The organism is Epilithonimonas zeae, from assembly GCF_023278365.1.
In the GTDB taxonomy this organism is placed as follows: domain Bacteria; phylum Bacteroidota; class Bacteroidia; order Flavobacteriales; family Weeksellaceae; genus Epilithonimonas; species Epilithonimonas zeae_A.
Genome location: NZ_CP075338.1, coordinates 1,959,924 through 2,190,609 on the forward strand (window position 1 = coordinate 1,959,924; position 230,686 = coordinate 2,190,609).

Consider the following 230,686-nt stretch of genomic DNA (forward strand, 5'->3'; position numbering starts at 1 on the left):
TTAATGGGACAAAAAGAGATGAAACATTACGATCAGATTCGCAAGATTTTGTTCCTATCAATATGGAAGGAGCATTGTACAATCAAACAGGAAATAGTATAAAGTTCACTTATACCACTAATGTAAGTGCTAATCCTAATGCTAGTTTTTATTTTGATTTTGCTGAAGTTCAATATAAAGAAGATTTAAATTTCAATAATTCTCAAATGAATTTCCGAGATTATGATATTGTAACAGGATCAGGCCAATTATATGGATTTTCTGTAAAAAACACATCTGACTTAGACCAAATTTGGGATGTGTCAGATATTACCAATGTAAAAAAAGTAACTAACAAAAACTCTCAAGCTTCAACATTTAATTTTGGATATATTGCCAACAGTGAAAACTTCAATAATGAGTTTGCTGCTTTCAAAAATTCTGCAGCTTTTGAACCTAACTTTGTAGGCAGAATTGAAAATCAAGATTATTCTTCTCTCAAAAATGTAGACTATTTGATAATAACTCAGCCTGCTTATATAAGTCAAGCACAAAGATTAAGAGATTTTCATAAATCAAAAAATAACTGGATCGTCGAAGTTGTAGACGTCAACAAAATTTACAATGAATTTAGTAGTGGTAGTAAAGATATTACAGCAATCAGAGATTTCATAACAAGGCTGAATACTACTAATGGTAAACTTAAATATGTCTTATTAATTGGTGATACTTCTTATGATTTTAAAAATCGTACTGCTAATAATACAGATGTCATCCCTAGCTATCAAAGTGAGAACAGCGCAGATGTAAAAGCTTCTTATGTTACAGACGATTATTTTGTAATGACTGCTCCTCAAGTGGTTACTGATTTAAGTCAAGTTCCAGATATTCCTATTGGAAGACTTCCTGCCGACAGTCCACAAGAAGCGAAATCTATGATTGATAAAATTTTGGCATATAACAATGCATTACCCAATCAATCGAATCCATTTGGAGAATGGAGAATGAAATTAGATTTTGTTGCTGATGATGATTATGAGGGCGCTGGTATTCCTGCTGGGATAAAAGGTCCTTTCCATTATTTAGTAGATTATGCCATAACACAAAATTTTTCAAACACTAATAAACCTGAGTACAATATTCGTAAACTTTATTTAGATGCATTTCCTGCAACTACCGGAGCTGGAGGACAAAGATATCCGCAGGTAAATCAAGCTATTACTAATGATGTTGGAAACACTTTGTATTTGTTTTATTTTGGACATGGCGGTATTAATGGATGGGCACAAGAAAGAGTTCTAACCTCAACGGAGGTACAAGGTTTTAATAATTTTACATCTGTTTATAGTAGATTCCCATTTGTATCAACAATTACTTGCGAATTCACATTGTGGGATGATCCTGGCACCTATTCTGTAGGAGAGCAAGTTATAAAACATAATACAGGAGGGGCTGCCACAATGATTACTTCTAGTCGAGCGATTACAGTAGATTATGGAAGAAAGTTCACTCCTATTTTCACTAAAAATATGTTTACTTTAAAATCTGATGATTTTAATTCCATAGGAGATGCTCATCTTAAAGCTCGACAAGAATATTATACATACTCTGAATCAGGTTATGGCCCATCATCCGATCCATTAAGGGTCAACTTCTTAGGTGATCCAGCAATGAAAATGAGTAGACCCAAGCGTCTTTTGAAAATTGAAAATATAGAAACACCCATCCCCGGAAAAATAAGGGCATTAGATTTTGTTAAGGTTACTGGTCGTGTTCTAAAAGCTGATGGCGTAACAACTGATGATACTTTTGTTGGTCGTGTAATTATAAATATTTTTGATAAAAAAATAAAAAAGAAAACATTAAACAATGATGCTCTTTCCGAACTTGAAGATAAACTGGAATTTGAGGAAGAGCCTGGAGCTATAGTAAAAGCTTCGGGGAAAATAAAAAAAGAAAACTCTGGTACTTTTACGGTTGAGTTTTATGTTCCAAAAGATATTAATTATGAAGTTGGAAGTGGCAGAATATTAGCCTACGCAGAAAATTTTGAAGATGCTAAAACAACAGGTAAAGATGCATTTGATGTTTTCAACAATCAACCACAAGTTGTCGGGGAAATTAATCCAGAAGGAATTAATGACTCCGAACCACCAGCTATTAATCTTTATATGAATAATACAAACTTTGCCAATGGTGGTATTACAGACCAAAACCCCATGCTTTTAGCTTGTTTAAAGGATAATATGGGCATCAATTCTACTGGTGCTGGAATTGGGCATGATATTACCTTTGTTTTGGATGGCGATATTATTAACACAACTTCAGTAAACGATTATTTTTCTCCTGGTGATGGCAACGGATGTAGTTTTGGGGATCTTCAGGATTATCAAAAGGGGTCTGTAACATTCCCTTTCAAAAGTTTAACTCCTGGCGAACACCAATTAGTATTTAAAGTTTGGGATATCAATAATAATTCTACTTCTTCTACGTTAAACTTTGTAGTAAAAGATGAGTCTGAAAAAAAATTGACTGTTAACAGACTTCTTAATTGGCCAAATCCATTTACTAATAAAACCTATGTTCAGTTTGAACATAATTGTGATGACATCTTGGACGTGAATGTTCAAATCTATACAATCACAGGAAAAATAGTGAGAACATTATCGACCAGTATATCTGCAGAACCATTCCTGCAAGGCTTCAGAACACCAAGACAAGCTATAGAATGGGACGGAAAAGATGATTTTGGTGATACAGTTGCAAAAGGTACATATATTTTTAAGATATTTGCACGCAGCCAGAATCAGGAAAAATGTTCAGGAAGCGCAACAGCTGTAGAAAAAATGGTTCTATTAAAATAAAAAAATTAATACATTGGTAAAACTTTTACCTTAAAAGAAAAAAAATGAATTTAACAAAAAGATTATTTTTAGGATTAGGATTTGGCGTTAGTGCCTTTGCCTTTTCCCAAAGCAATGTTCAGCCAGTATTGACGGGTGCTCCTTTCTTGAGAATATCTCCAGATGCAAGAGCTGGTGGTATGGGAGATCAGGGGGTTGTGACATCTACAGATGTTTTTTCACAGTTTTGGAATGCTGCAAAATATCCTTTTGCAAAAGTTTCTTCCGGATTTGGGGTTAACTATACACCATATATGAGTAAGCTTACAAGTGATGTATTCTTGCTTTATGGTTCTTATTATACATTTTTAGGTGATGATGAGCGTTCTACTTTGAGTGCGAGTATCTATTACTTCAATATGGGTGATGTAGATTTAACAGATTTCGTGGGTAATGAAGTGATTCAAGGAGGAACAGCAAAACCAAATGAATTCTCAATCGACGTAGCTTACGGTTTAAAATTAAGTGATAACTACTCAATGGCGGTTACTGGTAGATTCATCAGATCTGATATTGGTGGGGGGTTCAACTCCAACAGTACTCTGAAACCAGCTAATACTTTTGCAGTAGACGTTTCCGGTTACTATATGTCTCCTAAGCACGAAAGTATTAGTGGATATGAAGGTCGTGTAAAAGCAGGTTGGGCAGTTCAGAATCTTGGTCCTAGATTAGATTATACAGGAGATGAAGAATCCAGATCTTACCTTCCTACAATGGCAAGATTAGGTTTAGGTTATGATTTATTAATTGATGATCAAAACCGTTTCAGTTTAAGTGGTGAAGCTTCCAAAATTTTGGTTCCTGGTCCGGATGACACAGGTAACGTTCCAAACGTTGGAGTAATGGAAGGAATTGGAAAATCTTTCAGCAATAAGAAAAGTATTATGTTCAGTGGAGCTGCAGAATATTCTTATGACGAGACTTTCGCATTGAGAGCTGGTTATTTTACAGAAGCACCGGAGCAAGGAGCTAGACAATACGCCACTGTGGGTGTTGGTTTCAAATATGCTTCTTTCGGATTAGATCTTTCTTATTTGATCAACACGTCTAAAATCAATTCAGCTTTGGATAATACTTTAAGATTTGGATTGACTTGGAACATCGGTAGCGAAACTTACAACGCTCAAGATTATTAATTTTCCGAATTAATAATTAATTATAAAATTTTGCCAAGGCTTTCCGCTTTGGCATTTTTTTTTGATTAAATTTAAAATTAACTTTACGTTTAATCTCATCCTGAATATCCCATTAAACCATTACTTTCTCTAAATTTGCAAAATGAACTACAGTTCCGAACTCAAAAAATTCTTAACCAGCCAATACATCTATTCCGGAGCAAGAATCGCTTTAGCAATAGTAATTCCGAGTATCATCTTGGCACAATTTGGTTTGCTTAAAGAATATTTTTTGTTTCCCTTAGGAACGAGTTTCGTAGGATTGACGGATCAACAAGGTCCTTTCATAAGAAGAAGAAATACTTTAATATTATCTATTTTTTCCTTCTTTCTGATTGCACTTTTAGCAAGCTTACTCAAAGGATTTCCTATTGCAGTTTACCTACAAATCATCGTTTTCGGATTTTTCTTTTCAATGATTGGTGTGTATGGGATGAGATTGGCAACTTTTGGATCTATCGCACTCGTAGTCCTTAGTATCTTTATTGACGGGCATCTTACGGGAGATGATATTTTCAAAAGTACATTCATATTTTTCTTGGGCTGTTTGTGGTTTTTTATCATTTTTTTGATTGTTTCAAAATTGCAGCCATACAAATTAGCCAGTCAGGTTGTTGGTGAGAATTACTTGGAATTGGCAGATTATCTTAGAATCAAAGCCGGGCATTATACCAAAAATCCAGATTTCGATTCGTTACTGAATCAATTGATTACCCAACAAGTCAAAATCAAAAATCATCAGGAAGATACCAGAGAAATTGTTTTCAAAACCAGACAAATCGTCAACGAGTCTACTACACAAAGCAGAATTCTAATGTTGATGTTCCTCAATTCCATTGATCTTTATGATAAGCTTCTAACTTCAGAAAACGATTATAAAAGAATGAATCAGGTTTTTGGGGAAACCAAACTTCTTCAAAACATTCACGATTATCTTTTGGTAATGGCAGACGAGATAACCAATCTTGGGATTTCTCTACAAAGCGGTTTGCCTTATAAAGAAATCACTAATTTCGATAATGAACTAAAGAAAATTTACGACGAATTTTTCGATCACCGCGCCAAGAAATTTTCATCCGAAACATTAGAAGATTTTATGATGATGCGTCAGGTTCTGATGAGGATTACGGAGATTACGGATGAAGTCACAACTATTTTAAAAGTCAATTCTCAGGATAAAAAACTGGCCAAAAGTTTGTCCTCAGGATTAGATTATTCTCAATTTTTACCGCAAGAAGAAAAACTGAACCTCAAAGTTTTATTCTCCAATTTTTCTCTTAATTCAGGACATTTTCGTCACGCTGTAAGAGTAACAATTGCATTGCTGATAGGTTATATTGTTTCCAGGTTTGAGATTCTCGGGATTGGACATTCTTATTGGATCCTCATTACCATTATTGCTATTCTGAAACCTGCTTATGCAACTACAAAACACAGGAATCTTCTGCGTTTCTTCGGAACTTTGGCGGGTGCGATCATTGCATATATCATTTTATATTTTGTTGATGAACCTACAACATTGTTAATTATACTTCTTGTGAGTATGATTATCTGTTTCAGTTTGTTGAAATCCAATTATTTCTGGGCAGTTTTGTTTATGACGATTTATATTTTCCTGTCTTTCAACTTCTTAAGACCTGGAAATATCAACCTCATCTTCAAGGACAGATTATTGGATACAGCGATTGGTGGAATTGTAACTTTTCTGGTCGCATATTTTATTTTGCCGGTTTGGGAACACACTCAAAATCTCGCTTTGATGAAAAAATCTTCAAAAAGCAATCTGGATTATTTCCGATTGGTAATGGATCATTTCTTGAAAAACGAACCGGAAGATCAGGATTTCAGACTGAAAAGAAAAAATGCCATTATCGATTTAGCGAATCTTTCCGATAACTTCCAGAGAATGATTTCTGACCCAAAAAATCAACAAAGAAAGCTGGAAGCAGTTCATCAATTTGTTACTACAACGCATTTGATTACAGCTTATACAGCTTCTTTATCACAATACGCCAAATCCGGTCACGAGTTTCCGGAAATCGATTTTCAGAATTGGAAAATCAAAATCTCTGCAGAATTACTGCGAACATCGTCCCTACTCTATCAACAAGATCTGGATGAACAAATACGTTCCGAAAGCCACATAAAGCCGGAAGATCAGGTGTTTGATTTATTAGAAAAAAGAAAAGCAGAATTGGAAAATCAAGTTTTTTCCGATGAGAGGAAAACCTTTACGGTAAGTCATTTGACTGAAATCAAAAACATCAAAGAATTACTGGAATTAATCAATGATGTTGCAAAAGACCAGCGGAAAATTATAGAGGAATATTTGATTCATCAATCCAAAGCAAATGCTTAAAAAAAAGCAACTTGTTATTTCAAGTTGCTTTGTGATATTATTTAAGATACTTTTATTTTTTTATCATCTTGAAGGTCTGTAGAACTCCATTCTCTAATTTTACATTGACCAAATAGATTCCTGACGCTAGTGATGATACATCCATCTGATGATTTTTTGGCTGAATCGAACTTAATAATGTTTGTCCGGTTAAACTTAGTATTGATATTTCCTTGATTTGTTTTTTAGAAGAAACATTCAAAGTATGGTGTACGGGATTAGGATAAAGACTGATAGATTCTGTTTCTATATCATTAACGCCTAATTTGCTGCAATCTGAAATAAAGGACCAATTGCCCTCCAATCCTGGATCTTCTTCCCAAGTTGTTGTAATCCAAGATTCTTTATTATCCAAACTTTGGAAAGTAGGATTTGTTGCCCATCCTTGGATGCGCTGAAAATTGGTTATAAAAATGTTTTGTCCTGTTTTGGACCAGACTTGTAATGTGAGCCAATATCTTGTATTTTCATCTTTATTCACGGGGATTTCCAAACCGCCATTAGGAATTGTCAAGCTAGCCCAAAAGGTTGGATAAATTACAAAATCCTCACTATGTCTAGTAACTTCTGTAGGAACAAGATTTTCATAAGACGCAATCACATCTCCTGGAGAGTTGTTGTTATCTTTTCGAACTTCAATAGAGAATTTTTCAAAATCATCGTTTTCTGCCAATGGTAACAACAAAAATTTCAAAGATTTCAGCTTAAAGGCTTCCGAATCTTTAGGTACAAAAAAATCATCTGCTGCCAAGTATCCGGTATCTCCACTTACAGAACAAGCTGCCCAAAATGGACCTTGGTAATCCTGGTTACAGCCATAAGCTGGCTCCGCAGGAATATCGCCGCATCTAATGTATTTTTTAACCAAATCATTATTGGTACCACATTGGTCATCTGCATGTACATAGTATCTTACAACTTCATCTTTGGTAGCCGTCCATTTGATTGTATCATACCCCGATGCATATACCGTTGTTCCTTCTTCATCTGAAATAGTAATGTAGGACGTTTTAGCAGTTGTATTTTCTGAATAAATAATAAATGTATATTCAACCCCGGCAGTAACATTTACATTAGAGTAAGATCCATACATAACCGCTGTATGGATCTGCTCATTTCTCCCTTGGCAACTTGGAGTGAAGAGTTCCTCAGGAAAATAATATCCGGCAGTTAAGCAACCAGCTCCATCAGTTTTAGATTTAGCAATTTGGTTATACGAGATTCGGCTTTCGAAGTTTTTTGATTGTTGCGAGTAGCTCAATTGATAAATAAATACCAATAATAAAAAAGCAATTTTTTTCATATCATAATAAATTTTATTGATTGGTAACAAATGTTGAAAAAAAACAATAATGTCTCCAAATATTGGGATACACTATAAATGCTCAACGATTATTTTGAGATACTCATCCAACACTCACCCAAACGTAAAAACCTATTTATCAGAATTTTATAAATCAGATAAATATTTATTCAATTCGGTTTTGCTATTGGTTAATCCTAATTTCTTTCTAAGACGTGTGCGGATATTTTCTACGGATCTAAGTGAGGATTTGGTAATATTCATAATCTCTTTTGTGGAGAGATTGAGTCTTATCAACGCACAAATCCGCTTATCCATTACGCTCAGATCTGGATGTTTAGCATTGAGTTTTTCGTAAAAAGATTCGTAAACATTAGAAAACCGAAGTTCAAACTCTTCCCAGTTATTGTGAACCGAATTATGATTCATCATATTAATTACAAGATTAACAGATTGTTTCACGTTGCTTTCTCCTGCGGTCGACTGGATTTTTTTAAGATTGTCTACCAAAACATGAAACAACTCTTTCTGTTCCGCTTCCTTGATTGTTTTGATTGTGAGTTCCTTATTCCGTTTTTCCAATTCTTGTTTTAATTGGATTTCCTTGTATTCCTTCAGCTCATGTTCTAGTTTGATTTTCAATAACCGACTTTTGTAACGAATCATAAAAATCGATAAAATCAAGAGCAGAATAACCAGGATGCAAATGGTAAGAATCAGCGTGAATCTTTTTTGATTATAATCCAATTTTTGTTGTTGCGACTTGATTTTGCTGGCATATTCCAGCTTTGTTTTTTCTACATTAACCGCTTTTTCTTCGATTTTGAGACTATCACGTACACTGTCATAAGATAAAAAATATTTAGCTGAGTTTTTGTAATCTTTCTTTAGTAGGTAAGCTTTATACAATGCTTCTAACACGTTTTTTTGTGCAAAGGTGTTTGTTGTAGACTCATATTTTTCGGCTTCGTGCGCATAGAAAACAGCTTGATTAGCATCATCAATTTTACGATAGAAATCGGATGAAACAAGATATATCCAACTTTTTGTTGAATCATCTGTGGTTTTGTTGATAGATGATCTTGCCTTGTCTAGAAAAATTTTGGCTTTTTCATAATCTTGCAGATGGATATAAGTTTCTCCGATATTGGTATTGAGTATTATCAGCAGTTTTTCATCTGGCTTTTTTTTGAGATACACAGCGGCTTCCTGGTAATATTTCAAAGCCAATTTCGGAGCGCCATATTGGAAATTCAATCGACCAATATTGATTTTGGTTTGCGCCATGTAATAATAATCTTTCACAGTATTATAGTGTTTCCAAAGTTTATTAAAATATAGTAATGCTAAATTTTTGTCATTGAGTCTGGCGTACAAAATCGCCAATTTGGTTTCCAATTTATACCTCCTCGGATCTGTCGTATTTTTGTAAAAATCGTACTCTTTGAGAAGCGCATTGGCAAAAAGATCTACCGCATCAAAAGCTGAATAAATCTCTGCCGTTTGTCTGTAATATTTAACCCAAGCCGTATCTGTATTGATTTTTTTCGTAGATTCCTCGGCAACACCAATATAATAATTCATCCGTTCCACATCTTCGAACTTTATTTTCGAAGCTATTTTCAAACTCAAATCAACTGTTTGTTGTTTACTTTTACTCAAAACCAAACTATCTAATAATCTGGAAATATTCTTTTGAGCAACGAAAAAAAATGGAAACAAAAAAAATAATATAAACAGGCTCTTTCTCTGAACTATCATTCTCATTAATATAATTAGAACATAAAAATACACCAATTACTGCAGTAATTTCACAATCTAAATTCTAATTTTATAATCAATCCACAACTGCGAAACAATAGTTATCAAAGAAAGAAATTTTGGCTTTGTAAAAATCTTCATTCTCCAAATCATAAACCCTGCTTTTAACTGTAAATTCTTCCTGCAACTCAAAAGGTAAAACATCGTAATGTTTTTTCAATGACCAATGTTTGCTGTGATGAATTTTGTAAAGCGCTTCTTTCACACACCAGATTGCCGTTAAAAAATCAACTTCCTCAGAATTATCAATATAAACATCTTCGTGAAGAATAAATTTGTGTCGAATATTCTTGATTTTTTCTTTACGTTTTTCAAGGTCTATTCCAACTTTCTTTTTAGAAATGGCTAAAGCCGCCAACGGATAAGAATGACTGATTGAAATATGGAAATCCTGCGGAAACAGATAAGGTTCGCCATTTTCTCTGTAAAGAATTTTGTGATTAGGAAGTAATACTTTCAGCATTTTTCTTACCATCAAAAACTCTGAGATTTTATTCGGATGATAACCTAGAATTTTAGCCTGATTTTCCGGTTCCAGCAAAAGATCAGAATCCAATTCTTCATTTTCATCAAATTCCCAAATCAGAATTTGAGCAATATCATCGGAAAGATCTTTATAAAGTGGCATCAATTACTTTTTTGAATGGTTAAAATTAATAAAAAAAGACGACTTCAAAAATTACAATCCTGATTGTCAGAACTTAAAAATGCCTTAAAAATGAGGTTTTATGATTATTTTAACAATTATCCGATGTAAATTTGCAGTATCAAAATGAAAAACGCAATTGTATATATTCTAATGTTTATTTTCCTGCTCTTCACAGCAGAGAACAAACAGACGCTTGATTTCCAGCAAGATTTTGGAACTCAGAATGTATCATTGCGCCTTCTTTCTTTTGCAAAAAAACACCATTTGAATCATACTTTGGAGAAAACTTCTCTACAACAGATCAATGATTCTTTGGATTCTCCTGAAGAGATTAATCTGAACTTTTCCGATGCTCTTAATGTTGTTGCAATTGCAGCAACATTCGGCTTTGGTTATCTTTTACATTTATATTTCAGAGGTAGAACGCAAACCTTTCACGAACCGAAACTCATTCCATCTTCGGTCAAAAGATTTATTCTGCTGCGTTCAATCCGAATTTAAAAATTTTTTTTTCGAAAACACAATTACCCTTATTCCAAAGTGGTAACATCACCCGTTGTTTTTGAAATTTCCTACTCAAATTTTGAATGATCATTAGTAATGATTAAAGCATTGATTTAATTCTAAAAATTAATGTCCAAAGTCAGATCTCTGTTAAATCATTCTTTCAATATCCCATTAAAAAATAAAAATTATTTAAAATGAAACCGCAAGGTTTGTTAATTCCTTTAAAAAAATATAAGATTATGAACAAGAGAGTCACACTTACTCTTATTTTCAGCACATTATTGATGATTTTAAGCTGCAACGACAAGAAAGAAGAAAAAGAAGAATCTGTCGTTTACCCAACAACGTCTCCTTTAAAAATGGACACCGTGATTAACAAAGAATTTGTTTCCCAGATCAGATCCGAGAGAAATATCGAAATCCGAGCACAGGAAAAAGGATTCTTAGAAAAAATATATGTTGATGAGGGTCAACACGTACAAGCCGGACAGGTTTTGTTCAGAATTATGCCTCAACTTTATCAGGCTGATGTTTTGAAAGCTAAAGCTGAAGTGGCACAAGCAGAAATTGAACTACAAAACTCTAGCACATTAGCCAATAACAATGTGGTTTCTATTAATGAAAAAAGAATGGCTAAAGCTAAATTAGATGCGGCTAAAGCTGAATTGAACTTAGCTCAAACCCATTTATCTTTCACAACAATCAAAGCGCCATTTTCAGGGATCATTGACCGTCTTCCGCTGAAATTAGGAAGCTTAGTTGATGAGGGTGATCTTCTGACCAGCCTTTCCGATAACGGCGGGATCTTCGCCTATTTCAATGTTTCTGAACCAGAATATCTTAATTATCAGACGCATTCTGCAGAACGCGGAAACAACCAGGTTTCTTTGATAATGGCAAATGGCGAAACTTTTCCAAATAAAGGAATTATCCAAACCATTGAAGGTGAGTTCGATAATGAAACAGGCAATATCGCTTTCCGAGCAAAGTTCCCGAATTCTAATCAATTATTGAGAAATGGAGAAACCGGAAAAATCCAAATGACACTTCCTCTTAAAAACGCCTTGATTATTCCTCAAAAAGCGACTTACGAAATCCAGGATCAGAAATATGTTTTTGTAGTTGGAAAAGATGGGGTTGCTAGATCAAAAAATATCAAGGTTGCTTACGAACTTCCTGATATCTATGTTGTTTCTGAAGGACTTAATCCTGATGACAAAATCTTGTTAGAAGGGGTCCAAAAAGTAAAAGATGACCAGAAAGTGGAGACCAAATTCCAAGACCCGAAAAAAGTCCTGAGCTCATTAAAATTACAAGCAAACTAAGATAATGGTTAATGATTAATTGTTAATGGTAACAGTGCTTTCCCTTAATAATTAACAATTGACAATTAATAATTATAAAATTATGTTTAAGAAATTCATTCGCAGACCTGTTCTGTCGATCGTGATCTCCTTGATCATCGTATTTATGGGAGTCTTGTCTTTGGTAAAACTTCCTATCACGCAATTCCCTTCTATTTCTCCACCAAAAGTGAACATCACTGCGGAATATCCAGGAGCTAATAACGAGTTGCTAATTAAATCTGTTGTAATTCCGTTGGAACGTGGACTAAATGGTGTTCCGGGGATGAAATATATGACTTCCGATGCTGGAAACGACGGTGAATGTTCTATCCAAATCGTCTTTGATTTGGGAACTGATCCGAACGTTGCTGCTGTGAACGTTCAAAACCGTGTGTCATCGGTTGTTAATAAATTGCCTCCTTTGGTAGTTCGTGAAGGTGTGAAAATCACGCGTGAAGAGCCGAATATGTTAATGTATATCAACCTTTACAGCGATGACCCGAAAGCAGACCAAAAATTCCTTTTCAACTATGCGGATATCAATGTAATGTCAGAATTGCGAAGAGTTAGCGGAGTTGGTTTTGCAGATATCTTAGGAACCCGTGAATATGCGATGCGTATTTGGTTAAAGCCTGATAGAATGACAGCTTACGGAATTTCTGCTGACGAAGTAATGGAATCTTTGAATGCCCAAAGTTTAGAAGCTTCTCCAGGAAAAACCGGGGAAAGTTCCGGAAAACGTTCTCAGTCATTTGAATATATTTTGAAATACCCTGGTCGTTTCAATAATGAAAAAGATTATGGAAATATCATTCTGAAAGCTAAAACAGATGGCGAATTTGTAAGGTTGAAAGATGTTGCTGATATAGAATTCGGTTCATCAATGTATGACATCTACTCTACTTTGAATGGAAAACCATCAGCCGCAATCACATTGAAACAATCTTACGGTTCTAATGCAAGTGACGTTATCAAGAATGTAAAAGTGTTGATGTCTGATTTACAAAAAACCTTTCCAAAAGGAATGCATTACGAAATCAGTTATGACGTTTCCAGATTCCTGGATGCATCTATTGAGAAAGTAGTTCATACATTATTCGAAGCGTTTATATTAGTAGCAATCGTAGTTTTCTTATTCTTAGGAGACTGGCGTTCTACCTTGATTCCAACAATTGCAGTTCCAGTTTCTCTGGTAGGAACATTTGCAGTAATGTCCGCCTTCGGAATTACTTTGAACTTGATTTCACTTTTTGCTCTAGTAATGGCAATCGGGATTGTCGTCGATGACGCGATTGTTGTGATAGAAGCCGTCCACGCCAAGATGGAAGAGAAACATCTGTCGCCACTCAAGGCAACGGAAGAAGCAATGCACGAAATCAGCGGTGCAATTATCGCAATCACTTTGGTAATGGCTTCGGTTTTCATTCCGGTTGCGTTTATGTCCGGTCCCGTTGGGGTTTTCTACCGTCAGTTTTCTATTACAATGGTTTCATCCATTATTTTATCCGGAGTTGTCGCTTTGACATTAACACCTGCTTTATGTGCATTAATCCTGAAAAATAATCACGGAAAAGAGAAAAAGAAAACACCGGTTACAAGATTTTTGGATGGTTTCAACAACTTATTTACAGTTGGAGCAGGAAAATACCACAACTTATTAACTAAAGTTGTTACGAGAAAAATGGTAACACTTCCTTTATTAGTTCTTTTCTGTATCGGAACTTTTTTCTTAAGCAACAAATTGCCTTCAGGATTTATTCCAAGTGAAGACCAAGGGATGATTTATGCAATTATCCAAACACCTCCGGGTTCGACTTTAGAAAGAACGAATCAGATTGCATTACAACTTCAAAAAGCGTCTGAAGATATTGATGGGGTTTCGTCTGTTTCATCTTTGGCAGGTTATGAAATTTTGACTGAGGGAACAGGTTCTAACTCCGGAACTTGTTTAATTAACTTGAAAAATTGGGACGAAAGAAAAGAATCTGCGACAGAAATCATCGAACAATTGGAACAAAAAGCCAAGGAAATACCTGGAGCAAACATCGAATTCTTCCAACCGCCGTCAATTCCCGGTTATGGTGCCGCAGGAGGTTTTGAATTAAGACTTTTGGATAAAGCCGGAAGTGGTGATTATCACAAAATGGAACAAGTCAGCAATGATTTTGTAAAAGAACTGAAAAAACGTCCGGAATTGGGTTCTGCTTTCACATTCTATTCTGCAAGTTTCCCTCAATATATGTTGAAAGTTGATAATGATTTAGCAGAACAAAAAGGTGTAACAATCGAAAAAGCAATGGATAATCTTTCAACATTGATTGGTTCCAATTACGAAACAAGTTTCATCCGATTCGACAGACCTTATAAAGTGATTGTTCAGGCTGGTCCGCAATATCGTGCGTTGCCAAGTGATTTATTAAAATTGTATGTGAAAAATGATAAAGACCAAATGGTTCCTTATTCAGATTTTATGCATCTTGAAAAAGTATATGGATTGTCAGAAATCACAAGACATAATATGTACAACTCTTCCGAAGTGAGTGGAACACCGGCTCCCGGATATAGTTCCGGAGATGCAATTAAAGCGATTCAGGAAGTTGCTGATAAAACTTTGCCTAGAGGTTTCGGAATTGACTGGGCAGGAATTTCAAAAGACGAAGTTTCCAGAGGTAACGAAGCGATTTATATTTTCTTGGTTTGTCTTGGATTCGTATATTTGATTCTTTCTGCTCAGTATGAAAGTTTCATACTTCCATTACCAATTATTTTGTCTTTACCGACAGGGATTTTCGGAGCATTTTTATGTTTAACACTTTTCGGATTAGAAAATAATATCTATGCACAGGTGGCAATGGTAATGCTCATAGGGTTACTGGGAAAAAATGCCGTTTTGATTGTTGAATTCGCTGTTCAGAAAAAAGCTGAGGAAGGGCTTTCTACAAAAGAAGCAGCTTTACAAGGTGCATCGTTGAGATTCCGTCCGATTTTGATGACATCATTCGCATTTATCGCTGGATTGATTCCATTAGCTTTAGCAACCGGACCTGGAGCCGTTGGTAACAGAACGATTGGAACAGCTGCTGCAGGAGGAATGCTTATCGGAACTATTTTCGGATTGATGATCATTCCTGGATTGTACTACATTTTTGCCAACATTGCAGCTAAGTCCAAACTTACTTACTATGAAGAAGAAAATCCTTTAACTGAACAAACTGAACCTTACCAACACGATGGAAAATTTGAAGATAAATAGAAGAAATTTTAGAATTTCCAAAACCAAATGAAAATAGTTTTTCTCGCTGATTTTAAGGATTAGGCTGATTTTTCAGCATTGTTAATCGGCAAAATTTGAGTAATCGGCGAGAATTATAAATCAAAAAAAAACAGTATGAATAAATTATTTCATAATCATAAAAGTATAATAACCACAATTGCTTTTTCGCTCCTTTTAGCAAGTTGTAAAGCACCAATGGCGACCAAAATTCAGGATAGAGTGAAAGAAACCATTCCTCAGAATTTTGAGAATCAGACTGCTTCGGAAAACAACTCGGGAATTACACCCTGGAAACAATTTTTTACAGATCCGAATCTTGTGAATCTGATTGATGAAGCTTTGAAAAATAATCAGGAATTAATGATTACGCTTCAGCAAATTGAAATTGCGAAAAGTGATGTGATGTACAAGAACGGAAAGCTAAGTCCGACGGTTGCAGCAAGATTAGGAGCCGGAATAGAAAAAGTGGGTCGCTACACAAGCACAGGAGCTGGTGATGCTTCAACTGATATAACCGATGGAAAAGAAGTTCCTGAGAATTTAGGAAATTTTGAAGGCGGATTGATTGCCAACTGGGAAGTTGATATCTGGCATAAATTGAGAACCGAAAAACAAGCTGCTGTTGCTCATTATTTGTCTACAGTTGAAGGAAAGAATTTTGTTCTTTCAAGTTTGATTGCAGAAGTGGCTGATAATTATTATGAATTATTGTCGCTGGACAATCAACTGGATATCATCCATCAGTATATGGATTTGCAAAAAAAAGCGCTCGAAGTTGCCAAAATCCAAAAACAGGCAATGGCTGCAACGGAATTGGCCGTTAAAAAATTCGAGGCTGAATTGGCAAAATCCAATGCGACAGAATACGACTTGAAACAGCAAATCACGGAAAAGGAAAATCAAATCAATGCTTTGCTTGGTCGTTATCCGCAACCGATTGTGAGAACCAAAGAAAGCTTTATGTCTATTGTTCCGCAAACGGTTTATACAGGAATTCCGTCTCAGTTATTGGCAAATCGTCCTGACATTAAGCAGGCTGAATTGGAATTGAAATCTGCAAAACTGGATGTAGAAGCGGCGAGAAAAGAATTTTATCCTAGCCTTGAGATTAACGCTGCTCTTGGTTTGGAAGCTTTTAAGCCCAATTATCTTGTGAAAATGCCGGAATCCATTGCTTACAGTCTGGTTGGAGAATTGGCTGGCCCATTGATTAATAAAAGTGCAATTCAAGCAAATTTCAAATCAGCTGATGCAAGACAAATCCAGGCTTTGTATGAATATGACAAAACCATTCTGAGTGCTTATCTAGATATCACGAATCAAATGTCGGCGATTAAAAACCTCGATAAATATTATGAAATGAAGTCTCAGGAAGTGCAGGCACTTGACCAGGGAATCGATATTGCCAATCAATTATTCAGAAATATGAGAGCGGATTATCTGGAAGTTCTGATGAATCAGCGTGATGCCTTGGACGCAAAAATGGAACTCATCGAAGCTAAGGAAAGACAGCTGAGCACAGTTGTCAACATCTACAAAAGCTTAGGTGGCGGTTGGAAATAAACATTCATTATTCTCTCTATACGCGATGCTCTCAGAAATTTTTCTGGGAGTATTTTTTTGTGACATATTCAATATTCAGAATATAAAAGGTATTTTTTTGAAAAAATATTTACATAAATTTACTGGTTTATAAGCAATCAGGCCTATTTCATTTTGAAATTAATTTTAGCATTTTTACTCGCATTCGGTACAATCATCAAAGCACAAAATAGTCGAGATGCAGAAACTTTGTTCCTAGAATCTAAAAATTTACTTTATAAAAAACCTTCGGAATCTGCTGTTATTTCAGAATTTCTTTCCAAAAACAGTTCGGATAATAATGATAAAATAAAAGCGCTTTTACTTCTTGCCGAAAGTTATCTATTAAGAGGCGATTACAATTCTGCGAGTGAAAAATTATTTCAGTGTCTGGAACTTTCAAAAAAATCCAGTCGTCCGGAAAATGAATTTCAAATCAACTTTCTACTGGCAAGACTTTGTGATGAATTGGGAATTGAATTTTCTCAATTATATCTTATCAAAGATGAAAAGGAAATCACTCAGAATTATTACGAAAAAGCCATAAAATCTCATTCAAATTCTAATTGGAATCAAACTATTAAGAATTTAAAGTTATTCGAAAAGCAAAAAAATAAATCTTTTCCGGAACTTAACAATTTCTATTACGCACTTTCCTACTCTAATCTTGGAAAGGTGGACTCAGCACAATATTTCTCGCATAAAATTCAGAATGACACACCTTATTATTTTTATGTCAAGGCTAAAATTAAATCTTCAGGAAAAGAATTTGATAAGAATATTGATTATCTCGAACTTTTAAAACCAATTGAAAAGAAAGTTAAGGATGTTTGGTTGCGAGAGGAGATTTATCAATTGGCCATCAACAGTTACGAATCCAAAGACCAGGAAAAATATCGGGAATTCTATCAACTTCAAACCGCTTTGCAGGATTCTTTGAAGTATGTAAAAGAAAATGCCAGAATTTTTTTTCTTACCAAAATCAGTCAGAAACAGGATGAAATTTTAGAATCCAAATCTGAACAGCAGAAAAGAATTATTTATTTTATTTCGATTGCGATTTTACTTGTATTGATTATTGGTTATTTCATCAATCGAAAATTAAATCAAAAACAAAACGAGTACGAAAAAGCAATAAAAGAAGCGGAAGAAAGAGAAAAATTCATTGCGGAAAACAAAGCGCAGGAAAGTGCCGGAAAAATTGTAATTCCTGATAAAACAGTTAGCTTTCTGCTGGAAAAACTGGAAAAATTCGAATCCAGCAATGAATATCTTGACCCAGCGATTTCGCTAAACCTACTTGCCGAAAACCTGAACACAAATACCAAATATCTATCAGAAATCATCAATACTTATAAGAATAAAAATTTCCACACATATATCAACGAACTGAGAATCAATTACATCATCAATCAACTAAGAAATAATCCAGTTTACTTGAAATACAAGGTCAGTCATTTGGCAGAAGAAGCCGGGTTTTCTTCACATAGCTTGTTTTCGACCGTGTTCAAGCAGGTTACAGGACACTCGCCTGCGTCATTTATAAAAACCATTAAAAATGAATAAGATGATAGCATTGAGAATTTTTTTGGTGATGATTTTATCCATTTCAACAAGTTTGGTTTTTGCTCAGGAAGGCAATAAAGAAATTGATAGTCTGATTGGCGCAGCCAATTCGTTTATCTTCAAAAATCCACAGAAGACTATTGAGATTGGTAAGGACATTTTGAAGAAAAAAAACATTGAATCTTCTTACAAAATCTCGTCTTATATCTTGATTTCCAACGGCTATTCTGGCTTGAATGATTATCAAAAATCCATTGAATTCGCTTTGAAAGCCAACGAATTATCTGAACAAACTAAAGATATTGCCAACCAAATCAGGACTTTGGGACTCATTGGAAATCAATACATTCGGATAGAAATGCGCGATGAAGCCTGGCATTATCTCGACAAAGCGGATAAATTGTCGCAAACGGTTTCTTTACCTGAATCCAAAAAATATTTGATTGGAAATATCAATCTCCTGAAAGGGTTTCTGTACAAAAGAAGTCTGGATTGTGGTTATGCGATTAAACATTTTAACAAAGCGATTAACGAGTTCAAAAAAGATAAAGACAACGGATTTGCGAAAGCGAATCTCGGGCAGGCTTATAACCAGAAAGCTTATTGCTACCTCAACATCAACAAAGATTCTGCGCAGGTCAGTTTTGAAAATGGATTGGCTGACGCCAGAAAAAACGGCGCAAAATCTCTGGAATGTAATGCAATGATTGGATTGTCCGAAATCAAAAGCTCCAGAAAAGATTTTGACAGTTCTAATAAAACGTTGTTATCAGCACTTCCACTTTCTAAAGAAGCCCAGCAAATCGAAATGGAAAGCAGGATTTACAAACTCCTGGCAGAAAATTTCATTGAACTTAATGATTTTGAAAATCATAAGAAATATCAAAAACTGTTTGATTCTACTCAATCCAAATTTGCTCTGGAAGATGTAAAATCTGTCAACGAATTAATTAAGAAACGAAACGAATTCAAGCAGAAAAATTTTGAATCCGAACAAAAAAAATATGTGATTATCATTTATGTTCTTCTTGGTATTTTAGTTTTATCAGGTGCAATTTTATCTTATTTTTTGGTCAATAAGTCGAAAAAAATCAATCAAAACATCAAAAATAAAATTTCTTAATCTAAAATTAATTCAGTAAAAATTATCTGATTTTCAATTAATTAAAATTAAAAAACTTTTGTTTTCTTGAAATTTTCGGATATCTAATAGCATATCTCTACGCATTCTGAAATTAAGGGTCTAATTTTACTTAAAAGAAATTATTTATATGAAGAGTAAATTTATCCTTGCGGCATTATTGGTATCATTTTTAGAAATCAATGCTCAGCAGACGCCAGTCTTTAAAATGGTCAAAGACATCAATCCGACGGGCGATTCTTTTCCGGAAAATCTCATCAAAGTAGATTCGAAAATATATTTTTCTGCAGATGACGGCGAACACGGAAAAGAACTTTGGGTCACAGACGGTACGGAAACCAAACTGGTCAAAGACATCAATCCAGGAAGCAATGGTTCTGATATTTATAACTTTAAAGTTCTGAATGGAAAACTTTTTTTTACCGCGACTGATGAAGCTAACGGAAACGAGCTTTGGACGTCAGACGGGACAGAAGCCGGAACAGTCCTTGTAAAAGATATGTATCCGGGTAGCGGTGGTTCTTATGCTTTTGAATTCGTGGAGTTCAACAATGCTTTATACTTTAGGTCAGAAGATGGTGTTCACGGAACCGAGCTTTGGAAAACCGACGGAACAACGGAAGGAACCGTAATGGTGACAGATTTGCGCGAAGGTGAATTTGGTTCTAATCCTTCTTATTTTACAGTTCTCAATGATAAACTTTACTTCAACGCGCTAGATGGATTTGATTTTGATAACGGTCAGCACGGCTTTGAACTTTGGGTAACAGACGGCACTGCGGCCGGAACGCAAATGGTAAAAGATATCCATGCAGAAAGTTCCAATCCTTCTAACCTGAAAGCGTTTGGCAATAAAATCTATTTCAATGCCGATGATGGCACAAACGGCATCGAACTTTGGGCTACAGACGGAACCAGCGCCGGAACTTATATGGTTAAAAATATCAATACTGGTGGTAATGGAAACGCTATTCCTGCAGATTTTATTGACTTTAATGGAAAGTTATTTTTCACAGCATATAGTAGCGACACAGGAAGAGAAATATGGACGACAGACGGTACCGAAGCTGGTACTAAAATCCTGAAAGATGTTTACGAAGGAACTGAAAATGGCGTAATTCCACAGTTTAAATATATCATTTATAACAACAAGTTATTTATGACATTAAGAGATGCTGAGCACGGCGGAGAGATCTGGTCAACCGACGGAACACCGGAAGGTACTCAATTATTTATAGATGTTTTGCCAGGTCCTGGCGATTCTATGGGCATTACTATTTCGCCAATGTTTTTCCAGGTGATGGGTGGTAAGCTATACTTCCGAGCTGTCAATAGTGAAGAATATTATCAGTTATGGAAATCCGACGGAACATTGGCGGGAACTCAAAAGATAATGGCTGACCCACAGAATCCGTCACAGGATGCCCTAAGTTACACTCCTTATTTTACGGCGATGGGAGACAAATTATATTTCACGGCAAAATATAATGACAGCGGTTATGAACTATGGAGTGTAGCTGCTGATGAAGCAATGGCCGTAACGGATATTAGTAAAAATCAATTTTCAGTTTATCCAAATCCAGTGGATGATATCATCAATATTTCTGGAGACTCTCAGATTTCTTCGGTTCAGATTTATGATTATGCCGGGAAATTGTTGTTGAGCAATTCTGCCAATTCGAAAAAACTGCAACTTAATGTTTCTTCTTTACCAAAAGGGAATTACATTGTCAGAGTTTTATCTGGACAAAACAGCAGTTCACATAAAATCATCAAAAAGTAATTTCTTCAATTTCAAATTTAACCCGGGAGTTTTAGCTTCCGGGTTTTTATTTTTAAATAATTTAGTAAAATATACCAATTGGTATATAATTTGTTTATCTTTGCAAAGTCAATTCAGAAAACAAAATGTCAAAAGCAGAAAAAACAAGACAGTTCATCATCGAACAAACCGCAGAACTTTTCAATAAGAAAGGTTACGCCGGGACGTCTTTGTCTGACATTACTTCTGCAACCGGATTAACAAAAGGAAGCATCTACGGAAATTTTGAAAACAAAGATGAAGTTGCCAAAGAAGTTTATCTCTACAATTCCAAAAGGTTGCAAACCAGCTTTATCAATCAGCTGAACAATGAAATGACAGCGCGTGAAAAACTATTCACAATTATTGATTTTTACAGAAAAACCTGGGAAATCAATTTCTCTCGTGGCGGATGCCCTCACTTGAATACAGCTGTAGAAGCCGACGACACAATGCCTGTTCTTAAAGCAGAAGTAGCTAAGAATTTTGAAAATTGGGCCAACCAATGGAGTCAAATTTTAGAAAAAGGAAAAACTCAAAACGAAATTGTAGAATCTGTTGATTCATCACAATATGCATTTCAATTCATTGCTTTGATAGAGGGCGGGATTCTGCTTTCAAAAACGATGAATAACAAAACTCATCTTTTCAACGCTTTAAAAAGAATCGAAATAATCATCGATAACGAATTAATCAAATAAATTTTTTTCAATAAAAATATACCAATCGGTATCAAATATCATTATGAAAACAACCAACAACACAGTATTTATTTCCGGTGGTTCAGCCGGAATCGGATTAGAAATTGCTAAATCATTTTCAGAAAAAGGAAATAAGGTGATTATCAATGGAAGAAACCGAGAACGTCTTGATAATGCTTTGGAACAATTGGAAAATGCGGTTGCCATCCAAGGCGACTTATCTATCGAAAGCGAAAGAATACGAATTGCCAACGAATTGATTCAGAATCATCCAGATGTCAATATCGTCATCAACAACGCTGGAGAAGCTTACTATTACAACCTGGCAGACAACAGCAATACTTACGAATTGGCAAAGAAAGAAATCAACACCAATTATTTGACAATCATCCATTTCACAGATTTGTTACTTCCGCATCTATTACAAAAAGAAGATGCTGCATTGGTTAACGTGACATCCATTGCCTCATTAGTTTCTTATGCGCCCATTCCAACTTATGCAGCCAGCAAAGCGGCTCTTAGAAGTTATACCCAATCTCTCAGAAATGCTTTGAAAGCAACTTCGGTTAAAATTTTCGAGGTGTTGCCACCCTTGGTCAATACTAGTTTTTCAACAGAAATCGGTGGCGAAAACGGAATTCCGCCAAAAGAAGTGGCAGACGAGTTATTGATAGCTTTGGAACAAAATCAATTCGATGTTCCTGTGGGACAAACCAAAGTGGTGCTTGGTGCTTTTCAGGAAGCACTGTCAAAATTGAGTCAGAATTAAAATATTAACATTTGTTTGGGCAGCTTAATCCGCCTTCCGCTCCCAATCTTTTTTGCAGACGATTTCGGTTTAAATAGAACTTAAGTACAAGCAAAAAAGGATTTCCGCTCAAGTCGGGCTGCGAGTAATTCAACGCTAAACAAATTAAACTTATTTTTAAGACACAATAATTGCCTTGGCGACTTACAGGAATTTAATAAATATAAAATTTTGCGCCTTTGCAATTAAATATAAAATCTAAAATTATGGACAGATTAGCACATTTGAAATCATTAATCGGAAAAGAATTCACAGATTCACCGTCGCCTTTTATGCGCTGGCTGAAACCGATTGTTGTTTCTGCAGAAAAAGGTCATCTGGAATTTCAATATACCATTCGTCCGGAATGGCTCAATCCGATTGGGAATCTTCACGGTGGTGTAACGGCGGCAATTATTGATGATGTTTTGGGCGCAACAATGTTTTCTCTTAATGAACCAACTTTTTACACAACCATTAATAATGTTATTGATTATTTCTCCATTGGGAAAGAAGGCGAAAATATCATTGCTGAAACGCATATCACCAAATTGGGAAAACAATTCATCAACGCCACCTGCGAAATCTGGAATGCTGACAAAACCAGACTGATTGCAAAAGGCACATCCAACTTATTCAAAACACAAATCTCAAGATAATGAAACGAGTCGTAATTACAGGAATGGGAGCCGTAACGCCTTTGGGAAATGACGTAGAAACCTTTTGGAACAATATTCTGAAAGGCGAAAGCGGTGCTGATACAATCACACATTTTAATGCTGAGAAATTCAAAGTTCAGTTTGCAGCCGAAGTCAAAAACTTTGCTCCGGAAAAATACCTGGATAAAAATGAAATCAAAAGAAGCGACCTTTTCACACAATATGCGATTTACGCCGCTGCTCAAGCAATGGAAGATTCCGGATTGAATTTTAAAGACTTCGATCCTTTTGATATTGGTGTGATTTGGGGAACCGGGCAAGGTGGAATGGAAACTTTTGAAAATGAAGTGACAGAATATGTTTCCGGAGACGGAACACCAAGATTCAGTCCGTTTTTTGTTCCGAAACTGATTGCTAATATGGCTTCCGGAATGATTTCTATGAAATACGGATTGCGAGGAATCAATTATACAACGGTTTCTGCCTGCGCCACAGCGAACACTGCTTTTATGGATGCCTTCAATTATATCCGCTGGGGAAAAGCAAAAGTGATTGTAAGTGGAGGCTCGGAAGCACCTATTACTCCAGCATCATTAGGTGGATTTTCATCAATGAAAGCTATGTCCACCCGAAATGATAATCCGAAAGCTGCCAGCCGACCTTATGATGTGGAACGCGATGGTTTTATAATGGGAGAAGGTGCTGGGGCTTTGATTTTGGAAGAATATGAGCACGCCAAAGCCAGAGGTGCAAAAATTTATGCAGAGTTAATTGGCGCAGCAATGACAGCCGACGCTTATCATATGACTGCACCTCATCCGGAAGGAATTGGCGCGGCAAAATCTATGGAACTGGCATTGGAAGACGCCAACATTCAGTCAGACCAAGTCGATTATCTGAATCCGCACGCTACTTCTACTCCACTTGGAGATTTAGCAGAGTTGAACGCTATTAATAAAGTTTTCAAAGGCAGTCCAAATCTTGATATCAGCGCTACCAAATCTATGACGGGGCATTTGCTAGGTGCCGCTGGTGCTGCAGAAGCTATTATTTGCATCAAAGCAATTCAGGAGAATATAATCCCTGCAACAATCAATGTTTCAAAGCTGGATGAGAATATTCCGGAGGGCATTAATATCGTTACCGAAAATAAAGAAAAACCAATCAACATTGCGATGAGTAATGCATTTGGTTTTGGTGGTCATAACTCGACGGTTATTTTTAGAAAAATTTAAAATTATTTAAAACACATAGGCATAATAGAATAAGTATTCATAATAACATTTAATTAAATAGAAAAGCTATTTTGTCTTTAATCAATATGTTCGAAGAAATAAGAGCTATGTGGCTACGTAGTAAAAGGATAAATCAAGAAAGGCTTAGTAAAAACTAAGCCTTTCTTGTATCTTTATTATTTCTGTGTGTGATTGATATCGTTTCTGTGTTCCATAATTTCCAGATTGGCATCTACGAAATAAGCACTTCCGAATCCATTCACATAAGCGCCTTTTACAGGATGAAGAGCAATTAGGATAAAGTCGGTCATTTCGTTCAGAACATCTACAATTTTTCCGTGTCTTTCTTTTAATTTTCCAACAATATTATTCCAATCATCAGAATCTCTTTCGATTTGAGAAGTTGAAACTTCAACAGTCAGTCTTTCTCTTGCATAGACTTGTTTCGTAGCAGACTCATCCTCAATGAACATTGCAGAAACTTTTCTTCCTTCAGCAAGATTTTTGGTATGCTTAGCCATAAAAGAAACCAAAACATAGAATTTATTATCGATTTCTACAAATGGTGCATAACTAGCGTTCGGTGTTCCTTCTGCATCTACAGTTGCCAAAGTTACACTTAGCGTTTTAGCAATTAATTCTTTTACTTTTGGAGCAACTGGTTTTGCCTGTCTCTTTGCTTCTTCTGTATGTTCACTCATAATATATTTTTTTGATGTCACAAAAATAGTTATTTAGATTTAAACTAAATAAACTTTTATTATGTGAATTGTCATATTATCTTTACATTATAATTACTAAATAATTTTATAATTTAATTCCAAATGAACAAAAACATCCCAACATATAGTCTTAATGACATCACAAAAGACGGAATGTTCATAGAAATCGTTCGGGAAAATTCTGGTGAAACCAATAAAGATATTGAGGAAAAAGGCATTCATAGAGACAGCCATTATCTCTTTCTTTTTCTACAAAGCGGTAAAGCAGAGGTTATGGTAGATTTTAAGGATTTTAAAATGGAAGGACCTGCCATTTTTTGCATTAGGCCTGGGCAGGTTCATTATTCAAAGAATTTTGATATATACGGTTGGTTTTTAGCCGTAAATTCTGACCTAGTTCCGAATGAAGTTCGTACTGTTTTTGAAGAATCGTTTTCTCCAATTCTTCCTGTAAAAATAGAATCTGAATTTTCGAAGAATCTTGATAATTGTGCTCAACTTCTTTATTTGTACAATAAAAAACCAAAAAACGAATTGAAAATAGTTCAATCTCTGTTGGATGCTTATACGGGAATGCTGGCTTCGGTATTTGCAGAAAAATCAAATCTGGAAGACCTAAAGGAAAGCCGAGCTTTGAAACTCACAAGACAATTTAGAAACCTTGTAAAGCAAAGATTCAAATCTTTGAAAAGTCCTTATTCTTATGCTGAATTGATGAATATTTCCCCATCCTATTTATCGGAAGTTGTGAAAGACATTACTGGGAATCCAGCAGGATATTGGATTCAGCAGGAAATTATCATCGAGGCAAAACGTCTGCTTTTTTATACAGATTTGACTGTAAAAGAAATTGCCCACCAACTTGGATACGATGATTATGCTTACTTTTCCCGCTTGTTTTCGAAATTGACAAAACAATCTGCTTTGGATTTCAGAAAGAAAAATAAAATTGATTTTCCAAAATAATTTACCTCAAAAAGTCCAATTAAGTCCTTGAAATAGCCATCGTTTTCTTTCATTTATCTGATTTTCTTTGTAGAAAATTATTGATTATGCCAAGTATGCCAAAATGGGTAAACGATACGATAGAAAATATATTCGCTTCCAAATACATCCGTGAAACAACCGTAATAGAAACAGAAAACATATCAGAAAATCTAAAGAAAATCAAATTCTCCGGCAATCTGCTAGGCCTGGAATATAAACCCGGGTATGCTATCGAATTTCGGGTAAACGATACGGATTATAGGAAATACACGCCATATAATTATGACAAAACCGATGGTACTTTTGAGATTCTTTGTCATCTTCACGGTAGCGCTTCCGGCTGTGATTTTATAGAAAATCTAAAAGTTGGAGAAACGATAAAATATATCATTCCAAGAGGAAAAGATATGTTCAAATGTGATTTTAAACATCATATTGTAATTGGTGATGAGACCTCTCTGGGAGTAGCTTTATCTATAAAATATGAAACCGATGGTTACGGATATTATTCTTTTGACAGTATTTTTGAATTGGATGACCATCAAGTCCTGAAAAACCTTGAACTATATGGATATCACACATCAAAAAATGAATCTGAGAAAATTATCGAATCCATTGATACCCTTATTAAAGAGGAAATAATTGACCCTTACAATACCGCTTTTTACATTACCGGCAATGGTAAAACATTACAGTCGGTCCGCAAATCATTGAAACAAAATGATATCTCAGCTCATCAGATTTTTGCCCAAGCTTACTGGATAGAAGGCAAAAAAGGGCTGTAAATAAAAACATTGGTACTCGAATTTTTTATGTAAAACTTAAATCGTAATTTTGCGCTTTAGTTTTAAAACTTATTTTGATTTTTAAATATGAGTACAACAACACAATACGTTCCTTATAAAGTTAAGGACATTTCCCTGGCAGAATGGGGAAGAAAAGAAATTACTTTGGCTGAAGCTGAAATGCCCGGTTTGATGGCTATCCGTGAAGAATACGGACCATCTCAACCGCTTAAAGGTGCAAGAATCGCAGGATGTCTGCATATGACAATCCAGACTGCAGTTTTGATTGAAACTTTGGTAGCTCTAGGTGCTGAAGTTACTTGGTCTTCTTGTAACATTTTCTCTACTCAGGATCACGCTGCAGCTGCTATTGCTGCTGCCGGAATTCCGGTTTATGCTTGGAAAGGTCTTAACGAAGAGGAATTCGATTGGTGTATCGAGCAGACTCTTTTCTTTGGTGAAGACAGAAAACCATTGAATATGATTCTTGATGACGGTGGAGATTTAACCAATATGGTTTTCGATAGATACCCAGAATTCACAAAAGATATCAAAGGACTTTCTGAAGAAACTACAACAGGAGTTCACAGACTGTATGAAAGAATGAAGAACGGAACTTTGGTAATGCCTGCCATCAACGTAAACGATTCTGTTACTAAGTCTAAATTCGACAACAAATACGGATGTAAAGAATCTGCAGTAGATGCTGTAAGAAGAGCGACTGACGTAATGCTGGCTGGAAAAAGAGTGGTAGTTTGCGGATACGGAGACGTAGGTAAAGGTACTGCTGCATCTTTCAGAGGAGCTGGTTCTATCGTTACGGTTACTGAGATCGATCCAATTTGTGCGCTTCAAGCCGCAATGGACGGTTATGAAGTGAAAAGATTGGATACTGTGGTTGATAACGCAGATATCGTAATCACGACAACGGGTAACTTCAACATCGTAAGAAAAGAGCATTTCTTAAAATTGAAAGATAAGGCGATCGTTTGTAACATCGGACACTTCGATAACGAAATCGATATGGCTTGGTTGAATGAAAACTACGGTCACACAAAATCTGAAGTGAAGCCTCAGGTTGATATCTATACTATCGAAGGTAAAGAGGTTATTATCCTTGCTGAAGGTCGTTTGGTAAACCTTGGTTGTGCAACTGGTCACCCATCTTTCGTAATGTCAAACTCTTTCTCTAATCAGACTTTGGCTCAAATCGAACTTTGGACCAACTCTGCAGCTTACGGAAACGAAGTTTATATGCTTCCTAAGCATTTAGATGAAAAAGTAGCTGCTCTTCACCTTAAGAAATTAAGCGTAGAATTAGAGACTCTATCTCCTGAACAGGCAGATTATATCGGTGTTCCGGTTGAAGGGCCTTTCAAGCCTGAGTATTACAGATACTAAAAAGCGAAGAAGACTGAGAAAGCTAATAAGCTGATAGTCTCTTTAAATAATTTAAACTCTCCATTTTTGGAGAGTTTTTTGTTTCTCTGCTGAAAAAATCAATATATTTGATCCAAATTAATAAAAAAACATAACTAATGAGAAAACAAAAAGTATCAAATGCATTTATCGCAGCATCGTGGATCGCTCTGGCTGTAGGAACTATCGGTTTTATTATCGGATTATCAAGAGCAGAAATGGAACTGAATGAGAAAGGCTATTATTTTACGATTCTACTTTACGGTTTATTCGCTGTTGTTTCCCTGCAGAAGGCTGTTCGAGACAGATTGGAAAACATCAAGGTTACCGATATTTACTACGGAATCTGCTGGTTCGCCACCATTTCATCCATTGCCTTGCTCATCATCGGGCTTTGGAATGCAACTATTCTACCGAGTGAAAAAGGATTTTACGCCTTCGCCTATCTTCTTGCCATTTTCGGAGCCATCGCGGTTCAGAAAAACACCAGAGATAATATGATGGAAGACTAAGAAACTCCATAATTTATAAAGAAAAACTCTCCAGATTTTGGGGAGTTTTTTTATTAGGAGCTTAATCCCGCTATCCGCTCATACTCCTCGTGCCAGAACTTTGCCAACACCAAATTCTTCCACTTTCCCATTCCACTGCGGGGTAACCGCTACTATCGGGGCTAGGGATTTTGTATCTTTTATCAATGGTTCAGAAAAGTTTGACCAAAAGTCTTGAATTTCGAAAAAACAAAAGTGATAATCAGTGCCACAAAACATCCGATGCAGACACATATCACACGCTCAATCGGAATTAGCCAATCGTGAGCCTGATTTTCCTCAATCAAAACAATAACCATCGCTGCGAGAGCCGAACGAAGCGTATTATCCAACCTTAACGCAATCCCTACAAGAATCGTCAAAGCCACACCAATACAAATCAATAAAATATTAGGAATTGGAATCAGAAATAAAATCATTCCGATAGAAGCGCCAAGAAGATTGGATTTGATTCTGTCATAAGCCAGCTTATTACTATTGTCCGGTGAGAAAACGATTACAACAGAAATCAAAGCCCAATAAACAGGATATTGCGGAAGGAAAATATAGAACAGATAACAAATGGATGAACCAATTACACATTTCACTAGATAAATCCATTCGGAAATAGAAACCCTTAATCTTAAAAATTTGGAAAACTGTTGTATGAAATTCGACATCAATATCTTGCTAGAAATGAGAATTCAAAATTATAAAACATAAAACGAAACAAAGATTATGGAAACATTATTTATGTCATAAAGATTTCATTTTCCTTTCATAATTAGTAAATTGCCAGTTCAAAAAATTTCAAAACAAATGGAATATTCACAACTGGAACCAAAAGTGATTTGGAAAAATTTCGAAGCATTGAATTCGGTTCCTAGACCATCAAAAAAAGAAGAAAAAGTTATACAATTCATAAAAGAATTTGGCGAGAATCTGGGATTACCAACAACGGTTGACGAGGTTGGAAATGTCATCATCACAAAACCCGCAACTTCTGGAATGGAAAACCGAACACCAATCGTGATGCAATCGCACCTTGATATGGTTTGCCAAAAAAACAACGATGTCGATTTTGATTTCGAAACTCAGGGAATTCAAATGTATGTGGATGGCGATTGGGTAAGAGCAAAAGGGACAACTTTGGGTGCTGACAACGGTTTGGGTGTTGCTACAATCATGTCAATATTAGAAAGTAATGAAATTGCACATCCAGAATTGGAAGCTCTTTTCACAATTGACGAAGAAACAGGAATGACGGGCGCATTAGCTTTGAAACCAGGACAATTGAAAGGAGAAATCCTTCTTAATCTTGATACAGAAGAAGATGACGAAATCGATATAGGTTGTGCCGGTGGTGTTGACGTGACAGCTTCTGCTAAATTTGATTTGGAAGATTCAAAAGGCGAAACGTTCAAAATTGAAATCAAAGGTTTACAAGGTGGACATTCCGGAATGGATATTCACAAAGGTCTTGGAAATTCTAATAAATTATTGGGAAGATTCTTGTTCTCAGGATTGGAAAATCAAATTCAGTTAGTTTCTATTGATGGCGGAAGTTTGAGAAATGCTATTCCAAGAGAAGCTAAAGCTACATTTTCTGTCAACAATTCAGAAAACTTTTCTTCAAAGATTGAACAATTGAAATCTGAAATCTTGGAAGAATTTGCTTCCTTAGAAAAAGATTTAGTAATTAATATTGAAAAAATCGATTCATCAGAAAAAGCTATTTCAGTCGATGATTCTAAGAAAATAGTTTTTGCAATCAATGCCGCTCATAACGGAGTTTTCCGAATGAGTCCGGATGTGGAAGGCTTGGTAGAAGCTTCTAATAATGTAGCAAGAGTTGAACTAAAAGAAGGAGAAATCAAGATTTTAAATTTAACGCGTTCATCAGTAGAATCTACAAAATGGGAAGTGGCAAATCAATTGAAATCCGCATTCGAAAGTAATTCTTTGAAAACGGAATTCGGAGGTTCTTATCCTGGCTGGAAACCAAAACCAGAAGCAGAAATCATCAAGGTAATGACAGAACTTTATGAAAACAATTTCGGAGAAAAACCTTTAGTTGTTGCTTGCCACGCCGGTTTGGAATGTGGAATTATCGGTGCCAATTATCCAAAAATGGAAATGGTTTCTTTTGGTCCAACAATCAAAGGCGCACATTCTCCAGATGAAAGAGCCAATATACCATCTGTTCAAAAATTTTGGAAATACACACAAGACATCCTAAAGAACATCCCTATCAATAATCAATAACACAATTATAAAATCCAACAAAAATTTGTTGGATTTTTTATTAAAAAACAACTTTTAATTAAAACTACAAACTTAATTGCTTAATATTTTAAATTTCCGTTAAAAATTTACTAAATTCGCTCGAAATTTAATACCTAGTATATGAAGAAAGAACTTTTACGAATTGGTATTTTGTGCAGTGTATTTGGGTTTACCCTATCCGCCAACGCACAGGAATACATTGATAAGAAAATTACCGATAAAAACGGGAATATCAATCTGGTTACGTTCAAGAAAAATTATAATCTCAGTTCCGGATCATCATCCAATCTGTTCAGTACCATTCTGAATCTTACACCGGGAACAGAAATGAGACTCCAGCAGACACAAACAAGCGACGCCTTTGTGGATGAAAATTACCAAATGTATTTTAATAATCTGAAAGTAGAATTCGGAAGATATAATCTGCATTACAAAAACGGAAACCTGATCAGTATGAATGGTGATGTTTTCTCCACAAAAGATGCTATTACAACACCAAGAATGTCTGCTTCCGAAGCCTTCAGCAAAGCTCTTGCCTATGTTAATGCAAAAAAATACATGTGGGAAGATGCAGATTACACTGCCAATAATGCCTACAAAAAGCCAGCCGGCGAGTTGGTTTTGCTGCCTGTAAAACTTAGCGAAAACCAGTATAGTCTTCAGTTGGTTTATAAATTTGATGTTTATGCTGCGGAACCTATAAGCCGTGCAATTATTTATGTAGATGCTCTGGAAGGAAGAGTTGTTTTTTCAAATGCAGTATTAAAGCATAACAGCAACGAAGATCTCATCCACAATTCTATCAAAAAAACACAGCCAATCAGAATAAAATCTCCTGCAAAATCTGAGCCTGTGCTATTAGCCTTGGGTAATGCAGAAACAAGATACAGCGGAACCAAAGAAATTGAAACAACACTTGTTTCCGGCTCTTATGTGTTACAGGATGCTACCAGAGGAAACGGCGTAAAAACCTACAATCTTAAAAAATCATCCACTATCAGCAGTGGCGTTGATTTTAAAGATACAGACAATAACTGGACTTCTGCGGAATATAACAATGCTACGTTTGATAATGCCGCTCTTGATGCACATTGGGGTGTAGAAAAAACCTATGATTACTTCAAAGAAACATTCAACAGAAATAGCTATGATAACAACGGAGCCGTTCTAAAAAGTTACGTTCATTACGGTAGTAGCTACGAGAACGCAGGCTGGAGCGGTACAGAAATGATTTATGGAGACGGCGCAACAACCTTCAAACCATTGACGGCTTTTGACGTAACCGCACACGAACTTGGACACGCCGTTTGCGAATATACCGCAAACCTGGCTTACGAAAGAGAATCCGGTGCAATGAATGAGGGTTTTTCGGACATTTGGGGAGCAATCGTTGAGCATAAATATGCGCCTGAAAAACAGAACTTTCTGATTGGAGAAGACATTACTAAGGCTTCACCAGGTTATCTGAGATCAATGAGCAACCCAAAAGTCGCATTGTCTGCGCAACCAGATACCTATAGAGGTACAAACTGGAAAGCAGCAACCGTTGAGGAAGGTTGCGCAACACCGATTGGAGGATCTTTCGGAAACGATTATTGCGGCGTACACACCAACAGCGGTGTTCTTAATCATTGGTTTTACATCCTTGTGATGGGCAAAACCGGAACCAATGATCTTGGAAAATCGTATAATGTGACGGGAATAGGATGGGAAAAAGCAGAAAAGATTGTTTATCGCCTGGAAAGCACTTACCTGACAGCGAATTCTAACTATAAGAATGCACGTGATTTTGGAATCCAGACTGCAAAAGATCTTTATGGTGACAACTCGGCGGAGATGATTGCTGTCCAGGATGCATTTTATGCGGTAGGCGTTGGTGTAAAATATCTGAGCACGCCGGACATTTTTCCTCCGACCGTTCCTACAAATCTTGTTGCCAATAACGTTAAAGGTACAAGTGCCAACCTGACCTGGAATGCATCTACAGACAATGAAGGTGTGGACGGCTATATTATTTACAAAGACGGAACTGAAATTGCCAGAACATCATCTTTAAATTATAAGGCGACAGGCTTAACAAAAATGACAACTTACAATTTTTATGTTAAAGCTATAGACGTATATGGGAATATCTCCTCTCAAAGTAATACGGTAGACATTACGACAACCAACCAGGCAGAATATTGCACATCGCAAAGTAGCAATACTGCCGATGAGAAAATAAAAAGAGTTGTTTTTGCCGGTATTGACAATACAAGTACAGGAAGTGCCGGTTACGAAGACTTTACAAACATCTCTACAGAAGTTACAGAAGGCAATACTTATGCGATCAGCATCACGCCTACATGGGGCAACACAGTCTATAATGAAGGGTATTCCGTTTTCATTGACTGGAACGGGGACGGAGATTTCAACGATGCTAATGAGAAAGCATTATCTGTTCCTGCAACCAAGACTACGCCGGTAACCGGAAATATTACAGTGCCAGCAAACATAAGTTTTGATTCACCACTAGTGATGAGAGTTTCTATGAAGTTTAATTCCGTTCCTACAAGTTGCGAATCTTTCTCCTACGGTCAAGTTGAGGATTATACGATTATCGCTAAGAAAAAAGTCTTGGCAGTTTCTGATCTTGCAGGTAAAAGTCAAACAATCATCTATCCAAACCCAGTGAAAGATATTCTAAACATCAGATCTGAGGAAACTGGAGATTCTACATACAGAATTTTCAATACAGCAGGACAATCTGTTGCCAACGGAAAATCTATTGAAAACAAAATAGATGTTAATAAATTACCTACAGGAAATTATGTCATCGAATTAGTGAATAAAAAAGGAGAAAAATCTACTCAGAAATTCATTAAAAAATAGAAAGCTCATTTCTTAATGCAACAAAAGCTTCCAGATTTGGAAGCTTTTGTTTTTTATATTAACTAAAATTTTAGCTATAAAATATTAATGTCCAGAATGTCCATCAGCACCGTGTGCATGACCGTGCGCCAATTCTTCCTCCGTTGCAGGACGTGTATTCACAATCTCAACATCAAAATGCAGAGGTCTTCCCGCCATCGGATGATTAAGGTCCACAACTACAGCATCTGGTGTAACTTCTACAACCACAGCTTGGAAATTATTCCCCTGATTGTCAGACAGTGGAAGAACTGCACCTACAGGAGGCAGTTCTTGCCCTTGGAACATATCAACAGGCAATTGTGTCACAGCCTGAGGATCTCTCTCTCCATAACCTTCGCTTGGCTCGATAGTGAAAGATGCCGTTTCGCCTATATTTAAATTTTGTATTTCCTGTTCAAACTTCGGAATCATCATTCCTACGCCGTAAAGAAACGTCATTGGATTCTCTGCAGAAGTTTCTTCTACAAATACTTTTTCTCCTGCTTCATCATTAGTATGTAGAACGTATTTCAATGTTACTACGTGATTTTTGTCTAATGCCATTTTTATTTAATTTAAAATTTTCTGATATCATCTGTGTGATGTATCGTGAACAAATTTAAGGTTTTCAAAATAAAACATTAAACCAGCATTTAAACTGATCCTGATTTTTTATTTTCCAAAATTTTCTGGAACTTAGCAGAATGGCAAAACTCAAAACTCAATATTTCTGTCAAAATTGTGGTGCGCAATATTCTCAATGGCACGGGCAATGTAAAACCTGTGGTGAATGGAATACCCTTGTAGAAGAAATTGTAGAAAAATCAACCAAATCTGTTGTTGCAAAATCCAAATCTGCTATCATCAACATCATTGAAGTTGAAACTAATGAAGAGCCAAGAATCAAAACACCTTCCGAAGAACTTGACCGGGTTTTGGGTGGCGGAATTGTTTTGGGTTCTGTAACCTTAATTGGTGGCGAACCCGGAATTGGAAAATCAACCCTGCTTCTTCAGTTGGCTTTGAAGATGAAGAAAAAAATCCTCTATGTTTCCGGAGAAGAAAGTGCGTCGCAAATCAAAATGAGAGCGGACCGTTTGGCCGAAGTCAAAAATCCAAATTGCTTCCTGTTTACTGAAACTAATGTTGAGAAAATCTTACACGAAGCTAAAAAACTAATGCCGGATTTTATGATTATCGATTCCATCCAGACGCTTCAATCCCAATTGATAGAAAGTTCGCCCGGAACGGTTTCCCAAATCCGGGAATGTTCCAATGAAATTATCAAATTTGCCAAAGAAAACAATATTCCGGTTTTCTTGGTTGGTCATATTACCAAAGACGGACAAATCGCAGGACCAAAAGTTCTGGAACATATGGTAGATGTGGTTCTGAATTTCGATGGCGACAGAAATCATCTTTTCCGATTATTGAGAGCCAATAAAAACCGTTTTGGATCTACGTCCGAAATTGGAATTTACGAAATGATTTCGCAAGGTCTTAAAGAAATCAAAAATCCATCTGAAATTCTCATCACCAAAAAATCGGAAGAATTATCAGGAAATTCTGTCGCAGTAACTTTGGAAGGCAATCGACCTATGTTATTGGAAATTCAGGCTTTAGTTTCAACGGCAGTTTATGGAACACCACAAAGAAGTTCAACAGGTTTTGATTCCAAAAGATTGAATATGCTTTTGGCAGTTTTGGAAAAAAGAGCGGGTTTCCAACTCGGAGCGAAAGATGTTTTCCTTAATATTACAGGCGGAATTAAAACTGATGATCCCGCTTTGGACTTAGCTGTTGTTGCTTCTATCCTATCAAGTAATGAAGATATTGCCATCTCGGAACATTATTGTTTTGCCGGAGAAATTGGTTTAAGTGGAGAAATCCGTCCGGTAGCACAAGCAGAGCAGAGAATTACCGAAGCTGAAAAATTGGGTTACGAAAAGATTTTCATCTCAAATCTTAATAAATTGCCTAAAAGAAAATTTGGAATTAAAATAGAAGAAATTAGTAAGATTGAGGATTTTGTAGAGTTATTATTTTAATTTAATTCTGTAAATTTATAAGCCTTAATCATTCAAACTTGAACTATCTCGCACATTCTATACTATCTTTTACTGACGGGCAACTCGTTGGAAATATGATTGCAGACTTTATCAAAAATAATGAGCGGGAAAATTTTCCACCGGAAATCCAAGAGGGAATAAAATTACATAGGTTTATTGATACTTTTACAGATTCTCACCCTTCGGTTCACGAAGCTAAGAAGATTTTCAGTCCTTTGGTCAGATTATATTCAGGAGCTTTTGTAGATGTGGCTTTCGACTATTTTGTAGCCCATTATTTTCCTGAAAATGAGTTGAGAAATCATTCCTTAAAAGCGTATAAAATACTTTGGGAAAATGAAAAGTGGCTTCCTGAAAGTTATAAAAAAATGCTCGTAAGAATGGAACAGGATGATTGGTTGACGAATTACAGAACAGATCAAGGTATAAAATTCAGTATGCTGAATGTTTTGAACAAAGCAAAATACCTAAACAAAGACATTCCCGTTTTTGATGTATTTTTCAAAAACAAACAAGAACTACAATTTCATTTTGATCGATTTTTTCCAGATATTCTAGCAGAATGTGACACTAATTTTAACCCAACTAATTAACCGAAGTTAATAATTCTATTGACAACATAGAGAATCTTTCAATACTTTTGTTATTTTGGCGGTAATGTTTGTTTTTTTAATATTTTTGCATTCGCATTGGACGCTGTGGATTTTCAAAAAAAATTATTAATACTTTCTTTTCTATTTTCCTTTCTTTCGGAATCGGATGCGCAGCAATATACACCTCAGCAAGTAGACCAGTTAATTGCAAAAACTTTTAAGATTGCCGATCGGAACGAAGCCTTAAAGATTAGTAATAAGACATACCAAATTTCTGCGGATATTGATTACTATCAAGGAAAAGCAAAATCTCTAAAAGCAGATATCAGTTCTTATCTTGGGCTTGGAGAACAAGAAAAAGCTCTAAAATCTGCTGACAAATTATATGAAATCGCAAAGAAAGAAGGCGACGATTACCATTGTACCCAAGCTTATATTGCAAAAGCAATAGCTTATGCTTATCTAGGTTTTTTTGAAAAAGCCATTAAAACAAATGAAAAAGCAGAAGAACTTTGTAAAAAAATAAAGATCAATGATGATCTTTACAGTTCACTTGGACAGATCTACAATGGAAAAGCCGAAATCCTAAATCTCCAGTATACAGATCCACAAAAAACACTGAAGTATGATCTACAAAGCATCGAGTACTTTAAGAAAATAAAAAACAGAACAAAACGTAATAACTGGCTCTCTGCACAATATTCCAGTTTAGGGGTAACATATATAGATCTAGAAGATTACAAACCTGCGCTCTACTACAGTAGAAAAGCCTACGAGTTGGGCAAACTGGAGAACGATTCTATCAATCAAGCATTTGGCTTATTTGGTTTAGGGAACGCTTATTTGGAAATGAAACAGAAAGACAGTTCTATCCATTATTATAAACAAGCCTTACCTATTTTTGAGAAAGCAAATGACATCTATCGTTTACAATATATTTACGATGATCTCGGCCTAATCTATGAGCAGATGGGTGATGACAAAATTTACTCTTATTACACAAAAAAATCTCGCGAACTAAATGAAATCATCCGTAAAAAAGAAAAATTGGAAACTGATAAAGTTTCCCAAAATATTTTAGACGAGGAAAAGAAAAACTGGTATCAGAATCTTTATATTTTTATTGGCAGTATTATATTTCTTGCTGTTGTATTTTTCTTTTTTACAGTTAAGTATTTTAAAAGCTATAGAGAAGAAAAAGAGCAAAAGGAAAATATTGAGGATGACCTCATAGAAAAAGAAGAGGAACTTAATCATTTGGAACTTAAAGTCAATGATGCTTTTGCTGAACTTTTGGAATTAGCCAAAAATAATGACTCATCATTCTTAAGTAGATTCAAGGAAGTGTATCCTTATTTTTACAATAAATTGATTACTAATTATCCAGAGCTCACAACCGGGCAGTTGCAATTTTGCGCATTACTGAAACTTAATTTCACCACAAAAGAAATTGCTCACTACAACAATATTTCTGTAAGAAGTGTAGAAACCCGAAAAAACAGATTGAGAAAACAACTGGATATCTCTTCAGAAATCGATTTGAACAAATGGATGATGGATTTCTAAAAACCCCTTTATTTAAATTCAAAATCCTCATTATCAAATCATTAAACTATTGGCGTAGTTATGTAGTAGTTCGTTTCTTGTCAATATTATGTTAAATGATAATCTTTGTGGCATAAAACTAAACACTTTATTCGTTCCTTAGATTCTGAAGGCACACAAGATGAACATAGATCTGTTTAAAATTAAAATATACAGATTATATCAGCAAATTTTTCAATAAATATCACGTCGATGCTGAGAAAAGATAACGCTCTGGATTATTTCTGGGGCTTTTCTATTTTATAAATCTTTATTATTTCATCACATCATTCCAACGTGGAATAACTGCTATCAAACCAACTCCCACAAAAAGAAACAGGGCGGTAATATCAGAATACAGGTAAGTGCTCAAAAAATAGTTATGCAGTCCAAAATGCAGCATTACCAAAACAGGAAAAAGTATTACGCCTATCTTTCTAAAAAATAGAATAAGTAGCCAGCTTAGGATTATCAAAATATCAACTCCAAATGTATAGTAGAAAAATCCGGTCGGAATATTAAGCGATTGATGTTGCGAAAACTCTGCTAAATCTGTATTCACACTTAACAAGAAAACCAATAATATAAGACCGAAACTAAGATAGTAATCCTTATTATTTTTAAAACTTTTATCCACTGAATTCATTCCTTAAAAGTACAAAAAAAGAGCTTAAAAAATAAGCTCCTCTTTATAGAAATTTCTATTAACTAACTATATACTAACCGCGTTGATTAAACGGTTTTTATCACTGATGTACTCCTCCATAGAGATCATACTCTCTGTTCTCATTACATCTTGGATATCATCTATTTGATAAATGATTTTCTTAGCATCTTCAGTATTTTTTGCTTTCATTTTACAGAAGATGTTATATTTTCCAGATGTTACGCTAGCTTCTACAACGTTCGGAATCAAAGCTAATTGTTTCAAAACTTCTTGTGTATGGTTTGACTTTGTCAACAAAATACCGATAAAAGCTGTGAAGTTATAATCTAATTTACTGTAGTCAATATTAAGAGAAGAACCCAGGATAATCCCAGCATCTTCCATTTTCTTAACTCTTACGTGGATTGTTCCCGCAGAAACATCCATTTGTTTTGCAATCTCTGTAAAAGGCATTCTAGTGTTTTCTACTAAGAAATCCAGAATCTTTTTATCGATATCGTCTAATTGATAGTTCATTGTATGATTTTATTATTTATTTAAAATATATCTAATTTTTTTGCAAATTTATAAAAAATATTTTAAATAAAAAGAAATATCAAAACATTAACAGCTTTTAACAAAACTTCATATTCACTATGATAATTATCATTTATTTAGCTTGTTTTTTACAGAATCTATTTTATTTTGTTCAACGTCGGCGGAGTCCTTTTTTATCCTTTTTCGGCTTTTGAAGATATATTTGAAAGAATTGAAACTTTTACTATACACAACTCCAACACCATAACTTTGATTAGCTCCTGGTGCAGTGGTGATACCAATATTAGATGGTTTGGAATAAGCTCTCAGCAAACGGCTTCCATTATTATTTCGGCTCCAGTCATATTCTACAATTCCTTCTGCAGATAAATAATTAGCATTAGCATTATCTGTCCTTGCTATCGGTACACCTAAACCTGTTTTCAGTTTAAATCTTGGAGAAAGTGCCAAACTTACACTGGTGTTTGCTCTGTCTGATGTGTTAGACCCTACATCACCACTTATATAATCGAGATTAATTTGAAATGCACTACTAATTGTATTAAGAACAGAACCCAATTGCTTAAAAGCCATACTATAACCTGTACTCACAGCGGTTTGTGACACATCCACTTTCAAACCACCAGAGTTGACGACGTTAAAGTTATTAAGTACCAAAATAGATCCGAACTGAATAATCCTTTCATCGTCCGTACTCATTTTAGTTGCCAAAGTTTCCCTTACTTGTGAAGATCCATCCGGAGCAGCAACGCCAAATTCGATATCAGGTTTGGTTAATGTTTCTGTAATTTTCGTTGTCAAAACGACATTGATTGGCTGCGTAAGAGACATTCCCAGATATTCTCCTGCATTGGTTACAGTTCTGGTATAATTGGCGGTAATATCAAGAGCTGGTGTCATTGGATTTCCACTCCATTGGATACTGCTGTTTTTGGCAATTTGGAAAGTTCTATTTAAGATCGCTTTTGATACAAATGTTCCATTATCAACGGTATAAGTTCCATCCATCAAAATATTTCCACTTCTCTCCATCTTGAATTTAAGATGACGTGCTTCTCCTCTCACAGAGATATTTCCTACATCATCACCTACCAATACATTTACTAGAGATCCTTTGTCAATGGTAACATCAAAATCAATCAACATATTAGCACCAGATCTTTTCTTTTTTTCTATTGAGATTTGACCCGAATCGTCACGTTTCAAAAATCTTAGTATTTTAAATTCCTCAACATTCGCAGTAGAAGCACTATTGAATGTAAACGTACTGTTATTCAAAACTCTAAGTCCATCATTTGGCGTAGAAATCTCCAGAGCAGAAACCGGTCCACTCACATAGACATCACCTTGTCCTGTAACTCTTCCCCAAAATAGATCATTATCATCTTGTGTCGAGTTCAAAACCAAGAGATTATCGGCACGCATAATTAAGTTAATTCCTAATGAAGACAACGTTTCAAATTGTATTGAACCAGAAATATTTCCTTTAGAATTTTCTCTTCCGTCTCGTATTCCAATATTGTTCAGTAGCGCCAAACCTTTTGAAAGATTAATAACTGTATCATCCATGGAATAATCTACTCCCGTGAATAATAACTTCAAGCCAAATCCTTTCAGAGCGATATCACCACTATAATCGATATCATTTATTGGACCTGATATTTTAAGATCTCCAGTAGCTTTTCCTCGGAAGTTTCCAAAAATTTCTTTTACAAATTGCTGTGCAAAACCAAGGTCAAACTCATTCATTTTTGCGTTTAGATCGAGTGCCATAGATGATCCTGTATTATCCACAGTTCCTGTGACATCCAAAGTATTATGCCCTAGTAAATCCGATGATAAAGCTTGAATACTTACATCAAATACATTCGGTTTTTCGCTTTTCGTGATTTTGGTTTCGATGTTACCCATCGCTTTACCATTCATAAAAATATCATTAACATCCAGATCTACCAAAGGCTCCAGATTGTTTCCAGACTTCTTGATTTGGATGGTTCCGTTCGCAGTTCCTTTGATATCCAGCGCATTTTTATCTTTGCTAAAAGCGAGAAGTTTCGAAATATCAAGATTCTTCACCTCCGCATCTGCCGTGAACTCTTTTCCGGATTTGAAATCCGCAGTTTTGACCAAAAGCTCACTTTCATCAGAATAAATTCTGAGATTTTCTACAATGAAATCTTTTTCTTTCTTCCTATATGTAATAGAATGATTAAGTTCCGGACTCGTATCTACGCTCCAAGCAACGTCATTAAGCTTAACGGTAGTCGGCTCAAAACGCAAAACATAATCACCAATAGCATTAGTTGTTTGGTTAATGTTCACCGCATATTCTTTCATTTGTTTTGCTGTTTCATCTTCCAAGCTTCCTAATTTGAAAACCGTTCCGATATGCAAAATCTGCGAATTCTCATTGTTAGCTGCCAACTTCACATCCTGAAGAACATTATTACCATATTGTCCTCTTTTAATAGTTGCAAGCAACTGTTGGTCAAGATTTGCTGTGTTTACTCTCAACTTCAGACTGTCGACCATCGCGCTATCTTTCACTTTGTTAAGATCTGGCTGATAAGTTGCATCGGTTTCCGCCAAGAATTTTTCGGCTTCACTCAATTCCTTTTTGCTAGTCATCACATATTTGATCTTAGCTGCGTCCGCATTCAGAATCAAATCATTGGTTGCTCCTACATAATTCCCAGCGACTTTTGCGCCGTCTGGTAATTCCAAATCCGGAACAAAGAACGAAACCAAACCTTGCTTCACATCAAAATCGAAATCGAAATTCTGTCCGTTATAAGTTTTTTTCGGAGGATTACCAACCAGAATTTTGTTGACACTATTCATCACCATATTTCCGATATCTTCCAAATCAAATCTGCCGGAAACTCTTCCTGTAACAGCTCCGGGCGCATCGACAGAAACAATTCTGTTTCCGTTTTCAAAAAAAGCTTTGAGTTTGGAATCCGGAATATGCAATTTTTGAGAACTTGAATTGAGAGTCAATCCTTTAATATTGGTATCGAGATTAAGGTCATTCAGATTGGTCATAGAAACTTTCCCAACAAGATGACCGCTGACAGAATTGGTATCACCAGCCGAAATACCGAAATATTTCAGATTAACATATTGAATATTAGCATCGAAATCCGCAAATAATCTTTTGGTGCTGAAGTCCACAATTCCTTTGAAATTCCCTTTTACATTCGCATCATTGGCATTAACATTTCCTGTGAATCTTCTTTTGTTCAGAACACCATCGATTTCAATATTATTAAGGCTTTTACCCATTAAATCTATATGATTGACATCTGAAGTGGTTTTCACATACATCGTATTCACATCAAAACCTTCGCCCTGAACATTGAACTTGCCGGAAATCAATCCAACTTGCTTGTTTTTGGTCAAAGCGGTTACATTCAAATCTTTAACATCTACATACCCTCTGTATTTTGGACGTTTTGTACTGTAATCAACAAGATTGAAGTCTTTCATCTTCGCCTGTCCAATTCCTGTAATGACATTTCCTGTAGCAAAAATCTGTTTTGGATTCACTTTTACAGAACCATTATATTTCAATCTTCCAAAATCATCTGCAATATTCCCCAACTTCGAAGAAATAAATTTCGGAAGCGAGGCTTTCAGACCTTTGTATGTAAAATCAGCAGAAACATCTTTACTTTCAATGAAAAACTTCTTATCCAGAACACTGGAGATAGTCATCTTTTTGGTATTCAGATTGATTTCCTGCGAGCGGATTAAGAAATTATTCAAAGTAAAATCATTCAACGGTCCCGTCATTGTTCCTGAGATATTGATAGGTGTGTAATTGTCCCAATCCGGCACGAAATAACTCAAATCATAGCCACTGATCTGGCTTCCCGGAACCATTCTCAAATCCCAATTCACCTTATTTCCAAAATCTGCAAATTTTGTTTTTGGGTCAAGATTCAGAATGGCTTCACCTTGCAAAAGAGAATAATTGGTATTGAAAGTCAAATTCCCAAGTTTCAAATGTTTTTTAGTCAGTTCAAAATTGGTGGAAAAAGTATCTACAGTATGTTCTTTACCGTGACGCTTTGTGATGAAATTAAAGTTTCTGATATCCGCAAAAACATCTGCGCCTTCTACTTTTAGAGAAGTGACATTCAGGTTGACGTTTCTTGCATCCAGCCATCTTCCTGCTTCGCCCGGACTATTTTCATTAACAATACTTGCAATCCCATTGATGATATCGAATTTCATTCCCATTTTAAAGGGTTTTCTTTTCGGATCACGTGGTTTTCCATCATCAAAATTATCCACATACCGAATAAAATTACTGATGCTATCACCTTTATAAGTAATCACCCGGATGGTAGGCTCAATGATTGTAGCCTGGTTGAATTTGATATCTCTTGTATTGAAAGCTAAAGCAAACCAGTCAGAAGCTACGCGCATCTCTTTTGCTTTGACAAATTCGTAGCCCTTATAATCCTTCAAGTGCAGACCTTTGATGGTCACATCGCCGAAAAAATTGACATCGATGTCATCAATAGACATTCCCATTTTCAAGTCTTTGTTCAGAAAATCGATGGCTTGATTGGCAATGTATCTTTTGGTAATAGGAAGGTTGATGATAATCAATACCAAAGCCACCAAAGCAATAATCCCGTAAGAAACAGTGCTGAGAATTCTTAGAAAAAGAGGTCGCTTTTTCTGGCTGACAGGTTTGTCAATATGTGGTTCTTCGTTATTTGTATTTTTATTTTCTAACTTTGCCATCTATTATGAGTGCATCAATTATTTTAGGTATAGAATCTTCTTGTGACGACACTTCTGCAGCCGTTATCAGCGGTAGCAAAATCCTTTCCAATGTGGCTGCCAATCAAGAAATCCACAACGAATATGGTGGCGTTGTCCCCGAGTTGGCTTCCAGAGCGCATCAGCAAAACATCATCCCTGTCGTAGAAAAAGCATTCTCAAAAGCAAATATACAACAAAATGAGATTTGCGCGATTGGTTTCACCAGAGGTCCGGGACTTTTGGGTTCACTCTTAGTAGGAACCTCTTTTGCGAAATCTCTGGCAATGAGTTTGGACGTTCCGCTGATAGAAGTCAATCATTTACAGGCTCATATTTTGGCACATTTTATTGATGATGCCAATCCTAAACCACCCACTTTTCCGTTTTTATGTTTGACGGTTTCCGGTGGTCATACAATGATAGTTTTGGTTAAGGATTATTTCGATATGGAAATCATCGGAAAAACCATTGACGATGCTGCAGGTGAAGCGTTTGACAAAATAGGAAAAATCTTCGACCTCGATTATCCTGCCGGGCCAATTGTGGATAGATTAGCAAAAGAAGGAAATCCCGACGCTTTCAAATTCAACAAACCGAAAATGGAAGGTTATGATTATTCTTTCAGTGGGATTAAAACTTCGGTTTTATATTTTATTCAGAAAGAGGTAAGAAAGAATCCAGATTTCATCAAGGATAATATCAATGATCTTTGTGCTTCTGTTCAAAAATCGATCATCAAAATCCTAATGGATAAACTGGAAAAAGCGGCGAAAGAACTCAATATAAACGATATTGCGATTGCCGGCGGTGTTTCTGCCAATTCCGGACTTAGAAAAGCAATGGAAGAAAACCGTGAAAAATTGGGTTGGAATATCTTCATTCCAAAATTCGAATACACGACAGACAATGCCGCAATGATTGCAATGGTTGCCAAACTGAAATATGAACGTGGCGAGTTTACGGATATTAGGACAACGGCTACGGCGAAGTATGATTTGTAGAGAGATAGGTTTTAATATAAATGAGATTTTGCAATGAGAATATTCAAAATTATATTTTTCGTTTTCTTAGCAGTTCTAATTATAACATCAATAAAAACTTTCTTTTTTGCTGAATGGATTTTTACAGATAGATTGAGTTATAATCTCTTTTGGGCAATTCATTATTCATCATTTGTATTATCCTTTTTCAGCTTTTTATTAATTTTCCTAAAACAAATTACACCGAAAATTTTTTGTTCAATAGTCGCGGTTATCATTTCTTATTTCATTTTTAATTTTCAGTTTAATCCCATAGATACAAGTAAATATCCTATTGACAAAAAAATTCTGAGTGAAAGCGGAAATGAAAAAATTGTTGTTAGAGAAATGAATAAAGGAAAATCAAATGCAATATTAACGACACTATTAAAGCAAATGATATTATGATTTTCCGAAAAATCATAAAAGATTGATTGAAATTTCATTATTAACGTGTAAATATCTTTCCACTAGGCATTTTAGTAAGCTAGCCCAACTCAAATTAAACCCTATGAAATTACTACTAGAAGAAAAAATCCTCGAAAAACAAGCCAAAAAAAAATCTAAATATTATTGGATTTTGGAAACCATCACCGGTAAAACTGAAGCTTCGGTAGAATCTGAGGATTTTGATTTAATCAGTTCCGAGACAGGTTATCTTCAGGATATCAAAGAGGAAATTTTGGAAACCATCAATTCTGAAAATGTTTTCAGCTTTGCTTACGAGCCAAAAGAAGGCGACTATCTTTCTATCAAAAACAACCTGCGAAAACAGGAATATCTCAATCTGATTTTCATCAACAACACTTGGGTAGAAGAAATCTACATGTGTTCTTTACGCGAATGTGACACAGACATTTATACAACAATGAAAACAGGCGTTGCTTTAATCAGCGAGAATGAAATCGCGTTTCAAAACATCAAATAAAAATAATCCACCAGTTAACTTTAAGCATTGAATTTTAAAGTTTAAAACTTATTTTTGTATCAAAATAAAAAAGTTATGGCTTCAGGATTCTTTGCAATCTTAGACGATATCGGTGCGTTGATGGACGACATCGCAGTAACCAGCAAATTAGCAACTAAAAAAACTGCCGGAATCCTCGGAGATGACCTTGCAGTAAATGCAGAAAAAGCAACCGGATTTTTATCATCTCGCGAGATTCCTGTTCTTTGGGCAATTACCAAAGGTTCTTTCATCAATAAGCTGATTATCATCCCAATTATATTTTTACTCAAATGGCTTTATGAGCCAGCAATCACTTATATTTTGATTATTGGCGGAATTTATTTGGCTTACGAAGGTGTTGAAAAAATCATCGAATTTCTTTTTCACAGAAATAAAAAAGGACAAGAGGTTGTAGAAGAAAGCACTTTACCAGAAGAAGATGAGAAATCAGAAAAATCAAAAATCAGTTCGGCTATCAAAACCGATTTTATTTTGTCTTTGGAAATTGTGATTATCGCATTAGGAACCGTAATTGAGAAACAACATCCTCTTTTGACTCAGATTCTGAGTGTTTCTTTCGTTGCAATCATAGCAACAGTAGGCGTTTACGGAATTGTTGCTTTGATTGTCAGAATGGATGATGCCGGTTTTTTCCTAATGAAAAAGTCAGGGAACAAAGGATTTTACTCTGGTCTTGGACAAGTTTTGATTAAGGCTTTACCAATTGTCATCAAAATTCTTGGCGTTGTTGGAACTATCGCTTTGTTGTTGGTTTCCGGGGAAATTTTTCTTCATAATATCGATTATATACACCATTTGCTTCCTGAAAATATCTTTTCAAAATTCGGATTGGGGATGGTTTTTGGTCTGGCTGCGGTTTTATTGGCAACAGTTGGCAAGAAAATAATTTCAATTGTAAAACCTGCTAAAAAATAAACAATGTGAAATTTCAAAACCACATAGACACAATAGCTGTAAGAATTTTGAAATAGAAAAGTAAAAATAGCTATTTAGACTTTTTTATCCCGAAAAAACTTATGTGCCTATGTGGTTCAATATAAAATCAATATAAAATGAAACTTTTCTTTGGACAGATTTTCCCTGATTTAATGATTGATTCTGATGAACAACAGCACATCACAAAAGTTCTCAGAATGCGAGAAGGCGAAGAGATTTTCGTAACCGACGGCAATGGAAATCTGGCAAAAGGAAATCTTGTTTTCGAAGGTAAAAAAGTATCATTAGACGTTTCCGAAATCAAAGAAAATCTTCCTGATTTTTCTCCAAAACTTCATATCGCGATTGCGCCAACGAAGAACATTGACCGAATCGAATTTTTTGTTGAAAAAGCTGTGGAAATGGGCATCTCAGAAATTAGTTTTATCCTTACAGAAAAAACCGAACGTAAGAATATCAGCATCGATAAGTTGAGAAAGCAAGCTATTGGAGCTTCAAAACAAAGTCACAGATTCCACTTTCCAAAAGTCAATGATTTGACCAAATTTTCTGACTTTATGAAAAACCTAAATCCAGAAAATACTTTTGTGGCACATTGTAATGAAAGTCTGGAAAGAATTAATCTGAATGCGCTTCGAACCTTTGACTCCTTTCAGGATGACACGCGTGACAATGCCATCAACCAACAACCAACAACCAGCAACCAAATTACTTTCCTGATTGGGCCAGAAGGCGATTTTTCTGATAGAGAAATTCAGTTTTTAGCGGAGAAAGGCATCAAAGCTGTTTCATTAGGAAATCAAAGATTACGAACTGAAACTGCCGGAATTTTTGTTGCTGCTTGGAATTATGATAAGATGTTTTAAAGTTTTCAAATAAGTCTTCACTGTTTTATAAATCTATTTGCTTTCAATTTCTGAAAGGATTTTTTTATTACATTTAGTTTCAAATTCATTACAAAATGAAAGACTTATTCATTAAGCGATTTCTCTATTATAAAGAATTGGGTGACAAATCGTTCGCTCAGCTTTCTGAAGAACAATTGTTTTGGCAATACAACGAGGAAAGTAATTCTATCGCAATTATCATCAATCACGTTGCTGGAAATATGTTGTCTCGCTGGACTAATTTCTTTACCGAAGATGGCGAAAAAGATTGGCGAAACCGAGATTCGGAATTTATCAATTCTTTCAAAACAAAAGCTGAAATTCTGCAATATTGGGAAAAAGGTTGGGATTGTCTTTTTACAGCTTTGGCTCAAATTACGGATGAGAATATCAACTCTACAATCTACATTAGAGGCGAAGCGCATTCGGTCTTGGATGCAGTTTTCCGTCAGTTAGCGCATTATCCTTATCACATTGGGCAAATTGTATACATTGCTAAAATGATGAAAAATAATGATTGGAAAACGCTTTCGATTGCACGAAATAAGTCGGCAGATTTTAATCAGGAGATGCATTCAAAATTTGATTCAAATCAGGAAAATTCTTCACCGGTATGTTTTCGAAATGAGAGATGATTATAAATCCTAATGACCTATGAAGCCAGCCAATCCAAGCATTTGGGAAACCGAAACTTTTTACAGAAAGCGTGACATCATTATCATCGGTTCGGGATTTACAGGACTTTGGACTGCGATTTCTATCAAAGAAAAACATCCTGAAAAATCGGTTTTAATTATCGAACGAAATTCTGTCCCGACTGGCGCTTCGACTCGAAATGCTGGTTTTGCCTGCTTTGGAAGTTTGACAGAGATTATTTCCGATTCTGAAAAAATGGGTTGGGAGAAAACTTTGGATTTGGTAAAAATGAGATTTGACGGTTTGCAGAAAATTCAGAATTATTTTACTCAAGATGAAATTGATTTTGAATTGTGTGGCGGTTACGAAATTCTGAATGATGAATCTGCTTTAGAAAAGTTGAATGAAGTCAATGAAAAATTAGCTCCAATCATAAAAACCGAAAATACTTTCAGAATCACGAATGAAAAAATCGAAGAATTTGGATTAGGAAAATCAGACTATTTGGTTGAGAATCTTTGTGAAGGAAGTTTACATTCTGGAAAATTATTGAACAAACTTTTAGAAAAATGCTACGAACTGAAAGTCGAATTTCTTTTCGGAACAGAAGTAGAATCAGTTTCAGAAACTGAGAATGAAATCGAAATAACAATTGATGATAATCTTATTTTAAAATCTGAGAAAGTGATCTATTGTACCAATGCTTTTAGTTCTAAGTTTTTGGAATCAGAAGAAATCATCCCTGCAAGAGGACAAATTATTCTGACTGAACCTATCGAGAATCTTAAACTAAAAGGTACTTTTCATTACGATGAAGGTTTTTATTACTTCCGAAATTTAGGAAATCAAATTCTTTTAGGCGGTGCTAGAAATCAGGATTTTGCGACTGAAAAAACAACCGATTTCGAAACGACGGATTTTCTTCAAAATCATTTGGAACAATTCCTTAAAGAAGTGATTTTACCAAATCAGGATTTTAAAATAGCAATGCGATGGTCCGGGATTATGGCAATGGGAACAGAAAAAACACCGATTGTAAAACAACTCTCCGAAAGACAATTCTGCGCAGTAAGGCTTTCCGGAATGGGTGTTGCGCTGGCTCCGAAGATTGGAGAATTGGTTTGTGAGTTGGTTTGCTAGCGACACTTCGACTTCGCTCAGTGTGACATTTCTAATACTAAACGTAATATTTGAATATTGTCAGCCTGAGCGGAGTCGAAGACTATTTTCTCATATAGATTCAGAATTCTCTCTCAAATACTTTTCCAAAATCATATCACCGCTTGGGATAGAGTTTTTCGCCCAGCGGATTTTCATTTGAATTAATTTTTCTTCGGATAATTTATAATCGATATCAGATTTTAGCAATTTTTGTTTGAGTTCGTACATACAAATGGCGGCCGCAACAGAAACATTGAAACTTCTTGTAAATCCAAACATTGGAATTGCTAAAGTTTCATCAGCAAAGTCCAATAATTCATCCGTTGTTCCCTCCCACTCTGTTCCGAAAACTAAAGCCAAAGGTTCTTCGATTTTATAATCTGGGAGCATTTTCGCATTGTTTTCGGCTGAAACAGCGACTATTTTATAACCTCGGTTTTTGATGTTTTGAAGAGATTCTATTGTTCTTGGCATTTTCTCCACCTCAACCCAAGTATCAGCACCTTTTGTGACTTTTAGATTCGGTTCAAAGAAATTCTCTTTTTCCATCGCCACCACTTTATGAAATCCACAAGCTTCCACTGAACGAACAATTGCAGCAGCATTTCTGAACTGGTAAATATCTTCCATTACCGGCAGAACAAAATCAGAACTTTCTTTGGAATAATGTTCGATTTTTTGGAAACGTTCTGGCGTTAAGAATTGCTGGAGATATTCGTAAGTGGATTCTAAATTCAAGGTTTGGAGTTTAAAATTGATGATTGCAAATTTCGGGATTTTTGAAAGAAATCAACAAAAATATTTCTCGCTGATTTTACAAATTAAGCAGATTATTCTTCTACAATTTCATCTGCCAAATCTGTAAGATCTGCCAGAGATTATAAATTCATAAAAAAAGCGGTAAAAATTACCGCCTTTAATATTTATTTCTTTTTGTTTCTAGCTTGCTCCTGCAATTTTTGTTGCTCTTGCGCTTTCTCCATCATCTCTCTCATTCTTTTCTGGAAAGTTCCTTCTTTCTTCGGTTCTTTCTTTTTGTTTTCCTGAATCTGGGCGTGGATTTTCTTCTCATCTAAGATGAAGTATTTAATCACCAGGATAATCACGATGTTAATCGCATTGGATACGAAATAATACCAAGATAAACCTGACGCAGAGCTGTTCAAGAAGAACAAGAACGTGATTGGGAAAATGTACATCAAAACCTTCATATTCGGCATCCCTTCTTGTTGTGGCTGCTGAATGTTACCTGAAGTCATAATCGTGTAAATCAAAATCACAATAGTACAAGCTAAAGCAAATACACTCAGGTGATTTCCTAACAATGGAATGTTGGTTCCCCAACTGATAATATCGTCATAAGCGGTCAAATCCGGAACGAACCAGAAGCTTTTCCCTCTAAGGTCGAGCATATTCGGGAAGAAACGGAATAGTGCGTAGAACAACGGAATCTGAACCAGCGCCGGTAAACAACCCGCCATCTGATTCACGCCGGCCTTTCGATAGACTGCCATTGTTTCCTGCTGTTTTTTCATCGGATCCGCATCCTTGAATTTGGCATTAACCTCATCAATCTCAGGACGAATCACCTTCATCATTGCACTTAGTTTGTGCTGTTTGAACATTACCGGCGACAAAATCAATTTCACAATAATTGTCATCCAGAAGATTGCCCAACCTGCTGCAATTCCCCATCCTGAAATCAAATTGTACAACGGAATGAACACATATCTGTTTAATGAACCAATGAATGACCAACCTAACGGAAGAATCTCATCAAAGTTCTTGTCATAAGATTTCAATAATTCTATATCCAAAGGCATAAAATACCAAGTGAAATCCTGATTCAATTCGTTTCCTGCTAAGTTTACCTGACCATCGTAGTTGAATTTTTTCAAATATTCGCCTTCCGGAATAGCTTCCTGAAAACCTTTAGATTTTGTGAATCCGTTTTTAGCCTCAATAACTGCGGAGAAAAACTGTTGCTTGATGCCAATCCAGTTGAGTGTTTCGTCTGGCTCATCCATATCAGAACGAGCGTCGTAATCGTAATCTTTATAGTTGTTGAACGCATAAGAAAACTCAGTATGAGTCTCTTCTTGTGAACGTCCTTTTTCTGCACCTCTTACATTGTAATTCCAGATGAAATTAGCTTTACCATCATTCACAACGCTAGCCAAACCTTGTGTTTTCACCTGGAAATCAACGGTGTATTTTGCTTTAAGTGTATAAATGAATTGGATAACTGCGTTTCCAACTTTAGAATTAAGTGTTACTACATTTCCTGCAACTTGCGGCGTAAAAACCAAATCTTTTGTATTGAAAACTTTACCTGCTTTATCCGTGAATTGGAATCCGTAACTTGCATTATTATTACTGAAAAGGTATAATGGTTTTCCACCGAACGCCTCGAATTTATTCAACTTCACAGAACTCAATTGCCCACCAACACTAGAGAACTCAAGAGATAACTCATCATTCTGAAGATTAACTTTCTGAACAGAATTAGGTGTTACTGTAGCTGCATTTAGGTTGGTTGCAGCAGGTTTAGATTTTGTAGTCTGCTCTGTTTTTTTAGCTTCTAAAGCTAATTTCTCCTGTTCGGCTTGTGCATTTCGGTTTTGGAAATAAAACATAAAACCGATAAGAATCATAGAAAAAATACCGAAGCTAATCAGTTGTTTTTTATCTAATCCGTTGTTTTGTTGCATTATAGAAAAAAATTTAAAGTTTAAAGTCTGAAGTTTGAAGTTGATAGTGAATGTCAAATTTCAAATTTCAAATCTTCTATTTCGGTCTGCAAAAATAGGTTTTATTTTTCAGATTCTGTAATAAAGACGATTAACGATAGGAATTACTTTTTTATTAATACTAGAATACTAACAACGATTATTTGCCGATAATTACTTTCCTGTGTTCTGCTCCCCATTCGGATAGATTATTGATGATGGTTTTTAATTTCAAACCATACTCTGTAAGTTGATATTGTACTGAAATAGGTTTTGTATCCAAAACGGTTCTTTCCAAAAGTTTATTCATTTCCAAATCTTTCAATTCCTTGCTCAGCATTCTGTTGGATATACCTTCTACATCATTCAGAATATCAGAAAACCGTCTTTTATTGTAAAAACAAATAGACGATATGATAGAAATCTTCCATTTACCGCTCAAAACGTCCATTGCATCGTGGACTGCCATAATCTCTTTTTTGTGTTCGTTCTTAAAATCTTTACAAGTCATAGTTACTTTGTTACTCGAATGTTACTGTTACTTTTAGTTACAAAGTTACTAAAATATATTTTGATAACATACCTTTGTATCTCAATATTAAAATTTATCAAAATGAATTTCACAAACAAAAACGTGATTATCACCGGTGGAAGTACCGGAATAGGTTTCGCAACCGCACAAGCTTTTATCAACGCCGGAGCTAATGTCTGGATTACCGGAAGAAGCCTGGAAAATCTGGAAAAAGCGGCAGCAATAATTAACAGCTCCAACCTAAAAACATTAGTTTCTGACACTTCCAATTTAGAAGGTATTACTGTTTTGGAAAAAGCAGTTTCGGAAAGTGGAAACAAAATAGATGTTCTTTTTCTGAACGCAGGAATCGCAGTTTTCTCACCAATTGGAGAATCTACGGAAGCTGATTTTGACGCACAGTTCAATACCAATGTGAAAGGACCTTATTTCACACTGCAGAAACTATTGCCTTATCTACAAGACGGCGCATCTGTAGTATTTACCTCATCAACTGTAGCAACAGCAGCGAATCTTGGATCCAGTATCTATTCTGCAACGAAAGGTGCATTAAACAAAATCGCCCAAATCGCGGCCAACGAATTAGCCGAGAGAAAAATAAGAGTCAATATTGTAAGCCCTGGAGCAACTAAAACTGAAGGTCTGGAAAAAGTAACAACAAGTGAAATCCGAGACCATTTTTCTGAAATAATTGCTTTGAAAAGATTAGGTGACCCAAGCGAAATTGCAAAAACTGTATTGTTTTTAGCGTCAGATGACGCTAGTTATATTAGCGGAACTGAGTTATTGGTAGACGGCGGCTACACCACATTTTCAAGAAAGTAGATTTTTTGAAACCAATAGTTGAAAATAAAACAGCTGCGAACCAAGATCCGCAGCTGTTTTTTATTTTATAGACATAATATTCTATTTTCCCTTTATTGTAGCATTAATAAAAGCTTTAAATAATGGATGCGGTGTTGCAACAGTACTCTTATATTCCGGGTGATATTGGACACCTATGTAAAAAGGATGATCTTTCAGTTCCAAAGTTTCTACCAAATCTGTTTCCGGGTTCAGTCCACTTGGTGTTAATCCTTTATCTTCGAAGTCTTTTTTGTAATCGCTATTGAATTCGTATCTGTGACGATGACGTTCTGAAATGGTTTTTGCGCCATAAACTTCTGCTAATTTTGAACCTTGTTTCAGAACACATTTCCAGGCACCAAGACGCATTGTTCCACCTTTGTCTACTACATTTTTTTGCTCTTCCATCAAAGAAATTACCGGGTCTGGCGTAGAAGTATCGAACTCCATACTGTTAGCTTTTGCCAATCCAAGAACATTTCTAGCAAATTCTATCGTCATAATCTGCATCCCAAGACAGATTCCCAACAATGGAACTTTGTTCTCTCTTGCATACTTCGCAGCCTGAATTTTACCTTCGATTCCTCTGTCTCCGAAACCTGGCGCGATCAAGATTCCATCAACACCATTCAATAGTTTTTCTGCACCTTCCAGTTCGATATCGCCACTGTAAACCCATCTTACTTTCACTTCGGTTTCCATATCAGAACCTGCGTGGATAAAAGCTTCGGCAATAGATTTATAAGAATCCTGGAGCGAAACATACTTTCCAACCAAAGCAATCTCTACACTGCGTTTTGGATTTTTATATTTTTTAAGAAATGTTTTCCAGTCTTTTAGGTTAACATCTTTTCCTATAGGAAGATTCAGTTCTTTTAGAACTACCTCGTCAAAATTCTGTTTCTGAAGATATAGTGGCACTTCGTAAATCGTATCCATATCTATACATTCGATAACGTTTTCTAATCCAACGTTACAGAATTGAGCCAACTTGGAACGTAGTTCTTTCGGAATGGTGTGTTCTGTTCTGCAAACCAAAACATCCGCCTGAATGCCACTTTCCATCAATTGACGAACAGAATGCTGAGAAGGTTTTGTTTTCAATTCTCCACTCGACGATAAATACGGTAACAATGTCAGATGGATAACCATTGAATTATTTTTACCCAATTCCCATTGCAATTGGCGAACGCTTTCTATATAAGGAAGCGATTCGATATCACCTACAGTTCCACCAATTTCTGTGATAATGATGTCATAATCCTTTTTGGAAAGCATCTTTATTCTGCGTTTGATTTCGTTGGTGATGTGTGGAATCACTTGGACTGTTTTCCCAAGAAAATCGCCTTTACGTTCCTTTTCAATAACAGTTTGATAGATTTTTCCGGTTGTAACGTTGTTGTTTTGGGAAGTTGGAGAATCCAGGAATCTTTCGTAGTGTCCCAAATCCAGGTCTGTTTCTGCGCCGTCTTCGGTCACATAACATTCGCCGTGTTCATAGGGATTAAGCGTTCCGGGGTCGATGTTGATATAAGGGTCAAGCTTTTGGATGGTAACTTTGAAACCGCGGGATTTAAGAAGAAGTCCCAAAGAAGCGGAAACAATACCTTTACCAAGTGACGATGTTACACCTCCTGTCACAAAGATGTATTTCGTTTCTTTTTTACTCATTAGATTAGGTTTGTGCAAAGTTAAAGTATCTGAACCTAAAAAACAATTTTAAGAAAAGAATTAGGTTTTTGTTAACGAATAAATAAATATCGCAAAGTCGCAAAAATTTAAAGTAAATCATTGTTGAAAAGTCGCAAAGTCTGCATCATACAGAAAAGTTGAATCACTCGCAGCCCGGCTTGAGCGGAAATCCTTTTTACGCAACGAAGTGGAGTGAAAAGATTGACTTCGTCGAACTTCGTTAGGTTTTGGAGCCCTTCGACTTCGCTCAGGATAAACTTCAGACGGATTAAGCTGCCCAAATAAAAAGAAAACCCACACCAATACTGATGCGGGTTTTACTCCTAATTATGATGAAGATTTATTTTTTGATCACCTTAAACGTTTTTATTTTTCCGTCCTGAGTAGTTGCTTTCACAACGTAAGTTCCTGTGATTAATGTTGATAAATCCAACTGAACTTTTGACTCATCCAGACTTGCAAAGTTTCTTACCAACTTACCTTCGATATTGTAAACTGAAACGCTGGTCACATTTTTATCGCTTACAAGATTCAGTATGTCTTTCACCGGGTTTGGATAATAGCTGATTGATTTTGAATTGATGTCATTCACTCCAAGAGATTCTTTCACATCCAATGTGTAATCTTCTGCCTGACCATAACCGTAGATTGAGTTATCGCAAGGCGTCGTGATAGATGCATCCCAGTTCAACATTACTCTCATTCTTGCTTTTCCTATTGTTGCAGTAGCCGGAACCGCAATGTTGCCTGTAATTTGAGCGCCATCCATTCCGTCAGAAGTCATTGCACCTATTTCATAGATTTCTCCAGCGTCTGTGAATATTCCGTTTTGATTCCAGTCTACGAAAACTGTTGCATAGTCATAACCAGTATTGGTATTAGCTTCTATAGCAATTGGATATTCATTACCTTGGTAAACTTCACCTACTTTGTCCAGATAATATTCATTAGCTTGGTTAGAATATAGGTCTGATGTATTATCGATTCCTGCAATCTGCACTTTCGTAATAGAATCTACTCCGTATTGTGGCGTCGTAGAACAATAAACATCATTCACTGTAACCTGGAACGAACATACGTAAACTATTTTTCCGTCTGCATCTACCAAGTTGTGAACAACATTGGTCACGCCAATCGGGAACTGAGAACCGGATTCGTAGCCAGAAACCAGAACTGTCTGTAATCCTGTAGAAGATGATGAACCACAAGTAACCGGCAATGTATAATTCACAACTGCTGTTGTTTCTGAAGCGCTTGCAAGCGTTGTTTCGATATTCTCAGGACAAGTGATGGAACAGTCGTTGCCGTTTAATAAAAGATTATTTAAGTTGATTGCCCAACCTGCTGCAAAAAACGGCGGAATAGAATTATCAAATCCAGCGATGAAGTTTCCGTTTGCAGAAATCCCCATTGCAGTTCCTAATTTTCCATCGAAAGTAGTAACTTCAACATTTTGGCTCGTCAAAATATCTTTCAGGAAAACAGGATTCGAACTTAATGACGGATGATAGATTATCACTTCTCTGTTGCCTGCATAACCTGCATATCCAACAGCAATACCATTTTCTGAAATAGATGTAAATGTTGCAGTATCATAACCTGCAGGTACATTGAAAGCTTTGTAAACACCAGAATTGATATCATAGATGAAAGGCTTATAATCCTTGCTTCCCACTATTTGTCCCGCATCATTGATATCAGATGCTTCTCCATATCCCAAATCTCCGATGTAATGCACCACGCCATCCGGCGTATAATAAACCGGAATCCAATACGTACCTCCGTTGATAGAATATTTGTTAACGAAACCAGCCACAATACCTGAGCTGTTGATTCCTTCTCCTCTTCCGTATTCATAAGAACCATCGCCGTCCAGTTTTTTAATCGTTCCCGCTTCTGTATCATAGATGAAAGCATAACTGTTTTCAACACTTGTGGAGATTTGCCCTGTTACATATTTGCTGTTTCCAGAGATAGCATTAGCGCCACTGAACCAGCTGTTACTTGGAACATCGCCAGGGAAATAGCCAATTGCCGTCCATGTTCCGTTTTTCTTATATGCTGCTTGTCCCAGTTCTTCGCCTTCGGAACTTGTATAAGCCATCAATCCGGCAACATCGCCGGCGTTGTTGATTCTGTTTGTAGCTTCTCCGCCTTCTGTGGGTGTCGTACTTCCGGTAGCAAAATCAAAATAGGCTCCGGAATGGATTCCTTTTCCATTGTCATTGATGTCATACAGACGTGACCCCATTCCGTCCAGAACTTTCAGTTCTATTTGCTGGGCATTAATTCCAGACATTGTCATTGCGCCTAGTAAAAGCAAGTAAACTTTTTTCATAATAATAAAAATATTAATAGTAATTTTTCTTCAGCAGTTATTGACTTCTTGTTTCAAAAACTTGTTTACAATGTTATGTATTAATACCATCAATTCCTAAAGTTTACCTTTTTGAATTCGTGAATTTTTAAAGTATTAATTCTAAAAACAACTGATTTTCAAATATTTAACAAAACAACAATAACAATGTATTTTTCACTAAAGAATTATTAAAAATCATACAATTCACAAATAAAAAAACTATTTTTGTAGTATGTTCAGGGTATTTTTTTTGTGGTTGATGGTTGTTTCCGGTGTCATTTTGACTTCGGCGCAAAGCAATCCAGAAACATTGAAACTTCTGGACAAAGCTTATCAAAGCCTTTACGAAAATCCTGATAATGCTTTCCAGATTCTTCAGAATATTGATGTCAATAAAGAACCTGAACTCATCAAACAGCGTGTTCAAATCATCCTGTCGAGAGCTTACAACTTCAAAGGTGATTATGCAAAATCCATTGACCAATCCATCGACAATCTGAATAAAAATAGAAATGAGAACAACTCTTTCTATTCAGATTTTGCTTTGGCCCAACAATACCAATCCCTTAGACTTTACCAACAATCCATCAGAATCTCGCAGAACCTTGTTGACAAAGCTTCTAAAATCAAATCTCAGCATTATCCGGAAAATCTTTCCGCTTACATTTACCAACTGAATGCATCTAACCTAATGGTTCAGAAAAAGTGGAAAGAAGCGGAAGAAAACCTGAATCAAAGTAATTCTCAGTTAAAAAACACGGATGAAGATTTTATCATTTCGATAGAAAACCAGATTTACCAAACCTTCATCTATATTTCTCAAAATCAAATCGATAAAGCTGAAAAACTGGTTAATGAGATTCAGAAAAAGCTGGAGAAAACACCTCAATATGTTTTTCTGAGAGCATTTAACCTGGATAATTTTGGCAGAATTAATTTCCTGAAAAAAGATTACATCCAATCTACTGAGAATCTGAATCAGGCCTTGGAACTAATTCAAAACAAAGCTTACGATGCTTTGAGGTACAGAATCTATGATGATCTATCCAAAAATTATCTGGCGCTGAAAAATGATAATTTGTATCAAAAATATTACTCTATATATAAGGAGCAAACCGATAAATTAGACAAAAGTAAAAAAGACGCCATCCGAAATCTGGTAAAGCTGAATGAGCAGTACGAAGCCAAACGAATAGAAAACGCTGACAGCAATTTTGTAAACAATATTCTGATGATTTCGATGGTTTGTTTCATTGGAATTTTAGTGATTTTTCTTATGAATTTTTTCGAAAAAAGAAAAGCAAAATCAATCCAGAAGCAAATCGATTTTTATTCAAAACAACAGGATTTCATTAAGAAAATTGATGAAAGCAAAACTGTTATCGAACCAAAATCCGAAAAAGTAGAATCTGATATCTCTAAAAAAACACCGCTCATTTCTAAAGAAAAAGAAATGGATATTCTGGCGCGTTTGGAAGAATTTGAAAAATCGGAAAAGTTCCTGAACCGCGATATGTCTTTGGCAATGCTCGCCGGACAATTGGACACGAACACGAAATATCTGTCCGACGTCATCAACCGATACAAAGAAAAGAATTATAACAATTACATCAACGAACTAAGAATCAATTACATTGCTTATCTATTGAAAACCGACCCTGCTTATCTTAATTACAAAGTGAGTTATCTGGCGGAGAAAGCGGGCTTCTCATCGCACAGTGCATTCACGACAGTATTCAAATCTGTAACCGGTATTTCGCCAAACACTTACATCCAGCAATTGACTCAGAATAAAAAATGAAACGCTACATTTTCATATTAATTATTTTATCGTTTACAGGAATTTTCAAATCCCAGTACAATGAGCAATTGTACAAAAAAGCACTTTCAGACATTTATCAAAATCCTGATAACTCTCAGAAAATAGCTCAGGAAATGCTGAAAAAAGAGAAAAATCCGGACAATCTTATCAAGCTTTACAAACTGATATCACATTCTTACATCTCAAAAAGGGATTTTGACAAATCTCTGGATTGGGTTCTGAAGATGAAAGAACTGAGTAAAAATGTGACCAATCCCGAACAAAAAGTAAAAATCCTAAATGCAACATCCATACAATATCAGCAGATGGGACTTAACAGCAAGACGTTGGAAATTCTGGACGAATCTTATCAAATTTGCAGTCAGCTCCCGGATGGCAAATTCAAAACTTATTATCTCGGACTCAATTCTGCTTTGCGAGGTTTGGTTTATAAATCTCAGGACAACAACGAGCTGGCTCTGGAAAAGCTGCTCATCGGCTTGGAGTATGTAAAAAAAGTTGGAAATTATGATAATGCCATCGCCAACTCCAGTGTTTTCCTGTACAACATTGGCTATTGTTATTTTTATTTGAAGCGATACAATGAGGCAGAAAAATATTTCAAACAATCTGCTGAAGTTGCAAAATCTGTTCACGCAGAGAGTTTGGAGGCTTTTGCCTACAAAGGTTTGTCCGAGAATTTCACGGCTTTGGGAAAACATCAGGAAGCCATAGAGCTTTTGAAAAAATCGGTCAATCTGTCCAAAAAAGTCGGCGATTTGGTCTTAAGCGAAGGGATTTACAAAGGTTTTTCTGACAATTATCTCGCACTTCAAGATTGGAACAATTATGAAGTGTACAACAAACTGTACATCGAGACCAAATTTGCCAGAGAACAAAGTGAACTCGCTTCTCTCAACAAAAGCATCGATGTCCTGAATCAGGAAAACAACAAAAAAATCGAGGAACAAAAGAACAGGTTGAGAATCATAAGTACCCTAATTATCGTAATTTCTTCAATCTTATTTATTTGGTTTCTTCTTAAATTTATCAAGCACAAAAAGCGCAACCAATTATTATTAGAAAAGCTCAATCAAATTAATAAAATCACGACCTAAACTATGAAGAATATATTCGACCAGGCGGACACAAGCCATTTCATCAAGAGAATCAACGCACTCACGGAAGACTCTTTCCCGAAATGGGGGGTGATGTCCGTAGACAAAATGCTGGCACACTGCAATGTAACCTACGAATTGATTTACGAACAGGAAAAACATAAGAAACCCAATCGTTTGATGAAATGGGTTCTGACAAAATTTGTAAAGCCAAAAGTTGTGAACGAGACACCGTATAAACACAACTCTCCCACCGCTGCAATGTTTGTCATTACAGATAATAAAAGCTTCGAGGAAGAGAAAAAAAGAATTATAGGTTTCATCCAGAAAACCCAGCAATTAGGCGCAGATGCTTTCGAGGGGAAAGAAAGTTTCAACTTCGGAAAACTCACCGCCGTCGAATGGAACAATATGATGTCCAAACATCTTGACCATCATTTGACACAATTTGGAGTTTAACTTAATTTCTCTCGCTGATTGAGCAAATTTGCTGATTCATTTCTATCTGCTTAATCAAAACAATTTGTGAGACACTAAATATTTTTTATTTGGGCAACTTAATCCGTCTGAAGTTTATCCTGAGCGAAGTCGAAGGGCTCCCAAACCTAACGGAGTGGTTCGACGTAGTCAATCTTTTTTGCAGACGATTTCATATTAAGATAGAATTTGGAGGTTGGCAAAAAAGGATTTCCGCTCAAGTCGGTTGCGAGTGATTTAATGTTTTAAAATTTATGGTTATGAAAAAAGTAATTTTTCTTTTAGTCTTTATTTTCGGATTTACAATTTTCAACGCACAAGAAGTTGAGAAATTAATCAAAAACAACAACGAATTTTTCACCGGTAAAATTGATAATTCAGCCAATTTGAATGTTCTTTTCGAAACTATTTCTAAAGAAAACCAGGAAAAAGACACTTACAAAGTTTTTGGCTTCTCGGATGTAGAAGGAACAAAAGCCTACTTCGAAGGAACTATAACTTTTGACACAGAAAAAACTCAAAACTCAAAAGACCAATCCAAAATCTACGATTTGAAACTGTCGGAAAAAGGAAACGGAAAACACAACGGAATTTTCTCCGGAGAATTAACTATCAAAGAATCATCAGACAAAAACCAATTGAAATTCGAAGGAACATGGACGAATTACGGAAACACACTGAAATTCCCGTTCTATTTCAATAATTAAAATTATAAATAAAAAAACTTCGACAAACTCAATGTGACATCTAATTAATAAAAGTTGTCAGGCTGAGGCTCTCGAAGCCATTCAAAATAATAAAATTCTAAAAATGAAACTTTTCACTCCTATAACATTCAGAAATGTAGAACTGAAAAACCGAATCGTAATGTCGCCAATGTGTATGTATTCCGCAGAAGAAGGTGTGGCGAATGATTTCCACTTCGTTCATTACGGAAGCCGAGCTCAAGGCGGCGCTGGCCTTATTGTAGTAGAAGCAACTGGCGTTGAACCTCGCGGTAGAATCTCGGATAAATGCCTTGGAATCTGGAATGACGAACAAGCTTTAGCTTTGAAAAAAATCGTTGACTTTGTTCATCAGAATTCGGAAAGTAAAATCGGAATTCAGTTGGCTCATGCTGGTCGAAAAAGTTCTGTTTCCGCTGAAACCAATCGACAAATGAGCTTGGAAGAAGGCTGGGAAACCATTGCACCAAGTCCAATTGCTTTTCATCATTCCGAAAGAATTCCCCACGAATTATCTGTTGACGAAATTAAAACTTTGGTAGAAGATTTCCGAAAAGCAGCGAAAAGAGCGGTGGAAGCTGGATTTGATGTTTTGGAAATTCACGGTGCACACGGTTATTTGATTCATCAATTTCTATCGCCACTTTCCAATACAAGAACCGATGAATATGGTGGAAGTTTTGAAAACAGAGCAAGATTCTTAATGGAAATTGTAGATGTAGTTAATTCTGAAATTACAGAAAATCAAGCGCTTTTCGTAAGAATCTCCGGAACCGAATATACAGAGAATGGTTGGGAAATCTCCGACAGTGTAGAATTATCAAAAGCTTTGAAAGCTAAGAATGTAGATTTGGTAGATGTTTCCAGCGGTGGTAATATCAATGGTGTAACCATTCCTTTGAAACCAGGTTATCAGGTTCCGTTAGCAGAAGATGTGAAAAAGAATTCGGATGTCAAAACCGGAGCTGTTGGTCTTATCACGTCAGCAGAACAAGCGGAAGAAATTTTACAAAACGGACAAGGAGATTTGATTTTCCTGGCTAGGGAAATTTTGAGAAATCCGTATTTCGCAGTTCAATCTTCCTGGCAAAGCGGTGATGATAGTTTTTTCCCGCATCAATATCTGAGAGCGAAACCATCAAAATAATATTAGAAGAACAAAGACGAATCAAAATTTTGATTCGTCTTTGTTTTTGGTATTAATTCTTGATAAACTTCGAACTCAAACCTCCAATTTTATAAATATAGTTTCCTTTTGATAGGCTTTCAATATTTAGAACAATCCTATCTTCGGAAGAATTAAATACTTTATTTAAAACAATTTTTCCAGAAACATCAAAAACCTCGACTTTATTAACTCCATTTTTGGGATTAATAACATTTAGTATTCTGTCTGAAGGATTGGGAAAGGCAGATAATCTATTATTTGTTGATTGAATTTCTTTAGTTGTTAACGAGCTAGACGGAAGTGAATAAATTTCTGTTGAATTTGTAGCTGATTTAAATAGTCTTAATTTATTATTTCCTGATGTACTATCATGATAAACTGTAAAATCATATTCATCATCTAACAAATAACCACTTCCAAAATCTTTGACTAATAAACCGTCTTCATTATAAATCTGGATTGTGACATTAGGAAAGCTTCCGCTAAATACAACAATCTCTAAGAGATCATCAGTATTAAAAATTTTTTTTGAAAGAATAAAATTATAATATTCACTTACTCTGCTCGGAACCGGCAATGAAAATTGTTTCTTTAAAGAATAATCAGAATTATAAATCTTAATTGTAGATAGATCTGACCCAGCAGAATAATAATATGTTTCCGAAGCATTAGTATAAACTTGTAATGTTTCTGAGGGAAAAGTCTTATCAAGATTTATTTGTCCAAAAACAATACTTGTAGCTAAAATTGCAAAAGAAAATAATATTTTTTTCATAGTTATTTAGTTAAAATTATAATCAGCAAAAGTATGACGAAATTTTCAAAAAGAATCAAATAAAAAATAAAAAACCGCCCTCACAGAAAAGAACGGTCTTTAAATGAATTTGGGTTTATCATTTTGGAGTTACTAAGGTAGAGAATAAGAAAACCTGTTCCAATTTTCTTGAACTGACTTTTAACAGAATATTAAATAAAAAAACTTTCCCTTTCGGAAAGTTTTTTTCGTTTTCACAGAAATAGACAATTGTTGTCACACAATGTCACGCCTTAAATTAAAGCTTTCGGGTTTATACTATATAACTTCACTCAACAAAAAAATTATATATGGAAAAGTATCTATTCTCGGGAGTTTTAAACAGAGGAATTTTATCAATGACTGTTTTCAGTTTGACATTGGTTTTTGGACAATATCAATCCAAAAAAATCACAGCCTCTACAAGGGAGAGCCGGGCAGAATTCGGAACTTCGGTAGCGATTAACAATCAATTTTTGGCGGTTGGCGCTTCCAGAGAAGCCATTGCAAAAGGTGCTGTTTATATTCATCAAAAAAGCGGAAATAACTGGAATTTCAATCAAAAAATCACGGCTCCGGATGGTTTCGAAATGGCGGAATTTGGAGGAAGTATAAAGTTTGGAAATGATTTTCTTGTGATTTCTGCAGGAAGAGCGGATATCGAAAATATAATCCGAGCAGGCGCTTTGTATGTTTACAATTTAGATGCTAACAATCAATGGAATTTCACAAACAAACTGACAGCATCTGATTATGATAATGATGCGTTGTTGGGCGTTAATCCTACTTCTATTGCTGTTGACGGGAATACGATTGTTGCTGGCGCTCCAGGATTCAGCAGTTGGAATGGTGCTGTTTATATTTACGAAAAAAGTGGTAATGACTGGATAGAAGCACAGAAAATCACTTCGCCGGAAAGTGTAGATTTTGGAAATTTTGGGATTGGCGTCAGTCTTTACGGCGATTATCTTGTGATTGGCGCAAGTGGCGTTAATAACAATGCAGGGAAAATTTACATCTATAAAAAGAATAATTCAGGTGAATGGATTTTTCATCAGAGTTTAATGTCATCAGACAATTTCGACAATTCTTATTTTGGAAATTCGGTCAGTATTTCTGGCAATGAATTGGTAGTTGGTGCGTATACAGAATCTAACACAGGCAATCCGTCGATGGCTTATATTTTCAAATTGAATGATAATGGAAACTGGGAAGAATCTCAAAAAATTCCAAGTTATGAATCTTCCGAACACACCTATTTCGCCTGGATGTGTGAGTTGAAAAGTGACAAGCTTCTCATCAGCGCTCCGCATCTATACGGAACAGAACCTGGGAGATCGCTACTTTACAAAAAGAACAGCCAGAACCAGTGGGAATTTGACCAGGAACTAAAGCCCGAAAACGATGTTGCAGAAGATTTCTACGGTTGGAGTTTAGCAATGAGTGATAATGAAATTATAGTTGGTGCAGCAAGAGACAATTGGGATAATAATGAAGAAAATGAACTGAATGATGCGGGTTCTGCGCATATTTTTACTTCGCAAGATCTTGCAACGAATGAAAATAATCTTTCTAAAAAAGATGTAAAAATCTATCCAAATCCCGCTAAAGATTTCATCAACATTACAAGTAAACAACAAGTTAATTCGGTTGAAATTCTGGACCAGTCCGGAAAACGGATTTCGGAGTCCAAAGAATTAAAAATTAATGTTTCAAATCTTTCAACAAAAGGAATTTATATTCTGAAAATAAAATTCTCGAACGGGAATTCATCAATTCAGAAATTGATGAAGCAATAATATTTTAAACTCTCGCAGATTTGCTGGATTTTGTCGATTTGATCTAAAATTTGCTGAACCAGTAAAATCTGCGAGAAATAGAACAAAACTAAAATTATCGAATAAATCTGTTCTCACAATCTCATCTTTTTGCTTTTACGATTAATTATATCTATATTTCGTTATCGATTTGACGAGAAGATGAAACTATTTCTGAAAATAATCCCAATAATTATGCTTTTTGTTCTGCCCTCAACAATGTTCGGGCAGTCTGAAAAAGAATGTGAAGTCATCATCGATTCTGCCATTCAGAAGATGTTTCGAAAGGAACATACCAAATCTCTGGAAATGTTGATTCGGGTAAAATCTGTCTCGGAACAAAAGAAATGGGACAAATCCAACTTTCGCGCAACCAACAACATTGGTCTCAATTATTATCTGATGACCGACTTTGGCGAAGCTTTGAAATATTATCTCGAAGCTTATGATATCGCAACCAATACGCCGGACAAAAAGCACGTGATGACGGTTGTCAACAATATTGCGATTCTTTATTTTCAGGAAAAGAATAATAAAAAAGCTTACGAATATTTCCTAAAAGCCTATCAAACTGCTAAAGAAAACAACCGAAGTGAAAAAGCCGGCGCTTATGCAGTGAACCTTGGGTTGGTTCTGAATAAATTAAATAAAATCAATGAAGCTTATAAGTACATTCAGGAAGCGGAAATCCTGACAAAAGATGACCCAAAAGTCAATATAATGAACAAAATGGCTTTGGCAGAAAACCTTTATCTTAAGAAAAAATTTGAAGAATCTGAAGCTATCATCGATAATCTGATTCCTAAACTGGAAGCTGATAACCAAACCGAAAATCTGGTTTTCATTCTGCTGATAAAAGCGCAAATCAATGAGAAAAAAGGAGACTTTACTCAGGCAAAATCTTTGGCTTTACAGGCAAGAAAGCTCTCTCCGAACATCAATAACAGAGAGGAAGTTTACAATTATCTTTCAAAAATCAATGCGGAAACCAAAAATTATGATGAGTCTCTCAAATACAAAGATTCTGTGATTATTGCGAATGATTCAATTTCGAGAATTAATAATTCTGCATTGTTCAATAATGGAAAAATCAAGTTCGAAATGCAGAATTATCAGTTTGAGCTCAAAGAAAGCCATCAGCGTTTGAAAGATGAAAGAAAAATCTTCTACATTATTATCGCTTCTGCCGTTATCATTATTTTGTTGGTTCTGCTTTTCCTTTACAATAACTCGATAAAATACAGACAGCAGAAAAAAATCACACAACTGGAATTTGAAAAAAAGCAAAGCGACAATCTGATTCTGACTCAACAACTGAAAGAACAGGAAACTTTATCTTTATTAGAAAAAGAACGTCTTAAAAACGAAATCGAACAACAAAACCGCCAGCTCACTTCACAAGCTTTAACCATCTCCAGCAGAAATGACGTGGTGGAAGAAATTATTGAAGCGATTGTCAATCAACCTGAGATTTCTAATAATACGAAACTGGTCAATTCTATCAAGGATTTAAAAATTCAGCTTAAGAATAATAATCAGTGGGACAGTTTTTTCAAACATTTTGAGGGCGTCAATCAGAATTTCATCACCACACTCAAAGAAAGACATCCGGATTTGAGCTCCTCGGAAATCAGATTCATCTGTTATGTTTACATGAATCTCAGTCATAAAGAAATTGCATCCATTCTCAACATCAGTCCGGAATCCTGCAGAAAAAGAAAGGAAAGAATCAGTAAAAAACTCAATCTTCCTGACAAAATCAACCTATACGACTATATTTCAGCGATATAGACAAACCTACGTCACGCAGAAATTAGATTGATGTCACGCAATGTCACGCCATTATTGATCCATTTTTTTTGATTTATCATCAATTTTACATCAATAAATTTTTGAAATATGAAGAAAATATTGACTTTATTTTTATTGGCAATTTGCTCCGGTCTTTCTACAATGTTGACGGCTCAATTGTCATTTTTAACTTCGCCAAATTATGGGCAGGTCTTTGATGTGACTTATGACCCAATCAAGCCTGATGTTTTGTATGCCAATACGGTAACCAATCACATTGTGAAAAGTTCTGATAATGGAAAAAATTGGGAAGTGCTTTACTCTTTTCCAATTAATCTGAGTTTTGGGACAATAAAGGAATTAAGATGGACTGCTGACCAGAAATACCTGAGTTTTATTTTAACTTCGGAAGGGACAGCTTATAATCAGGTGATTATCATCGACCCGGACAATGGCAACGTCATCAAAAAAGTCGATTCTCCAAATGGAAATCAATCAGGAAATCTGATAATGTCCTACTCGATTACGGGTAATAACTACGAAAATATTCTTTTGCACACGACGTATATGTACAATTTTGGTCTTGTAACGGATGTTTTCTACAGCAAAAATGGCGGAGACGACTGGCAAAAAGTTTATACAAGTTCTAACAACGATGGCGTCCACGTGAATAATGTCGCAATCCATCCAAGAAATCCTGACAAATTATTTATTGCCAGAGGTTTTTCTCCAGGAGAAAAAAACGGTGGATTATTTGTGTCAGAAAATTCCGGAAACAGCTGGACCGAAAAAAATGCCGGGCAAAATTATTCTGCTATAACATTTGACCCGATTAATCCTCAAAAAATGTTTTTGGGAACGTTTTATCTTACAGAAACTCAAACCGAGAATCTTTACCGATCCACAGACGGCGGTGATAATTGGAGCATTGTTCCTATCAACTGGACGGCGCTTTCTACTAACAGCATCCAAAAAATTGTCATCAATCCAAAAAACACAAATGACATTATGATTTTGGAAGAAAACGAAATCGTGATATCAAAAGATGGCGGAAACACCTGGACGAACTATGTTTACCCAAATAATGACCTAGAAAATAAATATTATTACGGACTGAATGCGACTTACAATCCTTCTAATAGCAACGAAGTAATCATCAGTTCCAATTTCTATCCTTTCCATTCTTTGGATGGCGGAATTACCTTATCAAGATTCAAAAATCCGTTTGCTAATAACACAGAGAAAGTCAGCTTTCATAAAAATACAGAAAAACATTTGTATTACGGTCTGAGAAGAGGATTTATTCATCAGGATTTCCAAACGGGAGAAGAAACAGGAATTAATCTTCAGGCTATCAACTTCTTTCCTAATTTCAATAATAATGGTCTTTTTGCTGACCCATTGGTTGCGGGAAGAGTATATATCAGCAGCAGTGGTTTTATGGGTTCAACGTTTGCTGTAAGTAATAATCACGGTGCAGATTATTCTACAGGTTACAGCGATTATGGACTGAATATTATGAAAATTGCGACATCAAAATTGAATACCAATCATTCCTGGGTGGCTTTCAATGAGACGGTTAGGAAATTCGATTTTACCGATATGAGCGGAATTACCAGCGAGGAAGTGATGCTTCCTGCTTTCGGGACTGTTTTCGCAATCAGCATTGATGAATTTAACGAAAATAATGTAATTCTATCTCAGAATAATAATGTCTACAGAACCACAGACGGCGGACAAAACTGGACACCTTCGGAAAGCGGACTGAACGTTTTGGAAAAAGATGTAGACTTCATTTATGACATTAACAAAAATCCTTTTAATAAAGACCAATTGCTTTTGTCCACAACCCAGGGAATTTTTATCTCCAATGATGCCGGTGCAAAATGGACTCAAATCTATGACGGTAATGTCATCAACAAAGCAGAATTTTCGCCTTACAAAGATGGTGTCATCGTAGCATCTTCCAATTTTATGAACGGAAGTGGCGAGGGTTATGCATATCCGCCGTCACAGGTTAGAATTGTTTATTCTAAAGATTTTGGACAAAACTGGAGCGAAATATCGCCTGAAAGCCTGGGTTATCTTTTCTCAGAATCTTCAGCCATAGATTTTCTGGAAGATGATAAAGCGGACATCTATTTCAGTACGTCAGATTTGGGATTGGTAAAATATCAAATCAGTCTGGAAACTTTAGGAACCAATAATAATTCTTTATCAAAAGTAGATTTGATCATCTATCCAAATCCAACCTCTGATTACATTACGATTTCTAATGACAAAGTGAAAGAAGCTGTGATTGTAGATTTTGCCGGAAAAACTGTGTTGAAATCGACATTAAAAACACTTGATTTAACCAATCTTCCGAAAGGTGTTTATATACTGAATGTAACATTGGAAAACGGAAAATCTATTTCGAAAAAAATCATCAAGAAGTAAAAATTTATTCATATCAAAAAAAAGAGACTTAGCAAAAATTTGTTAAGTCTCTTTTGATTTAATTAAAGATTGGTCTCATATTTCCTTATTAAATCCAAAATCAAGGGTATTTTTTTATATTTGTTAACAGAAGCACATCTATGGAAGTATTTTTATTACTGGTCGTTATTCTTTTTGTGATCATTATTCACAACAAAGTCAATTCTAACCATCAAGCCACTCAGGATTCAATCAGAAAACTTCAGGAGAAGATCGATTCTTTGAAATCAGGAATTCAAATTCCACCTGTAAAACAGGAAGCACCAGAGACTCCAATTATCAAGGAACAAATCCAACCGGAAGAAATAACACCAATTCCTGTTGAAGTTCCTCCGATAATCGAAGAAGAAATCATCGAAGAAAAACAGCCGGAAAATATTGAAAATACAATTCCACAAGTTGAAGATGAACTTTCAAAAGTGGAACAAAAAGTGGCTTTCTCATCAGAAGATACTATAAAGGAAGTTGTACCACCTAAAAAATCCTGGCTGGAAACCTTCAGAGAAAACAATCCTGATATTGAAAAATTCATCGGTGAAAACCTCATCAACAAAATCGGAATTCTGATTTTGGTTCTAGGCATCAGTTTCTTTGTGAAATATGCGATTGATAAAGATTGGATTAATGAACCAGCACGTGTCGGAATCGGTATTTTGGCTGGTGCGCTTGTGATGGGCGTGGCTCATCGATTGAGGAAAAATTACGCCGCTTTCAGTTCTGTTTTTGTAGCTGGAGCAATTAGTATTTTTTATCTCACGATTGGAATTGCGTTCCACGATTATCATCTGTTCAGCCAGACTGTGGCGTTCATTATTATGGTTGTGATTACCATTTTCAGTGTGTTCGTTTCAGTTTCTTATAACCGGAAAGAGTTGGCAGTTTTGTCTTTGATTGGCGGTTTTGCCGTTCCTTTTATGGTAAGCACGGGCGAAGGCAACTACAAAGTTCTGTTCACATATATTGCGATTCTGAATGTCGGAATGCTCTTAATCGCTTATTTTAAAAAATGGAATCTCGTTACTTTGCTGGCTTTCATTTTCAGTTGTCTGCTGTATTCTGCTTGGTTTGGAAAAGGCTTCTACGACGACAAATTACCGTATCTTGGCGCATTGTTTTTTGCTACCATATTTTACATTATTTTCAGTGTGGCAACGGTTATCAACAACCTTAGAAACAAAGGTTCTTTTACGAAACTGGAATATTTCATAATGCTCGCTAATACGTTCTTCTATTTCGGAATGGGAATCAGTATTATCGAAAATTGGAAACCGGAATTCAAAGGTTTGTTTACCGTTGTTTTGGCTTTGTACAATTTGGTTTATGCGATATTTTTATATAGAAAGTTCGGGTTGGACAAAAATGCGATTTATCTGTTGTTAGGACTGACTTTAACCTTTGTTACGTTGGCTATTCCAATCCAGTTTAGCGGTAATTATATCACTTTATTCTGGGCTGGAGAAGCCGTTTTATTGTTCTGGTTGTCTCAAAAATCGAAAATTGCAACCTTCAAATTAGGCGCAATCATCGTTCAGATTTTGATGTTCGGAAGTTTGATTATGGATTGGGAAAAATATTATTCCGGTAATTTGATGGAACTGAAACCTTTCCTCAACCGAATGTTCATCACAGGAGTTGTATCACTCGCTTCATTGATTTTCACTTATATTTTATTGAGGAAAGAGAAAGAAAAAACTGATATTTTCGGTTTTGAATTCCATCCTTCTTCTTACAGGAATATCATTTTAGGCGTCGGTATTTTGGTCGGCTATTTTACCGGAATGCTGGAAATCAGTTATCAATCTAACGAATACATCAGCAATTATTATTCGGCGTTGTCGTATTCGGTTTTGTATCATTTCCTGTTCAGTGTTGGATTGATTTATTTTGTTTTGAAACTAAAAGACAAAGGCTGGAACAGTTTCACGATTGTTTTGGCTTCCGTTAACATCATCATTTACATTGCCTATTTTTACAAGCTGACTTACAATGAAATGACGGAAAATTTTGTTCTCAATCTATCTTCCAAATCAGCCTATTTCATTCATTATATTTTATTGATTTGCCTGGCTTATTTCGGATTTGTTTTGATTAAATTCAGAAATGAAAGTTTTTTCTCCAAACTTTTGAATCATAAATCGGCATTATGGATTTTCGCATTTTGCATCGTCTATGTTTTGAGTAATGAAGTGATGATTCACGGATTGATGTTTACCAAAGACATTATTTCACCTACAGAATTAGCGAAATATCCTTTCAATAAAACGGGTTACAGCTATGAAAAAGAAATGTTCATCGATGACAAATTCGAAGCGATAAAACTTCAAATCATCAAAATCGGTTATCCGATTCTTTGGGGCGTTTTATCTTTTGTTTTTCTGATTATCGGTATCAAAAAACAAAACCAGCCATTGCGTATTATCGCTTTAGCTTTACTCGGAATCACGATTATAAAACTGTTTATTTACGATATCAAAAACGTTTCGGAAACAGGGAAAATCATCGCCTTTATTTTACTCGGCGTCTTGATTTTGATAATTTCATTTGTTTATCAAAAGATTAAAAGATTGGTCGTAGATGAAACCAAAATCCCTTCGGATAAAATTGAAAACTTGAAAGACCAAACAGAAACTAAAAACCCAAACGATGAAGAAATTAATTAGTCTAATATCAATTCTGATAGCGAGTTTTTCCTTAGCTCAAAGCTATCAGGGAAAAATAAATAAAGTCTCAGAAAACGGACTGCATCAGATTTTGCTAACTCCGGAAGTTCGATCTGCGTCTCAGAATAATATTGATTTTTTAAGAATTTTTGATTCTAAAAATAATGAAGTTCCTTATGTCTTTTATGAAGGGAAATCCAGCAATTCCAGTTCAAAGGATTTTACCATCATTTCAAAAACTGCTATTCCGAATGTAGCGACTTCCATCATCATCTCCAATGAAAATGCATTGAATATCGATCATCTGACCTTGAAAATCGCCAATACGGATGTCGAAAAAAAGTACAATATCAGCGGCAGCAACGACCAGAAAGAATGGTTTGGTTTGGTCGGTAATCAAAAAGTAATCGGACTGAATGACGCTGGGGAAAACTTTGTGGAACGTGATTTTGCTTTTCCTTTGAACAATTACAAGTTTCTGAAAATTGATTTCATCGATAAAAACTCTTTGCCTATCAATATTCTGGATGCGAGTTTGGAAGAAAATCATTCTGTCCATCAATCGAAAATTGAATTACAAAACTTCACTCAAAAATTTGAAACAAATAAGAAATTAAAACAAACCAAAATCACGATTACGTTTGCAAATCCACAAGTCATTGACGGCATCGGTTTCGAGATTTCTTCACCGAGTTATTTTCTGCGTGATGCGATGATTTTGATTAATAAATCTAGAGTTTATAAAAAATCAACTGAAAATTATATCGAAAATATTTCTGCTTTTCAACTCAATTCAAAAAGTGAAAATAGATTTGATGTACAAAGTTTTTTTGCCAAAGAATTCACGATAGAAATTGACAATAAGGATAATCCAGCTTTGGAAATCAACAAAATCAATCTTTTTCAATCGCCTGTCAGCATTCTAACCGATTTGAAATCGAATGAAAATTATACTTTAAAAATTGACTCCACTTGGTCTGCGCCACAATACGATTTAATCAACTCCGGAATTGATGTTAATCAGAATTATCCCGTTGCAACCATTTCGAACTTAGAAAAAATAGAACAATCAAAATCTAAAGAAGAAGAAAAAACATTTTGGCAAACGCCTTTGTTTATGTGGATTTGTATTGTTTTAGCTGTAACGATTATTGGTTATTTTGCGGTTGGATTGATTAAGGATATGAATAAGGAGAATCAGTAAATTTACATCAAGAAAAATAATAAAACCATTCTGATTTTGGAAAGGTTTTATTTTATCTAACATTGGCTTACAGAGTTTTATCAATCTTGACATATTTTCAACTGTCCGGATTGGCTTTTATATGAATTAAAGTTTGTTGTATGTTTTTATTTAATTATTTTTAAGGATAATTAGATTGGATTCACGCAATGCGTGGAGATAGATGTTAGTGGAAAGCATAACAAGATATATTCTATGCAAAATCAGAATATTAACAGAGTAAAGAAAACTTTACTAACCAGCACCGACAGAACAAAAAGGACATATGCATTGTGGATTTTGTTAACATATCATACAAAATCCTTGACATCGTCTGAACTTTTTTCATTGATTTCAATAATGTTTGAGGTTGGTTTTTCAAATCCTAAATATCCTGGAATAAGATACAAACTTGAAAATGAAATTAAAGCAAGACAAGATCAAGATACAATTTTTAGACTCCTCGAATTGTTAAACAGTGATAATTCGCTTATTCGTGAATTCTCTGCAATGCTGTTAAATGATTTTTGTAGTACTATGATTATTGAACCTGTATTAATATATTTACAAAATACAAATGATCATATTTTAGTGAAAAGATCTGCTATTTGTGCTTTGCAGAAATATAATGATGTGAGAATAAAAGAATATTTAATAAATGAATATGAATCAAATCAAGAAAACCAAGATAACTTCTATCGAAGTAACTACTTAGAGACAATTGAAAGGATTTTAAAAAGTATGAATTAAAAAAACCTTTCCGATTTGGAAAGGTTTTCATTTATCTAATACTGAAACTTCCTGAAAGCTTCCAGGGTTTTATCAATCTCTGCATCGCCAATTGCGGATGAAATAAACCAGGTCTCATAACCACTTGGCGGCAGATAAATCCCCTGTTCTAGAACTTGATGAAACAGATTATTAAATAGCCCGATGTTGGAATTATTCACTTCATTGAAATTGCTCACAGAAGAAACGCCAAAGAAAATCGACATCATACTTCCTTTTCTGTTGATTCTGTGTCGGATTCCTTTTTCATTCAATATTTTTCCGATTTCGAAGTCTAAAGTTTCGGTAGTTTTATCTAATTTTTTATAGAAATCTGCATCTTCTTTTATCAATTGTAAAGTTTTGAGTCCGGCTCTCATTGCCAAAGGATTTCCACTCAAGGTTCCCGCTTGATAAACGCGTCCTCTTGGCGAAAGCCAGTTCATAATTTCGTTTCTTCCGGCAAAAGCACCAACCGGCAAACCGCCACCAATCACTTTTCCGTAAGTTACCAAATCTGCCTTCACGCCCAAAGCTTCCTGCGCTCCACCAAAAGCCAAACGGAATCCCGTCATTACCTCATCAAAAATCAATAATGCACCATTCTCATCACAGATTCTTCTAAGATTTTGAAGGAACTGATTTTCCGGTAGAATACAACCCATATTTCCGGCAATCGGTTCTACGATAATCGCCGCAATCTGTTCAGGATTATTTCTGAAAAGATCTTCAACCTGTTCGATATTATTGTATTCGGCAAGTAATGTATCTTTTGCAGTGCCTTGAGTAACGCCCGGAGAATTCGGACTTCCAAAAGTCGCCATTCCACTTCCAGCCTGAATCAGAAATGAATCCGAATGACCGTGATAACAACCTTCGAACTTAATAATCTTTTCTCTTTCAGTATAACCTCTCGCCAAACGAATGGCACTCATACAAGCTTCGGTTCCGGAAGAAACCATTCTGATTTGGTCAACATTCGGCACATTTTCTACAATGAATTTTGCAATCTCAGTTTCCAATTCCGTCGGTGCACCAAAAGAAAATCCTTTTTCAGCCTGTAGTTTCAGAGCTTCCAAAACTTCAGGATGTGTGTGACCAAGAATTGCTGGTCCCCAAGAATTGATATAATCGATGTAAGTTCTGTCATCTTCATCTGTAAGGTAAGCGCCTTTTGCAGATTTCATAAAAATAGGAACACCTCCCACAGATTTGAAGGCACGAACCGGTGAATTAACACCGCCCGGAATATATTTGTACGCTTCTTCAAAAAGCGCTGAACTTCTTTGGTATAACATTTTAGTTGATTGTTATTGGTTGATAATAGTTAACCTAAATTCTAACTTTTAGTTGATGTAAAAGGTATAAGACTGAATCAAATTTAAAAATATCTCGCAGATTTTCTAGATTTAGCAAATTCAAAATCGCCTAATTAGTATTAGCTGTGAGAAATTTATTTTGATTAATGATTTCTAAGCTCTCGGTTTTTTACTTTGCAGATAAATCGTTTGTCCTGCCCTCGGTTCTTCGCCTGCTTCCATTCTGTTTTTAGAATACAATTTCTTCAATTTGATTCCGAATTTCTGAGAAATATCGTGCATTGTTTCACCAATTCCAGCTTTGTAAGTTTCTTTGTTTCCTGATGAATTTTTACCTTCTAAGAAAATGATATCATTCTTTGCCAGTCTGGAGTCTTCCAGTTCATTGTATTTCATCAGACGTTTTTCACTGATGCCGAATTTCTTGGCAATATCAGATATATTTGCATCCACAGGCATTACAAAGAATTTCAAATCGCCATTAGGATGATTTTTCACCAAGATATTCTTGAGAAGACTGGCTCTTGTTTTTGCATCTACGATATCCGAAACTTCCGCTTGCTTTTTAGCATAAGAACCTTGTGTGTAATCTACTTTTATGGTTGGTGGAGCAACTTTATCATTTTGCTTTTCTTGACTTAGTTGCGCCATAAAAACCGCATCACTATTCAAACTTGGATACAATTTCAGAATCGCATAATAAACTTCGTCTTTAGAAGTATTATCAAATTCATACAATTTGTATCGCTCGATTTTATCAATCAGGATGTATGCATATCTCGGATTGGTCGCATAGCCTGCTTTTTTAAGACCGTGAGCCCAAGCTTTATAATCTTTTGGATTAAGGTCAAACAATTTAGTGTAATATTTTCTCGTCGCCAGAAAAATCGAATGATCTTCATAAGACTGTTTTGGATCTTCATAAACACGGAAACACTCATTTGGAGCATCGTCTGTATGTTTCATTGTTTTTCCCGTCCATTCTTCTTTACACTTGATCCCGAAATGGTTCTTCCCTTCCAGCGCCAGTCGGCTTTGTCCGCCACCTGTTTCCAAAAGTCCCTGAGCCAGTGTGATGCTCGCAGGGATTTTATATTTTTCCATTTCTTCCACCGCGTATGGTGCGAATTTCTGGATATATTGGTCTTCCGTTTTCCAGGTTTGTGCTTTTGCAAATCCTAAAACACAAACAAAACCAATCGCCAATAACTTTTTCATTTTCAATATTTTAAAATATTTATTCTTTATTTTTCAGGAGCTAATCCCGCTATCCGCTATATCTTTTTTGCCATTGCAAACGAAGTGAAGCAATCCTTAGAATTTTTCACCGCAATGACAAAAAAGGATGCCGCTACTATCGGGGCTATGGGTTTCTAATTCTTTTCAACTTTTGTCATCAAAACAAAATTTGAAAACTTAATCAACCCTTTCAAAGTTTCAAACTTTGAAGGGGTTTTATTCCGCAATCAGTTCCCTTCCTTTACTTTTCAAAAACTGATTTGCTCCTTTGATTCCCTGTAATCCACCAGTATGAAACGCCAGAATCTTTGAACCTTTCGGAAAGAAACTTTTCCCTGCCAAATCAAAAATCTTCTGCATCATCTTTCCTGTATAGATTGGGTCAAGCGGAATCTGGTATTCGTTATAAAACCAATTTATAAAACGAATATTCTCATCAGTTATTTTTCCGTAACGGTTTTCATCCGCATCAATCAATTCAAAATTGTCTCTACCACTCCATTGCTTCACTAAGTTTTCCAGCGAATCATCCTTTACAACTTTGATTCCAACCACTTTCTGATTCTCATCTGCAAACTTCGAAATCCCAGCAATTGTTCCTCCAGTTCCAACTGCCGTGCAAAGATAATCAAAATCTTTGGTGTCATTTCCCAACATATATTGGACACCTTCAACAGCGATTTTATTACTTCCACCTTCCGGAATAATTAATGAATTAGGGTAATTCTCTGAAAATTTTTGAGTTAGTTTTTCTTTGTTTTGATAATCTTCTCTTGATACAAAGAAGAATTTCATTGCATTTTTAGAAGCTTGGGAAAGTGTTGGATTGTCTTGCCAATTATTTTCTAATTCATTTCCTCTAATGATTCCAATTGTGGGAATATCAAATTGTTTTCCAAATGCAGAAACTGATGCAATATGATTGGAAAAAGCACCGCCAAAAGTAATAAGTAAAGGATTCTTAGGTTTTGATTCCAGATATTGATTGACATTGAAGAAGAGTTTCCAGAATTTGTTTCCGGAAATTTTCGGATGAATCAAGTCTTCTCTTTTGATAAAAATCCGGACATCAAAATCAGTTTTGATTTCGACAATTGAGATTTTATGTTCCGGAATTTGAAGCATTGTCAAAAATAGATATTTCTAATGAAAGCTTATATGACAAAACTTATTTTGTGCAATTTATAATGTTAACTGTCATTTTTTGACTTAAGTCAAACTTTTGTAATAAAAATCATCGCAGTTTTGCACTGTTAATTTTAAACTTTAAAACAATGAAGCAAAAACACTTTAAGTATATCAACACATTATTTGTGGTGATTCCAATGACATTGATTATGGCTTTTGTAGGGCTGATGCGTAATTATGGATTTGGGCAAGATTGGTTTTTAAAATTTCTAAAAGCGTGGAGCGTTATGTTACCGGTTGCATATTTTGCGGCATTTATCATCATTCCAAATGCTCGGAAATTAGCAGAGAAAATCACTACAAAATAGTAAATTTATACTCTTAAAAACTCTGAATGTACGAACAACTTACAGGTTACATCAATAACAAAATTAAAGTCAGTGAAGATGAATTAAAGATAATTCTTTCTTTTTTCAAGCCATTGAAACTGAAGAAAAATGAATTTTTAGTATCTCAGAGACAAACCAGCCAACGGACATTTTTCGTTGGCAAAGGTTGTTTGAGAATATTCTTTATCAATGAGGAAGGACAGGAAGCCACACGTTATTTTGCATTTGAAAATCTATTTGCTACAGCATTAGTGAGTTTCATCACCGGCGAAACATCAGACGAATTCATCCAAGCAGTTGAAGCTTCTGAAATTTTGTACATCACTCACGATGACTTTTATCTTCTTTTGGAAAAAGTCCCACAATGGGAAAAATTTTATCGCTATTACTTGGAAAATGCCTATGTGAACAATACTAAACGACTGATGTCATTCCTAACAAAGGACGCAGCAGAAAAGTACCGCGAACTCCTATCGGAAAGTCCATTCATAGTGAAGCGCCTGCCCAATAAAATGGTCGCTTCTTATCTCAATATTTCACAAGAAACACTAAGCCGCGTAAAATCTAGAATATGATTTTATATTAAATAAAAAATCCACCAAAATGGTGGATTAACTATTTATATATCGTGAAAATTATTTTGTTCTCTCAATGATTCTTTTCACCGCTTTTACAACAGCTTCTGCATCGATTTGATATTTTTTCATCAATTCTGCAGGTGTTCCGGATTCCCCGAAAGTATCGTGTACCGCTACAAATTCCTGAGGCGTTGGTCTTCTTCTTGCAAGCATTCCCGCAACAGATTCGCCTAATCCACCAAGATAATTATGTTCTTCAGCAGAAACTATTTTACCTGTTTTCTCTACAGACTTCAAGATGATTTCTTCATCCAAAGGTTTGATGGTGTGGATATTGATGATCTCTACGGAAATACCTTCTTTTTCCAACTCATCTGCAGCTAACAAAGATTCCCAAACCAAATGTCCGGTTGCAACAATCGTTACATCTGTTCCTTCCTGTAAAAGAATTCCTTTTCCAATCTCGAAAGGCATATCCTCCGGAATAAAAACAGGAACTACAGGACGTCCGAATCTCAAATAAACAGGACCTTCGTGTGCAGCAGCAGCCAAAGTTGCCGCTTTTGTCTGGTTATAATCACAAGGATTGATTACCGTCATTCCCGGTAACATTTTCATCATCCCGATGTCTTCCAAAACCTGATGTGTTGCGCCATCTTCACCCAAAGTAACTCCAGCATGAGAAGCTGCAATTTTTACATTCTTGTTAGAATAAGCAATCGATTGACGAATCTGGTCGTAAACTCGAGAAGTTGCAAAGTTGGCGAAAGTCCCGGCAAAAGGAATTTTCCCATTGATTGTAAGACCGGCAGCCAAGCCCATCATATTAGCCTCAGCAATACCTGTCTGGAAAAATCTTTCCGGTGCTTTCTCTATGAATTTCTCCATTTTAAGCGATCCAATTAGGTCAGCGCAAAGTGCCACAACATTTGGATTAGTATCAGCTAACTCTGCCAATCCTGCTCCAAAACCGGAACGTGTATCTTTTTTTTCTGTATATGTATATTTCATTTTATTATAATTGATGGATGAATATTATAATTGATAAATAATAGCTGATAAATGATTTTTACTATATTTTATTTTACTTGAAAAAGAATCATTCATCATTAATAATTTATCATTGATAATTAATAATCTGCTGGTGCTTCTAAGTATAATTGTTTGAAAGCTGTTGCCAACTGCTCATCATTAGGCGCTTTTCCGTGCCAAGCGTGACTTCCCACCATAAAATCTACTCCACTTCCCATCTCTGTATGAAGAAGAATCGCAACAGGTTTTCCGTTTCCAGTTTCTGCTTTTGCTCTGTTTAAGATTCCGATAACTGCTTCCAAATCGTTCCCGTTTTTCTCTTCAAGAACCAACCACCCGAAAGCTTCTAATTTTCCTCTCAAATCTCCCAAAGACAATACATCATCTGTATCTCCATCAATCTGTCTTCCGTTATAATCTATGGTTGCGATGATGTTATCCACTTTCTTGGCAGATGCATACATCAATGCTTCCCAGTTTTGACCTTCCTGTAACTCACCATCACCGTGAAGTGTGTAAACCAAAGAATTATCTCCGTCTAATTTTTTACCCTGAGCAGCTCCTAGAGCAACTGACAAACCTTGACCTAACGAACCTGAAGCCACTCTGATTCCCGGTAAACCTTCGTGTGTCGTTGGGTGACCTTGCAATCTTGAGTTTAATTTTCTAAACGTTGCCAATTCTGCAACTGGAAAAAAACCAAATCTCGCCAGTGTACTATAAAACACCGGAGAAATATGTCCGTTGGAAAGGAAAAATAAATCTTCATTCTTACCCTCCATAGTAAAAGGTAATTTGTAGTTCATAACTTCCCCGTAAAGTGCTACGAAATATTCTGTACAACCAAGAGATCCTCCCGGGTGACCACTGTTTACAGCGTGAACCATTCTCAGAATATCTCTTCTGATCTGCGTTGAAAGGCTTTTCAGCTCTTCTATTGATTTGCTCATTATATTGGATTTGCTTTCTTGCGAAATTACGTTTTTTTGATGACCTCAAAAAATCTGCGGTTATAAAAATTCCATAAAAAAACCACTCAGATTTGAGTGGTTTTGAATTATTTATTTTAAATAAAATTATTTTCCAAACTTGTAAGTTAAACCAAATTGGAAAACTCCGTTTCTAATTGCATCAGAATTTTCTATATCAAGTTTAGTTAAATCAGTAACACCAGCAACATATCGAATATTTGCTCCGAAGTTTGATGTGAAGTTATACCCTGCCCCTAAACCAATTCCCAGATCGAAACTTTTTACAAAATCTTTTATATCGTCAGACTCTCCATCCCATTTATCTTTTGCACTGATCAAAAAGCTAAATTCTGGGCCAGCTTCTAAATAAAACTGAGGTGTTGCGTTATATTGGAACATAACTGGAACAGAAATATAATCCAAATTCATTTTTGCATCTCCCGCGTCTTCATATTTTGCTCCTTTAGCATTATAAAGAACTTCTGGCTGAAGACTGAAAATCTCTGCAATTGGAACATTGACAAAAGCTCCAGCATAAAATCCAAACTTAGCTTTACTTTCATCTGCAGAAACGCTAGAAACATTGGCACCAGCCTTTAAACCAAAAGTTTGTGCATTGGACAATCCAAAGATTGCAATTGCGGCTGTAAAAATTAATTTTTTCATAGTTGTAATTTTAAAAATGTTATTAATTGTTAATTTAACTTAAAACATTGCTAAATTAATATTTTTTTCCAAACTTCAAAATAAATTATAAAAAATCTACAATTAATGCAACTCAGCACTTTTTTAAGATTCAAACAAATAAAAAACTCCAGTCTTTTTAGACTGGAGTTTTAAATGTTTTTTGAAATTCTTATTTCAGATTAAAATTAAATCCTACTATAACTGCACCAACAGTTTCTTTTCCTGCGATTGGACGGTTATCATAATACCCTCTGTCATATTTACTTGAAACACTTTGATAACCAACATACAATTCTCCAACTGGCAAATTATACATAAACTTTGGGACCGCATATAAACCGCCATTTACATTATCTGCGGTTGAAATTGCATAACCAAGATCCAATCCTACCGCTATTGGAGCACCAGAGAATGAATACTTACCTGTAACTGCTACCGGAATAAACCCGAAATCATCGCCCTTGTAAGTTCCACCACCGTATTTATAACTTTTAGCGATGTAGTGTGAATATCCTGTCGCAACACCTAGATCAAAGCCTTTTGTAATGTTCCATCTGTATGCAGCATCTAAACCTAAAGTAAAATCAGAGTTACCTGTAGTTGGCGCTCCAATATGAGCACCTAATTTAAATCCTTCTTGAGCTTGCGATAAACCAAATACAGCAATCGCCGCAGCTAAAAATAACTTTTTCATAGTTTTAAAAATTTAATTTCCAAGGAACTATAACCAAGTTTTATACCAAAGATCAATTTTTACTTTCTTTCTACATTATTATAGGCCATAATAATCTTCTTCACAACAGGATGTCTTACCACATCTTCCTCTGTAAGATGCACGAAACCAATCTCTTCTACATCTTTTAAAATAGTCATAGATTCTTTAAGTCCAGACTGCTGATTTTTTGGTAAATCAATTTGGCTTGGATCACCTGTGATAATGAATTTGGCATTCATTCCCATTCTGGTTAAGAACATTTTCATTTGAGAATGCGTGGTGTTCTGAGCTTCATCCAAAATCACAAAAGCCTCATCCAGAGTTCTACCTCTCATAAAAGCCAAAGGTGCTACTTCTATAATTCTTTTCTCCATAAAACCTTCCAGCTTCTCATGCGGAATCATATCACGAAGCGCATCATACAACGGCTGCATATATGGATCTAATTTTTCTTTTAGATCACCAGGCAGGAAACCAAGACTTTCGCCAGCTTCCACAGCAGGTCTTGTGAGGATGATTCTTTTAACTTCTTTATCACGAAGTGCTTTTACAGCCAAAGCAACACTTGTATAGGTTTTTCCGGTTCCGGCAGGACCAATGGCAAAAACCATATCTTTTTTCTCAGATGCTTTTACCAACTTTTTCAGATTGGTAGTCTTCGCTTTGATAGCTTTTCCATTGACACCTTTTACGATAATATCCTGATCAAAAACCAATTGTTTTTCAGAATCGTCCTTTAATTTCAAAAGAGATTCCAATTGTTTGATTTCGATAGAATTGTGCTTGGTAATATAAGCAGAAATATCATCGAGTTTTTGCTTCAAAACATCCAGAGTTTCTCTGTTTCCCATTGCAAAGATAAAATTATCACGACCCGTGATTTTAAGCGTTGGAAAACTGGATTTTATAAGATTGAAATTTTGATTCTGAACACCATAAAAGGTTTTGGTGTTGATATCTTGTAGTTCATAATTGATTTCGAACATAAATAATATTAGTGGTTAGTCTAACAAATATATGAATAGATTTGACATCTTATGCGCCTTTAAAAATTGAATTATATTAAATTTGCAACAAATCTTATCAAATGTCAGTCATTACGCTTACTTCAGATTACGGACTTGTAGACCATCGGGTTGCAAGTATCAAGGGAAAAATACTCAGCTGGAGCGAGGATGTAAAAGTGGTTGATATCACACATAACATAACGGCTTACAATCTTTTACAAACCGCTTACATTGTAAGAAACGCCTATAAATTTTTCCCGGAAGGAAGTATTCATATCATTTCTGTAGACAGCTTTCATCATAAATCGAGGAAGAATATTATTACTAAAATCGATGGTCATTATTTCATTTGCGCTGATAATGGAATCATTAACCTCATGTTCTTTGATATCAAACCAGAAGCTATTTATGAAATCACTCTGAATAACCGATTTGATGACAAAGTTTCTTTTCCATCGACAGATATTTTTGTTCCTGCCGCCATGCACCTTTACAAAGGTGGTTTACCAGAAGTGATTGGAAGAAAAATCAAAACTATAAAAGACATTTCTTTTCCAAAAGCCATTTATAACGAAACTGAAAAAATGATTGTTGGTGAAGTGATGTATATTGATAATTTCGGAAATGTAGTTTCCAATATCAGCCGAAAATTTTTCGAAAAGCACGCCTCTATCAATAACGATTTCACGGTTAAATTCCGAAATATTGTTTTGTCAAAAATCATGGAACAATACACAGATGTTGTAACCGATTGGAGCAGAGAACAGGAATTTCACGGAAAATCTTCTGTCATTTTTAACGATGCAGACTTGTTAGAAATTACCATTTACAAAGGCAGCGTTCTGAATGGTGCTTCTACTCTTTTCGGGATGAATGCAGGCGAGAAAATCTACATAGAATTCACATAAAAAAACCGACAAATATTTGCCGGTTTTTTATTTTGATTTAAGAATATTATTCTTTGATTAATTTCTTACTAACAGTTTCTTTAGAAGACTTTATCGTTACAATATATGTTCCTGTCTTTAATTTTGAAACATCGAAGCTGTTTTTTGATACAGAATCTGAATTAAACTCTCTAACCAATTTACCCGATTGATCAAAAACTTTCACGTTCTCGATTTTTTGTTGTCCATCAATTTTGAATTGATTTTTAACCGGATTTGGAGATATCGAAATTGATTTTTGAGAATTGAATTCATTAGTTCCTAAAACTGAACAATTCAATAATGCTTTAAAACCAGCCTCATTAACCATAGTATCAGATCTGAAAACTAATGTAATTGCCCCAGTTGCGTGGGTAGACTCGAAAGGTCCTCTTATCGTTGTACCAGTCATATTACTAGCCCCTGTGAAAACAGGAGAAGTTGTAGAAGGACCATTTCTAACCGTCAAGAAGTCATAACCTTGTTCTAAATTAAACTCCTGGAAAGTGATTTTTAACTTTTCATTGTCATTTTCAGGATAGAATGTTTTACTCCATGTTTCACTATCAGAATAATTACCATCCGGACCACCAGTATCAGTTATTATTTTTCCACACCAGTCATCGTCTGTCAAAATAATCTGAGATCTTTGATATGCAGGGGAGCAATCTGTTCCGATTTCTATTTTATAAAAAGTACCTTGTGCAAGACCACTTAATGTAAAACTTTTTTCTGTAGTAGTACCAGATTGAGCCACTGTCCCATCCATTAAACTCACTCGGTATTTCCATTCAGCAGAAGTGGCATCAGTAATAACAACTGAAGCTGTAGTCTTGGCAACAGTAGGAATAGATAATCCAGTAACTGTGGTTGCACAAGCCGTCACACAATTTCCACTCAAACAAGCCTTGGAATCAACTGTTTGTCTGATTAAAGCGCCTGGCTGTTCGCCAAAACCTTTTGTAAAATTGATACCAGTTGAAACCAAATGGCAATAACTCATAATGGTACCTCCATCTGTAGGAATAGGTCCAATAGGACAATCACCTTCTGCAAGATCAGGTCTGTAAGTTGGCGCACATCCATCGATAGCTGTTCCGTCTCCATTCCAAGAACAAGCGTGTGTGTGGGGAGAACCTAAAGCATGGCCCATCTCGTGTGTCATTGCCATAACGGTCCAAGAATAAGTTGGGATATTGCTATAAGTCATATTAATACCTGAGTATGCATAACGATTGGTTGTACACAAAGAGTTAAGATAAGCTACACTGGTTGTAGAAGGATAATTTACAAGATGCGCCAGATCTCCTTCAAATGTAGTTCTATTGGATCTAAATGCAGCTAAGTTTGCACTATAAGAACCCGTATAAGGATCTGCTGTCTCCCAAACATAAACAGTTTTTAGAGACATTTTAACACCATCATTAACATATAACGTATTGATATTATTATGAACAGCGGATATCCAATTGATTGTGTTAGTTACATCACTTCCGTTTTGTTGAAAAGGCTTATAACAAATCTCGTAATAAACTCTTACACAAGCATCTGTCATTTGTGGAGCTTTAGAAGTTTTGGGATCAAATCTTACTTTTTGAGATTCATTCTCCATTAATTCATCGGTAGAACAGATGAATGGATTTGTTCCAGTTAATTTCTGATCATTATAAACAACAAAATCTTCGGAGTTCAGAGCTTTTCCTAAAGTCACATTTCCAATATTATTTGCAGAAGCGATACCTACTACGTCATTATCAAAAAAGCTAAATGCAACAACGGATGTATTATCTCCCTTGATAATTCCTCTATAAAAAACTCCTTTCTTATAATTGGTAATTTGTCTTTTGTTGGTTTCTGCTTTGAACTCTGGAGAATAAAGATCAACTCTTACCATTTCCACTGTAAGTTGTCTATTCTCAAAAGGAAAATCCATTTCCAATGCTACTGGCTTTTCGCTTACTAAATTTGATAATTGCTTCTTATCCAATTTCAGAACCTGAGCATCTCTCGCAGCTTGTTGGTAAACCATTTGTTTACCACTTGTATTATCCAAAGTAAATGGATTAACTTTCTTAAATACTACTTTCTTGTTTTGAAAATCCTTTACTTCTTTCGCAATAGGCCTTAAACTTGCCTGCGCAGAAAAAAGAACAAGAACAAAAACCGTTAAAAACAGCTGTAAAATTCTTTTCATATAAACTTCTTTTTAAATTTTCACAAAAAAAGCAATAAAAATCCAAATACGCTAAGAATTCAGCATTTTTAACATTCTAAATTAGAATTGATAAATACCTTTTAATTTTAGACATTAGATTATCTTTGCAAAAAATCCGTAGATGCTTTACACGATTATCAAGGCAATTCATATTATTTTTATGGTAAGTTACTTTGCCGGGATTTTCTATCTCGTGAGATTGTTTGTTTATTATAAGGACACTGATGAATTCGATGAAGTGAAACAGCAGATTCTCAGAAATCAATATACCTTTATGGCAGTCAGACTTTGGAATATCATTACTGTTCCGGCAGGGATTCTGATGTTATTAAGCGGATTGACGATGATTTATCTGAATTTTGGATTAATGAAAACACCTTGGTTTCATCTGAAACTGACATTTCTCGTAGGGCTTGGGATTTATCATTTCTGGTGCTGGAAACGCGTTAAAGAGCTGAAAAATCTCAACGGAAACACACTTTCTATTCCGAATATCAAGCTTCGACAATTCAATGAGATTGCAACCTTTATTTTATTCGCAGTTGTTTTTACAGTAATTCTCAAATATTCCGTTATACAATATTGGTGGCAGTTATTACTTGGATTTTTCGGAATCATTGTTCTGATAACGTCAATTGTAAAAATTGTCAACAGAAACAAGAAAAAATAAAACTATCAACTACAAACCATCAACTGACAACTAAATTATGATAGCAATATTCAAAAAAGAACTTTGGAATTTTTTCGGAAACTGGAGCGCGTGGATTATTATCGCAGCTTTCAGTATTATTTCCGCCTTATTCCTGTTCTTCTTCGAGAACAATTTCAATATTTTCGAGATTGGAAGCGCTACTTTACAAAGTTTCTTTGTGCTTTCGCCCTGGCTTTTTATGTTTATCATTCCGGCCATCAGTATGAGAACTTTAGCCGAGGAAGAACAATCCGGAACCTTGTTTTGGCTGTTTTCTCAACCGGTGAAAATTACCGAAATCGTTGGCGGGAAATTCCTTTCCGTTTGGCTCGTTGGTGTTTTATGCCTGTTGCCATCATTGGTTTATTATTATACTATTTACGTTTTGGGTGTTCCGGAAGGTAATATCGACGGAAGTATGACTTTTGGAAGTTACATCGGTTTGATTATTCTGATTGCTGCTTTTTCCGCAGTCGGGATTTTGGCTTCATCGTTGTCTTCCAATCAAATTATGGCTTACCTGCTGGGCGTTTTCCTTTGTTTCATTCTTTATTTCGGGATTGAGCAATTGGCTAGTTACAAATTAATGGGCGGTGCAGATTATATTTTGCAGAATATTGGATTTTATCAACATTTTCTTGCCTTCACAAGAGGTCAGGTAGATACAAGAGATGTTTGTTATTTTCTTTTCGTGATATTTTTGGGATTGGGATTAGCAAGCTGGTTTGTTTGGAAAAAGAAGTAGGATTTTAAACCTCAAGGTTTTAGGTTTAAAAAACTTATTTAAAGTGTATCGCAAAGTCGCAAAAAATAAATTAAAGCTTAAATCGTATTGAAATCGCAAAATTTTCCATTATTGAAAAAATTAGCGCCTTAAAGACACAATAATTTATAAAATTCATTATCATAAAGATGAATAAAAAAAATAAAATTACTTTGATTATCATAACTGTTCTCCTGATTATCGGGATGAGCGGACTTGTCTATAAACGTTTTGATTTGACGGCGGAAAAACGTTACACACTTTCTGATTCCACAATCAAGGTTTTGGAAAATGTGAAGAAACCGATGACGATTGAGGTTTATCTTGAAGGCGATTTTCCTGCTTCTTTCAAACAACTTTCGAATGAAACCAAATTTATGCTGGATGAATTCCGAAAAATCAATCCAAAAATCGATTACAAATTCCGTGACCCGATTGCTGAGAAAATCCCGCAGGATACATTGAAAGGAATGGGAATGCAGCCTTCGATACTTCCGGATATGAAAGACGGAAAAATATCGGAAATCGTGATGTTTCCTTACGCCGCCATCAAATATAATGGTTACGGAACTTCTGTTCCATTGATTGTCCAACAATCCGGAATTGATGCTGCAACACAACTCAGCAAATCGATTGAAAATCTTGAATATAACTTCGCTTCCACTATCAAAGGAATGACGGAAGAAACAGCGAAGAATATTGGTTTCTTGGTGAACCAGCAGGAATTGAGTCCGGATGAATTCCGTGGATTTTTGGATTTGGCAATGGAGAATTATAATATTGGTCCCATCATTCCGGAAAACAAAACCGAATTGTCTTTAGCAGATGTCCCGAAACTAAAACAAATGGACGCTCTGGTTATTGCAAAACCAAGAAAAGCTTTTACTGATAATGAAAAAGTGATTCTCGACCAATACATTATGAATGGCGGAAAAACATTGTGGATGCTAGACGCTGTGAATGCCGAAATGGACACACTTTTCCAAGCCAAGAAAATAATGGCTTACCCGATTGATCTTAATCTGACAGATTTTATGTTCAATTATGGACTGAGAATCAATCCGGCTTTGACCAAGGATATGAAAAAATCAGCGTTGGTAAGAATTGTTTCGGGTGAAGTTGCCGGTAATCCACAGTATAGCAGTTTCCTTTGGCCTTATTTCCCTTTAGGAATCGCTGAAACTAAAAATCCGATTACGAAGAACATCAATCCTGTAAAATTCGAATTCCCGACTTCGATTGATACGCTGGGAAGGTCCAACATCAAAACCAAAGTTCTTTTCGAATCTAGTGAAAGAACTACCAGCAAAACTGTTCCGAATTATGTTGCCCTTTCGGAAATCGTAAGAACAGATAGCATCGGCGAAATGGAACGTCCTACGCCACCTAAAATCTTTGCAGTGGCCTTGGAAGGGAAATTCAAATCTGCTTATGCGACAAGAAGCGAGAAAAATAATTATCCGGGATTCAAAGCCCAAAGTCCTGAGAATAAAATGCTCGTAATTGCCGATGGTGATATTGCCAGAAATCAAATCTGGAAAGGACAACCACTTCCTTTGGGAGAAGATTTGCTGACCAAAGAACATTACGGCAACGCACAATTTTTGAGAAATGCTTTGGATTACCTGTTAGACGACAGCAATATAATGGAACTAAGAGACAGAACAATTGAAGTGAGATTGCTCGACAGACAAAGAATTGATGCTGAAAAATCCGACTGGCAATGGTTCAATCTTCTTTTGCCTTTGGGAATTTTGGGAGCTTTGGGAACAGGATTCTATTTTCTGAGAAAGAAGATGTTCTCGTAATTAAATCTTTTTGAACACAAAGTCCACTAAGATTTTTAATAAAAATAAATATAGGTTCACAAAGACGCTTCGCTCATAAAAGATTCTTTGCTAAGTGCTAACGGCTTTGCGAACTTAAAATAATCACAATAATTGTTATAAAACTTTGCGCGCTTTGCGTTCAATCGACTTAATATGAAAAACCTTTTACTCGCTTTAATTTCAGGCGTTTTGCTCGCCATTTGCTGGCCGACTTACGGGATTCCGTTTTTTATATTTTTTGCCTGGGTTCCGCTACTAATGATGGAACATAACATTACGAAGTTCAGTAATATCAAGAAGAAAAGCTTGGCGGTTTTTGGTTTTTCCTATCTTACTTTTTTGATTTGGAATTGGGTTACAACGGGTTGGCTTTACAACTCGCAATTACCTGACGGAAGCAAATCTCTGTTGGCAGTTCTATTTCCGGTTTTGACCAATTCATTTTTTATGGCATTGGTTTTCTTGGCCTACCATTTTTACAAGAAAAGTCAGGGAACTTATTTTGGGTTGGTATTTTTTGTAGCAATTTGGATGTGTTTTGAAAAACTTCATCTCATTTGGGAATTTACCTGGCCTTGGTTGAATCTCGGAAATGTTTTCGCAGAATATCATCAGTTTATCCAATGGTATGATACTTTGGGAGCAACTGGTGGAAGTTTCTGGATTTTGATTTGTAATGTTTTAGTTTTTTATACGATAAGAATCTGGGAGGCTGGAAGAATCAGAAAATCATTAATCAAAAACATTTTGCTGACAGCAGGTTTTATCATTCTTCCAATGGTCATTTCTTTGGTTAAATATTATAATTATTCAGTAAAACCAATCGGAACAATTAATGTTACAATGCTTCAGCCAGCGTTGGATCCTTATACCGAAAAATATCAAAAAGACAGTTTGACAATTGAAGGTGATTTGCTGAAATTGGCTACAGAAAATTCGGTTTTACAAAGCGATAAAAAATCAAAAATCGATTTATATCTTGCACCGGAAACTTCACTTCCTGGAATTGGAGGTTTCAGCGAAAGAGGTTTTAATAATAGTTTGTTGATTAATAATATCAAAGGATTCCTTTCCCAACATCCGAAATCTGTTTTCTCTGGCGGAATTTCCAGCTATTATGTTTATAGTGAAGACGAAGAAAAACCATCAACAGCGAGTTTTCTTGACAGACAAGGCATTTGGTTGGACGAGTATAATTCTGCAATCCAAATTATACCGAATCAACAACCCGAAGTTTACCATAAAGCAATGCTCGTTCCCGGCGTTGAGATTTTTCCTTACATCAAAGTTTTTAAGCCAATTTTAGGCGATGCAATGTTGGATTTAGGCGGAACAACGCGCTCTCTTGGAATTTCCAACGAACGAAAAGTTTTTGCCAATCCTTACAACAAATCTGTAATTGCGCCAATCATTTGCTACGAAAGTATTTATGGAGAATTCGTGACCGGTTATGTCAAAAAGGGAGCAAATCTTCTAACAATTGTAACAAACGATTCTTGGTGGGGCTATTCGCAAGGTCATAAGCAGTTGCTGGTTTATGCAAAGCTTCGTGCGATAGAAACCAGACGCGAAATTGCAAGAGCAGCGAATAGTGGAACAAGTGCGCACATCAATTCCCGAGGCGATATTGTGGATGAATTACCTTACGGTGCAAAAGGCGCATTAACCGCAAAAGTTAATTTGATAGACAAGGAAACGTTCTACACTAAAAGCGGCGATTTTCTTTCCAGAATTTGTCTTTTTGTGATAGGTGCTTTGTTACTTTTTATTCCCGGGAGAAAGTATTTGAGTAGGAAAAAATAGGAAATCATTTTCTTGCGTAATAACAACTTTGACTGTATAAATGGCTCAAGTTATTTTCTGATATCCAACTGTATTTTAACAAAATATCTTTTTTGAATTGATTAAAATTTACAAATTCGATTTCTCCATTGATAACCGAACCGCCTCTGTAAAAATAATTATTGGCAAATTGATTAACCTTTTTGCAAATAGAATTTAATTTATCCAAATCCTCAGAAGAAATATTAGGATACTTTTTATTAATTCTTTCGTGAATCGGCTTCAACCAATTTTCACCGAATTCCATTGACATCTCCATTGCAGTATTTAATATTTCTTCTGAGAAATTCATTATAAATTTGGCAAATACCTTTCCTTAATAATATTCAAATGATGAATGTTGTGACCAACTGTTAATTTCCCGATGGTTTCCACTTTGATGTCATTTCCATTTACAATTCCAATCAATTGCAGGGCTTCTTCGGGAAGATTTTTAAAGAATTTAATTGATAATTTTCTGGTTAATTTGAATTCTTTTATCAAACTTTTTAAATCCCTTTTATCTGCATAAGAATTATCTGCCCAGGCTTCTTCATCAAATCCCGAAACCAAAGACTGGTCTTTTCTGGAAAATCTGAGCGCACGATAAGCAAAGACTTTTTCCGTATCAATAAGATGTTGCAAAAGTGTTTTCAAACTCCATTTTCCTTCTGCGTAAGCATAATTCCCTTGTTCTTCGGAAAGTGATTCATAAATTTCCAAAGTGGCGTCAGAAGCTATTTTCATCTCTTCAATCCAGTTTTCTGAGGGAACCAAATCCAGGTAACGCTGTATATATTTTTCGAATTCTGTCATCGTTTAGTTGATTGTTCTTGGTTGATTGTTGATAGGTTTATCATATTGGGAAACGTTGTCAGGCTGAGGTTCTCGAAGCCTTTCAATATTAATAAAATAATCATTTATAATTTATCATTCATAATTAAATATCCACTTCCCATTCATAAAAATTCACGTCATCATATTTTTTGAAACCTGCACTTGGATACAGTTGATTTCCAATCCTATTTTCTTTTCCGGTTTCCAGATACATTCCGCAAGAATCGGATGTTCTGCAAAGTTCTTTTGCACTTTCTATCAAAGCTTTGGAAAAACCTTTCCCGCGGGAATTGGAATTCACATAGAGGTCATTCAATAACCAATAACGTTTCATTCTTGTTGATGAAAACAATGGGTATAATTGAACAAACCCCACCAATTTTCCTTCATCTTCTGCTACAAAAATCTCAGAATCTTTTTTTTCCAATCTTTCGGATAAAAATTGCTCTGCACCTGATAAATCAGATGTTTTGTGATAGAACATTCTGTACTCATCAAATAGTTGTGAAAGCTGAACCAAATCGTCCTGAGTTGCTTTTCTAATATTATTCTTCATCTTCGTATTGTTCAAGATAATAACTGAATGTAAAGCCTTCCACCTCATCTTCAGAATCTTCCAAAGTTGTCAGAAGATCTTCAAATAATTCCAATTGGTCAACGCTCATATTCACAAATTCCAGATGAAGTGGCATTTCTAATCCTCCGGAAATCACATCAGAAAGCGCATCAAGATTATCTCCAAAATGTTCCGGCAATTCTAATTTTGATTTCAGTTGTTCGTAAAAATCTTCGTAATCGCCAATGTCGACGAAATCTATATATATTTCTTTCATTTTTGTATAATTTTGTCGGAAGTCGGAAGACCGATGTCCGAAGTTTTTTAATATTGAATTTTAATTTCATTCTGAGCAAACTGAAAGAACCGAATCAGAAATCTTCTGACTTCTGACCTCAAGCTTCTGACTATTGTTTCTCAAACGATTTATAATGATTCTTCGTGAGCCAAACATCGCCATTTTTTGTAAAGACAATTCGGTCGGCGCCTCGGTTTCCGCAATTATAATTCACATCAGCTTCGTAATATTGTTCGCCTTTTGGCAATTTTTTTTCACGATTACTGAATTTATCTCCGCCAATGGCTTTTCCCGGTAAAACATCGCAAAGATTACCTTTGGAAGGATTCCAGCCCTTGCTTTTAGCTTCAGATTTTGTGATGTAATAATTGGGTAGTTTATGGTTGGATTTCACATAAGAAATCACGGAATTATCTTCTGTTAACTGTCCAATAGTTGCATATTCAACAATTTTAAAATCAAGCCCATTATCTGATAAAATATTAGGGTTATCATCCTGTTTTACCGTTATTCCAGATTGCGCAACCTCGGTCTTCCGAATTTCAGCATCCGACTTCTTCTCGATTTTATAATTCGAAATCAGATACATTGTCAATATTCCGGCAAATGCTCCGACGAGAAAGAAAAACAGGGTTTTCAGTTTTGGATTCATTGATGAAAATTTCTATGCTAAAATAATGAAAACCTTGATTCTTACAGAAGAAAAAACAAATTTTAAAAAAAAATTGTCCTTAGCCTAATTTTTCTATATTTGGCAGCAAAGATAAAAATATGAATTCCGACACAATGGATAACTTAAAAATGATAGCCGAAACGGCCAAAGATTTCGCTGAAAAAAACATTCGCCCAAACATTATGGATTGGGACGAGAGCCAGACTTTTCCTGTAGAACTGTTTCATCAGTTGGGAGAATTGGGTTTTATGGGAATTGTGATTCCTGAAGAATATGGCGGTTCCGGGCTTGGTTATCAGGAATATGTGACCATTTTAGACGAGATTTCTCAGGTTGACCCATCGATTGGATTATCTATTGCTGCCCATAATTCACTTTGTACGAATCACATTTATGAATTCGGGAATGAAGATCAGAGAAGAAAATGGTTGCCTCAATTAGCTTCTGGAAAAGTTATCGGTGCTTGGGGATTAACAGAACACAACACAGGTTCTGACTCCGGCGGGATGTCTACAACAGCTGTAAAAGATGGCGATGACTGGGTTATTAACGGTGCAAAAAACTTTATCACACATGCTATTTCCGGAGACATTGCAGTTGTAATGACGAGAACTGGAGAAAAAGGCACAAAAAATAACTCCACAGCTTTTGTTTTGGAAAAAGGAATGGCAGGTTTTACTTCCGGTAAAAAAGAAAACAAATTAGGAATGCGTGCTTCTGAAACCGCTGAATTGATTTTCGATAATGTTCGTGTTCCGGATTCTCACAGATTGGGAGAAGTGGGGAGCGGTTTCAAACAAGCGATGAAAATCCTGGATGGCGGTCGTATTTCTATCGCTGCTTTGAGTTTGGGAATTGCGAGAGGTGCTTACAAAGCGGCTCTTAAATATGCTCAGGAAAGACATCAATTTGGAAAATCGATTTCAAGTTTCCAAGCTGTAAACTTTATGTTGGCGGATATGGCAACAGAAATTGATGCCTCAGAATTATTAATCAGAAGAGCATCTGACCTGAAAAATGCCAAACAAAAAATGACACGTGAAGGTGCAATGGCCAAATTGTATGCTTCCGAAGCCTGTGTAAGAATTTCCAATAATGCGGTTCAAATCTTCGGAGGTTATGGCTATACGAAAGATTTCCCGGTTGAGAAATTCTACAGAGATTCTAAATTATGTACCATTGGCGAAGGAACTTCTGAAATCCAGAGATTGGTTATTGGAAGAGATATTTGCGATTAGAATTTTAAATAATTAGCAATTATAAGAATTAAACCCTTTCAGAATTTATAACTTTGAAAGGGTTTTTAAATTAAACATAATGAATCAGGACATCATTTCATACAATCAAAATCTTGAATTAGAAGACCAAAAGATTGTCGATATTCTTTTCCAAGAAATCAGCAAAAACCTTCCCGAAGCTGAAACCAAAATTTGGCACGCTCATCCTGTTTGGTTTCTTGACGGAAATCCTATTGTTGGTTATAGCAAACAGAAAAAAGGAATTCGGTTGATGTTCTGGAGCGGAAAATCTTTTGGTGAAGCGCAACTGAATGTAGAAGGTGAAAAATTTCAGGATGCTTCGATTTTTTATAATAATTGGAATAAAATTAATAAAGATGATTTAAAGCGATGGTTGGAAAAATCGAGAGAAATACAATGGGATTATAAAAATATCGTAAAACGGAAAGGTTTTTTGGAACGATTGAAATAATTTCAAAAACCAAAAAAGTTACAAAAGAATTCAAACATAAAACTTTTGTAACTTTTGTGGTTAATAAAAAATAAATGCTGTCTCCTTGGACGGCATTTTTTATATTTGTTAAAATTTTAGAAAAATAATGGAAAAATTAGATAGCCTGAATCAGGTAGCCGAATTTCATAAAACCTTCAACGCACCGATTTTGGACACACCTCAGATTCCTTCAAAAGAACGTGCGGCTTTGAGAGTTAGTCTTTTACAAGAGGAATTAGATGAGTTGAAAAAAGCCATTGAAGACAATGATTTGGTAGAAGTGGCGGATGCACTTTGCGATTTGCAGTATGTTTTGAGCGGTGCAGTTTTGGAATTTGGTTTGGGAGAGAAATTCGTGGAATTATTCAATGAAGTTCAGCGTTCTAATATGTCCAAAGCTTGCGATAATGAAGTTCAGGCGCAGGAAACCGTAGAATTCTACAAAGCCAAAGGAACAGATGCTTACTACGAAAAATCTGGGGACAAATACAATGTTCACAGAGTTGCAGATAACAAAGTTCTGAAGAACAAATATTATTCTGCTGCGGATTTAGCAGACATCATTAATAATTAGCCACAATAGACACAAAGATTTTCACAAGCTTCACAAATAAAATTATTAAGTTTTAAATTGTGCTCTTTGTGAAAAAACTTTGCGAACCTTGTGTTTAAAAACAAAAAAACAAAATGAGAAAAATCTCAATATTATTAGGAATCATCACATTGACTACCGTTAATTCTTGTGCAGAAAGAGTGATTGTCAACCGAGAAGTAGAATCCAAAAACGACGGTAAAATGTTGTTGGGGACCCAGACGCTTGACCAATTCAGAAAAGAACCTTACAAAACCTGGTTTGACGAAGAGTACAATCGTTATCAGGTTGACCAAACAGGCTTAGCAGAACTAAGAAAAGAAAAGCTCAACTCTTATAGTCTGGTTGTTTTTGTAGGAAGCTGGTGCGAAGATAGTCACAGAGAATTCCCAAGACTGATTAAGATTTTGGACGCTTTGAAATACAACACAGAGAAAATGCAAATCATCGCTGTGAACCGTAAAAAAGAATCGCCAGCAGGCGAAGAAGGCCTTTATAATGTAACCCGAGTTCCGACCATTATCGTTAAAAAGTACGGTAAAGAAATCGGAAGGATTACAGAAATGCCAGAAACAGGCTATTTGGAAAGAGATTTGCTTAACATTTTGAAAAAAGATAATTCAAGTTTATTTAAATAGTTTAAAATCTTTGAGAGTCTCAGACTGACAATGCGTTTAGTATTAGAGTTGTCACACTGAGCTTGTCGAAGTGTCTTTTAGCACTTTAAATATTGCTGATAAATTCCAAATCAATGAATAAATATACAGGCCTGCTTTCTTTTATTTTCGGAATTATTCTGACGGTTTTTGTTTTCTTGTCATGGAGAAGTTGCAACAAAAAAGACGACGCGGCACTGGTTAATCAAGATTATTATCTGATTACGAACCAAATTCAGAAAATGAACAAAATGGTCGTTTTGGAGCAGGATTTTTCCAGTTTTCAAACGCATAAAAGTTCAGTGGCGACAGTAGCAGGATTTGATATTCTTCCAAGAGAAATGGTTCTTTACACGACTGCAAAAGCCCAGGTTTCTTACGATTTGAAGAGAATGAAAATCGATGTAGATACGGTTAACAAAAAAGTAATCATTAATGAATTACCTCAGCCAGAAATCAAGATTTTTCCGGATGTAAAAATTCATTTTATGGATGATTATGCGGTGAATAGATTCAAGCAAAGTGATATCAACAGCATTATGGAATCTGCCAAGAAAAATATGGCAAAAAGCGTGAATCAGGAACAACTGAAACAGGAAAGCAAAAAACAACTGAAAGAAAATCTTAACGAAATTTTTGTTTTGGCAAAAGCCTTGCATTATTCGATAGAAGACAAAACGAATACGTTTCCTTCCACCGAATTATAAAAATTAACGTTATGAATCCTGATAAAAAAACCGAAAACAACAATTCTGCTGAGAATAAAAAGCAGAATGAAGATTTTAAAAATATCCCTGCTGCATCTGATAAAAAGAATCCGCCTGATATCGATAAACAAGATATTGACAAAGGTTCGAAAATCAATAAGGACGGAAAAACAGACAATACAGAAAAGTAATTTTTTAAGAAAAACACAACAAGCCTTTCAATTTATTTCGAAAGGCTTATTTATTTAATAAAATTAATGTATATTTAATATAGAAATCAGAAGATAAAATTTGATTTTTCCGTGTTCTTTAAATTCGTTTCACCAAAAAAAATTTACAGCTATGTCATATATTGTTGTAGGGCTTTTCCCCACTCAGATGGAAGCTGACAAAGTCCTTTTAAAATTGGAAAACGCAGGTTACAATGACTACAATCTTTCTCATTCTGACGAAGAAATTTCACAAAATGTAGACATTGAGAAGAAAAATGGGTTTTGGAATTGGTTATTTGATGACAATCATCTTGACAGAGCCCGTTTCGAATACGCAAGTATCGACCACAACACGATAACCGTTCATCTGAAAACAGAACAGGACGCCCATATCGTGAGAGATATCCTAGACAACAATGGCGCCGTAAATGTTGAAGAAAAAACTCAGGATTATATGACAGAAAATTACTCCGTTTCTCCTCGGGAATATGTGATTTCTGAAAGCAAAAATGCGAAAATCATCGCCAAAGCAAAAAACAATCTTTTTTTCACCAACAACAGAAGACATCATCTTCACGAAAATTGGATTGCGGATGAGCCTGATGGTTTGGGTTTTAAAATTAGTTAAATTGAAACCGAATCATTTTTCCCATAATGATTTCTAGGATTTAATATGAGCCTTCTAATTTCTTTGGAAGGCTTTTTTATGCTTTCAATTATTGAATCATATATATTTATAATTATTAAAAATTTGTTAAAATTTTACCATTCTTTAGTTCTGCCACAATTTTTGTTTAAGTGAAGACAAATAGATTTAACACCAAAAAAATATTATTATGTCTTACACGATCATCGGGATTTTCCCCAACGAAACAGAAAGCAGAAATGTCATTACCAAATTGGAAGAAGCCGGATTATACGATTATTCGCTGACCAACTCAGAAATAGAAGCTATAGAAAAAATAGACACTCCGAAAGAACAAAGTTTCTTCGATTGGCTTTTTGACCGTAATGAAATAGAAACGGACCGTTACGAATACGCAAGTATCGATAGCAACACCATCACAGTTTATACGGAAACAGAAGAAGATGCCAATGCTGCAAAAGCAATTTTAGATGACAATGGCGCAATAGATGTGGAAGAGAAAACAAGAGGATATCTTGCAGAAAAATATCCCGACACCCATAAAGAATATCCCATCTCAGAATCTACAAGAGCAAGAATCATCGCAAAAGCTAAAAACGATTTGTATTTCACAGATAACAGAAGCGAAGCCTACAGACCGGAAAAAGGAATGTCTGACGAGATGGATTCGCAAGGTAGAAAAGATTAAAACCAATCACATCCTGATATAACTTTACATTTTCAAAAGAGCCGAATTTTATTCGGCTCTTTTTTACAGACTTCATATCATCAAACAATCGTTGATTTGCCCAACTGAATATTTTCGAAATTATAGTACGACCTTTCTGAAAACTTAATATAATCTGCAATAAAATCGCCAACTTCGGAAGTTGAATAATGCTGTTCCGCATTAAGATCTATCGTTACATATTTGCTTTCTATAGCGTGCTCTACACTTTTTCTCAATTTGTCTGCAGCCTGATTCAGTTCCAAATAATCCAACAACATTGCCGCACTCAAGATGGAAGCAATCGGATTTGCAATCCCTTTTCCTTTAGCCTGAGGATAGGATCCGTGAATGGGTTCAAAAAGTCCATTATCTTCACCAATAGAAGCTGAAGGCAACAAACCGATAGAACCGCCAATCACACTGGCTTCGTCCGAAATAATATCACCAAACATATTCTCTGTCAAAATCACATCAAACTGTTTCGGATTAAGAATCATTTGCATTGCTGCATTATCCACAAACATAAAATCTAATGCAACATCCGGATATTGAGGCGCAATTTCTTTGACGATTTTTCTCCAAAGTCTGGAAGTATCTAGAACATTAGCTTTGTCAATCAAGGTGAGCTTCTTTCTTCTCTTCTGTGCATCCTGAAAAGCCAGATGTGAAATTCCTACAATCTCTTCTCTGGAATATTTGCAAAGGTCATAAGCATATTCACCATTTTCATCGGTAAATTTTTCTCCGAAATAAATCCCGCTAATCAATTCGCGATAGATTTGAATATCCGTTCCATCTACAATTTCTTTTTTCAACGGACTTTTTTTAATCAAAGAAGCATAAGTTTTAATTGGTCTGATGTTCGCAAATAATCCCAATTCTTTCCTCAATTTCAGCAAACCTTGTTCAGGACGAACTTTTGCATCAGGGTTATTATCAAAGGTAGGGTCGCCGATTGCGCCAAACAAAACCGCATCAGAATTTTTACATAATTCCAAAGTTTCATCGGGCAAAGGGTTTCCTGTTTCATAAATTGCTTCTGCTCCCATAATCCCATAATCGAACTGGAAATTATACTGAAAAGCTTCGCCAATGACTTTCAAGATTTTTACACTTTCATTGGTTACTTCCGGACCGATTCCGTCGCCTGCTAAAACGGCTATTTTATAAGTTTTGCGCATATACTTTTTGTGCTTTCTGTTCAAATTTTTGGATGGCTTCTTTTTTACTGGTTAAGAAATCGATGTCGTCATAGCCATTTAGTAAACATATTTTTTTATAAGAATCGAGTTCAAAATTTTCTGTTCTCTCATTGAAAGAAATGATTTGATTTTCTACATCAACAATAATTTTTGTTTCCGGCTGGTTCGTGATGGTATTCATCAAATCTTTTAAATAATTTTCCGAAACTTTTACAGGAAGAAGTCCGTTGTTAAGCGCATTTCCTTTGAAAATATCTGCAAAATAACTTGACACAACGACTTTGAAACCGTAATCTGTGAGCGCCCAAGCTGCGTGTTCTCTACTGCTTCCACATCCAAAATTATTTCCTGCAACCAGGATTTCGCCAGAATATTTGATATTATTCAGAACGAAATCAGCATTGGGTTCATTAGTATGAACGTTATATCGCCAGTCTCTGAAAAGATTTTCCCCGAAACCTTCTTTGCTAATCCTTTTGAGGAAACGCGCCGGAATAATCTGGTCTGTATCTATATTTTCACTCGGCAATGGAACAGCCTGAGAATTGATTAAAACTAATTTTTGCATACTTATAATTCAGTGTTCAAAATTTAAAATTTAATGTTTTAAATTCCAGTGTATAATTAATTCAAATTTTCAAAAGCCGGGATTCTACCTTCCACAGCAACTTTCGCAGCAGTTAAAGGACTTGCCAAAAGCGTTCTAGCACCTTGACCTTGACGACCTTCGAAGTTTCTGTTGGAAGTAGAAACACAATATTCGCCTTCCGGGATTTTATCTTCATTCATTGCCAGACAAGCTGAACATCCAGGCTGACGGATTTGGAATCCAGCATCATTGAAGACTTTATCCAATCCTTCATCATAAATTTGTTTTGCTACTTTTTGCGAACCCGGAACCAGCCAAGCAATAATATTTTCCGCTTTATGTTTTCCTTTGACATAATCTGCAGCTGAACGGAAATCTTCAATTCTCGCATTGGTGCAACTTCCTATAAAAACGTAATTTACTTTGATATCCGAAGTTGATTGCCCGGCATTCAATCCCATGTATTTCAGGGCTTTTTCTTCGGATTCGTTTTGAGCAGTCGGAATTTTAGAATCGATGGAAATTCCCATTCCCGGATTAGTTCCGTAAGTTATCATTGGTCTGATATCTTCCGCAGCAAACTCAAACTCTTTATCAAAAACTGCATCAGAATCTGATTTCAAAGTTTTCCAATACGCTACTTTCTCGGTCCATTCTTCTCCTTTTGGTGCGAATTCTCTATCTTTAACATAATTGAAAGTCGTTTCATCCGGCGCAATCATTCCACCTCTCGCTCCCATTTCGATACTCATATTACAAACAGTCATTCGCCCTTCCATAGACATTTCCTCAAAAACATTTCCGGCATATTCACAGAAATACCCTGTTCCTGCATCAGTTCCGATTTTTGAAATAATATAAAGAATCACATCTTTTGCCTGAACATCCTTATTCAGTTTTCCATTCACAGAAACTCTCATTGATTTTGGTTTATTCATCAGCAGACATTGGCTGGCAAAAACCTGCGCCACCTGACTAGTTCCGATTCCAAAAGCAATCGCACCGAAAGCACCGTGTGTAGAAGTATGACTATCGCCACAAACAATACTCATTCCGGGTTGCGTAATTCCCAACTCTGGTGCAATGATGTGAACAATGCCTTGATATTGATGTCCAAGTCCGTATAACTCGATATTATTTTTCTTGCAATTTTCTGTTAATTGCTGAACCTGAGTTCTTGATAACTCGTCTTTAATAGGTAATTCTTGTCCTAAAGTCGGAACATTGTGGTCAGCAGTTGCTACAATCTGATTTGGACGAAAAACCTCCAAACCTCGTGCTTCCAATTCCGCAAAAGCCTGTGGACTTGTCACTTCGTGAATCAAATGTTTATCGATATAAATCACCTGAGGTCCATCCGGAACGGTTTCTACAACGTGTGCATCCCAGACTTTATCAAATAATGTTTTGTTTTGGCTCATTTTATTTTTATCCAATTTTTTGATTAAATGATTTCATCATAAAGCTTAAATCATCATTATTAACTTCTTTTTTGGTATCCGCAATTTTCAAAAACTCCTGATACAGAAAGTCCAACTCTACTTTTGTCACATCAAAACCAATATTTTTGAATCGGTAAGCCAAAGCCGAACGTCCGCTTCTCGCCGTCAAAACAATGGAAGATTCATTGATTCCGACTTCTCTAGGATCGATAATTTCGTAAGTTTCTCTGTTCTTGATTACGCCATCCTGATGGATTCCTGAACTGTGCGCAAATGCGTTCGCTCCAACAATGGCTTTGTTTGGCTGAACTGGCATTCCCATCAGTTCGGAAACCAAATAACTTATTTCGTTCAGCATTTTGGAATTGATATCAGTAAAAAAATTAAGGTCAGGATGTTGTTTTATAATCATCACAACCTCTTCCAAAGCCGTATTTCCCGCACGTTCGCCAAGTCCGTTGATGGTACATTCGATTTGTCTGGCGCCGTTAACAATTCCGGAAATCGAATTGGCGGTTGCCATTCCCAAATCATTATGACAATGACAGGATAAAATTGCTTTGTCAATATCTTTTACATTTTCTTTCAGATATTTGATTTTTCTACCGTATTCTTCGGGAAGACAATAACCCGTTGTGTCCGGAATATTAAGAACAGTTGCGCCAGCTTTAATGACTTCTTCGCAAACCTTCGCTAAAAAATCGTTATCCGTTCTTCCTGCATCTTCCGCATAAAACTCGACATCATCTACAAAATTTTTAGCATATTTTACAGCTTCAACCGCTCTTTCCAAAACCTGCTCTCTTGTAGAGTTGAATTTGAATCTTATATGAGAATCCGAAGTTCCAATTCCTGTATGGATTCTCGGTCTCTTAGCAAACCTCAAAGCTTCGGCTGCAACTTCAATATCTTTTTTGTTAGCTCTGGTTAATCCACAGACTTTAGCATTTTTTACAATTTTCGAAATCTCTTGAACCGATAGAAAATCACCCGGACTCGAAATCGGAAAACCAGCTTCGATAATATCCACACCGAGACTATCGAGTTGTTCCGCAATGATTAATTTTTGTTTCGTATCCAATTTACATCCCGGGACTTGTTCCCCATCTCGCAAGGTCGTATCAAAAATTTCAATTTTTTCCGAATCCATAATAAAGTTTTTATCTAATTTTGATATTCAAAAGTAGAAATTGACTTGTGCTATTAATCTTCGTTAATTAAATAAATACAATATTCGATTTTATCAAAACAAACAATAACCGCTTAATTATCAAAAGATTAAATCCCATCATTTTACAATGTCAGAATTACAAAAAGATTTTTTATTCGTGCTTATAAAGTCACTTTCGACTTCGGAAAAACGACAATTTAAGTTGTATGTCAATCGTCTTGGAATTAATGTCGATGCAAAATTTCTTCTGCTTTTTTCTGAATTGGACAAAATGAAAGAGTACAATGAAGAAATTATCCTCGATAAAAAAATATCTTCAAAGCTTCAACTTTCTAATCTGAAGGCACATCTTTATAAACAGATATTAATAAGTCTTAGGTTAAATCCGAGTCATCAGAATAATAGAATTCAGTTGCGTGAACAATTGGATTTTGCGACGATTTTATACCAAAAAGGATTATATAAACAAGCTCTGAAGATTCTTGACAAAGCCAAACAATCTGCATTGGAATTAGACGAAAAAGGTATTGCTTCAGAAATCATTGAACTCGAAAAAGTAATTGAATCTCAATTCATTACAAGAAGTATTGATGGACGAGCGGATGAACTGATTCTGCAATCCAGCGAAATCAACAAGCAAAATAGTTATGCAACACAGCTTTCCAATCTATCATTGAAATTATACAGCGAAATGCTGACGCACGGCTACATCAAAAATGATAATGACCGCGACAATATTCTTAATTTCTTTGATAGCAATATCAAAAATATTGATTTAAAAAAATTAAATTTCACAGAAAAACTTTGGTATTACAAAGCACACGTTTGGAAAAATCAGTTGCTTCAGGATTATAAATACACGATAAAATACGCTTATCAGTGGGTAGAACTTTTTCATCAGAATCGGGAAATGATAAAAAATCACCCTGTTTGGTACATCAAAGGGAATACTTATCTGTTCAAAACATTATTTATTTACGGAAGTATCAAAGGCATTGAGAAAAGGTTTGAAAAATTTGAAAGTATTGTAAAATCAGATGCTTTCATTCATAACGAAAACTCTCAATCTTTGATTTTCCTGAATTATTACAATACCAAAATGAATCTCTATTTCATCAAAGGTGATTTTTTCAACGGTACAAAAATGATTCCTGAATTGGAGTTAAAAATGGAGAAACATCGTGATAAGATAGACGAACATCATTTTCTGGTTCTTTATTTGAAAATCGCAGCAATGTTTTTCGGTAGCAAAAATTATCAGAAGACGGTGAAATATGGACAAAAAATCATTAATTCCAAAGGCAATGTTCAGGAAGATTTATTGTTTCATACACGAATTTTAATGCTAATGGCAAAATTTGAATCTGGCTTTGATGATGATTATGATGACTTTGTAAAAGCAACGATGAAGTTTGCAAAAAAGATGAAAAATCCGGGTGATTTGCATTTTTGCATTGTTGATTTCTTCAAGAAAATCAATGATAGAAATCCAAAAGAACAAGCCATTGCTTTTAATGAATTTGAGAAAGAATTGGAAATTTCTTCTCAAAACAGATACGACAAACGAACGCTAATGTACATCGATATCCACGGATGGGTAACTTCCAAAGTGAGGAATGTAGATGTGATAGAGATAATCAAGGAAAAAGTTAAACTAAAATAACATTATTCTTTCTTTAAAAATCACTATTTTTGCAAACATTAATTTTTTAAACCATTATGCTAAAAATTACACTTCCTGATGGCAGCATCAGAGAATATGAAGGAGCAGTTACTCCACTACAAGTTGCGCAAAGTATAAGTGACGGTTTGGCAAGAAACACGATTTCTGCTATCGTAAACGGACAACAGACAGAAGTAGAAACCACGATAACGGAGGATTCTACAGTGCAGCTTTTGACGTGGAATGACGATATGGGAAAAAAAGCATTCTGGCATTCATCCGCTCACTTGTTGGCTCAGGCAATTATGGAGTTTTATCCTAACGCCAAGTTGACAATCGGGCCTGCAATCGCTAACGGATTCTACTATGATGTGGATTTCGGAGGAGAGCCTTTGTCTGAAAAAGACTTCGAGAAATTAGAAAAGAAAATCTTAGAAAACGCTAAGAAAAATTCTACTTTCAACCTGCGTGAAGTTTCTAAAGCAGAAGCTTTGAAGGAATATGCAGACAATCCTTTCAAAACAGAATTGATTGAAAATCTTCCTGATGGCGAAATCACTTTCGTAACGCACGACAACTTCACAGACCTTTGTAGAGGTGGTCACATCCCATCAACAGGAATTGTGAAAGCTGTAAAAATCCTTAATGCCGGTGGTGCTTATTGGAGAGGTGATGAGAAAAACCCGCAATTAACAAGAGTTTATGGTATTTCTTTTCCAAAACAAAAAGAATTAACTGAATATCTTGAAAGACTTGAGGAAGCTAAAAGACGTGACCACAGAAAATTAGGAAAAGAATTAGGTATTTTTGCTTTCTCAGAAAAAGTCGGCGCTGGTCTTCCACTTTGGTTGCCAAAAGGAGCTGCATTGAGAAAGAAATTAGAAAACTTCTTATCAGAAGCTCAGAAAAAACAAGGTTATGAATTTGTAATTTCTCCACACATTGGAGCAAAAGAATTATATGTAACTTCCGGACACTGGGACAAATATGGTGCAGACAGCTTCCAACCGATCAAAACTCCAAATGAGGGGGAAGAGTTTTTGTTGAAGCCAATGAACTGCCCACACCACTGTGAGATTTACAAAGCACAACAATGGTCTTATAAAGACTTGCCAAAACGTTACGCTGAGTTTGGAACCGTTTACAGATATGAGCAATCCGGAGAATTACACGGCTTGACAAGAGTTCGTGGATTTACTCAGGATGATGCACACCTTTTCTGTACACCAGACCAATTGTTGCAGGAATTTGAAAAAGTTATTGACTTAGTTTTATATGTTTTTGGTTCGCTTGGATTTGCTGATTTTACGGCTCAGATTTCTTTGAGAGACCCAGAAAATAGAGAAAAATATATCGGTTCCGATGAGAATTGGGAGAAAGCAGAAAATGCTATTGTAACTGCTGCAAAATCTAAAGGTCTTAAAACTGTAACCGAATATGGCGAAGCGGCTTTCTATGGTCCTAAGCTAGATTTTATGGTAAAAGATGCCTTGGGAAGAAGCTGGCAGTTAGGAACAATCCAAGTTGATTACAATTTGCCAGAGAGATTTGACCTTTGGTATAACGGTAATGATAACGAAAAGCACAGACCTGTGATGATTCACAGAGCACCATTTGGTTCTATGGAAAGATTCATTGCGATTCTAATTGAGAACACAGCAGGGGATTTCCCACTTTGGTTGAGCCCTGAGCAATTCACGATTTTGCCAATCAGTGAAAAGTATGCAGATTATGCAAAAAAAGTTTCACAATTATTGGAAAATCACGATATTTGCGGTTTAATAGACGACAGAAACGAGAAAACGGGTAAAAAAATCCGTGATGCCGAATTGAAAAAACTACCATTTATGCTTATTGTAGGTGAAAATGAGGAAAATAACGGTACGATTTCTGTAAGAAGAAGAGGCGAAGGCGACCTTGGAGAAATGACAGTTGACGCTTTTATCTCTTATTTTAAAGAGCAGGCAAAACCAACATTTGAACTAGGCGGAAACAACTAAGCCTTATTTAATTATTATTAATTTTAAAATTTTAAAACCATAGCACTAAAAAGAAACAACAGCAGAGGTCCGATGAGACGCCCAGTCCAAGAAGACCTTCATCAAATCAACGATAAAATCCGCGCAAGGGAAGTTCGTCTGGTTGGAGAAAATGTAGAACCTGGAGTTTATCCATTGGCAAAGGCTTTGGAAATAGCAAGAGAACAAGAGTTAGACCTTGTGGTTATTTCTGATAAGGCAGAACCTTACATCTCTCGTATTTTGGATTACAAAAAATTCTTATATGAGCAAAAAAAGAAAACCAAAGAACTAAAAGCGAAGCAAGTAAAAGTAGTTGTAAAGGAAATCAGATTCGGTCCTCAGACTGATGACCACGACTACGAATTCAAGAAAAAGCACGCTGAAAAATTCTTGGAAGAGGGTTCTAAATTGAAGACTTATGTTTTCTTCAAAGGGCGATCTATCATCTTCAAAGATCAAGGAGAAATTCTTCTTTTGAAGCTTGCTCAAGATTTGGAACACGTTGGAAAAGTTGACCAACTTCCTAAGCTTGAAGGAAAAAGAATGATTATGATGATGAGCCCTAAGAAGCCTGCAAAATAATATTGATAAAATTCAATTTATATATTAAACCTCAAATTAATTTTTGAGGTTTTTTAATATCTCAACTTTCAGAATTTTTTTGTAATTTTGCAAACTATTATTCTTAAATACATTTGGGAATATTAATAAAATATTGATAACAAAACATAAAAAGCAGAACAATGCCAAAATTAAAAACGAAATCAGGTGCTAAAAAGCGTTTTGCTCTTACCGGAACTGGTAAGATCAAAAGAAAGAATGCTTTCAAAAGCCACATCTTGACAAAGAAAGAAACTAAGCAAAAGAGAAATCTAACGCAAACTTCTTACGTTGCTGCTGTGGACACGAAAAGTGTTTTAAGACAATTAGCAATTAAGTAGTTTTTATAAATCTATATTCGGTTTATAAGAATTCAAAACAAATTCAACAATTTAACCCTGAGATGGAGCCACTAAGAGTAATGAAATAATTACCGCACATTTCAAAAAAACAATTTAAATTATGCCAAGATCAGTAAACGCTGTAGCGTCTAGAGCGCGCAGAAAAAAAGTACTTAAGCAAGCTAAAGGTTTTTTCGGTAGAAGAAAGAACGTTTGGACTGTAGCTAAAAACGCGGTAGAAAAAGCAATGCAATATGCTTACCGTGGTAGAAAAGAGAAGAAAAGAAACTTCAGAAGCCTTTGGGTAACTCGTATCAACGCGGGTGCTAGAGAGCACGGATTATCTTACTCTCAGTTTATGGGAGCTCTTAAGAAAAACAACATCGAGCTAAACAGAAAAGTTCTTGCAGACCTTGCAATGAATCATCCTGAAGCTTTCAAAGCTGTTGTAGATCAAGTAAAATAATTACAAATCTTTGTTATCAATATAAAATCCTGAGAAATATCTCAGGTTTTTTTTATTTTTGCCAAAATTTTCACCTTATGATCAAAAGATCTATAATTATTCTTAGTTTTTTAGCTTTCGTTTCTTTATTGAAAGCTCAGACTTTTATCCAGGCTTATCAGGACAGAGTCAATCAAATTTCTCAGGCTAATATCAATTCTTACTTACAGGAATTTGAAGCTTTAGGAGTTAAGAGAACCGGAACAACGCAGAATACAAATGCTTTTAACTGGATTAAGAATAAATATACTTCTTTCGGATATTCAACTTCTGATTTTTTTGAGCATTCCTGGACTGCCAACGGTTTATCATCCAAAAATTTTATCGTTACAAAAACAGGAACACTTTATCCTAATAAATTTGTAATTGTTTGCGGGCATTTTGATTCCATCAACGGTCCGGGAACTAATGATAACGGAAGTGGAACATCGATAATTCTTGAGATGGCTAGAATCCTAAAAGATGTTCCAACTGAATATTCAATTAAGTTTATCCACTTCTCTGGTGAAGAACAAGGACTTTTGGGAAGTTCGAGATATGTTTCACAAATTGTAAATGGAACCAGTCCTAAAATGGACATCAAAGTCGTTGTAAACTTAGACCAGGTTGGTGGATTAGCGACAAAAGCAAACACGAAACTTTATCACGACAGAGACCAAAGCAGCCCCTCAAGTAATAATGCTGCAGCTGCAGTTGCCGTTCAGGAATTAGCCAATTGTACCTTATTATATTCGCCTTTAGCTGTAGATTTTGATCCTGCAGAAAGTACAGATTATGTTCCCTTCCAACAGAATGGCGAAATCATCACAGGATATTGGGAATATGAAGGTGGCTATAACAATCCTTACGTTCACACAGCAAATGATCTTTTAGTGAATATGGATCCGGTTTATGTTTTAAATGTTGGAAAATCTGCAATTGGATCAATTCAACATTTCGCAACAGCTTCCACTACAACTTTAGCAACAGAAGATATTCTTTCAAAAAATTTGGAATCCACACAGTTTTATCCAAACCCAGCTAAGAACACATTGAATATTAAAATTGATGATCCAATAAAAGATTTTAAAGTAGAAATTACGGACATGAATGGAAGTCAGGTTCTAATTAATGAAGCGAATAAAATTCATATTGATATTTCGCATTTGAAGCCTGGAGTTTATGTTGGAACGATAACTATTGACAATAAGAAAGTCACCAAAAAAATCATTATTGAATAATTAAGTAATCCGTTAAATATTAATCCTGAGCTATTTCTCAGGATTTTTTTTATGATAAATATTGGGATAAGAAATTAATCTAAAAACATTAGATTTGTTCTTAATAAAAATTAGACGAAATGTTTTTATCAATAACCAAATTAAAACAAGTATCAACACTTTCCTTATTAGGAATTTCCGCATTATACTATTCTCAGCAAAAAACAAATCCTGAGCAGGTTAATGAAGATAATCTTAAAAAACATATTTACTTTTTAGCTTCAGATGAGCTGCAAGGAAGACTTACAGGTTCTGAAGGCGAAACAAAGGCAGCGAATTATCTTTCCTCTGAATTCAAAAAATTAGGATTGAAGCCTTACGAAGGAAAAGAATTCATCCAAAATTTTGATTATAGTGTTAAGCTAAATCCACACGATGACAAAACCTCTACTGCAGTAAAAGGCAAAAACGTAATCGCAGCTCTTGACAACAAAGCTGACAAAACAATTGTGATTGGGGCACATTACGATCATCTTGGGCTTAATGAACACCACAACTCTACTCTGGCCAATTCTGACGGACAAATCCATAACGGCGCAGACGATAACGCATCCGGAACCGCTGCAGTTCTGGAATTAGCAAGAATGTTCTCACAGAATAAAACAAAAGAAAATGTGAATTATGTTTTCGCATTATTCTCCGGTGAAGAAGATGGATTGATAGGTTCTAAAAAATTAGCAGAAACTATCAAAACCAATTATCCGAATACAATTTTTATGATTAATATGGATATGGTTGGTCGATTGAATAAAGATAATAACCTGACTGTTGGCGGCGTTGGAACCTCTCCTATTCTATCAGATTTGGTTAAAAAACATAAGCCCGAAAGTATCAATTTATCTTTGGATGAATCTGGTGTTGGCCCAAGCGATCATACTTCTTTTTATTTGAAAGATATTCCGGTTTTGTTCTTGTTTACAGGAACTCATAATGATTATCACAAACCGACTGATGATGCGGATAAAATCAATTATCAAGGACAAAAAATCATTACCAATTATGTTTTCAATTTGGCTAATGCTTTAGGAAATGAAAAGGAAATTCCGTTCACAAAAACGGCGATTGCTGCAACCAAGGCAGTTCCAAAATATAAAGTGAGTCTGGGAATTATGCCAAATTACGCTGACACAAAAGACGGAATGGGCATCGATGGCGTCATCGACAACAGACCTGCAGCGAATGCGGGAATCTTACAAGGCGATGTTCTTACGAAAATTGGGAAATGTGAAGTGAAGGAAGTTTATTCTTATATGGATTGTCTTGCAAAAATCAACGCTGGAGAAGAACATCCAGTAACCGTAAAACGTAACGGTGAAGAAAAAGTCTTCAATGTGAAATTCTAAATAAAAAAACCGATTGAATGACAATCGGTTTTTTTTATATTAAAATTATCTCATTAATTCTTGATGAATTTCTGAACAATATCAGTCCCTTTTATCTTCAATAGATAGACACCTTTATTCAGGTTAGAAACATTAATGACATTATTATTAGAATTAATAGTAGTTTCAGAAATTTTTCTTCCTTCCAAGCTATAAATCTCAGCTATTTCTGTTTTTTTGAAATCCATTGAGACATTTAATTTCTCAGTCACAGGATTTGGATAAACAGATACTGAATTTTTAGAAAAATCAGAAACAGCTAAACTTGTACATTGATATGCAGGAAGTGTATATCCGGAAGTTGTCAATTCTTCTGTAATAATATTGACATCGTCACAAGTAAAACCATAAGTTCCCAGCATATCAATAGACGCCTGTCTCACTGCAACAGCTGCAGTTTGCTGATTGGAAGAGGAATTGGTCATCGCTAATCCTTCTAGGAAAATACGATCTGTTTTTTCTTTCCCGATTCTATTATAAATTCTCATTAATGAAGTTGCCCAGATCTGCCCATCTCTATGAATATTAGCAGTATTACTAATGCTTGAGCTATATTTTGTTGCATAATTTGTTACACGTCCGGCCCAACATTCATTATGACCATCCCAGCTGAACATCCAATTATATTGAGGTTCTGATGACGCCCATTGATTTAAACTTCTGCTGTAGGACATTGCCCAATAATCTCCGGAACCTTCTCCTAAACCTTGAGCAGAAGAGGATTTCAGCCCAGTAACCCAATGATGAATAGCGTGTCCCAATTCGTGTAAAACTACATCAGCATCCTCCGCATCATCCACACAACCTTCACCGAAAGCCAACCTTTGAGAACTTGGAATGAAATGCGAATTATCATCACCATTCAACCCGTGTGGGTCAACCATCATCACGCCACCATTAAGCGTAGATTTACAAGTGATTCCTAAAGTTTCATTGATATAAGCAAGACTTCTATCGATATGATAAAAAGCGTTTACAGCTTCGAAACCTTGTTCATTTCTGTTGAAAAGAAAATCGGGAGAAGTTTGGGTAAACAAGCCAGTAGCAGGCGATTCAAAATCCGCTATCTGAACATACTTGCTTTTTAAGCTATACACACCGTTTGATAAAGTGATGTCCGGCAAAGCCACCAAACTTCTTGCTGCATCCAGACTTGCATTAGTCGCATCATTATTATCAACGTAATTTCCACCATAAGCTACATGCGCTCTGGAAAGTGGATCTGGATCGAAAATGTAAGCTGTTCCCGCAGCTTTCATTTCTGTTGGTTTTTGCTTTGATTTTTTCTTTCGGTTGTCGTGATGATAGTTAGCAATATCCAGGATTCTAAGTACATCTCCGGAATGTGCATCTACCATTATTTCCCAATCACCTGGTGTTTCATAAGAATTGATAATTACTCTATGAACTAATTTAGTCTGCCCATCTTCTGTCACAAAAACATACAAATCATTTTCCTGATGTGTAATTTCACCGGCAATATTAGCAGCTAGCTTAGCTTTTTCAAAAGCATTATCTTTACTATAAGTTGGCGTTGTATTAATTTGTTTTAATTGTTTAGAAACTGCTACTTCTGTTCCGTAGGTTACTTCTCCTTGTTTATTAAAATGTATAGCAATATCACCTTCGTAAACTGGAACGCCATTAATAGTCTGCTGAAATCTCAAAGTTTCTCCTGACAAACTTTTTCTCGAAGACTGAAATTCAAAATTATCTTTAGAAGTTGTTCCTATTTTGTTGGAGTTTTTAGAAATCCAATCTCTTGCTTTGGATTCGAGTGTGGTAGTCTGTCCGTACATCGTAGAAAACGTCAATGCAAAACTGACTACCAGAAAATTGATTTTTAAATTCATAAGTATTATTTTTAATTGATGTGCAAAATAATAATTTTTATTCAAATTAATATTATTAAAATCAATGAATATAACTTTTTATTATAAAAACAAAAATCAGCTAACACATTATAAATTATAATGCAATATTATTTATAATTCACGGATTTGGCGAAAAGTAAGATTAATTCGAGGCCTCATGGGGCGGTTGGATTTAGCAATCCGATGTTCCCAATGGGTTTGCAAATCGCCTTTCATAATAAGCAGAGAACCGTGTTGCAAGGGCAAACTGTATTTATTCTGATGATTATCCTTTTTTCTAAAATCAAAATTTCTCACTTGTCCAAAGCTAACCGACGCAATCACAGGACGATTACCCAATTCGCTTTCCTTATCCCGATGCCAGGCCACAGAATCATTTCCATCCCTGTAAAAATTAAGCAAGACAGAATTAAACTGATGGCCTGTCAGCTTTTGAATTTTATATTTTAAGCCTAAAAGTTCAGGTGTCCACGCATTCACACTGAATTCATTACCTCCCAAATGATATGATTTTTCATCGTCGCCATACCAAGCAGTCAAACGTGGCGTAAGAACTTCTTTATCAAAAATCTTTCGCGTACTCTGTTTCCAGGGAACATTTTTTATAAGATTTTTTTCGATTTCGGTGGCTCTTTCCTCAGACAAAAAATGTTCGGTATAATCTAATAACTCGGTGGGAAACTGGTAATATTCGCCTGCGTCAAACAAACTGAGTTGCATATCTGTACTATATGTCCTAAAATTACTTTGCATTTGAAACTTTATTATCCAATTCTTTAATATCTTTTCTGATTTCCAAAAACATCTCTTTCAAATTATAATTATCAAAATTGTCTGGTTCAAAATCCTCAGGAAAAATGCCCGATGCGTATTGCCAAATTTCCACAATCTCCCCCAACGGAATCTCATAAGGTTTGTAGAAAGAGTTGTCCGCTGCCACTTCAATTGACATTCTATTTTTAGTTTTAAATCGCTTATAGGAAATCCCATCATTCAAAGTCACAAAAACGTAGCTTCTGTTCTTTTTCAAATCTTCAATATCTTCCACATATTTCCCAATGATGTAAGAGCCATCTTTGAAAGGTGGCATAGAATCGCCCTGCGCAGGGAAAGCACGATATTTTCCATTAGTCAAAAAAGGCAATGAAATTCTCTGCAGACTTTCGATATATTCCGGATCACTGTAACCCGACAGATATCCCATCGAAGCTTTTTGGGGAATGATTTCTATACTGTTATTTCCTGATTCATCTATAATTATGGGTAATAAAATTCTATTATCAGGAAGATTCATCATTTCTTCCAGAGGATATTTCCTGATATCTACTGTCAAAAGCAAATCGATGCTGATATGAAAGAATTTAGAGATTGTAATGAGAACATCATACGGCGGTTCAGAACGTCCATCTTCGTACGAAACATACCGCGACCTTGTAATAATTAATGTATCTGCCAACTCTTGTTGAGTTGTCATTTTTTTAGCTCTCAAAAACCTGATGTTATCTGAAAAAATAGACATTGTTATAATTTATAACAACAAATATAATAATAATGTTTTAAATTGTAACTAAATTTGAAATTTAAAAACGTCATCTTCAATCTTAATATGTACGCACTCCTCGACTGTAACAATTTTTTTGTTTCCTGTGAAAGAACTTTAGACAATGCACTAGAGAATCATCCTGTTGTAGTATTATCTAATAATGATGGATGTGTGGTTTCCAGAAGTAACGAAGCAAAAGAACTTGGAGTTCCAATGGGCGCACCGGCTTTCAAATACAAAGAATTGTTCGCTGCAAACAATGTTAAAGTCTTTTCAGCGAAGTTTGAGCTTTATAATTATTGTAGTCAACAAGTTATGAAAATAGCGCAGGGTTACGTGATGAAGTACGAAGTTTATAGTATTGATGAGCTATTCTTGGATTTTCACGGTTTCAAATATTTTAACCTTAATGAATATTGCTGTAATATTAGAAAAGAGATAAAAGACCAGCTTAAATTACCCGTAAGCATCGGAATAGCTCCAACCAAAACATTGTGTAAAATAGCAAATCACATTGTGAAAAAGTACCCGGAAAAATATCCCGATGGTGTTTATATTATAGACAATCAAGAAAAAATTGATGATGCATTAAATAATCTAAAAATCGGAGACGTTTGGGGAATTGGCAGAAAACTGAGTGCAAAAATGATGGATAATGGCGTTTATAAAGCATCAGATTTATTAGAAAAACCCGAAATGTGGATTCGGAAAGTGATGGGAATCCACGGTGTGAGAATGATTAACGAACTGAAAGGAATTCCACAATTAGAATTGGACAAAGCTTCTCCCAAAAAATCAATTATGGTAAGTCGAAGTTTTATGCAGATGATTACCCAAAAAGAAGAATTGGCAGAGCGCATTGAAACTTTTGCCATCTATTGCGCAGAAAAACTAAGGAAACAAAATTCCTGTTGCAAAGTCATCAGTGTATTTATCCAAACTAATAGATTTCGAAAAGAACTGGGCGAATATAAGGACGGATTTTCAATTGTTTTACCAAATCCCAGCAGTTCGTCCATCATCTTGGCAAAGTATGCGCATTCTATACTTGAAGCGATTTACAAAGAAGGTTTTCATTATAAAAAGGCGGGTGTTATGGTTTCGGATTTTGTTCCGGATAATGAAAGACTGATTAATCTTTTCGAAAATGATATCGATTCCAAACATATCCCGATAATGAAAGCTATTGATAAACTGAACTCAAAATATGGAAAAGATAAAATCAGACTCGGCGGAATGTCTGGAGAAAGCACTTATGGAAGAGCTATTCTTTCTCCAGAATATGAAGAATTTTTAAAAAACAATACTTTACCGGAAGCTAATTATAGATTCCAATAGAAACGAAAAAAACGATTACAAATTCTGTAATCGTTTTAATTTATACTATTTCAGAGCTCAAACCTCGGTCAAGCAATGCCTGATGCATTGGTTTAAGTTTTTCAAGAGCGCCTGTTTTTACGGTGCATTTTCCTTTGTAATGAACAAGGATTGTGCATTGTTCTGCCTGCTCCAAAGTGTGTTCACAGATTTCCATCAAACACATTATTACAAAATCAAAGGTGTTGACATCATCATTATGAAGCACTATCTTATACACTTCATCCTCTTCTTCCAAAACCAAGACATCTTCCTCGTACTGGCGTTTTGGTTGGTCGTAAGATTTATTATTATAGATTTTCATTATCCAATTTATTCTATGATTTCGTCGGTCAAATCTTCTACAAAAGGTTTGTTGTAAAGAAGTTCTACCAATTCTACACTTTTGTTCTGCATTTTAAGAATCTTGAAATGATAGTTTTCATAATCGAATTCCTGATTCTCTTCCGGGATATCCTGTAATTCGTTCAAAATAAAACCTGCTAACGTATTATATTCTCCTTCCTCAGAAAGCGGAATTTTTCTTGGTAATTTCTCATTAATCTCATCCAAAGGCTGAGTCGCTTTTATCCAATAGACATTTTCACCAACCTTATCTACTATTTTTTCTTCTTCATCTTCCTCATCCTGGATTTCTCCAACCAATTCTTCCAGGATATCTTCTAGTGTGATAATTCCTTCCGTACCTCCAAACTCATCAATAACAATTGCCAAATGCTGTTTCTTGAATTGGAAAACCTTAAGCAAATCAGAAATCTTCTTACTTCCAACCACAAAGAATGCCTCTCTCATAAAACCTCTCAGACTCTCTTCAGAAACCTGACCTTTACTTTTGATATATTCTCTGATGATTTCTTTGGTGTAGAAAATCCCGATGATGTTATCAATCGAACCTTCGTAAACCGGAATACGCGAATAACCGCTTTCCATAATCTGGTTGATAATATCTTCTGGGTCATCCTGAATATCGATAGAAGAAATATTCTGCCTCGTAATCATAATCTGTTTTGCATTATGATCTGTAAAATCGAATGCATTTTTTATGATTTCGTAATTTTCTTCTTCGATTTCGCCACTGTCAGCAGATTGTTTTACCAATAACTGCAATTCTTCTGTCGAGTGAATATCGTGCTCCGAAGCCGGAAATATTTTGATTAATTTCAAGAATGCGTTGGATAAAGAGTTCATCAACCAAATGAATGGTCTGAAGATATTATAGAACCAATGCAATGGATAAGCAATGAAAAGTGTCGTCGATTCTGATTTTCTAATCGCAATCGATTTCGGAACCAATTCTCCGAATACAATATGCATCACTGTAATCAATAAGAAACTACAAACAACTGAAATGGTTGTAACCGTAGCTTGAGCCAGCTCGATATTCAATGAGTGGAAAATAGATTCTATGATGTGATGCAAAGCGCTCTCTCCTACCCAACCCAAAGCAAGGGAAGCTAGCGTAATCCCCAGCTGAGTGGCTGAAAGATAAGCATCTAAGTTTTTGATAATGTTTTCGGCTTGTTTTGCTACAGCGTTTCCTTCAGCAGCTTTTAGCTGGATTTGGGAATAACGTACTTTAACAATTGAGAATTCGGCGGCTACGAAAAAGCCATTTAGAAGAACTAAAAATAATGCAATGAGAAGTTTGACTAAACTATCGGGGTCCATTTAATGTTGTTATATATACAATCTCTACAAAGATATATATTTTTTTTAACTTCGATTTAGATATTAGAAGTTGGGGGTTTAGAAGTTGGAAAAAATATGATTCTGGTGATAACATAATGAATTAAAACCAACATTCCGGTGCTTCGCTCCTCACTAATCACTGAATGAATTATCTTCTACCAACATACCGAGACTTCGTCTCTATTTTCTGTAAAGTTGATAAAGGGTTGACTGTTTCTATTTGGTGAAGCTGCAGCCCGACTTGAGCGGAAATCCTTTTTTGCTGGTTCTCAATTTCTACTTATGTAGAAACTTTCTGCAAAAAAGATTGGGAGCGGAAGGCGGATAAAGCTGCCCAAAATAATAAAAAGCACTGAAGTTTGACCTCCAATGCTTTTTATAACTAACTACTAACTTTAACTTATCTTTAATTAACCGTTCTTAAGCGCTTCTGCTCCTGAAACAATTTCTAATATTTCGTTGGTGATGGCTGCCTGTCTTGCTTTGTTATAGAAAATCTTAAGTTCATTTCTAAGTGCTTCTGCATTATCGGTCGCCTTGTGCATCGCTGTCATCCTTGCACCGTGTTCTGATGCTACAGAATCTAAAACAGCTTTGAATATCTGAGTTTTAATTGATTTCGGAATCAATGTTTCCAAAATTTCTTGTCTTCCTGGTTCGAAGATATAATCTACATTAACGTCTGAGCTTGTTTTTTCTGCAGAAACTGCAATTGGTAAAACCTGCTCAGTTACTACTTCCTGAGTAGCAGCGTTGATGAATTTGTTATAAACAACGTAAACTTTGTCAAACTTTCCAGCTTTGAAATCTGACATCACTTTACTTGTCATATTTGAAACGTGGTCGAAAGAAAGGTTGTCAAACAAAGAACTGTGGTTTTCGTAAACAGTTTTGTTTTTTCTAAGTGCATCAAAAGCTTTCTTACCGATGGTTAAAACTTCTACTTCTACATTTTCGTTAGCAGAGAACTGAGTGTTCAATTCTTTGATAACAGAAGAGTTGAAAGCTCCAGCCAAACCTCTGTTGGAAGTCACCGTAATGAAAAGTACTTTTTTCACTTCTCTTTCTATAGCGAATTCTGAGATATTCTCAGCATCAGAAGCAGCACTTACGTTCTCTATAATCTCCTGAAGTTTTTCTGAGTAAGGTCTCAGCATTACGATTGCGTCTTGTGCTTTCTTCAGTTTCGCCGCAGAAACCATTTTCATAGCACTTGTAATCTGCATCGTAGAAGATATAGATGAAATCCTGCCTCGTATTTCTTTTAAGTTTGCCATTCTTTAGTTCAAAGATTATTGTTTAAAAAGTTCAAGGTTTCAAAACCAGCCGTTCTGAATCCTTGAACATTGAACTTTTTTAGTTGTATTTCGCAGAAAGTTCTGTTGCAACTTGCTTCAAAACTCCAGTTAATTGATCATCAATTTTACCGGCTTTAAGAGCTGCCATCACTTCCGGATGTTTGTTTTTCAAGAAATCCACATATTCTATCTGGAATTCTTTTACCTTTCTGATTGGGATATTTCTCAATAGATTCTCAGTTCCTGCATAAATCATAGCTACCTGATTTTCTACCGGAAGCGGAGAGTTAACTGGCTGCTTCAAAAGCTCCACGTTTCTTTCTCCTTTAGAGATTACCGCCAATGTAGCAGCATCTAAGTCAGAACCGAATTTAGCAAACGCTTCCAATTCTTTATATTGAGCCTGGTCTAATTTCAAAGTACCAGAAACTTTTTTCATTGATTTGATCTGAGCATTACCTCCAACTCTGGATACAGAGATACCAACGTTGATTGCCGGACGAACCCCTGAGTTAAACAAATCTGTTTCCAAGAAAATCTGTCCGTCTGTAATAGAGATTACGTTTGTCGGGATATATGCAGAAACGTCACCAGCCTGAGTTTCGATGATTGGAAGAGCTGTTAATGAACCACCACCTTTTACGATTGGCTTCAAAGATTCTGGCAAATCGTTCATTTGTTTTGCGATAGAATCATCAGCAATAACTTTTGCTGCTCTTTCCAACAATCTTGAGTGTAGATAGAAAACGTCTCCTGGGTAAGCCTCACGTCCCGGTGGTCTTCTCAATAGAAGAGAAAGCTCACGGTACGCCACCGCTTGTTTAGATAAGTCATCATAAACAATCAAAGCAGCACGACCAGTGTCTCTGAAGTATTCTCCAATAGAAGCACCTGCCATTGCAGAGTAAACCTGCATTGGAACTGGGTCAGAAGCGTTAGCTGCAACGATAACTGTATAAGCTAAAGCACCTTTATCTTCTAAAGTTTTAACGATTTGAGCTACAGTTGAAGCTTTTTGTCCAATTGCAACATATATACAATATACTGGCTGACCAGCATCATAAAATTCTTTTTGATTGATAATGGTATCGATAGCAACCACTGTTTTACCAGTTTGTCTGTCACCAATAATCAACTCTCTTTGTCCTCTTCCTACCGGAATCATAGAGTCGATAGCAACGATACCAGTCTGAAGTGGCTCGGTTACCGGCTGACGGAAGATAACTCCCGGCGCTTTTCTTTCCAAAGGCATCTCGTAAAGTTCACCTTCAATAGGTCCTTTACCATCGATTGGATTTCCTAGAGTATCAACAACTCTACCAAGCATTCCTTCTCCAACTTTGATAGAAGAGATTCTGTTAGTTCTTTTTACAGTATCTCCTTCTTTTACCATTTTGGATTCACCAAGAAGCGCCACACCTACGTTGTCTTCTTCAAGGTTAAGAACGATACCTTCTACTCCAGCTTCGAATCTTACCAATTCTCCGTACTGCACATTTTCTAAACCGTAAACACGAGCGATACCATCACCGATTGTAAGTACAGTTCCAACTTCTTCTACGTTAGATTGAGTATCGAAATTTGCTAATTGCTGCTTCAGTATCGCTGATACTTCTGCCGGATTTATTTCTGCCATTATATGGTTGTTTTTTCTTAATTAAGTTGAAATTCTTTTTTGATATTGTTCAGTTTGGTTTTAACTGAAGCATCGATTTGCTGGTCACCTACTCTCAGGATATAACCTCCTAAGATATCTGGTTTGATAATGGTTTCCAAATCATAGTTAGAAACATTTACCATATTAGAATCAGCAATTATTTTCTGAATATTTTGCTCTGACAATTTGCTAGCCGTAACCAAAGAGATACGTTGCGTTCCTTTGATATCTTCTACTTTATTGATGAATTCCTGAGCAATATTTTTAAGCTGAGATTCTCTACCTTGTTTGATAACCAATCGGATGATGTTCTTCGAAACAGGAGAAAAATCTTTAAAAATTTCTAAAGCAATCGCTTCTTTCTTTCTTGCATCAATGATAGGCGTGCTGAAGAATGTGTTCAATTCTTTGGACTGAGACATTATTTTCACAATATCCTTCATCTCTCCGAAAACAGATTCTGTATTACCAAATTCCTGTGTGAAATCCAGTAAACCTTGTGCGTATCTTTTAGCTACTTTAGATGTAAGCATCCTGATTAGTTAAGGTTAGATTTGTTAAGAATATTTTCTACCAAAGCGTTGTGTGCGCCATCGTTGTTCAATTTCTCTCTAAGAATATTCTCAGCGATGTTCACAGACAAAGTACCGATTTGGTTTTTGATATCAGCCATAGCCGCATTCTTTTCCGTTTGGATAGATTGTCTAGCTGCTTCAATCATTTTTTCGCCTTCCACTTTAGCACTATCTTTAGCCTGATTTACGATTTTATCTTTCATATCTCTAGCTTCTTTCAAGATACCATCTCTTTCAGCTCTAGCTTCACGAAGAATTCTTTCGTTATCTTCTTTCAACTGAGCCATTTCTTGTTTAGCCAATTTAGCCTGGTTAAGCGCATCGATGATAGAAGTTTCTCTCTCGTCGATAGATTTTAGAATTGGTTTCCACGCAAATTTTCCTAATACAAAAAGTAATACTAAGAAAATGATGGACTGAATGATAAATAATCCTGATGAAAACTGATGAAGTAATTCCATTATATAGTGAGATTAATTTTTATAAATTTTTAAATTAAACATTGCTGCAGCCAACCGCTGCAACAATGTTTATGATTTTGTTTGGCTTATGATGCGAATAACGCAGCGAAAGCAACACCTTCTACCAATGCAGCAGCAATAAGCATAGCAGTTTGGATTTTTCCAGATTGCTCTGGTTGTCTAGCGATTGCTTCAAGAGCAGCAGCACCAATTTTTCCAAGACCGATACCTACACCAATAACGATAAGTCCGCTACCAATAATTTTAGGAATTTCCATAATATATAATTTAAAAAATTGTTTTTATACTTTTAATTAATGAGCATGTTCATGCTCGTGTTCTTCAACTGCCATACCGATAAACAAAGCTGAAAGCATTGTGAATACGTAAGCTTGAAGGAACGCTACTAATACTTCTAATAAATAAATTACGAATGTCAAGAACGGGAAAGCAACTCCTGCAATCCAATTTTCGAAAATGTAAATTGAACCAATCAAAGTCATTACAACGATGTGACCTGCTGTCATATTTGCAAAAAGACGAATCATCAAAGCAAATGGTTTTGTCAATGTCCCCAAAATTTCTATTGGCATCATAATAAACTTCATAGGAACTGGAACACCCGGCATCCAAAAAATATGTTTCCAATAATCTTTTGAACCAGAGAAAGTTGTAATCAAATAAGTTACAATTGCTAAACAAAATGTAATCGCAATATTACCCGTAACATTGATCCCAAAAGGCATCAAACCTAAAACATTCAAAAACAAGATAAAAAAGAATACAGTCAATAGATAACCCATAAATCTCTTATACTTATGTCCAATGTTTGGAATTGCAATATCATCTCTTACAAAAATAACAAGTGGTTCAAGGAATTTTGCAGCACCAGAAGGAACAAGAGATTTTTTATAAGATCTTGCCATTCCTCCGAAAAGCACAATCATAAAAATAGCAACTAAGAAGATAACCAAAACACTTTTCGTGATAGACAAATCTAAAACTCTCTTTTCAGTTGGGTGATGATCTTTATCTAATGTCAAAGTTCCTTTAGAATCTGTTCTGTAGATTTTTTCGTGGTTAAGTGTATAAAATTTACCATTACTTTCTACCGGAGAACCGTGGATAAACTCGTGCCCATCTACGCCTTCCGTATTACTCATAAAGAAATGAAATCCTTCATCATAAATAATAACCGGCAAAGGAAAACCAATATGGTGACCACCTTTCACCATTAGGGCAACATCGTGAGCATCCAAAATGTGATGGTCTACGAACTCTTTAACTTCCTTTCTTCTCTCTTCTTTTCCAGAAAGTTCAGGAGTTTCAGTTACAGGCTTACCGTGTTGGTTTTCAACATTTTCGTGCTGAGCAAAAGCAGTTGCAAACATTAATAAACTGTAAAATAAAATTGCCGTTTTCTTTAGCATCGGTAGATTTTTTTTTCGTTTTGCAAAAATAGACTATTTTTTCTCTTTAGAAGAATTAATTTACTGTTTTTTGTCATAATTAATTAACTGAATTGCATAATATGTAAGCAACGTTGTCAGAATGAAATATGGAATAATAAAATGGAATTTATAATTCGGAATTGCTTCGAAATGAAGCTTGTTTTTTACAAGGAACATCAGCCCAAATTTCATGACAATCAGTCCTATCATTGCAAATCCTAGGTATTGCGGAAGAATTTTGTTAATCAAAATAATCAAGGTTATCATCATCATAAAAATGATTGTAAGAAATAAATAAAACTTGATTATCGTGACTTCATCCAAATGAAATGCAAATTTCCAAATTGCGAAATGTATAATAAATGTGAGAAAAAATATCACACTGATAATTAGATTACTTTTGTTTTGCATTATCCTGTTCTTCTTTATTTAAAATTTCGAGTCTCTTCACAGTTGTGTATAATGAAAGGCAAAGTCCACTGAGACCAATCACCAAAACCAAAACATTGGAACCGGTTTCAAAATACAAATCCAACTGATGTCCGCCCCAAAAAGAAATCCCAATAATAAAAAGCATCTGAAAAACGACAGACGAATACTTTCCATATTTTCTAAGGGAATCGGAGGCGTTATTTTTTTTGTCTTCCAATTTTTGATTTTTGCAAAAGTAAGGAAAATCTGCTTTGGAGTTTTGAACGCAAAGTGCGCAAAGTTTTTTTTATTTGATTCTATGTTTTTAAGCTCACAAAGACGCTTCGCTCAGCAAGGATATTCTTACATTTTGTCATTCTAAAAGAATCTAAACTTAACTGTCGAGATTCCTTTGGAAAGACAAAATTGTATTTATTTCAAATATTGTTTTACGTTGAATCTGCAGCCCGACTAGAGCGTAAATCCTTTTTTGCAATTACTCAACTTCTATTGAATCTGAAATCTTTCTGCAAAAAAGATTGACTTCGTCGAACCTAAAGGTTTGGGAGCGGAAGGCGGATTAAGCTGCCCAAATAAAATAAACGATGACTGATAAGTGATGATTGATAATTCTAGAGTATGATTCTCTAACTTTCGTTTAAATTTTCTTATTTTTGCAACCTTAAATATCTTATTAAAGTTATGTTTAACAGTTTACAAGACAAGCTAGATAAAGCGCTTCATAATATTTCCGGACGTGGAAAAATCACGGAAATCAACGTTGCAGAAACGGTAAAGGAAATCCGAAGAGCATTGGTGGATGCCGATGTAAATTATAAAGTTGCCAAAGACCTTACAAAAAGAGTTCAGGATAAAGCGATTGGTGAAAACGTTTTGACATCACTAACGCCGGGACAATTGATGACGAAAATTGTTCATGACGAATTGGTAGATCTGATGGGTGGTTCACAAGAGGGGATCAACCTTTCCGGAAAACCTACTGTGATTTTGATTGCCGGTCTTCAAGGTTCTGGTAAAACGACTTTCTCAGGAAAATTAGCCAACTATCTGAAACAAAAAAGAAGTAAAAAACCACTTTTGGTAGCTTGTGATGTTTATAGACCTGCGGCGATCGACCAGTTGAAAGTTCTGGGAACTCAAATCAATATTGAAGTTTATACTGAAATCGACAATAAAAATCCTGTAGCGATTGCTGAGAATGCGATTAATTATGCCAAGTCGAAAGGCTTTGACACGATTATCGTGGATACGGCTGGTCGTTTGGCGATTGATGAGCAAATGATGAATGAAATCAAGTCTGTTCATCAAACCATTAAACCGACCGAAACGCTTTTCGTTGTAGATTCGATGACAGGACAGGATGCTGTGAATACGGCAAAAGCCTTCAATGACACTTTGAATTTTGACGGAGTTGTTCTTACCAAATTGGATGGTGATACCCGTGGTGGAGCTGCGTTAACAATCCGCTCTGTGGTTGAAAAACCAATCAAATTTATCTCTACCGGAGAAAAAATGGAAGCATTGGACCTTTTCTATCCGGAAAGGATGGCTGACAGAATCCTTGGAATGGGAGACGTTGTTTCCTTGGTTGAAAGAGCTCAGGAACAATTTGATGAAGAGGAAGCTAAAAAACTTCATAAGAAAATAGCAAAGAATGAATTTGGTTTCGATGACTTCTTAAAGCAAATCAACCAAATCAAGAAAATGGGTAATATGAAGGATTTGATGGGTATGATTCCTGGTGTTGGAAAAGCGATTAAAGATGTTGATATCAATGATGATGCATTCAAACACATTGAAGCGATTATCCACTCGATGACACCAGAAGAGAGAAGAAGACCTTCTATCATCAATGTTTCCAGAAAGCAAAGAATTGCTAAAGGTGCAGGAAGAAAATTGGAAGATGTCAATTCCTTGATGAAGCAATTTGACCAAATGGGTAAAATGATGAAGATGATGCAAGGCCCTCAAGGTAAACAAATGATGCAGATGATGAGCAAAATGCCAAATATCCCTGGAATGGGTGGCGGTTTGTTTGGGAAGTAATAAGAAGAATTGTTATATAAAACAAAAACTCCAAAGTATATCTACTTTGGAGTTTTTGTTTGTATAAAAAAAACATTCCTAATTATCATCTATTGACCCGACATAAAGAAGAGGTTTTTGATTTGGTCCTTCTAAAGAACAGTCAATTTTTCCATTTTTGGAAACTTCCATCTTAACAAGATTAATATCTTTTTGGTCATTCAGAAAGTAATTTAATAAAATACTTCCGTTATCTTGATCTGTACGAGCAACTGTAAAATCTAAAGACGTTAGTTCTATTGATGATCTGTTACCCCTAGACTCTTTCTCGTTCAGCGGTAAATTTATTATAAATTTGTCATTAGTAACAGAAATACCAACATGTTCTAGAGATGAGGTAGGCACGTTAGAAGTTAAAATTCTTCCAGTACCAGCAGGTGTTGAAAAAGTTGTTCGCCCATCATATCCGCTTACTAAAAAATCAAATTTGTTGTTATAAACCTTTGTTTTTAGTTTTTCGTAAGATACTTGATTAGAAGCACAAGATGCTAATACAAAAAGTATAAAATTTAATATTACTAGTTTTTTCATATTAATATAAGTGTAAGGTTAAAAAAACCGCCTTGAAGGCGGTTTTAAAAATTTTAGTTTACGTCCCAAAAAACTTTTGAGCTATATTTATCCCCACCATTAATTTTTGCAGCAGCAGCGGCAACATTAGCAGCGTTATTATTTCTCTCATTTAATGGGTAAGGCATTCTTCTAACCAAGCCAAACTCTGCAGTTGGTGCATTATTTAGAACCGGATAATCTAATCTTCTCCAAAAATTCCAAGCTTCAATACCTCTGTTGTACATTGCTACCCAAGCTTCTTCACCTATTGATTTCTTCCAGTTTGAAGCATCATAAGGGTGAGCTGCTAAATATAGCGCAATTTCACCATCATTTACACCCCACTCATTCATCGAAGCAGTTACAGCACTAGTATAATAACTAGATGCAGATCCCCCAACAGCAAATCCTCTAGCAGCAGCTTCAGCCAACATAAATTTAACATCTACATCATTGAAGATAACTCCTGGAGCAGTAGATTCTTTAATTTTATCTGTTACTCTTGTAAAGTTACCATAAGTGTTTAGTGTACCATAAGTTCCTCCAACATAGTTTTCAGCGTTAATAACTTGTCCTACAGAAACACTTTTAGCGCCTGGAGCAGTAGCAATAGTAACAGAGTTAGTACCTACTACAGTAACTTTTCCAATATACGAATCATCAGCTAAACCACTACCGTTATCATTTATGAATATAGCTTGTCCGACAACCGGAATAGCAGCAGCTGGTATGTTTTCTTCAAATGTAATTGTTTGTAAACCCGCACCAGTAGTTTCTGATACTGTCCCTAAATTTCTATTTAAGTTTTCACCAAAATAATAAATCCTACGAGGATCACTATTTGCCTTTAAGAAATTGACATATATATTGGAAGGTAAAAAATCATTTCTACCACTTGCAACCAAATTCTGATAAACCGGATTTGAAAACTGTCCATTATCAAATAAAAATTGCAACGCATTACTACTTGTGATAACACCTCCAGCATATGCACTTTCAACTAAAACTTTGGCTTTTGATGGATTAACATCGGCAAGATTCAGACCCATTTGAAGCTTAATAGTGTTAGCTACTTTTATCCAATTTTCCATATTGTAAGCACTTGGATAAAACTGATCTACCTGCCCACCAGCTTCATTATAATAACTTGGCATATCTACACTTACAGAAGCAATAGCAGCATTGATTCTCGCTTCTAAATCTGCATAAATTGTAGCGGCATCATCATACTTTGGTTGCAGATTCAAATCACCTGTTTGATACTTAAGAGCTTCGGAATAAGGAATATCACCATAAGTATCTACTAAATTGGCCCAAGCAAATACTGATAAAATCTCCATAATTGCAACTTTATTTGCTTTGATTTTTGCAACTTCAGCTGGAGAGTACGCAAGATCTTCAGTTTCGTTAGCAACATAACCTTTAGCTCTGGATAATGGTCCAATTACCTCGCGGAACATGTTGTTGAAATGAAACTGATTTTGGTTTCTTTGGTCAAAATAATAGTTAGTTTCACCAGTATATGTAGTTTCTGTCCATTGTTGAGTGAAAAAACGAGTGATATTCTCATTAACACTTGGAGAAACGTGCTGGTTTGCAAGATAATAAGAAGCTGTTGTAAGCACGTTAATAGATGGAACTATCACAGGGTTCTTAGGATCTACGTTTAGAATTGTCGTATCACTTTCGCACGAGGTTAAACCCACAAATGCAAGTGATGATAAACTTAATATTTGAATTAATTTTTTCATTTTTTTACTGTTTCGCATTAAAATTTAATATTTACATTAAATCCAAAATCTCTAGTAGTTGGTAAGATTCCTATTGAGTTACCTCTTGATCTAATTCCACCACCAACTCCAGCTTCTGGATCTCCGTAAGGAAGATTTTTATGGATAATCCACAGGTTTCTTCCAACAAGAGATAAAGTTACATCTTGCAAGAATGTACTTTGAAGAATGCTCTTAGGTAAAGAGTATGATATACTAGCTTCTCTCAATTTAACATAAGATGCATCATAAACATATCTACTATTAGGAGCATTTGTATAACCTTCCGGCTGGTAGCTATAGTAGTTTGTTTCGTTAAGAACTGCTGTACCATTTGCTCTAATACCTCCTACCTGAGTAGTATTTGGATTACCATTAGCATAAACACCAGGTAAAATTACGCCTGTAGGATTTCTCCATTCAGGCGATACAGTATCAGCATACAAGCCGCCTGCATAACCATACCATAAATCTGTTGAGAAAGTATCACCACCTTGTTGAACATCAATTAAGAAGCTTAATGAAATTCCTTTATAGCTAAATGTATTTCTTAAACCTCCTGTCCAGTCTGGTGTAATATTACCAATTACTTTTGGAGCTGTTTTTGCCCAAAGACCATTAGCTTGTACAACTCTTTGTCCATTTTCATGGTATACATAATCTGTACCTACCAACGAACCAAAAGCCTGACCTACACTTGCATTAAGTGTAACACTTCCCTGATATGCGCCTAACTGATAATTATCAACACCATTTAAGTCAACAACGATGTTTTCATTTTTTGCCCAGTTAGCAACTAAATCCCAAGAAAAGTCTTTTGTTCTAATTGGCGTAACATTTAATGCTACTTCTACTCCTTTATTATCAATTCTACCAGCATTAAAGACCATTTGATTAAATGTTGTAGCATTCGAAATTGGTAAATTAATAATTTGATCGGTAGTTCTGTTATTATAGTAAGCGAAATCGATACCTAATCTTCTCTTGAAAAACTGTAGCTCTGTACCTACTTCAAATTCTTTAGATCTCTCTGGTTTCAAATTAGGATTCTTCAAAATATTAGAAGTATCGAACATAACAACTCCATTATAATTACCTAAAGAAGTGTAAGTATTCACTAAGTTATAAGGATCTGTAGATCCCCCTACGACAGCGTAATTTCCACGAATTTTCCAAAAACTTAACCAATCTTGATTAATTAAATTAGACAAAATTACAGACCCAGCAACAGATCCATAACCGTAAGTTCTGTTGTCTTTTGGTAAAGTAGATGCTTGATCCACACGATAGGTTCCATCTATATAATATGTATCTTTGTACCCAATCGATGCTGTAGCATAGGCACCAGAAGTAACTGATCTTTGAAGTGTTTCAGCTGCAGGTTTAACTACACCTTGAGAGTTTGAAAGAGCATAAAGTCCTGGAACAACCAAGCCTCCCTCTGTCGAAGCATAAACATTTTCGTTTCTATTTCTTCTAACGTTTGCACCAATGATACCAGAAATATCAAGATCATCTGTGATATCAAATCCGTAGTTTAAGAAAGCGTCAAAGTTAGTTTCTGTTCTATTAATATCTTGTCTAGAGTATCCTGACTCAACATTGTTACCAGAAGCTCCCCAAGCTCTAGGTACTGATCCAGCAGCTAATCTATTCTCAATTACCATATCCATCATATCATGAGATAATTTTGCAGTAAAATTAATCTTCTTTGTAAAAGAATATGTTAATGAAGCATAGCTAAAACTTCTTGTTCTTCTGTCAGACTGATAACTTTCGTATCTTAAAAAATATGGATTATCCCAGTAATAAGGTCTTATATCGTCTGGTGCGTGCCAGTTCCAAGTAATGTTCTTTTTTGTTCTGAAATAAGCATCTCTTTGTTCAATAATATCAGTATTAACATTCCACCATTGTCTGAAAGCTGACATCGTATTATCTGAATAACCTGTCTCGTTTCTTCCTTTAGTATTTTGCAATGTTAAAGAAGAATAAACAGAAGCTCTTAACTTATCAGTTAAATCGTAATTAAACTTTGTTGATATCGTATTTTTTTTCAATTCTGAATTAGGCAAAATACCATTCATTAATTGATTAGTGTAATTCAACAAGAAATCACCTTTTGGACCTGCCTTTTGTAAAGATAAAGTATTTGTATAAGTATTGGCCGTTTCAAAAAAGTCAACTGGCGTATGCTTTCCAGCAACATAAGGAGTCATTTTACCATAATTAGGAGAAGTAACATCAAAACTATCCCAATTATAAAGCATACTTCCATCATATGCAGGACCTAGAGAGGCATCATCACTAAAGTTAGAATAGCCATCATAGTTAAAATAGTCACCATATCCACCTCCAAATTTGTTTTGGTATTTTGGGAAAGTTGATTTATCTATAGAACCAACACTTACACCAGAATTAAGAGTAACACCCCATTTGTTGTCATCTTTTCCTCTACCAGACTTAGTTGTAATTACTATAACGCCATTAAGACCTCTTTCTCCGTAAAGTGCGGATGCTGCTGCACCTTTTAATACATTTATAGACTCTATATCTTCTTGATTGACATCAGAAAGAAAATTTCCATAATCATATTGCCCAGAAAGAGAAGTGTTACTAACTGGTGAACCATCTATAACGATTAATGGACCACCAGCATTTAAAGATTTATAACCTCTAATTACCAAATTAGAAGAACCACCAAAGTTATTATTGGTGTTAACCTGTAAACCAGCTACCTTACCAGATAACTGAGAGGCAACGTTACCTGTATTAGTAGTTCCTTTAGTAATTGCATCAGATTTAATTTCTTGAGATGCATATCCTAAAGATTTCTTGTCTCTCTTGATACCCAAAGCCGTTACAACAACGCCTTCAATATCTTGCGTTTTAGCTGAGTCTTGTACCGTTTGCGCAGAAACCATTGCAAAAGACGACGAAAGAACCACTGCCAACACACTTGTTGTTAATTTTTTCATATCAAATCAAATTTTTCAATAAACAAAAATGCAAAACATTATTAATATATACAACATAAATTCTTAAAAATTTGTTAATAATATTTATTAAAGCCTTACTAATACATAACTTTGCAATATTATTTTTTATTATGCAACTAATACAGAATTTTTCAATCGACCTTATAGAAGCAGGTTGCGATGAAGTCGGAAGAGGTTGTTTAGCCGGACCTGTCGTGGCTGCGGCTGTAATAGTTGATAAAAATTTTAAGCAAAATTTGGTTAACGATTCTAAAACGTTAAATTTCAAAACCAGACAGAATCTTGACCTATATATCCGTGAAAATGCAGTTGATTTTGCTATTGCGGAATTATCGCCGGCATTTATAGACGAACATAATATTTTAAATGCCAGCCTGCACGCCATGCATCGTGCACTTGATCAGCTTAATACGAGACCTGAATTGATTTTAGTAGATGGCAACAAGTTTCATCCTTATAATTACATTCCGCATCATTGTATAATTAAAGGGGACAGCAAGTATCTTTCAATTGCAGCTGCTTCGATTTTAGCTAAAAACTACCGTGATAATCTGATGATCAAACTTCACGATGAATTTCCGGATTACGGTTGGAATACCAATTTCGGTTATTGTACCAAAACACACCAAAAGGCTTTGAAAAAATTTGGCCCAAATATCCATCACAGAAAATCATTCCGTTTAGAATATGATGTAGAAATCGATTAGTTTCTAAAAAACAAATTTGTAAATTGCTTCCTCTATACATAAGGTAATGCAAAACTCATATTCTGTTATCAACGCATCTGCTGGTTCAGGTAAAACTTACACACTCGTCCAGAGGTTGTTGATGATCTGTCTCAGATCTCCCAATCAATCGGATGCAATCAGAACTATTATTGCATTAACGTTTACGAACAAAGCCGCCAACGAAATGAAGGAAAGAATCCTTTTCTATCTTGGTGAGTTTGTAAAAGAAGACTATTCCGAAAATCAAGATCTCATAAATATTCAAAAAGCACTTGCAGAACAAGGCTACCGAATCACATTAGATGATTTGAGACACCGTTCCCAGAAAGTTCTCGATTATATTTTACACCACTACTCTACGCTTAACATCGGAACGATTGATAAGTTCAACTCCCGCTTGGTAAAGAGTTTTTCTTATGAATTAGGATTGGCTCAGAACTTCAATCTGGAAATCCAGCCGGAACCTTACCTGATAGAAGCAGTGGACAAGATGCTGGACGAGATTGGTGAAGAACAAACTGTTTCCGAAGCGTTTATGGATTTTGTCAATTACAATCTGGACAATAATGAGCGGGTCAATCTGAATCAAACCCTTTATAACTCGGCGAAAAAATTTGTGAATGATATTCATTACCAGCCTTTGCAGGATAATAAAGATTTTGAATGGCAGGCTTATGAAAACAAGAAAAATGAGTTGCGGAAAAAAATCAGTGATAACAGAATCCAATCCTCGCAACTTGCGACACAAGCTTTAGAATTAATAAAAACCCGAGGAATTGATATTGAAGATTTTGCCCAAGGTAAGAATGGTTTAGGAGGATTTTTCCAAAAAGTTCAGGATTTTTATAATAAAAAAAGAGACGGATTTCCTTTTCCCTCCAACGAAGATTCAGCATTGACAACTTATTTCAAAGGAGCCGCCGCAAAATCAAAACATAAACAAAGTGACATCGAGGAAATTCTGCCGCAACTGATTTCCTGGCGAAAAGATATAATCGACCTTTATATTGATTCTCAGAAAAAAGAAAAAATCCTGGAAGCGATTCTACCTTTGAAAGTCAACGCCGATATCCAGAAAAAGCTGTTGGAAATCGAAGAAGAAAACGACTTGGTTTTGCTTTCGAAATTTAATATTATCATTAATGAAAATCTTCGAAATGAGCCTTCTGCATTCATTTATGAGAAAGTAGGAACTCAATTTCAGCATTATTTTTTTGATGAGTTTCAGGATACTTCAGCGATGCAGTGGCAGAATTTTTTACCACTTAGGGACAACAGCATTACTTCGGACAATACAAGTTTTACGATTGTCGGTGACCCGAAACAGAGCATCTACCGATTCCGAGGAGGCGAAAGTGAACTGATGCTGAACATCATCAATCAAACTGAAATCACACCAAAATTTGCAACCGCTGAACACCTTAGATTCAATTGGCGAAGCGCTAAAAATATTGTCGACTTCAATAATCGGTTGTATGATTTTATGTCTCAGGCTTTGAATAATGAGCATCAAAAAATCTTTGGTGAAAATGCTGTTCAGGAAGCACAATCCAACCTGGAAGGCCGAGTCAAAGTTCATCTTTTGGAAAACTCGGTGAAATCTATTTTTTATGAAGAATCTGCTGAGAAAATGCGAAATGACATCCAGGAATGTCTGGATAATGGATTTACGTTTTCAGACATAACGATTCTTTGCCGAGGAAATAATGATATTTTTAATTATTCCCAACTATTAGGAAATCTGAAAGTCCAGTACAATGGAAAAGAAACCCATATCAAAACCATTTCTGAGAAAGGATTGACACTTGATTTATCTTTTACAATCAAAGCTTTAATTGAATATTTGAACTGGGAAATTACACCAAAGAATCGTCAGTTTCTGGTTAAAATGATGTACTTTTTGAATGTTTCCGGCAGAATCACAATGACAGATTTCACCTCTGAAATCAAAACCATTCTGAATCTGGAATCTAAGTCAGAAATCGAAAATTATATCGATTCTCATTATCATATTAAATTGATCCAAAATGATGTTCCGCAACTTAATCTTTATAATTTCATAGAATACTACATTCAGGAATTTTCGGTTGAAAATAAGGAAACAGATTTCCTTCTTAACTTTCTGGAAATGCTTTTCAATTACACACAAAATGCTGGTGCTACATTGAAAGAATTCCTGAAATTCTGGGATGACGAAGCTTCGAAAATCAGCATCCAGGCGAGTGAGAATATCGATGCCGTTCAGATTATGACGATTCATAAAGCTAAAGGTCTTGAGTTTCCTGTTGTTTTTATCCCGATGCGAAACGAAAACAGCGACAAAAAATTCTCCGAATGGTACGACCTCAACAGTGAAGATGAATTGAAAACCGTGATTTTGACTCAGTTTTCTTCCGAGCTGGAAACGTATGACGAAGGTTTAGCTCAATTCAATTTTGAAAATTCTTACCGGAATAAGATTGATCGCTTCTGCATCCAATATGTAGCAACTACAAGACCTGTGGAGCAGCTTTTCTTGTACCTGGAAAAGCCGAGCAAATCTTCTAATCATCTTGAATTATTTGATTTTGTGACAGAGTTTCAGCCGACAGAAAACGGAGAAAAGTTAGATTCGTTTGATATTTTCCCTGTTACTGATTTAAGAAAAAAGAAAGGGAAAAAGAAAAAAGAGTATCTGTCAGAAAACATCAATTCAATTTCCCAGAAAACCGAAAAAGCTTCGAATATCGAAATTGCTACGACTTCTAAAAATTATCAAAATCGCGTAGAGCACGTACGAATGGGAATTTTCACGCACGAGATTTTATCTAAAATCAAAACTAAAAAAGATGTTTCCAAAGTTCTAAACGCATATCTTCTGGAAGGTATCATTACCAATGAAGAACAAAAATCAATTTGGGAAAGGATTGAAAATGTTCTTACTGATGTTAATTATTCTGCTTATTTTGCAGAGAATCTGAAAATCATCAATGAAAGAGAAATGTTTGCAACAGAAAATGAGCAATCCAAAACCTATCGTCCGGACCGCTTGATTGAAACTGAAAATGGTTTCATCATCGTAGATTTCAAAACTGGCGAAGAAAAGGAGAAAGACCAGAAACAAGTGGAAACTTATAAAAATAAGCTGGAACAATTTGGGAAGAAAGTCATCAAAACAGACGTGATCTATATATAAACAAAATCCCGAGAAAATAATTTCCTGGGATTTGCTTTTTTATTTTTTTACGACTGTCACAACTTGACCTTCCAGCTTCGTAATATTATCAAAAATTTGCTTGAACGCCGGATAATATTCTTTCGGGTAAACCGGATCTTCAACTGTTGTCGTGGTTTCGACAGTCAGTTTATTGCCTTCCTGCGTTACTTTGTAAACATATTGGATGGCATTATCCTCTGTTCTGAATTTTTTGGACTTTGGTACATTTTCAAAAACATAGCCGTCCGGCAAAGTGATGGTCACTTTTTTGATTTTATCGTAGCCTGTATAGAGTTCTATTGGTGAACGTCTCTCCTCAGTCTGGTCAAATTCGTGGGATTTATTGTATAAAAATAGTAACGGATTAAATACTAACTTACCGCCAATGCCGTCCACAAAAGAATCAGAATCGAAGTCGAAGCTGGTTTGGAAATCATTATTGTCTAACAGCTCTGTTTTGATGTTGGTATAAGGAAATTTATATCTTTCTTTATAGCTGGAATTTTGATATTCGTTTTTATCCTCATTATAACTTTCGTTATTCATCATTGCATATAACTGGGTATCTCTGTCTGAGAAATTACCGGAGACTGTCCCATCCTGATTTAGTTTTGCATCTACAGTCAGGAAAGTCTGGCTCTTGCCCGGACAAAAAATATTCACTTTTTTAGCTTCTTTTTCCGTCATAATATAACCATTATAATTAAGAGCTGACGGACGGATTAGATTTGGCAAAGTCATCTTAGATGTTGCATCATAAATCATCGCTTTTCCATCAATCTCAAGAAATGCCAAACAGTAATTAAGCTGATTAATTGATGGCGAATGATCCAAAAGCAAACCACGTCTTATGGTTGATAATACAACAGGTTGTGCATCCAAATCTGCACTTCGCATCAACAAAACCATTAGCAGATTGATTTCGCCAGAACTTCCAACTTTGCTGGAAATAAGTTCCTTGATGCCTTTACCTTCTTCCGAACCTACTGTATAATTATTATTCCAAGTGTAATTTTTCTGAACAAATTTCAGAATAGCTGCTGCTTTTTCCTGCGGAGAGTTGATACTTTTTATGTCTGCCGGAAGAAGATCTTTTACATAAGATTTCTTTTTCAGCTGATCTCCAAAATACTCAGATTCGTACAATTGTTTGCGGATATCTGACCAAGACACGGCATAAGATTTGAAACCTCCCAAGTCTCCGGATTCATAAGCTCCGGGCGTTCTTGTGATATTGGTAGAGTTAAGTTCAGCTCTGATGGATGTTCTGTAATTATCCAGATTATGAACATATTTTTCATCTCTGTATGGCGCAATATTTTCGTAACCAAATCTGTAGGTATAATACTCGCCTCCATAGATATTTTTATCTGCAACATCTCTGTTTTTTGGTGTCAAGCTTCCTTTATAATCTATATTAAATCCCAGATACTTCGGAAAATCAAGCACATAATCGAACCGTCTGGTCGGCACATTATCTTCTACCGTAATTTTATCTACAGACCAAACATAAGGTGACAGAATACTGTATTTGTACTCGATAACAGAGCCATCCTTTACATTTTCAAAAGCAAATTTGGTAACTGTATAGTTTTTGGATTCTTTGGATTTATATTTAGAATTTTTCTCTACAGCTGTAGTTTCTATTTTATCATTAACCAAATTGTAAGTGACCACCTTCAAAGACGTTACTCTTTCTGACTTGTTATTTTTGCCATCGTAAGTATAAATTTCTTGGTTGAGGAATTTCTCTGCCTGATCCTTTTTATAGATTTTCACTCGGCTTACCACGTCAAGATTCAACATTCCATCCGTAATATAATAGTGATAAGATTTATAAATAATTTCCGCCGATTCTGATGGATTTTTGGCATACGAAGTTAATTTCAGATCTTCTATATTCAGCTTCGGTAAGTCAAGATATTTGTACTGACCAAATACCGGCAATAGCAGACAGGTCAGTACGATTTGTAAAATTTTGGTTTTCATCATGCGTTTTTAAATTTTGGTTATTAAGATTTTTGTAGCGTCTATATTATTAATTTGCTTTCTAAATTTGATATAACTTGAGATTTTATCGACAGGGATAATGCCTTTATTCAATTGGAATTTTCTTTTAACAATAATTTTATCATCTTTTTGAGAAAACTCCATGGAATAATTCCCGTACTCTGAATCAATTTTCTTTGCTAATGGAAGTTCGGTAAATTTGTAATTTTTAGGAATCGAATACTCTATTTCGTAATCATCCGTAAATCCAAACGCAACTTCTACAGGAAACTTTCTGTTCTCAGAATTTTCCAAATAAAATCCACTATCTGCAACTGGTAATGCTCTGAAATAAATATCATTTCCTAATGCTTTTGAAAAGTTGTTCGCCTTAAAATTGATATCAAAAGACAACTTCCCGTTATCTCTATCGTTATTTAAATTATCATAATTGATTTCTGAAAAATTAAGAAAATTAAAATCTTCTTTCAAAGAATTTTTGAGTTCTTCGCTAGTCATCGACATTTTACCTAATTGAAAATCATAAAGTCCACCGGTAAAAGCAAATTTAAAAGTTCCCGATAGCGAGTTATCTTCAGAAATTTGAGCAGCAAACCGCATTTTTTCTTCACTGTCTTCCGATTTATAGGTAGGTGTATTGACAACTTTGGTCATTTTATCATCAATTAAAACTACATTTCTATTGCGTGTAGAATATCCCAAATGATTGAAAGCAATATTTTGACTTGTATTCTCTAACCATATATCGCCTTCTTCTGTAGGGATATAGAGAATCACGTGATTACCACCCATTTTAGGGAAATTTTCGTCAAATTTCATTGGGGTATTATCCATATAAATCTTTGCATAATATGATGGGATTCCCGCCGCTTTCAGCAAAACTCTCATATAATTAGTCAATGCTTTACAATCACCGTAAGCTTTTTTTCTCACCTCATCTGCCACCATCGGCTGCCAGCCACCAATGCCTATTCCAACAAAAACATATCTGGTCTTTTTTTGCATGTATTGATAGATTTTCTTGACCTTTTCCGAAGTAGAACCGGTAAGATTAAGACCATTAATCTCATTCTGAATTTCTGGTGTAATAACCGAAACTGGTTCTATCAAAGAACTATACCATTTTGCTAAACTTTGCCAGCTGGAAAAATCACCGCACTTTTCTTTCAGACAAGCTTTGTCCAATGCAAATTCTATTTTAGGAAAAATGGTTTCCGGATCTGGTGCATACTTTTCTACTTGGTAAGCCGGAATATTTTTATAAGTCGCCACTAAATTATTCCCGGATTCTGAAACTTCAACTTTACCAAAAGAAGTGTCTGTGATTTTTTTTCTAAGATTAATTCCAGATTCATTTGTAAAACCAACACTCCAATTTTCAACAGAAACATTAGCCGATAAAAATGGCTGAAGCTCTGGTAAAAAGGCAGTGTCAGAAGTTTTGACAGTATATGTCAATTCGATAGTATAAGGATAAACTGGCTGGATTATTCTACTAGCCAATGCACGATAATCTGAGTAAAGATAAGAGTCGTCTGATTGACTGATATCATTCAAATCACTTTTTGAATAAGTCTTTATCAGTTTTCCAAACTCATTAAAAACTTTGAGTTTGACATCAGAGATTCTACTGTATTTATTATAGGAGATATAAGCATACGAGTATTTTTCACCAGCTTTGTTTAAAATAGAAATTACTTTTTTCTCATTGATTTCCATATTGTCCGCAGCCTTGATCAGATATTCAGAACTGTAATTCCTGATTACAGCATTCGCATCTTTCTTAAGCTCTTCCGGGATTTCTGAGATAGCGTAATTTTGTGAAAACATCTTGACAGATATTAACACAAAGAGGGTTATTAGTTTTTTCATCAATAAAATAAAATTAATTCTCTGCAGCTGGATTGAAAACCCTTTGCGCCAATTCCTGGTCAAAGAGATACAATGCAGACGGATTGTCTTTTACCATTTTGATCTTGGTGACCAAAAGCGATGCGCTAGACTCTTCTTCCACCTGCTCATTGATAAACCATTGTAAAAAGCTTGTGGTTGCAAAATCGCCTTCGTCATTCGCTGCCTTTACGATATTGAAGATACTTTTCGTCACCAGTCTCTCGTGGTCTAGAGCTTTCTCAAAAATCTCCTGAGCGTTGTTGAATTCGTGTGGAGGTTTTGGAACTTCATTCAGGATGATTTGTCCGCCGATGTCGTTCACATAATCAAACATTTTGTCTGCGTGCATCAATTCTTCTTTAGATTGTACTCGGAAATAGTTTCCAATCCCTTCCAAATCTTGCGCATAAAACCAAGCGCTCATGGAAAGATATAATTGTGCGGCGTATTGTTCTTTGGTAATTTGTTCGTTGACAAGCGTAATAATTTTCTCTGAAACCATAACTTTATGTATTTTTTTATGAAATTTTAACTTTAAGACCCAAATATAAAAAAAAGAGCCGTTAAAAAATAACGACTCTCTCTGAAATTAATCACTAACTAAAAACTATTTAACAACCGTAGCATCCACTTTTTTTCTTGCTTGGAAGTGCTCTTTTCTTTCTGCCATTTTTTTAGCCTTCAACTCCTGGAACTTTTTATATTGCTCAGGCGTTAAGATTTTCTGCATTTCAGCTTCATTTTCTTTCATCTTCTGCATTCTGTCTTCTTTTTTAGCTGTCATTTCTTGCTTTCTTTCAGCAGCTTTAGATTCGTGCAAAGCTTTGATTTGAGCAACTTGGGCATCAGTCAAATTCAATTCTTGTTTCATTTGCTGCAAACGTTCTGCTTTTTTCTGAGTGAAATCTGCTTTTGTAGTTGTTTGTGCAAATCCGAAAACACCTAGTCCAAGAAATGCCGCGCTTAAAATTAATTTTTTCATTTTTTTTCGATTTTAATATTTATAAATTTTATCTGTTGGTTTGATATCTTAAAAATTATAAGGTTAAGGTCTTAAATTATAATTTTTTGTTAAATCTTATTTTTATCTTGAAACCAATCTATTTCCGGAGTTTCTGCTGCTGTTTTCAGATCTTGGTGCAGAATTTCTTTGATTTCCATTGCTTCTGTTTTCTATTCTTCTTTCAGAATTTTGATTTTGTCTGATGCCACCTTGGTTTCTGATTCCTGCATTTTCATTCGTTCTTACATTTTCATTTCTGGGATTTCTGATCCCGCCAAGATTATTTCCATTGGACAGATTTCTTGGATTCTCATTTCGTATTCCATTATTTCTAATGTTATCATTTTGAGTTCTGATATTTCCATTATCATTTGATCTCACACCTTCATTTCTTGGATTTCTGATTCCGCCAATATTTCCGTTAGAACCACTTCTTGGATTATCATTTCTGATTCCGTTGTTTCTGGTTGGATTTATCATTCCTTGGTTTCTAACATTTTCTCTAAATCCTTCTTTGAAATTTCCTCGGTTCACTTTGTAGATATTAATATTCACATTTCTATAAACTGGTCTTACAGGATATCGTCTTGCATAGAAATTCACGCAACGGTTTCTGTAATAAACAAAAGGACTTGCTCCACGGAAATAATTATTTTGATAAACTACAAAGATTCTTGGCCCCAGGATATTTTGCAAAGCATAGAATCTGTCATAATACCATCTGTCAGGATTCCATCTGTAATAAGAATTCCAGGCAGCGTAAGAAGCAAAACGATTATTTAGCATCATAATCTGGTCAATCTGGAAAGGTGTCAATCTATATTGGACAAAAAACTGATTCCAGTTTACAGAAAAAACAGCCTGTCTGTAATCGTTATAATAACCTTGGTAATATTGATCCGGATAATAATCTGCAGGATAGTTGTAATAATAATCGTCCGGATAATCATAAGAGTTATCGTAATATTCGTAGCCGTTATATTCGTTTGGGTAAGTATCGTAATAATCTTGTGCAGAAACTAATCCTCCAAAAATAATCGCAAGAGTTAAAAATATCTTTTTCATAACTTTTTATTTTAAAAATTAAATTCGAAAATTCATTTTTCACTTAAAATGAAACTTTCTATCTTTTGGATATTGACGGATAATAAAAGTTAAACGAAAATTTAGATTCCGGATTCAAATTCAATTCAAAAATCAAATTCACACTGATAATCAGCGTGATAATTTTCATTAATTATAACAAAAAAATAACCCTTTCAAAGTTTGAAACTCTGAAAGGGTTTTATGAAAAGTTATTCAAAATAAAATTTTGAATAGGTAAACTTAAAAATTAAAATCGGTCGCTATTTTCAACCCAGCTTGCAATTTTTTGATTGAATCTTTTTTGGGTTTTCAAATCTTCCAAGTTCACGTGCATTCTGTATCGCCAATAATGTGGAAAAACTGCAGGATTATTGATTCTTTCTTCGTCCATATTCGGATTCATCAACTCCTCATCTGTTGCCAAAAATTCCTGAATCGGGAAAATCGCCAACATTGCATCGGTATAAAGATGCTGTTTCATAATCATTTCTGATAATTCCGGAGCCAAATCCCAAGGCGCTGTTCCATATTGCCCTAATTGATTGTTGAAATATTTTTGAGTCAAATTTCTATCCTCGTGCCACCATTGTCTCAGCGTAGAACTATCGTGAGAAGATGCTGTAACAACATTCAGGTAACTTGCATTTTTCGGGTCGTACCAAGCGATATTTTCGGAAGGCATTCTCTGAACTTTCAAAGCGGTAATCGCCAATTTATCCATTACAACCGGAACCGAATCAGGAACCAAACCTAAATCCTCACCACAAATCAACATCGTTGTAGAATTCAGTAAAGCTGGTAATTTTTCCATCGCTTTCTGGTACCAAAGTCCATCCTGGCGTTTGAAGAAATAATCATTGTAAACATCATTCAGTTTCGCTTTTTCCCAGTCCGGAAGATATTTGTAAGAAGTAGTTTTTGCAATGTTAAATCTTGGATGATAAACAATTCCGTTCTCAGTTTCTTCGGTTAAGAATAGAACATTTCCTGCCAGAGAGATCAATTTTTCTTCTGCCCAGTCCCAAGATTCTTTTTTGAAATAATCGGTTAATTTTCTCTGAGTATCAAATTCCGGTTTAAAAGTAATTGTTCCATTATGAGTATCAAAAAATTGATTCTGAACTTTATCTTTCGCATCTCCGAAGTTTTCCCAAAGAATTGGGTCATTCACAAATGGTTTAACATAACGGTCAAAGCTAAATGGAATTTGTCTGTCCGCAAACTCTTTTTCTGTAACAGGAAGCGCTGGATAAAAATATCCCAGCAATCCTTGAGTCGCAGAAATCGGCATTCTCCAGATTCTGAAAAATCCAAGAATGTGGTCGATCCTCATTGCGTCAAAATACTGTTCCAGAACTTTGAAACGTTTTTTCCACCATTGGTAACCGTCCGCTTTCATCACTTCCCAGTTATAAGTAGGGAATTCCCAGTTTTGTCCCAAATCCGAGAATTGGTCTGGTGGCGCTCCGGCCTGGAAATCCATTCCGAACAATTCCGGTTCTGTCCAGGCTTCTACAGAATGTCGGTAAATCCCAATCGGTAAATCTCCTTTTACAGAAATCCCCAAATGATGAAGATATTCTACAGCATCTTGTAACTGCAAATGCAATTGATACTGAACCCAAGCATGAAGCATCAACTGAGAATATTCTTTATGTTTTGGTGAATAAAGTGTTGCTACTTTTCCAGCCACATATTTTTTATGAGTCTTCCATTCATTAAAATTCGGGGTTTTGTATTTGTCTCTCAAAACACAAAATGCAGAGTAAGGCATCAGCCATTCCTCATTATCTTTAATGAATTTTTTGAAGTTTTTATCTTTTAGAATCTTGTCTTTATTCTCTTCGAAAACGGCTGTTGCATACTTCCATTTTCCGGAAATCATCTGCTCGTAATCAATCAAAGACAAGGCATTCAGTTCTGCTTTTTTTGCTTGATAATCTTCAACCAAATCTTTTGGCAAAGCATATTCTAACTTCTCAATCGAAAGATATTGCGGATGAAGTGCATAAACCGAAATCGCTGCATAAGGATAAGAATCTGTCCAAGTGTAATTCGCAGTCGTATCGTTAATAGGTAAAATTTGAATCACAGAAAGCTTGGTTTCATTAGCCCAATCTCCTAGTTTCTTGATATCAGGAAATTCTCCAACTCCGAAACCGTCTTCCGTTCTCAAAGAGAAAACCGGAACTGCAACACCTGCAGAATGCCAAAGCGTATGGTTATCGAATTTGAAATAGTGATCTGCTTTCACATAAAGAATATCTTTGTTCGGATTTCCGAAAACCCAACGATTTTCGCCTGGTTCTACATAAAAAATCTTACCCGTATTTTTGTCTTTAATCGCGTATTTGTAAAGAATCGTTTGATGAGAATTGATTTCTACGCCGGTTTCCCAAACACCGTAATCTGTTTCATTCAGCTCAATGGCTTTTTCATAATCCCAATTTCCCAAAGCATCTACATTTCCAATCAAAACCAATTGCCAGTTTGGATGATAAAGCGGCGCTTCTATTCGAAAAAGATGCGTGTGCTTTTTAACAACTGCTGATTTTGCTGATTGAAATCCTTGCAAACGGTTGTGAAGGATTTTGTTGGTCAAATAATTTTCAGGGAAATTTTTGAGATTCCATTGGTCAAAGATGACAAATTCTTTGAAGCTGTTCGGAAGGTTGAGCTGATGAAAAGGAATTTCTTCCTCCAAAACTCCCCCATCTTCGTTCAAGACAAGATATTTGTATAGAATTGATTTAGAAAAATAATCCAATTCTGTGGTCCAGTTGTTATTTTCGGAATAGTCTAAGTTGTAGTCCCGATACTCCGCTTTGTCCTCGAACAGACGCAAAACGAGTCGCTGGCCAACTTTTGTCCCGAAGTTAACACTAAAGTATAGTTTCATTTATTAAGGTCTATTAATATTGACGCAATTTAACGAATTATTGAATTACAACTAATATTCCCGTAAAAAAATCATTTTTTCGTAATCCTTTCGAGGTAAGCATTAATATTATTGTCCAACGCAACCGTAATTCCGCCTACGTTTTTGGCTTTCATATACATCAGAACTTTTTCGTCTTTTAATGAAAACATTAAGAAATCATTGAATTTATCAGGTGAAATTCCTGCTTCAGCAAAATACTCTAAGTCTACATTATTCTGAATCCAAGCCAAATCTTCCTGCAAATCTTCATATTTGTAGCGATTTTTCAGGCGTCGCGAATTACCCGAAAGCCATTTATAAAGATTATCAATATTAAGTTGAGCAAATACCAAAGGCAACAAAACTTCTTTTGCTTCAACAGGTTTTTCACGTGGCTTTTCTGGTCCTTTTGGTAATCCGATATCTTTTCTGAGTTTTTCCTCCTGAGATTCTGCAAGGTTTTTATTAATGATTTTAACTTCTTCTATCTCTTGCGGAATTTTCTCCAATTTGACTACCTGAAAATTATTACTCGTAATAACTATTTTTCCTAATTTGTAACTTTCCTTAGCAAATCGAATTTCATCACCAATATTCGCATTAACCACAAATTTCCCGTAGGCATCGCTGTATGTTTTTTGATTGGTGGTCATATTCACAATCAGAACCTTGGGAATCAAAACTTCGTCCTCTGACATTACATTTCCTGAAATGTTCTGAGAAAAGATAAAACCCGATAAAATGAGAAGAAGAACCTGTAAAAATCGTTTCAAGCGTTGATAGTTTTGGCCAAAAATAAACTTCTTTGCTAAAATAAAAATACGGTTTAACTTTCGTTAACCGTATTTTTATTATTTATGATTAAAAGTAGATTATCTAACAACAATTTTCTTAGAAACAATTGTTTTTCCATTTTCAGATTCTACATTAACCACATAAACACCGGAAACTAATTTTCCTAATTCAATTCGGTTTTCAGAATTGGAAATATTGGTAATGGTTTGATTAGAAACCAGATTTCCGGAAGCGTTGTAAACTTTCACATTAGCATTTCCTTTTTGATTATTGGCAATTCTTACATTCACAAAACCTTCGGAAACTTTTGTCGGGTAAATATCATTTTTATTAATGTCAACCGCCAATTTATTTGATTTCAAAACATAAGGACTTCCAAGATCATAAATCGGCATATTAAGATTGTTATTCATCTTTTCCGCCTGCAAAGTTTCGAGATTCAAAGTATGGAAAACACCACCTTTTGCGCTTGCCAAAACAATTTTTCCTTCAGAATTAACAGCAGCTCCATTGATAGAAAAATTCTCAGGCAAAGATTTTATTTTCCCAACGAATTTAGCTTTCATATCATTCAAAGACACTTTGAAGATACTTCCAAAAGCTGAAAAAACATAAAAATTATTATTATCATCAGCAATCATATCGCCTCCAAAGCCAGTTTGCATCTTGCTTAACTGATTTTCACCATTTCCAGAATCATCTTTCACAACGCCTAAATCTGTAACCGCATATTTTCCATCTTTGCTAGAAATTTTCAGAAGCTGAGAACCTGAATTGGAAAGCGCATAGACGTTGCCATCATTCCCTGTTGCCATTCTGGAAAACTGCGAACCAGTGTCGCAAGATGTCGGATTGGAAAGATTATTTTCCAGCAACGTGATGTCTTTTGTTTTGGAATCCAAAATATAAATATTGGAAGAAAACATCGGCATATAAACCAATTTCCCTCTTCCATCGACAGCTAAAGCTGCAATTTGACTGGATAAAGCATTGGCAGAAGATTCAACATCTTCAGAAATATCTTTGTTTAATTTGCTGGAATAAACTCTAGGCTGGTCTTTACCTGACAAAAGAATATTTTCAGTAATTCCTTTCCTGGAATCCAAAGCACGAAAATCCTGAAAAATAATATTTGCAGCATCTTTTCCAGTGAGTGCAAAAATATCCTGCTGAGCAAAAGAACTTGCGCCAATAAACAATAAAAGTAAAGTTGATAGAGATTTTTTCATAGTAAAAGTGTTTAATTAATTGACACTAAGTTAAGTATTTCTACAATATAATACTTACATCAACAAAAAAACCTTCCGTTTTTTACGAAAGGTTTAAATATTTATTGTTTTAATGAATTAATTCAGAACATAACTTGTTCCATCCCGCCCGTCCTTCAGCTCAATTCCTTTCTCAAGAAGTTGATCGCGGATCTGGTCAGACAAATCCCAGTTTTTGGCTTTTCTGGCCTGATTTCTTAAATCAATTAAAACCTGCAAAGTCTGGTCAAGCTTATCATTATTAGATTCTTCAATCATTTCCAAACCTAAAACGTCAAAAACAATGGCGTTTAGGAATTGTTTTAAATCTTCATAATCTTCTGTTGAAATACTTTCTTTACCCAATTTTGAAGCCGAAATAAACTTCACCGCCTCGAATAAATGAGAAATCAAAATCGGACTGTTAAAATCATCTGTCAAAGCTTCCAACACTTTTTCTTTCCAATTTTTATAATCAAAAGAAGAAGTTTCCACACCTTCTACCTGAGTTTGAGTATTCAAGATTTTCACAGCTTCCATCAATCTATTGAAGCCTTTTTCGCTCGCCAACATTGCATCATTAGAAATATCCAAAACACTTCTGTAATGAGCCTGTAAAAAGCAGAATCTCAAAACGCTTGGATGAAAAGCTTTTTCAAAGAAATCATTATTTCCGGTAATCAGCTCCATTGGAAGAATGTAATTTCCGGTCGATTTACTCATTCTTTGTCCATTCATTGTCAACATATTCGCGTGCATCCAATATTTCACCGGTTCTACGCCATTGCAGGCTTTTCCTTGAGCAATTTCACATTCGTGGTGCGGAAATTTCAAATCCATTCCACCACCGTGAATATCGAATTGATCACCAAGATATTTTGTACTCATTGCCGTACATTCAAGATGCCAACCTGGGAAACCCTCTCCCCAAGGCGAAGGCCATTTCATAATATGTTCCGGCGAGGCTTTTTTCCAAAGTGCAAAATCCTGAGGATTTTTCTTTTCGCCTTGTCCGTCAAGGTCTCTTGTATTAGCAAATAATTCTTCGATATTTCTTCTGGAAAGTTCGCCATAATTAAGACCTCTTGCATTGTATTCCAAAACATCGAAATAAACAGAACCATTACTTTCGTATGCAAAACCTTTTTCAACTAAAAGTTTCGTGAGTTCCAATTGTTCAATAATATGACCAGTTGCAGTCGGTTCAATAGTTGGCGGAAGCAGATTAAATTTCTTCAAAACATCGTGAAAATCGACGGTGTATTTCTGTACAATTTCCATCGGTTCCAGTTTTTCTAATCTGGATTGTTTGATGAATCGGTCATTATTGATATCGCCATCGTCCGTCAAATGTCCGGCGTCAGTAATATTTCTGACATATCTGACTTTATATCCAAGAAACTGAAGACTTCTGTAAATGAAATCGAAAGACAAAAAAGTTCTCACGTTACCCAAATGCACATTACTGTAAACCGTAGGTCCACAAACGTACATCCCGATATTACCTTCTAATATGGGTTTGAAAACTTCTTTTTCGCCTGAAAGCGAGTTGTATATTTTTAGTTGCATTGATTTTTATTAATGATGAATTATAATTGATAAGTGATTTAAGATTTAAACATAAAAAATCAACAACAAATAATTGTTGCAATGAAGATTTTGTTCAATTGTTTCTTAAATTTTATCATTATTAATAGCTTTTAAATGATGATTCATATGACTAATATAATCATCAATAATAAATCTTAAAGTAAAAGATTGTTTTTCAGATTTAGTTGTATCGCAAATATTCTCCAATAGTTCATCGGGAATATTTTCAACAACATTTACAATCTGAAGGTTTAAATATTTCCACAAATTTATGATGTTAGAAATCGGTGTATTCTGATAGTTTTGAGCTTTAACCCAAAAATTCTGATCATACACAATATTTTCATTTTCTTTATATTGAGTCACAACAAATCTTCTGATATTAGTAAAAGCACTGTCACAAAGATGACCTAATATTTCTTTTTTAGACCATTTTTCTTCAGACAATTTTTCATTCCATTGATTTTCTGAAATCGAATGAAATTTTGCAATCTGCTTTTCTACAATATCTCTAAGAACTTGATAATCCATTTTAGTCAAATTTTGCGTGACTTCCTACATAATGTAAGAACTCCTGTCTTGTAATAGGATTAGTTCTGAAAATTCCGCTCAATTCTGCTGTAATCGTAGAACTTGCTGTATCTTTAATTCCTCTGCAATTCACACAAAGATGTTTTGCATCTATGATACAAGCAACATTATTGGTGCCAAGAGCTTCTTTCAAAGCATCAACAATCTGCATCGTCAATCTTTCCTGTACCTGCGGACGTTTTGCATAATAATCCACAATCCTATTAATCTTTGACAACCCAATCACTTCACCATTAGAAATATAAGCAACGTGAGCTTTCCCAATAATTGGCAAAAAGTGGTGTTCACAGAAGGAATAAACCGTAATATCTTTCTCAACCAGCATTTGGCGATACTTATATTGATTTTTAAAGGTCGAAACTCCAGGTTTATTTTCAGGAAGAAGGCCACCAAAAATTTCGTTTACATACATCTTCGCAACACGCTTAGGAGAATCTTTCAAAGAATCATCTTCCATATCAAGACCCAAAGTCTCCATGATTTCCGCAAAAAGCCCTTCTATTTTCTCAACTTTCTCTTCAGGTTTCAAATCAAAAGCGTCCTTTCTGAGAGGTGTATGATCTTTGCCTGTGAACAGATCATCGTCATTATCAGGAAAATGTTCCATAATATCATTAGTAATAAGACGCAAAAATAAACAAAATTTTGTAGCCTATAGAGAGTAAATCTAAAGATTTGATTATAAAAAGAATAGATTTAGAACGAGTTTAAAAAAGTAAAAAAAAATTGAAATGATTTGAAATTTTATATATTTGCACCTAAATTAACATAATTAAAAATAAATACTATGTCAGACATTGCATCAAGAGTAAAAGCTATCATCGCTGATAAGCTTGACGTTGAAGAAACAGAAGTAACTCCAGAGGCTAGCTTCACAAACGATTTAGGAGCTGATTCTTTGGATACTGTAGAGCTTATCATGGAGTTCGAAAAAGAATTCAACATTCAAATCCCTGATGACCAAGCAGAAAAAATTACAACTGTAGGTCACGCTATTGCTTACATCGAAGAAGTTGTAAATAAATAATATTATCTAGACAGAAAAAAATTTATGGAATTAAAAAGAGTAGTTGTAACCGGCTTCGGCGCTATTACACCAATCGGAAATAATGCGAAAGAATACTGGGAAAACCTAAAAAAGGGAGAGAGCGGCGCTGCTCCTATTACTCTTTTTGATTCCACTAATTTCAAAACTAAGTTTGCAAGCGAAGTAAAAAACTACGATCCTCTTAACTATTTTGATAAGAAAGAGGCAAAAAAAATGGATAGAAATTCTCAGTTCGGACAAATTGCCGCGAGAGAAGCTATCGCTCACAGCAGACTTATAGAAGATAATGTTAACAAAGATCGTGTAGGTGTAATCTGGGGATCAGGAATTGGCGGACTGGAAACTTTTGAAACAGAAGTTTTAGGTTTTGCTGAGTCTAATGGTGTTCCGAGATTCAATCCTTTCTTTATTCCAAAAATGATTGCAGATATCACGCCTGGTAATATCTCTATCGAATATGGTTTCCACGGTCCAAACTACACAACAGTTTCAGCTTGTGCATCATCTGCCAATGCTTTGATTGATGCTAAAATGCTTATCAACCTTGGTAAGGCAGACGTCATTGTTTGTGGAGGATCAGAGGCTGCTGTTACAGCGAGCGGAATGGGAGGCTTCAACGCTATGCACGCCCTTTCTACAAGAAACGATGATCCAAAAACAGCTTCAAGACCTTTTGACAAAGACAGAGATGGATTTGTACTAGGAGAAGGTGCAGGATGTATCATTCTTGAAGAATATGAGCACGCAAAACAAAGAGGAGCAACAATCTATGCAGAATTAGCTGGTGGCGGAATGAGTGCTGATGCACATCATATGACCGCACCACATCCTGAAGGATTAGGCGCTTATCTGGTAATGAAAAATTGTTTGGAAGATGCTGGTGTAACTGCTGACGAAGTAGATCATATCAATATGCACGGTACATCTACTCCATTAGGAGACATCGCAGAATCCAATGCCATTGCAAAATTATTCGGAGAACACGCTTTTGATATTCAGATCAATTCTACAAAATCAATGACTGGTCACCTTTTGGGCGCGGCTGGTGTTATAGAAGCTATTGCTGCTTTGCACACTATTATTCACGGTATTGTTCCGCCTACAATCAATCATTTTACTGACGATGAAAAAATCGACAGCAGACTTAACTTCACTTTCAACACTGCTGTTGAGAAAGATGTTAACATTGCTATGAGTAATACTTTTGGTTTTGGAGGTCACAATGCTTGTGTTCTTTTCAAAAAAATATAATATGTTTTTATGGAGTTGAAAAGTTATTTTTCAAAATTACTTCCAAAAAACAGAGCACAAAAACTTTCGGAAAAAGATATTCTTTTTCGCAAAAAAATTTCTGAAATTGTTGGATACAACATCCATAACTTAGAAATCTTTAAAGAGGCATTTTCTTTAAAATCTTCTTCAAAAAGTACGAATAAAAAAAATTACGAACGTCTAGAGTTTTTAGGGGATTCTGTTTTAGGAACCATTATTTCTTGTCATCTTTTTCAGGCTTATCCTAATGAAAATGAAGGATTTCTCACGCAGATGAAGTCCAAAATTGTTAACAGGAAAAACCTTAACAAACTTGGAGAAGATTTGAAATTGAGTTCGTTATTGCAAGCAGATACAAGCCAAACGATTCTGAGCGAAAACATTTCCGGAAATCTTTTGGAGGCTTTGATTGGCGCTATTTATCTGGATATTGATTATGAATTTTGCAAGAAAATTGTTTTAGACAGGATTCTTACGCCTTCCACAATCAATAAGCTGGAAAATAAAATCATCAGCTACAAAGGACTGCTATTGGAATGGAGCCAAAAGAAAAAAGTTCCGATCAAGTATGAGACTTGCGAAGAATTCCAACCTAACAAAGTGACCGTTTTCCGCTGTCACGTTTGGTTGCACAACGAAAAGATTGCGAATGCCGTAGAAAGTTCTAAAAAGAAAGCAGAGGAAAAAGCAGCCCAACGAGCTTTTTATGTTTTGAGTAAAAAAGAGAATATTATTGAAGGTCAAAAAACAATTTCTTAAGCTAGAAGAAGATCACACGGAGATCGTCATAGGATTGATTCGACTTGTAAAAACAATCCCAGAGCACGAATTGTTTTTTTTACTCAATAAAACCAACGATTTTAATTTCAAAAGGATTGATGATATATGCATCAAAGGTGAATATTTTGATCATCAATTTTCTCGCTATCAAGCTTACGACAGATATTCAAAAAACTGTTACAGCTTCATTTCCAACAAATCGATTTTATCTATAGAAAAAAAAATTCAAAATCAACTTTTTTCAGATGAATCAAATATTAAATTTTTACTAAATCTACACCAAGATGTAGATTACATCCTTACAAATTCCGATATGTTTGCGGATTTTTCATTAATTTTGCTCCCGGAAAATTTCGTATTTCAAATTCAGGAATATTCACTGAGTTCTGAAGAAGAACTTTATCAATTAATTCAATATTATGAATAAAAACCTAAAAAAAACAAAAATCATTGCAACACTAGGCCCTGCTACTTCTAGCAAGGAGACGATGATACAGATGATACAAGCTGGTGTTGATGTATTTAGAATTAATTTTTCTCACGCCGATTACGAATTGGTGAAAAGAAATGTTGAAATAATTCGTGAAATCAATAAAGAATATGGCTACTCAGTCTCTATTTTAGGAGATTTGCAAGGTCCAAAATTAAGAGTTGGTGTAGTAAAAGAAGGCTCTTTTCTTAATCCGGGAGATGTTCTTACTTTCACAAACGAAAAGATGGAGGGCGATGCGACTAAAGTTTATATGACTTATGACAAATTCCCTCAGGATGTAAAAGTTGGGGAAAGAATCTTGATTGATGACGGAAAACTGGTTTTTGAAGTTATTGAAACTAATAATGTAGATACTGTAAGAGCTAAAACGATCCAAGGCGGACCATTGAGTTCTAAAAAAGGAGTTAACCTTCCTAACACCAATGTTTCTCTTCCTGCTTTGACAGAAAAAGATATTGAGGATGCTAACTTTATGTTGGATCTTGAGCTTGATTGGATTGCTTTATCATTCGTGCGTCACGCACAGGATATCATCGATTTGAAAGAATTGATGGCAAAACACCCAACCAACAAAACGAAAACACCAATCATTGCTAAAATCGAAAAGCCAGAAGGTGTGAAAAACATCGATGAGATCTTGATGGAGTGTGATTGTCTAATGGTTGCAAGAGGAGATCTAGGTGTTGAAGTTCCAATGGAACAAGTGCCTGTTATCCAGAAAAACTTGGTAAATAAAGCTAGACTTTATGCTAAGCCGGTTATCATTGCTACCCAAATGATGGAAACAATGATTACTAGTTTGACACCAACAAGAGCGGAAGTCAATGACGTTGCTAACTCTGTACTTGACGGAGCTGATGCAGTAATGCTTTCCGGAGAAACTTCTGTTGGAAAATATCCTGTAGATGTGGTTAGAAATATGGCTAAAATCGTAAAGAATATTGAAAAGACAGCTTTATATTCAAAACTAAACCACGTTATCGAAGAAAAAATCAACTGTGTAGATGAGCGTTTTATCACGGATAAAGTTTGTCGTTCTGCTGTAGATATTGCAAAATCTACTGGATCTGAAGCTATTGTAACTTTAACAAGCTCCGGTTACACCGCATTCCAAATCTCTGCACACAGACCTTCTTCTCACATCATCGTTTTCAGTAACAACAAACGTGTGATTACCATGTTGAACCTTCTTTGGGGTGTAAGAGCATTCTATTACGATATGCAGAAATCAACTGACGAGACTGTAATCCAAGTGAATATGTTGACGCACAATTACGGATTTGTAGAGCAAGGCGATTTTGTTGTGAATCTAAATGCAATGCCAGTTCATAACGGCGGAAAAACCAATACATTGAGATTATCTACAATCTAATTTACAGTAATAATTATAAAATAAAAGCCATCGAGATTTCGATGGCTTTTTATTTTGATTGATTTAGAAATTACTCTTTAATAATTTTCTTAGATATGGTTCCTGATTTTGTTTTCACAGTAATGATGTAAACACCGCTTGTGAATTTATTTAGACTGATAGCTTGAACTTTTGAAGTCTTTGTATTTTCAAGAATCAGTTTCCCGTTCATATCAAAAAGAGCAATTCTCTCGATATCATTAGGCGCATTAACATTGATTATATCTTTTGTTTTTGTAGGATAAATTTTAACTTCTTGCTTACTCGAATCATTGGCCGCCAAAGTTATTTTCTTAGTTCCTGTAGCTACCAAAGCAAAATTTTGAGTTGCTGTATTTCCTTCTTGATTCACAAGAGCGTTTTTATTATTAACCTCAATTCTGTAGATTCCATTTGTTGTTGGATTATCAATCACAATTTGTTCTACATTATCTACTGTATTATCGCCTTTTGTCGCATTCGCATTAGGGTCATTAATATCAAGTCTCCAAGGATAATAAATTGTTCCAGTACCAACTTCTACCACTCTAAGATCAAGATCATTTACAATTCTGGAAGTATGATTATTTTGAAGATCTGTATCGCTGGTAAAAGGTGTAATTGCAGGATCAACCCAAGAGATACTCACCTTCAAAGGTTCGGTTCCAGTTGCTTTGATTTGTTTTGTAAAAGGTTGCCCTGATGTTAAAGTCTGTTTTTCCAAGTAAGCATCTTCATCCAGTCTATTAACTAAAACCTGAGCTGCTTTTTTTGCATCTACCAAACCCCAACCATACCAAACATCTGGTCCCGGTCTTCCCGCTTCATTCGCTGTATGCGTTAATAATGCTTTCATCTCATCAACATTGAAAATAAAACTGCTGTTTCCAGAAATATTTCTTTCGATTTGAGTCAGTGCACCAGCAATCCCCGAGACCATTGGAGCGGCAAATGAAGTTCCGAAAGTAACAGTATAATTGGATGTTCCAGAGTTAGCCATAAACATATCAACCCCAACTGCAGTCAAATCGGGTTTCACTGCACCGTCTTTTCTTGGTCCTGCACTACTGAAACTTCCTTTCACAACATCTGTCGCAGTGGTATATTTATTTCCTTGTGTTGTTAATTGATTCACTGCTCCAACTGTAATGATATTCTTTGCCAGAGACCCATATCCTATACAATTATAACCTTGACTACAATTAGCGGGAGGGATCACATCATTGGCAGCAAAAGGAATCCAACTTTGTGTAGCATCATCAAACTTATACTTTGCAGAGTTCGCAAGCGGTCCCACACCGTAATAATTACCTGTTGATTTAACAATAATCTGATTCGGCTGGGTGTATACTATTTTATCAAAATTATAATCTCTTTCAGCATAAGCTCCCGAGTAGGTGTCTTGTGCATTCAGTCCATAAGCACCAACCCAGTAGTAGGCTCCACCAGAAAGCTGCCATCCCACATTGACACCATAAGAATGATTGGAAATGTTAAGATTTGGCAAAGTGGCCAATTTTTCATACTGGTTTCCCAGAGGTTTGGTGAATGCAAACATATAATTATCGGTCGTTCCTAATGGTAGAACACCTTTTGCATAAGATTTTGGAAATCCTGCAGCATTACCAGTACCAGAACCATTGGCAATTAAAACACTATTAACATTATTGGTATGACTACTAATTGCAACTGTTGTTCCTCCGCTTGAGGGTGGATCTTGCAGAGCTGGATTTTCATTATTAATTGCACGACCCGTTGTGAACTGCTCATGATTTGCCGTAACAAGTCCCGCATCAAAAACTGTAATTTTAATTCCACTCCCTGTAACAGGTGATGTGATTCCGGAAACCGTTCCTGACTGGAGCTCATCCATATTTGCAGTGGCATTTGCTCTGGTTTCTTCCATAGTATAAAACAATGGAATTTTCCCAGCAAACCCAGCTAAATTCTGTTTAAGACTATCCCTCTGCTTTTGAGAATATCTGGATGTTGATTTTGAGAAATAAGAATCTAATTTACTTTCATCGTTTAATCTTTGCTGAGTGAACTCATTCTTCAACTTAAGATCCTGAGCATTAGAAAAATAAAATGAAAATATAAAACTTATACTGAATAAAATTCTTTTCATTAGGATTGTTTTTGCAAAGATAAAAAAACCATAACGTATAAATCTTCTTTATAAAAATTAACTGTTACTTTTTGAAATCCTTCAATTTTTCTTCAAAATGAAGTTTCAAATTCCCGATATCGTGTTCATTACAAAACCCATATTTCAGAATGTTCCTAGTATCAAATGTTCTCAACGAATAATATAAAAACGAATTGATTTCCGATACTCCTAATCCCATCGATACAAAATATTCATCTTTTAAATTTTCTCTAATCCATTCTACAAAATCAGTCAAAACCCATTTATCATCAATCTTTCCAAAACTCATTCCGCCTCCAACTGGCTGAACGAATTCTCCGTGTTTGGGTTTAAGTAAAAATTCGCTGGCTGGTGACTTATAATAAACTCTTAAATCATTATTAAGTGTTGCTTTCATTTTATTTTCATCAAATAATTTGGAATCTTTGCTAAGGTTTCCACTCAATTGTTTCTTGACTTCAACTTCTTCTATTTCAATAGCTAATTTCACGATGTTAATGAGCAATTCATCATCATTTTTCACATTAATTATTTTACGCTCATAACCTGATTTTACAAACCGAAGTTCATCGCCAATATTTACACTAATCAAAAATTGACCATTGGAATCAGAATAAGTTTTTTCTCGCGAATTGATATTAACAACCAAAACCTGACTCACAGCTACAGAATCAGAGACAATTCTTCCTCTAATCTGTTGAGAAAAAATAAAATTAGAAATGAATAAAAGAATAACTAATAAAAGTTTTTTCAAAGGTTATTTTTCTTCAAAATTAGATTTAATTCTCACTGAGAAAAGAGATTTAACCAGCATTAACTTTTTTATGAACAATTAACAAAATCGGACTTTGAAGCCGTTTTTTTTCTCTTATTAAAACCTTAACTTTACACCAAATTACAATGTAGATGTACTTAGTTTTCGATACAGAAACCACCGGTTTACCCAAAAATTTCAATGCTCCGCTCTCAGATTCAGACAATTGGCCAAGGATGGTTCAGATTGCCTGGCAAATCCACGATGACAATGGAAACCTAATCGAAAACCAAGATTACATCATCAAACCAGAAGGTTATGACATCCCTTTCAACGCGGCGAGAATCCATGGAATCACAACGAAAATTGCGAATGAAGAAGGTCGTGATTTGCAGGAGATTTTGGAAGAATTCTCTAAAGCTCTGGAAAATGTAAGAGTCGTTTCCGGACACAATGTAGAATTTGATTACAACATTGTTGGTGCAGAATTTTTCAGAAAAAACATCAAAGATAATCTTCAGGAAAAGCCAAAAGCCGACACAATGATTTTGGGAACAGATTATTGTAAACTGGAAGGCGGACGAGGCGGAAGATACAAATCTCCGAAGCTTGAAGAACTTTACGAAAAATTATACGGACACAAATTCGATGAAGCGCACAATGCGGCGGCCGATGTGAACGCGACTGCGCAGGTTTTCTTCGAAATGATGAGAATTGGCGTGATTCCAACTGAGGTTTTGAAAATCAGTGAAGCTCAATTAAAAGAATTTCAAACGCTCAATCCAAATCCGATTAAACCTTTCGGAATTGTTATAAGAAGACAAGTCGCAAGTTTCAACAACAAAAAGAAACAAGCCGACATTGCGAATATTGACGAAATTGATTTAGGAAACTATTTCAACTTTGATAATCATACTGTTTTCTCAACTCTGACTGCTACAACGAGCATTAATGACCTTATCAAAAAGGCACAAGACGATAATTTCTCCGCTGTCGGCATTGTTGATATTGGAAATATGATGGGCGCTTTCAAATTTGTTACAGCAGTTGAAGGTGCTAATTCAGCAGTTTCAAAAAAGCATAAGGAATATTTAGCCAAAAAAGCTGAGGCTGAAGAAAAAGGTGAAGAATTCAATGAAGAAGAACCAGACTCCAGCCAACTGATTCCAATTGTGGGTTCAGAATTTTATATTTCGGACAGATACGAGCAAAAGCAATTTACCAAAGATGACCCGGACAGACGGACACAAGTTGTTTTGTTAGCCAAAGATTTCAATGGCTATAAAAATTTGGTTAAACTTTCCAGCATCGGTTTCCAGAAAGGATTTTATTTCGGAGTTCCGAGAATCAGCCGAGAACTGATTGCGCAATACAAAGAAGGTTTGATTGCTTTAACATCAGGAATCAATGGTGATATTCCAAGCACGATTTTGAATATCGGAGAACAGAAAGGGGAAGAATTATTTCAATGGTGGAAAGAGGAATTTGGAGAAGATTTTTATGTTCAAATCCAGAATCACAATCTGCCGGAAGAAGAACATTTGAATGAAGTTTTACTTCAATTCGCTGACAAGTATAATGTGAAAATCTTGGCTCAGAACGAAACATATTACACCAATAAAAGTGATGCAAATATTCAGGATATTTTAGGTTGTATCAAAGACGGAGAAAAATTATCAACGCCTATCGGTAAAGGCTTTGGCAAGAGAAAAGGTTTAACTACAGATGAATATTACATCAAAAATTCGGAAGAACTAAAAGCTGCTTTTCTCGCTTACCCGGATGCTTTTGAAGCTTACGATGAGTTTTTAGCAAAATTCAAACCTTATACTTTGAAACGTGATGTATTGCTCCCTAAGTTTGATATTCCAGCAGAATTCGTTAATCCGGAAGATGACGTCGACGGAGGAAAACGAGGTGAGATGGCTTACTTGACTTATCTGACTTATGAAGGTGCAAACAGAAGATATAAAGAAACGGGAATCACTCCTGAAATTAAAGAACGTTTAGACTTCGAATTAGAAGTTATTGCCAACACAGGTTATCCGGGATATTTCTTGATTGTTCAGGATTTTTGTAATGAAGCAAGAAAGATGGGCGTGTGGGTTGGCCCTGGCCGTGGTTCGGCAGCAGGCTCAGCGGTGGCTTACTGTATCGGAATTACCAATGTCGACCCGATTAAATACGATTTACTTTTCGAGAGATTTTTGAATCCGGAAAGGGTTTCGATGCCCGATATTGATATAGATTTTGATGATGAAGGTCGTGATAAAATCATCAAATGGGTAGTTGAGAAATATGGGCAGGAGCAGGTTGCTCAGATTATCACATATTCAGTTTTAGGAGGAAAATCTGCGATTAAAGATGCGGGGCGAGTTCTGGATGTTTCGATTCCGGAAACCAATATGATTGCGAAATTAATTCCTCCAAGCCCAGGAATGAACATCGCAAAAGCTTTAACAAAATATGATAAACTGAAGCCAGAAGACCAACAGCTGGTGGATGAGATGAAAGCCATTCTCAGCGACCAAAACGACTCCAGATTTTCCGTTTTGGATAGCGCCAAAAAGATGGAAGGCTGCATCAGAAACACCGGAATCCACGCTTGTGGTGTAATCATTACGCCAGAGCCAGTGAGCAATCTGGTTCCTATTACGATTGCTGCGAAAGATGCAGAGATTTTGGTTTCTCAATTCGACAACTCAGTGGCAGAAGATGCAGGTCTTTTGAAAATGGATTTCTTAGGATTAAGAACTTTAACCATCATAAAAGATGCAGTAAAATTAGTTAAAGAACGTCACGGAATTGACATTGACCCAGATGAAATCCCACTTGACGATGCGAAAACTTATCAATTATTCAAAGACGGACGAACCATCGGGATTTTCCAATATGAAAGTCCAGGAATGCAAAAATATATGCGCGAACTGAAACCAACAGTTTTCGCCGATTTGATTGCAATGAACGCTTTGTATCGTCCAGGCCCGATAAAATATATTCCGAATTTCATCAACAGAAAACACGGAACCGAAGAAATTATTTACGATTTACCGGAACTTGAAGAATATTTGGAAGAAACTTACGGAATTACGGTTTATCAGGAACAGGTAATGCTCCTGTCTCAGAAACTCGCCAATTTTACAAAAGGTGAAGCCGATACGTTGAGAAAAGCGATGGGTAAAAAGCAGATTGATGTACTGAATAAAATGTATCCAAAATTCATAGAAGGTGGAAGAAAAAATAACCTGAATGAAGAACGATTGGAGAAAATCTGGAATGACTGGAAAGCCTTTGCAGAATACGCTTTCAACAAATCCCACTCCACTTGTTATGCCTGGATCGCTTACCAAACAGCCTATTTGAAAGCTAATTATCCCGCTGAATATATGGCAAGTGTAATGAGTAACAACATCAACAATACAGCTTCTATCACAATGTTTATGGAAGATTGCAAGGCTATTGGTGTAGATGTTTTGGGACCAGACGTGAATGAATCTCAGTACAAATTTTCTGTAAATGAAAAAGGTCAAATTCGATTTGGTCTCGGTGCAATCAAAGGAATTGGCGAAGGTCCAAGTGAAGCGATTACCAAAACGAGAGAAGGTGGCCGTTATAAAAATATTTATGATTTTTTTGAGAGAATTCCGTCATCACAGGTCAATAAGAGAGTTGGGGAAAGTTTAATTATTGCTGGTGCTTTTGACGAATTGGATTCTTATCATCGTGGTCAATATTTTGACATCGACCCAGCCGGAAGAACTAATATCGAAAGATTGATCCGCTATGGACAAAGTTTCCAGGATAGTAAAAATGAAATGGAAAATTCTTTGTTTGCAGATTTTGCGGAGGAAGTTCAAATTGAACAACCTAAACTTTTGCCCTGTGCGGAATGGCCAAATATGCATAAACTCAATAGAGAAAAAGAGATTATCGGTTTCTATCTTTCTGCACATCCTTTGGATGAGTTCAAATATCAATTCCAATTTATGCAAGGTGTTCTTTCCAAAAAAGCAGTTTTGGAAGAGAAAAAGGAAGAAATCGTTTTGGAAGAAGTGATTCCGATTCTTGAAAAAGATGACAGTCCTATTGAGGATGAAGTTCCGGACATTGTTGTTTCTGATGATGGTGGTTTAGAGGATGAAATCATTGAAGAAATCACTGTAAAAGCTGAGCCAAAAGGAAATTTCAATTTCTTGAATCTGGATGAAGTAGAAGCTTTTAAAGATTTGGCTTTCCCTCCAAAAACGGCGGAGTTGTTTGAGGAAAAGAAAAGCTGGAAAGACAAAATGAATGAAAAAGACAACACCAAAGAATATACAGTTGCCGGACTAATCACAGAATATCGTGTGGCAGACGGTTTCCGGAGTGGCGAAAAAGTAGCTTTCGTAATGTTGGAAGATTACACTGGCTCCTACTCTTTCCGATTAGGCGACCGAGATTATATGAAACTGAAAGATAAATTGGAGGTTCAGCGATTCGTGATTATGAAAATCAAATATTCTCAAGGAAAAGATGGTCGTGTTTTCGTGAATGTGAATGAAGTTCTGGAATTGAAAGAAGCTTTTGAAAAATTTGCTAAAAGTTTGTCTGTTGTAGTTCCATTGGATTCATTACGACAATCTGACATTGAGTTTTTCAGAGAAAATATCATTCAAAATCAAGGCGAGCAAAAGCTTAATTTCTTTATCAAAAATCCGGAAGACGAATCTGTATTAGAAGTTGTTTCTATGCAGCACAAGATTAATATTAATGAAAATCTATTGGAAGTAATTCATCAAATTAATAATTATGAAGTTTTTTTGAATTAACTAAAAATACAATTTAATAAAATAATTTTCCTAATTCAACAACAACTATATCAAATCTTAAACAATACAAATAAAAAATTTTTTTTATTTGTAAATTCAAAACAAAATAAAACATAGTTACACAAATCATCTAATCTGCAAATATTTAATAAAAAAAAATATTCTTTCATATCATATAATTACTATATTTGACTGAATTTTAAAAATTATATAATTATGAAGAAATTTCTACTTTCATGCTCGATGATATTGGGCATTGGGGCTAATGCCCAATTTGTACAAAATTTCGACGCAGGCACTACAACTCCTTCTGGTTGGACAGTAATCAACGGTGGGGATGCAAATGGGTTTGCATTTGGAACAGTACCAACTAGCGGAACAGTGACAGCGGCACAAAGCGGAGCAAACGTCGCTCGTATTGCTTATGGAGCAACAGCTCATGACGATTATTTAGTAACTCCGGCAATCGCTGTACAGGCTGGTGTTAATGACCGATTATCTTTTTATGTTGCTAGCTTCAGTAGCTCTTTTACTGAAAACTACAACGTAATGTTATCGACTACTACAGCGACTGCAGCAGCATTCACTACAACATTAAAAGCAACATCAAAAGCACCAGCGGCTTGGACTAAAGTAACACTAGACCTAACACCATATGTTGGACAGACTGTTTATGTAGGATTTCATGCTGTAGATACGGATCAATGGTATCTAATGTTTGACACTATTGTTAATGATACAACTCCAACAACAGTTCCAGGTTGTACTACAGCTACAAGTCCAGCAAATGGAGCTACTAATGTAACTGTAAGACCTTCTTTCACTTGGTCAGATGCTACTGGCGCTTCTGGATATAAATTATATCTAGGAACATCACCTGGTACATATAATGCAATTAACGGAGTAGCAGCTTCATCTGGAGCTACAATTAATAACAATCCTCCATTAGCAGCTAACACAACATATTATTTGAAAATCGTTGCAACTAATGATATTGGAGATGCTACAGGCTGTACAGAAACATCTTTCACAACAGGACCAAATCCGTTTGCTCCTTATTGTGGTCCATTCACATCAACAGCACCAACTCAAATTACTCCAATCAAGTCAGTAAATTTTGCAGGATCAACAAATACTTCTGACGCAGCTGCAACAACTTTTGGTTCTTACGCAACAGAGGAAAGTTTTACAAATGTAGTATTTAGTGTTGCTAATAATGTTACTTCTTTACCATTAACTGTTCAAGGAATTGGAATTGCTAATAATGGATGGGCAATGTCAGCATTTATTGACTGGAATAATGATGGAGATTTTGATGATGCTGGAGAATCTTATTTTAATACAACAGCAACAATGCTAAGAACAACAACTGTTACAAACGGCATAGCTACATTAACAGGAAATATTACTATCCCAACTGGTACAGTTCTTGGCAATAAGAGAATGAGAGTGAAATATAACTTCTCAGGCACCACAATCAACTCACCATTAACAACAGCTTGTACTGATTTAACTAATGGCCAAGTTGAAGATTACACTTTAGAATATAAAGCTTTCCTAGGAGTATCTGACATAAGCAAAAAAGATATCTCTGTTTACCCTAACCCATTCACAGATGTTCTTAACATCTCTGATGTAAAAGGTGTTAAATCAGTTTCTGTAAATGATATCTCTGGTAGAGAAGTTAAATCTCTTGCTCCAGCAGCAGAACTTAACCTTTCTAGCTTAAAAACAGGTCTTTACATCGTAAACCTTAAGATGGAAGACGGAAGCGTTAAAACTTTCAAAGCCATCAAAAAATAATTTAAACTTAATAAATATCTAGCCACCTCTTTTTGAGGTGGTTTTTTTATTTAATAACTTAAATTAACTTTAAGTGTTAATATACTTCTTCAGATTAAAAAAAAATTCTATATTCGTATCAGTTTAAATAAATTTATAGCATTATGAAAAAAATTCTATTTTCTTGCCTTTTAGCACTCGGTGTTTGTGCTAATGCACAAATTAACCATATTGGTGACTTTGAAGCTGATACTAACATTGGTCAGTATGGTCAGTTTGGAACAGGTACAATTACTGCAGCAGCAGCTTGTGGCGGAAGCTTGGGAGGGCAATTAGCAATTGCTTCTACAACATCACAAACTGGGTGGATGGTACAGTTACTTACATTAGAAGACGAAGGACAAGTAAACAATGGTCAAAAAGTTAATGTAAGTATTAACTATAAAAAAGCAGCAACCGTTGCAGGGACATTATATATCTCCTACATGATTTATGATGAAGTAGAAGACACTTGGAGCATTGTTAATGTTAGTTCTGGTACAGCTTTAACAACTGCCGCTATAACAACTTGTCAAACTCTTACTGCCACTATCCCTGCAGGAGCTTTACAACCAGGTAAAGTTTATGGCATAGGTGCTTGGTTCGTAAAAACTACAGGTAATGCGGGTGGTAACATTTATGTAGATAACATTTCTATCGCACAAGAAACTGTTACAACAGTACCTTCATGCACAACTTTTGTTGGACTTAATAACGGTTCTGTGGTTTCTGCAGGAAATTATGCCCTTACTTGGAATGCAGCTGCCAATGCTGTTAATTATAAAGTAACCGTAGGAACTACTCCTGGCGGCTCCGATGTTTTTAATGGAACAGCAGAAGGAACAACAAGCAATATCGTGTTAACTCCTAATACAACTTATTATACTAAAGTTACTCCTAGCAATTTGAACGGAGACGCAACAGGATGTCAGGAAATTACATTCAGTACAAACTCTTCTGTAGCACATTGCGGACCATTAACTTCTAGTGCTCCAGCAGCTATTGCACCAATTAAGTCTGTAACTTTTGCCGGTGTTACTAATACATCTGATCCGACAGCAACAGGTATTGGTTCTTATCCTGTACACCAAGACTTCACTACTGTAGAATTCCCAGTTTTAAACAATGTAGCTACTGTTCCTGTAACAATACTAGGAGGTACTAATGGAAATGCAGCAAATGGATGGGCAGCATCTGTATTTATTGATTGGAATAACGATGGAGATTTTGATGATGCTGGAGAAGCATATTTTAATACTTTCGCTTCAAAACTTTACGCAGGAGGCGTTACATCTAATCCTGTGACATTAACAGGAAACATCACAATTCCTGCGGGAACTAGCTTAGGAAAGAAATTTATGAGAATCAAGTATAATTTCCAATCTCCGAATGCAACTACTTTGAATACACCATTACAAACAGGTTGTTCTAATATGATCAATGGTCAGGTAGAAGATTACACTATTGATTATAAGGAATTTATGGCCGTTTCTGATGTAAATAAAAAAGGAGTTTCTGTTTACCCTAACCCATTCACAGATGTTCTTAATATCTCTGATGTAAAAGGTGTTAAATCAGTTTCTGTAAATGACATCTCTGGTAGAGAAGTTAAAACTCTTGCTCCAGCAGCAGAACTTAATCTTTCTAGCTTAAAAACAGGTCTTTACATCGTAAACCTTAAGATGGAAGATGGAAGCGTTAAAACTTTCAAAGCTATCAAAAAATAATTCTTAGAATTATAAATAATTTTAATCCCATCTCTTAACGAGATGGGATTTTTATTTACTAACAAAAGCAAACTTGCTCTTTTAAGGGCAATGCTTACTCTATTTAATAACAAATTATCCTTTTTTATATCAAGCTTTGAAACAAAACATGATTTTTTAAAATATATAGAAATTTGATGATAAAAAATACCCTGCGAAAATCACAGGGTATTTTTTTATTTATAAGAACTTGTATTACCAAATTTTAATTCTCTCTTCTGGTTTCTTGTAAAGCTTATCGCCTTCTTTTACATCGAATGCTTTATAGAAAGCTTCCGTATTAACCAAAGGACCAAAACTTCTGAAGAACCCTGGAGAGTGCGGATCTGTCTTAACTTGGTTAGTTAAATATTTATCTGTTGATAAAGTTCTCCAAACTGTTGCCCAGCTTAAGAAAAACCTCTGATCCGGCGTATAGCCATCAATTTTGCCTGGATTTCCTTTATCTTTAAGATACATTTGTAATGCATCATAAGCGATATTTACACCACCTAAGTCAGCGATATTTTCTCCATTGGTAAAGGTTCCATTCACGTGAACATCTTTTGCAGGTTCATATTTATCGTACTGTGCCGCTAAACTTTTTGTCGCTTTTTCGAAGTTAGTTTTATCCTCAGCAGTCCACCAATCCGTTAAATTTCCATCACCATCAAACTGAGCACCACTATCATCAAAACCGTGTGTCATTTCGTGTCCGATAACCGCTCCGATTCCTCCAAAATTCACTGCTGCGTCTGCATCTGGATTGAAGAAAGGTGGTTGAAGAATTGCAGCAGGGAAAACGATTTCGTTATTTACAGGATTGTAGTAAGCATTCACCGTTTGTGGAGACATCCCCCATTCCGTTTTATCAACTGGCTTTCCTACTTTTTCTATTTCTTTGTCATAATGCCAGCTTTCAACATTCTTTAAATTTGAATATAAAGAACCGCCATCTTTATCAGACTTCAGAACCAATTTAGAATAGTCTTTCCATTTGTCCGGATAAGCAATCTTCACTGTAAATTTGTTCAATTTTTCAAGTGCTTTTTGCTTAGTTGTAGAAGACATCCAAGTCAGACCATTGATGTGAACACCGAAACTTTTCTTAAGATAATCGATGTAAGTTAACATTTGAGCTTTAGCTTCTGGCGTGAAATATTTCTCAACATAAACCTTTCCGAAAGCTTCACCAAGCACACCATTGATAAGAGACAACGCTCTTTTGTTAAGTGCTCTTTGCTCTTGCTGACCCTGAAGATATTTGCTGTAGAAATCGAACTTCATATCGTCCAATTTCTGATTAAGATAACCCGCACTTCCGGAAGTCAAATGGAATTTAAGATAATCCTTAATCAAAGGAATATTTTTCTCCGTTAAGAAAGTATCAAGATTTTTATAATAATTAATCTCACCAATGATTACCTTATCGGTTTTCACACCAACTTCAGCAAGATACTTTGGAAGATCGATGTTCTTCACCAAAGTTTTAAGTTCTGGTAAAGTCTTAGGGTTGTACTGAAGATTAGCATCACGGATTTGCTCATTCGTCAATAATGTCTTTGCCATTTTCTTTTCGAAATCAACAATTTGTCCCGCAGCAACATCCGCATTTTTATAACCAATTTCGGTTAGAACTTTAGCTACATATTTTTTATATTCAGCGATAGTTTCGGTATTCTTTGGAGATTCTTTTTGATAATAATCTCTACCAAGACCAAATGATGCATCACCAAGATAAACCGCATTCATTTTAGAATTCTTAAGGTCACCATCTACACCCCAGCCGTAAAATGCGTTATCACTTCTCTTAGTCGCTTCGGCAAGATATTTTTGTAAATCATTCAGATTCTTAATCGCATCAATTTTCGCCAAATCAGCTTTAATTGGATTAAGTCCATCAGCATTACGCTTATTCATATCCATATAGGTTTCATAAAGCGCCTGAATTTTCTGACCTTCTGAACCAGCTGCGAATTTTTCTTTCAAAATGTTATCCAACAGTCCCAAAGAATTATTATCAGTCGTTTCTCTAAGTTGAGTAAAAGAACCCCAACTTGGTTTGTCTGCAGGAATTTTTGCAGTTTTCATCCAAGTTCCATTCACATAATTGTAGAAATCGTCTTGAGGACGCACAGATGTGTCCATATAATTAAGCTCCAAAGCAGCTTGTTTGGTTTGTGCAAAAGCAACATTAAATAATGAAGCCAACATCAATGCACTAAGAGAGATCTTTTTCATTTTTGATTGTAATATTTAGTTTTGATGAGTAGTTTAATTTTGCTATTTGTTACAAAAATTTGTAATTATTTTTGACATTAAACATCACTAAGAAAACAATTACTTTATTGTTTAAATATCAGACAATTAAATCTTTAAACAAATCTCAAAAACATATCGTTTTTATTTTTTTATTTAATTCCAGAAAGATATAGGATTTTAATATGCAGAATTATATTTTTACAGTAAAAACATAATTTAATTTCTTTTCAAATGCATCATAATTTATTATTGATCCTGGCATTACTTTTCTCTGTTTTTATGATGGTAATGGTAGCAAAAAAAATGAAAATCGCTTATCCTATTTTTTTGGTTTTAGCAGGTTTAATCATTAGCCTTTTACCTGGAATTCCCGAGATAGAATTAGACCCAGAACTGGTTTTTCTGATTTTCTTACCACCATTATTATACGAAGCCGCTTGGTACACTTCCTGGAACGACTTTTGGAAATGGAAAAGACCAATCGCTTTACTAGCTTTCGGATTAGTATTCGCAACGTCATTGATTATCGCTTATCTTTCTCAGGCATTAATTCCGGGATTCACTTTGGCATTAGGATTTTTATTAGGCGGCATCGTTTCGCCACCGGATGCTGTTGCAGCAACAACCGTGTTGAAAGGATTACCAGTTCCGAAAAGAATCATCAGTATTTTGGAAGGTGAAAGCCTTGTGAATGATGCTTCATCTTTGATTGTATTTCGTTTTGCTTTGGCAGCTATTCTGACAGGAAGTTTTTCTATGCACGAGGCCACAGGACAGTTCTTTCTGGTAGCGGGGATGGGAATCGTGGTTGGATTGATTGGAGCAGGAATTATGTATCTCATTCATCGTTACTTGCCAACTACATCAGCCATTGATGCCGCTTTGACGATTATGACGCCCTATATTTTGTATCTCGGTGCAGAACAATTTCACTTTTCAGGCGTAATGGCCGTTGTAACTGGCGGACTTTTCATCTCCTACAGATCGCACGAAATTTTCAAAAACGGAAATACACGCCTCAATATGTTAGGCGTTTGGACAACCGTGATTTTCGTTATGAATGCTATGGTTTTCATCTTAATTGGATTATCACTACCTTCAATCATCCGAGGATTAGAAGAAGCATCTTTGATCCAAGGAATCAAATACGGTGTTATTATAAGTGCAGTTGTCATCGCCATCAGATTTTTATGGATTTATCCCGCTGCTTTTGTTCCAAGATGGCTTTTCAAATCTGTAAGAAAAGAACAGTCTCCTGGCTGGAAAGGTCCTCTTGTAATTGGCTGGGCCGGAATGCGTGGTGTGGTATCATTAGCAACCGCTCTTTCCATTCCTTTTGTGATGGATGACGGAAGTCCTTTCCCTCACAGGAATTTAATTTTATTAATTACATTCATTGTCATTTTTATAACCTTAGTTGTACAAGGATTGACATTGCCTTTCATTGTCAGAAAACTGAATATGCCATCAATGGATGTCGTCCTTCCACAAGAACAACAGGAAGCCCAAATCCAAATCAGATTAAATAGATTGGCGCTTAATCACATCAATTCAAATTATGGTGATGTCGTGAACAAAAGCAATCTTTTGAAAAATTATCATTCTCAGATTTCTATCGAAACAGAAAACACAGAGAATCAATTAGACCTTTTGGAATGTAACAATTGCACTACTCAGGAGATTGATAAATTTGCTGAAATTTTAAAAGAAATCTATGCAAAACAAAGAATTGATATTTTCCAAATGAGACGCGAGAAGTATTATGATGATGAGGAAATCCGGAAAGCGGAATTACAACTTGATCTCAATGATTTGAAATTAAATCCAAACTTTCATTAATAAAAAAACTCTTCCTAATTGGAAGAGTTTTTTTGGTTGTTCAAATTGTTTTAGAGAACAATATTATTCTGAGGAAGAATTGGCGCCGGTAAATCTTTTTCGTCCAACATATCTCTCATATCAATTTCGATCGTTCGGCTGATTTGTGTAATGGGAATATCATTAGCACTTCCCTCAAAAGGATTCACTGAACTTTCACCTACTGTATCTAAGGTGTGAAAAGCCCAAGTGATCATCGCTGCAAAAGGAATATTAAACCAAATTGTAAAGCCTTCCAAAAAAGTTCCGTCGCCTAATTTATCCATTTCTTTCAAAAGACCAAAAGGTGCGAGAACCACAAAAATAAAAAGTAAATATGTAGTAATTGAAGCAAAATTCCTTGGGTAAGGGAAATTCTTAATTCGCTCTGCCTTACCTTGATTATCCGTAAATTTTATAATCGATTGTTGCAAAAGTGTCCATTGGAAATCATTGATTTTTCCTTCCTTTTTCAGTTTAGCAAAATCTTCAGATTGCAAAGCTGTCAGTTGTGTTGCTTTGTTTTTTTTGGAAAGAATATATTGATGTTCTTCAGTAGACAAGAAAGATTTTAATTCATCGGAAAGATTAGAGTTAAGTTCAGGAATTTCGTACCTGCCTTTTCTGAAATTAGAATTACCGTCATTATCGACATTTTCCCACGATCTCGGTTCTCTTAATTGGAACCTCACAGCCGTCAACCACGCAAAATGGCGGTAAAAAATCCTCTTAACTACATCAGATTCTTTCCCTCCCAATGCATCCCGAACAGAATAAGCAAAACTTCGACTATCATTGATAATCGCACCATAGATTTGCCTTGCTTCCCAAATACGATTATAACTCGCATTATTTTTAAATCCTACAATAAAAGCCACCGCAGTTGCAATAATTGCGATAGGCTGCCAAGGCAAGGCTAAAAACTTCCATCCGAAGTAATACAGAACCGTAGCAATAGAAGAGATAATGAACAGACAAAAAGTAGCTTGCTTGGTCCATTTGAAGAACTCTAAAGGGGAATATCGTTTTCCTGTATGCATTTGTTTTTTTTGATAAAAATATTATTTTTTTTGATGAATAAAAACTACATATACAGAAAATAAGAAACCGTCATAATGTTGTGCAAGCATTTATAATATTCGTAACAAAAGTCGCCTTCAAGTTCTTGCAAATAACATAGTCCTTCGGATATAAGTATTTATTGTCGGAATAACTTTTTCTTTTCCTGTAATCGTTATTCCGTAAGGTTAACTTTCAAATTTCTGTCAATTCCTAATTGATTGTTAGTTTCGGGGCTTTGCTTAATTGTTATACTTCATATTAAAAGCCAAACAGCACCGGCTATTAAAACAATACCGAAAATAAAAATGGTTACCCTAAATGCTTTTCGACCAAACCAAAAGCCAATAGGATTTTTTACCGAGCTGTAGGGTGGGTCGTAAAACCAGTTCCAGTTACCAATTGCCGACCAAGCAAAGAAAATCCCCAACATCACTGCAAAATATTCGAAACCGTGCTTTTGATCAGAGATGTACTGTTGTGCCTGTTCTAAATAATCCATTGTGATACCATATTTTGTTCAGCAAGAATTTTAAGAGTATGAGTTCACACAAAGGATTTGATCAGCATTATCGTAAAACAAAACAGTGTCATTTCCGTCGGTAAAAAATTCAAAACCAATTATTTTTCCAATTACTTCAAAATCATCAACATTCTGGATTTTAGGCTTTTCATAATAGTTTAAAGTTCCTTTTAGCTCGTCCGTAGTTTCGTCATACACAATTGGACTAATCTTATCACTATCTGGCCAACCATCTATTACTCCTCTAAATGCGCCAAATTCTTTAGTCAATTCGAAGTTTAATTTGTTGATCGAAAATTCGTAAAATGTTTGTATGTAATAATCAGCATCAAACTCTTCATCGGCTTCAACGTTTAGATTTTTCTTTTGTTGTTCGATGTAAACTTCTGTTTGTGTTTTAGTTTCTAAATAAAGTTTCCCGTTACGGTCGAAGTCATTTTGTAATCCCTCAAATATGCTTTTTGCCTTATCAGAGCCTTTGTAAAGTTTGGTGTTGCCTTTAAATTTGTATTTATTTTCTACAACGTCAAAAAGTGTATAACCGAAAGTATTATATGCTGTTTCAAAACTTTCGTCCATCCACAGCCCGTTAGAGGAGATAAAATGAAATACTTTATTAGGATATTTCTCAAGCGACACAGTACATAAAGGGTAAAAAATTCCTTTAAGCGTCTCGTCTGCAAATACTTCATCAAAGTTTGGATATAGGTCAATTTTCATTTGTCTATGCGTTTTGTTTTTGCTTTGTGGTTAAAATTTTGGGACTTTGCTATTGGCGGGCTTCGTAAGCCAAACATTTTTGGGAAGCACACTTGTTATGTACAGTTCTAGTTTTTTTTCGGTTTTAAACCAATTTGTTGTCTGATATATTGCCTAAAAGTTTTTTTGGTTATTTCTATTTCAACGTCTTCGTGCCAAAATTCAATTACTTCATCGTTCGGATTTGATAAATCGAAGCCAGCTAAATCTCCCGACAAATTGTCTCCGAAGAATTTATAGTTAGCTGAGATATTTAGATAAGCTTCTCCAAGTCCAAGTTCTTCCAAGCTTGTTGGCGCAGAATAAATCATATAAGTTCCGTCACCAAAACTTCCCCAGCCAATTTCTTTTAAATACGTCCAATAATCTTCGGGAACGTTTAGATATTCACCTTTGATTTTATTAATCGTAAATTCATCATAAGTTTCTCGCTGTCCATTGCACTCATCATCAGAATCTTCAGTTTTCTGCAAATACTCAATTTCTTCTGTAAATAACTTCGAATTATCCATTACTTTAATTACTTTGTTAACTAATTCCGGTTTATTGTTACGACGGTTCACTTAAATCTCTTTTAAAAAACCAAGATTTCCAGGCCGGATTTAACATTGGTTTATCTATTTATTCCCAGACAAAGTCTTCGGTTCCATTTTAGATTTATTTTAAATCAAAACCATATATAATTTGCAGAGAATGGTTTATGATTCCAAAATGTTCAATATTTTTAATTAACCATTTTCACACCTTCTGAAATATTTTCTTTTTTTATCAATTCGCCTTTTAAGCTATAAACATATCGATATTCATCTTTGTACGCCTTGATTTCATTTTCTTCCACATAAATACTTTCGAACTCAAAAGGAAGAATTGGATTGAGTTTGTAATCAAGCACACCAAATTTTTCATTATTCGAAGCGACCATAACCGTTTTATACAAATCCATCAAAGAATATTTTGTCAGAGGAACAATTAACTGATTGTCTTGATTGATAACGCTTGTCTTGTTTTCAGTTCGAACAATTGCTAGAAATCCTTTTCCATCAGGCATAGTTGAACCGATAAAATCGTATTGGAACGGAATGATAATTTTGTTTAAATGGTTGATGACTCCATATTTGTTCTTTTTTTGAGCTCGAATTCTGTTTTTGTCATCGATTTCTAAAGTGCTGTATTCAATGGGAATTACAATTTCATTTTTATCATTTACAGTTCCGTACAAATTGTTTTTTATTACGTAAATCACACTGTCTCCTACACCAATTCCTTCATAATCATTGTTGAGATCAATGATGAAATTGCCTTTACCATCCAGCAATCCGAACTTTTCTGTTCCCGGAATGTGATTTTGATCTCTTCTTCCATATTCGTCAAATTTATGTTCAGCTTTTGAAACCAAATAATAACCGTCTGTGTTGTAAGAAGCCGAGCAAAATTGAGGTTTTACGACATTCGTGCCATCTTCCAGGTAATATCCGAGATGACCTGTTTGTCTGTCATTTGCGGGATATAATTCGGGAACGGCTTGCGCACTGATAGATAAATGAATTAATAGATGAACGAAAAACAAATAAATTTTCATAGATGTTTCAAATATTTAATTGATCGATGTGAGTAGCTTCACCTTTTTTAAGTCGCTGAAAAAAAGCGTGTACTGAGTTTTTTCTTCAGAATTTACCTTGAAAGAAATATTTTTTGTGCAACGGATTGGAACACTTCTTAAGTGACAGAGGTATAAAAAGTAAAATTGTAGTAAATAAATTTCATCTGTTATGTTTTTAATTATTTTCTATTTAAATATAAGAATTTTATAGTAATAGAAACTGTAATTAATCAAAATTAAAGTACAGAACAAATTTGTTCTCGTTTTTGTGAGTATCAATGTTTTTATTATTTCAAAAGTCAGAAGTTTGAAACATCTGCATTTTCTGTAGCCTTTTCATCATTTCTGAAATTTTTTCCAGAAATGGACCCCCCATTTTTTCTACTAAAAATTATTCTGCCGGCAATTCAATTGGATCCAAAAACGGTTTTCTTTCAAAACTGGCCCAAATGATTTTTTGCAAACCTTTCTTGTAAAAGATATTTTTATTCAAATAATTTTCGGGTTCAATTCCCTTACCAAATTGTGGGTCTTTTTTCATTTTTGCATTCAGGGCATTTACAAATAATCGGATGTTGTCATTATGCAGCTTACTTATAATACGTAAATCAAGCTGTTCTATTTCGGTTTCGGTTTCACGTCCGCCTTCTGCTACAATAGTATCATCACACCATTCATCGTCGTAAAAACTGGTTACAGAAGTATCTTCCGGTCCTTTTGCACAGAGAAAAAAACAATCGTATTTCTTAGAAAAAACGTTGGAAAAACTTTGGGACAAATCCACTTTTTTGTAAGATGCTTTCTTTTTTTTATCCCGATATTCTACATAACAGTGGATATTGTATTGGTTCAGCAAATCTTTAGAATAGCTTAAAAAATCTTCTGCAGAAATGATTATTCTTGTATATACTGGCATTGTTTTATCCGTTTTAGTTATTCCTTATTTTCTTTCACATATTTGGCACTCGTAAAATCAAATTTAACAATAAGATTATCCAAATTGCTTTTACTATTGCTTCCAACCAAAAAATCAGGAGTATTTCCTGCTCTGAACCAACCCAACAAATCGAGTTCCTCATTGTAAAAAACTGTATGCTCATAAAATTCAAAATCTGATAATCTTTTCAAAGTACTTTCAAATTTCTTTTCTGCTTTGTTGTCTCGTTTTATACCTGCTACACCTTTTACCTTGGTTTTAATAATATTTTTTTTGTTAGCAATAATGATGTTTGCATAAAGCGTTATCAATTTCTGAAACAAGGGCATATCATCTTTTTGCCAAAACCATTCTTTTTCAAATAATAAATTCCAACCGTTTTTGAGGTCAACACCATAGAGTGGCTTCTTTATATTGCTAGCTGTAGCATAAATCAGAATATCTGTTTTGAACCAGTTCTCTTCTGTGTAATAATCTTTAACCATTACATCCTTTTCTATCCAGAATTTTTCGAAATTCAATAACTGAAATTTTTGGAACCTTACTGTTTCTTTGGATAATTCGTCGATATTTCCACCAATACTACTGTACAATATTTTTAATTCAGCGGGCAAAACGCAATTCAATCTTTCCTCTAGCTTATCAAATTCTTTAATTTCCAAACCTTTTGATTGATGAAAACCAGAGAGCGAAGTGATCCAATTTGACATTTTCTCCAAATCATTATCATCTGCTCTTTTATTCTTCAGCGCGTTTGGCGTATTAGCTATTAAATCGTCTATTCTTTTACTCATAATGATTTAAAAAAATTAACAACCATAGATCTGAACCCTTTGGATAATATAGGACGGATCTGTCCTTATTTGAAAACTCCCTATCCATAAGTTTTATGCTATTCTCTTGTTTTTACTGCTATAAATATATGTTTTTTTAATTTTTGTAAATAATCGTACGTTTGAAGAAAAACAATTTAAGCATCACCGTATCAAACATAAAAAAACAAGGTTGGAATATTAACAGAGATAATATATTTGTAAAAACAAACTACTCACTCAACACTACTAATAACTATGAAAACTTTAATCAAACAAAAATATTTTGATGGAAACATTGCAGAAGTTGAAACATATATCTCAATTATTGATTAAAGTTTATGACAGAAAAATTGACTTTATCACAACTCCGTTTTTTGACATTAGAAAGTCAAGGATTAACAAAGTCGTACCCTTTTGGAAAAGGTAAAGATGCCGTTCTTAAAGCACTTGAACGTCTCGGATATTTACAAATTGACACTTTATCGATTGTTGAAAGAGCTCATCATCACACACTTTGGACAAGAATTCCCGATTATAAAACGGAATATTTAGAAGAATTAGCAGAAGAACGCAAACTATTTGAATATTGGTTTCATGCTGCTTCATATCTACCAATGAAAGATTTCCGTTTTGCTTTACCTCGAATGCTGGAAGTGAAACAAAGTGAAACTCATTATTACAATGCAGACCCCAAAGTGATGAAATATGTTTTAGATACTATTCGTTATGAGGGTCCAAAAAAAGCAAAAGATTTTGAAAATGAAACTCAAAAGTCAGGAAGCTGGTGGAGTTGGAAACCTACAAAAATAGCCCTTGAAAGACTTTTTTTACAAGGTGACCTAATGATCTCCAGCAGAAAAGGAATGCAAAAAACATATGACCTTACAGAAAATGTTTTACCACAAACAATTAATACAATCATACCAACTGACCTCGAATTTGCAGAATATTTAGTAAAGACATATCTGAATGGTTACGGATTTACAACCACAAAACAAATTACACATCTTAAAAAAGGGGAATTAATCAGAAAAAACATTGATAAAGTACTGAAATCAATGCTTGAAGAGGGAACGATACAACAAGTAAATATTGAAAATACACCTCCCGTATTTGTTCAAAAATGTTTACTAGAAAGAACAAACAAAAAAATTTCAAATATCAGGTTATTATCACCATTTGACAATTCAATCATTCATCGTGACAGAATAAAACAATTTTTCGATTTTGATTATAAAATTGAATGTTATATACCCAAAGAAAAACGACAATTCGGATATTTTTGTTTACCAATATTATTTGGAGACACCTTTATCGGTCGAGTCGATTGTAAAGCCCACAGAAAAGAAAAAGTATTTGAACTCATACATCTGCACATTGAAACTACTAATATTGATATTGAATTATGGAAAGAACAATTTATGGAAGTTTTAAAATCATTTGCCATTTTTAATGGTTGTGAACATATCAAATTAACAAAAGTTAATCCGACAAAACTGACAAAATTATTAACCTAAAAAAAGCCAAACGCATAGCTGTAGTTTGATAATTGAACCTACAATGAAAACAACCCAAATCTTCGATTTCTATTGAACTTTTGTGCTGAAAATCCCGCCTTCGGCAAACTCACAACGTTGACACACAAAATTCAGCAAGTTTCGGATTTTATGACAGCGATATTGTTATGACATTTGTGATATAAATTCAGAAGGATGAATGAGCAACAACAAATCAATTACCAAAGAATTGCCGAAGCAATAGAATATATAAAATCCAACTTCAAAACACAACCTAACCTGGATGAAGTTGCGGAACAGGTGCATTTAAGCCCGTTTCATTTTCAACGATTGTTCAGCGATTGGGCAGGTACAACACCCAAAAAGTTCCTGCAATATATCAGCATTGAGCACGCTAAAAAACTGCTGAAAGACCAGCAGGCTACCCTTTTTGATACAGCTTTTGAAACTGGACTTTCGGGCACCGGACGATTGCACGATCTATTTATCAACATTGAGGGAATGACACCTGCGGAATACAAAAACGGAGGCAAAAACCTTTGCATCAATTACAGTTTTGCCGAAAGCCCTTTTGGAAACCTGATTGTGGCTTCTACGCAAAAAGGCGTTTGTTATATAGCATTTGACAATGATGAAAGCAAAGCATTGAACGATTTAAAACAAAAATTTCCCAACGCAACTTTTCAAAGAAAATTGGATTGGATGCAACAAAATGCTTTGTTTATTTTTCAAAACGACTGGAGCAAATTACCCGAAATAAAATTGCATTTGAAAGGCACCGATTTCCAACTAAAAGTTTGGGAAACACTTTTGAAAATTCCAATGGGACAACTCTCTACATACGGCAATATTGCTGAACAAATTGGCAATGCAAATGCTTCCAGAGCCGTTGGTACAGCTATCGGAAGCAACCCTGTTGCATTTCTCATTCCTTGTCATCGTATTATTCAATCTTCCGGAAACATTGGCGGTTATATGTGGGGCAACACAAGAAAGACCGCTATCATCGGTTGGGAAAGTGCGAAGACACATACTTTGGAAATATAGCAAGTTTCGGGTTTCTTCCCACAACACATATTCCATTCTTTGCAACAGAATTTTAAAACAAAAAACAATGCAAAGATTTAAAGACAAATGTGCACTTATCACTGGCGGAACAAACGGAATGGGATTTGCCACAGCCCAACAATTTATCAATGAAAATGGTAAAGTAATCATCACAGGGCGAAGTGCCGAAACGGTAAACAAAGCGGTAGAACAATTAGGGCAAAATGCCTTCGGCATTGTATCCAATGCAGGAAGTATGCAAGACATTTTTCGCTTGCAGGAACAAGTGAAAGAACACACAGAAAACATTGATGTTCTTTTTGTGAATGCGGGTTACGGAAAATTTGCTTCTGTGGAAAATGCAGATGGAGCTCATTTTGATGAGTTGTTCAATATGTTAGTAAAGGGAACATTTTTTACCGTTCAACAAATGTTGCCTTTAATGAGAAACGGAAGTGCAATTATCTTAAACACATCTTTTGTAACAGAAGTAGGAACAGCCAATTTTTCCGTTTATTCAGCTGCAAAATCAGCCGTACAATCTTTCATCAAAACTTTTGCTGCGGACCTTACGGGAAAAGGTATCCGCGTGAACGGTATTAGTCCCGGACATATCAAAACCAACATTTTCAATAATACAGGTCTAAATGCCGAACAAATTGACGGAGCAATACAAAATATCGTTCCTGCAATACCGCTCAAAAGGCTGGGCGAACCTTCGGAAATTGCCAGTGCCGTACTATTTCTTGCTTCGGAGGAAGCCTCATATATACACGGAACGGAATTAACGGTGGACGCAGGAATTTCAGTTATAAAATGATAAATCAAAAGTTGCAAAATACACACAACTATTCAAAAATAGGAAAAGGTAATTAACGTAGAGTATGCAGATTTTATTACTATCAAGACAAAACCAAAATCTATTGCATAGAATAATTATTTCTAAAATTTATAGATAATTAGGAAATTTATTTTATTCGTCTGTGTCAAATCAAATTGTAACGCATTTATCAACTGGGAACAAATGATGAATTACAACTATTGATAAAGAAAATATCTATTCCGAAGACGAAGACAATGATAAATATTTTTCTAATTTTCGTACATTTATAGAAATTGCATTGAATAATAATTTAAGTGTAATTTCACAGTGAAAATATGCTAATAAATAGCAAATGGATATGATTTTCAACTTGAACTAATATGACAACAGTAATAGCAATTATATTATTTTTAATTTTCCTGTTTATTTCCTCAATTCACTTTTATTGGGCATTTGGAGGAAAATGGGGAAGCAATGCCGTACTTCCTACCAAAGACGATGGCATAAAAGTTTTAAACCCCTCCATTTTATCAACAGTCATTGTTGCGGTTGGCTTATTGGGTTTTGGACTTTTCATTTTAGTAATGTCAGGACTAATAACTTTTAACATACCTCAATGGCTTTCTGAATATGGACTTTGGATTATAGCAAGCATATTTACATTGAGAGCAATTGGAGATTTTAATTATGTTGGTTTTTTTAAGCAAATAAAACAAACAAAATTTGGCAAAAATGATACAAAATATTTTTCACCTTTATGCTTGACAATTGGAATACTGACAATAATTTTAGCACTGACAAAATAAAAACTACCGCTAAAAAGGGTTTAGTCTCACTGATTTTCAATTATCAAAAGCGGGTTGAAGTGCTTCGATTGAACATTTGTACAAAATTCAACAGCAGTAATTGTCTATGCCGAATCTTCAATTTCTATTGAACTTTTGGGCTAGAAATTCCCACCTGCGGTAAGTCTCGAAACGTTAACTGACATTTTAGAAAAAAAACACAACAAAAAATAAAACTTAGAAAAAATAAAACTCAATGGACAAATACATAATTTCTTCTGACTCAAGCAACATTCATTATAAAGAAACGGCGCAAAATAATGACCACATTACTTTAGTGTTTGTACACGGATGGCTTGGAAATAGTAATTGGTGGAATGAACAGGAAAAATATTTTAAGCAAACATACAATATCTTACAGATAGATTTAGGCGGACACGGGAAATCCGATAAATCAAGAAAAAATTGGACAAGTGGACAATATACGGATGATATAAAAGCAGTTGTAAATCAACTTGATTCACCAGAAATTATTCTTGTTGGACATTCTATGTCCGGAGCATATGTAGTTGAAGCAAGCATTGATCTGCCTCAAGTAAAAGCTATTATTCTAGTTGACACTCTAAAAGATTTAGATCAGGAATTCACTCCGGAACAAGCAGAACAGTTTATGTTCAGTAGTTATAGACAAGACTTTAAATCTGCTGTTGAAAATCTTCTTCCACAATATCTTTTTGTCGAGAAAACTCCGGAACATATAAAAAAGCAACTTCAATCAGAATTTTTACAAAACGAATCTGATCTTGCCATAAATGCTCTTCGCCCACTATACGAAATGGACATTCGTAAACTTGCAAAGCAGGTTAATATCCCTGTAAGAGCAATTAACTCTGATGCTTCACCCACAAATATTAAAAATAACAGAAAGTATTTTAAAAACTATGATTACAAAATCATAGCGGAAACCGGACATTACCCAATGCTTGAAAAGCCAGCTGAGTTTAATCAATTATTAAATGAAGTAATCAACGAACTGAAATAATAAAGATTAAAAACGTCAGCTAATCGACTTGGCAAGATGCGAGATGAATAATAATTTGTTTCCAATCTGGAAAGAAAATGCAAAAAGCTAATTTAAGCATTTTCTTTCCAGACATTAGATCTTATATATTTTCCATTGACTCTGGTGAATAATTTATATTTTATTTAATTATTGATTTTTAGAGTGTTTACAGCAAATTCCTATTTTCCATAAGATAGGCTAAAGCTTCTTTTACAGTTTTTTCCGGGCTTTTAGGATTAAAACCCAACTCATTTCTGGCTTTGGAAATATCGAAGTTCTGCTGTAATCCTGAAAACATTGCAATGTCTTTAACGCTTAATACCGGAGGTTTTCCACTGATTTTAGCTGAAAGTTCCATTACACCTGCAATTACATACAGGACAAATTTAGGAACAGAACCAGGCACTTTGATTTTCAGTTCCGGATAAAGCTTTTGAGCCAGTTTGGTAGTATCGGTAATGGTCATACATTTTTCGTTGGCTAAAATATAACGCTCTCCGGATCGCCCTTTTTCTGCGGCAAGATAGCAACCTTCCGCAACATCTTTTACATCTACCCAATTCAGCGTTATTTTGGTATCCATCGGTATTTGCTTGTTTAAAATTAATCCCAGTACGCCATACGATACATTCAACGGAAGAAATGCTTCACTACCAATCATTGCTCCGGGCATTACGGACACCAATTCAATTCCTAATTCTTTAGCGAGCTGAAAAGCCAGCTTTTCGCCATCATTCTTAGAATTATAATACATATCTCTTCTGTCCGGGTTGTATCCATTACTCTCTTTAGTAGGGAGATTGGTATAATCTAAAGCTGCGATGGAACTCACATACACAATTCTTTTTACCCCCGCTTCAGCAGCGGCTTCGATCGTATTACGCGTCCCGTTCATATTGACATCGTAGATTTCCTTTTTAGGATCTTTGGCCCACAATTTAAATGAAGCACCCACAGCATAAAATGTATGAACTCCCTGGAGAGCCTTTACAAATGAAACTTTGTCGGTGATATCTGCCTGAACCACTTCACAGTCCAAATCTTTAAAACAGTCCTTATTTTTGATGTTACGAACGGACGCACGAACCTGAAATCCTTTTTTGATGAGTAACCTTACCAGATTGTTACCTAAATGTCCATTTGCTCCGGACACTAATACTAAATTCTTACTTGTCATTTTATTGATTTTAAATACTACTGCAAAGTTCATCCTTGCTTATTCAAAATCACTTCACAAATGTTACTTAAAAATCTGTTTGCGGATACGGCTCAAACTTTTAGGGTTCATCCCCAGAAAAGAAGCGATATACTGCATTGGAACATTATGCAACAACTCAGGATGTTCTGTCATTAATTTTAAATAGCGTTTTTCTGCGGTAAGTGTTGCCAGTTCTTTCGCCCGTTTCTCATTGTAGGATAACGATTTCTGAAACACAAAAAAACTGAAATCTTTAAATGCAGGACTTTTTTGAGTAAGCAGATCAAGATCTTCCTTTGTAATACGTAAAAGTTCACAATCGGTAATACATTCCAGATTTTCATCCGATCGGGTCTGATTTGTAAAGTTGGAATAAGAAGTAATAAAACCCGGAGGACAATTGATATGCGTGGTTACCTCATCACCTTTATCATTGTAATGAAACAGCCGTACAAAGCCTGAAACCACAAAATATAAATATTGAGGAACTTTTCCCTCTTCTTCAATCACTCTGTTTTTGGGATACAGGACGGGTGGATGTACTAATTTAGCTTCCAGTTAAAGTTAAGCATAAAACCTTAATTTTAACCTATGAAAGGAGAGCGAAAAATCTACGATCCTGCTTTTAAAACCAAAGCTGTTGAGCTAAGCAAAGAACGAACTAATGTGTCAGAACTCGCAAGGGAGCTGGGAATCGCAGTCACGCTGCTTTACAAATGGCGTAAGGAGTACGAAGAATTTGGAGAAAGAAGTTTTCCAGGGAATGGAAAACTGAAACTGACACCCGAACAGGAAAAGATTCATGAGCTGGAAAAAAAGTTGAAGGATGCAGAATTAGAACGAGATATATTAAAAAAAGCAATCGGCATCTTCTCCAAGAGCGGTCGCTGAAATATAAATTCATAAAAAATAATGAATCTATTTTCCCGATTGAAAAGATGTGCAATGTTTTAAAACTATGTTCCAGTGGTTATTACAAATGGAAAAACAGGCCTTGCAGCAAGAAATTGCTTTTGAAGGAAAAAATAAAACAGCAAATCACTTCAATATATTTTTCATCAAAACAGCGCTATGGCAGCCCTAGGATTACGTCTGAGCTAAATTCCTTGGGTTACAAAATATCCCGAGTCACAGTGGCTAAATATATGAAAGAGCTTGGACTGCGAAGTAAACTGAGCAAGAAATTTAAAGTGACTACAAACTCTAAACACAATTATTTGGTGGTAGAAAATGTGCTGGACAGGAATTTTATAGCCGAAAAACCTGCGCAAGTTTGGGTTTCTGATATTACCTACATTCAAACCAAAGAAGGATTTTTGTACTTGACAACAGTGATTGATTTGTATGATCGGAAAATCATTGGATGGAGTTTAAGCAACGGAATGAGCACCGAAGAGACAAGTCTTTCTGCCTGGAAAATGGCTGTCAAAAACAGAAAAATAGGGGAAAGTCTAATTTTTCATAGCGACAGAGGCGTTCAATATGCAAGCAGAAAATTTGCAAATACTCTGGAATTTTATGGAGTTACAAGAAGCATGAGCCGGAGAGGAAATTGTTGGGATAACGCTGTGGCAGAGAGCTTTTTCAAATCTTTGAAAACAGAACTGATTTATGGAAACAAGCTTATTACAAAAGAAAAAATGGAGCTGGAAATATTTGAATATATTGAAATATGGTACAACAAAAAAAGACGCCACAGTGCCTTGAATTATCAAACTATTGAAGAGTTTAACAATCAAAACAAAATTTATCAAAATGTAGCTTAACTTATACTGGAAATTTTGTTTGCATATCCATTTATAGATAACAAATATAATTTCCCAACAGAATATTATTCTGAAAACGTGTCATATACAGAAGGAATAAATGAACCTAATACAGAACAAAGAGAAAAGGGGACAGGTACCGTAATAGAAATAGCAGTTTCTAAGGCTATTGCTATGCAAAACCATTATCTAAATAATAAAGATATTATTAACCCTACCAAATATAATAATTTAATTGCCAACGTATATTGGACAACCGACCCAAATCTTATAGGAAAAATAGAAATTACCAATCCTAGCCCTAGTAATTTAGAAGCTATTAAAGACTCTAAAATAAAAGTGTTTGTAGGAGATGGTAAAAGTGGAAATGCGGTAATTACATTGCATAATGGGTCTATCAATAATCCTGTCTATTGGAGCTGGCATATTTGGATAACGGATACTGCTATTGGCACAAAACAATATGTGACTACCCAAGGAGATTCTAATGCTCCTAATTATGTAAATTATGTACAGAATAGACCTTATGCTGTAAAAGCAACAGAATTTTTAGATAGAAATTTAGGAGCTATGAATGAATTACCAACATCAGCTACTAATTTAGGTTTAATAAAATCTGCTGCAGGGTTACATTATCAATGGGGTAGAAAAGATCCTCTTCCTGTTTTCAAAAATAGCGTAGATGAAAGTGAAAAACCAGTATATTTAGGTACTCCAAAAACAGATGGTTCAGGAGGATTTACTTATACAGAGCTTTCTAGAAATACCTACGAAACCAATGGAGGAGCTTATTTGAAAAAATATAATGATTATTCTGTTCTGGCTGGCGTAATTCCAACTGATAAAACAGCATTAAATACAGCTAAAGTATTAAATTATTCTGTGAAAAATCCATTGGTATTTATGATGCCTAGTGATATTATACCATATACCGGTATTGGTAAGTATGTAGGAAATGACTGGTTATCAAATGAACCTAATATTTTCTATGACAGATGGGGTAAAGGAACTGCCAAATCTCCTTTTGATCCATGTCCTAGAAATTATAGAATACCCGATATATTAAATATTGAAAACGTTGATGCTTTAACAACTTCAGGAGGATCTCCTTGGTATAAAGATAATGTCTTACCTGGTAAAGTATTATCTATTTCCCCTAATTATCCACTTACTTCTATATTGAACTCTGATAATACAAAAGTTCTTGGGTATGTAAGTATTTCTACTAGCTATAATATAGGGAATTATGCCAATTCTGGTATTAGAGGACAAAGAGATGCTTTTAATGTTGGTGATCCTATTAAATCTGGTGTGACATTTACGGCTACTAAGTGGTGGACAGCCTCGTTGCAAATGGGTTATCAATCTAGACCTAATTCTTTAAATATAGATTTCGTTAATAAAACACTAACAGCTACTGATACAAATGCTGATCCATATTTTGCAGCTCCATGTAGATGTGTTAGAGAAAAAGGATTCTATGATGAGAAAATTCCTGTGCAAGCAGATGCAATGAGCAAACCTGGCAATATATTTACAGAAAAGGAAATTAGACAAAAAATTGAGCAGAAAAAGCTTAATGTTTTCCCTAATCCTGTTACCGATATTTTATACATAGATGCAAAAGATGATAAAGAGTATTATTATCAAATGTATAATATGGCTGGTCAGCTTGTAAAGGAAGGAAAATTTGATAGCAAACAAACCAATGTTTCTTCTTTAAACAGCGGAGTTTATCTAATTAGAATAAATAATTCTGAAAAGGTTGTTAAAATAATAAAACAATAGACTTACCATTTCAATATATAATAAATAGATTATAACCACACTCTCATCTAAGTGAAAAAGTCGCCAATTGGCGACTTTTTTGTTTGTAATTGTTTGATAAATAAAGTTATATCCGCTGCTCCCGGCTCACTTCCACGAACAGATGTCGAGATAAGAATCATAATAGTTTGATTTTCCTTTCGGACAAGGAGATACAAGAGTGTTACAGAACTTACATCAATAGTGGGAAAAACAATATTAGAACCGTGAATTAAAAAGAAAATTGTCTGATAATAGGCTGTAGCAAAGAGTTAAACCGAACTTATCTATAAATATGAAATTAGAAATCATTTCAAAAACTCTGTGCTTGAATGTATAGAGACACTTTAAAGTACCAAGAGAAGGTATTGATTATAGGTGTAATAGCCACGACTTTATCTGACAGTTAGGTGTTAAAAATAATTGTCAGTTATCCAATATTGTCCTTATTTCCAAAAGTAAGGATTTTTTGTTCCTCTACAAGAGTTCCAATAATTTCTCTTTTGCAATAGGTTTACTATCTAAAAACGTCTGCATCGGTGTCTTACCGTAACAATGTTTTCCTGTATGCGTTCTTTCATTGTTGTAATACGACAGCCAGCTGTTCAGGTCTAATTGTAGTTCTTCAATACTTCTGTAAATTTTCTTTCGGAAAGCTATGGCATAAAACTCTTCCTGTATCGTTCTTTGAAAACGTTCACAGATGCCGTTGGTCTGAGGACTTTTAGCCTTGGTCTTCGTGTGATCAATATCTTCAATGGTTAAATAAAGCTGGTACTCATGCTTTTCTCTTATTCCACAGTATTTCGTTCCTCTGTCTGTTAAAATTCTAAGTAAACGAAGTTCCTGCTGTTCAAAGAAAGGGACTACCTGATCATTAAGCATGTCAGCAGCAATAAGGGCATTTTTACGATCATAGAGCTTTGCAAATACTACCTTAAATACGTGTCAATAAAAGTTTGCTGATAAATATGTCCAACTCCTTTGATATTGCCTACATAAAAGGTCACCTAATAGGTCACTTTCAGATTGTAAATTTTTAACACTCTTTGGGAACAGACATAAAACGAAAAATGCTTTAAAACATACATTTTAAAGCATTTTATACTATTATGATTTAATAGTTGCGATCCGGACGGGACTCGAACCCGCGACCTCCGCCGTGACAGGGCGGCATTCTAACCAGCTGAACTACCGGATCAATTTTTTGAAAAGTAATTGATAAACTTTTTGCGATCCGGACGGGACTCGAACCCGCGACCTCCGCCGTGACAGGGCGGCATTCTAACCAGCTGAACTACCGGATCTCTTGCCATAACTCAGGACTAGTACCCTTTGTTATTGTGGTTGCAAAAATACAACAATAATCTACATCTGCAAATTAATTTCAAAAAAAAATGCTTCTCAATTAGAAAAGCATTCATTTTCAATTATATTAATTTCTTACAAGAAAGCATTCAGCTTCTCAGCGATGACTTCTTTTGGAGCAACACCTACGATTTTATCTACAACTTCTCCGTTTTTGAAAATTAAAACGGTAGGAATATTTCTGATTCCATAATCAACAGAAATCTGCTGATTGTTATCAACATCTACTTTACCTACCAACGCTTTGCCTTCAAAGTCAGTTGCTACTTCTTCGATGATTGGTCCAAGCATTCTACAAGGTCCACACCAAGCTGCCCAAAAGTCAACTAAAACTGGTTTATCTGAATTCAATACTGTTTCCTGAAAGGATTGATCTGTAATTTCTACTGCCATGATTTCTTTTTCTTTATTGTTTTATTAAACAAAATTACAAAATTTTAAGTTTGTTTCTTCTGTTGGTTATCTATGTAAACTATCAGCTTTTTCTATAACAAATTGCTGGCCTATTTCTTCTAACGCATTTATAAAAGCATCAATATCAGACTTTTTAGTAAAATGACTGAATGAAACTCTTACAGGAGTCGAATTTTCCAAATCATCTTCTGATAAAACAGACATCAAGACCATTGATGGTTTTGCCGCACCTGAACTACAAGCACTTCCCTGCGAAATGGCAATTCCTTTCATATCCAATTGCAATCCAATCAAAGGATTTTTATAAGGAAGCAAAAGATTCAGAACTGTATATAAACTGCTTTCTTCCGCACTTCTTCCATTGAATTTCACTCCTGCAATTCTTTCTTTTAATTGTTGGATTGTATAATTCTTAATATCCAAAATATGGTTTTTATAATCTTCCATTTTTTCCTGGGAAATCTCCCAAGCTTTCCCCAAACCTGCGATTCCTGTCACGTTTTCAGTTCCAGCTCTCAAGCTTCTTTCCTGCGGTCCGCCAGTAATAATTCCCTTAAGTCCTGAAGATTTTCTTACAAAAGCAAATCCAGAACCTTTTGGCCCGTGAAACTTGTGTGCACTGCAAGATGCAAAATCAACCGGAATTTTAGAAAAATCCAAATCCAAATGCGCCATTGTCTGAACCGTGTCCGAATGGAAAAGTGTATTATTTTCTTTACAAAGGTGAGCCACTTTCTCGATATCAAGAATATTCCCGATCTCGTTGTTGGCGTGCATCAATGTCACTAAAGTCTTTTTGTCTGAGGACTTTAGAACTTCTTCTAATTTCTTCAAATCGAAATCGCCGTTGGAGTCCGGTCTTAGATAAACCAATTCTACACCTTTCAATTTCTTCATTTCAAGGCAAGTTTCAGCTACACACTTGTGTTCCAAAGCAGAAGTGATGATTCTTTCTACACCAAGATAATTAACCGCAGATTTGATAATCATATTGTTGGATTCGGTTCCACAAGATGTGAAAACGATTTCTCCCGGAGTCACTTTCAAAGAATCTGCAATCTTTCGCCTAACTTCTTCCAAAATGGTCTTGGCTTCCTGTCCCAAACTGTGCGTTGATGACGGATTACCATAATTGAATTTTAAAACATTCACCATACAATCTATCACCTCATCGTCCAGAGGTGTAGTTGCTGCATTATCCAGATAAATTCTTTCCATTTTTAATTAGATTTAAAGCCGAAAATTGTTCGAAAATTAAGGTACTAAATTAGTGAAAAAATCGGTAATGAGATTCATTGGCGAATTTGAACATCGCTTTGTCTCCAGAAGTATCTCCAAAAGCTATGATTTTATCAAATTTCTTGTCTCCAATTTCGATTTTAACTCTGTTAGCTTTCTCTTCTTTATTACAGTTTTTTCCAACAAATTTCCCTGTAAAAATATCATCTTTAAACTCTGCTTGTGTAGAAAGCAATTTCATATTGAATTTTTCAGCAAATGGTTTTACCCAAATGTCCAAAGAAGCTGAAACAATATAGGATTCTGTGTGAGTTCTATCAATATTATTGATGAAATCCAAAGCATTTTCTCTGAATAAACTGGGATAATTCTCATCAAAAAACTGTTCTGCTTTTTTTTCTATTTGATATCTGGATTGACCTTTCAGAATGGATGCAATGAAACTTTTCTTCACAGCTTCCGCATCTGCCAATTTCATTTTTAATAAAATAAAAAGTGGAACGTGTTTCAAAAACTGGACAGAAAATTTAGCTGGGTCATAAAACTTCAAAAACAAAAACATGGTGTCTTTGTAAGTTAAGGTTCCATCAAAATCGAATAGATATAATTTCTTCATAAGTGATAAATTATGAATGATAAATGATTATTTGCTTCGTTTCTTAATAGAACTTCAATAGATTATCATCTATCAATCATCAACTATAGTTTTAGCTTTTTAAAAATAAATTCAGGAATATTTCTGATGATCATCATAATGATTGCCCAAATTGGTAAAACGTAAGCAACATCCTTTTTATTTTTATAGGCTTTATAAATTCCTGCTGCTGCTTTTTTGGGTGTTGCTGTCAAAGCTGGATTCAGAGGTAAACCTTCCGTCATTTTGGTTTCCATAAAACCTGGTTTAACGGTTAAAACATGAACTTTTTTATCAAATAAATAATTTCTCAATCCACTCAAATAAGCTGTTAATCCGGCTTTTGCACTTCCGTAGATGAAATTACTTTGTCTTCCTCTTTCACCTGCAACCGAAGATAAAACGATCATTGTTCCACTTCTTTTGGATTCCATTTTTTTGGCAAAGAAGTTGAGGACAGGAACTAATTTTGCGTAATTGACATCAATAATCTGCGTTGTATTTTCGTCATCATAAAGACCTTCTTCCGTTCCTAAACCAAGATAGCCAGAAGCACAAAACAACAAATCTGAATTGATATTTTCTAAGGCCTTATAATCAATCTCCTTCATCAAATCCAATGGAATAATTTCGGAATTCTGAAGAAACTTAACCTGAAGATGACCTGCGAATTTCTCTGTCGTTTCCGGGTTAGAACTTAACAGATAAATCGTGGGAAATTTTTCTCCTTGAGCCAAACATTCTTCTACGAATGCCTGTGCAACTTCAGAATTGGAACCTAATACTATCATTTTATTAAACGCAAGTTGCGCTAAGTTTTAGTTTTTATTATACTTTATGATTCGCAATAAGAAATAATCTTTGCACAACTTGCGTTTAATTACCTCCGCTCAATATTCTTTTATGTTGAAGTGATACAAACTTGGATGAATCAACGTTTTGAAGATAATTGGTCAAAGAAGATTTACTCATACTATCTTTCGTCAAATAAATTCTACCTCCGAAATTTTCAACGATTGTATCCAATTGTTCAACCAGTTTTTTAAGTCCTTTGTTGACTTTAAAATCTAAAGCCAGCGTATAACCTTCTTTCGGAAAGGAATTATAAGCTAATGGATTATCTTTCCCAAATAATTTCAAAACTGCCAAGAAAGAACCGTTTCCACTTTTTGCAATGGCATCAAGAATTTGTCTCATTCCTTCCTTACCATTTTCTTTCGGGATAACCATTTGGTATTGGATAAATCCACTTTTTCCGTAGATTTTGTTCCAATCATTGATAACATCCAAAGGATAGAAAAAGGTTTCGTAATCAATAAAATTATTCAGCTGTTTCTTGGTTTGCTTATTGTAATAAAGGAAATTGAAAATCTTAATGGTTAAAGCATTCAAAACAAATCCAGGAAAATAAAAAGGAACTGTCGGTTTGAATTTTTCTTTTAGTTTCAAAGATTTCTTCTGAAGATTAGATGGTAATTCTGCCTTCAAGGCGTGTTCACCTCGCATCAAAATAGAACGTCCAAGATTTTTTCCTTTTTGGAAACAATCAATCCAGGCAACGTTATAAGTCCAATCCTCGCTTTCATCAAACAATTTGAAAACCTCATCCAGATTTTCAGCTTTGATACTTTCTTGTCTGATGTAAGCTGATTCTATATTTTTTAGTTTGAATTTAGCTGACAAGATAATTCCTGTCAATCCCATTCCACCAATTGTCGCCCAAAATTTATCCGTATTTTCTTCTCTGGAACAAGTGATGACTTCCGAGTTTTCATTCAATAATTTGAACTCCGTTACATATTCTGAAAAGCAACCTTCTGCATGATGATTTTTTCCGTGAACGTCAGACGCAATGGCGCCACCGACGGAAACAAATTTGGTTCCAGGAGTAACATAAAGAAAATAACCTTGCGGAACAGTAACCTCTAAAACTTCTGACAAAAGAACACCAGATTCACATTCGATGATTCCGTTAAGCCTGTCAAAAGAAATGAATTTATTCAATCTTTTTGTAGAGAAAATATGTTCTCCAAGAGAAGCATCGCCATAACAACGACCGTTTCCACGAGCAATAACTTCGTTATTATCTCTTACAAATTGTTTGATTTTAGAAACAGAATCATCCGATTTCATTTCCTTCTCTACGATTGGAAAATTTCCCCAGTTGGTTACTTTCTGTACAAAATTCGGCTTCATCTTTAGGTTTATTTATTTAAAATTGAATACATCCATTCAACTTTTAATATTTTGATTTTATTTCTTAAAATAGATTTGTAAAAGGAAAACGATAACCCAAAGGACAATTGTCACTTGTATATATCGGTCTTTATAAACAATCTTTGTTGGCGATTCAGTTTTATTATATACCAACGTCTGCTGCAGATATCTTAGAAATGCAAACACCACAAAAATCACTGTATAGAAAACTCTAGGATGAAATCTCGCCTGAACCTCCGGAGACAAGGTAAACATCAGATAACAAATGATTGCCAAAGTACAACTGATTGACAAAGCAATATCAGCAAATTGAACATTATAACCATCTAAAGCTTTTCTGGTTTTTCCTGAAATCTGAGCATTGATTAATTCTCCTCTTCTTTTGCCAATTGCCAGTACAAGTGCCAGTACAAAGGTTAACAAGATGGCCCAGTTAGTTACGATAACTCCTGTCACATAACCACCCGCTAAAACTCTGAGAACAAATCCAATGGCGATGATACAGATATCAACAATCGCCACTTGTTTTAGTTTGAATGTATAGAAAAGATTCATCACAAAATAAAATGCGATGATGACTCCGAACTTCCAAAAGTTAGTTTGAAAAATATAATTTCCAAGAAAAATAGAACCGACTGACAACAGAATCAATAATACAAATAAAATCCTTGCACTGGTCTTAGAAACAGCACCACTTGCTAACGGACGATGTTTTTTTTCCGGATGTTTTTTATCTGATTCTATATCAAAATAATCATTGATGATATAAATAGAACTTGCTGTAAAAGAGAAAACCAAGAATGCAAAAATACTCTCGTAAAAAAGATGAGTATTGGTAATCTTACCTGAAAAAAATAAAGGAGCAAAAACAAATAAGTTCTTAACCCATTGTTCTACTCTTATTAATTTTAAATAATTCTTCATCCAATGTTTATAATTCTACAAAAATAGCATTAAAATAAAAAAACCGCAAATTGCGGTTTGTTATTTATCTTAAATGAATGATAATTAATTTGACTTGGCGTCGTTAATCATTTTTTCATTTGCTGTAATTGCAAATTCTACACGTCTGTTCTGTGCTCTACCTGCATCTGTATCATTAGAAGCAATGGGGCTAGATTTCCCTAAACCTTCTGTAAACAATCTTGTAGATGAGATACCATTAGCCACAAAATAATTTTTAACTGCAGCAGCTCTCTGTCCCGAGATTCTCAAGTTAACCGCATCTGTACCAACACTATCTGTGTGACCATAGATATTAATATTAGTATCAGGATTATTCTTAAGAACCGTTACCAATTTATCAAGATTAGTTTTTGCAAGAGTCGTTAAATTCGATGAATTGAAATCGAAGTTAACCGTATTTTCGTGAAGCGTCACTTTAATACCTTCCCCTACTCTTTCTACTTCAGCTCCAGGTAAAACTTCTTTAATTTCTTTAGCCTGTTTGTCCATTTTGTTACCAATAACACCACCAGCAACACCACCTACAACACCACCAAGAACAGCTCCAAGAGGCGCATTACCACCTTTTCCGATGTTATTTCCTAAAATCCCTCCAAGTACAGCTCCGGCAGCAGTTCCTATTGCAGCGCCTTTCTGAGTATTATTCGCATTTTGAACGGCCTCACAACTTGTTAATAAAAGTGAGCCTGAGATAAAAAATGCAGCTATGTTTAATTTAGTTAATTTCATTATATGTATTTTTAATTATTTAGCAGTTCTTACAAAATTATAACGCACGTCCATTGGGGAACCATCTGCATTAACAGACTGAACCAAAGTGAAGCTATTTTCAGTTGGATTTTCTAATCTTAACATATATCCAGCAGAGACATGTTTTGCTTTTTCTCCTTCACCAACTTTTTTGATGGATACGTTACTGTATTTATCAACACTAAAAGTAATAGCTTGTGTTCTCATTGGACAATCTCCTCCGCCATTTAAGGTATATGCTCCTGTATAATTATTTGGAACTAATTTCCAAGAACTACCTACGAAACAATTAATATCCGCACCTTCGTCGAAAGGTTTAATTTTAAATGATTTGTTATAATCTACATCAGATATAGACCATTCTCCTTTTAGCTTCATAACTTCAGCACGTACTGTTTGTGCCTGACCTGCACTAACGCTTCCATCAGAAGATGAAGCATTTTTTGTAGATGAACAAGAGGTTGCAAAAAAAGCAATACCTAATATTCCTAAAATTAATTTTCTCATAGTTTTATATTTAATGCTAAGTTATGATAAAAAATTATGCCAAATCATAAAAAATAAAAAATCTGAGAAGTTCCCAGATTTTTATTTTTATATAACATTCTAATTATTAAAGCTTTGTCTTATCAATAGACTTATGCAATTTTTGTTTTTTTACAGGTTTATTGGTAGATTTTATTGAAGCATCTGCTTTGTAAAAATTCTTGTAAGCATATTCTGCCGCTTTAGCAACATCTATTACACCTGCCGATCTTGACAAATTATCAAAACCATTAGCTGTACTGGTATTGGTAGTTTTTACTAAAGATTCAATAATCTGTTCTGGTTTAAGATTTGGCATATAAGCTAGCAAAACAGCAGCTGAACCAGCAACTACAGGCGACGCCATTGATGTTCCTTGTAGATATTCATATTTTCCATCCGGAACTGTGGAATAAATCTCTGAACCTGGCGCAAAAACATCTACCATCTTTTTATCATAATTGGAGAAACTAGACTTCAAAGCATTAGAATCATTAGTATTTGAACCTACTACAATCATATTGTTGATGAATGGTTTTTCATCTGATTGAGATTTGAAATTAGTTGGAAAATATTGATGTTCTGCGATATCTTCGTTTTCGTTCCCAGCCGCTTTTACCAAAAGAACGCCTTTGCTCTCTGCATATTTGAAAGCATCCCAAACCACATTTTTGCCTGGAGAAACTGGTTTCCCAAAACTCATATTAAGGATTTTAGCACCGTTATCAACTGCGTAACGAACTGCATTTGCAACATCTTTATCTCTTTCGTCTCCATCCGGAACAGCTCTTACAGTCATAATCTTAGCCACTCTGGAAGCCACACCATACTGGTTTTCTGAACCATTGGCTAGACCAGCAATAATTCCCGCAACGTGAGTTCCGTGTTTTGCGTCTGGACCTTCGTAATGGTTGTTACCATATTTTTTTTCAGAATAATCATCATAGTTGTCTCCTACGATTTCTTTTCTTGGATCAAAATCTAGATTATAACCTTTTTCAGCTTGTGGTGTAAAATAATCCAAAGCTTCTTTCATTTGACCTTTCAAGTAAGTTTCAACTTCAGCAGGTGTTTTTCCTGCAATCTGAGGATCGCCTGACATTTGAGATAGAACCTGCATCGCCATCGCTTCTTGCTGAGTAGTAGGTTTGATACTTGCTAAAGTTTCTTTAGTTAGATTTTTACCATTCAACAGTTTTACCATATCCGGAATAGCATTGTTGATCATTGTATATAGCTGTACGCTTTGTTTAGCTTCCTGACTTTTTTTAGTGAAAACATCTTTAGCTTTCATATACATTGCAAACTCTTCCGGCATTTTCGATTGGTTTGCTTTGTTTTTTGTAGAGTCATCACCTTCGAAAACAGATTGGTATTTTTTCACCACTCTGGTCACTTCCATATTATCTACATCGATGTCGCCATTTTTTCCTCCGATAAAGTTCCATCCGTAAACGTCATCTACATATCCGTTCCCGTCATCATCTATTCCGTTGTTTGGGATTTCGTTTGGATTTTTCCACATATTTTTCACCAATCCCGGATGATCCACTTCTACTCCGCTGTCCAAAACACCTACAACAACCGTTTTTGGTTTAAGACCTTTTGATTCTAAGAATTTATAAGCATTCTCCGTATTAACGCCATAAACTTTGGTTGTAGCATAATCTTTGTGATACCAAGTTTTAAGATCTTTATCATTTTCAGGAGCAGCTGTTTGTGCTGTTACTGTTGCAAAACCGGCATAAAAAGCAGCCGCTATCAATAAATGTTTCATATGTAAATTTTATTGTTTTATAAATCATATGCAATTGCAAAAAAATTTAGGAACTTATTATCAATATCCTAAATGCGATTTCATATTAGATAATTATTAAATTAAAAAAATTGGTAATTAGTTTTTATTGATATTTTTGATATAAGTCAAACTTTCTGGTCCGATGTTACAAATGAGATCAAGAATAGATAAATCTTTTATAAATCCGTTTTTGTCTGAAAAGCTTTGATAATATTCTGGCATTTCATATTCTGATTCCGATTTGGCTGAGAATTTTTCTCTAAAATCTTCTGCTTCCGGATTTTTGAAATATTCTGTTGTGAACTCATATTTTTTTTCGGTTTTCAGAACAGCAAGAATGATACCTAAAGCTTTGATGTTAAAGTCTTTTAACGATAAAATCTTTTCTGCAAATATACTTTTGAGTTTATCTTCATAAAACTCGAAATATGGTGTGCTTTGATAAGCTGTTTTTATGGATTTCCAATGGAGTTTTTGCCAATCTTCTGCAAAAGAAATTTCGATGTCTTTGATCTCTCTTTTTCCTGTATGCTTGATTGGGATAATCAAAGGTAATTTTCCATTGGCTCCGTAAATAGCTGCACGGTTTCTGTAAGTCTGCTTCGGAAAGTTTTCGAATTGTTCTAATGAGATTTCGTTTTCATTATCTAAGAAAACTGAAAACCACGAAACTGGTGGCAAATAAAATATTGGTAAAAGAACTTTTTTCATATTTTAATTATAAACTTTGCTTTTGCTTAAAGCATAAATTTTGAACGCAAAGTACGCAAAGATTTTTTTTATTATTAATATTTTAAGATTTGCAAAGATACTTCGACGAGCTCAGCATAAACTTAAAATTCATCAAAGAATAAACTCTCTGTACTTATTAAAAAAAACTTTGTCAAAGATAGTAACCTTTGACAAAGTGGTAAATATTGTTTGGAAGACTAATGCCTAGCCCCGATCGTAGCAGTTGTTTGAGCTCATCCGCCAGAGGCGGATAGCGAGTGCGAAGAGCGGGAATTAGCTCCTAATTGATTTTAAATTAATCTTCTTCTTTTTTCTTTCCGAAAAGTTTGGCGAAATAATCCCAACCGAAGAACAATACCAAAATAATCACAGCTACCCACCAATAAGATGTTTTGTTGGCTTCGCCTGTGTTCGTCGCTTTGAACATTCTGTCCCAACGGATTTTCTTACCCGGTGCCTGATAAGTAGAACTTGCATCCGAGAACAGACCTTCTACACTCATCCAAGTGAACATCGGTCTTCCCACGATATTTTCTTCCGGAACTACACCAAAAAATCTCGCATCCAAAGACGCATCGCGGTTGTCTCCAATCATCATATAATAGTTCTGCTTGATTGTATATTGATTGGTTTCCTGACCGTTAACATAGATTTTTCCGCTTTTGTTTTCAAGCTTGTTGTGCTCATACTCGGAGATAATCCATTGGTAAGTTGGCAAGGTTTCCTGATCCAGCTTTACAACATCACCTTTTTTCGGAATTCTAAGAGGTCCGTATTGATCCTGATTCCAAGGTTTGTTAATCGGATAAATCGATTGTGTTGTGTCAACGCTCTTTGTATAAGCTGTTTTATCAGCATTCAGTTTAAATCTTACGGCACCTTCTCCTTTTTTCTCGATCATTTCATGCATCTCGATTACCTGTGGAAGTGCCTTGATTTCTTTAGCGGTCTGATCCGTCAAACCTTGAAAAGCATAAATAAATCCTTCGTTAGTTTGATTTTCCTGAACCGGAAGAAAACCGAAAGTTTTGTATAATTGAGGAATGTCTAATTGCGATCCAGTTTTTACCAAATAACCGTGCTGCTGGTACTCGTCTCCAAGGATTTTTTCTGGCATATTATTCACAAATAATCTTCCGTTTCTGAACTCGATCACATCACCAGGAATACCAACGCATCTTTTCACGTAAGGATCCTTTCTGTCAATTGCGACGTGAACAGAATCCTGCGGATAATTGAAAACTACAATATCGTATCTCTTGATTTCATCATAGCCAGGAAGTCTTAAGTAGGGCAACTTTACTGCATCAACGTAAGATTTTGGATCGTCTTTAGGATTTCCCTTCTGGCCTGTATCGAAAATTGTTCCCTGTAAGAATGGTAAAGCTACCGGTCTCATTGGCATTCTGTATCCATAAGCCCATTTATTCACAAATAGGAAATCTCCTACCAACAAAGTTCTCTCCATTGAACCTGTTGGAATCCCGAACGGCTGTGTGATAAAAGCGTGAATAATGGTTGCAAAAACCACCGCAAAAGTTACAGATCCCAAGAAAGTTTCTTTCTTTTTATTTTCTTCTTCTTCGGTTTCTATCTGAGGATCTTTGCTATAATTAACAGTCGCCATAAAAATGAATGGCAAAACTACAGTCAACAGACCGTTCAGAGCACCTCTTTTTCCAAATTTTTTCATCAGGAAAATATGGAAAACCGACATCATAATCGGTCCAACAATCGGAAGATAAGATAAAATCGCCCACCATTTTGAATGGTTAGTTTCCTTAAGAATAATCAAATAATTATAAAATGGAATAAAAGACAATAATGGATTGTAACCCATTTTCTTAAATAACTTCCAAGTTGTAAGTCCCATCAAAATACTTATGATAAGAACGTAAACTGTATAAGTAATAATGTAATTCATAAATTTAGCTTTTGGCTTTTGTATGGTAGCAATTGCTTTGGGTTGCTATTTTATAATTAGTTTTTAGTATGTCGTTTTTGTTACAGTTTTTATAGACCCAAAACGTCTTTCATAGAAAAAATTCCTTTTTTATCTACAATCCATTCTGCCGCAATTACTGCTCCTAATGCAAATCCGTTTCTATTAAAAGCGGTGTGTTTAATTTCGATTTCATCTACTTCCGATCTGTAGAAAACGCTATGTGTACCCGGAACTTCATCTTCACGAATGGCAAAAATCCCTAATTCTTTATCTTTGGTTTCATCCAATTTCCAGGCTTCATACTTAGAATTTTCAATAATTCCTTCTGCAATGGAAATCGCTGTTCCGCTTGGTGCATCTTTTTTATGAATATGATGAATTTCTTCTAACTGAACTGAATATTCATTCGTGTTTGACATCAATTTAGCCAGATTTTCATTCAAAGCAAAGAACAAATTAACCCCTAAACTGAAATTAGATCCATATAAAAATGGCGTGTTATTTTCTAAAGCTAATTTTTCGATCTCTGGTTTTTTATCCAACCAACCTGTTGTTCCACATATTACAGGAATCTTGTTTTCCAGGCAAGTTTTTATATTTTCAAAAGCAACTTCGGGATTAGAAAATTCTATGGCTACATCTGCATTGTTAAGATTCTCGGTAGTTGGCGTTTCGCGTAATCTTGCAACGACTTCGTGGCCACGGCTTTGAGAAATTTCATCAATGATTTTTCCCATTTTCCCGTAACCTATTATTGCTATTTTCATTTTTTAGAATTGAATTTTATTAGAATCTGAAACTTAAGCTTAAACCAGCTTTAGTCTGATAATTACTGAATTGGTCGTTAATAACCGCTGGCGTTAATGCCAAATCCGGATCATTACGACCTTCAAATAGATGTGCATCTACAACGGCATCCACTATATTAAGAATATAAATTAACCCCGCAATTCCGATTGCGTAATCTCTTTGTCTTTTGAAACGATCTTGTGCATTTCCCAAAACAGTTTTGTTGACTCCATTGATGCCATCAAACTCGTGCGGAAGCCCATTGAGTTCAGCAATAAATGCATTTCTATATCGTTTATAGTTTTTATCATTCCAAAGCGCAATACCAACTCCAGTTCCTACAGCTCCCCAAACAAGAGGAATTTTCCAGTATTTTTTATTGTAAAATTGGCCCAAACCTGGTAAAACGGCAGAATATAAACCTGCTTTTATAGGACTCAGTTTTGTGAGTTTTGCCGGTGCATTTTTATCCGCAATATCTCCAAGAATCTGAGCTTCAGATAATGGTTTTGCAGCAGGAATGCTATCTTTCGGATGATTTTCTACACGTATTGTATCATTGCGATTGACTTGTGAAAAAATCAAACAAAAAGAAAAAAACAAAAAAATCGAAAGTACTTTCTTCATTTATCTGATGTGAGCAAGAATGCTTTCCAGCTCTTCTTCATTTTTAAAATCAAGGACAATTTTACCTTTCTTTCCATTTGCTGCAGTTTTGATCTCGACATTCACATTGAGAATATCAGCCAGATTTTTCTGAGCCCTCTTCACGTGATTGGGAACCAAAGTCTGCTTTATCACTTTTTCTTTTTCCTGCGGATTCTTCATCTGACCTGCCAATTGCTCAGCTTGTCTCACATTCAATTGGAGTTCTATAATTTTATCAAATAACAACTTGCGTTTTTCATCAGAATCCAATCCCATAATTGCACGACCATGACCAGCCGAAATCTGGCCGCTTCTGATTCCATTCTGTATATCCGGCGTCAACTTGAGTAAACGAACACTATTGGTAATTGTACTTCTCTCTTTCCCTACTCTTTGGCTAAGATTTTCCTGAGTCATCCCAACCTCATCCAAAAGTCTTTGATAAGTCAAAGCCACTTCTATAGGATCAAGATCTTCTCTCTGGATATTTTCTACCAAAGCCATCTCCAGCAAAACCTGATCGTTTACCAAACGGATGTAGGCAGGAATAGATGCTAACCCCGCAATTTTAGAAGCACGATAACGTCTTTCTCCAGAAATAATTTCGAATTTCTCGCCATCTTTTCTTAGCGTAATTGGCTGGATAATGCCTAAACTTTTGATAGATTCGGCAAGATCACTCAATGCTTTTTCGTCAAAATAAGTTCTTGGCTGATTGGGATTCGGGTAAATATCTTCAATCGAAACTTCAACGATATTTCCAACCAAAGTTTTTGCACCTTCGTCCGAAGCAGAGTTGATATTGGTTTTGCTTTCAGCATTCAGAATCGCGCCTAGACCACGACCCATTGCTCTTGTTTTGTCTCTCATTTTATAAATGATATAATTAATTAATGATAATTGATAGATTTTATCTCAAATCATTTTAATTTTTAACTAATTTTTCGTTTTTCAGAAGAACCTCTTCTGCTAACTGAATATATTGAATAGCACCTTTGCTTTCCGCATCATATTTCAAGATACTCTCTCCAAAACTTGGCGCTTCACTTAAACGTACATTTCGGCTGATAATTGTTTCAAAAACCATTTCCGGGAAATGGGAATTAACTTCTTCCACTACTTGATTGGATAATCTCAAACGGCTGTCATACATCGTCAACAACAATCCTTCGATGTCCAGATTCTGATTATGGATTTTTTGTACATTCTTCACGGTATTCAATAATTTACCAAGACCTTCCAAAGCAAAATACTCGCACTGGATCGGAATAATTACTGAATCTGCGGCTGTTAAAGCATTAATTGTAATCAAACCTAAACTTGGCGCACAATCTATAATGATATAATCGTACTCATCTTTGATAGGTTTCAATGCTTCACGCATCATATACTCTCGGTTGTCTTTATCAACCAATTCTATCTCGGCAGCAACCAAATCTATATGGGAAGGGATAATATCCACGTTGGGAGAACTTGTCGGCAAGATGCATTTTGAAACTTCCGCACTATGCTCCAACAAATTGTAGGTAGAAAAATTAACTTCTTCCACCCCAAGACCAGATGTCGCATTAGCCTGCGGATCTGCATCTATCAAAAGAACTCTCTTTTCCAAAACACCCAAAGCTGATGCCAGATTAACGGCTGTTGTTGTTTTTCCAACTCCGCCTTTCTGATTCGCAACGCCTATAATTTTTCCCATAAAAATGAATTTAATCCTCAAAAATACAATTTTTTAGGACTAAGAATGTTTTGAAAATCCGATCAACTCGTTAAAGTATTGTTAATTAACAACTTGACAAATAAAAAAATTATCCACATTTCGACTGGAAATGTGGATAATTATAAAACTCTAATTAAATCAATATCAATATAACATTGATAATCAATCTATTCTATTCTCATAGAAATCGGCATTCTGAAAGATGATCTTACGGTTTTACCATTCAGTTGAGCCGGTGTCCATTTTGATTTTATAGATTTCACGGTTCTTTCTGCTTCTTTATTAAAATCGGAATTCTGTCCGTTAATTTTGATATTAGAAATACTTCCATCTTTTTCAACAACAAAGGTAATCACGCCAGAAACCATACCTGATTGATCAACAGATTCTGTATCGAAACCTTGAGCTACTTTTTGACGAAATGCATCAATTCCTCCTTTAAAATTAGCTGCAACATCAACTTCATCTGGCTTTCTCACTTTATCCGGATCTTCCACAACTGCTGGTGGCGCAACTGGAGGAGTGTAAGGTGCAACAGTTGGCGGACCTGTAATTACCGGAGGAGCCGTAACCATTGTTGTTTCTGGACCTGCGGAAGTTACATTGCTGATTGCAGCATTTTTTTTGTCATCATCTGTTGGCTCTGGTTTATTCTTTTTCACAACTCTTACAGGCGTATATTCCGGAGATGCTACAGTTTTAACTTTTGGAGGAATGACAGCAGCTTGTTGAGTAACTGGTGGCTCGTAAATATCAACTGGTGTTAAATCAAATACTGGCGGGCAGGCATGTGTAATTACTGAATCATTATTTGACATTGCAGAAATAACTAAAGGAATAATAGACAGCGAACCAAAGAAAGCAACTCCTACAAGTAATGCTTTTGTTAACTGATTAGAATACTCATTTCTAAGAGCATAGGCGCCATAAGCTTTATTTCTATTAGCGAAAACAATTTCGTCCATACGATCTTTCCCAAATACTTGTAGTAAATTTTTCATAACGATAAAATAAATTTTAATTAAACAATTGATAATGTTTTTTATAATTAAATAAAAACATATCAAATAACATTCCAATTTTTAGATAAAAAATCAACTATTCTATGGAATACATAAATATTATTTAATTTTAATTGAAAAATTATTAAACTTGTAAAGAATTAATAAGTAATTTAATCTAATGAAAATCAAACTGTTTTTCTGTATTTTTTGGAGTTTCTGGATCTCGGCTCAGGATGGCTTTGTCTTGGAAAATGCAGATAAAACGGTCATAAAATTCAAGTTGATTAACAACTTAATTTTCATTCCAATGACTGTAAATGGTGTTGAACTCAATTTTATGTTGGATTCTGGGATTGCAGAAACTTTGCTTTTCAGTTTAGAAAATAAGGAAGTCGATTTTAAAAATATTGAAAAAATTACCTTCAAAGGTTTAGGGGAAACTGTAAGTGTTGAAGCTTTGAAATCGATAAAAAATAATATCAAAATTGGAAATCATTTCATTGATAAATCTCACACCGTTTTTATAGTTCTAGATGAAGATTTTAATATCTCTCAGGATATCGGCGTTCCTGTAAATGGAATTATTGGTTATTATTTTTTCAAAAATCATCCGATAGAAATCAATTATTTAAAAAAAACAATTACGGTTTACAAAGACAGCTCTAAATTTCCAAAAAGAGTAAAAAGATACGCCGAATTCCCAATGACAGTGGAACTCAACAAACCTTATATGTCGGCTGACGTGGAAATGAAACACGATAAACAAAGCTCTAAACTTCTTCTAGATTTAGGGAATACAGATTCGGTTTGGTTGTTTCCGGTTTTGATTAAAGATTTTGTTTACAACCGTCCGAATATTGATGATTTTCTGGGAAGAGGTTTCAGCGGTGATATTTTTGGAAAAAGGAGCAGAATCAATTCTTTATCCATCGGCAATTTCAGACTTAACAAACCCATTGCTTCTATGCCGGATGAGTTTTCTATCCAACATCTTAATCTTGTAAAAGATAGGAAAGGCTCTATTGGTTCAGAAATATTAAGACGTTTTTCTATTATTTTTGATTATCCTGGGAAGAAAATTTATTTCAAACCCAATCAGCACTTGGATGATCCATTCCTGATAGACGGCAGTGGATTGGAACTAAAACAAGACGGTTTAATCTGGGAAAAGGAACAAGTAAAAGTTGAAACTGCTAAAAAAAATTCAGCAGGCAATGAAATCAATGTTTTGGATAACAGTAATACTTTCCAATATAAATTTTCATTGAAACCGGTTTTCATTGTATCAGGAACCAGAAAAGATTCGCCAGCGCAAAAAGCTGGAATTCTGAAAAACGATGAGCTCATAACAATCGACAATAAACCTGCTAAAGAAATGACATTGAGCAAAATACACGCTATCCTTAAAACCAATATCAGCAGAAAAATAAAACTCGAAATCAAAAGAAATGGTTTACCTATGAAAGTTGATTTCACCTTGGAAGACCCAATCCCATATATTGAGGAATAATTATTGAATGTCCAATTAATTGAACCAAAAACTATGAGCGAAACCCTCAATCATATCAGAAACAGACCGAGATTCAAACTTTACACGCATCTTTCTTTGGAGGAATATGAAGTTAATCTTAAACAATATTTGAATGACAATAAGGACAAATTCTATGGAAATATCAATAAAGAAGTTGCAACAATCTATGTGAAAATGAAGGAAGACAATTATTGGAAACCTAATCTGGCTTTGAGAATTGAAAAAGATGAAGACACTGACACAACCGTTATTCGAGGAATTTTTGGACCAAGCTCTGCTGTGTGGACATTTTTTATGTTTCTCTATTTTCTCTTTACCATTGCGTGGATGACATTCTTCACACTTTATTATGTTGAGAAACAAATTAAAACAGACAATTATCCTTGGGCTTTACCTTGCTCATTTGTCGTTTTAGTTTTTATCGGATTGACGTATTTTGCTGCAAGATTTGGACAATATAAAGCCAAAAATGAAATGTTGGAATTAAGAAAATTTGCAGAAGAATCTACCCTGCCGTTTGAAAAAGATATTTAAATTTTTGATTCCTCAAGGAAATATTTGAACTTCAGACCTGCTTTCATCAATAGATATTGAAACGGCTTTTGTTTTTTGTAATATTTATCGATAAAGATATTCATTGCGCCGAAAAAATGATTTAGATAAACTTTATCTTTTACTGTGCTTTCACCTTTGTAATGAAGAATTGAATATTTACCGTAATAAAAATTTCTGTAACCTTTTCTGAGAATCGTATAGCAAAGGTCAATATCTTCTCCGTACATAAAATAACGCTCGTCGAAACCACCAACTTCCTGATAAACCGATTTTTTCATCAGAAGATTAGCACCCGTCATTATCTCAACCTCAGCAATATTGAACTCACCAATATCATTTCTATAATAGGTTTTTGTCTTGTCGCTAAACGAAGTAAATAATTTCTCGAAAGAATTAACCAAAGCCGGTACAGAACGTTTACTTTCCGGCAAAAAAACGCCTTCTAAATTATGCATCCTAAGCCCCAGAGATCCAAACTTTTCTTTAGAATCTGCAAAATCGAGAACTTCTTTAAAATAATTACCTTCAATTTCTGTATCCGGATTCAGGATATAAACATATTCTCCTTTTGCAGAATTGACACCAATGTTATTGGCTTTTGAAAAACCAAAATTTTTGTCGAGGCTGATAAAGTTAACTTCAGAAAATTCAGAGATCAAAGTTTTCCAATCAGAGTTTGGAGAATTATTATCAACTACAATAATTTCATATTCAAAACCCTGAAAATATTTTTGAATAGAAAGGATACAGTTCCTTAATAAATCCTTTACTTGATAATGAACAATGATGACACTTACTTTCATTAGCCGGCTTCGTTATAAGCAGTTCTGTTGGTTATAGATCTTCCCAAAGAAATCTCGTCTGCATACTCTAACTCATCCCCTACCGCAATTCCTCTGGCAATACTTGAAAATATAACCTGTGAACTTTTGAATTTTTTATAAATATAGTAAGCTGTTGTATCGCCTTCCATTGTTGCACTAAGTGCAAAAATCAATTCTTTTACAACGCCTTCTCCTATTTTCTTTTCTATACTTCCGATTCTTAACTGGCTCGGACCAATCCCTTCCATTGGAGAAATCTTCCCACCCAGAACCAAATATTTTCCTTTGTATTTCCCTGTATTTTCAATCGCCATCACATCTCGAACATCTTCTACAATACAAAGAAGTTCGTCATTCCTCTTCTCATCATTACAAATATCACAAACTTCTGAGTCTGAGAAATTGTGACATTCTTTGCAATATTTGATATCTGTCACTAAGTTTTGTATCGAAGACCCCAAAGAAATACCTTGAGAAGCCGGCTGACGCAACAAATGCAACGCCAAGCGAAGCGCAGATTTTCTGCCAATTCCGGGCAAACCAGCGATTTCTTCAACAGCTTTCGATAAAACTTTACTTGGATAATCCATTATTAAGAAACCAGATTCAAGAAATAAGAATCAGGAGAGAAATTTTAATCTTTATTAATTTTTTCAAATGTTTGGAAACAGAAATCATAATCATTTTTATCATCTTTGGAATGACATTCTTCGTCTGTCTTCTGCCAGATTTTTGGATCTATTTTCGGAAAAAAAGTATCTGCTTCAAAATCTCCGTTCACTTGCGTGATTTCTAATTTATCAGCAACTTCCATTGTTTGCTTGTAAATTTCGCCGCCGCCAATTACAAAGAAATCTTCATTGATTTTTTTTGCAAATTTCAAAGCTTCTTTCAATGTAGATACAATCAAAATACCTTCCTGAAACCAGTTTTCCTTTCTGCTGACAACAATATTGGTACGATTAGGTAATGCTTTACCAATACTTTCATATGTTTTTCTTCCCATCACGACAGGATGATTTTCTGTAAGTGTTTTGAAATGTTTCAAATCTTTTGGAAGCTTCCACAGCAATTGGTTATCTTTTCCCAAAGCATTCTTGTTTCCAATAGCAGCAATTATCGTAATCATATTTACAAATCTACATGATTATGTTTAATTAAGAAAAATTTATGAGATTTTAGTTTTTATTATTTCGTATTTTTGGCAAAATGTTAATAATAGGACATTATCGATAATTGTTTAGGTAAAATCGATTATAAAAAAATGAAACCGCAAAAGCGGAAAATTCAAGAATAATTCTAATGAAAAAAATTTTTATAGCATCAGCTTTTGCTTTACTTATTCTGGCAAGTTGTAACAAGGACAAAGAAATCCTCAATACTTTGAATGACTATAACATTGGACAACAAAGCAAAGGCTATCATTTTGGCGATAAACTGCAGTTGCCCCAGGATGTTTTGGATTACGCAGAAGCCATCACGATAAGTTATGGAGATAAAGAAAGTAGCAACTTGACAATTGATCCTAATTTTTTCTCTTTGGGAGAGAATGATGTAACTTTCAACATCAAAACCAAAGGTGGCGAAGTTCTACAACAAGACGCAACCATCAATGTTTTTGCTAAAGCTAAAGCCAGAAAAATATCTTATGAAGTTGTGAATCAATATCCGCATGATGCGAAAAACTTTGTTCAAGGTTTCCAGATTGACGGCGATATTGTTTATGAATCTGATGGACAAAATGGTCAATCCAGACTCTTGACTTATAAACTAGGATCTACTGAGCCAATCATCAGTGTTTCTCAACCACAGGAGATTTTCTCTGAAGGAAGTACAATTGTAGGAGATAAAGTATATCAGCTAACTTGGCAAAATAAAAAAGGTTTTATCTACGATAAAAATACTTTAAAGTTGCTGAGTGAATTTGCTTATCCGGAAGCCATAGGTGAAGGCTGGGGCTTGACTTATGACGGAAAAGATTTAATTTTATCAGACGGAACAAAAACAATTTATTTCCTAGATCCGGCAAATCCTTCTAAAATATTAAGAACAATTGCTGTTGCAAGTGACACCGAAGGTTATGACCAACTCAACGAACTAGAATACCATAATGGTTCTATCTACGCAAACGTTTGGCATAAACCAATTATTTTACAAATAAATCCGGCTAATGGAGAAGTAACTGGAATTCTGGACTTAACCAATATTGTAAAACAAAGTTCAACTGGTGGTGAAGATGTTCTGAACGGCATTGCTTTCAAAGGTGAAAACATGGTCATTACCGGAAAAAACTGGAGCAGAATCTACGAAGTGGTTATAAAATAATCTCTAATATAAACTCATAAAAAAACGCTTCAAAAATTTGAAGCGTTTTTTTTATTGTAATGATGCTACGGTATTGTTTGCGGCATTTGATGTATTTACGACCGTATATTTTATACTTAACTGTGTATTTTCAGAAAACGTTTTGTAAACCTTATATTGACTCTGGCAAACCTGAGATTTCATCTCATACTCTCCTCTTTCTACAACAATACTTTCGCTTTTCCTGGCTGCTACAGGCAGACTGTAGTGGTTATTGCCAGAAATATCCATCGTAAAATCACAATCTGACTCGTTACTGATAACCAAAACCATACTTTTATTAGATTCATCACTATTAAAGAGCTGGTTAAGCAATGTAACTGCTTTTTCTTCAGCGCCAAGTTTTTTTGGAGCTTGTTTTAATAGATCCGTTTCTAAAATAACATTCGTGTTTTTTCCTACAAAAACCGGTGAAACCACAGAATTACCAGTAGCACAGCTTGTTAAAAAACAACTACCTATAAGTAGCAAAAATAATTTATTCATCCTTTAGTCTGAATTTGATGTAAGTAATTGTTTTGCCTTTAGATGAAAATAAATCTTCATAATAAGTTCTAATATCTTTTAATAATGGGGTGTCCGGTTGATATTCTGCAGCGCCATAGATATCGTGATGCGCCGTAAGAATATGATGTCCCAGACCTTGCAACAATCCTAAAGTATAACCGTGTAAATATTCTGAATCTGTTTTCAGGTGAATAATTCCGTCTTTCTTAAGAATATGTTTGTATTTTTCCAAAAACTCAGGATTGGTCAATCTGTGCTTGGTTCTTCTGTATTTGATTTGTGGATCTGGAAAAGTAATCCAAATCTCAGAAACTTCGTTCTCAGCAAATAGATTTTCTATCAATTCTATCTGAGTTCTGAGAAATGCTACATTTTTCAGATTGTCACGTATTGCTTCCTTAGCACCAAACCAAAACCTTGCTCCTTTTATATCAATCCCAATAAAATTTTTATCCGGAAATGCTTTTGCCAGACCTACAGAATATTCTCCTTTTCCGCATCCTAACTCCAAAACTATCGGTTTATCGTTACCAAAGAATTCGTTCCATTTTCCCTTGTACTGAAAGTCATTAATAGCCTGTTCTCTTGTTGGCTGAATGACATTTGGTAATATTGTATTTTCTCTAAACCTCGCTGCTTTGTTTTTCCCCATTTTTTAAATTTTCTGTAAGCTTCTAAAAACGTGATAAAAATAAACATTTTTATCTAATTCCAATAAATAATTAATAATATTAAGTTTTTTATAAAAATAAAATCATTCTTTTTTCAAATCTTCTGTAACCTGCATCAAATGTGAGTTTTGTAATCTTCTCAAATAAATAGGAAGGTATTTTTCTATATAAACTTTGGTAGCCTCGTAATTATTTGACTCTAGAAATATAGAAATATTGTCTGAGCTGTAGATAAACTGAAGAAAATTCGGGATCAATTCTTTTGGAATTTTAAGTCTTGTAAAATAGTCATCGCCAAAATAATCCTGAAGACTTTTGATTCCCTGACTCATTTTTTCATATTGATAATAACGCTCTTTTTTCTTCTTTTCTCCAGAAATCAAATCAAAAATACTATCGATACTAAAACTAAGCCCTTGATTGAAAGATAAAACCGGAATCTCAGGAGAAGTTCCGTCGCCTTTTGGCTCTGGTAAACCAATCATTTTTTTAAGTTCAAATACTTTCTCGGAACCTTTCAGCATCGCAACATCTCTTCTAAGGTTACCTGTCGGTTTAAAGGAACTCAGAATCACTTCCTGAATTTCATAATAAGCAATCTGAAGTTCTATGAAATTCTTTTTCCTTGACAGCATTTCCTTTGTAACCTCTATATCTTTTCTTTCCGTAGCAATGGATGTAAATCTCAGAACCTCGCCTTCTTTAACTGCAATTTTGAACTCACCATTATAATTCGCCAAAACACTTTTGTGTGCATTGATATTGGTTACATAGACTTGATTAAGATAAAGGCTGGACTTATCTCTAATAAAAATTTCACCTTCAAAATCTTGTCCGTAAACCACAGTAATACAGAACAATAGCGCAATTGTAAATATCTTCTTCATATAATCGGCAAATTTATAGAGAATAAGTGGAGTATTGCTATAAAAAAAAGCCAATAAGGTTAAAATTTTATTAAACTTTATCGGCTTTTTGTTAAGTAATTAGAATAACAATCTTTTTTAGAAAAGAAGTGTTAAAACATTGATGTTTTTTTAATCTGAGTTTCTGTTTTTTAGGAGTATCCAACCGGTTTTTTGCACTCTGTTAGGGTTTCCAGATTCGTTCCACTGTAAGATATACCAATATGATGCTGTTGGCAGAGATCTCCCCCTAAACTTACCATCCCATTTATATTGATTTTCGGACGATCCTTTAAAAACCAAAACACCATTTCTATCATAAACTTCTAGTCGAGGTTCTATTTTGGTCATCAAACCAGAGTAATCTATAACATCGTTGTAACCGTCATCATTTGGAGTTATTACATTTTTTTCATTAATGATATAAAAAGTTTGTAACACAGAACCACATTTATCCTTAACCTCAACTGTATGTTGTCCTTTGGAGACATTTTCAATAACATTCGAAGACTGTTTGTTTCCATCTAGAAAATATTGATAAGAAGGAATACCATTAGAAGCCTGAATCGTTATTTTATTGTCCTCAATCAAAACATTATTAATGATTAAATCCTGAGGTTCTGATATTTTAACTGACTGTTTATAAACACAGTCATTAAATCCAAGTTCTACAATATAATCGCCTGCGGATAGATTTCCTGATTTACGTTGATCGCTAATCATTATTGATGGATCGGATGCCTTATACCATTTGTAGGAACTGAAACCCATACTCATAGATGGATCTGCATCCAGATTTATAAGTGAGTTTTTACAAATTACAGTATCTTGAATAGCTGTTGATTTTTTTGGTTGTTTAAAATTGAATTTAATTTCTGCAACATTATCACAAAACCCTAGTTGATGAAAACGAACAAAAAAAGATGGAGTTTTATTTTTATCATCCAAAGTGATAGTTGTATTGGACAAATATTCTTTTGAATCTTTATTATTAGCTCCTATTCTAGATTTGTAGAAATCCAGTCTACCATCAAAACCTGTAGGTATCAAAGAATTAATAAAATCGGGACTTGATATATCCACTTCTTTCTCTCCTTCTAATTTTTCGTCACAAATATCAAACGGCTTCAAACTTACACTATTATCAAACGAGCTTAATGCATTTTTTGTTAAAGTTATTTTAGTCAATGTAGGATTGCAACTTCCTGGTTTTAACCACATATAAACATCTTTTGATGCTGAGTTAAATTTTACATTAGTAATAGCTGCTTCAGTTGGATTATTAATATTAGCTGGAGGATATTCAAAATATTTAATATCAAATCCATAATCCTGCGAAAGATTGGAAACAACTTGCGAAGTATATGTGTTAAGAATTACATCTGCATTTCCATCAAGATCTTCATCGCAGATATTGTTGAAATTTGTAGCTCCAATAATTGGTAGAATTTGTGGCTCAATATTAATATGCCCCTTAAGTTTACAATTTGTATCAAGGTCTATTTCTACCTCATAATAACCATAATTAGTATTATCAACCAAAAATTTAGGAATCATTCCGTTTGCTACCAAGACTCCATTTCTATACCATTTGTAATTTGTTGCAACACCTTGCACTGGAGACGGTGTTGCATCGATTTCGTGGGTTCCCGTTGCACAAAGAGCTGTTCCTGTCTCTAAACTTAAATCTGAGCCAAGATCCTTAATACCAACAAAACTCCCCGCTTTTAAAAAGACAGCAGAATCGTGAGTCGGGTTGCTTTCATCACCAATTACTAATTTGATATGATATTTTTTTCCAATTTCCACATCAGCTGTTGCTGTTAAAATTTTGGTTTGTCCGTTAAAATTAGTTGGAGAAAGAGAAGTAGAAGTTTGCGGATTGAAGCTTCCAAAGTAGTCCTCATTCTTACTTGGACAATTACCTCCGCCTCCTCTTATATTAACGACCGATACCGGCTGATTAGTGCCGGGAACTAAGGCTATATTTGTATAAGGACCAGCACTGCCAACTGGCTTTATAAGAAATGCAAATATATCAGAATACCCACAACCAGTTACAGATTTAAATTTATCATATTCTTCTGAAAGAAACATATACTCGAAGCTGACTTTGTCACTGATAGAAGAAATAAAATCAAACTCCAGATAAGTTGCATTGGTATTAAGAACCCCCAACAGGTCATATAAATCCGTATCTCCTCCCCAGCCACTTCCAATCTCGCTTTGCAAAGCATCATTTGGACCAGGTGCTTTCAAAACATTACCTGTAGATAAAATAATACCCTTATCGATATCAAAATTGCTTGTTCCTTTATCAAAATAACCGTAGCTAGCACCTCCCGATGTAATATTCCCACCTTTAACGGTGACATTTGAAACCGAGATACAAGTCGATACCTTTGCATCCAAAAACTCTTCCACCAATTGCTGAGGTGTATATGTCGTAACATCTACATTTATAAATTGTGCTTGGATAAGATTACTACCAAAGCTTAGTATAGCAATAAAAACAAGATAATATGAACAATCTAACCGCTTCATTTAAAATAATATGGATTGCAAATTTACTCCGAAATTTCATAACAAAAAATCCTGCTACAAAATATAGCAGGATTTTAAATTATGATTTAAGTACTAAGATTAAGCAAGAGCAACTCTTACAAAACCTGTTACTTTAAGATCTGCATTCACAGATTTTACATAATCAGCAACTGACATGCTAGAATCCTTGATGAAATCTTGGTGTACCAAAGTGTTGTCTTTGTAGAATCTCTGCATTTTACCTTTCAAGATATTGTCGATAATGTTTGCAGGCTTACCTTCTTCTGTTAGTTTATGTCTTTCGATTTCCAATTCTTTATCGATAGTTTCCTGAGAAACCGCATTTTCGTCAAGAGCAATTGGGTTCATTGCAGCAACTTGCATAGAAACCGCTTTTGCAGCCTCATCAGCACCTTCAGCCTTAGCAGAAAGAGAAGTGATTGCAGCAATCTTATTTCCAGCGTGGATATAAGCGCCCAAGAAAGGCCCTTCAATTCTTTCGAATGCTCCTATCTCGATTTTCTCACCGATAACACCTGTTTGCTCGATTAATTTGTCAGCAACAGTCATTCCGTGGAAATCTGTAGCCAATAATTCCTCTTTAGTAGCAGCAAAAATTGCCATTTCAGCTAATTCATAAGCCAACTCGATGAATGCTTCGTTTTTAGCAACGAAATCAGTTTCACAGTTCAAAGAGATCACAACACCTAAAGTGTTATCCTCATTTACTCTTGCAATAACTGCACCTTCAGAAGAATCTCTGTCTGCTCTGTTAGCAGCCACTTTTTGTCCTTTTTTTCTAAGGATGTCGATTGCTTTTTCGAAATCTCCCTCAGCTTCTACTAAAGCTTTTTTGCAGTCCATCATTCCTGCACCTGTCGTGTTTCTTAGTTTTGCTACGTCTGCAGCTACTGGTGTGTAAGACATAATATTGATTATTTTTTTATTTTAATTTTATTTTACCTCCTTCATGTTTTTCAGCGTGCAAATATAGTGATTTTTATAAAAATATTGAGCACCAAAAAACAATCTTAATAAAATTAGAACATTGTGGCATTTTTTTCAAATTCGGTGAAAAATCTAATTAATTTTTAATCTAATTTTCATACCATTTCACAAGATTTAATTTATTTTTACGTTTCAATTAAAATCAGAATCCTATATATAATGAAGAAGATATTTTTACTTTTGTTTTTTCTAGTTTCTCTTTCCGTTTTCTCACAAAGCGTTTTCGAAGCCAAATCAACCACAGACAGAGCCGTTGTAGAAAATTTCATCCGTAACAATCCTAAGCATCCTGCTGTTCCAGAGTTAAAACAAAGAGCATTATCCCTAAAATATGGAGGGAGTTCCGCAGTGGCTAAGCCAACAGTAACAGCAATGACCGAAAATAAAATCGAGAAAACATCCAAAGTTGGAACAACAGCTGCAAAAGGACAGCCTTCTGAACAAGCAAAAAACACCGCCGCAGTTCTGACAAGTCTTTTCAATAACGACCCTAACAAAAAAGAGGCAATTGTACAGTTTGTCAACAAATCCAAATGTGTTCTTGTCATCAAAATAAGTGGAAAAAAATTCTATAACTTATCCGTTCCGGCCAATGGACAAAATTACATCATGGTAGATAAAGGAAGCTATAACGTTTCTACCTCTATTTGTGACGCTACTTACAACCAGAACAAAGCGTTCACAAAAGATGTTATCATTACATTAAAAGGAAACTAAGCCTTAAAACAACCTATTGAGATTATTATCTTTCATATTAATATTAACTTCGATTCTAACTTTTTCTCAGAAAAAAATTGGATTCGATTCTTTACAATTGAGAGATATTCAAGAAGTTTTAGGAGATGACTACGGCAACATCTATATATATAAGAAGAAAGATTTCAGTCTTACCAAATACGATTCTGTGGGAGCACAACTGGGAAAGTTGTTAATGACTTTTCCATATAAAATCCAAAGTGTTACCAATCCTCTTAATATTGTCATGTTTTCAGAAAATGCTCAGGAAATAAAATTCCTCGATCAAAACCTGAATGAAATCCAGAAAATCAATCTAAGTTCAACTTTCGGTTTTATAAAAGCCGTTTATGCAGAAGATTTACAATTTGCGTGGCTAATAGATGATAGCAACAAAACACTTTTTCAATACAATTTCCGAAGCAATTCTGTAATTAATTCATTCCCTTTCAATATTAACCTTCAGTCTCTGCAGGATTTTTTAGTCTATAATAATAAGGTATATATCCTTAGGGAAAATATTTTAGAAGTTTATAACACCAGAGCTACCCTGCTCTATTCTGCGACTATTATCAATGCCAGAAAACTCCGAAGAAACAATGATGATATTTTGATATTTGAAAACCAAAGTGTCAAAAAATTCGATGGCAAAAACCTGATCGAGATTTTTCAAAATCTCAATGCAAAAATTGTGGATAAAAATAACGCTGGATTTTTGGCACTCATAAAGGACAAACTTTATCTTTACAGACAAATAAATGATAATTGATAAATCATAATTGATTTCGAAGTTTCAGCTTTCAACACTATCATTTATCAACCATAACTTATCAATTATAACGAAAATGCATATCGCTGTTACAGGAAATATTGGCGCCGGAAAAACAACACTAACTACAATGTTATCAAAACATTACAATTGGGAAGCGCAATTTGAAGATGTAGATCACAATCCTTATTTGGATGATTTTTATGGCGATATGTCCAAATGGAGTTTTGCGTTGCAGATTTATTTCTTAGGAAGCAGATTCCGTCAAGTGAAGGAAATCCGTGAAAGTGGAAAAAACGTCATCCAAGACAGAACCATCTATGAGGACGCACATATTTTTGCTGAAAACTTAGCTGAAATGAATTTACTTTCCGAGCGTGATTTTAACAATTATTTATCAGTTTTTACATTGATGAAAGACTTTGTTTCGGCACCGGATTTGCTAATTTATCTTAGAGCAGATGTCCCTACTTTAGTACGACAAATCTCCAAAAGAGGAAGAGAATACGAAGCTGGAATCAGTATAGATTACTTATCAAAACTGAATAACAAATACCAAAGCTGGATAGAAAATTACAAAGAAGGCAAACTTCTTGTTATAGATGTAGACCATCTGGATTTCGTAGAAAGACCTGAAGATTTTGGGTATATTCTGGAAAGAATAGATGCAGAACTGAACGGTTTGTTTTAAATTATTTTTTGGTGAAATAATTTTTGCAATCCGAAAATTACGTTAGCCAAAATTTAACTTTAAAGCATCATGATAAAAGTAATTCATAATAACAGCTGTCCCAAATCCAAAGCTATTCTGGAATATCTGGACGAGAATGATATCAAATTTCAAATCATTGATATTAAGAAAGATCCTTTAAGTTTGTTTGAGCTCAGAACATTATTCAAAAAACTCAATAAACAACCCAGCAGAATTCTAAGACACTCTACAGAATTATTCAAAAAATATTTCTCAGAATCAGAAACTATAAATGATGAGCAAGCCCTTGAAGTCATCGCTCTCAACCCCGAATTAATACAATGTCCTATCCTTATCAAAGGAAAAATTGCAATGCCGGGAAATCCTTTGGAGAATGTCAAATTTTTCATTGAAAACTAATAGCCATCTCAAAATCAAATAATTAGGTTAGTGTTTTTTTTATTCCAGATGTAATATTAATTTTTAAGAATTATTTTTGAAATAATTTGCCTAACTGAAAAATAATCCTTTATTTTGCACTCTCAAATATTCATTAGTCAAAAGAACATCGAGATATGTCAAGAATTTGCCAAATAACAGGTAAGCGTGCAATGGTAGGAAACAATGTTTCCCACGCTAATAACAAAACGAAAAGACGTTTTGAAATTAACTTGCTAGAGAAGAAATTTTTCCTTCCTGAGCAAGAAAAGTCAGTAACCCTTAAGGTTTCTGCTCACGGATTGAGAATCATCAACAAGATTGGTATTGAAGAAGCTATCGAAAGAGCAGCTAGAAACGGATACATTAAAAACACTACTAAGTAATGGCTAAAAAAGGTAACAGAGTTCAGGTAATTCTAGAATGTACTGAGCATAAGGAAAGCGGTGTAGCGGGAATGTCAAGATACATTACTACAAAAAATAAAAAGAACACTACAGAAAGATTGGAGCTTAAAAAATTCAATCCGGTTCTTAAGAAATATACTGTTCACAAAGAAATTAAGTAATTTATAAAAATATTTTACAATGGCAAAGAAAGTAGTAGCAACACTTCAAGGTGGAGCTGGTTCAAAAAAAATGACAAAAGTAATCAAAATGGTTAAGTCTTCTAAATCAGATGCTTACGTTTTTGAAGAAAAAGTAATGAACGCTGACGAAGTTGAAGGATTTTTGAAAAAATAATCCATCACACGAATACAATATAGAAACTACTCTTTTTAGGGTAGTTTTTTTGTTATCTTTGTTTTCGATAATTAGTTAACGATTATCATTAATCATTTATATATCAAATGAGTTGGTTTAAAAAAATATTCAAAAAAGAAGATAAAGAAACGCTTGACAAAGGTTTGGAAAAATCGAGCCAAGGTTTTTTCGATAAAATTTCCAGAGCTGTTGTTGGTAAAAACACAGTAGATGATGAAGTTCTGGATGATTTGGAAGAAGTACTTATCGCATCGGATGTTGGTGCTGAAACTACAATCAAAATCATCAAAAGAATAGAAGACCGCGTTGCAAGAGACAAATACGTTAATGTAAGTGAATTGGACAATATTCTTCGTGAAGAAATCACAGGTCTTCTTTTGGACAATCCTCATTTGGACACAGACAACATCGACACCAGTAAGAAACCTTATGTGATAATGGTTGTTGGCGTGAATGGTGTTGGAAAAACTACAACTATTGGAAAACTGGCTCATCAATTCAAATCTCAAGGGTTGAAAGTAGTTCTGGGCGCTGCCGATACTTTCCGTGCTGCAGCGGTTGACCAATTGGTAATCTGGAGTGAGAGAGTTGGCGTTCCGATTGTAAAACAAGAGATGGGATCCGATCCTGCTTCTGTTGCTTTTGATACCGTTCAGTCCGCGGTTGCTCAAAATGCAGATGTTGTAATAATAGATACTGCAGGAAGATTACATAATAAAATCAATCTAATGAACGAACTTTCTAAAATAAAACGTGTGATGCAAAAGGTACTTCCTGATGCACCTCACGAAGTTTTATTGGTTTTAGATGGTTCTACAGGTCAGAATGCTTTTGAGCAGGCAAAACAATTTACGGCAGCTACAGAAGTAACAGCTTTGGCGGTAACAAAACTAGACGGAACAGCTAAAGGTGGCGTTGTAATAGGTATATCAGACCAGTTTCAGATTCCAGTGAAATATATTGGTGTAGGGGAAAAAATCCAGGATCTTCAGATTTTTAATGGTATGGAATTTGTAAATTCGTTCTTCAAAAAGAGATAACAAATCACATTTATATTAACATTAAAAAATCAAAACTATGGGTATTTTAACTTGGATTATTTTCGGTCTTATTGCCGGAGCAATCGCAAAAGCTATTCATCCAGGAAATGATCCTGGCGGATGGGTTGTAACAATTATTATTGGGATTATAGGCTCATTCCTGGGTGGAGCCATTGGAACTTATGTTCTAGGTTGGGGAGATGTAGATTCTTTCTGGAGTCCTAGAAGTTGGCTATTAGCCATTGGAGGATCTGTTCTTTTACTATTTTTATATAGAATGGTTACCAAGAAATAGTGATATTGATATATTATTATCATTAATAACGAAAATAAAATTAAGCATCAACAATTTTGATGCTTTTTTGTTACCATAAAGTCAAAAAAAACCCATACATTTGATTTCATTAAATTTAAAAGTATGAAGAAAATCTTTACTACTCTTTTTTCATTGGGTTTGATTACAGGTGTATATGCACAGTGGAGTCCTGCATCTATGAAAGGAGAAAAGTTGCGCGACACAAAGGTAACTAACTATTATTCATTAGATCTTGATGCTATAAGATCTCAGTTGGTAAATGCTCAGGAAACAGGAAAAAACAGCAAGGCAGTCATTATCAATTTACCAACCCTAGATGGTAAGATTGAAAGGTTTGCAGTTTATAGCTTACCTGTTGTTGACAAAGCTATGGCTGACCGTTATCAATTAGGCTCCTATACTGGTGTTAAAGTAGATGATCCTACGGTTTATGTGAGATTCAGTATTTCTCCTTATGATTTGCAGGGGATGATGTTCAGAAATGGACAATATGAGTTCATCGAGCCACAAAACAAAGAAAAAACGGTTTACGGTGTTTTTCCAAAAACTAACAAACCGACAGAGGGAAAGGCTTTTGAATGTAAGACATCAGAATCTTTCCTTAGTAAAAAGCAAATGGATGCTTTATCCAAATCAACAGATTTCACACATAGTGTTACCGAGTTCAATAAAGCTAGTGATAAAAAATACAGAACTTACAGATTAGCTATTTCTGTAACGGGAGAATACACACAGTATTTCGGAGGAGTTCCTCAAGCTGCTGCAGCAATCAATGCTACGATGACCAGGGTAAATGGTGTTTTCGAAAAGGACTTTGCTATTCATTTGAATGTTCTTGATCTTCCTCAATTAATTTATACCGACCCAAACACAGATCCATATTCACCGGCTTCTTCGGGAGCATCAGGAGCATGGAATCTTGAGATCCAGCAAACTTTAACTTCTGTTATCGGAAATGCTGCTTACGATATCGGTCACTTATTCGGAAGATCTGGTGGCGGTGGTAGCGCAGGTGATGTTGGCAATGTTTGTAGAAATCCATCCAGTAATTCTGATGAAGAAGCTAAAGGATCAGCATTCACTTCCCCTGGATCAGGTGGACCAGAAGGCGATAATTTCGATATTGATTATGTAGCACACGAGATGGGTCACCAATTTGGAGCTGATCATACTTTCTCACACGGCATCCATTCTGCACCAAATAATACTGCTCATATGGAGCCTGGTTCCGGATCTACAATTATGGGTTATGCAGGAATTACATCTTACGACGTACAAGCCCATTCAGACGCTTACTTCCACGTAAGAAGTATAGAACAAGTTCAAACTTATGTGAATGGTCAAAACTGTGATGTAAGTACAGCTATCACAAACAATCCGCCAGTTGTTGCTACATTAATAAACAGAACAATTCCAAAAGGAACTGCTTTTGTTTTAACAGCTTCAGCAACAGATGCAGAAAACGATCCTATTACTTACACTTGGGAAGAATATGACAGATCCACATCTGCAGTGACATCCGTTACAGGAAACAATACCGCTGGTCCAAAGTTCAGATCTTTAACAGGTTCTGCATTGCCTTATAGATATTTCCCTAAATTAAGCAGTGTCTTGAACGGTACTTTATCCAGCGCATCAGATTGGGAAGCTGTTTCTAACGTAGCAAGAACTATGAATTTTAGAGTTCTTGTAAGAGACAATAATCCTGATGTAAAACAGCAACAGACTCAGATTGGTTCACAAACAATTACTGTAGGTAATGACGGACCTTTCAAAGTGACTGCAACAAAAGTTTACAACAATGCTCCAGGGGCATTTACTTGGGATGTAGCCAACACAGCAGCTGCTCCTTACAGTGTTTCTAATGTTAAAATAGATTATACAACAGATAACGGTGCAAACTGGACTGTTCTATCTGCTTCTACGGCTAATGATGGAACAGAAAACATAAGCTTCGCTGGGATTCCTACAAACTCTGTAGTTACAGTAAGAGTTTCTGCTATTGATAACGTATTCTATGCGGTTGGTAAAGTAACAGTTTCAGCTATGGTAAACTGTGACGGAACAGCACCAGCAGGACTTGCAGCTAGCAGCATTACGCAAACTGGCGCTAAGATCGACTGGGATGCCGTTGCTAATGCAACTTATATCTTGAGATACAAAAAAGCAGCTGACACCAATTGGACAGAGGTAAATAATCTTACAACCAATACTTACACTATTTCTGGACTAACACTTAATACAGCTTATAACGTAAGTGTTGCAACAATCTGCAGCGGAACAGTTGGAACTTATGCAACTGCAGACTTCAGTACAAAAGGAATAGAATATTGTACAGCTGGTGCGACTTCTACAAGTTTTGAAAAGTTATCTAATGTAACTTTTGCAGGCATCAACAACAATTCTACTTCTACTACAGGATATGAAGACTTTACTACTGTTACAGGAAATGTAAATGCGGGACAATCTTATACGTTCTCTTCATCATTTACCGGAACATCATACGCAGATGACCAAGTTTTGGTTTGGATTGATTTTAACCAAGATGGAGACTTTACAGATGCTGGTGAACAAGTTTTGGTAACAAGTAAAAAAACATCACCTTGGACAGGTAATATTACGATTCCTGCAACTGCCTTAGCTGGAAAAACAAGAATGAGAGTTCGTTTACAAGATTCTTCAATCTCACCAAATGCGACTCCTTGTGGTACATCTACTTACGGGCAAGTTGAAGATTATAGTTTAAATATTGCGCAATCATTAGCAGTTACTGATGTTAAGAAAAATAATATCAGCGTTTATCCAAACCCTGCGACAGACGTTATTAACATCTCTAATGTATCTTCTAAAACTAAATTCGAGATCTACTCTGTAGGTGGACAATTGGTAAACCAAGGAACAACAGACGGAAAAGTAAATGTTTCTAAGCTGACAAAAGGTGTTTACATCTTAACTATAGAATCTAACGGAGAGAAATCTCAATCTAAATTCATCAAGAATTAATCAAAAATTCTATCAATAGAAAACCCCGAATAATATTCGGGGTTTTATTTTTTACAAATTAAATTCTTATTTAAGTTCGTCTATAAAAGCTTCTGTTGCCACTTTCAGGCTTTCGAAATCAGAGTTATTATAAATGATATAATCGGCCAATTTACATTTCTCTTTTTCAGGCATTTGCTTTTGCATCACAGCTTCTACTTCTCGATAAGTTTTACCATCTCTATCCATCGTTCTTTTAATTCTGAGATTATCATCTGCCGTAATCAAAAGAGACTTATAACATTGCTGATTTAATTTCAGTTCGAAGAGAAGAGCTGTTTCTTTGAAAACGAATTCAGAATTCTGGGAAGTGACCCAGCTTTCAAAATCAATTCTTACGGCTGGATGAATCAAATGATTTAATTGTTCTAATAGTTCAGAATTATTAAAGACTTTTTCCGCAACATATTTTCTATTATAAATTCCATCAACATAAGCTTCTTTACCCAAAAGCTCAATGATTTTTCCCTTTAAAGCTAAATCTTTGTTGACAATATTTTTCGCCTCATCGTCCGAATAATAAACAGGAAAACCTTTTTCCTCCAATAATTTTGCGACCGATGTTTTTCCGGAACCAATTCCGCCCGTTAATCCAATAATCTTGGGTATGGGAACATCTTCTTCTTGATTTTGATTTATATCTTGTATTTCCATAATTTATTTAATATCCAAAAACTTCATTAAAACTATAAGTCTGATCTAATTTAACACCTCTTTCTGTCATTTTCAAGCTTGCCAATTCGTTATGAGCATCGTGTTCAAAAAACAACAGGTAATCATTGTCCACACATTGTTTCAAAAATTTACCCTTCTCTTCCAATGTCAATAATGGTCTTGTATCGTAACCCATCACATAAACTTGCGGAATATGTCCAGCTGTCGGAATCAAATCTGCTGCAAAAACAATGGTTTTTTCCTGATATTGAAGAACAGGAAGCATTTGTTTTTCCGTGTGTCCATCAACAAAAATAACATCCATTTTCAAATCGGGAGCAAATCCATAATTACCGGTTGTTGGTAATGACAGGAAATTCAGTTGCCCGCTTTCTTCCAAAGGGAAAATATTTTCTTTTAGAAAACTCGCTTTTTCTCTAGGATTAGGTTCAGTAGCCCATTTCCAATGATTTTCATTCGTCCAGAAATTTGCATTTTTGAACGCTGGTCTGTATCCTGATTTATCATCATTCCATTCTACAGCACCACCACAATGATCAAAATGAAGATGTGTCAAAAAAACATCCGTAATATCTTCTCTTACAAATCCGAATTTTTTTAAATTTTTGTCTAATGTATCATCACCCCAAAGTGAGTAATGTCCGAAGAATTTCTCATCTTGTTTATCTCCAAGTCCACAATCAATCAGTATTAATTTTTTACCGTCTTCTACCAATAGAGAACGTGTTCCTAATTCGATGAGGTTTTTTTCGTCAGCTGGATTGGTTTTTTCCCAAAGCGTTTTTGGAACAACGCCGAACATCGCGCCGCCATCAAGTTTAAATTTTCCACATTGGATTGGATAGAGTTTCATAAATATTTTGTTTTTCTTTCATAGAGTTGTTAAATCAAACCTCGATTCTCCGTCATCAACTCTGCAATTTTTTTATCGTTTGCAAAATCTGATTGCCCTAAATTAAGAATAATATTTTCAAAATCACTATCGTTTCTATTTTGACTTAATTTATTTGCTATAAAGATTTCCGTCGGATAAATATTGATCCCGAAAGCACCTTTCATTTCTTTTTTTACAAATTCATCGCCCATATTTTCAACAAACATTGGACATCTCTGAACTTTTTCATATTTGAGAGTAAGCTTTTCCAAATGTTGATAAAGCTCTTCATCCGTCATCACTTTTACTTTTCCACGGATTTGAACCGCTTCATAATTCCAAGTAGAAACATTGGTTTTCTCATACCAAGATGACGAAATGTAAGAATGGGCACCTAAGAAATCACACAAAACCTCATCGCCATCTTTCAAAGTTTTTGCTTGAAAATTGGCTTTAGAAATATGAGTTTCAAGAAAAAAATCTTTTCCCTTTTCATTCAACAAGAACATAGAATGTGTTGCCGATAGTTTTTCTTTATCCGAAATTAAAAGAGCAAAAGCATTTTCACTGATGATTTTCTTCATCAATTCTTGGTCTTCGGATTTATATATTTTTGGAATGAACATTATGATGAATGATTAATTTCGAAAATTATTAAAAAAGCTCTCCCAGATTTTTCGGTCTGGAAATATTCAAATGTTTGTAAGCTTTATCAGTCACTTCTCGTCCTCTCGGAGTTCTAATAATAAAACCTTCCTGAATCAAAAAAGGCTCGTAAACTTCTTCCAAAGTTTCCGGATTCTCTCCAATAGAAGTTGCCAATGCAGAAATCCCGACTGGTTTCCCTCGGAAATTTTCTATCATCACACGCATAATTTTGTTATCCATATCATCTAAGCCGAACTCATCAACGTTGAGAGAATTCAATGCGAATTTTGTGATTTCTATTTCGATTTCTCCATTGCCTTTGATTTCGGCAAAGTCACGAACTCTACGCAAAAGCGCATTCGCAATTCTAGGTGTTCCTCGACTTCTTCTCGCGATTTCGAGCGCTGCATCTTCATAGATTTTCACACCTAAAACACGCGCACTTCTTTCGATAATCATTCCGAGAAGTTCAATCGTATAATATTCCAATCGGCTTTGTATTCCGAATCTTGCGAGCATTGGTTTGGTAAGCATTCCGCTCCTTGTGGTAGCACCAATCAATGTAAATGGATTAAGACCAATTTGTACAGAACGGGCATTGGGACCGGTTTCCAACATAATATCAATCTTATAATCCTCCATTGCAGAATACAGATATTCTTCTACAATTGGAGACAGACGATGGATTTCATCAATGAAAAGAACATCATTTTCTTCAAGATTGGTGAGTAATCCAGCCAAACTTCCTGGTTTATCCAGAACCGGACCCGATGTAATTTTACAGTTAACGCCCAACTCATTGGCAATAATATGCGATAAAGTCGTTTTACCTAATCCTGGTGGACCGTGTAGAAGAACATGATCTAAAGCACTTCCACGATTTTTAGCTGCTGCCACGAAAACCTCAAGGTTATCAAGCGTTTTTCTTTGCCCCGCAAAATCTCTGAAACTCTGCGGTCGGATTTTTTCTTCCTGAATCAAATCGTCATCAGAATAATTGTCTTTATCGGGATGTAAAAAATCGGGCATAACTAAAATTTAGACTCAAAGATAGAGATTTTTTAAAGGAATTATGGTTTGGAACTTTCCAAGTCATTGATAATTTCGTTGAGTTCTATTTTCTCTTTTTCATTTAATTTCTTTTGGATAAATCCATCATCTGAAATCTGCGGAAAAACATTATAATATTGATATGTTTTTAACCAATAAAGTGACATTGCTGGAAATTGAGTTTTATAAATTAAGTCTTTCGTGGTATTAAATTTCAGGTTTCCTAACTGATAGGATTTAGGATTTTCTGATTTGAATTCAGTTGGTTTTATCAATTGCGAAACTTGGAAACCTGACAACCATTTTCCCATATGAAATTTGGCTTTTACAAAACCCGGCAAACTGAAAATGATGGAAATAAAAATGGATAAAAAGACAGAAACAAAGACCGTTTTTTCTTCGGAAATATTTTTGAAAATCAGAAATATCACAATTAAATAGACATCAATAAAAAATCGATATTGTGCTGAGAAGACAATTATCAAAATGAATTTAAATAAAATGGAAATAAAAAGTAATAAGTAGAATTTTTCTTTTCTGCTAAAAGCTAAAAATCCTAAAATGAAAACACTTAATATAATTGCGAAATTGAAAACTGATTTCAATCCAATCGTAAACCAATGATAAATTCTTTCCCAGAGATTAAAATCTATAATCTGCTGGTAAGAATAATGCATATCATAAGATTTCATCAATCCAATTTGTGAGGAATAAGTCAAAATCTCCTGACTCGGCTTCCAAGGCAAATTAAAATCAAAAGCTGAAACAGGAAAAACAGGAAATCCGAAAAGCCAGATATTTTTGAAAACAAATAAACTTCCAAAAGCCAAAATTGGAATCAACATTTGAAATTTGAAATTTCTTTGGTAAATACTTTCTAAAACAATCAGCAATGGTAACCAAAACATTGTCGGCTTGATACAAAATACAAATATTGAAATGTATAAAAGTACTTTTCTGTTGGTATTATTTAATAATTCATTCAGAACAATTAAAGAAATTATAAATGTTGGTAAATCCGGGCTTGGTTGCTGAATAAAAATTAAAAAAAATGGAATAAAAAGAAACAAAAGCCATTGTCTTCTTTCATAGGTATATATCAAAAATAAGATTAACAAATAAACATTAACTCTCAGAAATTCATCAGTTAAATTTGAAAACCCTGCTTGATAAAGGTGCCAAAAGGATGATTGACTTAAAAGCAAGTCGACGTTTGCAATACCTTTGATGAAACCAATTTCTCTGATAAATGTAACGGTTGGAATATAATAACTGTAATGATCATAAAGGTAAGACGAAAAAGACCCGACAAAAAAAACTAATACTATAAAAAAGTAAAACCAAAAATTGATATTTTTCCTGAATTCAAAGTAAGTAAATTCTTTTTCTTTTAAAAATAATAGGAAACCAAAAACTCCGGAAATTAAAAATGTAATTTCTATATAAAAATTCAATGGTAAGAAAAAAGCCAAGATTGTTTGTAAAAATGTAACGCTTAGAATTCCTAAAAGAGAAATGATTGTAAAACTCTGATTTTTGATTTTTAGAAGTTTACCCGCAATAATTCCATTACCAAAATTGATAAAGAGAAAGATGAGTATAGTTTTGAGAATTATAAGCATAAAAAAGATTGCTTACCAAAAATAAGCAATCTTTCCGTGTTAAAATATATATGAAGAAAATTTACTTCTGTACTCGCCCGGTTTTTCTGTCATTGGCTCTACCAATTGTATAACCAGTTGCACCACCCGCTACACCACCAATTACGGCTCCCAAACCAGGATTTTTCTTAGAAATAATAGCTCCAGCTGCCGCTCCACCAACCGTACCAATAACCGTACCTTTTGCCGCACTACTCCAGCCTTTTTTCTGTGTTGCTGTAGTTCCAGCTGAACTTGAGGAACCTGAAGACGAAGAATTAGAGGCCACGCTTCCTGAGGAAGATGAAGAGCTACTTCTTCTGGAACTTTTTCTGGCAACACGATTAGCTTCAGCTTTTCTCTCAGCTTCTTTCTCCTCTTCCACTTTATTTAGGCTATCTTTTTGTCTTTCGAAATTAATTTTTTCTTTCTCTATGGCCAACTTCTGTTTTTCAATATCAATTTGTCTCGCTTGATAATCTAACTTTTGTTGCTCCAAAGAAGCAGCTTGTACTTTTTCATCTTTATTACAAGATGATAACAATAAAATTATACTCGCTCCTGTTAAAAATAAATTTTTCATAACTTTTTATTTTTTCACAAATTGTGAATTACAATTAAACCAATTTCAATTATGATTCCAAAATAGATTACAAATTGTTAAAAATTGTTAATTATATTTATTATCAGGAGTTTAAATGTTATAAATTTTCTGCATAAATTTGATTCCAACTTTAATATGACACTTAATTTATATTAAAAGTCTTATTTAAAATCATAAAGCCTACAAAGAATTATGAACTATATAGCTTCCATATTAGCTAAAAAAAGAGACCTTGCAAAAAATGAAATGGAATACGAGAAAAGTATTCTGTTTGATGTTTACACATTTGTTTTGGTATTCCTTTTATTATGCAATGTGGTTATTAACATCCTTCTTTTTCGTCCTGTCAATTGTATAATTTTTGGAAGCTTTACTATTTTTATGTTATGTACATTATTTTGGCCGGACAGAATCAGGTTCAATCCAAAACTTCTGATGTTGCTTTTCCTTTTCTTAGGAATAATGATTTTTTATTTCGACACCATTTCCGGAGAAGGCTGTATGAACTATTTATCGTATGTTTCTTTAACCATTGCAGTAGCCTTTTTTTTCGATTATATTAGAGACCGATGGATTATATTCTTTTTGATTTTGTCCTATCTACTTTGGTTTTTAATTAATGTTACGACAGATTATTATCTCAGTAGATTTTATGATCAAAATTTGTCTCCTATAGAAGAATGGTATGTTAGAATCTATAAAATCATAGAAATTTCTTTTTGCACCTTTGTCGGGATGTATTTCATTTACAGGAAAGAACGATTTCTAGTAAAATACTATATAGAAAAAGAAAAACTAAATGCGATAATTCAGAAAACAGATAAAATTAATTTTTCCGGAGAATTATATGAATTGGCGATGAGTAAAAATTCTCTATTCATCACTTATTTCAAATCCCAGTTTCCCGATTTTTTTGATAATATTTTAGGTGCTACACCCAATCTTATTTCGTCTGAATTAGAAATTTGCGCATTATTAAAATTAAATCTTACCACCAAAGAGATCGCTATCGCAACCAATTCTACAGTAAAAGCAATAGAAAATAAGAAGTATCGCATCCGTAGAAAGCTAGATTTGAGCACAGAAACGGATATTAATCTCTATATTATAAATAATTTTTAAAATTTTATTTACAAATAAAGACACCTGATTATTAAATAATTAGCAAAATTATTAATGATTAGATACACTGTGAGTATATGTGGGCGAACGATTATCGGTCAAATATTTTCTACTGAATTATAGAAGCCATATTATTGTACTATAAAAACACAGAAAAACAAAAAACACAAATTTTCACAAAACACAAATGCTTGAAAATAACTACGATTTTCAGACTTGATCAGAAATATTAATATTTCTTTTCGAAACACAAATGATGAAAAAAACCGGAATATTAACTATTCCGGTTTTGTATTTATGTTGAAGAAAATTATATTTTAAAATAATTCTTTTCTAATAATATTCTGAGAACGTTCTGGTCCTACTGAAACCAAATAAACATTAATCCCTAAATGCTCCTCTATGAATTCGATATATTTTTTCGCATTCAAAGGAAGTTCATCATAAGTTCTTGCATTGGTAATATCTTCATCCCAGCCTTCCAATTCTTCATAGATTGGTTCGTAGTCATATAATTTAGTCGTAGAAGAAGTAAAATAATCGATGATTTTCCCGTCTTCTGTTTTATATTTCGTAGCGATTTTCAAAGGATGGATTCCTGTAAGAACGTCCAACTTGGTAATTACCAAATTATTAATTCCATTAATCATACAAGCGTGCTTAAGAGAAACCAAGTCTAACCAACCAGTTCTTCTTGGTCTTCCTGTTGTAGCCCCAAACTCGAAACCAATTTGTCTGATTTTCTCTCCTAACTCATTATCCAATTCTGTTGGAAAAGGCCCGTTTCCAACTCTTGTTGTATAAGCTTTTGCAACACCAATTAGATTTTGCAATGCCGTTGGAGGAACACCTGCGCCTGTACAAACACCACCTGTAGAAGGCGAAGATGAAGTTACAAACGGATAAGTTCCGAAATCGATATCTAACATCAAAGCTTGAGCACCTTCAAACAAAATATTTTTACCATCCTGGATCGCTTCATTGATTTCCAATTCTGTATCAACAATTCTATCTTTCAGTCTTTCTCCCAAAGCTAAAAACTCCTGATAAATTTCTTCAACATCCAAACCTGGCTTTTCAAAATATTTTTCAAAAAGGGAATTCTTTACCTTTAAATTTTTCTCGATTTTTTCTCTTAGAACTTCAGGATTCAAAAGATCAATCATTCTGATTCCGACTCTAGCGATTTTATCTTCATAACAAGGACCAATTCCTTTTTTGGTAGTTCCAATCTGGGTTCCGCCTTGTTCTTCTTCTCTATAAGTATCTAGTAAAATGTGATAAGGCATTATCACGTGCGCTCTTCTGCTGATGAAAACGTGATCCGTTTTCAAGCCTTTGCTCTCTATCTGCTCGATTTCTTTAATGAAAGCCTTTGGGTTTACAACCACACCGTTAGCAATGATACACTTCCCTTTACATTGCAAAACGCCTGAAGGCAAAAGGTGCAGAACAAATTTTTCTTCTCCAACATAAACGGTATGACCAGCATTATCACCACCCTGGAAACGGACAACATAGTCTGATTTGGCTGATAAAACATCCGTTATTTTTCCTTTCCCTTCATCTCCATACTGGAGACCTACAACTACGTAAGTTGACATATTTTTTACTTTTTTTAGATTATTTACAAAGTTATACTATATATATGGCTTAGCAAAATCAAAGAAAATAAAAAACCCTCTTACTATGAATAAGAGGGCAAAAACACAAATGATGAAAAAAATTATAAATGCATCGCTGCATCTACAATACAATTTTCGGTACAAAAATCGTACAATTTTTACAATTTCCAATAAAAAAAGAAAACTTTATTTCAAAAAATTAATTATATTTTAATATTAGGTTAAATTAAATAAAAATATAAACTTACTTATACATATTATATATTTTTATCAACTCAAATCTATCAATTCGAAAGAACAATAATATATTAAATAAAAAATCAATCAGAACTCTATCATTATTTAAAAAAAACGAAAAAATATCCTAAAAATAAAAATAAATAAGAAATATTTAAATCTAAATTAAAAAATAGTTTTAATTTTAAATCAGCAAATATACTTTTGCTATATAATTTTAATTAAAACCGAAATAAATATTATAAAAGATGTGCGGAATTGTATGTGTATTTGATACAAAACAAAAGAATGAAGTTATAAGACCTCAAATATTAGAAATGTCTAAAAAAATTAGACACCGTGGTCCGGATTGGTCAGGAATCTACCAGCACGACAATGTGATTTTCTCTCACGAGAGACTGGCTATTGTAGATCCTACTTCCGGAAAACAACCATTATTTACAAAAGATAAAAAAGTTGCATTAGCAGTCAACGGCGAGATATATAATCATCAGGAATTGAGATCAGAATTTCCTGATTACGAGTTTTTGACTCAATCTGATTGTGAAGTTATTTTAGCTTTATACAGAAGAGAAGGAAAAAATTTCCTGGAAAAACTGAACGGAATTTTCGCTTTCGCCCTATATGATGAAGAAAATGACGCTTACCTCATCGGAAGAGACCATATGGGAATTGTTCCTTTATATATGGGTTGGGACAAGAACGGTAGTTTCTACGTAGCTTCTGAATTGAAGTCCTTGGAAGGTGTTTGTAATAAAATAGAAGAATTCCTGCCAGGTCATTTTCTTTATAGCAAAGATGGGCAGGAATTACAGCAATGGTACAAAAGAGACTGGACAGACTTTGACAATGTAAAAGATAACGAAACCGATATAGCTGCCATTAGAAAAGGACTGGAAGATGCGGTTCACAGACAACTGATGAGCGATGTTCCTTATGGTGTTTTACTTTCCGGTGGTTTGGACTCTTCTATTATCGCGGCTGTAACTGCAAAATTTGCAAGACAAAGAATAGAAAGTGGTGACACTCAGGAAGCTTGGTATCCAAGATTACACAGTTTTGCTGTAGGTTTGGAAGGTTCGCCTGATTTGACAGCTGCGAGAAAAGCAGCAGATCATATCGGTTCTGTTCACCACGAAATCAAATATACTGTTCAGGAAGGCTTGGATGCGATAAAAGATGTGATCTATCATTTGGAGACTTATGATGTTACCACCATCAGAGCTTCTACTCCAATGTATCTTTTAGCCAGAGTAATCAAATCTATGGGGATAAAAATGGTGCTTTCAGGCGAAGGTTCGGACGAATTATTCGGAGGTTATTTGTATTTCCACAAAGCGCCTTCTGCTCAAGCTTTCCACGAAGAAACTGTTAGAAAATTAGGAAAACTTCATCTTTACGATTGCTTAAGAGCCAACAAATCGCTGATGGCTTGGGGAATCGAGGGCAGAGTTCCTTTTCTTGACAAAGAATTTATGGATGTAGCGATGACCATCA

General features: G+C 35.1%; 201 protein-coding genes, 2 tRNA genes and 1 pseudogene (2 of these 204 only partly in view). 98 read left to right on the forward strand and 106 right to left on the reverse strand.

What is annotated here, in order from left to right; all coding sequences use genetic code 11:
• From porU to KI430_RS08720, 3 genes are all read left to right on the forward strand, one after another.
• Positions 1–2,843, forward strand: partial view of a type IX secretion system sortase PorU gene (gene porU, locus KI430_RS08710; RefSeq protein WP_248878214.1) — the 3' portion only. Its footprint begins 1,126 nt before the window's first position; the window shows 2,843 of its 3,969 coding nt (coding positions 1,127–3,969); the start codon falls outside the window, past its left edge; the stop codon is at positions 2,841–2,843.
• Positions 2,844–2,887: 44 nt separating this feature from the next.
• Positions 2,888–4,018, forward strand: coding sequence for a type IX secretion system outer membrane channel protein PorV (gene porV, locus KI430_RS08715; RefSeq protein ID WP_248878215.1), 1,131 nt, complete (start codon positions 2,888–2,890; stop codon positions 4,016–4,018).
• 142 nt (positions 4,019–4,160) lie between these two features.
• Entirely contained in the window at positions 4,161–6,416 is a 2,256-nt protein-coding gene (locus tag KI430_RS08720) for an FUSC family protein (protein ID WP_248878217.1), read from the forward strand.
• A 52-nt stretch (positions 6,417–6,468) separates the two neighbouring features.
• Here the strand turns inward: KI430_RS08720 and KI430_RS08725 are convergent, their stop codons facing one another.
• The 3 genes from KI430_RS08725 to KI430_RS08735 all read right to left on the reverse strand — a co-directional run bounded on the left by KI430_RS08725 (position 6,469) and on the right by KI430_RS08735 (position 10,207).
• On the reverse strand, positions 6,469–7,758 hold the full coding sequence (locus KI430_RS08725; RefSeq protein ID WP_248878219.1) for a T9SS type A sorting domain-containing protein: 1,290 nt from the start codon (positions 7,756–7,758) through the stop codon (positions 6,469–6,471).
• Between the two features lie 147 nt (positions 7,759–7,905).
• Positions 7,906–9,480, reverse strand: coding sequence for a tetratricopeptide repeat protein (locus KI430_RS08730; RefSeq protein ID WP_248878221.1), 1,575 nt, complete (start codon positions 9,478–9,480; stop codon positions 7,906–7,908).
• Positions 9,481–9,595: 115 nt separating this feature from the next.
• The gene (locus KI430_RS08735) at positions 9,596–10,207 is read right to left on the reverse strand and encodes a 4'-phosphopantetheinyl transferase family protein (protein ID WP_248878223.1); all 612 of its coding nucleotides are present in this window, start codon (positions 10,205–10,207) and stop codon (positions 9,596–9,598) included.
• 144 nt (positions 10,208–10,351) lie between these two features.
• Here KI430_RS08735 and KI430_RS08740 point away from each other — a divergent pair, with 144 nt between their 5' ends.
• The 11 genes from KI430_RS08740 to fabF (KI430_RS08790) all read left to right on the forward strand — a co-directional run bounded on the left by KI430_RS08740 (position 10,352) and on the right by fabF (KI430_RS08790) (position 24,826).
• Positions 10,352–10,729, forward strand: a complete 378-nt coding sequence (locus tag KI430_RS08740; RefSeq protein WP_248874005.1) for a hypothetical protein — start codon at positions 10,352–10,354, stop codon at positions 10,727–10,729.
• A 245-nt stretch (positions 10,730–10,974) separates the two neighbouring features.
• On the forward strand, positions 10,975–12,060 hold the full coding sequence (locus KI430_RS08745; RefSeq protein WP_248874007.1) for an efflux RND transporter periplasmic adaptor subunit: 1,086 nt from the start codon (positions 10,975–10,977) through the stop codon (positions 12,058–12,060).
• An 82-nt stretch (positions 12,061–12,142) separates the two neighbouring features.
• Positions 12,143–15,334, forward strand: coding sequence for an efflux RND transporter permease subunit (locus tag KI430_RS08750; RefSeq protein WP_248874009.1), 3,192 nt, complete (start codon positions 12,143–12,145; stop codon positions 15,332–15,334).
• Between the two features lie 135 nt (positions 15,335–15,469).
• Positions 15,470–16,918, forward strand: a complete 1,449-nt coding sequence (locus tag KI430_RS08755; RefSeq protein WP_248874011.1) for a TolC family protein — start codon at positions 15,470–15,472, stop codon at positions 16,916–16,918.
• A gap of 153 nt (positions 16,919–17,071) precedes the next feature.
• Positions 17,072–18,502, forward strand: a complete 1,431-nt coding sequence (locus tag KI430_RS08760; RefSeq protein WP_248874013.1) for a helix-turn-helix domain-containing protein — start codon at positions 17,072–17,074, stop codon at positions 18,500–18,502.
• Positions 18,495–19,625 carry a hypothetical protein gene (locus KI430_RS08765; RefSeq protein ID WP_248874015.1) on the forward strand — a complete coding sequence of 377 codons (1,131 nt, stop codon included), beginning with the start codon at positions 18,495–18,497 and terminating at the stop codon, positions 19,623–19,625. The genes KI430_RS08760 and KI430_RS08765 overlap by 8 nt, the downstream gene beginning before the upstream one ends.
• 148 nt (positions 19,626–19,773) lie before the next feature.
• Positions 19,774–21,426: an ELWxxDGT repeat protein gene (locus KI430_RS08770; RefSeq protein ID WP_248874017.1), complete on the forward strand. Its 1,653-nt coding sequence runs from the start codon at positions 19,774–19,776 to the stop codon at positions 21,424–21,426.
• Between the two features lie 125 nt (positions 21,427–21,551).
• Positions 21,552–22,145 carry a TetR/AcrR family transcriptional regulator gene (locus KI430_RS08775; protein WP_248874019.1) on the forward strand — a complete coding sequence of 198 codons (594 nt, stop codon included), beginning with the start codon at positions 21,552–21,554 and terminating at the stop codon, positions 22,143–22,145.
• A gap of 43 nt (positions 22,146–22,188) precedes the next feature.
• A complete protein-coding gene (locus KI430_RS08780; protein ID WP_248874021.1) occupies positions 22,189–22,914 on the forward strand; it encodes an SDR family oxidoreductase in 726 nt (241 codons plus the stop codon).
• 245 nt (positions 22,915–23,159) lie between these two features.
• The gene (locus KI430_RS08785; RefSeq protein WP_248874023.1) at positions 23,160–23,591 is read left to right on the forward strand and encodes a PaaI family thioesterase; all 432 of its coding nucleotides are present in this window, start codon (positions 23,160–23,162) and stop codon (positions 23,589–23,591) included.
• Positions 23,591–24,826 carry a beta-ketoacyl-ACP synthase II gene (gene fabF / locus KI430_RS08790; protein WP_248874025.1) on the forward strand — a complete coding sequence of 412 codons (1,236 nt, stop codon included), beginning with the start codon at positions 23,591–23,593 and terminating at the stop codon, positions 24,824–24,826. The genes KI430_RS08785 and fabF (KI430_RS08790) overlap by 1 nt, the downstream gene beginning before the upstream one ends.
• Positions 24,827–25,002: 176 nt before the next feature.
• Here fabF (KI430_RS08790) and KI430_RS08795 read toward each other — a convergent pair whose 3' ends face one another.
• Positions 25,003–25,527 carry a HugZ family protein gene (locus tag KI430_RS08795; protein WP_248874027.1) on the reverse strand — a complete coding sequence of 175 codons (525 nt, stop codon included), beginning with the start codon at positions 25,525–25,527 and terminating at the stop codon, positions 25,003–25,005.
• A gap of 123 nt (positions 25,528–25,650) precedes the next feature.
• Between KI430_RS08795 and KI430_RS08800 the strand changes: the two genes are divergently transcribed.
• From KI430_RS08800 to yiaA, 4 genes are all read left to right on the forward strand, one after another.
• A complete protein-coding gene (locus KI430_RS08800) occupies positions 25,651–26,514 on the forward strand; it encodes a helix-turn-helix domain-containing protein (protein ID WP_248874029.1) in 864 nt (287 codons plus the stop codon).
• Positions 26,515–26,600: 86 nt separating this feature from the next.
• Positions 26,601–27,320 (forward strand): FAD-binding oxidoreductase, encoded by a 720-nt coding sequence (locus KI430_RS08805; RefSeq protein WP_248874031.1) that lies wholly within the window; start codon positions 26,601–26,603, stop codon positions 27,318–27,320.
• Positions 27,321–27,407: 87 nt separating this feature from the next.
• Complete coding sequence (gene ahcY / locus KI430_RS08810) at positions 27,408–28,721, forward strand: adenosylhomocysteinase (RefSeq protein WP_248874033.1); 1,314 nt, start codon at positions 27,408–27,410, stop codon at positions 28,719–28,721.
• 137 nt (positions 28,722–28,858) lie between these two features.
• Positions 28,859–29,251 carry an inner membrane protein YiaA gene (gene yiaA, locus KI430_RS08815; protein WP_248874035.1) on the forward strand — a complete coding sequence of 131 codons (393 nt, stop codon included), beginning with the start codon at positions 28,859–28,861 and terminating at the stop codon, positions 29,249–29,251.
• A 182-nt stretch (positions 29,252–29,433) separates the two neighbouring features.
• On the opposite strand, the gene KI430_RS08820 is transcribed toward yiaA, so the two are convergent.
• Positions 29,434–29,949, reverse strand: coding sequence for an FUSC family protein (locus tag KI430_RS08820; protein WP_248874037.1), 516 nt, complete (start codon positions 29,947–29,949; stop codon positions 29,434–29,436).
• 139 nt (positions 29,950–30,088) lie between these two features.
• On the opposite strand from KI430_RS08820, the gene KI430_RS08825 reads away from it, so the two are divergent.
• Positions 30,089–31,534, forward strand: a complete 1,446-nt coding sequence (locus KI430_RS08825) for an aminoacyl-histidine dipeptidase (RefSeq protein WP_248874039.1) — start codon at positions 30,089–30,091, stop codon at positions 31,532–31,534.
• 141 nt (positions 31,535–31,675) lie between these two features.
• Positions 31,676–34,426, forward strand: a complete 2,751-nt coding sequence (locus KI430_RS08830; protein ID WP_248874041.1) for a M4 family metallopeptidase — start codon at positions 31,676–31,678, stop codon at positions 34,424–34,426.
• Positions 34,427–34,510: 84 nt separating this feature from the next.
• Here the strand turns inward: KI430_RS08830 and KI430_RS08835 are convergent, their stop codons facing one another.
• Entirely contained in the window at positions 34,511–35,011 is a 501-nt protein-coding gene (locus KI430_RS08835) for a peptidylprolyl isomerase (protein WP_248874043.1), read from the reverse strand.
• A 140-nt stretch (positions 35,012–35,151) separates the two neighbouring features.
• Here KI430_RS08835 and radA point away from each other — a divergent pair, with 140 nt between their 5' ends.
• The 3 genes from radA to KI430_RS08850 all read left to right on the forward strand — a co-directional run bounded on the left by radA (position 35,152) and on the right by KI430_RS08850 (position 38,675).
• Complete coding sequence (gene radA, locus KI430_RS08840; protein ID WP_248874045.1) at positions 35,152–36,495, forward strand: DNA repair protein RadA; 1,344 nt, start codon at positions 35,152–35,154, stop codon at positions 36,493–36,495.
• Between the two features lie 38 nt (positions 36,496–36,533).
• Positions 36,534–37,109 (forward strand): ACP phosphodiesterase, encoded by a 576-nt coding sequence (locus tag KI430_RS08845; RefSeq protein WP_248874047.1) that lies wholly within the window; start codon positions 36,534–36,536, stop codon positions 37,107–37,109.
• A gap of 105 nt (positions 37,110–37,214) precedes the next feature.
• A complete protein-coding gene (locus tag KI430_RS08850; RefSeq protein ID WP_248874049.1) occupies positions 37,215–38,675 on the forward strand; it encodes a tetratricopeptide repeat protein in 1,461 nt (486 codons plus the stop codon).
• A gap of 292 nt (positions 38,676–38,967) precedes the next feature.
• On the opposite strand, the gene KI430_RS08855 is transcribed toward KI430_RS08850, so the two are convergent.
• The 3 genes from KI430_RS08855 to KI430_RS08865 all read right to left on the reverse strand — a co-directional run bounded on the left by KI430_RS08855 (position 38,968) and on the right by KI430_RS08865 (position 44,655).
• Positions 38,968–39,339, reverse strand: a complete 372-nt coding sequence (locus tag KI430_RS08855) for a hypothetical protein (RefSeq protein ID WP_248874051.1) — start codon at positions 39,337–39,339, stop codon at positions 38,968–38,970.
• Positions 39,340–39,405: 66 nt separating this feature from the next.
• The gene (locus KI430_RS08860; RefSeq protein WP_034970566.1) at positions 39,406–39,876 is read right to left on the reverse strand and encodes an Lrp/AsnC family transcriptional regulator; all 471 of its coding nucleotides are present in this window, start codon (positions 39,874–39,876) and stop codon (positions 39,406–39,408) included.
• 129 nt (positions 39,877–40,005) lie between these two features.
• Positions 40,006–44,655: a translocation/assembly module TamB gene (locus KI430_RS08865; RefSeq protein WP_248874053.1), complete on the reverse strand. Its 4,650-nt coding sequence runs from the start codon at positions 44,653–44,655 to the stop codon at positions 40,006–40,008.
• A gap of 5 nt (positions 44,656–44,660) precedes the next feature.
• On the opposite strand from KI430_RS08865, the gene tsaD reads away from it, so the two are divergent.
• From tsaD to KI430_RS08895, 6 genes are all read left to right on the forward strand, one after another.
• Positions 44,661–45,677 carry a tRNA (adenosine(37)-N6)-threonylcarbamoyltransferase complex transferase subunit TsaD gene (gene tsaD, locus KI430_RS08870; RefSeq protein ID WP_248874055.1) on the forward strand — a complete coding sequence of 339 codons (1,017 nt, stop codon included), beginning with the start codon at positions 44,661–44,663 and terminating at the stop codon, positions 45,675–45,677.
• 529 nt (positions 45,678–46,206) lie between these two features.
• Positions 46,207–46,623 (forward strand): hypothetical protein, encoded by a 417-nt coding sequence (locus tag KI430_RS08875; protein WP_248874057.1) that lies wholly within the window; start codon positions 46,207–46,209, stop codon positions 46,621–46,623.
• Positions 46,624–46,698: 75 nt separating this feature from the next.
• Positions 46,699–47,580, forward strand: a complete 882-nt coding sequence (locus tag KI430_RS08880; protein ID WP_248874059.1) for a DUF808 family protein — start codon at positions 46,699–46,701, stop codon at positions 47,578–47,580.
• A gap of 137 nt (positions 47,581–47,717) precedes the next feature.
• Complete coding sequence (locus KI430_RS08885) at positions 47,718–48,467, forward strand: RsmE family RNA methyltransferase (RefSeq protein WP_248874061.1); 750 nt, start codon at positions 47,718–47,720, stop codon at positions 48,465–48,467.
• A 95-nt stretch (positions 48,468–48,562) separates the two neighbouring features.
• Positions 48,563–49,123, forward strand: coding sequence for a DUF1572 family protein (locus tag KI430_RS08890; protein WP_248874063.1), 561 nt, complete (start codon positions 48,563–48,565; stop codon positions 49,121–49,123).
• 19 nt (positions 49,124–49,142) lie between these two features.
• The gene (locus tag KI430_RS08895; protein WP_248874065.1) at positions 49,143–50,264 is read left to right on the forward strand and encodes an NAD(P)/FAD-dependent oxidoreductase; all 1,122 of its coding nucleotides are present in this window, start codon (positions 49,143–49,145) and stop codon (positions 50,262–50,264) included.
• Positions 50,265–50,354: 90 nt separating this feature from the next.
• On the opposite strand, the gene KI430_RS08900 is transcribed toward KI430_RS08895, so the two are convergent.
• The 3 genes from KI430_RS08900 to KI430_RS08910 form a co-directional block, all read right to left on the reverse strand.
• A complete protein-coding gene (locus KI430_RS08900) occupies positions 50,355–51,023 on the reverse strand; it encodes a TrmH family RNA methyltransferase (RefSeq protein ID WP_248874066.1) in 669 nt (222 codons plus the stop codon).
• A 185-nt stretch (positions 51,024–51,208) separates the two neighbouring features.
• Positions 51,209–52,996, reverse strand: coding sequence for a membrane protein insertase YidC (gene yidC / locus KI430_RS08905; RefSeq protein ID WP_248874068.1), 1,788 nt, complete (start codon positions 52,994–52,996; stop codon positions 51,209–51,211).
• Between the two features lie 178 nt (positions 52,997–53,174).
• Entirely contained in the window at positions 53,175–53,483 is a 309-nt protein-coding gene (locus KI430_RS08910) for a winged helix-turn-helix transcriptional regulator (protein ID WP_248874070.1), read from the reverse strand.
• Positions 53,484–53,627: 144 nt separating this feature from the next.
• Between KI430_RS08910 and KI430_RS08915 the strand changes: the two genes are divergently transcribed.
• Positions 53,628–54,371 (forward strand): SDR family oxidoreductase, encoded by a 744-nt coding sequence (locus tag KI430_RS08915; RefSeq protein WP_248874072.1) that lies wholly within the window; start codon positions 53,628–53,630, stop codon positions 54,369–54,371.
• An 81-nt stretch (positions 54,372–54,452) separates the two neighbouring features.
• On the opposite strand, the gene KI430_RS08920 is transcribed toward KI430_RS08915, so the two are convergent.
• Together KI430_RS08920 and KI430_RS08925 are read right to left on the reverse strand one after the other, a co-directional pair.
• A complete protein-coding gene (locus KI430_RS08920; RefSeq protein WP_248874074.1) occupies positions 54,453–56,063 on the reverse strand; it encodes a CTP synthase in 1,611 nt (536 codons plus the stop codon).
• A 361-nt stretch (positions 56,064–56,424) separates the two neighbouring features.
• Positions 56,425–58,422 (reverse strand): GEVED domain-containing protein, encoded by a 1,998-nt coding sequence (locus tag KI430_RS08925; protein WP_248874076.1) that lies wholly within the window; start codon positions 58,420–58,422, stop codon positions 56,425–56,427.
• Between the two features lie 253 nt (positions 58,423–58,675).
• Between KI430_RS08925 and KI430_RS08930 the strand changes: the two genes are divergently transcribed.
• The 5 genes from KI430_RS08930 (at position 58,676) to namA (ending at position 63,711) form a co-directional block, all read left to right on the forward strand.
• Positions 58,676–60,244 (forward strand): helix-turn-helix domain-containing protein, encoded by a 1,569-nt coding sequence (locus tag KI430_RS08930; RefSeq protein ID WP_248874078.1) that lies wholly within the window; start codon positions 58,676–58,678, stop codon positions 60,242–60,244.
• Positions 60,241–61,362, forward strand: coding sequence for a tetratricopeptide repeat protein (locus tag KI430_RS08935; protein ID WP_248874080.1), 1,122 nt, complete (start codon positions 60,241–60,243; stop codon positions 61,360–61,362). The genes KI430_RS08930 and KI430_RS08935 overlap by 4 nt, the downstream gene beginning before the upstream one ends.
• A 3-nt stretch (positions 61,363–61,365) precedes the next feature.
• A complete protein-coding gene (locus KI430_RS08940) occupies positions 61,366–61,821 on the forward strand; it encodes a DUF1569 domain-containing protein (RefSeq protein WP_248874082.1) in 456 nt (151 codons plus the stop codon).
• A 278-nt stretch (positions 61,822–62,099) separates the two neighbouring features.
• Positions 62,100–62,546 carry a hypothetical protein gene (locus KI430_RS08945; protein ID WP_248874084.1) on the forward strand — a complete coding sequence of 149 codons (447 nt, stop codon included), beginning with the start codon at positions 62,100–62,102 and terminating at the stop codon, positions 62,544–62,546.
• A 103-nt stretch (positions 62,547–62,649) separates the two neighbouring features.
• Positions 62,650–63,711, forward strand: coding sequence for an NADPH dehydrogenase NamA (gene namA, locus KI430_RS08950; protein WP_248874086.1), 1,062 nt, complete (start codon positions 62,650–62,652; stop codon positions 63,709–63,711).
• 52 nt (positions 63,712–63,763) lie between these two features.
• Here namA and KI430_RS08955 read toward each other — a convergent pair whose 3' ends face one another.
• Positions 63,764–64,507, reverse strand: a complete 744-nt coding sequence (locus KI430_RS08955; RefSeq protein ID WP_248874088.1) for a T9SS type A sorting domain-containing protein — start codon at positions 64,505–64,507, stop codon at positions 63,764–63,766.
• Between the two features lie 329 nt (positions 64,508–64,836).
• Between KI430_RS08955 and KI430_RS08960 the strand changes: the two genes are divergently transcribed.
• The 6 genes from KI430_RS08960 (at position 64,837) to KI430_RS08985 (ending at position 75,243) form a co-directional block, all read left to right on the forward strand.
• Positions 64,837–66,324 (forward strand): T9SS type A sorting domain-containing protein, encoded by a 1,488-nt coding sequence (locus tag KI430_RS08960; RefSeq protein WP_248874090.1) that lies wholly within the window; start codon positions 64,837–64,839, stop codon positions 66,322–66,324.
• Positions 66,325–66,537: 213 nt separating this feature from the next.
• The gene (locus tag KI430_RS08965) at positions 66,538–68,133 is read left to right on the forward strand and encodes a tetratricopeptide repeat protein (protein WP_248874092.1); all 1,596 of its coding nucleotides are present in this window, start codon (positions 66,538–66,540) and stop codon (positions 68,131–68,133) included.
• Between the two features lie 108 nt (positions 68,134–68,241).
• Positions 68,242–70,572: a VPS10 domain-containing protein gene (locus KI430_RS08970; protein WP_248874094.1), complete on the forward strand. Its 2,331-nt coding sequence runs from the start codon at positions 68,242–68,244 to the stop codon at positions 70,570–70,572.
• A 140-nt stretch (positions 70,573–70,712) separates the two neighbouring features.
• Positions 70,713–73,271 (forward strand): DUF2339 domain-containing protein, encoded by a 2,559-nt coding sequence (locus KI430_RS08975; RefSeq protein WP_248874096.1) that lies wholly within the window; start codon positions 70,713–70,715, stop codon positions 73,269–73,271.
• Positions 73,255–74,475, forward strand: coding sequence for a hypothetical protein (locus KI430_RS08980; RefSeq protein WP_248874098.1), 1,221 nt, complete (start codon positions 73,255–73,257; stop codon positions 74,473–74,475). The genes KI430_RS08975 and KI430_RS08980 overlap by 17 nt, the downstream gene beginning before the upstream one ends.
• A gap of 378 nt (positions 74,476–74,853) precedes the next feature.
• The gene (locus KI430_RS08985) at positions 74,854–75,243 is read left to right on the forward strand and encodes a HEAT repeat domain-containing protein (RefSeq protein WP_248874100.1); all 390 of its coding nucleotides are present in this window, start codon (positions 74,854–74,856) and stop codon (positions 75,241–75,243) included.
• A 35-nt stretch (positions 75,244–75,278) separates the two neighbouring features.
• Here KI430_RS08985 and hemL read toward each other — a convergent pair whose 3' ends face one another.
• The 3 genes from hemL to KI430_RS09000 all read right to left on the reverse strand — a co-directional run bounded on the left by hemL (position 75,279) and on the right by KI430_RS09000 (position 78,944).
• Complete coding sequence (gene hemL / locus KI430_RS08990; protein ID WP_248874102.1) at positions 75,279–76,559, reverse strand: glutamate-1-semialdehyde 2,1-aminomutase; 1,281 nt, start codon at positions 76,557–76,559, stop codon at positions 75,279–75,281.
• Positions 76,560–76,733: 174 nt separating this feature from the next.
• Positions 76,734–77,798 carry a glucosaminidase domain-containing protein gene (locus tag KI430_RS08995; RefSeq protein WP_248874104.1) on the reverse strand — a complete coding sequence of 355 codons (1,065 nt, stop codon included), beginning with the start codon at positions 77,796–77,798 and terminating at the stop codon, positions 76,734–76,736.
• Positions 77,799–78,035: 237 nt separating this feature from the next.
• Positions 78,036–78,944, reverse strand: a complete 909-nt coding sequence (locus tag KI430_RS09000) for a 1-aminocyclopropane-1-carboxylate deaminase/D-cysteine desulfhydrase (RefSeq protein WP_248878292.1) — start codon at positions 78,942–78,944, stop codon at positions 78,036–78,038.
• Between the two features lie 149 nt (positions 78,945–79,093).
• Between KI430_RS09000 and KI430_RS09005 the strand changes: the two genes are divergently transcribed.
• Together KI430_RS09005 and KI430_RS09010 are read left to right on the forward strand one after the other, a co-directional pair.
• A complete protein-coding gene (locus KI430_RS09005) occupies positions 79,094–79,315 on the forward strand; it encodes a DUF2798 domain-containing protein (protein ID WP_248874106.1) in 222 nt (73 codons plus the stop codon).
• Positions 79,316–79,341: 26 nt separating this feature from the next.
• On the forward strand, positions 79,342–79,911 hold the full coding sequence (locus tag KI430_RS09010) for a Crp/Fnr family transcriptional regulator (protein WP_248874108.1): 570 nt from the start codon (positions 79,342–79,344) through the stop codon (positions 79,909–79,911).
• Between the two features lie 60 nt (positions 79,912–79,971).
• Here the strand turns inward: KI430_RS09010 and KI430_RS09015 are convergent, their stop codons facing one another.
• The 5 genes from KI430_RS09015 to KI430_RS09035 all read right to left on the reverse strand — a co-directional run bounded on the left by KI430_RS09015 (position 79,972) and on the right by KI430_RS09035 (position 84,305).
• Complete coding sequence (locus KI430_RS09015; protein ID WP_248874110.1) at positions 79,972–80,925, reverse strand: transketolase family protein; 954 nt, start codon at positions 80,923–80,925, stop codon at positions 79,972–79,974.
• A 119-nt stretch (positions 80,926–81,044) separates the two neighbouring features.
• Positions 81,045–81,896: a transketolase gene (locus tag KI430_RS09020; protein ID WP_074233065.1), complete on the reverse strand. Its 852-nt coding sequence runs from the start codon at positions 81,894–81,896 to the stop codon at positions 81,045–81,047.
• Between the two features lie 126 nt (positions 81,897–82,022).
• Positions 82,023–82,583, reverse strand: coding sequence for a porin family protein (locus KI430_RS09025; RefSeq protein ID WP_248874112.1), 561 nt, complete (start codon positions 82,581–82,583; stop codon positions 82,023–82,025).
• 190 nt (positions 82,584–82,773) lie between these two features.
• Positions 82,774–83,298, reverse strand: coding sequence for a hypothetical protein (locus tag KI430_RS09030; RefSeq protein ID WP_248874114.1), 525 nt, complete (start codon positions 83,296–83,298; stop codon positions 82,774–82,776).
• A gap of 59 nt (positions 83,299–83,357) precedes the next feature.
• Positions 83,358–84,305 carry a PhoH family protein gene (locus tag KI430_RS09035; protein WP_074233062.1) on the reverse strand — a complete coding sequence of 316 codons (948 nt, stop codon included), beginning with the start codon at positions 84,303–84,305 and terminating at the stop codon, positions 83,358–83,360.
• 101 nt (positions 84,306–84,406) lie between these two features.
• On the opposite strand from KI430_RS09035, the gene KI430_RS09040 reads away from it, so the two are divergent.
• On the forward strand, positions 84,407–85,234 hold the full coding sequence (locus KI430_RS09040; protein ID WP_248874116.1) for an S-adenosyl-l-methionine hydroxide adenosyltransferase family protein: 828 nt from the start codon (positions 84,407–84,409) through the stop codon (positions 85,232–85,234).
• Positions 85,235–85,280: 46 nt separating this feature from the next.
• On the opposite strand, the gene KI430_RS09045 is transcribed toward KI430_RS09040, so the two are convergent.
• The gene (locus tag KI430_RS09045; RefSeq protein ID WP_248874118.1) at positions 85,281–87,446 is read right to left on the reverse strand and encodes a M12 family metallo-peptidase; all 2,166 of its coding nucleotides are present in this window, start codon (positions 87,444–87,446) and stop codon (positions 85,281–85,283) included.
• 142 nt (positions 87,447–87,588) lie between these two features.
• Between KI430_RS09045 and KI430_RS09050 the strand changes: the two genes are divergently transcribed.
• The 4 genes from KI430_RS09050 (at position 87,589) to lnt (ending at position 92,553) form a co-directional block, all read left to right on the forward strand.
• Complete coding sequence (locus KI430_RS09050; RefSeq protein WP_248874120.1) at positions 87,589–88,137, forward strand: CopD family protein; 549 nt, start codon at positions 87,589–87,591, stop codon at positions 88,135–88,137.
• A gap of 37 nt (positions 88,138–88,174) precedes the next feature.
• Positions 88,175–88,903 carry an ABC transporter permease gene (locus KI430_RS09055; RefSeq protein ID WP_248874122.1) on the forward strand — a complete coding sequence of 243 codons (729 nt, stop codon included), beginning with the start codon at positions 88,175–88,177 and terminating at the stop codon, positions 88,901–88,903.
• Between the two features lie 167 nt (positions 88,904–89,070).
• Positions 89,071–90,729 carry a gliding motility-associated ABC transporter substrate-binding protein GldG gene (gene gldG, locus KI430_RS09060; RefSeq protein ID WP_248874124.1) on the forward strand — a complete coding sequence of 553 codons (1,659 nt, stop codon included), beginning with the start codon at positions 89,071–89,073 and terminating at the stop codon, positions 90,727–90,729.
• Between the two features lie 174 nt (positions 90,730–90,903).
• A complete protein-coding gene (gene lnt / locus KI430_RS09065; RefSeq protein ID WP_248874126.1) occupies positions 90,904–92,553 on the forward strand; it encodes an apolipoprotein N-acyltransferase in 1,650 nt (549 codons plus the stop codon).
• 4 nt (positions 92,554–92,557) lie between these two features.
• Here the strand turns inward: lnt and KI430_RS09070 are convergent, their stop codons facing one another.
• The 5 genes from KI430_RS09070 to KI430_RS09090 form a co-directional block, all read right to left on the reverse strand.
• A complete protein-coding gene (locus KI430_RS09070; protein ID WP_248874128.1) occupies positions 92,558–92,884 on the reverse strand; it encodes a hypothetical protein in 327 nt (108 codons plus the stop codon).
• Positions 92,884–93,387, reverse strand: a complete 504-nt coding sequence (locus KI430_RS09075; protein ID WP_248874129.1) for a DinB family protein — start codon at positions 93,385–93,387, stop codon at positions 92,884–92,886. The genes KI430_RS09070 and KI430_RS09075 overlap by 1 nt, the downstream gene beginning before the upstream one ends.
• A gap of 124 nt (positions 93,388–93,511) precedes the next feature.
• Positions 93,512–93,964, reverse strand: coding sequence for a GNAT family N-acetyltransferase (locus KI430_RS09080; RefSeq protein ID WP_248874131.1), 453 nt, complete (start codon positions 93,962–93,964; stop codon positions 93,512–93,514).
• Entirely contained in the window at positions 93,954–94,241 is a 288-nt protein-coding gene (locus KI430_RS09085; protein WP_248874133.1) for a barstar family protein, read from the reverse strand. Before KI430_RS09085 ends, KI430_RS09080 begins: the two co-directional genes overlap by 11 nt.
• A 130-nt stretch (positions 94,242–94,371) precedes the next feature.
• Complete coding sequence (locus KI430_RS09090) at positions 94,372–94,914, reverse strand: ribonuclease domain-containing protein (protein WP_248874136.1); 543 nt, start codon at positions 94,912–94,914, stop codon at positions 94,372–94,374.
• A 119-nt stretch (positions 94,915–95,033) separates the two neighbouring features.
• Between KI430_RS09090 and KI430_RS09095 the strand changes: the two genes are divergently transcribed.
• The 8 genes from KI430_RS09095 to KI430_RS09130 all read left to right on the forward strand — a co-directional run bounded on the left by KI430_RS09095 (position 95,034) and on the right by KI430_RS09130 (position 100,167).
• Complete coding sequence (locus KI430_RS09095; protein WP_248874138.1) at positions 95,034–96,173, forward strand: acyl-CoA dehydrogenase family protein; 1,140 nt, start codon at positions 95,034–95,036, stop codon at positions 96,171–96,173.
• A 79-nt stretch (positions 96,174–96,252) separates the two neighbouring features.
• Positions 96,253–96,645, forward strand: coding sequence for a DUF1801 domain-containing protein (locus KI430_RS09100; protein ID WP_248874140.1), 393 nt, complete (start codon positions 96,253–96,255; stop codon positions 96,643–96,645).
• A gap of 127 nt (positions 96,646–96,772) precedes the next feature.
• Positions 96,773–97,240, forward strand: coding sequence for a nucleoside triphosphate pyrophosphohydrolase family protein (locus tag KI430_RS09105; protein ID WP_089871544.1), 468 nt, complete (start codon positions 96,773–96,775; stop codon positions 97,238–97,240).
• A gap of 113 nt (positions 97,241–97,353) precedes the next feature.
• Positions 97,354–97,896, forward strand: a complete 543-nt coding sequence (locus KI430_RS09110; protein ID WP_248874142.1) for a TlpA family protein disulfide reductase — start codon at positions 97,354–97,356, stop codon at positions 97,894–97,896.
• 113 nt (positions 97,897–98,009) lie between these two features.
• Positions 98,010–98,621 carry a DUF4230 domain-containing protein gene (locus KI430_RS09115; RefSeq protein WP_248874144.1) on the forward strand — a complete coding sequence of 204 codons (612 nt, stop codon included), beginning with the start codon at positions 98,010–98,012 and terminating at the stop codon, positions 98,619–98,621.
• A gap of 11 nt (positions 98,622–98,632) precedes the next feature.
• Positions 98,633–98,812 (forward strand): hypothetical protein, encoded by a 180-nt coding sequence (locus tag KI430_RS09120; protein ID WP_074233045.1) that lies wholly within the window; start codon positions 98,633–98,635, stop codon positions 98,810–98,812.
• A gap of 151 nt (positions 98,813–98,963) precedes the next feature.
• A complete protein-coding gene (locus tag KI430_RS09125; RefSeq protein WP_248874146.1) occupies positions 98,964–99,461 on the forward strand; it encodes a hypothetical protein in 498 nt (165 codons plus the stop codon).
• 208 nt (positions 99,462–99,669) lie between these two features.
• Positions 99,670–100,167: a hypothetical protein gene (locus KI430_RS09130; protein WP_248874148.1), complete on the forward strand. Its 498-nt coding sequence runs from the start codon at positions 99,670–99,672 to the stop codon at positions 100,165–100,167.
• Positions 100,168–100,247: 80 nt separating this feature from the next.
• Here KI430_RS09130 and leuB read toward each other — a convergent pair whose 3' ends face one another.
• Genes leuB through KI430_RS09150 form a run of 4 tightly spaced genes read right to left on the reverse strand, consistent with a single transcriptional unit; the run spans position 100,248 to position 104,571 of the window.
• On the reverse strand, positions 100,248–101,369 hold the full coding sequence (gene leuB / locus KI430_RS09135) for a 3-isopropylmalate dehydrogenase (RefSeq protein ID WP_248874150.1): 1,122 nt from the start codon (positions 101,367–101,369) through the stop codon (positions 100,248–100,250).
• Positions 101,353–101,958, reverse strand: a complete 606-nt coding sequence (gene leuD, locus KI430_RS09140) for a 3-isopropylmalate dehydratase small subunit (RefSeq protein WP_248874152.1) — start codon at positions 101,956–101,958, stop codon at positions 101,353–101,355. The genes leuB and leuD overlap by 17 nt, the downstream gene beginning before the upstream one ends.
• A gap of 56 nt (positions 101,959–102,014) precedes the next feature.
• Positions 102,015–103,400, reverse strand: coding sequence for a 3-isopropylmalate dehydratase large subunit (gene leuC, locus KI430_RS09145; RefSeq protein ID WP_248874154.1), 1,386 nt, complete (start codon positions 103,398–103,400; stop codon positions 102,015–102,017).
• A 7-nt stretch (positions 103,401–103,407) separates the two neighbouring features.
• Positions 103,408–104,571, reverse strand: coding sequence for a 2-isopropylmalate synthase (locus KI430_RS09150; protein WP_248874156.1), 1,164 nt, complete (start codon positions 104,569–104,571; stop codon positions 103,408–103,410).
• 148 nt (positions 104,572–104,719) lie between these two features.
• On the opposite strand from KI430_RS09150, the gene KI430_RS09155 reads away from it, so the two are divergent.
• The 7 genes from KI430_RS09155 to KI430_RS09185 all read left to right on the forward strand — a co-directional run bounded on the left by KI430_RS09155 (position 104,720) and on the right by KI430_RS09185 (position 112,324).
• Positions 104,720–106,255, forward strand: a complete 1,536-nt coding sequence (locus KI430_RS09155; RefSeq protein WP_248874158.1) for a hypothetical protein — start codon at positions 104,720–104,722, stop codon at positions 106,253–106,255.
• A 56-nt stretch (positions 106,256–106,311) separates the two neighbouring features.
• Positions 106,312–108,255, forward strand: a complete 1,944-nt coding sequence (thrS, locus tag KI430_RS09160; protein ID WP_248874160.1) for a threonine--tRNA ligase — start codon at positions 106,312–106,314, stop codon at positions 108,253–108,255.
• 72 nt (positions 108,256–108,327) lie between these two features.
• Positions 108,328–108,858: a translation initiation factor IF-3 gene (gene infC, locus KI430_RS09165; protein ID WP_074233036.1), complete on the forward strand. Its 531-nt coding sequence runs from the start codon at positions 108,328–108,330 to the stop codon at positions 108,856–108,858.
• A 161-nt stretch (positions 108,859–109,019) separates the two neighbouring features.
• Positions 109,020–109,217: a 50S ribosomal protein L35 gene (gene rpmI / locus KI430_RS09170; RefSeq protein ID WP_027384637.1), complete on the forward strand. Its 198-nt coding sequence runs from the start codon at positions 109,020–109,022 to the stop codon at positions 109,215–109,217.
• Positions 109,218–109,338: 121 nt separating this feature from the next.
• Complete coding sequence (rplT, locus tag KI430_RS09175) at positions 109,339–109,683, forward strand: 50S ribosomal protein L20 (protein ID WP_074233035.1); 345 nt, start codon at positions 109,339–109,341, stop codon at positions 109,681–109,683.
• A 77-nt stretch (positions 109,684–109,760) separates the two neighbouring features.
• Positions 109,761–110,942 carry a M28 family peptidase gene (locus tag KI430_RS09180; RefSeq protein WP_248874162.1) on the forward strand — a complete coding sequence of 394 codons (1,182 nt, stop codon included), beginning with the start codon at positions 109,761–109,763 and terminating at the stop codon, positions 110,940–110,942.
• A gap of 119 nt (positions 110,943–111,061) precedes the next feature.
• A complete protein-coding gene (locus KI430_RS09185) occupies positions 111,062–112,324 on the forward strand; it encodes a M20/M25/M40 family metallo-hydrolase (RefSeq protein WP_248874164.1) in 1,263 nt (420 codons plus the stop codon).
• 53 nt (positions 112,325–112,377) lie between these two features.
• Here the strand turns inward: KI430_RS09185 and KI430_RS09190 are convergent, their stop codons facing one another.
• The 3 genes from KI430_RS09190 to KI430_RS09200 form a co-directional block, all read right to left on the reverse strand.
• Positions 112,378–114,216, reverse strand: a complete 1,839-nt coding sequence (locus KI430_RS09190) for a T9SS type A sorting domain-containing protein (protein ID WP_248874166.1) — start codon at positions 114,214–114,216, stop codon at positions 112,378–112,380.
• A 132-nt stretch (positions 114,217–114,348) separates the two neighbouring features.
• Positions 114,349–114,990 (reverse strand): alpha-ketoglutarate-dependent dioxygenase AlkB family protein, encoded by a 642-nt coding sequence (locus KI430_RS09195; protein WP_248874168.1) that lies wholly within the window; start codon positions 114,988–114,990, stop codon positions 114,349–114,351.
• On the reverse strand, positions 114,980–115,756 hold the full coding sequence (locus tag KI430_RS09200) for an XRE family transcriptional regulator (protein WP_248874170.1): 777 nt from the start codon (positions 115,754–115,756) through the stop codon (positions 114,980–114,982). The genes KI430_RS09195 and KI430_RS09200 overlap by 11 nt, the downstream gene beginning before the upstream one ends.
• A 54-nt stretch (positions 115,757–115,810) precedes the next feature.
• Here KI430_RS09200 and KI430_RS09205 point away from each other — a divergent pair, with 54 nt between their 5' ends.
• On the forward strand, positions 115,811–117,118 hold the full coding sequence (locus KI430_RS09205) for a Y-family DNA polymerase (RefSeq protein WP_248874172.1): 1,308 nt from the start codon (positions 115,811–115,813) through the stop codon (positions 117,116–117,118).
• 40 nt (positions 117,119–117,158) lie between these two features.
• On the opposite strand, the gene KI430_RS09210 is transcribed toward KI430_RS09205, so the two are convergent.
• From KI430_RS09210 to KI430_RS09255, 10 genes are all read right to left on the reverse strand, one after another.
• Positions 117,159–117,461 carry an ATP-dependent Clp protease adaptor ClpS gene (locus KI430_RS09210; RefSeq protein ID WP_248874174.1) on the reverse strand — a complete coding sequence of 101 codons (303 nt, stop codon included), beginning with the start codon at positions 117,459–117,461 and terminating at the stop codon, positions 117,159–117,161.
• Positions 117,462–117,469: 8 nt separating this feature from the next.
• Complete coding sequence (locus tag KI430_RS09215; protein ID WP_248874176.1) at positions 117,470–118,825, reverse strand: hemolysin family protein; 1,356 nt, start codon at positions 118,823–118,825, stop codon at positions 117,470–117,472.
• 431 nt (positions 118,826–119,256) lie between these two features.
• On the reverse strand, positions 119,257–120,123 hold the full coding sequence (gene atpG / locus KI430_RS09220; protein ID WP_248874178.1) for an ATP synthase F1 subunit gamma: 867 nt from the start codon (positions 120,121–120,123) through the stop codon (positions 119,257–119,259).
• Between the two features lie 79 nt (positions 120,124–120,202).
• Positions 120,203–121,780: a F0F1 ATP synthase subunit alpha gene (atpA, locus tag KI430_RS09225; RefSeq protein WP_248874181.1), complete on the reverse strand. Its 1,578-nt coding sequence runs from the start codon at positions 121,778–121,780 to the stop codon at positions 120,203–120,205.
• 17 nt (positions 121,781–121,797) lie between these two features.
• Positions 121,798–122,334 carry an ATP synthase F1 subunit delta gene (gene atpH, locus KI430_RS09230; protein WP_248874183.1) on the reverse strand — a complete coding sequence of 179 codons (537 nt, stop codon included), beginning with the start codon at positions 122,332–122,334 and terminating at the stop codon, positions 121,798–121,800.
• 5 nt (positions 122,335–122,339) lie between these two features.
• Positions 122,340–122,837, reverse strand: coding sequence for a F0F1 ATP synthase subunit B (locus KI430_RS09235; RefSeq protein ID WP_074233023.1), 498 nt, complete (start codon positions 122,835–122,837; stop codon positions 122,340–122,342).
• 86 nt (positions 122,838–122,923) lie between these two features.
• Positions 122,924–123,115: an ATP synthase F0 subunit C gene (atpE, locus tag KI430_RS09240; protein ID WP_034975839.1), complete on the reverse strand. Its 192-nt coding sequence runs from the start codon at positions 123,113–123,115 to the stop codon at positions 122,924–122,926.
• Between the two features lie 36 nt (positions 123,116–123,151).
• Positions 123,152–124,267, reverse strand: a complete 1,116-nt coding sequence (atpB, locus tag KI430_RS09245) for a F0F1 ATP synthase subunit A (RefSeq protein ID WP_248874185.1) — start codon at positions 124,265–124,267, stop codon at positions 123,152–123,154.
• A gap of 60 nt (positions 124,268–124,327) precedes the next feature.
• Positions 124,328–124,561 (reverse strand): hypothetical protein, encoded by a 234-nt coding sequence (locus KI430_RS09250; RefSeq protein WP_248874187.1) that lies wholly within the window; start codon positions 124,559–124,561, stop codon positions 124,328–124,330.
• 121 nt (positions 124,562–124,682) lie between these two features.
• A complete protein-coding gene (locus KI430_RS09255) occupies positions 124,683–124,937 on the reverse strand; it encodes an AtpZ/AtpI family protein (RefSeq protein ID WP_248874189.1) in 255 nt (84 codons plus the stop codon).
• A 464-nt stretch (positions 124,938–125,401) separates the two neighbouring features.
• On the opposite strand from KI430_RS09255, the gene ffh reads away from it, so the two are divergent.
• Positions 125,402–126,766 carry a signal recognition particle protein gene (gene ffh, locus KI430_RS09260; RefSeq protein WP_248874191.1) on the forward strand — a complete coding sequence of 455 codons (1,365 nt, stop codon included), beginning with the start codon at positions 125,402–125,404 and terminating at the stop codon, positions 126,764–126,766.
• A gap of 78 nt (positions 126,767–126,844) precedes the next feature.
• Here ffh and KI430_RS09265 read toward each other — a convergent pair whose 3' ends face one another.
• The 3 genes from KI430_RS09265 to KI430_RS09275 are packed head-to-tail and all read right to left on the reverse strand — an operon-like array spanning position 126,845 to position 132,104.
• Positions 126,845–127,336 carry a DUF4251 domain-containing protein gene (locus KI430_RS09265; protein ID WP_248874193.1) on the reverse strand — a complete coding sequence of 164 codons (492 nt, stop codon included), beginning with the start codon at positions 127,334–127,336 and terminating at the stop codon, positions 126,845–126,847.
• Between the two features lie 53 nt (positions 127,337–127,389).
• Positions 127,390–129,108, reverse strand: a complete 1,719-nt coding sequence (locus KI430_RS09270; protein WP_248874194.1) for a SusD/RagB family nutrient-binding outer membrane lipoprotein — start codon at positions 129,106–129,108, stop codon at positions 127,390–127,392.
• Positions 129,109–129,125: 17 nt separating this feature from the next.
• Positions 129,126–132,104 carry a SusC/RagA family TonB-linked outer membrane protein gene (locus KI430_RS09275; protein WP_248874196.1) on the reverse strand — a complete coding sequence of 993 codons (2,979 nt, stop codon included), beginning with the start codon at positions 132,102–132,104 and terminating at the stop codon, positions 129,126–129,128.
• A 131-nt stretch (positions 132,105–132,235) separates the two neighbouring features.
• Here KI430_RS09275 and KI430_RS09280 point away from each other — a divergent pair, with 131 nt between their 5' ends.
• Both KI430_RS09280 and KI430_RS09285 read left to right on the forward strand, forming a co-directional pair.
• Positions 132,236–132,832, forward strand: coding sequence for a ribonuclease HII (locus KI430_RS09280; RefSeq protein ID WP_248874198.1), 597 nt, complete (start codon positions 132,236–132,238; stop codon positions 132,830–132,832).
• A gap of 46 nt (positions 132,833–132,878) precedes the next feature.
• Entirely contained in the window at positions 132,879–136,028 is a 3,150-nt protein-coding gene (locus tag KI430_RS09285; RefSeq protein WP_248874200.1) for a UvrD-helicase domain-containing protein, read from the forward strand.
• A gap of 39 nt (positions 136,029–136,067) precedes the next feature.
• Here the strand turns inward: KI430_RS09285 and KI430_RS09290 are convergent, their stop codons facing one another.
• The 11 genes from KI430_RS09290 to folE form a co-directional block, all read right to left on the reverse strand.
• Entirely contained in the window at positions 136,068–138,038 is a 1,971-nt protein-coding gene (locus tag KI430_RS09290; RefSeq protein ID WP_248874202.1) for a transglutaminase domain-containing protein, read from the reverse strand.
• A 9-nt stretch (positions 138,039–138,047) separates the two neighbouring features.
• Positions 138,048–139,889: a DUF3857 domain-containing protein gene (locus KI430_RS09295; protein ID WP_248874204.1), complete on the reverse strand. Its 1,842-nt coding sequence runs from the start codon at positions 139,887–139,889 to the stop codon at positions 138,048–138,050.
• Positions 139,890–139,944: 55 nt separating this feature from the next.
• Complete coding sequence (locus tag KI430_RS09300; RefSeq protein WP_089871479.1) at positions 139,945–140,454, reverse strand: ferritin; 510 nt, start codon at positions 140,452–140,454, stop codon at positions 139,945–139,947.
• Positions 140,455–140,559: 105 nt separating this feature from the next.
• Positions 140,560–140,934 (reverse strand): hypothetical protein, encoded by a 375-nt coding sequence (locus tag KI430_RS09305; RefSeq protein ID WP_248874206.1) that lies wholly within the window; start codon positions 140,932–140,934, stop codon positions 140,560–140,562.
• Between the two features lie 102 nt (positions 140,935–141,036).
• The gene (locus tag KI430_RS09310) at positions 141,037–142,020 is read right to left on the reverse strand and encodes a hypothetical protein (protein ID WP_248874208.1); all 984 of its coding nucleotides are present in this window, start codon (positions 142,018–142,020) and stop codon (positions 141,037–141,039) included.
• A gap of 268 nt (positions 142,021–142,288) precedes the next feature.
• Positions 142,289–144,940, reverse strand: coding sequence for a 4-alpha-glucanotransferase (locus tag KI430_RS09315; protein WP_248874210.1), 2,652 nt, complete (start codon positions 144,938–144,940; stop codon positions 142,289–142,291).
• Between the two features lie 71 nt (positions 144,941–145,011).
• The gene (locus KI430_RS09320; protein WP_248874212.1) at positions 145,012–145,734 is read right to left on the reverse strand and encodes a hypothetical protein; all 723 of its coding nucleotides are present in this window, start codon (positions 145,732–145,734) and stop codon (positions 145,012–145,014) included.
• A gap of 99 nt (positions 145,735–145,833) precedes the next feature.
• Positions 145,834–146,985 carry a T9SS type A sorting domain-containing protein gene (locus KI430_RS09325; RefSeq protein ID WP_248874214.1) on the reverse strand — a complete coding sequence of 384 codons (1,152 nt, stop codon included), beginning with the start codon at positions 146,983–146,985 and terminating at the stop codon, positions 145,834–145,836.
• A 117-nt stretch (positions 146,986–147,102) separates the two neighbouring features.
• Positions 147,103–148,572 carry a cysteine--tRNA ligase gene (gene cysS / locus KI430_RS09330; protein ID WP_248874215.1) on the reverse strand — a complete coding sequence of 490 codons (1,470 nt, stop codon included), beginning with the start codon at positions 148,570–148,572 and terminating at the stop codon, positions 147,103–147,105.
• Between the two features lie 105 nt (positions 148,573–148,677).
• Positions 148,678–149,124: a DinB family protein gene (locus KI430_RS09335; RefSeq protein WP_248874217.1), complete on the reverse strand. Its 447-nt coding sequence runs from the start codon at positions 149,122–149,124 to the stop codon at positions 148,678–148,680.
• Between the two features lies 1 nt (position 149,125).
• On the reverse strand, positions 149,126–149,791 hold the full coding sequence (folE, locus tag KI430_RS09340; RefSeq protein WP_074233004.1) for a GTP cyclohydrolase I FolE: 666 nt from the start codon (positions 149,789–149,791) through the stop codon (positions 149,126–149,128).
• 180 nt (positions 149,792–149,971) lie between these two features.
• On the opposite strand from folE, the gene KI430_RS09345 reads away from it, so the two are divergent.
• Genes KI430_RS09345 through pyk form a run of 5 tightly spaced genes read left to right on the forward strand, consistent with a single transcriptional unit; the run spans position 149,972 to position 154,149 of the window.
• Positions 149,972–150,211 (forward strand): acyl carrier protein, encoded by a 240-nt coding sequence (locus tag KI430_RS09345; RefSeq protein ID WP_002976354.1) that lies wholly within the window; start codon positions 149,972–149,974, stop codon positions 150,209–150,211.
• Between the two features lie 24 nt (positions 150,212–150,235).
• Positions 150,236–151,483 (forward strand): beta-ketoacyl-ACP synthase II, encoded by a 1,248-nt coding sequence (gene fabF / locus KI430_RS09350; protein ID WP_248874220.1) that lies wholly within the window; start codon positions 150,236–150,238, stop codon positions 151,481–151,483.
• Between the two features lie 9 nt (positions 151,484–151,492).
• Positions 151,493–152,263, forward strand: a complete 771-nt coding sequence (rnc, locus tag KI430_RS09355) for a ribonuclease III (protein ID WP_074233002.1) — start codon at positions 151,493–151,495, stop codon at positions 152,261–152,263.
• A 34-nt stretch (positions 152,264–152,297) separates the two neighbouring features.
• Positions 152,298–152,711: an IPExxxVDY family protein gene (locus KI430_RS09360; protein WP_248878293.1), complete on the forward strand. Its 414-nt coding sequence runs from the start codon at positions 152,298–152,300 to the stop codon at positions 152,709–152,711.
• The gene (gene pyk / locus KI430_RS09365) at positions 152,704–154,149 is read left to right on the forward strand and encodes a pyruvate kinase (protein ID WP_248874222.1); all 1,446 of its coding nucleotides are present in this window, start codon (positions 152,704–152,706) and stop codon (positions 154,147–154,149) included. The genes KI430_RS09360 and pyk overlap by 8 nt, the downstream gene beginning before the upstream one ends.
• A 70-nt stretch (positions 154,150–154,219) precedes the next feature.
• Here the strand turns inward: pyk and KI430_RS09370 are convergent, their stop codons facing one another.
• Positions 154,220–156,295: a S8 family peptidase gene (locus KI430_RS09370; protein WP_248874224.1), complete on the reverse strand. Its 2,076-nt coding sequence runs from the start codon at positions 156,293–156,295 to the stop codon at positions 154,220–154,222.
• A gap of 64 nt (positions 156,296–156,359) precedes the next feature.
• Positions 156,360–157,070 carry a hypothetical protein gene (locus tag KI430_RS09375; protein ID WP_248874226.1) on the reverse strand — a complete coding sequence of 237 codons (711 nt, stop codon included), beginning with the start codon at positions 157,068–157,070 and terminating at the stop codon, positions 156,360–156,362.
• A gap of 152 nt (positions 157,071–157,222) precedes the next feature.
• On the opposite strand from KI430_RS09375, the gene dnaE reads away from it, so the two are divergent.
• From dnaE to KI430_RS09390, 3 genes are all read left to right on the forward strand, one after another.
• Complete coding sequence (dnaE, locus tag KI430_RS09380) at positions 157,223–161,878, forward strand: DNA polymerase III subunit alpha (RefSeq protein ID WP_248874228.1); 4,656 nt, start codon at positions 157,223–157,225, stop codon at positions 161,876–161,878.
• Positions 161,879–162,094: 216 nt separating this feature from the next.
• Positions 162,095–163,681 carry a T9SS-dependent choice-of-anchor J family protein gene (locus tag KI430_RS09385; protein ID WP_248874230.1) on the forward strand — a complete coding sequence of 529 codons (1,587 nt, stop codon included), beginning with the start codon at positions 162,095–162,097 and terminating at the stop codon, positions 163,679–163,681.
• 143 nt (positions 163,682–163,824) lie between these two features.
• Positions 163,825–165,426: a GEVED domain-containing protein gene (locus KI430_RS09390; RefSeq protein ID WP_248874232.1), complete on the forward strand. Its 1,602-nt coding sequence runs from the start codon at positions 163,825–163,827 to the stop codon at positions 165,424–165,426.
• 234 nt (positions 165,427–165,660) lie between these two features.
• Here the strand turns inward: KI430_RS09390 and KI430_RS09395 are convergent, their stop codons facing one another.
• Positions 165,661–167,685, reverse strand: a complete 2,025-nt coding sequence (locus tag KI430_RS09395) for a M13 family metallopeptidase (RefSeq protein WP_248874234.1) — start codon at positions 167,683–167,685, stop codon at positions 165,661–165,663.
• Positions 167,686–168,009: 324 nt separating this feature from the next.
• On the opposite strand from KI430_RS09395, the gene KI430_RS09400 reads away from it, so the two are divergent.
• Complete coding sequence (locus tag KI430_RS09400; RefSeq protein WP_248874236.1) at positions 168,010–169,545, forward strand: Na+/H+ antiporter; 1,536 nt, start codon at positions 168,010–168,012, stop codon at positions 169,543–169,545.
• A 50-nt stretch (positions 169,546–169,595) separates the two neighbouring features.
• Here KI430_RS09400 and KI430_RS09405 read toward each other — a convergent pair whose 3' ends face one another.
• The 7 genes from KI430_RS09405 to KI430_RS09435 form a co-directional block, all read right to left on the reverse strand.
• Positions 169,596–170,603 (reverse strand): bestrophin family protein, encoded by a 1,008-nt coding sequence (locus KI430_RS09405; protein ID WP_248874238.1) that lies wholly within the window; start codon positions 170,601–170,603, stop codon positions 169,596–169,598.
• A gap of 275 nt (positions 170,604–170,878) precedes the next feature.
• Complete coding sequence (locus KI430_RS09410) at positions 170,879–171,124, reverse strand: immunity 17 family protein (protein WP_248874240.1); 246 nt, start codon at positions 171,122–171,124, stop codon at positions 170,879–170,881.
• A 30-nt stretch (positions 171,125–171,154) separates the two neighbouring features.
• Positions 171,155–171,865, reverse strand: coding sequence for a hypothetical protein (locus tag KI430_RS09415; protein WP_248874241.1), 711 nt, complete (start codon positions 171,863–171,865; stop codon positions 171,155–171,157).
• A gap of 107 nt (positions 171,866–171,972) precedes the next feature.
• Positions 171,973–172,467, reverse strand: coding sequence for an SMI1/KNR4 family protein (locus tag KI430_RS09420; RefSeq protein WP_248874244.1), 495 nt, complete (start codon positions 172,465–172,467; stop codon positions 171,973–171,975).
• A 161-nt stretch (positions 172,468–172,628) separates the two neighbouring features.
• The gene (locus KI430_RS09425) at positions 172,629–173,483 is read right to left on the reverse strand and encodes a WG repeat-containing protein (protein ID WP_248874245.1); all 855 of its coding nucleotides are present in this window, start codon (positions 173,481–173,483) and stop codon (positions 172,629–172,631) included.
• Positions 173,484–173,895: 412 nt separating this feature from the next.
• Entirely contained in the window at positions 173,896–174,420 is a 525-nt protein-coding gene (locus KI430_RS09430; protein WP_248874247.1) for a hypothetical protein, read from the reverse strand.
• 17 nt (positions 174,421–174,437) lie between these two features.
• Positions 174,438–175,235, reverse strand: coding sequence for a hypothetical protein (locus KI430_RS09435; RefSeq protein ID WP_248874249.1), 798 nt, complete (start codon positions 175,233–175,235; stop codon positions 174,438–174,440).
• 359 nt (positions 175,236–175,594) lie between these two features.
• On the opposite strand from KI430_RS09435, the gene KI430_RS09440 reads away from it, so the two are divergent.
• The 5 genes from KI430_RS09440 to KI430_RS09460 all read left to right on the forward strand — a co-directional run bounded on the left by KI430_RS09440 (position 175,595) and on the right by KI430_RS09460 (position 180,470).
• Positions 175,595–176,773 (forward strand): winged helix-turn-helix domain-containing protein, encoded by a 1,179-nt coding sequence (locus tag KI430_RS09440; RefSeq protein WP_248874251.1) that lies wholly within the window; start codon positions 175,595–175,597, stop codon positions 176,771–176,773.
• 195 nt (positions 176,774–176,968) lie between these two features.
• On the forward strand, positions 176,969–177,820 hold the full coding sequence (locus KI430_RS09445; RefSeq protein WP_248874253.1) for a methylated-DNA--[protein]-cysteine S-methyltransferase: 852 nt from the start codon (positions 176,969–176,971) through the stop codon (positions 177,818–177,820).
• Between the two features lie 67 nt (positions 177,821–177,887).
• The gene (locus tag KI430_RS09450) at positions 177,888–178,640 is read left to right on the forward strand and encodes an SDR family oxidoreductase (protein WP_248874255.1); all 753 of its coding nucleotides are present in this window, start codon (positions 177,888–177,890) and stop codon (positions 178,638–178,640) included.
• A 383-nt stretch (positions 178,641–179,023) separates the two neighbouring features.
• Positions 179,024–179,449 carry a DUF3995 domain-containing protein gene (locus tag KI430_RS09455; RefSeq protein ID WP_248874257.1) on the forward strand — a complete coding sequence of 142 codons (426 nt, stop codon included), beginning with the start codon at positions 179,024–179,026 and terminating at the stop codon, positions 179,447–179,449.
• Positions 179,450–179,684: 235 nt separating this feature from the next.
• Positions 179,685–180,470: an alpha/beta fold hydrolase gene (locus KI430_RS09460; protein ID WP_248874259.1), complete on the forward strand. Its 786-nt coding sequence runs from the start codon at positions 179,685–179,687 to the stop codon at positions 180,468–180,470.
• Positions 180,471–180,657: 187 nt separating this feature from the next.
• Here the strand turns inward: KI430_RS09460 and KI430_RS09465 are convergent, their stop codons facing one another.
• A complete protein-coding gene (locus KI430_RS09465; RefSeq protein WP_248874261.1) occupies positions 180,658–181,668 on the reverse strand; it encodes an NAD-dependent epimerase/dehydratase family protein in 1,011 nt (336 codons plus the stop codon).
• A gap of 63 nt (positions 181,669–181,731) precedes the next feature.
• Positions 181,732–182,199, reverse strand: a complete 468-nt coding sequence (locus KI430_RS09470; protein ID WP_248874263.1) for a Crp/Fnr family transcriptional regulator — start codon at positions 182,197–182,199, stop codon at positions 181,732–181,734.
• A gap of 81 nt (positions 182,200–182,280) precedes the next feature.
• On the opposite strand from KI430_RS09470, the gene KI430_RS09475 reads away from it, so the two are divergent.
• Positions 182,281–183,455, forward strand: a protein-coding gene (locus tag KI430_RS09475) for an IS3 family transposase (protein WP_248874265.1) whose coding sequence is annotated in 2 segments (ribosomal slippage) — positions 182,281–182,539 and positions 182,539–183,455 — 1,176 coding nt in all. Because the reading frame shifts where the segments join, the coding sequence is not laid out codon by codon here.
• Positions 183,456–183,470: 15 nt separating this feature from the next.
• Positions 183,471–185,243 carry a T9SS type A sorting domain-containing protein gene (locus KI430_RS09480; RefSeq protein WP_248874267.1) on the forward strand — a complete coding sequence of 591 codons (1,773 nt, stop codon included), beginning with the start codon at positions 183,471–183,473 and terminating at the stop codon, positions 185,241–185,243.
• 495 nt (positions 185,244–185,738) lie between these two features.
• Here KI430_RS09480 and KI430_RS09485 read toward each other — a convergent pair.
• The 19 genes and pseudogenes from KI430_RS09485 to KI430_RS09575 all read right to left on the reverse strand — a co-directional run.
• A pseudogene (locus tag KI430_RS09485) lies at positions 185,739–186,268 on the reverse strand (integrase core domain-containing protein); the annotation flags it as partial.
• Between the two features lie 120 nt (positions 186,269–186,388).
• Positions 186,389–186,462 (reverse strand) — tRNA-Asp (locus tag KI430_RS09490).
• 32 nt (positions 186,463–186,494) lie between these two features.
• Positions 186,495–186,568 (reverse strand) — tRNA-Asp (locus KI430_RS09495).
• Between the two features lie 136 nt (positions 186,569–186,704).
• Positions 186,705–187,022, reverse strand: a complete 318-nt coding sequence (gene trxA / locus KI430_RS09500; protein ID WP_074232979.1) for a thioredoxin — start codon at positions 187,020–187,022, stop codon at positions 186,705–186,707.
• 66 nt (positions 187,023–187,088) lie between these two features.
• Complete coding sequence (locus tag KI430_RS09505) at positions 187,089–188,261, reverse strand: cysteine desulfurase family protein (protein ID WP_248874269.1); 1,173 nt, start codon at positions 188,259–188,261, stop codon at positions 187,089–187,091.
• Between the two features lie 49 nt (positions 188,262–188,310).
• Positions 188,311–188,898: an HAD-IB family hydrolase gene (locus KI430_RS09510; RefSeq protein ID WP_248874271.1), complete on the reverse strand. Its 588-nt coding sequence runs from the start codon at positions 188,896–188,898 to the stop codon at positions 188,311–188,313.
• Positions 188,899–188,981: 83 nt separating this feature from the next.
• On the reverse strand, positions 188,982–189,707 hold the full coding sequence (locus tag KI430_RS09515) for an SDR family NAD(P)-dependent oxidoreductase (RefSeq protein WP_248874273.1): 726 nt from the start codon (positions 189,705–189,707) through the stop codon (positions 188,982–188,984).
• An 85-nt stretch (positions 189,708–189,792) separates the two neighbouring features.
• Positions 189,793–191,112: an FAD-binding oxidoreductase gene (locus KI430_RS09520; RefSeq protein ID WP_248874275.1), complete on the reverse strand. Its 1,320-nt coding sequence runs from the start codon at positions 191,110–191,112 to the stop codon at positions 189,793–189,795.
• A 57-nt stretch (positions 191,113–191,169) separates the two neighbouring features.
• Positions 191,170–192,057, reverse strand: coding sequence for a decaprenyl-phosphate phosphoribosyltransferase (locus KI430_RS09525; RefSeq protein WP_248874277.1), 888 nt, complete (start codon positions 192,055–192,057; stop codon positions 191,170–191,172).
• Positions 192,058–192,141: 84 nt separating this feature from the next.
• Positions 192,142–192,828: an OmpA family protein gene (locus KI430_RS09530; protein ID WP_074232972.1), complete on the reverse strand. Its 687-nt coding sequence runs from the start codon at positions 192,826–192,828 to the stop codon at positions 192,142–192,144.
• A 15-nt stretch (positions 192,829–192,843) separates the two neighbouring features.
• The gene (locus KI430_RS09535; RefSeq protein WP_074232971.1) at positions 192,844–193,356 is read right to left on the reverse strand and encodes a lipocalin family protein; all 513 of its coding nucleotides are present in this window, start codon (positions 193,354–193,356) and stop codon (positions 192,844–192,846) included.
• Positions 193,357–193,462: 106 nt separating this feature from the next.
• Positions 193,463–195,151 (reverse strand): S8 family serine peptidase, encoded by a 1,689-nt coding sequence (locus KI430_RS09540; protein ID WP_248874279.1) that lies wholly within the window; start codon positions 195,149–195,151, stop codon positions 193,463–193,465.
• Between the two features lie 117 nt (positions 195,152–195,268).
• Positions 195,269–195,883 carry a WbqC family protein gene (locus tag KI430_RS09545; protein WP_248874281.1) on the reverse strand — a complete coding sequence of 205 codons (615 nt, stop codon included), beginning with the start codon at positions 195,881–195,883 and terminating at the stop codon, positions 195,269–195,271.
• A 316-nt stretch (positions 195,884–196,199) separates the two neighbouring features.
• Positions 196,200–197,828: a signal peptidase I gene (lepB, locus tag KI430_RS09550; RefSeq protein WP_248874283.1), complete on the reverse strand. Its 1,629-nt coding sequence runs from the start codon at positions 197,826–197,828 to the stop codon at positions 196,200–196,202.
• Positions 197,829–197,917: 89 nt separating this feature from the next.
• Positions 197,918–198,616: a 4-hydroxy-tetrahydrodipicolinate reductase gene (gene dapB, locus KI430_RS09555; protein WP_248874285.1), complete on the reverse strand. Its 699-nt coding sequence runs from the start codon at positions 198,614–198,616 to the stop codon at positions 197,918–197,920.
• Positions 198,617–198,635: 19 nt separating this feature from the next.
• Complete coding sequence (locus KI430_RS09560; protein WP_248874287.1) at positions 198,636–199,265, reverse strand: DUF5683 domain-containing protein; 630 nt, start codon at positions 199,263–199,265, stop codon at positions 198,636–198,638.
• Entirely contained in the window at positions 199,266–200,156 is an 891-nt protein-coding gene (locus KI430_RS09565; RefSeq protein ID WP_248874289.1) for a ParB/RepB/Spo0J family partition protein, read from the reverse strand.
• A gap of 55 nt (positions 200,157–200,211) precedes the next feature.
• Positions 200,212–200,985 carry a ParA family protein gene (locus KI430_RS09570; protein WP_074232964.1) on the reverse strand — a complete coding sequence of 258 codons (774 nt, stop codon included), beginning with the start codon at positions 200,983–200,985 and terminating at the stop codon, positions 200,212–200,214.
• Between the two features lie 188 nt (positions 200,986–201,173).
• The gene (locus KI430_RS09575) at positions 201,174–202,007 is read right to left on the reverse strand and encodes an energy transducer TonB (RefSeq protein ID WP_248874291.1); all 834 of its coding nucleotides are present in this window, start codon (positions 202,005–202,007) and stop codon (positions 201,174–201,176) included.
• Between the two features lie 181 nt (positions 202,008–202,188).
• Here KI430_RS09575 and KI430_RS09580 point away from each other — a divergent pair, with 181 nt between their 5' ends.
• Both KI430_RS09580 and KI430_RS09585 read left to right on the forward strand, forming a co-directional pair.
• Positions 202,189–203,520 (forward strand): aspartyl protease family protein, encoded by a 1,332-nt coding sequence (locus KI430_RS09580; protein ID WP_248874294.1) that lies wholly within the window; start codon positions 202,189–202,191, stop codon positions 203,518–203,520.
• Positions 203,521–203,553: 33 nt separating this feature from the next.
• The gene (locus KI430_RS09585; RefSeq protein WP_248874296.1) at positions 203,554–204,075 is read left to right on the forward strand and encodes a hypothetical protein; all 522 of its coding nucleotides are present in this window, start codon (positions 203,554–203,556) and stop codon (positions 204,073–204,075) included.
• On the opposite strand, the gene KI430_RS09590 is transcribed toward KI430_RS09585, so the two are convergent.
• The 3 genes from KI430_RS09590 to KI430_RS09600 are packed head-to-tail and all read right to left on the reverse strand — an operon-like array spanning position 204,072 to position 206,049.
• Complete coding sequence (locus tag KI430_RS09590) at positions 204,072–204,899, reverse strand: glycosyltransferase family 2 protein (protein WP_248874298.1); 828 nt, start codon at positions 204,897–204,899, stop codon at positions 204,072–204,074. The genes KI430_RS09585 and KI430_RS09590 overlap by 4 nt on opposite strands.
• Positions 204,899–205,510 (reverse strand): recombination mediator RecR, encoded by a 612-nt coding sequence (recR, locus tag KI430_RS09595; RefSeq protein WP_074232960.1) that lies wholly within the window; start codon positions 205,508–205,510, stop codon positions 204,899–204,901. The genes KI430_RS09590 and recR overlap by 1 nt, the downstream gene beginning before the upstream one ends.
• A gap of 44 nt (positions 205,511–205,554) precedes the next feature.
• Positions 205,555–206,049: a dihydrofolate reductase gene (locus KI430_RS09600; protein ID WP_248874300.1), complete on the reverse strand. Its 495-nt coding sequence runs from the start codon at positions 206,047–206,049 to the stop codon at positions 205,555–205,557.
• Between the two features lie 173 nt (positions 206,050–206,222).
• On the opposite strand from KI430_RS09600, the gene KI430_RS09605 reads away from it, so the two are divergent.
• Positions 206,223–207,245 carry a glutaminyl-peptide cyclotransferase gene (locus KI430_RS09605; RefSeq protein ID WP_248874302.1) on the forward strand — a complete coding sequence of 341 codons (1,023 nt, stop codon included), beginning with the start codon at positions 206,223–206,225 and terminating at the stop codon, positions 207,243–207,245.
• Positions 207,246–207,296: 51 nt separating this feature from the next.
• On the opposite strand, the gene KI430_RS09610 is transcribed toward KI430_RS09605, so the two are convergent.
• The 5 genes from KI430_RS09610 to tsf form a co-directional block, all read right to left on the reverse strand.
• Positions 207,297–207,755 carry a DUF6759 domain-containing protein gene (locus tag KI430_RS09610; RefSeq protein ID WP_248874304.1) on the reverse strand — a complete coding sequence of 153 codons (459 nt, stop codon included), beginning with the start codon at positions 207,753–207,755 and terminating at the stop codon, positions 207,297–207,299.
• Between the two features lie 7 nt (positions 207,756–207,762).
• Positions 207,763–208,443, reverse strand: coding sequence for a tRNA (guanosine(46)-N7)-methyltransferase TrmB (gene trmB, locus KI430_RS09615; protein ID WP_074232956.1), 681 nt, complete (start codon positions 208,441–208,443; stop codon positions 207,763–207,765).
• 102 nt (positions 208,444–208,545) lie between these two features.
• The gene (locus tag KI430_RS09620) at positions 208,546–209,349 is read right to left on the reverse strand and encodes a hypothetical protein (RefSeq protein ID WP_248874306.1); all 804 of its coding nucleotides are present in this window, start codon (positions 209,347–209,349) and stop codon (positions 208,546–208,548) included.
• A gap of 150 nt (positions 209,350–209,499) precedes the next feature.
• Positions 209,500–211,911 (reverse strand): choice-of-anchor L domain-containing protein, encoded by a 2,412-nt coding sequence (locus KI430_RS09625; RefSeq protein ID WP_248874307.1) that lies wholly within the window; start codon positions 211,909–211,911, stop codon positions 209,500–209,502.
• Between the two features lie 99 nt (positions 211,912–212,010).
• Complete coding sequence (gene tsf / locus KI430_RS09630; RefSeq protein WP_074232953.1) at positions 212,011–212,838, reverse strand: translation elongation factor Ts; 828 nt, start codon at positions 212,836–212,838, stop codon at positions 212,011–212,013.
• 240 nt (positions 212,839–213,078) lie between these two features.
• On the opposite strand from tsf, the gene KI430_RS09635 reads away from it, so the two are divergent.
• From KI430_RS09635 to KI430_RS09680, 10 genes are all read left to right on the forward strand, one after another.
• Entirely contained in the window at positions 213,079–213,636 is a 558-nt protein-coding gene (locus tag KI430_RS09635) for a DUF6759 domain-containing protein (protein WP_248874309.1), read from the forward strand.
• Between the two features lie 16 nt (positions 213,637–213,652).
• Positions 213,653–214,423: a hypothetical protein gene (locus tag KI430_RS09640; protein WP_248874311.1), complete on the forward strand. Its 771-nt coding sequence runs from the start codon at positions 213,653–213,655 to the stop codon at positions 214,421–214,423.
• Positions 214,424–214,499: 76 nt separating this feature from the next.
• Complete coding sequence (locus KI430_RS09645; RefSeq protein WP_248874312.1) at positions 214,500–215,114, forward strand: deoxynucleoside kinase; 615 nt, start codon at positions 214,500–214,502, stop codon at positions 215,112–215,114.
• Positions 215,115–215,183: 69 nt separating this feature from the next.
• Entirely contained in the window at positions 215,184–215,534 is a 351-nt protein-coding gene (locus tag KI430_RS09650) for an arsenate reductase family protein (protein ID WP_248874314.1), read from the forward strand.
• A 155-nt stretch (positions 215,535–215,689) separates the two neighbouring features.
• The gene (gene rpmB, locus KI430_RS09655; protein ID WP_074232948.1) at positions 215,690–215,938 is read left to right on the forward strand and encodes a 50S ribosomal protein L28; all 249 of its coding nucleotides are present in this window, start codon (positions 215,690–215,692) and stop codon (positions 215,936–215,938) included.
• Positions 215,938–216,120: a 50S ribosomal protein L33 gene (gene rpmG, locus KI430_RS09660; RefSeq protein WP_027384735.1), complete on the forward strand. Its 183-nt coding sequence runs from the start codon at positions 215,938–215,940 to the stop codon at positions 216,118–216,120. The genes rpmB and rpmG overlap by 1 nt, the downstream gene beginning before the upstream one ends.
• A 19-nt stretch (positions 216,121–216,139) precedes the next feature.
• Positions 216,140–216,295: a DUF4295 family protein gene (locus KI430_RS09665; protein WP_074232947.1), complete on the forward strand. Its 156-nt coding sequence runs from the start codon at positions 216,140–216,142 to the stop codon at positions 216,293–216,295.
• A 107-nt stretch (positions 216,296–216,402) separates the two neighbouring features.
• Positions 216,403–217,356 (forward strand): signal recognition particle-docking protein FtsY, encoded by a 954-nt coding sequence (gene ftsY / locus KI430_RS09670; protein ID WP_248874316.1) that lies wholly within the window; start codon positions 216,403–216,405, stop codon positions 217,354–217,356.
• A 37-nt stretch (positions 217,357–217,393) separates the two neighbouring features.
• Positions 217,394–217,651: a GlsB/YeaQ/YmgE family stress response membrane protein gene (locus KI430_RS09675; protein WP_248874318.1), complete on the forward strand. Its 258-nt coding sequence runs from the start codon at positions 217,394–217,396 to the stop codon at positions 217,649–217,651.
• A gap of 123 nt (positions 217,652–217,774) precedes the next feature.
• Positions 217,775–220,675: a reprolysin-like metallopeptidase gene (locus KI430_RS09680; protein WP_248874320.1), complete on the forward strand. Its 2,901-nt coding sequence runs from the start codon at positions 217,775–217,777 to the stop codon at positions 220,673–220,675.
• A gap of 66 nt (positions 220,676–220,741) precedes the next feature.
• On the opposite strand, the gene coaE is transcribed toward KI430_RS09680, so the two are convergent.
• The 6 genes from coaE to KI430_RS09710 form a co-directional block, all read right to left on the reverse strand.
• A complete protein-coding gene (coaE, locus tag KI430_RS09685) occupies positions 220,742–221,323 on the reverse strand; it encodes a dephospho-CoA kinase (protein WP_248878294.1) in 582 nt (193 codons plus the stop codon).
• 52 nt (positions 221,324–221,375) lie between these two features.
• Positions 221,376–222,242 carry an MBL fold metallo-hydrolase gene (locus tag KI430_RS09690; protein ID WP_248874322.1) on the reverse strand — a complete coding sequence of 289 codons (867 nt, stop codon included), beginning with the start codon at positions 222,240–222,242 and terminating at the stop codon, positions 221,376–221,378.
• A gap of 29 nt (positions 222,243–222,271) precedes the next feature.
• On the reverse strand, positions 222,272–222,889 hold the full coding sequence (locus KI430_RS09695; protein ID WP_248874324.1) for an FMN-binding negative transcriptional regulator: 618 nt from the start codon (positions 222,887–222,889) through the stop codon (positions 222,272–222,274).
• 28 nt (positions 222,890–222,917) lie between these two features.
• Positions 222,918–223,940: a Holliday junction branch migration DNA helicase RuvB gene (ruvB, locus tag KI430_RS09700; protein WP_248874326.1), complete on the reverse strand. Its 1,023-nt coding sequence runs from the start codon at positions 223,938–223,940 to the stop codon at positions 222,918–222,920.
• Positions 223,941–223,981: 41 nt separating this feature from the next.
• Positions 223,982–225,583, reverse strand: a complete 1,602-nt coding sequence (locus KI430_RS18115) for an LIC_10190 family membrane protein (protein WP_410744652.1) — start codon at positions 225,581–225,583, stop codon at positions 223,982–223,984.
• A gap of 61 nt (positions 225,584–225,644) precedes the next feature.
• On the reverse strand, positions 225,645–226,184 hold the full coding sequence (locus KI430_RS09710; protein WP_248874330.1) for a YMGG-like glycine zipper-containing protein: 540 nt from the start codon (positions 226,182–226,184) through the stop codon (positions 225,645–225,647).
• A gap of 213 nt (positions 226,185–226,397) precedes the next feature.
• Here KI430_RS09710 and KI430_RS09715 point away from each other — a divergent pair, with 213 nt between their 5' ends.
• Positions 226,398–227,327, forward strand: a complete 930-nt coding sequence (locus KI430_RS09715; RefSeq protein WP_248874332.1) for a helix-turn-helix transcriptional regulator — start codon at positions 226,398–226,400, stop codon at positions 227,325–227,327.
• Between the two features lie 317 nt (positions 227,328–227,644).
• On the opposite strand, the gene KI430_RS09720 is transcribed toward KI430_RS09715, so the two are convergent.
• On the reverse strand, positions 227,645–228,931 hold the full coding sequence (locus tag KI430_RS09720) for an adenylosuccinate synthase (protein ID WP_248874334.1): 1,287 nt from the start codon (positions 228,929–228,931) through the stop codon (positions 227,645–227,647).
• Between the two features lie 506 nt (positions 228,932–229,437).
• Between KI430_RS09720 and asnB the strand changes: the two genes are divergently transcribed.
• On the forward strand, positions 229,438–230,686 hold the 5' portion of the coding sequence (gene asnB / locus KI430_RS09725) for an asparagine synthase B (protein WP_248874336.1). It continues 413 nt past the right edge of the window; only the first 1,249 of its 1,662 coding nucleotides appear in the window; its start codon is at positions 229,438–229,440; its stop codon lies beyond the right edge, outside the window.

What these genes read in the sequence shown, in the direction of transcription:
- rpmB (WP_074232948.1), top strand. Translation starts at nt 215,690, where the DNA reads ATGTCAAGAATTTGCCAAATAACAGGTAAGCGTGCAATGGTAGGAAAC.
- KI430_RS09075 (WP_248874129.1), bottom strand. Translation starts at nt 93,387, where the DNA reads ATGACAGAATTCGAAAAATATATACAGCGTTACCTGGATTTGGTTCCC.
- KI430_RS09465 (WP_248874261.1), bottom strand. Translation starts at nt 181,668, where the DNA reads ATGACAAGTAAGAATTTAGTATTAGTGTCCGGAGCAAATGGACATTTA.
- KI430_RS08780 (WP_248874021.1), top strand. Translation starts at nt 22,189, where the DNA reads ATGAAAACAACCAACAACACAGTATTTATTTCCGGTGGTTCAGCCGGA.
- tsf (WP_074232953.1), bottom strand. Translation starts at nt 212,838, where the DNA reads ATGTCTTACACACCAGTAGCTGCAGACGTAGCAAAACTAAGAAACACG.
- KI430_RS09570 (WP_074232964.1), bottom strand. Translation starts at nt 200,985, where the DNA reads ATGGGAAAAATTATAGGCGTTGCGAATCAGAAAGGCGGAGTTGGAAAA.
- KI430_RS09105 (WP_089871544.1), top strand. Translation starts at nt 96,773, where the DNA reads ATGGAAAAATTAGATAGCCTGAATCAGGTAGCCGAATTTCATAAAACC.
- KI430_RS09580 (WP_248874294.1), top strand. Translation starts at nt 202,189, where the DNA reads ATGAAAATCAAACTGTTTTTCTGTATTTTTTGGAGTTTCTGGATCTCG.
- KI430_RS09335 (WP_248874217.1), bottom strand. Translation starts at nt 149,124, where the DNA reads ATGGATTATCAAGTTCTTAGAGATATTGTAGAAAAGCAGATTGCAAAA.
- KI430_RS08995 (WP_248874104.1), bottom strand. Translation starts at nt 77,798, where the DNA reads ATGAAAAAGTTATTGGCGATTGGTTTTGTTTGTGTTTTAGGATTTGCA.
- KI430_RS09540 (WP_248874279.1), bottom strand. Translation starts at nt 195,151, where the DNA reads ATGAAACATTTATTGATAGCGGCTGCTTTTTATGCCGGTTTTGCAACA.
- radA (WP_248874045.1), top strand. Translation starts at nt 35,152, where the DNA reads ATGGCAAAACTCAAAACTCAATATTTCTGTCAAAATTGTGGTGCGCAA.
- KI430_RS09100 (WP_248874140.1), top strand. Translation starts at nt 96,253, where the DNA reads ATGAATCAGGACATCATTTCATACAATCAAAATCTTGAATTAGAAGAC.
- rplT (WP_074233035.1), top strand. Translation starts at nt 109,339, where the DNA reads ATGCCAAGATCAGTAAACGCTGTAGCGTCTAGAGCGCGCAGAAAAAAA.
- KI430_RS09650 (WP_248874314.1), top strand. Translation starts at nt 215,184, where the DNA reads ATGATAAAAGTAATTCATAATAACAGCTGTCCCAAATCCAAAGCTATT.
- infC (WP_074233036.1), top strand. Translation starts at nt 108,328, where the DNA reads ATGAGACGCCCAGTCCAAGAAGACCTTCATCAAATCAACGATAAAATC.
- porV (WP_248878215.1), top strand. Translation starts at nt 2,888, where the DNA reads ATGAATTTAACAAAAAGATTATTTTTAGGATTAGGATTTGGCGTTAGT.
- KI430_RS09585 (WP_248874296.1), top strand. Translation starts at nt 203,554, where the DNA reads ATGAGCGAAACCCTCAATCATATCAGAAACAGACCGAGATTCAAACTT.
- KI430_RS09035 (WP_074233062.1), bottom strand. Translation starts at nt 84,305, where the DNA reads ATGTTCGAAATCAATTATGAACTACAAGATATCAACACCAAAACCTTT.
- KI430_RS08965 (WP_248874092.1), top strand. Translation starts at nt 66,538, where the DNA reads ATGCTTTTTGTTCTGCCCTCAACAATGTTCGGGCAGTCTGAAAAAGAA.
- yiaA (WP_248874035.1), top strand. Translation starts at nt 28,859, where the DNA reads ATGAGAAAACAAAAAGTATCAAATGCATTTATCGCAGCATCGTGGATC.
- ruvB (WP_248874326.1), bottom strand. Translation starts at nt 223,940, where the DNA reads ATGCCCGATTTTTTACATCCCGATAAAGACAATTATTCTGATGACGAT.
- KI430_RS09665 (WP_074232947.1), top strand. Translation starts at nt 216,140, where the DNA reads ATGGCAAAGAAAGTAGTAGCAACACTTCAAGGTGGAGCTGGTTCAAAA.
- KI430_RS08895 (WP_248874065.1), top strand. Translation starts at nt 49,143, where the DNA reads ATGAAGCCAGCCAATCCAAGCATTTGGGAAACCGAAACTTTTTACAGA.
- KI430_RS18115 (WP_410744652.1), bottom strand. Translation starts at nt 225,583, where the DNA reads ATGCTTATAATTCTCAAAACTATACTCATCTTTCTCTTTATCAATTTT.
- folE (WP_074233004.1), bottom strand. Translation starts at nt 149,791, where the DNA reads ATGGAACATTTTCCTGATAATGACGATGATCTGTTCACAGGCAAAGAT.
- rnc (WP_074233002.1), top strand. Translation starts at nt 151,493, where the DNA reads ATGGAGTTGAAAAGTTATTTTTCAAAATTACTTCCAAAAAACAGAGCA.
- KI430_RS09050 (WP_248874120.1), top strand. Translation starts at nt 87,589, where the DNA reads ATGCTTTACACGATTATCAAGGCAATTCATATTATTTTTATGGTAAGT.
- KI430_RS09280 (WP_248874198.1), top strand. Translation starts at nt 132,236, where the DNA reads ATGCAACTAATACAGAATTTTTCAATCGACCTTATAGAAGCAGGTTGC.
- KI430_RS09635 (WP_248874309.1), top strand. Translation starts at nt 213,079, where the DNA reads ATGAAGAAGATATTTTTACTTTTGTTTTTTCTAGTTTCTCTTTCCGTT.
- KI430_RS08955 (WP_248874088.1), bottom strand. Translation starts at nt 64,507, where the DNA reads ATGAAAAAAATATTATTTTCTTTTGCAATTTTAGCTACAAGTATTGTT.
- KI430_RS09300 (WP_089871479.1), bottom strand. Translation starts at nt 140,454, where the DNA reads ATGGTTTCAGAGAAAATTATTACGCTTGTCAACGAACAAATTACCAAA.
- KI430_RS09080 (WP_248874131.1), bottom strand. Translation starts at nt 93,964, where the DNA reads ATGAAGAATAATATTAGAAAAGCAACTCAGGACGATTTGGTTCAGCTT.
- KI430_RS09115 (WP_248874144.1), top strand. Translation starts at nt 98,010, where the DNA reads ATGAATAAATATACAGGCCTGCTTTCTTTTATTTTCGGAATTATTCTG.
- KI430_RS09085 (WP_248874133.1), bottom strand. Translation starts at nt 94,241, where the DNA reads ATGAAAGAAATATATATAGATTTCGTCGACATTGGCGATTACGAAGAT.
- KI430_RS09395 (WP_248874234.1), bottom strand. Translation starts at nt 167,685, where the DNA reads ATGAAAAAGATCTCTCTTAGTGCATTGATGTTGGCTTCATTATTTAAT.
- KI430_RS09575 (WP_248874291.1), bottom strand. Translation starts at nt 202,007, where the DNA reads ATGAAAAATTTACTACAAGTATTTGGGAAAGATCGTATGGACGAAATT.
- KI430_RS09460 (WP_248874259.1), top strand. Translation starts at nt 179,685, where the DNA reads ATGGACAAATACATAATTTCTTCTGACTCAAGCAACATTCATTATAAA.
- KI430_RS09005 (WP_248874106.1), top strand. Translation starts at nt 79,094, where the DNA reads ATGAAGCAAAAACACTTTAAGTATATCAACACATTATTTGTGGTGATT.
- KI430_RS08875 (WP_248874057.1), top strand. Translation starts at nt 46,207, where the DNA reads ATGAAATTACTACTAGAAGAAAAAATCCTCGAAAAACAAGCCAAAAAA.
- cysS (WP_248874215.1), bottom strand. Translation starts at nt 148,572, where the DNA reads ATGCAACTAAAAATATACAACTCGCTTTCAGGCGAAAAAGAAGTTTTC.
- KI430_RS09675 (WP_248874318.1), top strand. Translation starts at nt 217,394, where the DNA reads ATGGGTATTTTAACTTGGATTATTTTCGGTCTTATTGCCGGAGCAATC.
- KI430_RS09155 (WP_248874158.1), top strand. Translation starts at nt 104,720, where the DNA reads ATGTCAGAATTACAAAAAGATTTTTTATTCGTGCTTATAAAGTCACTT.
- KI430_RS08830 (WP_248874041.1), top strand. Translation starts at nt 31,676, where the DNA reads ATGAAGAAAGAACTTTTACGAATTGGTATTTTGTGCAGTGTATTTGGG.
- KI430_RS09345 (WP_002976354.1), top strand. Translation starts at nt 149,972, where the DNA reads ATGTCAGACATTGCATCAAGAGTAAAAGCTATCATCGCTGATAAGCTT.
- KI430_RS08805 (WP_248874031.1), top strand. Translation starts at nt 26,601, where the DNA reads ATGCCAAGTATGCCAAAATGGGTAAACGATACGATAGAAAATATATTC.
- KI430_RS09510 (WP_248874271.1), bottom strand. Translation starts at nt 188,898, where the DNA reads ATGAAGAAATTATATCTATTCGATTTTGATGGAACCTTAACTTACAAA.
- pyk (WP_248874222.1), top strand. Translation starts at nt 152,704, where the DNA reads ATGAATAAAAACCTAAAAAAAACAAAAATCATTGCAACACTAGGCCCT.
- KI430_RS08935 (WP_248874080.1), top strand. Translation starts at nt 60,241, where the DNA reads ATGAAACGCTACATTTTCATATTAATTATTTTATCGTTTACAGGAATT.
- KI430_RS08880 (WP_248874059.1), top strand. Translation starts at nt 46,699, where the DNA reads ATGGCTTCAGGATTCTTTGCAATCTTAGACGATATCGGTGCGTTGATG.
- KI430_RS08855 (WP_248874051.1), bottom strand. Translation starts at nt 39,339, where the DNA reads ATGAATTCAGTGGATAAAAGTTTTAAAAATAATAAGGATTACTATCTT.
- tsaD (WP_248874055.1), top strand. Translation starts at nt 44,661, where the DNA reads ATGAGTGCATCAATTATTTTAGGTATAGAATCTTCTTGTGACGACACT.
- KI430_RS09325 (WP_248874214.1), bottom strand. Translation starts at nt 146,985, where the DNA reads ATGAAAAAATCTCTATCAACTTTACTTTTATTGTTTATTGGCGCAAGT.
- fabF (WP_248874025.1), top strand. Translation starts at nt 23,591, where the DNA reads ATGAAACGAGTCGTAATTACAGGAATGGGAGCCGTAACGCCTTTGGGA.
- KI430_RS08755 (WP_248874011.1), top strand. Translation starts at nt 15,470, where the DNA reads ATGAATAAATTATTTCATAATCATAAAAGTATAATAACCACAATTGCT.
- KI430_RS09565 (WP_248874289.1), bottom strand. Translation starts at nt 200,156, where the DNA reads ATGAGAGACAAAACAAGAGCAATGGGTCGTGGTCTAGGCGCGATTCTG.
- KI430_RS08750 (WP_248874009.1), top strand. Translation starts at nt 12,143, where the DNA reads ATGTTTAAGAAATTCATTCGCAGACCTGTTCTGTCGATCGTGATCTCC.
- KI430_RS09285 (WP_248874200.1), top strand. Translation starts at nt 132,879, where the DNA reads ATGCAAAACTCATATTCTGTTATCAACGCATCTGCTGGTTCAGGTAAA.
- KI430_RS09185 (WP_248874164.1), top strand. Translation starts at nt 111,062, where the DNA reads ATGTTTTTATCAATAACCAAATTAAAACAAGTATCAACACTTTCCTTA.
- KI430_RS08825 (WP_248874039.1), top strand. Translation starts at nt 30,089, where the DNA reads ATGGAATATTCACAACTGGAACCAAAAGTGATTTGGAAAAATTTCGAA.
- KI430_RS09530 (WP_074232972.1), bottom strand. Translation starts at nt 192,828, where the DNA reads ATGAAATTAACTAAATTAAACATAGCTGCATTTTTTATCTCAGGCTCA.
- dnaE (WP_248874228.1), top strand. Translation starts at nt 157,223, where the DNA reads ATGTACTTAGTTTTCGATACAGAAACCACCGGTTTACCCAAAAATTTC.
- KI430_RS09250 (WP_248874187.1), bottom strand. Translation starts at nt 124,561, where the DNA reads ATGATGATGATAACCTTGATTATTTTGATTAACAAAATTCTTCCGCAA.
- KI430_RS09180 (WP_248874162.1), top strand. Translation starts at nt 109,761, where the DNA reads ATGATCAAAAGATCTATAATTATTCTTAGTTTTTTAGCTTTCGTTTCT.
- KI430_RS08820 (WP_248874037.1), bottom strand. Translation starts at nt 29,949, where the DNA reads ATGTCGAATTTCATACAACAGTTTTCCAAATTTTTAAGATTAAGGGTT.
- KI430_RS09305 (WP_248874206.1), bottom strand. Translation starts at nt 140,934, where the DNA reads ATGAAAAAATTAATTTTAAGCGCGGCATTTCTTGGACTAGGTGTTTTC.
- KI430_RS09265 (WP_248874193.1), bottom strand. Translation starts at nt 127,336, where the DNA reads ATGAAAAAACTAGTAATATTAAATTTTATACTTTTTGTATTAGCATCT.
- KI430_RS08795 (WP_248874027.1), bottom strand. Translation starts at nt 25,527, where the DNA reads ATGAGTGAACATACAGAAGAAGCAAAGAGACAGGCAAAACCAGTTGCT.
- KI430_RS08960 (WP_248874090.1), top strand. Translation starts at nt 64,837, where the DNA reads ATGGAAAAGTATCTATTCTCGGGAGTTTTAAACAGAGGAATTTTATCA.
- leuC (WP_248874154.1), bottom strand. Translation starts at nt 103,400, where the DNA reads ATGAGCCAAAACAAAACATTATTTGATAAAGTCTGGGATGCACACGTT.
- KI430_RS09625 (WP_248874307.1), bottom strand. Translation starts at nt 211,911, where the DNA reads ATGAAGCGGTTAGATTGTTCATATTATCTTGTTTTTATTGCTATACTA.
- KI430_RS09120 (WP_074233045.1), top strand. Translation starts at nt 98,633, where the DNA reads ATGAATCCTGATAAAAAAACCGAAAACAACAATTCTGCTGAGAATAAA.
- KI430_RS09385 (WP_248874230.1), top strand. Translation starts at nt 162,095, where the DNA reads ATGAAGAAATTTCTACTTTCATGCTCGATGATATTGGGCATTGGGGCT.
- KI430_RS09055 (WP_248874122.1), top strand. Translation starts at nt 88,175, where the DNA reads ATGATAGCAATATTCAAAAAAGAACTTTGGAATTTTTTCGGAAACTGG.
- ahcY (WP_248874033.1), top strand. Translation starts at nt 27,408, where the DNA reads ATGAGTACAACAACACAATACGTTCCTTATAAAGTTAAGGACATTTCC.
- dapB (WP_248874285.1), bottom strand. Translation starts at nt 198,616, where the DNA reads ATGAAAATAGCAATAATAGGTTACGGGAAAATGGGAAAAATCATTGAT.
- yidC (WP_248874068.1), bottom strand. Translation starts at nt 52,996, where the DNA reads ATGCAACAAAACAACGGATTAGATAAAAAACAACTGATTAGCTTCGGT.
- KI430_RS08775 (WP_248874019.1), top strand. Translation starts at nt 21,552, where the DNA reads ATGTCAAAAGCAGAAAAAACAAGACAGTTCATCATCGAACAAACCGCA.
- KI430_RS09545 (WP_248874281.1), bottom strand. Translation starts at nt 195,883, where the DNA reads ATGAAAAAAGTTCTTTTACCAATATTTTATTTGCCACCAGTTTCGTGG.
- trxA (WP_074232979.1), bottom strand. Translation starts at nt 187,022, where the DNA reads ATGGCAGTAGAAATTACAGATCAATCCTTTCAGGAAACAGTATTGAAT.
- atpA (WP_248874181.1), bottom strand. Translation starts at nt 121,780, where the DNA reads ATGGCAGAAATAAATCCGGCAGAAGTATCAGCGATACTGAAGCAGCAA.
- KI430_RS09020 (WP_074233065.1), bottom strand. Translation starts at nt 81,896, where the DNA reads ATGAGCAAATCAATAGAAGAGCTGAAAAGCCTTTCAACGCAGATCAGA.
- leuD (WP_248874152.1), bottom strand. Translation starts at nt 101,958, where the DNA reads ATGCAAAAATTAGTTTTAATCAATTCTCAGGCTGTTCCATTGCCGAGT.
- gldG (WP_248874124.1), top strand. Translation starts at nt 89,071, where the DNA reads ATGAATAAAAAAAATAAAATTACTTTGATTATCATAACTGTTCTCCTG.
- KI430_RS08835 (WP_248874043.1), bottom strand. Translation starts at nt 35,011, where the DNA reads ATGGCATTAGACAAAAATCACGTAGTAACATTGAAATACGTTCTACAT.
- recR (WP_074232960.1), bottom strand. Translation starts at nt 205,510, where the DNA reads ATGGATTATCCAAGTAAAGTTTTATCGAAAGCTGTTGAAGAAATCGCT.
- KI430_RS08985 (WP_248874100.1), top strand. Translation starts at nt 74,854, where the DNA reads ATGTTTGAGGTTGGTTTTTCAAATCCTAAATATCCTGGAATAAGATAC.
- KI430_RS09560 (WP_248874287.1), bottom strand. Translation starts at nt 199,265, where the DNA reads ATGAAGAAAGTACTTTCGATTTTTTTGTTTTTTTCTTTTTGTTTGATT.
- KI430_RS09410 (WP_248874240.1), bottom strand. Translation starts at nt 171,124, where the DNA reads ATGGATTATTTAGAACAGGCACAACAGTACATCTCTGATCAAAAGCAC.
- KI430_RS09095 (WP_248874138.1), top strand. Translation starts at nt 95,034, where the DNA reads ATGAATTCCGACACAATGGATAACTTAAAAATGATAGCCGAAACGGCC.
- KI430_RS08890 (WP_248874063.1), top strand. Translation starts at nt 48,563, where the DNA reads ATGAAAGACTTATTCATTAAGCGATTTCTCTATTATAAAGAATTGGGT.
- KI430_RS09440 (WP_248874251.1), top strand. Translation starts at nt 175,595, where the DNA reads ATGACAGAAAAATTGACTTTATCACAACTCCGTTTTTTGACATTAGAA.
- KI430_RS09425 (WP_248874245.1), bottom strand. Translation starts at nt 173,483, where the DNA reads ATGAAAATTTATTTGTTTTTCGTTCATCTATTAATTCATTTATCTATC.
- KI430_RS09275 (WP_248874196.1), bottom strand. Translation starts at nt 132,104, where the DNA reads ATGAAAAAATTAACAACAAGTGTGTTGGCAGTGGTTCTTTCGTCGTCT.
- KI430_RS09690 (WP_248874322.1), bottom strand. Translation starts at nt 222,242, where the DNA reads ATGAAACTCTATCCAATCCAATGTGGAAAATTTAAACTTGATGGCGGC.
- KI430_RS09190 (WP_248874166.1), bottom strand. Translation starts at nt 114,216, where the DNA reads ATGAATTTAAAAATCAATTTTCTGGTAGTCAGTTTTGCATTGACGTTT.
- KI430_RS09040 (WP_248874116.1), top strand. Translation starts at nt 84,407, where the DNA reads ATGTCAGTCATTACGCTTACTTCAGATTACGGACTTGTAGACCATCGG.
- KI430_RS09430 (WP_248874247.1), bottom strand. Translation starts at nt 174,420, where the DNA reads ATGCCAGTATATACAAGAATAATCATTTCTGCAGAAGATTTTTTAAGC.
- ffh (WP_248874191.1), top strand. Translation starts at nt 125,402, where the DNA reads ATGTTTAACAGTTTACAAGACAAGCTAGATAAAGCGCTTCATAATATT.
- KI430_RS09450 (WP_248874255.1), top strand. Translation starts at nt 177,888, where the DNA reads ATGCAAAGATTTAAAGACAAATGTGCACTTATCACTGGCGGAACAAAC.
- lepB (WP_248874283.1), bottom strand. Translation starts at nt 197,828, where the DNA reads ATGAATTACATTATTACTTATACAGTTTACGTTCTTATCATAAGTATT.
- KI430_RS08885 (WP_248874061.1), top strand. Translation starts at nt 47,718, where the DNA reads ATGAAACTTTTCTTTGGACAGATTTTCCCTGATTTAATGATTGATTCT.
- KI430_RS09290 (WP_248874202.1), bottom strand. Translation starts at nt 138,038, where the DNA reads ATGAAAACCAAAATTTTACAAATCGTACTGACCTGTCTGCTATTGCCG.
- KI430_RS08800 (WP_248874029.1), top strand. Translation starts at nt 25,651, where the DNA reads ATGAACAAAAACATCCCAACATATAGTCTTAATGACATCACAAAAGAC.
- KI430_RS09695 (WP_248874324.1), bottom strand. Translation starts at nt 222,889, where the DNA reads ATGTTCATTCCAAAAATATATAAATCCGAAGACCAAGAATTGATGAAG.
- KI430_RS09455 (WP_248874257.1), top strand. Translation starts at nt 179,024, where the DNA reads ATGACAACAGTAATAGCAATTATATTATTTTTAATTTTCCTGTTTATT.
- KI430_RS09025 (WP_248874112.1), bottom strand. Translation starts at nt 82,583, where the DNA reads ATGAAAAAATTAATTTTTACAGCCGCAATTGCAATCTTTGGATTGTCC.
- KI430_RS08865 (WP_248874053.1), bottom strand. Translation starts at nt 44,655, where the DNA reads ATGGCAAAGTTAGAAAATAAAAATACAAATAACGAAGAACCACATATT.
- KI430_RS09515 (WP_248874273.1), bottom strand. Translation starts at nt 189,707, where the DNA reads ATGATAGTATTAGGTTCCAATTCTGAAGTTGCACAGGCATTCGTAGAA.
- KI430_RS08945 (WP_248874084.1), top strand. Translation starts at nt 62,100, where the DNA reads ATGAAAAAAGTAATTTTTCTTTTAGTCTTTATTTTCGGATTTACAATT.
- KI430_RS09505 (WP_248874269.1), bottom strand. Translation starts at nt 188,261, where the DNA reads ATGGAAAGAATTTATCTGGATAATGCAGCAACTACACCTCTGGACGAT.
- ftsY (WP_248874316.1), top strand. Translation starts at nt 216,403, where the DNA reads ATGAGTTGGTTTAAAAAAATATTCAAAAAAGAAGATAAAGAAACGCTT.
- KI430_RS08940 (WP_248874082.1), top strand. Translation starts at nt 61,366, where the DNA reads ATGAAGAATATATTCGACCAGGCGGACACAAGCCATTTCATCAAGAGA.
- KI430_RS08765 (WP_248874015.1), top strand. Translation starts at nt 18,495, where the DNA reads ATGAATAAGATGATAGCATTGAGAATTTTTTTGGTGATGATTTTATCC.
- hemL (WP_248874102.1), bottom strand. Translation starts at nt 76,559, where the DNA reads ATGTTATACCAAAGAAGTTCAGCGCTTTTTGAAGAAGCGTACAAATAT.
- KI430_RS09620 (WP_248874306.1), bottom strand. Translation starts at nt 209,349, where the DNA reads ATGAAGAAGATATTTACAATTGCGCTATTGTTCTGTATTACTGTGGTT.
- leuB (WP_248874150.1), bottom strand. Translation starts at nt 101,369, where the DNA reads ATGCGCAAAACTTATAAAATAGCCGTTTTAGCAGGCGACGGAATCGGT.
- KI430_RS09045 (WP_248874118.1), bottom strand. Translation starts at nt 87,446, where the DNA reads ATGAAAAGAATTTTACAGCTGTTTTTAACGGTTTTTGTTCTTGTTCTT.
- atpG (WP_248874178.1), bottom strand. Translation starts at nt 120,123, where the DNA reads ATGGCAAACTTAAAAGAAATACGAGGCAGGATTTCATCTATATCTTCT.
- trmB (WP_074232956.1), bottom strand. Translation starts at nt 208,443, where the DNA reads ATGGGGAAAAACAAAGCAGCGAGGTTTAGAGAAAATACAATATTACCA.
- KI430_RS08725 (WP_248878219.1), bottom strand. Translation starts at nt 7,758, where the DNA reads ATGAAAAAAATTGCTTTTTTATTATTGGTATTTATTTATCAATTGAGC.
- KI430_RS08970 (WP_248874094.1), top strand. Translation starts at nt 68,242, where the DNA reads ATGAAGAAAATATTGACTTTATTTTTATTGGCAATTTGCTCCGGTCTT.
- KI430_RS09590 (WP_248874298.1), bottom strand. Translation starts at nt 204,899, where the DNA reads ATGAAAGTAAGTGTCATCATTGTTCATTATCAAGTAAAGGATTTATTA.
- atpB (WP_248874185.1), bottom strand. Translation starts at nt 124,267, where the DNA reads ATGCTAAAGAAAACGGCAATTTTATTTTACAGTTTATTAATGTTTGCA.
- KI430_RS09415 (WP_248874241.1), bottom strand. Translation starts at nt 171,865, where the DNA reads ATGAAAATTGACCTATATCCAAACTTTGATGAAGTATTTGCAGACGAG.
- KI430_RS09295 (WP_248874204.1), bottom strand. Translation starts at nt 139,889, where the DNA reads ATGTTTTCACAAAATTACGCTATCTCAGAAATCCCGGAAGAGCTTAAG.
- KI430_RS09195 (WP_248874168.1), bottom strand. Translation starts at nt 114,990, where the DNA reads ATGCAAAGTAATTTTAGGACATATAGTACAGATATGCAACTCAGTTTG.
- KI430_RS09030 (WP_248874114.1), bottom strand. Translation starts at nt 83,298, where the DNA reads ATGAAAAAGTTATTTTTAGCTGCGGCGATTGCTGTATTTGGTTTATCG.
- KI430_RS09370 (WP_248874224.1), bottom strand. Translation starts at nt 156,295, where the DNA reads ATGAAAAGAATTTTATTCAGTATAAGTTTTATATTTTCATTTTATTTT.
- KI430_RS09710 (WP_248874330.1), bottom strand. Translation starts at nt 226,184, where the DNA reads ATGAAAAATTTATTTTTAACAGGAGCGAGTATAATTTTATTGTTATCA.
- KI430_RS09520 (WP_248874275.1), bottom strand. Translation starts at nt 191,112, where the DNA reads ATGAAGCCGAATTTTGTACAGAAAGTAACCAACTGGGGAAATTTTCCA.
- KI430_RS08975 (WP_248874096.1), top strand. Translation starts at nt 70,713, where the DNA reads ATGGAAGTATTTTTATTACTGGTCGTTATTCTTTTTGTGATCATTATT.
- KI430_RS09720 (WP_248874334.1), bottom strand. Translation starts at nt 228,931, where the DNA reads ATGTCAACTTACGTAGTTGTAGGTCTCCAGTATGGAGATGAAGGGAAA.
- KI430_RS09150 (WP_248874156.1), bottom strand. Translation starts at nt 104,571, where the DNA reads ATGGATTCGGAAAAAATTGAAATTTTTGATACGACCTTGCGAGATGGG.
- KI430_RS09110 (WP_248874142.1), top strand. Translation starts at nt 97,354, where the DNA reads ATGAGAAAAATCTCAATATTATTAGGAATCATCACATTGACTACCGTT.
- KI430_RS09525 (WP_248874277.1), bottom strand. Translation starts at nt 192,057, where the DNA reads ATGAAGAATTATTTAAAATTAATAAGAGTAGAACAATGGGTTAAGAAC.
- KI430_RS08925 (WP_248874076.1), bottom strand. Translation starts at nt 58,422, where the DNA reads ATGAAAAAAGTTTACTTGCTTTTACTAGGCGCAATGACAATGTCTGGA.
- KI430_RS08980 (WP_248874098.1), top strand. Translation starts at nt 73,255, where the DNA reads ATGAAGAAATTAATTAGTCTAATATCAATTCTGATAGCGAGTTTTTCC.
- KI430_RS09125 (WP_248874146.1), top strand. Translation starts at nt 98,964, where the DNA reads ATGTCATATATTGTTGTAGGGCTTTTCCCCACTCAGATGGAAGCTGAC.
- KI430_RS09090 (WP_248874136.1), bottom strand. Translation starts at nt 94,914, where the DNA reads ATGAATCCAAAACTGAAAACCCTGTTTTTCTTTCTCGTCGGAGCATTT.
- KI430_RS09010 (WP_248874108.1), top strand. Translation starts at nt 79,342, where the DNA reads ATGTACGAACAACTTACAGGTTACATCAATAACAAAATTAAAGTCAGT.
- rpmG (WP_027384735.1), top strand. Translation starts at nt 215,938, where the DNA reads ATGGCTAAAAAAGGTAACAGAGTTCAGGTAATTCTAGAATGTACTGAG.
- KI430_RS09680 (WP_248874320.1), top strand. Translation starts at nt 217,775, where the DNA reads ATGAAGAAAATCTTTACTACTCTTTTTTCATTGGGTTTGATTACAGGT.
- KI430_RS08720 (WP_248878217.1), top strand. Translation starts at nt 4,161, where the DNA reads ATGAACTACAGTTCCGAACTCAAAAAATTCTTAACCAGCCAATACATC.
- KI430_RS09000 (WP_248878292.1), bottom strand. Translation starts at nt 78,944, where the DNA reads ATGCTTCAAATTCCGGAACATAAAATCTCAATTGTCGAAATCAAAACT.
- KI430_RS09210 (WP_248874174.1), bottom strand. Translation starts at nt 117,461, where the DNA reads ATGAAAATCTATAATAATAAATCTTACGACCAACCAAAACGCCAGTAC.
- KI430_RS09235 (WP_074233023.1), bottom strand. Translation starts at nt 122,837, where the DNA reads ATGGAATTACTTCATCAGTTTTCATCAGGATTATTTATCATTCAGTCC.
- KI430_RS09270 (WP_248874194.1), bottom strand. Translation starts at nt 129,108, where the DNA reads ATGAAAAAATTAATTCAAATATTAAGTTTATCATCACTTGCATTTGTG.
- atpE (WP_034975839.1), bottom strand. Translation starts at nt 123,115, where the DNA reads ATGGAAATTCCTAAAATTATTGGTAGCGGACTTATCGTTATTGGTGTA.
- namA (WP_248874086.1), top strand. Translation starts at nt 62,650, where the DNA reads ATGAAACTTTTCACTCCTATAACATTCAGAAATGTAGAACTGAAAAAC.
- fabF (WP_248874220.1), top strand. Translation starts at nt 150,236, where the DNA reads ATGGAATTAAAAAGAGTAGTTGTAACCGGCTTCGGCGCTATTACACCA.
- KI430_RS09645 (WP_248874312.1), top strand. Translation starts at nt 214,500, where the DNA reads ATGCATATCGCTGTTACAGGAAATATTGGCGCCGGAAAAACAACACTA.
- KI430_RS08735 (WP_248878223.1), bottom strand. Translation starts at nt 10,207, where the DNA reads ATGCCACTTTATAAAGATCTTTCCGATGATATTGCTCAAATTCTGATT.
- thrS (WP_248874160.1), top strand. Translation starts at nt 106,312, where the DNA reads ATGCTAAAAATTACACTTCCTGATGGCAGCATCAGAGAATATGAAGGA.
- lnt (WP_248874126.1), top strand. Translation starts at nt 90,904, where the DNA reads ATGAAAAACCTTTTACTCGCTTTAATTTCAGGCGTTTTGCTCGCCATT.
- KI430_RS09015 (WP_248874110.1), bottom strand. Translation starts at nt 80,925, where the DNA reads ATGAAATATACATATACAGAAAAAAAAGATACACGTTCCGGTTTTGGA.
- KI430_RS09600 (WP_248874300.1), bottom strand. Translation starts at nt 206,049, where the DNA reads ATGATTACGATAATTGCTGCTATTGGAAACAAGAATGCTTTGGGAAAA.
- KI430_RS08745 (WP_248874007.1), top strand. Translation starts at nt 10,975, where the DNA reads ATGAACAAGAGAGTCACACTTACTCTTATTTTCAGCACATTATTGATG.
- KI430_RS09445 (WP_248874253.1), top strand. Translation starts at nt 176,969, where the DNA reads ATGAATGAGCAACAACAAATCAATTACCAAAGAATTGCCGAAGCAATA.
- KI430_RS09310 (WP_248874208.1), bottom strand. Translation starts at nt 142,020, where the DNA reads ATGAAAAAGATATTTTTAACTCTTGCGATTATTTTTGGAGGATTAGTT.
- KI430_RS09200 (WP_248874170.1), bottom strand. Translation starts at nt 115,756, where the DNA reads ATGTCTATTTTTTCAGATAACATCAGGTTTTTGAGAGCTAAAAAAATG.
- rpmI (WP_027384637.1), top strand. Translation starts at nt 109,020, where the DNA reads ATGCCAAAATTAAAAACGAAATCAGGTGCTAAAAAGCGTTTTGCTCTT.
- KI430_RS09405 (WP_248874238.1), bottom strand. Translation starts at nt 170,603, where the DNA reads ATGCATACAGGAAAACGATATTCCCCTTTAGAGTTCTTCAAATGGACC.
- KI430_RS09715 (WP_248874332.1), top strand. Translation starts at nt 226,398, where the DNA reads ATGAACTATATAGCTTCCATATTAGCTAAAAAAAGAGACCTTGCAAAA.
- KI430_RS09070 (WP_248874128.1), bottom strand. Translation starts at nt 92,884, where the DNA reads ATGAATTTCTCAGAAGAAATATTAAATACTGCAATGGAGATGTCAATG.
- atpH (WP_248874183.1), bottom strand. Translation starts at nt 122,334, where the DNA reads ATGCTTACATCTAAAGTAGCTAAAAGATACGCACAAGGTTTACTGGAT.
- KI430_RS09435 (WP_248874249.1), bottom strand. Translation starts at nt 175,235, where the DNA reads ATGAGTAAAAGAATAGACGATTTAATAGCTAATACGCCAAACGCGCTG.
- KI430_RS08920 (WP_248874074.1), bottom strand. Translation starts at nt 56,063, where the DNA reads ATGAGTAAAAAAGAAACGAAATACATCTTTGTGACAGGAGGTGTAACA.
- KI430_RS08785 (WP_248874023.1), top strand. Translation starts at nt 23,160, where the DNA reads ATGGACAGATTAGCACATTTGAAATCATTAATCGGAAAAGAATTCACA.
- KI430_RS09400 (WP_248874236.1), top strand. Translation starts at nt 168,010, where the DNA reads ATGAAAATCGCTTATCCTATTTTTTTGGTTTTAGCAGGTTTAATCATT.
- KI430_RS09315 (WP_248874210.1), bottom strand. Translation starts at nt 144,940, where the DNA reads ATGAAACTATACTTTAGTGTTAACTTCGGGACAAAAGTTGGCCAGCGA.
- KI430_RS08860 (WP_034970566.1), bottom strand. Translation starts at nt 39,876, where the DNA reads ATGAACTATCAATTAGACGATATCGATAAAAAGATTCTGGATTTCTTA.
- KI430_RS08910 (WP_248874070.1), bottom strand. Translation starts at nt 53,483, where the DNA reads ATGGCAGTCCACGATGCAATGGACGTTTTGAGCGGTAAATGGAAGATT.
- KI430_RS09390 (WP_248874232.1), top strand. Translation starts at nt 163,825, where the DNA reads ATGAAAAAAATTCTATTTTCTTGCCTTTTAGCACTCGGTGTTTGTGCT.
- KI430_RS08770 (WP_248874017.1), top strand. Translation starts at nt 19,774, where the DNA reads ATGAAGAGTAAATTTATCCTTGCGGCATTATTGGTATCATTTTTAGAA.
- KI430_RS09130 (WP_248874148.1), top strand. Translation starts at nt 99,670, where the DNA reads ATGTCTTACACGATCATCGGGATTTTCCCCAACGAAACAGAAAGCAGA.
- KI430_RS08915 (WP_248874072.1), top strand. Translation starts at nt 53,628, where the DNA reads ATGAATTTCACAAACAAAAACGTGATTATCACCGGTGGAAGTACCGGA.
- KI430_RS08930 (WP_248874078.1), top strand. Translation starts at nt 58,676, where the DNA reads ATGTTCAGGGTATTTTTTTTGTGGTTGATGGTTGTTTCCGGTGTCATT.
- KI430_RS09605 (WP_248874302.1), top strand. Translation starts at nt 206,223, where the DNA reads ATGAAAAAAATTTTTATAGCATCAGCTTTTGCTTTACTTATTCTGGCA.
- KI430_RS09215 (WP_248874176.1), bottom strand. Translation starts at nt 118,825, where the DNA reads ATGGACCCCGATAGTTTAGTCAAACTTCTCATTGCATTATTTTTAGTT.
- KI430_RS08740 (WP_248874005.1), top strand. Translation starts at nt 10,352, where the DNA reads ATGAAAAACGCAATTGTATATATTCTAATGTTTATTTTCCTGCTCTTC.
- KI430_RS09535 (WP_074232971.1), bottom strand. Translation starts at nt 193,356, where the DNA reads ATGAGAAAATTAATTTTAGGAATATTAGGTATTGCTTTTTTTGCAACC.